131 protein-coding genes, 2 tRNA genes, 2 rRNA genes, 1 other RNA gene and 1 riboswitch (2 of these 137 cut by a window edge) are annotated in these 172,329 nt (G+C 60.8%); of the genes, 55 read left to right on the forward strand and 81 right to left on the reverse strand.

The genetic code is table 11. The annotated features are described in order from the left end of the window. Together cyoA and FLP30_RS03835 are read right to left on the reverse strand one after the other, a co-directional pair. A protein-coding gene (cyoA, locus tag FLP30_RS03830; RefSeq protein WP_149278660.1) for a ubiquinol oxidase subunit II crosses the window boundary here: on the reverse strand, positions 1-618 show its 5' portion. The gene continues 309 nt to the left of window position 1, outside the view; only the first 618 of its 927 coding nucleotides appear in the window; it begins with the start codon at positions 616-618; its stop codon lies beyond the left edge, outside the window. Positions 619-1,214: 596 nt separating this feature from the next. Continuing rightward, positions 1,215-1,988 (reverse strand): Bax inhibitor-1/YccA family protein, encoded by a 774-nt coding sequence (locus tag FLP30_RS03835; RefSeq protein WP_149278661.1) that lies wholly within the window; start codon positions 1,986-1,988, stop codon positions 1,215-1,217. A gap of 179 nt (positions 1,989-2,167) precedes the next feature. On the opposite strand from FLP30_RS03835, the gene FLP30_RS03840 reads away from it, so the two are divergent. The 4 genes from FLP30_RS03840 to FLP30_RS03855 all read left to right on the forward strand — a co-directional run bounded on the left by FLP30_RS03840 (position 2,168) and on the right by FLP30_RS03855 (position 7,528). Next, complete coding sequence (locus tag FLP30_RS03840) at positions 2,168-2,737, forward strand: hypothetical protein (RefSeq protein WP_149278662.1); 570 nt, start codon at positions 2,168-2,170, stop codon at positions 2,735-2,737. Positions 2,738-2,939: 202 nt separating this feature from the next. Continuing rightward, positions 2,940-5,171 carry a PQQ-dependent dehydrogenase, methanol/ethanol family gene (locus FLP30_RS03845; RefSeq protein ID WP_149278663.1) on the forward strand — a complete coding sequence of 744 codons (2,232 nt, stop codon included), beginning with the start codon at positions 2,940-2,942 and terminating at the stop codon, positions 5,169-5,171. 48 nt (positions 5,172-5,219) lie between these two features. Continuing rightward, positions 5,220-6,638, forward strand: coding sequence for a c-type cytochrome (locus FLP30_RS03850; protein WP_149278664.1), 1,419 nt, complete (start codon positions 5,220-5,222; stop codon positions 6,636-6,638). A gap of 221 nt (positions 6,639-6,859) precedes the next feature. Continuing rightward, the gene (locus FLP30_RS03855) at positions 6,860-7,528 is read left to right on the forward strand and encodes a uracil-DNA glycosylase family protein (protein WP_149278665.1); all 669 of its coding nucleotides are present in this window, start codon (positions 6,860-6,862) and stop codon (positions 7,526-7,528) included. Positions 7,529-7,575: 47 nt separating this feature from the next. On the opposite strand, the gene FLP30_RS03860 is transcribed toward FLP30_RS03855, so the two are convergent. From FLP30_RS03860 to FLP30_RS03875, 4 genes are all read right to left on the reverse strand, one after another. After that, positions 7,576-9,810, reverse strand: coding sequence for an FUSC family protein (locus FLP30_RS03860; protein ID WP_149278666.1), 2,235 nt, complete (start codon positions 9,808-9,810; stop codon positions 7,576-7,578). Positions 9,811-9,960: 150 nt separating this feature from the next. After that, positions 9,961-10,497: an adenine phosphoribosyltransferase gene (locus tag FLP30_RS03865; protein ID WP_149278667.1), complete on the reverse strand. Its 537-nt coding sequence runs from the start codon at positions 10,495-10,497 to the stop codon at positions 9,961-9,963. 289 nt (positions 10,498-10,786) lie between these two features. Next, positions 10,787-13,042, reverse strand: coding sequence for an ATP-binding protein (locus tag FLP30_RS03870; protein ID WP_149278668.1), 2,256 nt, complete (start codon positions 13,040-13,042; stop codon positions 10,787-10,789). Positions 13,043-13,205: 163 nt separating this feature from the next. Then, positions 13,206-13,952 (reverse strand): TVP38/TMEM64 family protein, encoded by a 747-nt coding sequence (locus tag FLP30_RS03875; RefSeq protein WP_246856586.1) that lies wholly within the window; start codon positions 13,950-13,952, stop codon positions 13,206-13,208. A gap of 53 nt (positions 13,953-14,005) precedes the next feature. On the opposite strand from FLP30_RS03875, the gene FLP30_RS03880 reads away from it, so the two are divergent. From FLP30_RS03880 to FLP30_RS03925, 10 genes are all read left to right on the forward strand, one after another. Beyond that, positions 14,006-15,055, forward strand: a complete 1,050-nt coding sequence (locus tag FLP30_RS03880; RefSeq protein WP_149280200.1) for a COX15/CtaA family protein — start codon at positions 14,006-14,008, stop codon at positions 15,053-15,055. A 358-nt stretch (positions 15,056-15,413) separates the two neighbouring features. Continuing rightward, on the forward strand, positions 15,414-17,003 hold the full coding sequence (locus FLP30_RS03885; protein WP_149278669.1) for a 2-isopropylmalate synthase: 1,590 nt from the start codon (positions 15,414-15,416) through the stop codon (positions 17,001-17,003). Between the two features lie 190 nt (positions 17,004-17,193). Beyond that, on the forward strand, positions 17,194-18,240 hold the full coding sequence (locus FLP30_RS03890; protein WP_149278670.1) for a rod shape-determining protein: 1,047 nt from the start codon (positions 17,194-17,196) through the stop codon (positions 18,238-18,240). A gap of 81 nt (positions 18,241-18,321) precedes the next feature. Beyond that, positions 18,322-19,236: a rod shape-determining protein MreC gene (gene mreC, locus FLP30_RS03895; protein ID WP_149278671.1), complete on the forward strand. Its 915-nt coding sequence runs from the start codon at positions 18,322-18,324 to the stop codon at positions 19,234-19,236. 3 nt (positions 19,237-19,239) lie between these two features. Continuing rightward, a complete protein-coding gene (locus tag FLP30_RS03900; RefSeq protein WP_149278672.1) occupies positions 19,240-19,803 on the forward strand; it encodes a rod shape-determining protein MreD in 564 nt (187 codons plus the stop codon). 37 nt (positions 19,804-19,840) lie between these two features. Further along, complete coding sequence (gene mrdA / locus FLP30_RS03905) at positions 19,841-21,763, forward strand: penicillin-binding protein 2 (protein WP_149280202.1); 1,923 nt, start codon at positions 19,841-19,843, stop codon at positions 21,761-21,763. 4 nt (positions 21,764-21,767) lie between these two features. Beyond that, a complete protein-coding gene (rodA, locus tag FLP30_RS03910; RefSeq protein WP_149280201.1) occupies positions 21,768-22,934 on the forward strand; it encodes a rod shape-determining protein RodA in 1,167 nt (388 codons plus the stop codon). A gap of 344 nt (positions 22,935-23,278) precedes the next feature. Continuing rightward, positions 23,279-24,454: an efflux RND transporter periplasmic adaptor subunit gene (locus FLP30_RS03915; protein WP_408834560.1), complete on the forward strand. Its 1,176-nt coding sequence runs from the start codon at positions 23,279-23,281 to the stop codon at positions 24,452-24,454. A gap of 5 nt (positions 24,455-24,459) precedes the next feature. Beyond that, on the forward strand, positions 24,460-27,612 hold the full coding sequence (locus FLP30_RS03920; protein ID WP_149278674.1) for an efflux RND transporter permease subunit: 3,153 nt from the start codon (positions 24,460-24,462) through the stop codon (positions 27,610-27,612). A 4-nt stretch (positions 27,613-27,616) separates the two neighbouring features. Continuing rightward, positions 27,617-29,137 (forward strand): efflux transporter outer membrane subunit, encoded by a 1,521-nt coding sequence (locus FLP30_RS03925; RefSeq protein WP_149278675.1) that lies wholly within the window; start codon positions 27,617-27,619, stop codon positions 29,135-29,137. A gap of 148 nt (positions 29,138-29,285) precedes the next feature. On the opposite strand, the gene FLP30_RS03930 is transcribed toward FLP30_RS03925, so the two are convergent. From FLP30_RS03930 to hrcA, 8 genes are all read right to left on the reverse strand, one after another. Continuing rightward, positions 29,286-30,521, reverse strand: coding sequence for a hypothetical protein (locus FLP30_RS03930; RefSeq protein WP_149278676.1), 1,236 nt, complete (start codon positions 30,519-30,521; stop codon positions 29,286-29,288). 138 nt (positions 30,522-30,659) lie between these two features. Then, positions 30,660-31,094: an ExbD/TolR family protein gene (locus tag FLP30_RS03935; protein ID WP_149280176.1), complete on the reverse strand. Its 435-nt coding sequence runs from the start codon at positions 31,092-31,094 to the stop codon at positions 30,660-30,662. Between the two features lie 75 nt (positions 31,095-31,169). After that, on the reverse strand, positions 31,170-31,598 hold the full coding sequence (locus FLP30_RS03940) for an ExbD/TolR family protein (protein ID WP_149278507.1): 429 nt from the start codon (positions 31,596-31,598) through the stop codon (positions 31,170-31,172). 3 nt (positions 31,599-31,601) lie between these two features. Beyond that, entirely contained in the window at positions 31,602-32,570 is a 969-nt protein-coding gene (locus FLP30_RS03945; RefSeq protein ID WP_149278677.1) for a MotA/TolQ/ExbB proton channel family protein, read from the reverse strand. An 85-nt stretch (positions 32,571-32,655) separates the two neighbouring features. Then, positions 32,656-33,342: an energy transducer TonB gene (locus tag FLP30_RS03950; RefSeq protein WP_149278678.1), complete on the reverse strand. Its 687-nt coding sequence runs from the start codon at positions 33,340-33,342 to the stop codon at positions 32,656-32,658. Between the two features lie 365 nt (positions 33,343-33,707). Next, a protein-coding gene (gene prfB / locus FLP30_RS03955; protein WP_149278679.1) for a peptide chain release factor 2 occupies positions 33,708-34,839 on the reverse strand; the annotation gives its coding sequence in 2 pieces (ribosomal slippage) (positions 33,708-34,769 and positions 34,771-34,839; 1,131 coding nt in all). A 56-nt stretch (positions 34,840-34,895) separates the two neighbouring features. Then, positions 34,896-37,592: a penicillin-binding protein 1A gene (locus FLP30_RS03960; protein WP_149278680.1), complete on the reverse strand. Its 2,697-nt coding sequence runs from the start codon at positions 37,590-37,592 to the stop codon at positions 34,896-34,898. A gap of 116 nt (positions 37,593-37,708) precedes the next feature. After that, the gene (gene hrcA, locus FLP30_RS03965) at positions 37,709-38,782 is read right to left on the reverse strand and encodes a heat-inducible transcriptional repressor HrcA (protein WP_149278681.1); all 1,074 of its coding nucleotides are present in this window, start codon (positions 38,780-38,782) and stop codon (positions 37,709-37,711) included. A gap of 130 nt (positions 38,783-38,912) precedes the next feature. Between hrcA and rph the strand changes: the two genes are divergently transcribed. After that, on the forward strand, positions 38,913-39,641 hold the full coding sequence (gene rph, locus FLP30_RS03970; RefSeq protein WP_149278682.1) for a ribonuclease PH: 729 nt from the start codon (positions 38,913-38,915) through the stop codon (positions 39,639-39,641). A 1-nt stretch (position 39,642) separates the two neighbouring features. Then, the gene (rdgB, locus tag FLP30_RS03975) at positions 39,643-40,242 is read left to right on the forward strand and encodes an RdgB/HAM1 family non-canonical purine NTP pyrophosphatase (RefSeq protein ID WP_149278683.1); all 600 of its coding nucleotides are present in this window, start codon (positions 39,643-39,645) and stop codon (positions 40,240-40,242) included. A gap of 298 nt (positions 40,243-40,540) precedes the next feature. Here the strand turns inward: rdgB and rpsA are convergent, their stop codons facing one another. The 3 genes from rpsA to aroA form a co-directional block, all read right to left on the reverse strand. Beyond that, the gene (gene rpsA, locus FLP30_RS03980) at positions 40,541-42,259 is read right to left on the reverse strand and encodes a 30S ribosomal protein S1 (RefSeq protein WP_149278684.1); all 1,719 of its coding nucleotides are present in this window, start codon (positions 42,257-42,259) and stop codon (positions 40,541-40,543) included. Positions 42,260-42,543: 284 nt separating this feature from the next. Then, positions 42,544-43,197, reverse strand: coding sequence for a (d)CMP kinase (locus FLP30_RS03985; RefSeq protein WP_149278685.1), 654 nt, complete (start codon positions 43,195-43,197; stop codon positions 42,544-42,546). Continuing rightward, positions 43,194-44,540: a 3-phosphoshikimate 1-carboxyvinyltransferase gene (gene aroA, locus FLP30_RS03990; RefSeq protein WP_149278686.1), complete on the reverse strand. Its 1,347-nt coding sequence runs from the start codon at positions 44,538-44,540 to the stop codon at positions 43,194-43,196. Before aroA ends, FLP30_RS03985 begins: the two co-directional genes overlap by 4 nt. A gap of 245 nt (positions 44,541-44,785) precedes the next feature. Here aroA and FLP30_RS03995 point away from each other — a divergent pair, with 245 nt between their 5' ends. After that, positions 44,786-45,115 carry a TIGR02300 family protein gene (locus FLP30_RS03995; protein ID WP_149278687.1) on the forward strand — a complete coding sequence of 110 codons (330 nt, stop codon included), beginning with the start codon at positions 44,786-44,788 and terminating at the stop codon, positions 45,113-45,115. A 99-nt stretch (positions 45,116-45,214) separates the two neighbouring features. Here the strand turns inward: FLP30_RS03995 and folB are convergent, their stop codons facing one another. From folB to ffs, 6 genes are all read right to left on the reverse strand, one after another. Further along, entirely contained in the window at positions 45,215-45,613 is a 399-nt protein-coding gene (gene folB, locus FLP30_RS04000) for a dihydroneopterin aldolase (protein WP_149278688.1), read from the reverse strand. Between the two features lie 3 nt (positions 45,614-45,616). Further along, positions 45,617-46,417: an SDR family oxidoreductase gene (locus tag FLP30_RS04005; RefSeq protein ID WP_149280203.1), complete on the reverse strand. Its 801-nt coding sequence runs from the start codon at positions 46,415-46,417 to the stop codon at positions 45,617-45,619. Between the two features lie 22 nt (positions 46,418-46,439). Further along, positions 46,440-47,036: a recombination mediator RecR gene (recR, locus tag FLP30_RS04010; protein ID WP_149278689.1), complete on the reverse strand. Its 597-nt coding sequence runs from the start codon at positions 47,034-47,036 to the stop codon at positions 46,440-46,442. Between the two features lie 23 nt (positions 47,037-47,059). Next, positions 47,060-47,383, reverse strand: coding sequence for a YbaB/EbfC family nucleoid-associated protein (locus tag FLP30_RS04015; RefSeq protein ID WP_149280204.1), 324 nt, complete (start codon positions 47,381-47,383; stop codon positions 47,060-47,062). An 80-nt stretch (positions 47,384-47,463) separates the two neighbouring features. Further along, complete coding sequence (locus FLP30_RS04020; protein WP_149278690.1) at positions 47,464-49,473, reverse strand: DNA polymerase III subunit gamma/tau; 2,010 nt, start codon at positions 49,471-49,473, stop codon at positions 47,464-47,466. Between the two features lie 83 nt (positions 49,474-49,556). Beyond that, positions 49,557-49,654: signal recognition particle sRNA small type (gene ffs / locus FLP30_RS04025), an RNA gene on the reverse strand. 135 nt (positions 49,655-49,789) lie between these two features. Here ffs and FLP30_RS04030 point away from each other — a divergent pair. From FLP30_RS04030 to nagA, 3 genes are read left to right on the forward strand one after another with little or no spacing between them, the layout of a single operon-like run. Then, complete coding sequence (locus FLP30_RS04030) at positions 49,790-50,215, forward strand: hypothetical protein (RefSeq protein WP_149278691.1); 426 nt, start codon at positions 49,790-49,792, stop codon at positions 50,213-50,215. Then, positions 50,196-51,515: a glucose/galactose MFS transporter gene (gene gluP / locus FLP30_RS04035; RefSeq protein WP_149278692.1), complete on the forward strand. Its 1,320-nt coding sequence runs from the start codon at positions 50,196-50,198 to the stop codon at positions 51,513-51,515. Before FLP30_RS04030 ends, gluP begins: the two co-directional genes overlap by 20 nt. After that, positions 51,512-52,615, forward strand: coding sequence for an N-acetylglucosamine-6-phosphate deacetylase (gene nagA, locus FLP30_RS04040; protein WP_149278693.1), 1,104 nt, complete (start codon positions 51,512-51,514; stop codon positions 52,613-52,615). The genes gluP and nagA overlap by 4 nt, the downstream gene beginning before the upstream one ends. A gap of 330 nt (positions 52,616-52,945) precedes the next feature. Here the strand turns inward: nagA and mdoH are convergent, their stop codons facing one another. Together mdoH and FLP30_RS04055 are read right to left on the reverse strand one after the other, a co-directional pair. Further along, on the reverse strand, positions 52,946-55,087 hold the full coding sequence (gene mdoH, locus FLP30_RS04050; protein ID WP_408834554.1) for a glucans biosynthesis glucosyltransferase MdoH: 2,142 nt from the start codon (positions 55,085-55,087) through the stop codon (positions 52,946-52,948). 2 nt (positions 55,088-55,089) lie between these two features. Next, complete coding sequence (locus FLP30_RS04055) at positions 55,090-56,634, reverse strand: glucan biosynthesis protein (RefSeq protein ID WP_210419341.1); 1,545 nt, start codon at positions 56,632-56,634, stop codon at positions 55,090-55,092. Positions 56,635-56,878: 244 nt separating this feature from the next. On the opposite strand from FLP30_RS04055, the gene FLP30_RS04060 reads away from it, so the two are divergent. Beyond that, positions 56,879-57,394, forward strand: a complete 516-nt coding sequence (locus FLP30_RS04060; protein WP_149278696.1) for a GNAT family N-acetyltransferase — start codon at positions 56,879-56,881, stop codon at positions 57,392-57,394. 157 nt (positions 57,395-57,551) lie between these two features. Here the strand turns inward: FLP30_RS04060 and recA are convergent, their stop codons facing one another. Continuing rightward, positions 57,552-58,586, reverse strand: coding sequence for a recombinase RecA (gene recA / locus FLP30_RS04065; protein ID WP_149278697.1), 1,035 nt, complete (start codon positions 58,584-58,586; stop codon positions 57,552-57,554). A 203-nt stretch (positions 58,587-58,789) separates the two neighbouring features. After that, entirely contained in the window at positions 58,790-60,226 is a 1,437-nt protein-coding gene (locus FLP30_RS04070) for a gamma-glutamyltransferase (RefSeq protein ID WP_408834555.1), read from the reverse strand. A gap of 174 nt (positions 60,227-60,400) precedes the next feature. Here FLP30_RS04070 and FLP30_RS04075 point away from each other — a divergent pair, with 174 nt between their 5' ends. Beyond that, complete coding sequence (locus tag FLP30_RS04075; protein WP_246856587.1) at positions 60,401-61,177, forward strand: DsbA family protein; 777 nt, start codon at positions 60,401-60,403, stop codon at positions 61,175-61,177. Positions 61,178-61,221: 44 nt separating this feature from the next. Here the strand turns inward: FLP30_RS04075 and FLP30_RS04080 are convergent, their stop codons facing one another. Together FLP30_RS04080 and FLP30_RS04085 are read right to left on the reverse strand one after the other, a co-directional pair. Beyond that, a complete protein-coding gene (locus FLP30_RS04080) occupies positions 61,222-61,911 on the reverse strand; it encodes a YoaK family protein (RefSeq protein ID WP_246856588.1) in 690 nt (229 codons plus the stop codon). 169 nt (positions 61,912-62,080) lie between these two features. Beyond that, positions 62,081-63,253: a CoA transferase gene (locus FLP30_RS04085; protein WP_149278699.1), complete on the reverse strand. Its 1,173-nt coding sequence runs from the start codon at positions 63,251-63,253 to the stop codon at positions 62,081-62,083. A gap of 312 nt (positions 63,254-63,565) precedes the next feature. On the opposite strand from FLP30_RS04085, the gene FLP30_RS04090 reads away from it, so the two are divergent. After that, entirely contained in the window at positions 63,566-65,650 is a 2,085-nt protein-coding gene (locus FLP30_RS04090; protein WP_149278700.1) for an FUSC family protein, read from the forward strand. A gap of 34 nt (positions 65,651-65,684) precedes the next feature. On the opposite strand, the gene FLP30_RS04095 is transcribed toward FLP30_RS04090, so the two are convergent. The 7 genes from FLP30_RS04095 to FLP30_RS04125 all read right to left on the reverse strand — a co-directional run bounded on the left by FLP30_RS04095 (position 65,685) and on the right by FLP30_RS04125 (position 76,251). Next, positions 65,685-67,211 carry an efflux transporter outer membrane subunit gene (locus FLP30_RS04095; protein WP_149278701.1) on the reverse strand — a complete coding sequence of 509 codons (1,527 nt, stop codon included), beginning with the start codon at positions 67,209-67,211 and terminating at the stop codon, positions 65,685-65,687. After that, the gene (locus FLP30_RS04100; protein WP_149278702.1) at positions 67,208-68,428 is read right to left on the reverse strand and encodes an efflux RND transporter periplasmic adaptor subunit; all 1,221 of its coding nucleotides are present in this window, start codon (positions 68,426-68,428) and stop codon (positions 67,208-67,210) included. Before FLP30_RS04100 ends, FLP30_RS04095 begins: the two co-directional genes overlap by 4 nt. Next, on the reverse strand, positions 68,428-71,619 hold the full coding sequence (locus FLP30_RS04105; protein WP_149278703.1) for an efflux RND transporter permease subunit: 3,192 nt from the start codon (positions 71,617-71,619) through the stop codon (positions 68,428-68,430). Before FLP30_RS04105 ends, FLP30_RS04100 begins: the two co-directional genes overlap by 1 nt. A gap of 640 nt (positions 71,620-72,259) precedes the next feature. Beyond that, positions 72,260-73,039, reverse strand: coding sequence for an acetoin reductase (locus FLP30_RS04110; RefSeq protein WP_149278704.1), 780 nt, complete (start codon positions 73,037-73,039; stop codon positions 72,260-72,262). 59 nt (positions 73,040-73,098) lie between these two features. Beyond that, positions 73,099-74,226, reverse strand: a complete 1,128-nt coding sequence (locus tag FLP30_RS04115) for an acetoin dehydrogenase dihydrolipoyllysine-residue acetyltransferase subunit (RefSeq protein ID WP_149278705.1) — start codon at positions 74,224-74,226, stop codon at positions 73,099-73,101. Between the two features lie 3 nt (positions 74,227-74,229). Continuing rightward, positions 74,230-75,258, reverse strand: a complete 1,029-nt coding sequence (locus FLP30_RS04120) for an alpha-ketoacid dehydrogenase subunit beta (RefSeq protein ID WP_149278706.1) — start codon at positions 75,256-75,258, stop codon at positions 74,230-74,232. Positions 75,259-75,285: 27 nt separating this feature from the next. Continuing rightward, positions 75,286-76,251 carry a thiamine pyrophosphate-dependent dehydrogenase E1 component subunit alpha gene (locus tag FLP30_RS04125; RefSeq protein ID WP_149278707.1) on the reverse strand — a complete coding sequence of 322 codons (966 nt, stop codon included), beginning with the start codon at positions 76,249-76,251 and terminating at the stop codon, positions 75,286-75,288. Between the two features lie 236 nt (positions 76,252-76,487). On the opposite strand from FLP30_RS04125, the gene FLP30_RS04130 reads away from it, so the two are divergent. From FLP30_RS04130 to FLP30_RS04165, 8 genes are all read left to right on the forward strand, one after another. After that, positions 76,488-77,450 carry a helix-turn-helix domain-containing protein gene (locus FLP30_RS04130; protein WP_149278708.1) on the forward strand — a complete coding sequence of 321 codons (963 nt, stop codon included), beginning with the start codon at positions 76,488-76,490 and terminating at the stop codon, positions 77,448-77,450. Between the two features lie 67 nt (positions 77,451-77,517). Further along, a complete protein-coding gene (locus tag FLP30_RS04135; RefSeq protein WP_246856589.1) occupies positions 77,518-78,666 on the forward strand; it encodes an L-dopachrome tautomerase-related protein in 1,149 nt (382 codons plus the stop codon). Between the two features lie 5 nt (positions 78,667-78,671). Beyond that, positions 78,672-79,736, forward strand: coding sequence for an alpha/beta fold hydrolase (locus tag FLP30_RS04140; protein ID WP_149278709.1), 1,065 nt, complete (start codon positions 78,672-78,674; stop codon positions 79,734-79,736). Between the two features lie 206 nt (positions 79,737-79,942). Further along, positions 79,943-84,961 (forward strand): alpha-2-macroglobulin family protein, encoded by a 5,019-nt coding sequence (locus FLP30_RS04145; RefSeq protein WP_149278710.1) that lies wholly within the window; start codon positions 79,943-79,945, stop codon positions 84,959-84,961. Beyond that, on the forward strand, positions 84,961-86,982 hold the full coding sequence (locus tag FLP30_RS04150) for a transglycosylase domain-containing protein (RefSeq protein ID WP_246856620.1): 2,022 nt from the start codon (positions 84,961-84,963) through the stop codon (positions 86,980-86,982). The genes FLP30_RS04145 and FLP30_RS04150 overlap by 1 nt, the downstream gene beginning before the upstream one ends. Positions 86,983-87,035: 53 nt before the next feature. Next, positions 87,036-87,116: riboswitch (Fluoride riboswitch) on the forward strand. A gap of 120 nt (positions 87,117-87,236) precedes the next feature. Continuing rightward, positions 87,237-88,061, forward strand: a complete 825-nt coding sequence (locus FLP30_RS04155) for a universal stress protein (RefSeq protein WP_149278712.1) — start codon at positions 87,237-87,239, stop codon at positions 88,059-88,061. 27 nt (positions 88,062-88,088) lie between these two features. Next, positions 88,089-88,502 carry a fluoride efflux transporter CrcB gene (crcB, locus tag FLP30_RS04160; protein ID WP_149278713.1) on the forward strand — a complete coding sequence of 138 codons (414 nt, stop codon included), beginning with the start codon at positions 88,089-88,091 and terminating at the stop codon, positions 88,500-88,502. Between the two features lie 258 nt (positions 88,503-88,760). Further along, entirely contained in the window at positions 88,761-89,906 is a 1,146-nt protein-coding gene (locus tag FLP30_RS04165) for a glycosyltransferase family protein (RefSeq protein ID WP_149278714.1), read from the forward strand. A 70-nt stretch (positions 89,907-89,976) separates the two neighbouring features. Here FLP30_RS04165 and FLP30_RS04170 read toward each other — a convergent pair whose 3' ends face one another. Further along, the gene (locus tag FLP30_RS04170; RefSeq protein WP_149278715.1) at positions 89,977-91,353 is read right to left on the reverse strand and encodes an IS1182-like element ISGdi16 family transposase; all 1,377 of its coding nucleotides are present in this window, start codon (positions 91,351-91,353) and stop codon (positions 89,977-89,979) included. A gap of 30 nt (positions 91,354-91,383) precedes the next feature. Here FLP30_RS04170 and FLP30_RS04175 point away from each other — a divergent pair, with 30 nt between their 5' ends. The 6 genes from FLP30_RS04175 (at position 91,384) to FLP30_RS04200 (ending at position 100,059) form a co-directional block, all read left to right on the forward strand. Further along, positions 91,384-92,202 (forward strand): hypothetical protein, encoded by an 819-nt coding sequence (locus FLP30_RS04175; protein ID WP_149278716.1) that lies wholly within the window; start codon positions 91,384-91,386, stop codon positions 92,200-92,202. Positions 92,203-92,492: 290 nt separating this feature from the next. Beyond that, positions 92,493-93,638 carry an efflux RND transporter periplasmic adaptor subunit gene (locus FLP30_RS04180; RefSeq protein WP_149280209.1) on the forward strand — a complete coding sequence of 382 codons (1,146 nt, stop codon included), beginning with the start codon at positions 92,493-92,495 and terminating at the stop codon, positions 93,636-93,638. Beyond that, positions 93,635-96,706 carry an efflux RND transporter permease subunit gene (locus tag FLP30_RS04185; protein WP_149278717.1) on the forward strand — a complete coding sequence of 1,024 codons (3,072 nt, stop codon included), beginning with the start codon at positions 93,635-93,637 and terminating at the stop codon, positions 96,704-96,706. The genes FLP30_RS04180 and FLP30_RS04185 overlap by 4 nt, the downstream gene beginning before the upstream one ends. Then, complete coding sequence (locus tag FLP30_RS04190) at positions 96,706-97,377, forward strand: response regulator transcription factor (RefSeq protein ID WP_149278718.1); 672 nt, start codon at positions 96,706-96,708, stop codon at positions 97,375-97,377. The genes FLP30_RS04185 and FLP30_RS04190 overlap by 1 nt, the downstream gene beginning before the upstream one ends. Then, entirely contained in the window at positions 97,374-98,717 is a 1,344-nt protein-coding gene (locus FLP30_RS04195) for a sensor histidine kinase (RefSeq protein WP_149278719.1), read from the forward strand. The genes FLP30_RS04190 and FLP30_RS04195 overlap by 4 nt, the downstream gene beginning before the upstream one ends. A gap of 337 nt (positions 98,718-99,054) precedes the next feature. After that, positions 99,055-100,059, forward strand: coding sequence for a DUF1176 domain-containing protein (locus FLP30_RS04200; RefSeq protein WP_168200039.1), 1,005 nt, complete (start codon positions 99,055-99,057; stop codon positions 100,057-100,059). Positions 100,060-100,221: 162 nt separating this feature from the next. Here FLP30_RS04200 and FLP30_RS04205 read toward each other — a convergent pair whose 3' ends face one another. Further along, a complete protein-coding gene (locus FLP30_RS04205; protein WP_149278721.1) occupies positions 100,222-100,581 on the reverse strand; it encodes a DUF488 domain-containing protein in 360 nt (119 codons plus the stop codon). A gap of 85 nt (positions 100,582-100,666) precedes the next feature. Then, positions 100,667-101,878: an NO-inducible flavohemoprotein gene (gene hmpA, locus FLP30_RS04210; protein WP_149278722.1), complete on the reverse strand. Its 1,212-nt coding sequence runs from the start codon at positions 101,876-101,878 to the stop codon at positions 100,667-100,669. Between the two features lie 84 nt (positions 101,879-101,962). Here hmpA and FLP30_RS04215 point away from each other — a divergent pair, with 84 nt between their 5' ends. The 3 genes from FLP30_RS04215 (at position 101,963) to FLP30_RS04225 (ending at position 103,766) form a co-directional block, all read left to right on the forward strand. Continuing rightward, the gene (locus FLP30_RS04215) at positions 101,963-102,448 is read left to right on the forward strand and encodes an Rrf2 family transcriptional regulator (RefSeq protein ID WP_149278723.1); all 486 of its coding nucleotides are present in this window, start codon (positions 101,963-101,965) and stop codon (positions 102,446-102,448) included. Between the two features lie 128 nt (positions 102,449-102,576). Beyond that, positions 102,577-103,341: an HPP family protein gene (locus FLP30_RS04220; RefSeq protein ID WP_149278724.1), complete on the forward strand. Its 765-nt coding sequence runs from the start codon at positions 102,577-102,579 to the stop codon at positions 103,339-103,341. Between the two features lie 89 nt (positions 103,342-103,430). Then, positions 103,431-103,766, forward strand: a complete 336-nt coding sequence (locus FLP30_RS04225) for a hypothetical protein (protein WP_149278725.1) — start codon at positions 103,431-103,433, stop codon at positions 103,764-103,766. A gap of 257 nt (positions 103,767-104,023) precedes the next feature. Here the strand turns inward: FLP30_RS04225 and FLP30_RS04230 are convergent, their stop codons facing one another. The 11 genes from FLP30_RS04230 to FLP30_RS04280 all read right to left on the reverse strand — a co-directional run bounded on the left by FLP30_RS04230 (position 104,024) and on the right by FLP30_RS04280 (position 118,939). After that, on the reverse strand, positions 104,024-104,368 hold the full coding sequence (locus FLP30_RS04230) for an acyl-CoA thioesterase (protein ID WP_149280210.1): 345 nt from the start codon (positions 104,366-104,368) through the stop codon (positions 104,024-104,026). A gap of 202 nt (positions 104,369-104,570) precedes the next feature. Further along, the gene (locus tag FLP30_RS04235) at positions 104,571-105,533 is read right to left on the reverse strand and encodes a glycosyltransferase family 17 protein (protein ID WP_149278726.1); all 963 of its coding nucleotides are present in this window, start codon (positions 105,531-105,533) and stop codon (positions 104,571-104,573) included. Positions 105,534-105,647: 114 nt separating this feature from the next. Continuing rightward, entirely contained in the window at positions 105,648-106,655 is a 1,008-nt protein-coding gene (holA, locus tag FLP30_RS04240; protein WP_149278727.1) for a DNA polymerase III subunit delta, read from the reverse strand. Between the two features lie 15 nt (positions 106,656-106,670). Then, positions 106,671-107,369: a hypothetical protein gene (locus FLP30_RS04245; protein ID WP_149278728.1), complete on the reverse strand. Its 699-nt coding sequence runs from the start codon at positions 107,367-107,369 to the stop codon at positions 106,671-106,673. Then, the gene (gene leuS / locus FLP30_RS04250; protein WP_149278729.1) at positions 107,369-109,993 is read right to left on the reverse strand and encodes a leucine--tRNA ligase; all 2,625 of its coding nucleotides are present in this window, start codon (positions 109,991-109,993) and stop codon (positions 107,369-107,371) included. The genes FLP30_RS04245 and leuS overlap by 1 nt, the downstream gene beginning before the upstream one ends. Positions 109,994-110,047: 54 nt before the next feature. Next, positions 110,048-110,581: a DUF3576 domain-containing protein gene (locus tag FLP30_RS04255; RefSeq protein WP_210419303.1), complete on the reverse strand. Its 534-nt coding sequence runs from the start codon at positions 110,579-110,581 to the stop codon at positions 110,048-110,050. Between the two features lie 155 nt (positions 110,582-110,736). After that, positions 110,737-112,905, reverse strand: a complete 2,169-nt coding sequence (locus tag FLP30_RS04260; RefSeq protein ID WP_149278730.1) for an AfsR/SARP family transcriptional regulator — start codon at positions 112,903-112,905, stop codon at positions 110,737-110,739. A gap of 422 nt (positions 112,906-113,327) precedes the next feature. Beyond that, entirely contained in the window at positions 113,328-114,476 is a 1,149-nt protein-coding gene (locus FLP30_RS04265; RefSeq protein ID WP_246856590.1) for a lytic transglycosylase domain-containing protein, read from the reverse strand. 192 nt (positions 114,477-114,668) lie between these two features. Beyond that, the gene (locus FLP30_RS04270; protein ID WP_168200040.1) at positions 114,669-117,023 is read right to left on the reverse strand and encodes a TonB-dependent siderophore receptor; all 2,355 of its coding nucleotides are present in this window, start codon (positions 117,021-117,023) and stop codon (positions 114,669-114,671) included. 366 nt (positions 117,024-117,389) lie between these two features. Further along, on the reverse strand, positions 117,390-118,373 hold the full coding sequence (locus FLP30_RS04275; RefSeq protein WP_149278732.1) for a FecR family protein: 984 nt from the start codon (positions 118,371-118,373) through the stop codon (positions 117,390-117,392). 56 nt (positions 118,374-118,429) lie between these two features. Beyond that, on the reverse strand, positions 118,430-118,939 hold the full coding sequence (locus tag FLP30_RS04280) for a sigma-70 family RNA polymerase sigma factor (RefSeq protein ID WP_149278733.1): 510 nt from the start codon (positions 118,937-118,939) through the stop codon (positions 118,430-118,432). A gap of 303 nt (positions 118,940-119,242) precedes the next feature. On the opposite strand from FLP30_RS04280, the gene FLP30_RS04285 reads away from it, so the two are divergent. The 3 genes from FLP30_RS04285 to FLP30_RS04295 all read left to right on the forward strand — a co-directional run bounded on the left by FLP30_RS04285 (position 119,243) and on the right by FLP30_RS04295 (position 123,627). Continuing rightward, the gene (locus tag FLP30_RS04285; protein WP_149278734.1) at positions 119,243-119,782 is read left to right on the forward strand and encodes a sigma-70 family RNA polymerase sigma factor; all 540 of its coding nucleotides are present in this window, start codon (positions 119,243-119,245) and stop codon (positions 119,780-119,782) included. 34 nt (positions 119,783-119,816) lie between these two features. Further along, positions 119,817-120,845, forward strand: a complete 1,029-nt coding sequence (locus FLP30_RS04290) for a FecR family protein (protein WP_168200041.1) — start codon at positions 119,817-119,819, stop codon at positions 120,843-120,845. A gap of 226 nt (positions 120,846-121,071) precedes the next feature. Further along, the gene (locus FLP30_RS04295) at positions 121,072-123,627 is read left to right on the forward strand and encodes a TonB-dependent siderophore receptor (RefSeq protein ID WP_149278736.1); all 2,556 of its coding nucleotides are present in this window, start codon (positions 121,072-121,074) and stop codon (positions 123,625-123,627) included. Positions 123,628-123,679: 52 nt separating this feature from the next. Here the strand turns inward: FLP30_RS04295 and FLP30_RS04300 are convergent, their stop codons facing one another. The 10 genes from FLP30_RS04300 to FLP30_RS14055 form a co-directional block, all read right to left on the reverse strand. Continuing rightward, on the reverse strand, positions 123,680-126,934 hold the full coding sequence (locus tag FLP30_RS04300; protein ID WP_149278737.1) for an efflux RND transporter permease subunit: 3,255 nt from the start codon (positions 126,932-126,934) through the stop codon (positions 123,680-123,682). 92 nt (positions 126,935-127,026) lie between these two features. After that, positions 127,027-127,542, reverse strand: coding sequence for a Fur family transcriptional regulator (locus FLP30_RS04305; protein ID WP_149278738.1), 516 nt, complete (start codon positions 127,540-127,542; stop codon positions 127,027-127,029). Between the two features lie 30 nt (positions 127,543-127,572). Next, positions 127,573-128,433, reverse strand: a complete 861-nt coding sequence (locus tag FLP30_RS04310; RefSeq protein WP_149278739.1) for a TonB family protein — start codon at positions 128,431-128,433, stop codon at positions 127,573-127,575. Then, positions 128,430-128,918, reverse strand: coding sequence for a TonB system transport protein ExbD (gene exbD / locus FLP30_RS04315; protein ID WP_149278740.1), 489 nt, complete (start codon positions 128,916-128,918; stop codon positions 128,430-128,432). The genes FLP30_RS04310 and exbD overlap by 4 nt, the downstream gene beginning before the upstream one ends. A 5-nt stretch (positions 128,919-128,923) precedes the next feature. Then, positions 128,924-129,658, reverse strand: a complete 735-nt coding sequence (gene exbB, locus FLP30_RS04320; protein WP_149278741.1) for a tonB-system energizer ExbB — start codon at positions 129,656-129,658, stop codon at positions 128,924-128,926. Continuing rightward, on the reverse strand, positions 129,655-129,906 hold the full coding sequence (locus FLP30_RS04325) for a hypothetical protein (protein WP_149278742.1): 252 nt from the start codon (positions 129,904-129,906) through the stop codon (positions 129,655-129,657). Before FLP30_RS04325 ends, exbB begins: the two co-directional genes overlap by 4 nt. Then, positions 129,906-131,141, reverse strand: a complete 1,236-nt coding sequence (locus tag FLP30_RS04330) for a PepSY-associated TM helix domain-containing protein (protein ID WP_149278743.1) — start codon at positions 131,139-131,141, stop codon at positions 129,906-129,908. The genes FLP30_RS04325 and FLP30_RS04330 overlap by 1 nt, the downstream gene beginning before the upstream one ends. A 283-nt stretch (positions 131,142-131,424) precedes the next feature. After that, complete coding sequence (eutB, locus tag FLP30_RS04335) at positions 131,425-133,647, reverse strand: ethanolamine ammonia-lyase subunit EutB (RefSeq protein WP_210419304.1); 2,223 nt, start codon at positions 133,645-133,647, stop codon at positions 131,425-131,427. A gap of 26 nt (positions 133,648-133,673) precedes the next feature. Further along, positions 133,674-135,098 carry an ethanolamine ammonia-lyase reactivating factor EutA gene (locus FLP30_RS04340; protein WP_149278744.1) on the reverse strand — a complete coding sequence of 475 codons (1,425 nt, stop codon included), beginning with the start codon at positions 135,096-135,098 and terminating at the stop codon, positions 133,674-133,676. Positions 135,099-135,202: 104 nt separating this feature from the next. Then, a complete protein-coding gene (locus FLP30_RS14055; protein ID WP_168200042.1) occupies positions 135,203-135,445 on the reverse strand; it encodes a hypothetical protein in 243 nt (80 codons plus the stop codon). A 69-nt stretch (positions 135,446-135,514) separates the two neighbouring features. On the opposite strand from FLP30_RS14055, the gene FLP30_RS04345 reads away from it, so the two are divergent. After that, positions 135,515-136,135 (forward strand): capsular polysaccharide synthesis protein, encoded by a 621-nt coding sequence (locus tag FLP30_RS04345; RefSeq protein ID WP_168200043.1) that lies wholly within the window; start codon positions 135,515-135,517, stop codon positions 136,133-136,135. A gap of 123 nt (positions 136,136-136,258) precedes the next feature. On the opposite strand, the gene FLP30_RS04350 is transcribed toward FLP30_RS04345, so the two are convergent. The 4 genes from FLP30_RS04350 to gyrA all read right to left on the reverse strand — a co-directional run bounded on the left by FLP30_RS04350 (position 136,259) and on the right by gyrA (position 140,327). Then, positions 136,259-136,334 (reverse strand) — tRNA-Lys (locus FLP30_RS04350). A gap of 111 nt (positions 136,335-136,445) precedes the next feature. Further along, positions 136,446-136,934 (reverse strand): peptidylprolyl isomerase, encoded by a 489-nt coding sequence (locus FLP30_RS04355; protein ID WP_149278746.1) that lies wholly within the window; start codon positions 136,932-136,934, stop codon positions 136,446-136,448. Between the two features lie 52 nt (positions 136,935-136,986). Beyond that, positions 136,987-137,514: a pantetheine-phosphate adenylyltransferase gene (coaD, locus tag FLP30_RS04360; protein WP_149278747.1), complete on the reverse strand. Its 528-nt coding sequence runs from the start codon at positions 137,512-137,514 to the stop codon at positions 136,987-136,989. Continuing rightward, positions 137,511-140,327 carry a DNA gyrase subunit A gene (gyrA, locus tag FLP30_RS04365; RefSeq protein ID WP_149278748.1) on the reverse strand — a complete coding sequence of 939 codons (2,817 nt, stop codon included), beginning with the start codon at positions 140,325-140,327 and terminating at the stop codon, positions 137,511-137,513. Before gyrA ends, coaD begins: the two co-directional genes overlap by 4 nt. 279 nt (positions 140,328-140,606) lie before the next feature. On the opposite strand from gyrA, the gene FLP30_RS04370 reads away from it, so the two are divergent. The 3 genes from FLP30_RS04370 (at position 140,607) to FLP30_RS04380 (ending at position 142,172) form a co-directional block, all read left to right on the forward strand. Beyond that, positions 140,607-140,789 carry a YqaE/Pmp3 family membrane protein gene (locus FLP30_RS04370; RefSeq protein ID WP_149278749.1) on the forward strand — a complete coding sequence of 61 codons (183 nt, stop codon included), beginning with the start codon at positions 140,607-140,609 and terminating at the stop codon, positions 140,787-140,789. A gap of 198 nt (positions 140,790-140,987) precedes the next feature. Next, entirely contained in the window at positions 140,988-141,437 is a 450-nt protein-coding gene (locus tag FLP30_RS04375) for a CidA/LrgA family protein (RefSeq protein WP_149278750.1), read from the forward strand. Between the two features lie 3 nt (positions 141,438-141,440). Then, positions 141,441-142,172, forward strand: coding sequence for an LrgB family protein (locus FLP30_RS04380; protein WP_149278751.1), 732 nt, complete (start codon positions 141,441-141,443; stop codon positions 142,170-142,172). A 169-nt stretch (positions 142,173-142,341) separates the two neighbouring features. On the opposite strand, the gene FLP30_RS04385 is transcribed toward FLP30_RS04380, so the two are convergent. The 3 genes from FLP30_RS04385 to FLP30_RS04395 all read right to left on the reverse strand — a co-directional run bounded on the left by FLP30_RS04385 (position 142,342) and on the right by FLP30_RS04395 (position 146,651). Further along, complete coding sequence (locus FLP30_RS04385; protein ID WP_149278752.1) at positions 142,342-144,720, reverse strand: TonB-dependent receptor; 2,379 nt, start codon at positions 144,718-144,720, stop codon at positions 142,342-142,344. A gap of 538 nt (positions 144,721-145,258) precedes the next feature. Then, positions 145,259-145,936 carry a pyridoxamine 5'-phosphate oxidase family protein gene (locus FLP30_RS04390; RefSeq protein ID WP_149278753.1) on the reverse strand — a complete coding sequence of 226 codons (678 nt, stop codon included), beginning with the start codon at positions 145,934-145,936 and terminating at the stop codon, positions 145,259-145,261. Then, positions 145,929-146,651, reverse strand: coding sequence for a type 1 glutamine amidotransferase (locus FLP30_RS04395; RefSeq protein ID WP_149278754.1), 723 nt, complete (start codon positions 146,649-146,651; stop codon positions 145,929-145,931). The genes FLP30_RS04390 and FLP30_RS04395 overlap by 8 nt, the downstream gene beginning before the upstream one ends. A 214-nt stretch (positions 146,652-146,865) precedes the next feature. On the opposite strand from FLP30_RS04395, the gene pdxR reads away from it, so the two are divergent. Then, positions 146,866-148,389 carry a MocR-like pyridoxine biosynthesis transcription factor PdxR gene (gene pdxR / locus FLP30_RS04400; RefSeq protein WP_149278755.1) on the forward strand — a complete coding sequence of 508 codons (1,524 nt, stop codon included), beginning with the start codon at positions 146,866-146,868 and terminating at the stop codon, positions 148,387-148,389. Positions 148,390-148,430: 41 nt separating this feature from the next. On the opposite strand, the gene FLP30_RS04405 is transcribed toward pdxR, so the two are convergent. After that, positions 148,431-149,243, reverse strand: a complete 813-nt coding sequence (locus FLP30_RS04405) for an RNase A-like domain-containing protein (RefSeq protein WP_149278756.1) — start codon at positions 149,241-149,243, stop codon at positions 148,431-148,433. Positions 149,244-149,500: 257 nt separating this feature from the next. Here FLP30_RS04405 and FLP30_RS04410 point away from each other — a divergent pair, with 257 nt between their 5' ends. The 3 genes from FLP30_RS04410 (at position 149,501) to FLP30_RS04420 (ending at position 153,468) form a co-directional block, all read left to right on the forward strand. Further along, positions 149,501-149,953: an RNA polymerase sigma factor gene (locus tag FLP30_RS04410; protein ID WP_168200044.1), complete on the forward strand. Its 453-nt coding sequence runs from the start codon at positions 149,501-149,503 to the stop codon at positions 149,951-149,953. 76 nt (positions 149,954-150,029) lie between these two features. Next, positions 150,030-150,992: a FecR family protein gene (locus FLP30_RS04415; RefSeq protein ID WP_149278758.1), complete on the forward strand. Its 963-nt coding sequence runs from the start codon at positions 150,030-150,032 to the stop codon at positions 150,990-150,992. 127 nt (positions 150,993-151,119) lie between these two features. Beyond that, positions 151,120-153,468 carry a TonB-dependent receptor plug domain-containing protein gene (locus tag FLP30_RS04420; RefSeq protein ID WP_149278759.1) on the forward strand — a complete coding sequence of 783 codons (2,349 nt, stop codon included), beginning with the start codon at positions 151,120-151,122 and terminating at the stop codon, positions 153,466-153,468. Between the two features lie 174 nt (positions 153,469-153,642). Here the strand turns inward: FLP30_RS04420 and argE are convergent, their stop codons facing one another. From argE to FLP30_RS04465, 9 genes are all read right to left on the reverse strand, one after another. Beyond that, complete coding sequence (argE, locus tag FLP30_RS04425; RefSeq protein ID WP_149278760.1) at positions 153,643-154,797, reverse strand: acetylornithine deacetylase; 1,155 nt, start codon at positions 154,795-154,797, stop codon at positions 153,643-153,645. Next, the gene (locus FLP30_RS04430) at positions 154,794-156,401 is read right to left on the reverse strand and encodes a GMC family oxidoreductase (RefSeq protein ID WP_149278761.1); all 1,608 of its coding nucleotides are present in this window, start codon (positions 156,399-156,401) and stop codon (positions 154,794-154,796) included. The genes argE and FLP30_RS04430 overlap by 4 nt, the downstream gene beginning before the upstream one ends. Positions 156,402-156,424: 23 nt before the next feature. After that, complete coding sequence (locus FLP30_RS04435) at positions 156,425-157,819, reverse strand: purine-cytosine permease family protein (protein WP_149278762.1); 1,395 nt, start codon at positions 157,817-157,819, stop codon at positions 156,425-156,427. A 150-nt stretch (positions 157,820-157,969) separates the two neighbouring features. Beyond that, positions 157,970-158,377, reverse strand: a complete 408-nt coding sequence (locus FLP30_RS04440) for a RidA family protein (protein ID WP_149278763.1) — start codon at positions 158,375-158,377, stop codon at positions 157,970-157,972. 199 nt (positions 158,378-158,576) lie between these two features. Further along, positions 158,577-159,254 (reverse strand): DUF1028 domain-containing protein, encoded by a 678-nt coding sequence (locus FLP30_RS04445; protein WP_149278764.1) that lies wholly within the window; start codon positions 159,252-159,254, stop codon positions 158,577-158,579. A gap of 17 nt (positions 159,255-159,271) precedes the next feature. Further along, entirely contained in the window at positions 159,272-160,759 is a 1,488-nt protein-coding gene (locus FLP30_RS04450; RefSeq protein WP_149278765.1) for an aldehyde dehydrogenase, read from the reverse strand. A 294-nt stretch (positions 160,760-161,053) separates the two neighbouring features. Then, the gene (locus FLP30_RS04455) at positions 161,054-162,001 is read right to left on the reverse strand and encodes a LysR family transcriptional regulator (RefSeq protein ID WP_246856622.1); all 948 of its coding nucleotides are present in this window, start codon (positions 161,999-162,001) and stop codon (positions 161,054-161,056) included. A 66-nt stretch (positions 162,002-162,067) separates the two neighbouring features. Beyond that, positions 162,068-163,291, reverse strand: a complete 1,224-nt coding sequence (locus tag FLP30_RS04460; protein ID WP_149278766.1) for a flavin-containing monooxygenase — start codon at positions 163,289-163,291, stop codon at positions 162,068-162,070. 60 nt (positions 163,292-163,351) lie between these two features. Next, positions 163,352-163,744 carry a hypothetical protein gene (locus FLP30_RS04465; protein WP_149278767.1) on the reverse strand — a complete coding sequence of 131 codons (393 nt, stop codon included), beginning with the start codon at positions 163,742-163,744 and terminating at the stop codon, positions 163,352-163,354. On the opposite strand from FLP30_RS04465, the gene FLP30_RS04470 reads away from it, so the two are divergent. The 3 genes from FLP30_RS04470 (at position 163,743) to FLP30_RS04480 (ending at position 167,889) form a co-directional block, all read left to right on the forward strand. Then, complete coding sequence (locus FLP30_RS04470) at positions 163,743-164,132, forward strand: hypothetical protein (RefSeq protein ID WP_149278768.1); 390 nt, start codon at positions 163,743-163,745, stop codon at positions 164,130-164,132. The two genes, FLP30_RS04465 and FLP30_RS04470, sit on opposite strands and share 2 nt — an antisense overlap. A 113-nt stretch (positions 164,133-164,245) precedes the next feature. Further along, positions 164,246-166,543 (forward strand): TonB-dependent receptor family protein, encoded by a 2,298-nt coding sequence (locus FLP30_RS04475; protein ID WP_149278769.1) that lies wholly within the window; start codon positions 164,246-164,248, stop codon positions 166,541-166,543. Between the two features lie 14 nt (positions 166,544-166,557). Next, on the forward strand, positions 166,558-167,889 hold the full coding sequence (locus FLP30_RS04480; protein ID WP_149278770.1) for a PepSY-associated TM helix domain-containing protein: 1,332 nt from the start codon (positions 166,558-166,560) through the stop codon (positions 167,887-167,889). 2 nt (positions 167,890-167,891) lie between these two features. On the opposite strand, the gene FLP30_RS04485 is transcribed toward FLP30_RS04480, so the two are convergent. Continuing rightward, positions 167,892-168,515 (reverse strand): SCO family protein, encoded by a 624-nt coding sequence (locus FLP30_RS04485; RefSeq protein ID WP_149278771.1) that lies wholly within the window; start codon positions 168,513-168,515, stop codon positions 167,892-167,894. Positions 168,516-168,642: 127 nt separating this feature from the next. Between FLP30_RS04485 and FLP30_RS04490 the strand changes: the two genes are divergently transcribed. Next, positions 168,643-171,063 carry a glycosyltransferase family A protein gene (locus FLP30_RS04490; RefSeq protein WP_149278772.1) on the forward strand — a complete coding sequence of 807 codons (2,421 nt, stop codon included), beginning with the start codon at positions 168,643-168,645 and terminating at the stop codon, positions 171,061-171,063. Between the two features lie 287 nt (positions 171,064-171,350). Here FLP30_RS04490 and FLP30_RS04495 read toward each other — a convergent pair. From FLP30_RS04495 to FLP30_RS04505, 3 genes are all read right to left on the reverse strand, one after another. After that, positions 171,351-171,427 (reverse strand) — tRNA-Met (locus FLP30_RS04495). A gap of 32 nt (positions 171,428-171,459) precedes the next feature. Next, a 5S ribosomal RNA gene (gene rrf, locus FLP30_RS04500) occupies positions 171,460-171,575 on the reverse strand. Positions 171,576-171,684: 109 nt separating this feature from the next. After that, positions 171,685-172,329: ribosomal RNA gene (locus FLP30_RS04505) — 23S ribosomal RNA — on the reverse strand; it runs 2,089 nt beyond the window's last position.

Below are 172,329 nucleotides of genomic sequence, written 5' to 3' on the forward strand. Positions count from 1 at the left end.
ACCCATGTAATCACCGGCTTCGCTTGCGAGCAGATGAAGCTGGGTTTGCATGCCTGCCATGGCATAGATCATGGAACCGAGGCGCGGGATGAAGAACGCGTTCATCACGGAATCCGAGGTAATGTCGAAGTCAACCGGTGTGTTGACCGGCATGGCCATCTGGTTGACCACGGCAATGCCCTGTTCCGGGTAAATGAACAGCCACTTCCAGTCCAATGCCACAACCTGAACATGCAGCGGCTTTGTATTGGCGTCGGCCGTCAGCTTCCGGTAGGGGTCCAGTGTATGACACGTCTGGTAGGTGATGACTGCCAGAAACAGGATGATCAGCGTGGGCACGCCCCAGATCACCACTTCAATCTTGTTGGAGTGGTCCCATTTCGGCAGGTATTCGGCGCTCGTGTTGGACTGGCGGTACTGCCAGGCAAACACCAGCGTCAGCAGGATGGTCGGAACCACAACAATCAGCATTGCGATCGTGGAGGTGGTAATCAGGGATTTGACACCCTCCCCCACCGGGCCTTTGGGGTCGAGAACATCGAGTTCACACCCTGCAAGCAGCAACGCTGACGATAGGCCGCCCAATCGCGCCGATCTCGCCAGTAACTTGTTTTTCATCGCACGCCTCTTGGTTCTGACATCAAACTAGTCTCATAAGCCTCACAAGACTCCTGCCGTGCTGCCATAGACATACAGCAACAGCAAGAAAAACCGCGCCCCAGCCCCCAATGCGACCGTACCTGTCCGAACACGCCCCGCGGACCGTTGTCCCGACAGGAAATCAGGGGACTGTCTGCGCAGCAGCGGCCTCCTGGTCTTGCTGGAGACACAGTGGCGCCACTCTATTCCCAACGGGGAGATTCTCAAACGCCAGAAAAGTTCCATCTGCCTTTCGTCACAATCGGTTACATGGCTTGACAGGCTCCACACGCGGGCCTGCCCTCCCCCTCACCTTTGTAACGAAATGTAACAGGATATTTCAAAAACGGCAGCCATGCCCAATTTCTGCCTTTATTTCCATATCGTTAGGCGCAATTGGCGTGTTCATATATCCGTGATCACAGGGTAAAAATGTCCATCAGGACTTTTTTGCTCCCCATTCTGATCAAGCATGCCATCATTCATCCAGCACATACCTTGAACGCAAAAAAACCCGACCCTTGCGGGCCGGGGTTCTAACCGGTCTGAGGCAGATGATGTCAGAGGTGCGGGACTCAGTCGCTGGAGCTGCGCACACCCATGAACTGCATGAGAAACTGAAACAGGTTGATGAAGTTCAGATACAGGCTCAGCGCATCGTAAACACTGCGCTTGGCGGTCATCTCCGGGCCTTCATACGCAGCAAGCTGGGCATAGGTCACGCGGATACGCTGGGCGTCGAAGGCACTGAATGCCGTAAAGATGACAACACCGACAATGCTGTACACATAATAGACGGCTTCGCTCTTGAGAAAGAGGTTTACAACCCCGGCGATCACAAGCCCGAACAGGCCCATGGTCAGGAAGGAGCTAAAGCGCATCAGGTTAGCTTTGGTCACATAACCCCAGAGCGATGTCGCTGCGAACATGCAGGCCGTGACCAGAAACACGCGGAAAATGGAAGTGCCAGTATACACCACAAAGATGCTGGCAAGGCTGCTGCCCATGGCCGCGCAGAACGCCCAGAACAGAGCCTGCGCCCCCTGAAGCGAGAGCCGGTTAATACCAAAGGACATGACAAGCACAAAAGCCAGCGGGGACAGCATAGCCACATCGCCCAGCAGCGTGGGCCGTGGCACCGGGCCAGCCGCAGTCGCGATAACCTGAAAGAACAGGCCGCTCAGGCTTGTATTGGCAATGACATAGGCAACAATGCCTGTCAGCAGCAAGCCAGACGCCATCCAGTTGTAAACACGCAGCATATAGGCGCGCAATCCGGCGTCGATACGCGCCTGTTCGTCCCAGCCTGTCGCGGCTGTAGGGGAACGGTAGTCGCGACTAAACGACATGTTTTTACTCTCCTTGTCCGGACTGTCCGGCTTTGCTTATGATCATATTTGTGGTTGCCCTGCCGTTCCGTCAAGGGTGATCAGCACTCATGACATGCATACAGGCCCCATGGCGCCCCAGCAGGCCCGCCCCGGGCACCCGTTTTCCCGCCCCGCATGCCAGAACCGGATACACCACCATGTTCCTGATTGCCGGCATTTCCCTCCCGCCCGACATGCTCGCCTTCTATCAGACAACGACCGGGCTGTTTCCCACCCGATCGTGGCATCCGGTGCCATCTCTGCATTTGCCCCTTGTCTCGCTGGGAAATGTTCCCACTTCAGGGGAGCTGGAGGAAATGGACCAGATGTTCCAGTCCATCCACCTGCCCGGACCTGTTGAGATCCGCCAGCGTGGGTACGATATCGTTGAACATCGGCACCGAATCTTTCTCCAGGCCGTGGTTGACGCCCCGGGGATGGATCACCTTTCCGTGAAAATCTACCATGCGGCACAGCGTGCCGGACTGTCCCCCACACGCCCCTCCCCCCCCTTTGGCATCCCTCTGGCAGAGGTATCGGACGCCCCCCCGGAGGAGGTCAGCCTGTGGTTGAACATCCACCATCAGGGCTACCGGCAAACGGAAGAAGTCTACGCATTCACCGTGTTCAGTGCTGGAAAAAACCGTGACACGCACCCCCTGAGGGTCGAGGCAGAATACCCTTTCACGGCGGTTCCACCCCCTCTGGAAGACCCCTTCCAGACCTGACCGGAAAGCTCCGTGCGCGCGGTTTCGTGAGGTCATACGCCCCCACTATCACGCTGTAAGAACTGCAAATTATCCACGTAGAAGGCAACTGCTATTCATGCGACGTGATTGACATCCTGCGCGGGCCTTGGCTCATGTGTGAGGAAACCGGCCCGCCGGCTCTATCCTTTCCTCACCAAATACTAGTCGAGGACATGAACGCATGACCCGCCCCGCCTCCGCCAAGAGACATTCGCTGCTAGGAATTCTCGCGGCTGGAACCATCTGCGCTGCTGCTTCGCCGTACATGGCAGTCTCTGCCCATGCCGCCAGCCAGGGTGACACGGGAGACGCCATCATCCACGCGGATGAGCACTCCGAAAACTGGCTCTCATACGGTCGCACCTATACGGAACAGCGCTACAGCCCGCTGGATGAGATCAACCGCTCCAACGTCGGCAACCTGAAGCTGGCCTGGTATTTCGACCTGGATACCAACCGTGGCCAGGAAGGCACGCCCCTGGTGGTGGACGGCATCCTCTACGCCACGACCAACTGGTCCAAGATGAAAGCCCTGGACGCAGCAACCGGCAAGCTGCTGTGGGAATATGACCCCAAGGTACCGGGCAACATTGCCGACAAGGGCTGCTGTGACACGGTCAACCGTGGTCCGGGCTACTGGAACGGCAAGGTCTTCTTCGGCACGTTTGACGGCCGCCTTGTGGCGCTGGACGCCAAGACCGGCAAGAAGGTCTGGGAAGTTAACACCATTCCGGCCGAAGCCTCGCTGGGCAAGCAGCGGTCCTATACCGTGGACGGCGCTGTGCGCGTGGCCAAGGGTATGGTCATGATCGGCAACGGCGGTGCAGAATTTGGTGCCCGCGGCTTTGTTTCTGCCTTCGATGCGGAAACCGGCAAGCTGAAATGGCGCTTCTACACCGTCCCCAACAGCAAGAACGAGCCTGATCATGCTGCGTCCGACAAGGCGCTGATGACCAAGGCCTACCGGACCTGGAGCCCCGATGGCGCATGGGTGCGTCAGGGCGGCGGCGGTACCGTGTGGGACTCCCTCGTCTATGACCCGGTGGCCGATCTGGTTTACCTGGCAGTGGGTAACGGCTCCCCCTGGAACTACAAGTACCGCTCCGACGGCATGGGCAGCAACCTGTTCCTTGGCAGCATTGTCGCACTGAAGCCCGAAACCGGCGAATATGTGTGGCACTTCCAGGAAACCCCGATGGACGAGTGGGATTACACCTCCGTCCAGCAGATCATGACGCTTGACCTGCCGGTCAACGGTGAAAAGCGCCACGTGATCGTCCATGCTCCCAAGAACGGCTTCTTCTACGTTCTGGACGCCAAGACCGGCGAATTCATTTCGGGCAAGAACTACGTCTACATGAACTGGGCCGATGGCCTGGATCCGCTGTCAGGCCGCCCGATCTACAAGCCTGAAGCCCTGTGGCCGCTGACCGGCAAGGAATGGTACGGTATCCCGGGTGACCTGGGTGGCCATAACTTTGCTGCCATGGCTTACAGCCCCAAGACTGGCCTGGTTTACATTCCTGCCCAGCAGGTTCCCTTTGTTTACAAGAACCAGGTTGGCGGCTTCAAACCCCACCCGGATTCCTGGAACCTGGGTCTGGACATGAACAAGGTCGGCCTGCCCGACAATGCTGAAGCCCGCACGGCTTTCATGAAGGACCTCAAGGGCATGATCGTGGCCTGGGATCCTGAAAAGCAGCAGGCTGCCTGGACCGTGGACCACAAAGGTCCGTGGAATGGTGGGCTTGTGGCAACCGGCGGTGACCTGCTGTTCCAGGGGCTGGCCAATGGTGAATTCCACGCCTACGACGCAACCAACGGTGCCGACCTGTTCAAGTTCGACGCCCAGAGCGGTATCATTGCACCGCCGATCACCTACAAGGCCAACGGCAAGCAGTATGTCGCGGTCGAAGTGGGCTGGGGTGGCATTTATCCGTTCTTCCTCGGTGGTATTGCCCGTACGTCTGGCTGGACAGTCAACCACTCCCGCGTGATTGCGTTCTCGCTCGACGGCAAGGCTGTTCTGCCCCCGCAGAACGACAAGGGCTTCCTGCCCGTCAAGCCGCCCGCAAACTATGACACCAAGGTGACCGACAACGGTTACTTCCTGTTCCAGACCTACTGCGCCGCCTGCCATGGCGACAACGCTGAAGGTGCTGGCGTGCTGCCCGACCTGCGCTGGAGTGGCGCTATCCGCCATCAGGATGCGTTCTACAACGTTGCTGGCCGTGGCGCGCTGACCGCCTATGGTATGGACCGCTTCGACACCAGCATGAACCCCAAGCAGATCGAAGATATCCGCCAGTTCATTCTGAAACGGGCTAACGAAACCTACCAGCGCGAAGTGGACGCCCGGAAAAACAGCTCTGAAATTCCGGCTAACCCGACCATTGGCCTCACGCCGCAGTAATCCGGCAGTCATGACGTCATTCGGCACACAAGCGATACAGTGGTAAAAATGATGATGAAAAGACTAAAAGCCGCCCTCGGGGCGGTCACTGTCGGGCTTCTGGCAGGCACGTCCCTGGCCCATGCCCAGGGAACGGAAGAGGATCTGATCAAGCGCGGTGAATACATCGCGCGTCTGGGTGACTGCGTGGCCTGCCACACAGCCCTGAACGGTCAGAAATTTGCAGGTGGCCTGTCGATCAAGACCCCGATCGGCACCATCTACTCGACCAACATCACCCCCGACCCCACCTACGGGATCGGGACCTATACGCTCCAGGAATTTGACGACGCAGTGCGTCGCGGGGTTCGCAAGGACGGCAGCTCGCTGTATCCGGCCATGCCTTACCCGGCCTTCTCGCGCATGACGCCAGAAGATACCAAAGCCCTGTATGCGTATTTCATGCACGGCGTGAAGCCGGTGGCGGAAAAGAACCGGGCTGAAGACATCACCTGGCCGCTGTCCATGCGTTGGCCGCTGTCCATCTGGCGCTCGCTGTTTGCACCGGCACCCAAGGCCTTTACCCCGGCCCCCGGCACCGATGCCGAGATCGCCCGTGGTGAATACCTGGTGACAGGACTTGGCCATTGCGGCGCGTGCCATACACCGCGCGGCTTTGCCATGCAGGAAAAAGCCATGGACGCCGCTGGCGGGCCTGACTTCCTTGGTGGTGGCGGTGTCATCGACAACTGGGTGGCCCCGAGCCTGCGCAACGACCCCGTTGCAGGTATCGGCCGCTGGTCTGAAGATGACCTGTTCTACTTCCTCAAGTCCGGCCGTACCGACCACTCCGCCGTCTTTGGCGCAATGGCCGACGTTGTGGGCTGGAGCACCCAGTACTTTACGGATGACGACCTGCGCGCCATCTCCAAGTACCTGAAGGCTCTGCCGCCGGTGCCGCCCTCACGCGGTGACTACACCTACGATGCCTCCACCGCTCAGGCGCTGGATGCTGGCAACTTCTCGGGCAACCCGGGCGCCAAGGTGTATGTTGAACAGTGCGCCATGTGCCACCGTAACGATGGTGGTGGCGTGGGCCGTATGTTCCCGCCGCTGGCTGGTAACTCGGTTGTCGTGACCGACAATGCGACCTCTGTCGCGCACATTGTTGTCGAAGGTGGCATCCTGCCGCCGACCAACTGGGCACAGTCCGCTGTGGCCATGCCGGGTTACAAGACAGCTCTGTCCGACCAGCAGATTGCGGATGTTGTCAACTTCATCCGCACCTCCTGGGGTAACAAGGCTCCGGCTAACGTAACGGCTGCTGACATCCAGAAGCTCCGCCTGGATCACAACCCGATCCCCGTGGCTGGCTGGAACAACCCGACCGCCCAGACCGCAACCTGGGGCCTGTTTGGGCCGCAGCCTTACGGCGCTGGCTGGACGTTTGCACCGCAGACCCACACCGGGGTTGATAGCGAACAGTAAGAGCCTGCCTCTTCCTGCTCCGGCCCTTCCCTTCGGGGAAGGGTCACCCTCACGAAAAAGCACCGTGGCGTATATCGCTGCGGTGCTTTTTTTATACCCTCCTGCACCCTGATGAACGCGGCTTGGGCGCATACAAACCCGCCGGGCATAACCCGCCGCCCTATGGCCCACATGCCAAGGCATTGCGATGGGGAGCCCGGCTCCTCATATCACTGGGTGATATGCCTCTGCTGACCCCTCAACCCTCTCTGGCGCTGGACACAGCCCAGACCGCACACAACACGCTGCCGGATACGCTGGCCGCTATTGGGGCCTGTACGGCCTGCGCCGCAAAGCTGCCCTTAGGGCCACGGCCTGTTGTGCATGCCTTCCCACAGGCACGGCTGCTTATTGCAGGCCAGGCCCCCGGACGGCGCGTGCATGAAACCGGCATTTCCTTCAACGATGCCTCGGGCGAGCGCCTGCGAGGCTGGCTGGGCATGGACCACGCAACATTCTACGATTCAGGACTTGTCGCGCTGGTGCCCATGGCCTTCTGCTATCCTGGCGTGCTGCCCAAAGGGGGCGACAGGCCACCGCCGCCACTCTGTGCCCGGCTATGGCGCAGGACGCTGCTGGCCCATATGCCCGACATCAGGCTGACGCTGCTGGTCGGCTCCTATTCCCAGAACCATGTGCTGGGCAAATGCAGCGTGTTTGAACGCACTCTACATTTTCAGGATTTTCTGCCTCAGGGGTATTTTCCCCTCCCCCATCCCTCCTGGCGGACCGGACAGTGGGAGCGGCATACGCCAGAATTCGGGCAGACTGTTCTTCCCGCCCTGCGGCAGGCAGTCGCAACCGCGCTGGGTAGGCCAATAACACCGCAGGCCATCGCCCATACGCTGTAAACCTGTGTGGCTTCAAAACCGACTGACTTTGACATCAGCCCCCTCCGTCAGGAGAAGGCTTTGTCGAGATAGGGGGAGGACGCGTCAAAGAAAGCCCGGTTGCCGTTCAGTTCTGCCTCGATCACCCGCAGGCTTGCCAGCGCCCGCAGCATTTCCTCACGCACGGACAGGTTGGTTTCTGTCCCTTCCAGCAATGCCAGATGCTGCACGGCCAAGCCCGTTGCGCGGGCAGTGCGCCCATACTGCCCGCCATAACGCCCGGTAAACCGCTGCATGCGGTGCATCATGGCCCAGACAGCACGCTCGGCCTCGTCAGGCAGGACGCCTCTGGCCAGAATATCGCGCAGCCGCAGCAGGTTAATCTCTATCGTCATGCCCGACAGCACCCCGACCAGATACTGGGTCAGAACATGGGTGTCGGCTGTATCCCCCGCCATGGTGGTCAGGCGCACAAAGCCTTCCACGTTACGACCAATCACATCGGACATGGGGGGCAACCTGTGCTGCCGGGCCAGCAGGCGCAGGCGGCGCAGAATATCCACGCGGATGTCCCACCGCAGAGCCGCGGGGTCATTGGGCAGGAAAACCCGATACATCCACACACAGAACACCATGGCCAGAAAGAGCGGCATGGCGGTGTTGAAGAACATGAGCTCATTCATCCGGGCCTGATTATCCGGACCGATCAGAATGGGCATAAACAGGTTATACGCCACCGCCGCCAGGGCCAGTGGTGGCCAGGCAAAGGCCAGCCCACCCACCAGCATGGGCAGGCTTAAACAGAGGGCCAGCATTTCATAAACCGTGGGGTTTGCCACCACCCACAGGTCAAACACACAGCACACGCCAATGCACCACACTGTCCCGCGCAGAAACGCCTGTGTGGCCAAGGCGGGCTGATCCAGCGTGGAAAACAGCGCGCAGACAATGGAGGCAAACATCATGAAGGTCAGCCCGTCGGGCCAGCCTGTCGTGATCCAGATAACCCCGGCGAAGAAAATGGTAACCGAAGCCCGCAAGCTGTTGAGAAACGCCAGTCGCCAGTCCCGGTACGAACGCATGGGATAGCGAAAGGAATCATGGGGCTGGGGGTTACGGCTCATTTCAAACTGGTCAATGGCCTGCTGCAATTCGTCCAGCAGGCCGACAAGCTTGTGCAGGATCTGCCCCTGCCGGGAAATAATAGCCTCCTGCGTCAGATCAACCGGCGGGCTGGTGGCCAGCACCATCTCCTGCTCCAGGCAGGTGGCGGCAAACTGCCGACAGGTGGCGCGCAGGCTGGTCAGGTCAGCCAGAACCGGGGCAACTGGGCTGTCCCCCTCCAGCCGGGCAGGTAGGGTTTGCAAAAAGGCTTTGACCTGTCCGGCTATGTTTTCATACTCCGGGCCATGACTCTGGGGCACATCCACCAATGCGCCAAGGTCCAGCCCGCGTGACATCAGCACCGTTATGGCCGCAAGGGCGGCACGGGCGTGATCGCCTTCGTGCTGGCGCTGCCCCATTTCAATTTCGGCAAATTCCACCTGGTCGCTCAGCGCCACAATGGTGGAAAACACGGTGGGGGACGAGGCTATGGCCTCCCTGTCCCCCGACAGCAGGCGTGTCAGTGCAGGAATGGCCCCCCTCAGAGCCTGCACAAAATTGGTGGACAACCGCCCCCGTGCCCGGGCACCCAACTGGTACTGGAACAGGGAGGACACGGTTGTTTCCACCACAATCCCAAGCGTGATGTAGGTGGCGCGTGCCATGGCAATCTGGAAAATATTGTCCGGAGCGGCCGCACCATCCAGCGCGATGATGACATAGGTAAACCCCGATGCTCGCATGCCGTGAATACGGTAATTGGTCATGGCCGCCGGGCCGGGCAGCAGCGTACCTACAAAGCAGAAAAAGCCGATACCGGCCGCCACCCAGAAAATATACAGCAGGGGCGACTGTGGCATGGTGCCCACCAGCACAAGGGCACAGATTGTCCCCACCACCATGCCAAACATATGCCACCGCGCCTTGGCGATGGATTTGCCCCGCGTACCCTGCGCCACCATCCACACTGTCAGCGCGGCCCACTGCGGGCTGCCGAGCTGCCACCACAGGGCGATCCCAAGGGCAATAAGCGAGGAAATGGTTGTCCGCAGCGCATATCCGAAGGGCAGAAGCCCTGGGGCAAACAGCCAGCGCAAATGGTCCATCTGGCGGGGCGGGCCTTCGCCCATCAGGGCCTGTCGGATAATTTCCCCGATGGACTGAAAAAGCCTGCGGGTGGACACCGCGGCGCTTTTCATGCCGCACCCTGCGTGACTGTGCTGTTCGGTAATGCTGCCATGCCGTTTTTCTTACCCTATGGGATCGGAAAAGCGTATTCACAGCTTGTACAAGCTGTCCTGCGTTCTGGCCTGTGCCCACTTGGGCAGACACAGGCCAGAAGGATGGGCTTACTCGTCGTAGGACAGCAGGGTGGTGACGGGGATATCGCCCAGGCGGGCGCGGCCGCCAAGGCCGGTCAGTTCCACCAGAACAGAGGCTGCAACAACGTCGGCCCCGGCCTTCTGCAACAGGGTGGCAGAGGCAGCCAGAGTGCCGCCGGTTGCCAGCAGGTCATCCATAATCACCACGCGCTGGCCGGGCTGCACCGCATCATGCTGGATTTCCAGCGTATCGGAGCCGTATTCCAGATCATAGGTGTGGGACACGGTCTTGCCCGGTAGCTTGCCACGCTTACGCAGCATCAGCATGCCGCAGCCCAGCCGGTCAGCCAGAGGGGCGGCTGTCAGAAACCCGCGTGATTCCACCGCTGCCAGAATATCGGGCTTGAAGGGGGCTACCTGCCGGGCCAGACGCCCCATGGCCATCTGCCAGGCATCCGGGTTCCGCATCAGTGTGGAAATATCGTAAAAAAGAATACCCGGCTTGGGAAAGTCGGGAATGTGGCGGATGTAATGCTTGAGGTCGATCTCCTGGCGTGCCGTCATGGCCTGCGCGGTCCTTCTGTCTGCGCCGCCTGCTGGCGGACATGTTGCACCCTTGCCGTTCGTTCCCCCGCACCCTTTGTCCTGCCGGAAAACATGCCTGTTGGCTTGGCAAACGGCCCGCTCTATCCCGCGCGTGCAGGTTCCGCAAGGGCTGCCCCTTTGGCAAGGGGACTGTGCCCGCCCCCGGATGCAACAGAAAAAACCAGCATTATGGCCAGCTTACAGGGCAAAACGTGCCTCTCGGACACCCCACCCGGCGGACTTGACCGTTTTTTGAAAACTGCACCCCTTAGCTCGCCGCCCGCGCACCAAGGGCCATGGTGACAGCCTCCATCAACCCATCACGGCGGAAGGGCTTGGCCAGCAGGCAGGCATTGGCCACACTGCCCGGAGGTGGCTGGGAATCCGCTGTTAGATCACCCGACATATAGACCACAGCCGCACCCGGATAACGCTCAAGCACCACACGCGACAGGGTTATGCCGTCCAGCGGGCCGGGAAGCTGGATATCGGTCACCAGCAGATCCAGCGTACCTTCCATCCCGGCGGCCACGTCAAAGGCCTGTTCACCATCTCCTGCCTCCAGCACCTTGTGGCCGCTCATGCTCAGAATGGTCACAACGATATCGCGGATGGCAGCGTCATCCTCCACCACCAGCACCTGCAAACTGCGCTCGTGCGGTTTGCGGGGCGGGGTGGGGGCCTCCTGCCGTGTCGGCACCGCAAGGGCCGGGGTTTCCACCCTGGCCTCGGCCGCAGCACGGGGGAGCCATAGGGAGACTTCCGTCCCGCTGGCCCGGCCCGTGGCCACCACAACACGCCCCTGCACCTGTTGAGAAAACGCCAGCACCATGGCCATGCCCAGCCCTGTGCCTGCCCCTTCCCGCTTGGTGGTAAAAAACGGCTCAAACAGGCGGGCCAGCACGTCCCGCGTCATGCCGCTGCCGCTGTCTATGACATCCAGCCGCACCCAGTCCCCCGCAGGCAGAGGGGCCGGGTCGGACACCACACGCATGGCGCGCCCTTCCTCCACCGGCAGGCTCATCAGATCCGCATTGACGGAAAAGGTGACATTGCGCGCCGTGATCCGCAGCCGCCCGCCCGACGGCATGGCGTCACGCGCATTAATGGCCAGATTGAGCACCGCACTTTCAAGCTGTGCCGGGTCTGCCCGGACAGGCCAGACCTCCCCTACGGATTCGCAATCCACCACAATGCGCGGGCCGATCACACGGCCCAGCAACCCGCCGAGGAAGGAGAACAGGTCGGACAGGCGCAGGCAACCCGGCTCCCCACTCTGCCGGCGCATAAAGGACAGCAACTGCCCTGTCAGCGCCTCGGACCGATGGCCCGCATGGGCGGCAGCGGACAGATAATCCTGCCGCTGGGCCACCTGTTCGGGCTGGTCATGCTCTGCTGCCAGTTCAAGATTACCCAGAATAACCGTCAGCAGGTTTTTAAAGTCATGCGCGATCCCTGCGGTCAACTGGCCCAGAGCGCGCAGCTTCTGCGCCTCACCCAGCGCGCGCTCACTGCGCAGGCGCATGGTAATATCGGCCGCTGTCAGCACAAAGCCCCGCTGCTCGGCGGCACCATCGGGGGCAAAAAAGACCGTGCGGCACAGTTCCAGATCAGCCCCGTTGGTGCCCTTGCATTCCACCACCACGGGCGGGTCGGGCTGCTGGCGGGCCAGGCTGGCCTCAACATGTTCCAGCGGTTCCAGCATGGGCATGCCATCCACCACCAGCACGGCACTCAGGGCATTGTAAGGCAGGCCTGTACGCAGGAAATTCTTTTCCAGCCCCAGCACGGCAGTCAGTTGCTCGTTCCAGTGCCACAGGCGGCCATCCGCCCCGAACACCGCAACCCCAAGGCTCAGGCTGTCCAGTGTGGCGCGCAGTCGCAAGGCCAGATCGCGCGATGAGGTCTCGGCCCGTGCTGCGGCAAGGGAGGACCGGTCAAGCACCCAGCCTGCCGAAACAAGGCTGAACACACCTGTCAAAATCCCCAACAGGCCAAGCCTGCGCTGCCAGCTTGTATTACGCAGCATGTTGGCCACGCGGTCTGCCTGATCAATCGTGCTGGCACGGCTGAGCATGGACAGGTTCTGGTCCAGACTGGCCAGAACCTGCTCGCCCCCGTCAGGCATGCCCTCAACAGCAACCGGCCAGGCACTTATGGTTTCAAGCTGCTTGCGGACATTGGCCAAAGGCTCAACCCGCCCGCCGCTTTCACGCATCTGCACTGAGCGGAATGCCTCAAACCCGCTCAGACTTTCCGAAAGCTGGTGGATGGCCTCCGTATAGCACGCGGCATCGGGCTTCTGCTGGTGTGCAAGCCAGGCATAGTGGCATATGCGGGCATCGCTGGTGGCATGGTGCAGCCCACGCAGGTAACTGCCTGCCGCCGTGCTCTGGCGGTCCAGATCACCATGGCGGACCATTTCATTACCCAGTTCGATGCCCATGGCACCAAAGGTCACAATCAGCAGGCCTGCGCCGATAAGGGCCAGCACATGGGCCCGTCTTGCGGGATGCCGTGGCATATCAGGCACGCTCCTTTTCCATCCGCCACGCGGGGTCGTGCCGCGCGTGGTCCATAAGCCGAACCTGCCCTACCACCCGGTACGGCCCCCTGCCAGCGTCACCTGCAGGATAGCCCCTGCACCACGGCGCGCAAGAGCGCCAGCTCCTGCCCGCCCCCCGTTTCTAACGGGGCTGATCGGCCACAGCGGCAATACGGGCATGCCGCCACAGCCACAGGCCCAGCACGCCAGAGACCACAAACAACCCGGCTCCCAGAACATACTGCCACGCAGCACCAACCTGCACGCCCGAACCCAGCAATACTGTCATAGCGTTCTGGGGCAGCGCGCCCACGATGGTAGCAATCACAAACGGTGCCACACGCATGCCCGACAGGCCGCCCAGCAAGTTCAGCAACAATGCAGACCCCACCGGTAGCAACCGCAGGGTGAGAATACTCAGAAAAGGCTGGGCAGTCATAAAACCATCCAACCGGGCAAAACGTGCCCCCAACTGCCGCTGCGCCCAGTCTCGGCCACCCCATCTGGCCCATAGAAAACCCGCCAGACACCCGAGTGTGGAGGCCACCGTAATCAGCCCCAGCCCACCCAGCACACCATAGGCAAGCCCTGCGGCAAACCCGGCCACCTGCCGGGGCAGACCAAAGGCGCACCACAGTGTCGCCCCCGCCAGAAAGAGCATGCAGCCTGCAAACCCCTGCCGCCCCTCTGCCGCACCATCGAGCACATGCTGCAGGGCAGGAACATGGCGCAGCCATAGCGCGCCCAACACCAGCACCAGCAGCATGAGCAGGGGGCGGATCAGCACCGTTGCAGTGCGGGCATAGCGGGAAAAAGCAGGTTCCATCCCCTGCGCTGGTACCATCTTCTTGCCGCGCCCGGCAAGCTGGCTGTAAACCCGTGCCACCACCCCAGGAAGACCAGAAGGCCGCCATGCCCCCAGCCCCTACCCCCGATACCTCCATGACCCCCGCACACCGCCGCCTGATTTCAACATGGCTGTTTGTGCTGTGCTTCATGCTGCTGGGCATGATCGCCATTGGCGGTGTCACGCGCCTGACAGGCTCTGGCCTGTCCATTATGGACTGGCAGCCTGTCAGCGGGATTATCCCCCCCCTGACCCATGCGGAGTGGGAGCGACTGTTTGCCCTCTACCAGACCATTCCCCAGTACCATCTCCAGCATGAAGGCTTTGGACTGGAAGGCTTCCAGCGGATTTTCTGGGCGGAATGGACCCACCGCTTCTGGGGTCGGTTAATGGGCCTTGTACTGCTGGTGCCCCTGCTGTGGTTTGTCGTGCGCGGTATGATCACCCGTGCGCTGGCTGTGCGGCTGTTTGCCTTTTTTGTGCTGGGCGCACTACAGGGGGCCATTGGCTGGTTCATGGTTGCCTCGGGCTTCCGGCCCAACAGCACGGCGGTTGAGCCTGTGCGGCTGGTGCTGCACCTGAGCGCTGCCCTTGCCCTCTATGCCGCCATCCTGTGGACTGCGTTCTCCATCCGCTGGCCCACCCCTGTGGCCTCGGCCCCGGCGGCCACACGGCTGGTGCGCCCGCTGGCGCGGGTGGCTGTGGGGCTTTTGTGCCTGACCATTATTGCCGGGGGCTTTACGGCGGGCACCCACGCAGGCTTCCTGTTCAATACCTTCCCGCTGATGGATGGGCGGCTGATCCCTGCCGACTATGCCCGCATGACCCCGTTCTGGCTGAACTGGGTTGCCAACCGGGCCGCCGTGCAGTTTGACCACCGCCTGCTGGCCACGCTGACAGTGCTGTCCGTTGGTGCCGTGCTACTGGTGGGCCTGCGCGCACGCGGGCTGGGCGAGCAGGCCCGTAACGCTCTGCTGCTACTGGGCTGGGCAGTGGCTATCCAGTACGCACTGGGCATTACAACGCTGCTGCTGGTTGTGCCTGTCTGGGCCGGGGCCATCCACCAAACCTTTGCCGCCGTGCTGCTGGGCTGCATGCTGTATGTGCTGCACTGCCTGCGCACCCCCCGGCACAGCCCGGACTGAAAACGCCCAAGCCCCACCGTGGCGGCCATGCCCCGCACTCCGCCCCACGGCAGGGCTACCCCTCACGCCTGCCGGTTTTGTGGTTGCCTTTGCCTGTCAGGATTGTATGATGCCGCGCATGATATGCCGCCCTGCAACACCCGAGTCCAGAACGCGCCGCACAGCCGCGCTGGTGGGCGGCGTTGCCTTTCGTCTGGACCTTCTCCTTCGACTTACCTGCCCCTGAGCGATCCGGGCGGCCTTATGCCGTTGCGCCCAGGGGAAGACAATGAAAGAGCGCCCGCCCCTTGGGGCAGGCAGACCATGGCACGGCCACCCCACACGCCGTGCCGGACCAGAATGATCCAGGAATACTCCCATGTCTGCTGACCAGACCAGCTTTACCCATCCGTCCTTTGGCGTCATGACGCCTGAACGCATTATCATCTTCGACACCACCCTGCGTGATGGGGAGCAGTCGCCCGGTTTTTCCATGAACCTGGCCGAAAAGCTGCGCATGGCCGAAGCCCTGGCAACGCTGGGTGTGGATGTGATCGAGGCGGGTTTTCCCGTGGCCTCGAAGGGTGACTTTGAATCCGTCAACCAGATTGCCCGCAACACCCGTGGGGCTGTCATCTGCGCGCTGGCGCGCAGCGGCGGGGCCAAGGACATTGCCGCCGCGGGTGAGGCACTGGCCCCTGCGGAACGCAAGCGTATTCACAACTTCATCTCCACCTCCCCGCTGCACATGAAATACAAGCTGCGGATGGAGCCGGAAACCGTTCTGGACCTGATTACCGCCGGGAACACCGCCGCCCGCAACCTGACGGACGACGTGGAATGGTCGGCCGAGGACGGGTCGCGCACCGAGCCTGACTTCCTGTGCCGCTGTGTGGAGGCCGCCATCAAGGCCGGTGCCACCACCATCAACATTCCCGACACGGTGGGCTATGCCACGCCAGAAGATATGGAGCAGATTTTCTCCATGCTGCGCGCCCGCGTGCCGGGTGCGGACCGGGTCATTTTTTCGGCGCATAACCATAACGACCTGGGGCTGGGCGTGGCCAACACGCTGGCCTCCATCCGGGGTGGGGCGCGGCAGGTGGAATGCACCATCAACGGCATTGGCGAGCGCGCAGGCAATGCGGCGCTGGAAGAAATTGTCATGGCGCTGCGTACCCGCCACGACCAGTACCCCTACACCACGGGTATCCACACCCAGGGGCTGCTGAAAGTGTCGCGCATGCTGGCCACCATCACCAGCTTTGACGTCCAGCCCAACAAGGCCATTGTCGGGCGCAACGCCTTTGCCCATGAAAGCGGTATCCACCAGGATGGCGTGCTGAAAAACGCCGCCACCTATGAAATCATGACCCCCGAAAGTGTTGGCTGGTCGCGCTCATCCCTGGTGATGGGCAAGCATTCCGGCCGGGCCGCCTTCCGCGACAAGCTGAAGGCTCTGGGTTATGAGGACATGGACGACGCCCGCCTGAATGACGCCTTTACCCGCTTCAAGGATCTGGCTGACCGCAAAAAGGTTGTTTACGACGACGACATCGTGGCCCTGGTGGATGATGAAGCCCGCGACCATGATCATATCCGTTTTGTGAACATGAGTGTCAGCTCCGTATCGGGCCAGCCGTCGGAAGTGCAGCTGACCCTGTCGGTCGATGGGCACGACACCCACGCCACCGCCACGGGCAACGGCCCGGTGGATGCTGCCTTCAACGCCCTGCGCCGCGCTTTCGCGCATGACGCCAAGCTGGCGCTGTTCTCGGTCGCCGCCGTGACAGAAGGCACCGACGCCCAGGCCCGCACTACCGTCAGGCTGGAAGAAGCAGGCAAGCTGGTCGACGGTCAGGGCGCTGATGCCGATACCGTTGTCTCAGCCGTGCGCGCCTATGTGCATGCGCTGAACAAGCTGCTGGTCAAGCGCGCCCGCACCGAACCGGAAGCCCTGAACGCCTGAAAGACAGCACTCCGCCCCCTGACCGGGGGGGCGGGGCTGCCGCAGTGCGGCCTTGTGCACGAGTTTCTTGCACGAGGGTCTTGTCTGCCTGCCCGCGCGCCGGTAATCCGTGCACGTAATTCCCCGATGACTCGCCGCAGGTGTCTGTCCGCCCTGTCCTGCATCGCCCCGTCTGAACCAGGAGTCCTGGATGTTTTCTCGTCTGCTCGGCCTCATGTCCGCTGACATGGCCATCGACCTGGGTACTGCCAATACCCTTGTCTATGCCAAGGGGCGCGGTATTGTACTTAACGAGCCTTCCGTTGTCGCCATTGCGGATATCCGTGGCAAGAAGCAGCTTCTGGCCGTGGGCGAGGAAGCCAAGCTGATGGTCGGGCGTACCCCGGGCAACATTACGGCCATCCGCCCCATGCGGGACGGCGTGATTGCCGATTTTGACGTGGCGGAAGAAATGATCAAGCATTTCATCCGCAAGGTTCATAACCGCCGCGCCTTTGTCAGCCCCCAGATTATTGTGTGCGTGCCCTCTGGCTCCACTGCGGTGGAACGTCGCGCCATTCAGGAAAGCGCGGAAAGTGCTGGTGCGCGCCGCGTGTTCCTGATCGAGGAACCCATGGCCGCCGCCATTGGCGCGGGCCTGCCTGTGACCGAGCCTTCGGGCAGCATGATTGTCGATATCGGCGGTGGCACGACGGAAGTGGCCGTGATCTCGCTAGGTGGTATCGTTTATGCCCGCTCCGTGCGCGTGGGCGGCGACAAGATGGATGAGGCGATTATCTCCTACATCCGCCGCACCTATAACCTGCTGATTGGCGAAAGCTCGGCCGAACGGATCAAGATCAGCATCGGCTCTGCCATGATCCCGGAGGACGCGGATGAAACCGGCCCCTGGCAGGATGTCAAAGGCCGTGACCTCATCAACGGTGTCCCGCGTGAAGTCCAGGTGTCCCAGGCGCAGATTGCCGAAAGCCTGATGGAACCTGTCAGCCAGATTATTGACGCCGTCACCACGGCTCTTGAAAACACACCGCCCGAACTGGCGGCTGATATTGTGGACAAGGGCATTGTGCTGACCGGCGGCGGGGCGCTGCTGTTCCGTCTGGCCGATGTGCTGCGTCTGGCCACTGGCCTGCCCGTTACAGTGGCGGAAGATGCCCTGTCCTGCGTGGCCCTGGGCACCGGTCGGGCCCTGGAGGAAATGAACCGCCTGCGCAATGTGCTGACCACAATGTACTGATAGGCCCGCACGGCAAGCGGCGCGGGGGGCATAACCCACCCACCACCGCCTCTGCCACCGCCAGAAAGGACCCGCGGTTTCATGCTCCCGGTTTCCATCCAGATGAGACAGGCTCTGAGCAAGCTGGTACTCCCAGCCCTGCTGCTCCTGTCTGTCGGGATTATTATTGCCGGGCAGGTGGACAAGCGGCTGGCGGACCAGTTGCGCATGGGTGTGGCCGATGGGCTGGCCCCGTTGTGGAGCCTGATCTCCCACACCCAGTCCAGCATGGACACGCTGGCCAGCGGGTTGAGCGAAGCGCGCCACCTAGCAGAAGAAAACCGCCGCCTACAGGACGAAAACGCCAATCTGCGCCGCTGGTATGATGTTGCTGTCTCCCTCGCGCGGGAGAACGATACCCTCAAAACCGAACTGCGCTGGGTGCCGGAACCCACGCCCTCCTTTGTCACAGGCCGCGTTGTTGCCGACAGCGGGGGTATTTACGCGCGCGCTGTGCTGCTGGTTGTCGGCTCGGAAAGTGGTGTGCATGTGGGCAATGTGGCCCTGGCCGCCAGCGGGCTTGCCGGGCGGGTAACGGAAGTCGGCGCACATGCGGCCCGGATCCTGCTCATCACCGATGTAGCCAGCCGCCTGCCGGTGCAGCTTGAATCAAGCCATGCCTCGGCCATTATGGTGGGCGACAACACACCCCTGCCACGCCTGCTCTACTACCCGCAGGACGCCCGCCCGATTGAGGGGGAACGCGTGGTGACTGGCGACCAGACCGGGGCATTCCCTGCGGGTATTCCCATTGGCACCGTGCATTACCTGCACCCAGGCCAGCCGGTGGTGCAGCCTTTTGCCCAGCTTGAACACCCGACTGTGCTGCGCGTGTTTGACTTCCGCCAGTCCGAGATCGAACCGCCAGAAGCCCCCGGCCATGTGCCGCTGACCCACCCGCACCGGCCGCTGGCCCTGCCGTTCAGAACCCTGCTGGCCCCCGGGCAGGAAGGATAGCCCATGCCATCCCCCGCCCTGCCCGACTGGGACCCAGATACAGGCCCGCAGGCCACCCTGCGGCAGCGACTCGACAGGGCGGCACGCCATCTGCTGCCCACCCTGTTTGCGCTGTTTGCCACGATTGTCTTCTCCGCTCCGCTGGCCATTCCCGGCTCGGCCGAGCTGCTGCCCGCCATTATTATCAGCACCGTGTTTTTCTGGTCTGTCTGGCGGCCATCAGGCATGCCCGCACTCAATGTTTTCCTGCTCGGGCTGTTCATGGACCTGGTAGGCTTTACGCCACTGGGGGTCAGCGCGTTTATCCTGCTTCTGGTGCATGGCACGGCCAGCTATATCCGCTTTGGGCTGATGCGGATGAACTTTTTGGTGGTATGGTGTGTGCTGGGGCTGGTAGGAGCGGCGGCGGCGGCCATGCAATGGGCATTGGCCTGTGTGTTCCGGCTGAACCTGCTTGATCCGGCACCCGCATTTTTCGAAGCTTTGCTGTGCATAGGGGTCTATCCGTTGCTCTCCGCCACCTGTTCGTGGTTCCTGCGCGTCTTGGATGAGAAGAACGCGCCATGACCGTATGGCCAGGCTGCCCATGTCGCTGAAAAACCGACTGAAGCTCAAAGGGCGCAAGCGCGAAAACCGCCGCCTTATGCCCGTACGCGACCAGAAAGACCCCGCACGCGGTGTATTCACACGCCGTGCGCTGCTGTTCATGGCTGTGCAGGTTGCTGCCTTGGGGGAACTGGGGCGGAGGCTGTACCACCTCCAGATCAACGATGGTGACCATTACGCCCGCATGGCGGCCAACAACCGTGTCAGCAAGCGGCTGCTTGCCCCGCCACGCGGCCGGATTGTGGACCGCTATGGCATGGCGCTGGCCAACAACAAGGAAAACTGGCGCGCCCTGCTGCTGCCCGAGGAAACGACGGACATCCCCGGCACCATCGAGCGTTTTTCCGCCATTATACCGCTGGATGACCGCGACCGCAGCCGCATTGCGCGGGAAATGCGCCACCAGCGCCGCTTTGTGCCTGTCATGCTGCGCGACTTTCTGTCGTGGGATGAAATGGCGCGGATTGAGCTCAACGCCCCCTCCCTCCCCGGTGTGCTGATTGATGTGGGCACACGCCGCGTGTACCCAGAGGGCGAACTGCTGGCCCATATCATCGGCTACGTGGCCCCCCCGAATGAGGAGGACGTAGCCCATTCCACCCTGCTGGCACTGCCCGGCATGCGGGTGGGCCGCTCGGGCATAGAGCAGAGCCAGGACGAACAGTTGCGGGGCACCGCAGGTTCGGTCGAGATGGAGGTCAACGCAGTCGGCCGGGTCATGTCCGAGCTGAACCGTCTTGAAGGTGTGCCGGGCGAAGAAATAAGCCTGACCATCGACCGTGGCCTGCAACAGAAAGTGCTCAACCACATTGGCGACCAGACAGCCTCCGCCGTGGTGCTGGACTGCCATAATGGGGAAGTGCTGGCCATGGTCAGCACGCCATCGTTCGACCCGTCGCTATTTGATAGTGGGGTCAGCCACGCCCAGTGGATCGAATGGACCAACAACCAGCGCACGCCCCTGATCAACAAGGCGGTGGCCGGAGTGTACCCGCCGGGTTCAACCTTTAAGCCCGCCGTGGCCATGGCAGCGCTGGAATCGGGCCTGTTTTCCGCCACTGACAGGGTATTCTGCCCTGGCCATCTGGATGTGGGCGGCACACGCTTTCACTGCTGGTCGCGCTGGGGTCATGGCTCGGTGGACCTGCACCTCGCGCTCAAATACTCCTGCGACGTCTATTTCTATGAAATCGCCCGCCGGATTGGCATGGACCGGATCGCCCAGACCGCCAATCGCTTTGGCCTTGGCGTGCCGCTGGATATCGAGCTGCCCCATACCCGCACGGGTCTTATCCCCACCCCGGCCTGGCGCCGTGCCCATAACCACCACTGGAATGGGGGGGACACCATTGTCAGCGGCATTGGGCAGGGGTTTGTGCAGGTCACACCGCTGCAACTGGCCACCTATACGGCCCGTATTGCTACAGGCCGCGCGGTAGAGCCGCACCTGATGCGCGCCATCAATGGTGAAGTCAGCCCCATGGCCAGTGCCGAACACTGGCCGGACCTGAACATGCCAGAGCCGTATCTGAAAGCCCTGCGTGAGGGCATGTTTGCTGTTGTGAACGAGCAGCACGGCACGGCCCCCAAAGCCAAGCTGGACCTGCCCGACATAGCTATGGCGGGCAAGACCGGGTCGGCCCAGGTGCGTCATGTCTCTCGCGCGCTGCGTGAGAGCGGGCACTTCAACTCCGCCAATCTGCCGTGGGAATACCGGCCCCATGCGCTGTTTATCTGCTTTGCCCCTTATGATGCCCCACGCTACGCGGCCGCTGTCGTGATCGAACATGGGAACACAGGGGCCGATGCCGCAGCCCCGCTGGCGCGCGACATCATGCGCGACACCCTGTTGCGTGACCCGGTCAACCACACCACACCGCCACCCGAAAGTGTGGCGGATGCGGGGGATTCCATTGAATAGCCGCATCCGGTTTCACAAACGCCTGCTCCGGGCCGAACCCAGCTTTCGACTGCTGGCCAAGCTGTGGCGCATAAGCTGGCTGTATGTGTTGCTGGTCTGTGCGCTGGCGGGCGTGGGTTACGTGACACTCTATTCCGCAGCGGGGGGCATGCCCTACCCCTTTGCCACCCCGCAGGCCATCCGCTTTGCCATCGGGCTGGTGATGATGATTACCGTCGCCATGCTGCCCCCGCGCATACTGGTTATGGCGGCAGGCCCCCTCTATGCCCTATCCATTGTGCTGTTGCTGGCGGTGCTGCACATGGGCCATGTGGGCAAAGGGGCGGAACGCTGGCTGATTATCGGCGGCATGCAGATCCAACCGTCCGAATTTGCCAAGATTGCGCTGGTTCTGGCCCTTTCAGCCTGGTTTTCCCGCATCAGCTACGCCCGCATGGGCAACCCGCTGTGGCTGATCCCACCGGCCGCCATGGTGCTGCTGCCCGTAGCACTGGTGCTGAAGGAGCCCAACCTGGGCACATCCGTCATTATCGGCGGAATTGGGGCATCCCTGTTTTTTGCGGCAGGCATGCGGCTATGGCTGATCGTGCTGATGCTGCTGCCTGTGCCCACCTTGGTCAATTTTGCCTACTCCCACCTGCATGACTATCAGCGCGCCCGCATCGACACGTTTCTCCACCCCGAAAATGATCCGCTGGGTGCGGGCTACAACATCATCCAGTCCAAGATTGCGCTGGGGTCTGGGGGCATGTGGGGGCAAGGCTACCTGCATGGGTCGCAGGGGCAGTTGAACTTCCTGCCCGAAAAGCAGACCGACTTCATCTTCACCATGATCGCGGAAGAATGGGGGTTTGCCGGGGCGGCCACAGTCATCGGGCTGCTGTTGCTGGTTATTCTGGGCGGTATGGTCATGGCCATACGCTGCCGCAACCGCTTTGGCAGGTTGCTGGCCCTTGGCATTAGCATGAACTTCTTTTTCTACTGCCTGGTCAACCTGTCGATGGTGATGGGGGCTATCCCTGTCGGGGGCGTGCCACTCCCGCTGATTTCCTACGGGGGGTCGGCCATGCTGACAGTCATGTTGGGCTTTGGCCTGCTGCTGTCCACCTGGGTACATCGCAATTCCCACTACGGGGAAAACCTGTCCAGGGACGATCAGGAAACCGCCTGACCGGCCCCTTCGGCCTTCTGCTTCATACCGCCAGACCCTCCGCCAGCCGCAGTTTTATGGGCCTGACACGCGGCTGCACGCCCTGGCCCCCGGCCCTGCCGCGCCGGGTGTGACAATCCACGATGCGTCGTGCTTCTTTCTTGACAAGGTTTTGCCAGACTTTTAGTCTCCCCGTTAACAGTAACACTTGTTACCATTTTCTATCCACCCTCTGTTTTTCGTGCTGCGTAACTGGCCGTGTGGCGGACAGGCTCAAGCCTGCCTATTCCCGCCTTCTGGCGACAGACCCACGGCACCTGCACGAAAAACTCCATGCAACAAATTCAGGGCCCACAACGGTGACTATACGCTCCCTCTCCCTCCGCCCGGTCCTGCTGTCGGCAGTTGCCCTCCTGGCTCTGGAAGGCTGTAAACCCAGCAATGCACCCCCCCAGCTTCCGCCCCAGCCTGTTGGTGTTGTCACACTGACACCGCAGGCCGTGGCCGTGCATACCAGCCTGCCAGGCCGAACCGACGCTTTTGAAATCGCCCATGTACGCCCCCAGGTGACAGGCGTGATTGAAAAGCGCCTGTTTGTCGAAGGCTCCGATGTCAACGCAGGCGAGCAGCTCTACCAGATCGACCCCTCACGCTATCAGGCCACTTATGATTCTGCCCGCGGGCAGTTGCTCCAGGCCGAAGCCACCGCCGCCACAGCCAGCGCCAAGGTTGCGCGCTACCGTGTGCTGGTGCGCGACCACGCGGTCAGCAAACAGGATTATGACGACGCCGTAGCCGCCGAAAAGCAGGCCCGCGGGCAGATCCTGACCGCCAAGGGCCAGGTGGAAAGTGCCCAGGTTGACCTGGCCTATACCCGCATGCACGCCCCCATTTCCGGCCGGATCGGCCGTACGTTGATGACGGTAGGTGCGCTTGTCACCTCCAACCAGACCAGTGATCTGGCTGTCATCACCCGGCTGGACCCCATCTATGTGGACGTCAACATGCCTGCCGTCACCCTGCTGCGCCTGCGGCGGGAAGTCGCCAGCGGGCGCATCCACCCCCAGCCTGACGGCAAGGTGCCTGTTGTCCTGACCATGGATGACGGTGCTGCGTATGAGCAGAGCGGGCGCATGGCGCTGTCCGAAGTCAACGTTGACACCAGCACGTCAACCGTTGTTGTCCGCGCCATCATGCCCAACCCGCAAAAGCTGCTGCTGCCTGGCATGTATGTCCACGCCCAGCTTGACGAGGGCACAGACCCGCAGGCCCTGCTGGTCCCGCAGGAAGCTGTCAGCCGCAATACCCATGGTGACCCACAGGTCTGGGTCGTGCAGCCCGACAACACCGCCAACCTGCGCGCAGTCCAGCTTGGACAGGCCATTGGCTCTGGCTGGCTTGTCACCGATGGCCTGAAAGCAGGCGAACGCGTGGTTGTCAGCGGGGTGCAGAAGATCACACCGGGGGCCAAGGTTACCCCGCATGAGGCAAAGCCCCAGCCCGCATCCGACGCCGCAACCCCGGCCAAGAACGGACAGTAACCCCCATGTCGCTCTCGCGTTTCTTCATCAACCGGCCCATCTTTGCCTGGGTCATAAGCCTTATCATCATGCTGGTGGGGGGGCTGTCCATCTTCAAGCTGCCTATCGCGCAGTATCCCAGCATTGCACCACCGCAGATCGCCATTACCGTTACCTATCCCGGTGCTTCGGCCGATACGGTCAACGATACGGTTGTACGCCCGATCCTGCAGCAGATGTTCGGGCTGGACCATCTGGAATACATTGCCTCGCAGTCCTATGCGTCTGGCCAGATGGAAATCGACCTGACCTTCGCCCAGGGTACGAACGTCGATATCGCGCAGGTGCAGGTGCAGAACAAACTGCAGCTTGCCCAGCCCAAACTGCCGACCGAAGTGACCGCCCAGGGGCTGAGCGTTACCAAAGCCGTCAAGAACTTCATGCTGGTGATCGGGTTTATCTCCACCGATGGCAGCATGTCGGGCAGTGACATTGCGGAATATGTGGCCTCCAACATCTCCGACCCGCTCAGCCGCGTGACCGGGGTGGGTGACCACACGCTCTTTGGCTCTGAATATGCCATCCGTATCTGGCTGGACCCGGACAAGCTGTTCCAGTACGGGCTGACCATCAAGGATGTCGAAACCGCCATCCAGACCCAGAACATCCAGGTCTCCTCCGGTGAGCTGGGCGGCCTGCCTGCCAAGAAGGGCATCCACCTTGATGCCACCATTGTTGGCCCGACACGCCTGACATCGCCCGAAGAGTTTGAGAAAATTCTGCTGCGCGTGCAGCCCGATGGGTCGCAGGTCCGTATCCACAATGTCGCCAAGGTCGAACTCGGCCCGCAGAGCTACAACACGGATTCCTTCTATAACAACCAGCCTGCCTCGGGCATGGCGCTCAAGCTCGCCCCCGGTGCCAACCAGCTTTCGACCGAAGCCGCCGTGCGTGACAAAATTCACGAACTGGAACGCTTCTATCCGCCGGGCCTGAAAACCGTTTACCCGCTGGACACGGAACCCTTCATCACCCTGTCGATCGAAGACGTGGTGATTACCCTGCTTGAAGCCATTGCCCTGGTGTTCCTGGTCATGCTGGTGTTCTTGCAGAACTTCCGTGCGACCCTGATCCCGACCATTGCTGTGCCGGTGGTGCTGCTGGGGACGTTCGGGCTGCTGAACGTGCTTGGCTACTCCATCAACACCCTGACCATGCTGGCAATGGTGCTGGCCGTGGGCCTGCTGGTGGATGACGCGATCGTGGTGGTTGAAAACGTCGAACGCGTCATGACCGAGAAGAAACTCTCCCCGGTCGAGGCCGCGCGTGTCTCCATGGACGAAATCTCCGGCGCGCTGATCGGCATTGTGCTGGTTCTGTCGGCGGTGTTCCTGCCCATGGCGGCGTTTTCCGGCTCGGTCGGTGTTATTTACCGCCAGTTCTCCATTACCATTGTTGCGGCCATGTGGCTGTCGGTGCTGGTCGCACTGGTGCTGACACCGGCCCTGTGTGCCACCATGCTCAAACCCGGCACGCATGAAAAAACCACAGGCGCTGCCGGGTGGTTCAACCGTAACTTTGACCGTGTCACCAAAGGGTATCTGCGCGGGGTGGAGTTCCTTATCCACCGTGCGGCCCTGTCCATGCTGGCGTTTGTCCTTATCTCCGGCCTGGCTGTGCTGCTGTTTACCCGCATGCCGGGCGGCTTCCTGCCCGATGAGGATCAGGGGCTGATCTTCGGCCAGATTACCATGCCGCCCAACACGCCCATGGAGGAAACGACACGCCTGAACCGTGAGGTTTCAGACTACATCCTCAAAAGCGAAAGTGGCCTGGTTGAATCGGTTTACGCCATCAACGGCTTCAACTTCGCGGGGCAGGGTCAGAACTCGGCCGCCTTCTTTGTGCGCCTGAAAGACTGGAAACTGCGGCCCAAAGCCTCGCAGACCTCCTCCGCCATTGCCATGCGGATCATGCAGCACTTCTGGTTTGACCCGCGTGCGCAGATCTTTGCCATCAACCCGCCTGCCGTGCTGGAACTGGGCAACGCCACCGGCTTTGACCTGGAACTGGAAGACCGCGGCCACGTAGGCCACCAGAAGCTGCTCGAAGCCCGTAACATGGTGCTGGGCATGGCCAGCCAGGACCCGCGCCTGATGGCTGTCCGCCCCAACGGGATGGAAGATGCAGCCCAGTACCACCTTGATATCGACCGCGAAAAAGCCAACGCGCTTGGCATTACCGTGGACGACATCAACTCCACCATCGAAGGGGCGCTGGGGTCGATCTATATCAACCAGTTCACCCACAACGAACGTGTGAAGCAGGTGTATATTCAGGGCTCGGCCGATGCGCGCATGCTGCCGCAGAACCTGGACAAATGGTACATCCGCACCGCAACCGGCACGATGGCGCCGCTGAACACCTTTATCAACGGGGTGTGGATCAGCGGTCCGCAGAAGGTCGAGAACTACAACGGATATAATTCCTACGAAATTCTCGGCCAGCCTGCGGCGGGTTACAGCTCGGGTGACTCCATCAAGGCCATTATGGCAGTCCTGCAAAAGCTGCCCCAGGGCATTGGCTACGAATGGACCGGCCTGTCGTTTGAGGAAATTTCGTCCGGCTCGTCCACTGGCTCGCTCTATGGTCTTGCGGGCATCGTCATCCTGCTCTGCCTTGCAGCGCTGTATGAAAGCTGGGCTATTCCGCTGGCGGTCATGCTGGTTATCCCCCTGGGTGTGCTGGGGGCGATCGGGGCTACCCTGTGGCGTGACATGAACAACGATGTCTACTTCCAGGTCGGGCTGCTGACCACGGTTGGTCTGGCGGTTAAAAACGCCATTCTTATCGTGGAGTTTGCCAAGGCCGGGTTTGAACAGGGCCACACCCTGCAAGAAGCCGTGCTGACCGCCGCGCGGGAACGCCTGCGCCCGATCCTGATGACATCCATCGCCTTTGTTGTGGGTGTGTTCCCGCTTGCCATTGCCAGCGGCGCTGGCTCGGCCTCGCGCCAGGCCATCGGCACGGCGGTGGTGGGCGGTATGCTGACTGCAACACTGCTGGCTGTGTATTTTGTGCCTGTCTTCTTCGTGCTGGTGCTGCGCCTGTTCAAGGTAACCCGCATGAGCGAACGCGCGCACTCTGCCCCCTCCCTGCCCTCAACCGGAAACGACTGAGATCATGGCCTTCTTTTCCCCCAACCGCCGCCCTGCCCGCCTGCGCGCCACGCTTTTAAGCGTGGCCGCCACACAGGCTCTGGCAGCCTGCACCATGATCCCTACCTACCACCGCCCCAAGCCGCCGCTGGCCCAGAACTGGCCCGCGTATGAAAAGACTGGAGACATCACAACCAACCAGGTTGCTTCAGACATCGGCTGGAAAGACTTTTTCATCGACCCACGATTGCAGGCCCTAATCGCCATTGCCATTCGTGAAAACCGGGACCTGCGCTCTGCCGCCGCCAGCGTGGCCGAGGCACAGGGCCAGTATGATGTCCAGCATGCCGGGCTCTTCCCCGCCATCTCGACCACTGGCAACGCCATGTACATGCAGCCGTCGGAAACGGCGGGGCTTAGCTTTGCCCCAGGGCTTGAGGCAGGCAAAAACCCCGGCACCTTCCGCTTCTATCAGGGCGGGATTGGTTTTTCGTCCTACGAGATCGACCTGTTCGGGCGCATCCGCTCCCTGACACGTCAGTCGGCTGAAAATGCCTTCTCGCAGGTGACCAACGTCCGCAGCGTGCTGATCAGCGTGGTGTCACAGGTCGCCATTGCCTACATCACCTGGCTGGGCGACCGGGACCTGCTGGCCGTGGCCGAACAGACCCTGGCCAGCCAGCAGGAAACCCTGCGCCTGACGCAGAACAAGTTCCGCAATGGTGAGGCCGACATGCTGACCGTGCGGCAGGCCGAAACACAGGTGGAACAAAGTGCCGGGCTGCGCGCCGAAGCAACCCGCAAGGTCGAGCAGGACGAAAACCTGCTGGCCCTGCTGATTGGCGCCCCTCTGCCCGCCACTCTGCCAGCCCCCCTGCCCCTGGGCCAGCAGACGACCCTGGCCGACCTGCCCGCGGGCCTGCCGTCTGACCTGTTGGAAAACAGGCCCGACATTGTCAGCGCGGAACACGCGCTGCTGGCAGCACAGGCCAACATCGGGGCGGCACGGGCCGCATTCTTCCCGCGGATTACGCTGACAGCAACGGACGGGCTTTCCAGCCTCCAGTTCCACAAGCTGTTTACATCCGCCGCCACAACATGGGGGCTTAACCCCTCGCTCCAGATCCCGATCTGGACATGGGGGCAGAACAGCGGGAATCTTGCGGCCTCCAAGGCACAGCGGGACAGCAAGGTCGTCACGTACGAAAAGACCGTGCAGACCGCCTTCCGGGAAGTGGCCGATGCTCTGGCCGCGCGCAAAGCCTATCTGGATGAAAAACGCCAGGCCGATGCGCTGACCGTTTCCGCTGCCGATGCCTACCGCCTTGCAAAACTGCGGTTTGATGCCGGGACAGACTCCTACCTGACCACCCTGGACTCTCAACGGTATTACCTGCAGGCCCAGCAGAACCAGATTACGGTTTCTGTTTCAAAGTATCAGAACCTTGTCACGATTTACCGCAGCCTGGGTGGTGGCTGGAAAGACCACACCCCAGCCCCGACCGGGCAGGCACCAGCCGCAGCACCCACGCCACAGGCTGGCTGAAGCAGTTTTTTCCTGACCGAGCATATGCAAAAGGCCGCGTGTATAACGCGGCCTTTTGTTTTTTAGAGCAGTCTGTTCCGGCCTGCATGGGCAGGCACAAACAGGAAGGACGCTTCCCCACCCGCATCAAAGCGCAGGCATAAGCTCCTTACTTGGGGGCGACTTCCGTCTGGGACAGCCTGAGCATCCACAACCGGGCAATGTCATAGGCGTTGCTGGTTTCAGGCACCAGCGCCAGTGCGGACAGGGACGCAGCCTTCTGCCCCGCCTGCATATAGGCAAGGCCAAGGTGCAGGTTGGCAATGGCGCTATCACGCACGCCCTTGTCCAGTGCCTGACGCATCAGCGCCAGCCCTTTCTGGGTTTCCCCAAAGGTGACGTCATTATAACCGACCAGAAAAAGCTCATCCCCGGTTTTCTGGGCCTGAGCCTGTGCTTCATCGGCAGCACTGCTGGCCTTGCGCTCGGCCACAGTTTTTTCAACCATCGCTTTCAGGCGCGCCTGACGAGGGGCCTCGGGACCCACACCCAGCACACCCTGCTTGTAGCCCTGATCCATCAGATCAAGCGCAAGCTGGGGCAGGCGAAGCTGCATGGCAATTTCTGTCATGTCCATGAAATCAACCGGACGCAGCGTGTCGCCCACGGCCACACGAATACGGTAAACATCCAGTTGCAGCGCGGGCGGCAGGGTCTTGTTGGTCACAAGCCCATGCAGCAGCAGCGCCCAGTATTCCTTTTTGGGGTAATACGTAGCCAGCAGCAGATAGGCATGTGTGGCCTGGGCCGGGTCGTTCAGCGCCGTGGCGCTGGCCGCCATCATCTGCAACTCGGATTCCTGCGGCTTGCGATGGGCCTTGTTATCCGCCGCCACAATGGCTTTTACAGTCTGGATGACGTTGGGATAATCCTTTTGCAGGTAATAGGACTGTACCAGCAGCAGTTGCATCTGCGGGGTTGGCCCAGCCTCGTGCATGTAACGCTGGATACCGGCAATGGCGCGGGGATAGTCCTTGGCACTATAGGCCATGGTCGCCTCGGACAGCAGCATCTGGTGCCGCAGGGCGGGCGGGGTGCGGGGTGATGCAATCAGCTTTTCATAAGCGGACAGGGCCGCAGCCGTATCACCCGACTGGCTGGCCACCGCAGCCTGCATCTGTGCAATGACATAGCTGTCGTAATCGCTCTTGTTCCCCAATGCGCTGGCCGCCTTAACCGCCTGCATGGCCTTGGCATAATCATGCGCGGCCAGAGCAGACTGGGCCTGCTGCAACGTCGCCCCGACATCAGTGCTCAGGGTATCAGCAGCACGGGCGGCAAGAGGCGACAGGCTGGCCAGCGCCACACCAGCGCACAGGGCATACAGGCGAAGACGATATGTCATGATGAGCCTTTCGACGTGAATTTGAATGTAAAAATGCCGCAGCGCGGCAGCATGTCATGCAAGCCATGACGGGCGGACACTCAGGGTCCGCCCACAGTCACACCCAAAGCAGGGTGGAGCAACCTTAACAGGACGTGCTTACTGCACGAACTGTTCCTGCCCTGTGATGCCGAGCTTTGTGACGCCGAGACGCTGTGCGTCGGCCATGACGTGGATGACCGTCTTGTAGCTGGCCAGCCGGTTGGGCTGGATGTGGAACTCGGGGCGGAAGTCCTCAGGCCCCGTGGCAATCTGCCGCAGCCGGGCCTGCAGGTCTTCCTCCGTTGTCACGGGTTCCCCGTTCCAGCTCAGGCTGTTGTCAAAGTCGATCCCAAGCGTCACAACCGGCACCTCAACTGTTGGCGGCGGCGGGTTGCCCTGTGGCAGGTCTATCGCAACGGACTGCGTCTGCAGCGGAATGGTGATGATCAGCATGATCAGAAGCACCAGCATCACGTCAATCAACGGGGTCGTGTTGATATCAACAATGCCTTCGTCTTCCGTCGTGCTCGACGACCCGACATTCATGCCCATGGCCATTTACTCTCTTCTGCGCCTCTGCCCTCCTCGGGCCGGGCGAGAGCACCGGGGGGCAGCGCCCCCACAGGCTCAGTTGTCCTTCGGCTTCTCGGTAATGAAGTCCACGTGGTAGATCCCGGCCTGCTGGCACGCAGCAACAATCCGGCCCACGGTTTCATACTTCACCGCCGCGTCACCCCTGATCTGGATCTGCGGCTGGGGCTTGAGCACAGCCACTTTCTCAAGCTGGCTTTCAAGCTCCTCCTGCCCATGCAGCGCCGTCTGGTTCCACCACACATGCCCGTCCGACGTGACGGCAACAACAATGTTGCTGACCTGTGTCTTGGTCGGCTGGCTCAGGTCCTTGGGCAAGCTCAGCTTGACCGTGTGGGTCGCAACAGGGATCGTGATCAGGAAGATGATCAGCAGCACCAGCATGACATCGACAAGCGGGGTGGTGTTGATGGCGGAGACGACCTCGTCCTCCCCCCCATCACCGCCGCCGACATGCATCCCCATGCGTCAGCCCACCCGGTTGGAGGCGGTCGCCGTCGTGGGGGAGCTGTCAGGACGGACCTGAATATGCTCCACCGCACCATGGCGCACGCCACCGATCAGAATGGACTGCAGGTCGTCCGCAAAGTCGCGCACCTGGTCCATGGCGCCCTTGTTGCGGCGCACCAGCAGGTTGTAGCCCAGCACCGCGGGCACAGCCGTGGCAAGGCCGATGGCGGTCATGATCAGCGATTCACCCACAGGCCCGGCCACCTTGTCGATGGAGGCCTGACCGGCAATGCCGATGGCGGTCAGCGCGTGGTAGATCCCCCAGACCGTGCCGAACAGCCCGATGAAGGGAGAGGTGGAGCCCACGGTACCCAGAAAGGCCAGGCCCTTTTGCAGGCTGTTCTGGATGTTGTTGACCGCGCGCTGGATGGACATGCCCGTCCAGCTATGCAGGTCGATGCTTTCCTGCATCGTGCCTTCGTGGTGCTCGGCAGCCGCAATGCCGGTGTCGGCGATGTAGCGGAAGGGCGAGGTGCTGGACAGGGCGGCCGCCCCTTCCTGAATGCTCTGCTTGGTCCAGAAGCTGCGCACCGCGTCCTTGCCAGCGGCAAACAGGCGAGCCTGCTCGATGAACTTGGTGATCATGATATACCAGGTGCCCAGCGACATCAGCAGCATGATCAGCAGCACGCCACGGGCGATGACATCACCATTGCTCCACAGTGCTCCCAGCCCGTAGGGGTTGGCCTCGGCCTGCGGGGCCGCGGCGGGGGCTGGGGCCTGTTCGGTCGGGTTGGCCACCGGAGCCACGGGGGCGGCCGGGGCTTCAGCCTGCGGGGCGGCGGCCTGCGGCTGGGCCGGGGCTGTCTGTTCCGTGCCCTGGGCCGGGCTGGCCGCGTCCTGCGCCATGGCGGCGGCGGGCAGGCCTGCGCCCAGCAGCGCCGCGAGGGCCAGGGCGGAAAGCGAAGAGCGGGACAGTCTGGTCATCGTATGCGAAATCCTCGTCCTGGAGACCCGCCCGGCGGGCAATGGCGCGTGCGGGGGAAGGGTTGGTGTGGGGGGCATGGGGTGGTCAGTTATCCAGCCGGAAGCGGATGACATAGACCTTGTGCAGTTCCTTGACCGGGGCACCGTTGCGCAGAGCCGGGCGGTAGCGGGCACGGCGGACGTAGTCGAGGGCCGAGGCAGCAAAGGCCTGTCCCCCGCTGACCGAGCGCACGGTGCAGTTGCTGGTCATGCCGGTTGTTTCCACGTCGCAGACCAGAGTGACCCGGCCTTCGATGTTTTCTTCCTCCATTTCTGGCGGATAGACGGGCTGCACGTTGTTGAGCGGGACCGAGCCTGCGGCGGTGTCCGGCACGTTGGGTGCGGGCACAGGTGCGGGCGGGGCCTCGGCGGTCTGGCGCTGGGGTGCCGGGGGTGCCTTGGGCGGTGTGCGCGTGACGTGGCGGATGGGCGGCTTGGGCGGCGGCGGCACCACGATCTTGGGCGGCGGGATGTAGGGCGGTGGCGGCACGGCCATGACCGGCGGCGGGGGCGGCGGTGGAGGCGGCGGCGGAGGTGGGGGCGGTGGAGGCAGAATGCGCGTCTGCAACGGCGGCTTGCGCACAGGCGGGGCCTCACCGCTGCCCATGCCATACATCAGGCCAAGCACACCAAAGACGTGCATAAGAAGAACAGCCAGCAGCACGCCAATACTGACAGCGGCACCAACCCGGAGCGGACGCCCCACTGCATGCTGCTGCTCGCCCTCAATCATTTTTGTACCAGCCTTTCTTCTTCTTCGGGTGGCCAGGAAAGGCCAACCCTGTCACCGCCATTGTACATGGCGCCTGCCCACGGCAAAATCCCACGCGCCATCTCTTAAATGATAATGCGTGGGGTTATCATTTTCCGAGCATGATTGGGCTATCTGACGTGCCAGATGTCAAGAATGTATTCAAAAAATTGAGTTCTGAACCCGCAAGACTGTAACAGGACGGCTGTTGACGCCCTTCTGTTACCAAGAAGAGCGTGATCTTTGTGCCGTGCAAAGGTCTTGCGGGGTCAGGTTCTTAACCGTCCGGGCAGATTTTGTGGGTATGGCGCAAGCCCTGGCACCCACAAAACCCCGGACAGGCCCATTTACTGGGCGTTGGCGCTGGCCTCGGACCGGGTTGCCCCAACACGCATGGCCAGAGCAGCAGCCATAAAGGCATCCAGCCCACCGTCCAGGACGGCGCTCGGGTTGCCAGTTTCCACCCCGGTGCGCAGGTCCTTGACCATCTGGTAAGGGGCCAGCACGTAGGAACGGATCTGGTGCCCCCAGCCGATGTCGGTCTTGGCGGCTTCTGCTTCTGCTGCGGCGGCTTCGCGCTTTTGCAGTTCGGCCTCATACAGGCGGGCGCGCAGCATCTGCATGGCCGTTGCACGGTTACGGTGCTGGGAGCGGTCTGTCTGGCAGGCCACCACGATCCCTGTCGGGACGTGGGTAATACGGATGGCGGAATCCGTCTTGTTAACGTGCTGACCACCCGCACCCGATGCCCGGAAGGTATCGACTTTAAGATCAGCATCGTTGATCTCGATCTCGATCGAGTCATCAATGACCGGATAGACCCAGATAGAGGCAAACGATGTCTGCCGCCGGGCCGCAGCATCAAAGGGTGAAATCCGCACCAGACGGTGCACACCGGCCTCGGTTTTCATCCAGCCATAGGCATTGGGGCCGGAGACAAGGATGGTGGCCGACTTCAGGCCCGCCTGTTCCCCTTCCGAGCTTTCCATCAGCGTGACTTTGTAATTATGCGCTTCCGCCCAGCGGGTGTACATACGCAGCAGCATTTCCGCCCAGTCCTGGGCCTCGGTGCCGCCTGCACCCGCGTTGACTTCAAGATAGCAGTCGTTGCTATCCGCCTCGCCCGACAGCAGGCTTTCGGTTTCGCGGCGCTTGGACTCGGCAGCCATGTCGCGCAGGGTGGCCATGCCATCAGCCACAAGCTCGGCATCACCCTCGGCTTCTGCCAGTTCGATCAGTTCGCAGGTGTCACGCACGTTGGCCTCAAGGGCCAGCACGCCCTCAATCTGGTCGGCCAGCAGCGTGCGTTCACGCATCAGCTTCTGGGCAGCCTCGGCATCATTCCACAGGTCTGGGTCTTCGGCGCGGTTGTTCAGTTCCGCAAGGCGGGCTTCAGCGACATCCCAGTTAAAGATGCCTCCTCAGCAGTGCCACCGACTGCTTGATCTGGTCGTTAAGAGCTTCTGTCTCGGCAGACATGAGGCCTGTTCTCCATCTGGTCTGAAAATTGCTGACTTAAAGCCACGGCTGGGCTCTCAATAAAGGCCGCCCATGCCAATGTCACCCCCGGAAGGCTGCTGGCCGGGCCTGCTGGGTGCATCGGGCGCACCGGGGCCGCCCCCTGTATCCGGGCTGCCTGCTGCCATATCGCTTTCGGAATCAGGCATGTTCTCGGCCCCCGTATCGGCCGCTGTCAGCTCCTGCGAAGCATGAGAGAGGCTGACGCTCTGGCCCGGCACCTGATCAGGCTTGAACGCATCCACCGCCACACCGCGCCCGGTGTCGTAACGCACCAGCGTGACACCTTCGGGCACGGCAAAATCAAGCTTGGGCCTGCCGTCCAGCGCCACTTTCATAACCCGGTTCCAGATCGGGCCTGCGATAGCGCCACCCGTCTCGTTCCTGCCCAGAGAGCGCGGGGTGTCAAACCCGACCCAGACCACCGTCACAAGGTCGGGCGAATAACCGGAGAACCAGGCATCGTTAAAGTTCTGGCTGGTGCCGGTCTTGCCTGCAATGGGGCTGTCGATACCAGTACCCGCACGCTGGCCCGTGCCCCGGCGGATGACGTCCTGCAACATCGTTGTAATCTGGAACGCACTTTGCGGCGTGGCGACAGCGGGCCTGTCATCACGCACTTCTGGCAGTTCGTTCTCGTTCGGAGGGGCGACAGCCTGGGCCACAGGGGCAGCGGGGGCTGGGGCCTTGTCGCCTGCATGGGTGGGGTTGACCGCATCCGCATCAGCCGTGTTGCCCGGCGTGGTCTGGGCCATGGATTCCGGCACCAGGGACAGGCCGGATTCCGAACGCCAGATCACCCGGCCATCACGGTCATGCACATCATCAATCAGGGTCGGTTTGACCCGGTGCCCGCCTGCCGCCAGCGTGGCGTAAGCTCCGGCCTCCTTCAGCACCGTGGTTTCCACCGCCCCCAGAGCAGCAGGCAGCACCAGCGGCATGGAGGACACAAGACCCAGCTTTTCGGCCATGTCGGCAATATTCTTCATGCCCAGATAGGCGGCCAGACGGATGGTGACCAGATTGCGCGATTCCCGCAGCGCATCATGCAGGGTTGTGGGGCCCCAGAAATCTTTTTCGTAATTGTTGGGGTGCCATGTGCCGTATGACACCGGGGAGTCGTCAAACTCCTGCGAGGGCGACAGGCCCTGCTGCATGGCCACCAGATAGACAAACGGCTTGAAGGACGAACCCGGCTGGCGCATGGCCTGCGTTGCCCGGTCGAACTGGGAAGCTTGGAAAGACCACCCCCCCACCAGTGCCAGCACCCGGCCTGTCCGCGCATTCAGCGTAACCACAGCACCTTCCACCTGTGGCACCTGCATAAGCGCCACATGCCCGCCCGTGGCCTGGGGCTCGACCATGACCACATCACCCTCACGCAGGGCGCGCTGGCGTTTGGCCCAGGCAATATCCTTGGTCTGCAAAAGCCCTGTCTGAGCCACACCACCAGCGCCACGGCGCGCCACACCGCCCTCCAGCCAACCGACCTGCCCATGGGCTGCATCCAGCACCACAGCCAGACGCCACTGGTCGATCATGCCCGGCGGGGCAGGTACGGCCACAAGGGCGCGTGTCCATTCGGCTTCGGTAGTGCCGGGGCCAATATCAGGCAGGTGGTGCACAGGCCCCTGCCAGCCCCGATGGGCACGATCATACGCCACCAGCCCCTGCCGCAGGATCATCTGCGCTGAACGCTGCAAGGGCAGGTCCAGACTGGTGTGTACGTCCAACCCACCCTGCATGGTGGTGTCCTGCCCGTAGCGCTCAAGCAGTTCGCGCCGCACTTCCTCGGCAAACCATTCCGAGCCGGGGGCCGGGCCGGGCCGGGTAAAGCTGCGGTTGCCCAGAGGTTCGGCCTCGGCCTCATGCGCGGCTTGGGCAGACAACGCACCGGTATCGACCATGCGTTCGAGCACCCAGTTCCGGCGGCCCATGGCGGCATCGGGAAAGCGCTCTGGGTTATAGTTGGTGGGCGACTTGGGCAATGCCGCCAGAAACGCGGCCTGAGCATCATCCAACTGATCAAGCGGCTTGCCAAAATAGGTCTGCGCCGCAGCACCGATCCCGTAAGCGCCCTCGCCCAGATAGATTTCGTTCAGGTAGATTTCGAGAATTTTTTCCTTGGACAGGACCTGCTCGATCCGCATGGCCAGAAAGGCTTCCTTGGCCTTCCGGCGCATCGAGACCGCATTGCTGCCCAGCAGCATGATACGCGCCACCTGCTGCGTGATGGTGGACGCCCCGATGGGCCTGCGCCCACGCCCACGGGTAAGGTCGGTCAGACCCGCACGGATAATGGCAAAGGGGTCCACCCCCTTATGGGTCCAGAACTTGCGGTCCTCCGCTGCGAAAAACGCGTTCTTCACCCTGTCGGGAATGGCGCTGTAGGGCACGAAGATACGCCGCTCGTTCGCCAGTTCGGCCACAAGCTGGTCATCGCCTGCGTAAACGCGGCTCATCACCGGGGGCTGGTAGGACCGCAGCCCTTCGACTGTCGGCAGGTCAGACACGATTCCCTGATACTGCCCCCACAGGACAATACCCCCGCCGACACTGCCCACAAGCACAACCGCTGCCGCACTGCCCAAAAGGGTGCGCCAGAGCCGGAAACGGGGCCGCACAGGCATGATCCGCCGCGACGGGGCGGAAGCCGGGTCCTGATCAGGGTTGGAAGGAGAAGCCGGGTCACCGGAGGGCGGAATGCGTGTCATACCGGTTTCTTTATCATTCCCGTTTCCTGTCGTCTTCCTCATCGTGCAGATTGCCCGCACAATCGTGGCGGAATTCCGACCAGCCTATACGCGGGCACCATGGAGGCGGGCTGTTTTCAGCCCAGCATGCCGCCCAGAATACGCGCCGTATAATCCACCACCGGCACAACACGACCGTAATTGATCCGGGTGGGGCCAATAACCCCGATTGCCCCCACGATCTTGTTTGCCTCATTCCGCGCCGGAGCCATGACGACGGACATGCCCGTGGTGCCAAACAGCCCACTTTCCGCCCCGATGAAAATACGTACCCCTTCGGACGTTTCAACCAACTCGAGCAGACGCAGCATGGTTTCCTGCGCTTCCAGCCTGTCAAACAGGGTCTGGATGGCCAGCAGGCGCTCCTGCCCGTCCAGGTCAACCAGCAGGCGGGACTGGCCGCGCACGATCAGTGTGCCGCCCCCGCCCTCGCGCCCGGCATCCCAGATGGCCAGCCCGCTTTCCACCACCTCGGCTGTCAGGCTGTCCAGCGTTGCCTTGTCCCCATGCATATCCGCCCCGACCCGCTGCCGCAGGTCCGGCAGGGACGCCCCCATGGCATGGGCGTTCAGGTAATTTGCGGCCTCCACCAAGGCCGAGGGCGGCATGCCCGGCGGGGTTTCTATGACCCTGTTTTCAACACGCCCATCCACACCCACCAGAATGACAAGGGCGCGGCTGCCCCCCAGCGCCACGAATTCGATATGCTTGATGCCGCCCTCCCCCTTGGGGGCCACCACCAGCCCCGCTGCGTCCGACATGCCCGCCAGCAGGGCCGAAGCCTCGGTCAGCGTGTCATGCAGGGAGCGCCCGTGGGCCTCGAGCGAATAGCCGATGGCGCGCTGATCGTCCTCGGACAATGCGCCAAACTGCAACAGGCCATCCACAAACAGCCGCAGCCCTTTTTCCGTCGGCAAGCGCCCGGCCGATGTATGGGGTGAGAACAGAAGCCCGGCCTCGGTCAGCGATGCCATGACATTGCGAATGGTCGCGGGGGACAGGGGCTGGTCCAGCCGCCGGGCCAGTGTGCGCGAGCCTACGGGCTCCCCACTGGCCACGTATTCCTCCACAATTTCACGCAAGATTGTGGCCGAGCGCGGGTCAAGCCCAGGCGGCAGGGCACTTCCGGCAGACAGCAGAGCGTGCTTCATGACAACCGGCTTTCTTTCTCGTGCAGTTCCTCTTTCCCCCTTATAGCGTGTCGTGGCCGGTTTTACTCGCGCCACAAACATTTTATGTGCTGGACACCACCACCCACTGCTGACCCGTCAAGGAGCACCCATGCGCCCTTCAGGCCGTCACCCCAACCAGATGCGCCCGGTTGTTATTGAAACCGGGGTTTCCCACCATGCCGAAGGTTCGGCCCTGATCCGCATTGGCGGCACAGAGGTGCTGTGCACCGCCAGCGTGGACAACCGCGTACCCCCCTTTCTACGTGGCAAGGGGTCGGGCTGGGTGACAGCCGAATACGGCATGCTGCCCCGCGCCACCCATAACCGCGGCACGCGTGAGGCCAGCACGGGCAAGCAATCGGGCCGCACGCAGGAAATCCAGCGTCTGATTGGCCGTTCGCTCCGCGCTGTCACAGACCTGAATGCACTGGGTGAAATCAGCATTACCCTCGACTGTGATGTGCTGAATGCCGATGGCGGCACGCGCTGTGCCTCGGTCACCGGAGCATGGGTGGCGCTGCGGCTGGCCCTTGGCAGGCTGGTGGCCAACCGTGTGCTGTCCCAGGTGCCACTACACGGGCAGGTGGCGGCAGTCTCCTGCGGGCTGACGGAAACCGGGGCCGTGTTGGACCTGGACTACGCGGAAGACAGCGCCGCCGCCGCCGATACCAACTTTGTCCTGACCGCCGACAACCGGATTGTGGAAATACAGGGCACGGCAGAACATGCCCCCTTTACGCAAGAACAGTTCGAAGCCCTGTTCTCCCTGGCCCGCATTGGCGTGAGCGACCTGTTTGCCGCCCAGAATGCCGCCATAACCGCTGCCGAAAGCCACTGACATGACCAACCCCACCCTCGCCCACGGCAGCACCCTGGTGCTGGCCACACACAACGCTGGCAAGCTGGCCGAATTTGCAGCCCTGATGGCCCCGTTTGGCATTACCGTTGTCTCCGCCGGGGCATTGAACCTACCCGAGCCGGAAGAAACCGCCACCACGTTTGAAGGCAACGCCATTATCAAGGCGCAGGCCGCCGCCCGCGCGGCCAACCTGCCTGCCTTGGCGGATGATTCCGGCCTGTGTGTTGCGGCCCTTGGGGGGGCACCGGGCGTTTACTCCGCCCGCTGGGCCGGGCCGGACAAGGACTTTGCCGGTGCCATGGCCCGTATTCACGAAGGCATTGGCACCGACGACCGGGCTGCCTGGTTTACCTGCGTGCTGTGCCTGGCCCTGCCCGATGGCCAGACCTGGTGTTTTGAAGGCCGGGTAGATGGCCAGATCAACTGGCCGCCGCGTGGTACCAATGGCCATGGCTACGACCCGGTGTTCCAACCCGAAGGGGAAACCCGCAGCTTTGCGGAAATGACCGACGAGCAGAAAAACGCCATCAGCCACCGCGCCCGCGCCTTTGCCGCCTTCCGCGCGGCCTGCCTGGCCTGACATCACGTAAAACCTGGGCGGGCTGCCAGCACATACCTCTGGCCCCGCCTGCGGCTAACAGCCCACAAGCTTGCGGGCCTGCCCCCTGTGCCCCACAAAACCGTATCTACCCCATAGACCGTGCCCCAAGGCCCGGCTGCTGCTGGCCTGTATCCTGCACGCTCCATGCTGCACCACGCCTTGTAACGGGCACAAAAAAAATGGCGCCCCGAAAGACGCCATTTTCTCACTCTTTACATCACCGCATCAGGTTAGGGTGCCTGCGCACACCAACCCGATCCTGGCGAGGCTGATAAAATCAGCCTTCGCCTTCGGTGTTGCGACGGCGGATAGCCGCACCCAGGATATCACCCAGGGATGCACCGCTGTCAGCAGAGCCGTAGTCGTTGATGGCCTGCTTGTCTTCTTCCATTTCGCGACCCTTGATGGTCAGAGCGACCTTGCGGGCAACGCGATCAACGGAGATGACCTTCGCATCCACACGTTCGCCAACGGCGAAGCGTTCCGGACGCTGCTCGGCCTTGTCACGGGCCAGTTCGGCGCGACGGATGAAACCGCTCAGAACTTCGTCAACCTTCACTTCGATCCCGTTGGTCTGAACCGCGGTCACGATGCAGGTGACAATGCTGCCCTTCTGGATGCTTGCCAGAGCGTCAGCTGCCGGGTCTTCCTGAAGCTGCTTGATGCCCAGAGAAATACGCTCTTTCTCGACATCCACGTCCAGAACCTTGGCCTTCACGACCTGGCCCTTTTCGTAGCCCTTCATGGCTTCTTCGCCAGCTTCGTCCCAGGACAGGTCGGACATGTGCACCATGCCGTCGATGTCCGCAGACAGACCGATGAACAGGCCGAATTCCGTGATGTTGCGGATTTCGCCTTCCACGGTGGAGCCGACCTTGTTTTCTTCGGCGAACTGTTCCCACGGGTTGCGCTGAACCTGCTTCAGACCCAGGGAGATGCGGCGCTTGGCGCTGTCCACATCCAGAACCATCACGTCCACTTCCTGAGAGGTCGCGACGATCTTGCCCGGATGGACGTTCTTCTTCGTCCAGGACATTTCGGAAACGTGCACCAGACCTTCGACACCGGGTTCCAGCTCCACAAAGGCGCCGTAGTCGGTGATGTTGGTCACGCGGCCGGTGAAACGTGCACCCGGCGGGTACTTCAGGGCCACGTTCTCCCACGGATCAGCCTCAAGCTGCTTCATGCCAAGGGAGATACGCTGCGTATCGGGGTTGAAGCGGATAACCTGCACGCGCACGGGCTGGCCGATCTGCAGGGCTTCGGACGGGTGGTTGATACGCTTCCACGCAATGTCGGTGACATGCAGCAGGCCGTCGACGCCACCCAGGTCCACGAACGCGCCGTAGTCGGTGATGTTCTTGACAACGCCGTCCAGGATCATGCCTTCGGTCAGGCCCTGGATCAGTTCGCTGCGCTGTTCTGCACGGGTTTCTTCCAGCACGGCGCGACGGGAGACAACGATGTTGCCACGTGCGCGATCCATTTTCAGGATCTGGAAAGGCTGGGGCACACCCATCAGCGGGCCGACGTCACGCACGGGGCGGATGTCAACCTGGCTGCCGGGAAGGAACGCCATGGCGCCGCCCAGATCAACCGTGAAACCACCCTTGACGCGGCCATAGATGGTGCCGTTGACGCGCTGGTTGCTTTCGAAAGCTTTTTCGAGGCTGGTCCAGGCTTCCTCGCGGCGGGCCTTCTCGCGGGAGAGAACAATGCTGCCGTCACGGTCTTCGTACCGTTCGACATACAGTTCCACAACATCGCCGGGCTGCACTTCGGGCTTGACGCCGGGGGGAGCGAATTCGCGCAGGGCAACGCGGCCCTCGCTCTTCAGGCCAACATCGACAATCACATGGTCGTCGGTCAGGCGGACAACGCGGCCACGGACGACGGAGCCGTCAAAACCGGTGTCGCGGCCCAGGGTCTCATCAAGGAGGCTGGCAAAATCTTCGCCACGGAAATGATCCGTGGTCTGGGTTGTGGCTGAAGCCATGTGTAACAGTTAATCCCACGCCCGACCGGTGCCTGCTGGCGCCCGACCGGCCATTCCTGCGCCCCGCGTCCTACGGCACGTCTTGCCCGGCCAGTCCGCCGGGGACTTCCCCTGCGGCTGTCCTGCCGAGCCGGATTCGTTCTTCTTCATGAAAATCCACCTCAGAGGGAGGATTTCTGATGTGCACAGAGACCACGCGGGCTTGCTTTGTCAACCCAAACCGGCGGGAGGGGCAAAAAAGCAGCCCACCTGCCGCCCCCGGCCCGGTTTGGGGGCGCGTGGGCCTAACCTGCCTGTGTGGCGAGTCGCTCGCGAGTAATGCGGAGGGCCTCGGCCAGCACGGTCTGGGCATCGGACGTATCGGTCTCAATCACATGGGCGTCAGCCGCAATGCACAGGGGGGCGGTATCGCGCCCGGCATCGGCCGCATCCCGCGCCACCAGGGCCTCTTCCATCACGCGCAGTTTTTCCTGCGCATCCGGGGCGGTGCTGTCCCCCCCGGTTTGCAGGAAACGCCGCAGCGCCCGTGTGGCGGGTGAGGCGGTAATGAACAGTTTGACATCCGCGTTGGGGAAAATGGCCGTGCCAATATCCCGCCCGTCCAGCACGCCCCCACGGGCGGCGGCAAAACGGCGCTGGGTTTCGACCAAAGCGGCCCGCACCGCAGGCTGCGCTGCCACCTGACTTGCCGCCTGTGTGACCTCAGGGCTGCGCAGGTCGGGCCTGCGGGTGTCCTCCGCCACAAGGGCATGCGCAAAGGACTCGGCGGGGTCGGTCGGGTTGGCCCCGGCATCCAGCACCAGCCGTGCGACAGCACGGTAGAGCAGCCCGGTGTCCAGATAGGGCAGGTCCAGCGCCTCGGCCAGCTTGCGGGCCAGCGTGCCCTTGCCAGCAGCAGCGGGGCCGTCAACCGCAATAACAGGTCCACCCTGGCTCATATCCAGAACCCCGCGCCAATGCTGTTCATAAGCGCCAGATAACCGGGGAAGCTGGTGTCGATAAAACCCGTATCGTCAATTTCCACCTGCTGCGCGGCGACCAGACCCAGAACCGTAGCACTCATGGCCAGCCGGTGGTCCATGTGGGTTTGCACCTGCCCGCCACCGGGTATGTCCCCGCCCGTGCCATGCACGATCAGGTCATCCCCCTCAACTGTGGTCCGCACGCCGTTGTTTTCCAGCAGGGCGACGGTTGCACTCAGCCTGTCGCTTTCCTTCACGCGCAGTTCCTCCACGCCACGAAAGCGCGAGGGGCCAGTGGCATGGGCGGCAGCAACGGCCAGAATGGGGTATTCATCAATCATGGACGGTGCGCGTGCAGCGGGCACATCCACCCCATGCAGGGCAGAGGCACGGGCGCGCAGGTCGCCCACGGGTTCCCCCCCCTCGGTGCGGATGTTTGTGATCTCGAGGGCAGCCCCCATTTCCACAAGGGTGGTGAACAGCCCGGTGCGCAGCGGGTTAAGGCCCACACCCGTGATCTGCACATCCGACCCCGAGACCAGAAGTGCTGCCACCAACGGGAAGGCGGCGGAGGACGGGTCACCCGGCACAGCAATATCGCGCGCCACCAGGTCAGGCCGCCCCTTCAGGCGGATGATCCGCCCGCCTGTGGGTGTTTTTTCAACCACCACCTCGGCCCCGAAATGGCGCAGCATGTTTTCCGTATGGTCACGCGTGGCCACGGGCTCTTCCACCCGGGTTTCGCCCTGCGCGTTCAGCCCGGCCAGCAGCACTGCCGATTTCACCTGGGCCGATGCCACCGGCAGGCAGTAATCCAGCGGGGCCGGGTCAGCCCGGCCCTGAATGGCCATGGGCAGGCGCCCGCCCTCACGCGCAAGAAACACCGCCCCTGTGGCGGCCAGCGGGTCCATCACACGCTTCATGGGCCGCTTGCGCAGGCTGGCGTCCCCACTCATGACCGATGTCAGCCCGTGGCTGGCCAGAATACCCGACAAAAGCCGTGCAGCCGTGCCCGAATTGCCCATGTCCAGCACATCTTCCGGCTCGCTCAGCCTGCCAACACCCGGCCCCGTGACCCGCCATGTCCCTGCCTCGTCCCGCACGGGGGCGGCCCCCAGGGCGCGCATGGCGGTGGCGGTACGCAGCACGTCCTCCCCTTCCAGCAGGCCGGTAATGCGGGTTTCCCCCCGCGCAAGGGCCGCGAACATGAGCGCACGGTGGCTTATGGACTTGTCGCCCGGCACGCGGATGGCGCCAGACAGCGGCTGCCGGGCACGTGCCACCCGCAGCGGATGGGAGGAGGAGGGTTCGTGTGTCATGCTCTTTTCTTTCCGGGCTGCGGGTAACAAGTCAATCCGCGCTGGCACACAAAAACCTTCCGATCAGCAGGGAAAAAACAGGCCCATGCAAAAACTCGGGTTTGACAGGAGCGCGCGCGCAGTGGCATTGGCCTCGCTTCAATAGTCTGGTCGATTCGTGTCCGGTGGCTTGTGCCGGGGCGATCGTCCGTGTCGGGGGGTGCCCCACCCCCTCAAACGTCTGCTCAGGATCGACAGGTAGCAAGATGTCCCAGCCCGATCTCGGCACCAAACGCGTCTGCGTCTCCTGCGGTGCCCGCTTCTATGATCTGAACCGCGCCCCCGCCGTATGCCCCAAATGCGGCGCGGAACAGCCCGTTCTGGTGCCGCGCCTGCGCCGCAGCATGGACGGCCTGCCCGCCAGCACGGTCAGCGCCCCGCCCCCCAAGAACACGGATGAGGATATCGATCTCGACACCGATACCGACGACGATGATGATGATGTGATGGAAGACACCGCCGATCTGGACGACGACGATGACGACATCAGCTCCGACATCGATGTCAGCACCGATTCGGAAGATCACGAAGCCTGATCACGCTTCCGGCTGGCATCACGCCAGCCACCAGCCCCTGACCTTCTGCAATGCAGGGCCACGGGGCTGATAGAAACCCGCCCTGACAGGCGGGTTTTTTTATGCCTGCGGGCGGCGTTCGATTTCCACGCCCACGCCCTCGATTTCCTCAAAGACATCCAGCTTTTCAATTCTGACCCGCACAACCCGCACACGCGGCTCGGCCAGAACACCGGCGGCAATCTGTTCGGCCAGGGTTTCCACCAGCCGGATATGCCCTTCGCGCACAATGCGGTGCACGAGCTGCACCACGGGCTCATACGACACCGTGCGACTCAGGTCGTCGGCGCCGGTTTGCAGGTCTGTCCTGTCCTCCACACCAAAATGGACCGACACGCGGATACGCTGTGTCACGCCCTGCTCATGCGGGAACACCCCGATATGCGCGTCAAGCACCATGTTGCGCAAAAACAGGCAGCGCAGGGGCGGCTGGTCCGCCCAGGGAGCAAAAATGGACATGTTCTATTCTTCCAGAGCGGTGCCAGCGGGCATAACCGGAGACCATTGCAGATGCTGCCCGCCATCAAGGGCCAGCATCTGCCCGGTCACGGACGGCAGGGCCAGCAAGGCCAGGGCCGCACGCGCCACTTCCTCAGGCGATGTACCATGCCCCAGCGGCACAGAGGCACACTGCCGGGCAAACTGTTCCTCGGTCTGGCGTGTGCTGGGCAGGGCGGGACCGGGGCCAATGGCGTTAACGCGAATCCCACGCGGCGCAAGGGCCAGGGCCATGGTGCGGGTCAGGGTCCACAGCGCACTTTTGGAAACCGTGTAGCTGACAAAATGCGGGGTCAGGGACCACACGCGCTCGTCCAGCATATTCAGCACCATGCCCCGCCCGTCAGCAGGCATGGCCTTGGCAAAGGCCTGAGTCAGCACAAAAGGTGCGCGCAGGTTGGGTTTCATGTGCGACATCCAGCTTTCCAGCGAGACATCGTCCCATTCATCCCGCTCGAAGGTGGAGGCATTGTTGACCAGCACCCCCAGCGGGCCGCCCAGCACACGCTGGGCCTCGGCCACAAGCTGCTGGGTCTGGCCCTCCTCCGCCAGATCGGCCTGCAACAGGCAGCCCTGCCGCCCCCGTGCCCGGACAGCCTCCAGCGTCTGGGCGGCAGCATCGGCCCCGCCCCGGTGGTGAATGGCCACGTCAAACCCGGCATCGGCCAGCATCAGCACAATGGCCTGCCCCAGCCGTGCCCCACCGCCCGTAACCAGCGCGCGGCGCGCAATGGCGGTCTCTATGGGAAAGATATCCAGTGTCATGGCAAGGGGGTCTCCGTCAGTATCAGGCAGGGCGGCGGGCACCGAGTGCGGCGGCCAGCGTACCATCATCCAGCACGTCCAGCGCACCCCCCATGGGCACGCCCTGCGCCACACGGCTGACGACCACCCCGGCGTGCTGGCCCAGGGCATCCATCAGCCAGTGCATGGTGGCGGCCCCTTCCACTGTGGCACCCAGGGCCAGAATAACCTCGCGCACCTCGCCGGATTCGACACGGCGCAGCAGCGAATCCACATTCAGATCCTCCGGCCCCATGCCCGCCAACGGGGACAGGGTGCCGCCAAGCACCTGGTACACGCCCCAGTGCACCCCGGCACGCTCCAGCGCCCAGAGGTCACCAACCGTTTCCACCACGCAGACAAGCCCGTGGTCGCGCAGCGGGTCGGCGCAGATATGGCATGGGTCAACCGTGTCCAGCGTGCCGCAGGTCGAACAGGTGCGTACGGCAGCCCCCGTCCGTTCCAGCGCACGGGCAAGCGGCAGCAGGCGGCCCTGCGGGTCACGCAGCAGGTACAGCGCCACCCTGCGGGCCGAGCGCGGGCCAAAGCCCGGCAGGCGCCCCAGAAGGCGGATAAGCTGCTCTATCTCCTGGCCACCCATGTCGCTGGCTACCGCGCTATGGGTCAGAACGGCAGCTTGAGGCCCGGCGGCAGGTTGAGGCCACCCGTTACCTTCTGCATTTCTTCCGACGCTTTTTCATCCAGCTTGCGGCGGGCATCTGCGCAGGCCGCCATGATCAGGTCCTGCAGCATTTCCATTTCTTCCGGGTCGGCCAGCTTGGGGTCGATCCGAATCGAGCGCATGTCCCCCTTGCCGCTCAGCACCACTGTCACCATGCCCGCACCGGACGAGCCTTCGATGCTCATGCCCTCGAGCGTGCTCTGCATGCTTTCCATCTTGGCCTGCATCTGCGAGGCCTGTTTCATCAGTGACGCAAGGTTTTTCATCATTATCCCCTTGGGTTCAGGAAGCACAAAAACGGACTGGCACGGCCATGACAGCCCCGCCAGCACTCAGGCTTCCCAGGTCAGTCCGGCGAAAGGCCCGGATCATAGGGCCGTTCATCGTCATCAAGAAAGGCCGCGTCAAGCGGCGCAAACAGGAGTTCTGGCGGCTCCTCAGGCGGCAGGCCGTAGTCGTCCAGCCCGTGGTCGCGCACCTCCCCCAACTCAGCATCGGGGAATGTGTTCATGATCGCCCGCACCAGCGGGTGCTCGGCGGCCTCCCGGCGGCGGAACTGGATAATTTCCGCCCCCTGGGCATCCAGCGTAGGCTCCCCCGGCGCATCGGACAGGGTCACGCGCCATGGCTGGCCTGTTGCCCGCTCCAGCACGCGGCGGAACTGCTGCGTGGCATCGGACGGCACACCTGGTTCAAACCGCACCACCACCTGCCCCGGTGCAAAGCTGACAACATGCGCCGCATGCCGCAGGTGCCCGTGCAGAATGGCCTCACGCTCGTCCTTGACCAGAGCCACGGCCTCACGCCAGCTTCGGGGCATGGCTGCGGGCTGCGGGGAACTCTGAGGCTCCTCCATAGGGGCATGTGCCACCTGCACAACGGGGACTGCTGCCATGACGACATCCGCACCCCCTGCCACCATCAGTCGGGGGCGCGTATCCGCGCCACCACCATCAGGGCCGTGTGCGGGCCTCTGTCGGGCTGTTGCCCCCTGTGGTGCAGCAGCACCAGCCTCGATAGCCGCACCACTACCCCCACCCGTTGGCCCACCTGCCGCACCAATGCGGCGAACAAGGTCTTCAGGGGAGGGCAGATCAGCCACGTAGCACAGGCGGATCAGCACCATATCGGCGGCGGCCCTGCGGTCGGGGGCCGCTTCAATCTCCTGCACGCCTTTGAGCAGCATCTGCCATGCCCGCATCAGCACGGGCACGGTAAAGGTGCCCGCCATCTGCCCGCCGCGCACCCGTTCGGCCTCTGGCATATCTGCCGCCTGCGACAGGCCCGGCACCGCCCGCAGGCGCGAAATGGCATGCACAAGCTCCAGCATGTCACCCAGCACCAGACCGGGGTCGGCCCCACGGGCATGGGCGGCATCCATCAGCCCCAGTGCCTGTGCGGGCTGGCCTGTCAGCACGGCCTCCAGCATGTCAAACACGACTTCGCGGTCGGCAAGGCCCAGCATGTCGCTGACAACATGCGCCTCAATCACACCATCTGCCCCGGTACGGCCTGCCCCCTGGGCAATGGCCTGATCCAGCAGGGACAGCCCGTCCCGCACCGAGCCATCGGCAGCACGGGCAATCAGCGCCAGAGCATCGGCCGCCAGACGGACATGTTCCTTATCCGCAATCCGCCCGAACAGCGCCGCCAGATCAGCCTGTGGCACACGGCGCAGGTCAAACCGCTGGCAGCGTGACAGGACCGTGACCGGCACCTTGCGCAGTTCGGTCGTCGCAAAAATGAAGGTGACCTGAGCCGGTGGTTCTTCGAGCGTTTTCAGCAGGGCATTGAAGGCATTGCGCGAGAGCATATGCACTTCGTCAATGATAAACACCTTCATCCGCCCCTGCATGGGGCGGAAGCGCGTGGCCTCGATAATTTCGCGCACGTCGTCCACGCCTGTGCGCGACGCGGCATCCATTTCCAGCACATCAGGGTGCCGGTCGTTCAGAATAGCTACGCAGTTGGGGCACACGCCGCAGGGGTCTGCTGTGGGGCCACCCGTGCCATCTGGCCCTGTGCAGTTAAGCGCACGGGCAATAATGCGGGCTGTGGTGGTTTTACCCACACCCCGCACCCCTGTCAGCATGAAGGCATGCGCGACCCGGCCCAGCGCAAAAGCATTCCGCAGGGTGCGGACCATGGCCTCTTGGCCAATCAGGTCATCAAAGGTGGTAGGACGATATTTGCGGGCCAGCACCCGGTATTCCACGGCGGAGCCAGAAGTAGATGGCTCTGACGGCGGGGGTGGGGGAGCCGGGGGAGTGTCATCACCGAACAGACCGGGGCCTTCCGGTTCAGGACAGGGGAGGCCCTCATCCTGCGGATGCTGCGGGTCTGCCTGCTGGTTCATGCCTTGCCCGAAAATGGAACTGTGCGCCTGAGCTGTCGCCGGGCGACTGAAAGGAGAGGTGCGCTACAGGGAGCGAAGCACCAGGTGGAAAGCCAGACCGTGACCCGGACGAAACTTGTCATGGCTGCTTCCTTCCGGACCTGACCGGTTTGGCAAGGTATCCGTCCACTGCCGACTTTCCGGTTCCACTCCTAGCACCAAAATGCCCTGCCTGCCAAGCCCGCCTGGGCATGCGTACTTGTTTCTTTGACCTGCCCGCCACCTGCGGGCTAGAAACCCCGGATAAGCCGCAGCACGTGTCAGGAGTACGCCACCCATGTCCGGTTTTCGTTTTCAGGCCCCTTTTGTGGCTGCCCTTGCCATTGCCTGCACCCTGATAACCCCTGCCATGGCAGATGAAGACGGGCCGCCCACGCCGCGCGACAATTCGGTCAACATTCAGCTTCAGAAAGAGCTGGCGGTACTGCACCTCAAGCCCGACGCGGCAAGTCCGGCCTGTATCGACGCGCTGCGGGAGCTGCACAAAACGCAGGACCTACTGAAAAAACACGCCGAGGAAGACCAGAACCCCGACCTTGTCGTCGCCCAGGATATTCTGGAATCCGACTTTGAAACCGCGTCCGAGCGCTGCGCCCCGGATGTGCGCGCCATGTGCGAGGCCCCCAACCCCGCAACAGACGTGGTCAAAACCTGCGAAAAAATAGACAGCCTGCCAGACCAGAATGAGCGTTCCGCGCAGTAACCGCGCAACACCGTACCGCCTGACGTGCCCCACCGGCCCTTATGGCTGGCGGGCGCTCGGGCTGACAGCGGCCCTGTTTTTCATCATCGGTTTTGTCACCTGGCTGAACGGTCCGCTAATTTCCTTCGTGCAAGTCGGCTTTGCCCTGGATGACGCCAGCGCCTTCCTTCTGCCGCTGGTTTTTTATATCTCCTACGTGCTGTTCGCCCTGCCCTGCACGCGTATTCTGGCCCGCACAGGGCTGCGGCGGGGGCTATCCTGTGCCCTGCTGATAATGGCCGCAGGCATGGCAGCCACCGGGCAGGCCATGCACGCTGGCAGCTACCACGCTGCTCTGGCGGGCTTTCTGGTGCTGGGTGGTGGTCTGGCACTGCTCCAGGTCGCCATAACACCCTATGTCAGCCTGCTTGGCCCGCCCGAGCGCGGGGCGCAGCGCATTGCCATGATGGGCCTGTGCAACAAGCTGGGCGGGGTTGTAGCCCCTGTCGTGCTGGCCATGCTGGCCATGCGCCACACCGCAGCCCTGTCCGCCCGGCTTGCGACCGAAAGCAACCCGGCCACCCGCGCCCTGTTACGCCAGCAAGGCCTGGACGCCATCCATGCCCCTGCCCTCGGCATGGCCTCACTGCTGGCCGCAACCAGCCTTTGGCTACGGCTTTCCCCCCTGCCCGATATTACCCCTGCCACCACCCGGCACAGAGCCGGACCATGGGCAGCCTGCACGCCCCGTGCCCTGCTGGGGGCATGTGCCATGTTCCTGTATGTCGGGGTCGAGGTTCTGGCGGGTGACGCCATAGGCACCTATGCGCGCGACCTTGGCATTTCCCTCAACCAGACCAGATTTTTCACATCCCTGACCCTGCTGTGCATGCTGGGGGGCTATCTGGCCGGGCTGCTGCTGTGCCCGCGCGTGCTGACGCAGGAAAAACTGCTGCTGCTCTCCTGCGGCATGGGGGCCGGGGCTGGCCTGCTGGCCTTGGGCACACAGGGCTATGCCTCGGTCTTGTGCATCAGCCTGCTCGGCTTTGCCAATGCCATGATCTTCCCCGCCCTGTTCCCGCTGGCGTTACGGGGGGCCGGGCAGGCCACGGTTGGGGTTTCTGCCCTGCTGGTCATGGCATACTGCGGTGGTGGTATCCTGCCCCAGTGCTTTATCTGGCTTAAACCCATTATGGGCTTCCAGCCCGCCTTTGTGCTGCCGGTTCTGCTGTCTTACGCGCTGATTGCCGCCTATGCCGCATGGTTTGGCCGCGCCGAGCGCCCCGCCCCACCCTTTTTACAACAGGTGCCCCCACCATGACAGAACTGACAGGCCAGCTTGTCCTGCCCGACCGTATTCTGCCCGGCCGGATCACCTTTGGCGCACAGGTGCAGGCCATAACCCCCGACACCACGGCCCCCGACCGCTATATCCTGCCCGGCTTCATAGACGGTCACGTCCATGGGGGCGACGGCGCGGATACCATGGACGGGCCAGACGCCATCCGCAGGCTGGCGCGCTTTCATACCCGCCATGGCACCACCACCCTGCTACCCACGACCATCACCCGCCCATGGGAGGAAATACGCGCAGCCCTGCGGGCTGTGGCCGAAGTCATGCGCACACCCATCCCTCATGGCCCCTGTATTGCCGGGGCACATCTGGAAGGGCCGTTTGTCAGCCCCCACAGGCTGGGCGCACAGCCGCCCTACACACTGAACCCCACGCCTGAAAACATTACCCAAGCGCTGGAAACAGGCTGCGTACGGGTTGTGACTCTGGCCCCGGAGCTGCCCGGTGCGCAGGAAGCCATGACCCGTTTTGCACAGGCGGGGGTGCGGGTCAGTCTGGGCCACACGACGGCAACGTACGAACAGGCAGATATGGCCATACGCTGCATCTGCGCCGCCGGGGGCACAGCGGGCGGGACACATCTGTTCAACGCCATGCCGGGGATTGAAAGCCGCAGGCCCGGCCCCGTCACCGCCCTGATGTGCAGCGATGCCTATGCGGAAATGATTTTTGACACCCACCACGTCCACCCCGCCACCTACCGGCTGACCCATAGGATCATGCCCGACAGGCTGGTCTTCGTCACCGATGCCATGCAGGCCGCAGGCCTGCCGGACGGGCCAAGCCAGCTTGGGGGGCAGGCAGTCATGGTGCGTAACGGCACCGCCCGCATGCCCGATGGCAACCTTGCCGGCAGTGTGCTGACACTGGACACTGCCTTAAGGAACGCCGTGCAGGCTGGCACACCGTTGCAACAGGCCGCCGCCCTTCTGACAGCCAACCCCGCACGCTATCTGGGCCTGACAGACCGCGGTAGCCTGACCCCCGGCCTGCGGGCCGACCTTGTCGTGCTGTCACCAACATTGGACGTGGAAGAAGTCTGGGTGGGTGGGCTACGGGCTGCCTGACAACGCGCTGCCGCAAGTAAATCTGGCCCACCAAGCACCAAGCACCAAGCACCAAGCACCAAGCACCAAGCACCAAGCACCAAGCACCAAGCACCAAGCACCAAGCACCAAGCACCAAGCACCAAGCACCAAGCACCAAGCACCAAGCACCAAGCCATCGGAGCGCAAGCCCGCAGTCAAGGGCAACACAGTATCCGTCCTGCAAGGTGCATGCGGACCATAACGGGCAAGCCCAGCGCCGCTCTATTGTGTTGAAAAACCCTGCCCCGGGGCAGGTTGTAACGGACAGGACTGTGGGAAAGCAGCACCTCCGCTGCTTTCCCTACGCTGTCAGTCAGGCAGGCGCAGGATTGTTTCCACCCCTGCACGGCTTGCCAGAACGGCGGCTTTTTCCCGCACTGTCAGGCTGCGCTCGGCAGCACTCAGGGTTGACGCTTCCGACAGCTTGACCAGCCCGACCAATTGCTCGGCATTAATGGGGTCACCTGGCTTACGTTCATGCGGCAGCATGGCGATGTGTGCGCGTGACAAGGCGGCATCAGCCCGCAGGGCATGCAGGGCGTCACAGGGTTCTTCCGACACGGTGGAAGTTTCCAGCCCATGCTCAAGCATGTTCAGCACGGTGGGAGGGCTGGTTTCCTCTGGCACCAGCAGCAGGCCCGCGCGGCGGAACTCCTGCCCGACAGCCCGGCTACTGGTAAAGGCCACCAGAGGGATGGAAAAGACCAGCCCCAGCAGCACAGGCGTCATCCAGAAAAACAGCGAGGGCGAGACAACCCATGCCCCGGCACCCAGCAGCAGGCCAAACACCGTAAAGCGCCAGTAATTGCGCGCAATTTCACCCAGCGGCACTTTACCATCATCGCGGCGCTGGGCATTCCAGCCCGAGTCGTGCCCGCTGAGAATGGACATGACGCCCGATGTCTGGATGAGCATGGCAATGGGGGCAATCAGCCCGCCCACCAGTGTTTCCAGCAGAATGGACAGGGCTGCCCGCACAGCACCACCGCTGCCCCGCCGGGCCTCGCCATCACACAACAGCGCAATATAGGCCAGCAGCTTGGGGGCCAGCAGCACCGCCATGGTGCCGATAAACACGTATTTGGCCTGTACCGGGTCAACATGGGGCCAGTTGGGGTACAGCAGCTTGGTGTCCCCAAAATATTCCGGCCGCTGGAAATGCGCCTGAAGGGAAATCAGAATACCCGTCAGCAGGAACACCAGCCACAGGGGCGATGTAACATACGCCCCGATCCCGATGATCATATGCAGGCGGCTGACCCAGTGCAGCCCACGTGTGGGCAGAACCTTGACGTGCTGCAGATTGCCCTGGCACCAGCGCCGGTCCCGAATGGCCACATCGGTCAAGGTGGGGGGGCTTTCCTCATACGACCCATCCAGTGCGGGGATCATATGGATGGCCCAGCCACCACGGCGCATGAGTGCCGCCTCGACAAAGTCATGACTGAGGATATGACCACCAAACGGGGGCCGCCCCGGCACATGCGGCAGGCCTGCCTGCCCGGCAAAAGCCCGTGTGCGGATAATGGCGTTATGGCCCCAGTAGTTACCTTCCGAGCCATGCCACCAGGCAATACCAAACGCGATGATCGGCCCGTACACCCGCCCTGCAAACTGCTGAAGGCGCGCAAACAGGGTGCCACCACCCACAATGACGGGCAGGGTCTGGATCAGCCCCACACCGGGGTTGCGCTCCATGGCGTCGGCCATACGCACCAGGGTTGCCCCGGACATAACGGAGTCGGCATCGAGCGTGACCATGTGGTCATAGGCTCCGCCAAACCGGCGTACCCATTCCCCCACATTGCCCGCCTTGCGCTCGGTGTTCTTGTGTCTGCGGCGGTAGAAAATACGCTCATGGCCGCCCGTCTGCTCACGCAGGGTCAGAAACGCGGCTTCTTCCTGCACCCATATGTCGGGGTTGGTGGTGTCGGACAGAATAAACAGGTCAAACGACCCGATCTGCCCGGTTTCCTCCAGGCTGGTGTAAATGGCACGCAGCCCGGCCATAACCCGGTGCGGGGGTTCGTTATAGGTTGGCAGCAGCAAGGCTGTCCGGCGCGCCAGATGCGGCAGATCCCCCTTGCGGCGGATACCCAGGCCCAGCCCACCCCGCAGCACCAGCGAGCAAAAACCCGCCACGGCCGAAGTAAAGGCCAGCGCAATCCACATGAACAGCGCAATAAACAGCAGCAGCATGATCACGCCCAGGGCGGAAAACCCTGCCGCGTCCATGACCTTATGCGTGCGCCATGCGCCATAGGCGGTCATCAGCAGGGCCGAGCCCACCACTGCGGCCCGCCGCAGGATAATACTGTGGGGCGAGGTCGCAGGCGTGCGGCCCCTGCCCTCCATATCCGGCCGGGCGTGCAGGTCCTGCACGGGCATGTCCAGCGGAGCCTCGGGCGGCAGTGCGGGAAACTGCAACCGCTCGGGGGTATTGGCCTGCATGCTTACGGGGTCCATCGATACAGCCACTGTTCCGACACGGGGCCGGAATCCGTCTCCAGCGTAGCGCTCAGATCGGACACCTTGGCATCGCCCGGCACAAATTCAAACGTCGTGCGCCAGCCGTTAATGTCGGGGTTGGGCTCAACCACAACCTTGCGGATTGTCCCTGCCGATGCCTTGGGCACAACATGGAAATGCGTGTCCTTGGGCAGGTGGTCAAACGGTGCCCCGGCAAAGTCGATCGAGAAGAAACGGGCATCGCTGCTGTCGGTCACGGCCCCCACACGGGTGGCCCCGATCCGCGCCAGAGGTGTGGGGAAGGGGACATCCCACCCCCAATACATCCGGTAGGTGTAGGTATATTCCTGCCCCGCACGCAGGGGCTCCTTGGGCCGCCAGAACGACACGATATTGTCGTTGACCTCGTTGGGTGTGGGAATTTCCACAAGGTCCACCCAGCCTGCCCCCCAGTCCCCGATCGGTTCGATCCACAGGGAGGGCCGTTTTTCGTAATGCAGGGCCAGGTCTTCAAAATCATGGAAGGCCCGGCGGCGCTGCATAAGCCCGAACCCGCGCGGCGACACATCGGAGAAGGTGGAAACCTGAAGGTCCAGAGGGTTACGCAGCGGGCGGAACAACTGCTGGCCCGAGCCAGTCCACATCTGCAAGGCTTCGCTGTCATGGGCAGCGGGGCGCCAGTCGTCCACATGGTTGTGGTCGTTGGCGTCAAAATAATACATGCCGGTCAGCGGGGCTATGCCCGACTGCTCGATGGCTGTGCGGGGGAACAGGGATGTCTGCACATCAAACACCGTGGTGTCGCCCGGACGGATGGTAAAGCGGAAGGCCCCTGTCAGCGACGGGCTGTCCAGCAGGGCGTGCAGCACCATGGCCTGCACGCCAGGGCGGGGTTTTTCCAGCCAGAATGCGCGGAAGAGGGCAAATTCCTCACCCTTGGGGTCGCCCGTGCCGTCAGCAAAGCCACGCGCTGACAGGCCATAGATCTGCCCCTTGGCAATGGCCCGGAAATAGGACGCACCAAGGAAGACGCAGAACTCCTCCTTGACCCCAGGGGTGTTAATGGCCGCCCGCAACCGCAGACCAGCAAAGCCCAGATTGTCATCAACCTTGAGGGCCGGGTCGGCGTAGGTGAACAGGTCTGGCGAGTAAGGCACCGCGCTGGACTGGCCGTTGACGACCTCATAAATCGCGATGCGGGGCCGGTAGAGGAACCCACGCGGGAAAAATTCCGCGTCAAAATCCAGATTATCGGCCGCCCACAGGGCGCGTTCCGGCCGGTAGGCAATGCCCCGGTACTGGTCGAAATTGAGGTTGTCGAGCACCTTGGGCAGGTGCTGGTCTGGCGCCTGATACGCGGCGTTGGACAGCCTGCGCGCAATCTGGATGACGGTACTGTCATCAAACGTGCCGGTTGCGCCGCTTATTTCCTCCGCCCGTGCGGGACGGGCCAGCCCCCCAACCAGAGAGGCCAGAGTAGCCCCCGCCCCTGCCCGGATTACGTCGCGCCGTTGCACCTTTACTGACACACCTGTCTCCCGCATCTGTTGCCTGTCGGACATGATACCCACCATGCCTGCCAGATATCGCTCCATGATAAAGGGTTTTTTATGGACCCATGAGGCATCTGGCGAAAAAAAATTCCGGTCCGCACCTGCACGGCCCCAGATGTTACACATCTTGCACGCCTTTACCTGCATGCGACAAAGATGGTCCCGGCACCGTGCTGATGATACAGCCCGACTAGAACCACCTTAAACACGCAAGGGCGATATGACCAATCCGAGCGCAGATACCACCTGGCGTGCCATGACGCCAGACGATCTTGCAGGCGTCATCACGCTGGCAGGGCATATCCACACCGACTACCCCGAGGATGCTGCTGTCTTTGCTGAAAGGCTGGCCCTATGCCCCACGGGCTGCCTTGTTCTGGACGGGCCGCTGGGCGTGGTGGGGTATCTGATCAGCCACCCGTGGCAAGGGCCGCTTTCCCCCCCGCTCAACACCCTTCTGGGCGCGCTGCCCGCAACGCCGGAGAGTTGGTACATTCACGACGTAGCTCTGGCCCCTGCCGCGCGGGGTGCTGGACATGCGGGCAAGGTTGTCCCGCTGGTAGAGGGCATGGCCCGCCAGCATGGTCTACCCAGGCTGAGCCTGACATCCACCGGGCAGGCGCTGTCCTTCTGGCACCGTCAGGGTTTTGTCGATGAGGTGATCACCGAGGCAGAACGCGCGATTCTGGCGTCCTACGACCCGCAGGCCCGGCTAATGACACGCCCTGTCGCCTGAGACTCTGTGGGTCAGGACAGCCTGAAAAACCCTACTCCGGAGTGGAAAGAGCCACCGTTTCTGACCGTCGCCTTGTTGCTTACAAGGCGACGATCTTTGCAGCTTTAGAAAAAACTGCCCCAGAAAGTTTTTTACCGCCTGCTGTTAGAGCAGGGTCTTAGAGATCATCTTCCTCGGTTTCATGATCATTCGAGGTCATCATGGCCTCGGCCACGACACCGGCATGCTCACGCACCTTGCGTTCAATCTCAGCAGCCATTTCGGGGTGGTCACGCAGGAACTGTTTGGCGTTTTCACGCCCCTGACCAATGCGCTGGCTATCGCACGAAAACCAGGCCCCAGACTTTTCAACCACGCCCGCCTTCACACCAAGGTCAATCAGCTCCCCAACCTTGCTGATGCCTTCGCCGTACATGATGTCAAACTCGACCTGCCGGAACGGCGGAGCCATCTTGTTCTTCACCACCTTGACGCGGGTCTGGTTGCCCATGACCTCGTCCTTGTCCTTGATGGAACCAATGCGGCGAATATCCATCCGCACCGAGGAATAGAACTTGAGGGCATTCCCCCCCGTCGTGGTTTCGGGGTTGCCGAACATGACCCCGATCTTGAGACGGATCTGGTTGAGGAAGATCAGCAGCGTGTTGGACCGGGCAACCGTGCCTGTCAGCTTACGCAGGGCCTGGCTCATCAAGCGGGCATGTAGGCCAACGTGGCTGTCGCCCATATCGCCTTCCAGCTCGGCACGGGGGACAAGGGCTGCCACACTGTCCACCACCAGCACGTCAATAGCGCCTGAGCGCACCAGCGTGTCGGCAATTTCAAGCGCCTGTTCACCCGCATCGGGCTGGCTGATCAGCAGGTTATCAATATCCACGCCAAGCTTTTTGGCGTAGCCGGGGTCCAGCGCGTGTTCGGCGTCAATAAAGGCGCAGGTACCACCTTTTTTCTGCGCCTCGGCAATGGCATGCAGGGCCAGTGTGGTCTTGCCCGAACTTTCGGGGCCATAAATTTCCACAACGCGGCCACGCGGCAGGCCGCCAATGCCCAACGCAATGTCCAGTCCCAGCGAGCCGGTGGAAATTACATCCCCCTGCTCCTTGGGGCGCTGCCCGAGGCGCATGACAGACCCTTTGCCAAACGCACGCTCGATCTGACCCAGCGCGCCTTCAAGAGCCTTTGCCTTGTCCATTGTCCACCATCCTTACTGCTTGCCGACCAGCCCAGCCAGACTGGGGGCGCGGAATACCATGACACATCCCGGCAGGGCCGGTAACACTGCACGTTAAGATTTCGTCCTCATTATGTTCTATATCGAACAAAATGGCAACATCCAACGTCATGCCCCGGTCCGGCACCCCGCAAACCGGGGCCAGGCCGAGGCCACGCCTGGGGTTAGTGCCCCACCGGCAGGGCCAGACCTGTGCCACGCGGGTCTGTCCAGGCAAAGCAGCTTTGGGCATTTCCCGGCAGGCCAGCAGGGCAGGACACGGAATTGGCCCGGCCAACACCCTGCGTAACCTCCGGACGGACACCTGCCACGGCCGAGTGCAGCGCAATGGCCGCCGTATCCGCCGCCACATTCTGCCCCGATGCCGCCGCCGCAGCGCGGAACTGCTGGGTGCCCACATGGGCAATACCTGCCGCCAGCAAAGGCTGCGGACGACGGGCAGGAGAGGCCGCAAGCACAATCCCGGTGGACCCCGCAATGCGCCCGGTGCCAAACAGGTTATTCATGCTCAGGGCGCAGGCAACGGTTTCCCCAGTACGATCAGTCACGACATAGCTGGTTGACGCCGGAAGAGCCGCAAGCCCACCCCCGGCAGGAGCATGCCCCGAATCCAGCAGAGCCTGAGCGTCGGCCACATTCATAGTCTTGCCACCATGCTGGCTGCGCCAGCCCGCCACCACCTGCTCGGCCCGCACACCCTGCCCACCGGCCAGATACAGCAGGGCCATACCCAGCCCACCATCAGCCGGAGGCGGCAGGAAGCTGAGGTCAACCCCACCTGCCCGTGCCGTCAGCGGTGTCTGGACAGTCGCCAGAGCGGAGCGCAGGTCCTGAATGTCCAGCGCCCCCCCGGCTGTGTTAGCCCCCGTCACAAACACCTGCCCCAAAGACCCACCATACAGGTCACCAACGCCTGCCGTACGCATGCGTTCCAGCGCACCGGCAAGGCGGGTCTGCACCAGCAGGTCATCCGTACCCAGCACGCTGCCGTCGCTTTTAGTAAAAATAGCCCGTGCTTTTTCGTCCGCCAGCAGGGCGTTCTGCACAACCGCCAAGTCGGAGGCCAGCAGACCGCTGACGGGCACGCCATGCAGCGCAAGATCACGCGCGGGCAGGAACAGACCGTTCAGATCGACACTGCCATAGCGCAATTGCAGCAGGAACAGGCCACGGGCCAGCATAGGCACTGCGGCAGGTCTGTCCGCCCCGGCTGCATTGCCTGCCCCCGCAGGAGGCACAAACACAAAGGCCTGCCCTGTGGCATCACCCGGCCGCCAGGCCAGACACGCCCCACCACTGCCGAGCGATGCACGGGACGGCAGGGTAACGGACAGTGCCAGCCCCAGCGCCGTTGCAGCATCGGCCGCGTTGCCGCCCCGCGCCAGAACATCATGCGCGATCTGGGCAGCACGCGGCTCATCCGCTGCGACACTGCCGACAAAACCACCCTCAACAGGCTGGGTGACAGTCCTTGGCCCGCCACACGCCGCCAGAGCGGTTGTCGCCACCAGTGCCAGAGCGGCCATGCGTGATGGCCGCCGGAAGGACAGAAGGCGGGCGCGGGACAGGATAGAAAAACGTTTCTGGAATCGGGCAGCCACGCCTTGAATTCTCCACTGCTGGGCCCGTCCGGCGGGCAGACGCAATTTTTAACCTGTTTTGGATTAACCTGCTTTCCCCATGGCAGCAACAGAGATACACGCCCCAACGGGCCAGCACCCCTTGCGGGAACAGCCGCGCCTGCCATAGCATCCACCCCCATGGACACGCACAGCATGCTTAAATCTTTTTCCCTGCGCGCCCGCCAGGCCACCATGGCCGCGGTCGCAACCCTGCTTGCCATGGGGGCCACCACCCCGGCCCGGGCGGCTGACAGCAGCTTTACCCCCGCCCAGCGGGCCGAGATTGTCACCATCATGCGCGAGGCGCTGAAAACAGACCCCACGATCCTGTCCGAGGCCATTACAGCCTTGCAAAACAAGGCTTCGGCACAAAAAGCGGCCTCCGCGCTGGATGTGGTGCGCCGCAATCCGGCCCAGTTCGGCCAGAGCACGACCGACGTGGTGCTGGGCAACCCCCATGGCACCCTGAGCGTGGTGGAATTTTACGACCCGCGCTGCCCCTACTGCCGCAAGGTGCTGGCCGACCTTGATACGCTGGCCGCGTCCGAACCCCAGCTCCGGCTGGTGGAAAAAGTTATTCCCGTCCTTGGTCCCAACAGCGTGCTGGACTCCCAGGCCATTATGGCAGCGGGACTCCAGAATGCGTATCTGCCCTTCCAGAAAGCCCTGATGACCGATACCGGTGCCCCCGGCCCCGACCGGATCCGCCGGGTGGCCAAACAGGCCGGGCTGGATGCGGACCGCCTGCTGCGGGACATGAAAAGCCCTGCCGTCACATCCGCCCTGAGCCATAATGTGGCTCTTGCACGCTCGATTGATCTGGACGGCACACCAACCTTTATCATCGGGGAGCAGGAAATTATTCCCGGTGCGGTCTCGCTGGAAGACCTCAAGGCCTCTCTGGCCAAGTTGAAGCAGCACACGCACTAAGCATATAGAACCGGGCTGGACGGACCGCGCACCAGCCCTGCTTTTCAGCCTGTGTGGCCGTCCGCCGCGCCATACAGCTCCACCCCCAGCACCAGCAGCAACACCACAGGCACCAAAAAGGGCAGCCGCATGATGTGGTCCAACCAGGTGCCGGTTGCCGCCATAATGGCGTAGGTCAGCGCCGATGTGCCGGGCAGCACCACAGCCTCCAGCGCAGGGCGGCGGGGATCATCTTTTCCAAAAGTTACAAACCGCCCCACAAAAGCGCTGGAAAAGCGGACAATATTATTGGTGACAACAAGGGTCTGGAGGCTGACCGCCCCAAAACGGGCAATCATTTCCCCCTGCATGCCAAGAGCCAGCGACAGCAGCGGCAGTTCCAGCGGAAAGCGCAGCCACGGCACCAGCCGGACACACCCTGCCACCAGCAGCACCCCTGCCGCCAGAAACAGCCCCAGTGCCGGGTGCCGCAGGCGCGAGCGTATAAAAGCCGCCAGCATGCAGCCCAGCACAAAACCCGCGAGCGCGTAGAGGATACTGTAAAACCGTACCCATTCCCCCAGGCTGAAAGACCAGCCTAGTTCCACGGTATTACCGGTCATGATGGCAGGGTAAATCCGCCCGAAGTCCTGATAACCAATAACCTCGACAATGCCGCACACGGATGTCAGCCCCATGACGCGCAACACCAGACGCCGCAGGGGCATGGAGGGTGTCCCGACCGTATCAGCCACAACCGCCCGCCCTGGCCCAACCGTACCCGGCAGCCGAGTCGCCCCTGTTCATATCGGCTTTTCTCCTCCGTGACTGGCGTGTGCCTTCACCACTCTATCGAGGCCCACACCTAGCATGCACCCGCCAGACCCCGACAGGTGTTTTGGAAGAGACCGCCGCTCGGGCCTGTTACGCCACCACCCGGCGCTGCGCATCCCCCGCGGGGCCGGGCCCCTGTGTGGGCCCACGCACGCTAATACCCGCCTGCCAGCGCCCACCCACAGCCGCCGGACTGTGAGATGAAAAGGCCGAGAACCGGACTGGGCACCCCTGCGCCAATGCCCGCGCCCCTGGGCCTTCTGGCCTGTCCAGCCCTGACCCACGGTTGCGCAAGGTCCGATCCCGCCCGGCTTCCTGCGCTGACAGCACCGGGCCGCAGGGCACGGACACACGGCCCAAGGCTTCCGCTGCCTGATATTTATCCTTATCCGACAGCCATGCCTCAATCTGGCGATAGATGTCGAACAGATGGGGCTCACGCGCAGCCTGAGTCTCAAACTCGGGGTCCGTCATCCAGTCCGGCTTTCCAATCACCTGGCAGAGGTCTGGCCATCGGTCGGGGTCCACAATCACGTAAATATAATCGTTGGGGTCGGTCTTCCAGTTCCGGCACCGCAGCATCCAGCCTGGTACGTCGCCCCGGCTGGCGTTTCCACGTCGTGCCGACGGTGGGGCTGCCAGAGCCTGCGCACCTTCCGGCGTGGGCTGAACCGGCGCGCCATGGGTGCACAGGTTCAGCACCGCATCCTGTATGGAAATATTGACCCGCTGCCCCCGCCCCGTGCGTTCCCGGTGGAACAAAGCCGCAAGCACGCCCGCAAGCAGGGTCATGCCTGTGCCAGACTGGGCCATGGCTACGCCCCCCAGCATGGGGGGCCCGGCCTCCCACCCTGTTGTGGCGGCGGCACCCCCTACACACTGGGCTATTTCCTCATATTTCAGGAACGGCTCATAGGGTGATTTATCCGCCCCACCCCGCACCGTGCCGTGGATCAGCCGGGGGTTGAGCGCCTGAAGGCTCTCCCACGCCAGACCAAGGCGCTCCAGCGTGCCTGATGCAAAGGTATCCACCAGAATATCCGCATCCTGCACAAGCTGGTCGAGTGTTGGGGGCCCGTCAGCACTGACAGAATCGGGCGCGGGACTGCCCACCCCAGCATGCCTATGTGCCATAGCCAGAATGGTGGAAGGCTCCACCCTGTGTACAGTCGCGCCGAACCAGGCGAGCATCTGCGTACAGATCGATCCTGCCTGAGTTTCCGTAACGTCTATAACCTGGATACCTTCCAGTGGCGGGTACATTTCACTTATCTTTCCGAACGAATACTATGGGGGACGATAGGAGCTTGCTGGCAGTGCCACATTGATACTGATCAAAAATCCGGCTCTTCCCCAACAACCGACAATCCCGCACAGCGCATACCCTCGGCCATGGACGACCGTACCCGGCAAAATGGGCCAACACTGGCAGATTTACGCCCCCGCCATGCAGCACAGGCAGGGCAGGCTCCGCCCCATGGGGCCTTATTTCCCCCTGTTGTGGGGTTTTGCCGACCCCGGACTTCTGCGATTTATGTTATAACAAATTGACCCCGCCATCACATTCTGGTTGCCATGCCGCTGTTCTCGTCCTCCTTCGCGCGCCGAAGCCTTGCCCTGCTGTGGGGCCACACCATGCCCACCGGCATCATGCACTGGCTGGGCCTGCGCTCCATCACCCTCGCCCCCGAACAGATTGCCATACGCGAGGGGCTGCGGGCGGGGGTGTCTGTAGGCAGTGTCATGGTGGTGGCCTGGGCGCTGGATATTCCCCTTATGGCCTGGTCGGCCTTTGCTGCCTTCTGGACATGTCTGGTGGACCCCGGTGGCAGGCTGGGTTTTCGCTTTAAAAGCCTGCTTCAGTTTGGTGTTGGGGGCACACTGGCGGCAGGGGTGCTGTCGGCCGCAGCGGGGCTGGGTACGGTGCCCGTGTTTGTGGGGCTGGGGGCGTGCATTTTCCTGTGCGGGTTAATACGCCAGCGCGGCCCCGTGCCTGCCCAGATCAGCGTTATGGTGGCAATCGTGTCCGTTGTGGCGGTCTGCTACCCGCAGACACCCTGGGGTGCGCTGCAACTGGCAGGCATGTTTGCCATGGGGGCCACCTGGGCGCTGGCCATCTGTATTCTGGCCTGGCCGGTGGACCCTTACGCCCCACGCAAGCAGGCCTGTGCCGCCATCCTGCGCGAACAGGCCCACATGATCGCCCGACTGCTGGAAACAGCCCGCCCCGGCCGCAACACCCGGTCGCACTATCAGGCCACCAGCGCCTACCGGCGCGACATCCGCAGCCGGATCGAGCAGAGCAGAGCCGCACTCGAACTGCTGGCCACAGGCGGCGTGGGCGCACAGGCCTATACGACCCTCGGCCCGGTGTTGGAGGCCTGCGACCAGATTTTTGTTGTCACACTGGCGTTTGAACACGCAGCCCTGGCCAGCCCCCCTGCCCCCCCGGCACGGCGCATTATCAAAGCACTGGCTGTTGCCCTGCACCGCACCGCGCGGGAAGTGGCGGCAGCGGAGCTTAACCCGGCCTTTCTTGACTTCAACATCAGCTTCCTCAACCGTGCCGGACAGTCGGGGGATGATGTTTTTGCCAAGGGTGCGCTGCTCTGTGCCCGGACATTCAGCGACCTCAAGGACGCATGGAGCACACCGCAGGACACAGGCCTTGTCCACGCCAGCCCTGTTGCCCAGCGCCCATCCCGCCGCCCCACACAGGTCTTTGTGCGCCATGCCATCCGCCTGACGCTGGCGGTTCTGGTGTCCTACGCCATCGCGCTGGCGTGCAGCCTGTCCTATGCCTACTGGGCTATGATGGCGGTTGTGGTGGTGGTGCAGCCCAGCATCAACAACACCCTGCCCCGTGCGATCGAACGTGTGGCGGGCAGTATTACGGGGGGGATCATGGCGGCCCTGATGGGTCTTGCCCTGCCGTCCTGGCTGCTGCTTCTGCTGGTCTTTCCGCTCTCGGCCGTCACCATTGCGTTCCGCAGCGTCAATTACACCATGTGCGTCATGTTCATGTCCCAGCTTTTTGTGGTGGTGACAGACCTGATCAGCAACACCCATGACTGGGACGTAGCCTTTGCCCGTATGCTCAACAACAGTATCGGCAGCATTATTGCGTTGCTGGCCTGTGTTCTGCTGTGGCCGGGCAGGCGGCCGCAATCGTTGCAGACCGCCACCGTGCAGGCATTTGAGGCCAATATTGACTACGCCCTGCTGGTGCTGGCCCCCACCAAGACCGGGTGGGACCGCATCAACCAGGCCCGCAGAAACGCAGGCACGCAGTCATCCCAGGCGGAAATCCTCTATCACAAAGCCTGTCTGGAAGGCTTCCGCCGTTCGGACATGCTCAACACCTGTGGGGAAATTCTGTTCCTGCTCCGCCAGCTTGCGGGCAACACCAGTGTCTGGTGGCTGGAACAGGCGGGTACTGCTGCGGGCACCACCGCACAGCACGCCCATTTTCATACCCGGCTGGCCCAACGCTACGCCAAAGCCCCGCAACGCTTTAGCCCCGAGGACGAAGGCACCCTGCCCGCCATGCTGGCTTTTCTCAAAACCGTGACGGTGGAAGAAGGGGCAGACCAACCTGAGCCTCCCCCCGTTGTAGCCAGCGCCACCCAACCCCGGACGGCACCGGGTCTGGGGGCCTGACAGCCCCCTCCCTACGGCCCTCTGACGCAAGGTATTAGTGTGGTACCAGTTCCTTTTGAGAACTGGCCGGTTCTTTCAGGCCGGAATACTGCATAACCCCAAAGGACATGGTCTGGTCTGGCGTTGGCAGTTGCCTGCTGTCCCAGCCACCGCCCAGAGCGCGGATAAGCCCCACGGTATTCTGCAACGCGCTGGCCTGCACCTGCACCTGGTCAATCCGGGCATCCAGCGTGTTAACCTGAGCAATCAGGGCGTCCAGATAGCTATCCGCCCCGCCTTTATAGAGGGTCATGGTCAGGGTCTGGGTTTTCAGCGCTGTTTCCACCGCCTGTTTCAGCCGCTCATTTTCAGCCCGCAGGCGTGATGTGCGCGACAGACCATCCTCCACATCGCGGAAAGCGGACAGAACAGTCGTGCGGTACTGGTCGCGTGTTTCACGATAAACAGACCAGGAGTCCTGCAACTGGGCGCGCCGCAGCCCCCCTTCAAACAACGGCAGCGAAGCCGAAGCCCCATACGACCACATGCTGTTGGCCAGATTGGCCAGGTTGAAGCCGTTGGAATCAAAACCGCCATTCGCATCAAAGAAAATATGCGGATAGAAGGCCGCCCGGGCAATGCCAATACCCCGGTTGGCCTCGGCCATCTGACGCTCGGCCACAGCAATATCGGGCCGCCGTTGCAGAATGTCGGAGGGAATACCCGTGGGGATCACAGGCTCGGCGTCCGACAGGTGATCAGCCGGTGCAATGTGGAAGTCGGAGGGCTGGGCGTTGACCAGCACCGCAACCGCATGCTCCATCACCTCGCGCTGGGCCTGCACGTCCAGCAGGTGTGCCTGGGTCATGTAAAGCTGGTTTTGTGCACGGGCGACATCAATGCCCGTGGCGTTCTGGTTTTTCAGCCGTGTCTGCGTCACATCCAGCGCCTGCTGGTAGTAATGGAGCGATTGCGTGTAAATGGCGCTCTGGGCGTCCAACCCCCGCAGGCCGAAGTAATCTGTCGCCAACTCAGCCTGTAGGCTCAGGCGGGCAGCCGCATACTGGGCTGCCTGCTCCTGTGCAAAGTATTTCTGTGTCCGCACCTTGTTACGGATGGAGGACCAGATGTCAGGCTCCCAGCTTGCCAGACCCGAGTAATACTCATCCGTTGCCGTGATCGCCCCTTTGTAGCGGAACAGCCTGTCGGCAGAGCTTTTGTTGTCGCTGGCCCCAAACGCCAGCCCGACATGGGGCAGCAGGGCAGAGCGCGCCTGCATGACAGCCGCGCGGGACTGGGTAAAGCGCTCCGCCGCCGCCTGCAGGTCGGCATTGTTGGCCGTCGCCTGTTCCTCCAACTGGTTCAGGGTCGGGTCACCAAAGAGCGTCCACCAGTCGGCATGCAGCGCAATGGTTGTGGGGGCTGCCTCGCGGAACAGACCCTGACCATGCCAGGTGGCAGGCACCACATACTGCGGCGGCTGATACCCCGGTGCCAGATCACAGGCACTCAGCGCCGTCAGGGCCAGCAGGACGGGAGCCGCCTTCCACCGCGACAGTTTTTTGAGGGTGGGGTGGGTCATTCCTCCTCCTCCTCCTCGTCATCACCGGCGGGGGTGCCGCCTTTTGCATGGGCTGTATCCAGATACCCTTTTTCAGGCTTTGTGGGCCGCACTGTCTGCCCGTCCAGCAGGTCGGCAGGCGGGTTGTTGATGATCCTATCCCCTGGGACCACACCAGCACTGACCTCGGTATAGGCATCGGCCATGCGGCCCACGGTAATGTTACGGTAGTGGGCGACATCATGCCCATCAACCACAGCCACCTGCATACCGTGTTCCTGAAACACCAATGCCCCTGTGGGCACAGTATAAACACCCTTGTCCGCCGGTGCTGTCAGAGTGACCGAGGCAAAGCTGCCGGGCCAGAGCTTCTGGTCAGCATTGTCAATGGAAAATTCGGTCACCACTGTGCGGGTATTGGGGTCAAACCCTTTAGCAATGGTCAGAAACTTTGCAATAAACACCTTGTCAGGAAACTGCGGCACAACAACCCGCGCCACCAGCCCCGGCTTGAGGATGGAGGAAAATGTTTCCGGCACAGACACAAACAGACGCATGGCATGCGTGTCAGCCACAGTAAACAGCTCGCTACTGGTGCCATTGGCGTTCATGTTGCCGCTGCCCGCACCCACGTAATCACCGACGTTGATGTTACGAGAAATCACAACACCATCAAACGGCGCCTCAATAGTTTTGAACTGCACCTGTGCGCCAATCTGATCCACCTTGTGCTGGGCCGCTTCCAGCTCTGCGTGGGAGGATTTTTCATTCGCGTTCTGCACCGACACAGACTGCCCGGACACCGCCTGCGACTGCCCCATGGACCGCCAGCGTGTGGCGGTAATGGAGGCCAGACCATATTTGGCCTGCGCCACCTTAAGGTCTGCCTGTGCCTGAGCATACTCTGCGTCCAGCCTTGGGGTTTTCAGCTCTGCCAGAACATCACCCTTTTTGACCTGCGCGCCGTAATCCCGGTACCACATTTTAACGTAGCCCGATGCCTGGGCATAAATCGGGGCTTCGTACCAGGCACTGATCGTGCCTGGTAGCGTCATGGACAGGGTGTCGGGCGCAGGCTTGGGCTGCACGACCGCCACATCAGGCACGGCGGCATAGCTGGCCGTTTCCTGAATATGCACGGCGTTGCGTGCGCGTTGGACCAGCAGGTAGCCAATATCAGCCACCATGACCGTAACAACCAGAATAACGAAGATTCTGCCTTTGCGAGAGAAGGACATCAGACAGCCTCCTGCCGGGTTGCGTCACCCTTGGGGGATGCGTGTTCCGGGCGATGATGAAAAATAGCGTAAACACAAGGGACAAACAGCAAGGTAGAAACCGTGGCCACGATAAGACCCCCGATAACAGCCTTACCCAGCGGTGCATTTTGCGAATTGCTGATAGCCATGGGTACCATGCCAATAACCATGGCCGATGCTGTCATGATAACGGGGCGGATACGACCAAACCCGGCCTCGACCGCGGCCGCTATGGCACTGCCATGCACCGCAAACCGCTCCTTGGCAAAAGCAACAATCAGGATCGAGTTTGCCGTCGCTGTGCCCATGCACATGATAGCCCCTGTCAGCGCAGGCACGGACAGCCGCGTCTGGGTCAGGAACAGGCTCCAGGCAATGCCCGCCAGCGCACCCGGCAGGGCCGAGACAATAATGAACGGGTCCACCCAGGACTGAAAGTTGATGACGATAAGCATGTAAATCAGAAGGATCGAGACAGCCAGACCGACCACAAGCTCCACATAGGCACCATGCATGGTGGTTGCCTGCCCACGAATATCCACCACAGCGCCGCGTGGCACATCGGCGCTGGTCGCCGCCACAACCCCATTCACTTTCGACAGCACAGAGCCAAGGTCGGAATATTCTGTCGATACGTAAACATCAATTTCAGGCATGGAGTTGTAATGAGAAACCTCACCCGGTGTGCCTGTAGGTATAACCGAGCTGATGCTGCCCAGAAGCTGCATATCCTTGCCATTGGGGTCGTTATCACCCTTGTCGACAGGGATGGTCAGCAGATTGTTGTAGTGGGTGAGCTGATCCTGCGAGACATAGACGTTCAGCGGGAAAGTAATCCCCGTTTTGGGATCCAGCCAGTACTGGGGGTCCACTGTCTGACTGCCTGACAGGGTCATGAGTTCGTTATTGGCAATATCACCTTCCGTCATGCCAGTTGCCTGGCTGAATGTGCGGTTGCCCTGCACAAACAAGGTCGGGGTTTCCATGGTCTGCTGGATCACGGTATCCACCGCACCGGGGATGGTGCGCAGGCGGTTGACCAGCTTGCGCGCATACTCGTAGTTGGCGCGGATATCGGGGCCGGAAATCTGCACGTCAATCGGCGCGGGTGAGCCAAAGTTGAGGATTTTTTCTGTCAGGTCAGCAGGCTGGAAGGTAAAAACCGTGCCGGGGAAAGCCGCCGACAGATCACGCCGCAGGATGGCGCGATAATCCCACACAGGCGACATGTCATCCTTGAGCGAGATGGTCAGGTCGCAGTCCTGCGTGCCAACGGTCGGGGTGGGGATAAAAGCCTGGTTATGCGGCCCTTCGGGCAGGCCACAGTTGTTGATAATGCCCTCTACTTTACCATGCAGGATATTTTCTATCCGGTCATCAACCAGAGTGACAATACGGCCTGTGGTTTCAATACGGGTGCCCAGAGGCGCGCGCATGTGCATCTGCAACATGCCCGATTTCACCTCGGGGAAGAAATCCTGCCCGGTAAAGGCGAACAAGCCCAGAGACAGCAGGGACAGACCCAGAAAGACGGTTGCAAAGCGCCGCCGGTTATTGACCAGTTTTTCCAGAAGCTGGCCGTAGTTCTTACGGAAAATGTGAAAGCCGTGCTCAAAGCGGTTCTGAAAGCGGCCAAAAACACCTTTGGGCAGCGCCTGATGTTCGTCCCCATGCTGACCGGGGTGGACCTGCCCTGCGAGCAGATACTTGGCCATGGTCGGCACCAGCGTGCGTGACAGAATGAACGAAGCCAGCATGGCAAACACAATGGCTTCCGCCATGGGCATAAACAGCCAGCCAGCAACACCACTCAGCCTGAAAAGAGGTGTCCACACCACGCAGATGCACAAGGTTGAGACAAATGTTGGAATAACAATCTGGTTTGCCGCATCAATAATAGCGGTTTCCAGGTCTTTACCCATTTCAAGGTGGGCGTCGATATTTTCGATCATCACCGTGGCATCATCGACCAGAATACCAACAGCCAGCGCCAACCCCCCCAATGTCATGACATTGATGGTCTGACCCGACAGCAGCAGGCAGATAATGGCGGAGAGAATGCACAGGGGAATGGAGGTGGCAATAATAACCGTGGCCCGCCATGAGCCAAGGAACAGCAGCACGACAAGGCCTGTCAGGGCGGCGGCTGTCACCATTTCACGCACAACGTCGGTAATGGCATCTTTCACGAAAATGGAGGCGTCACTCAGGATGGAAATATGCACATCAGGCGGCACAAGCTGCTGGATACGCGGCAGCAGTTCCTTGGTGCGTGCAACAACATCGAGTGTTGAAGCATCACCACTTTTCATCACCACCACTTCCACACCCTGGCGGCCCTTGACCACGACAAGGTTGGTTTGCGGGTGGCCACCACGGTACACATTGGCCACGTCGTGCACATAAATGACCGAGTTACCAACACGTTTAACAGGGATATCCCCCAGCTCCTTCATGGAGCGTGGTGTTGCGTTGGTCTGCACCATCCAGTCAGTGCGGTCTATTTTCTGATCGCCTGCAGGCAGCACGATGTTCTGCTTGCGCAGGGCATTCTGCACGTCCATGGCAGACAGGTGGTGGGCCTGAAGCTGCTTCTGGTTCAATGCCACCATGATAAAGCTGTCCATGCCCCCATACGGGTGGGGCAGCACAGACCCCGGCACCGTTACCAGAATGGGGCGGATGCGGGTCATGGCAATTTTGTAAAGGTCAGACGGTGTCTGCTTGTCTGACGTAATCTGCAACGAGAGAACCGGGACGGACGATGCATCCAGCCGCATGACCATGGGGGCTGGAATATTGTCCGGCAACTGCTTGATAACGGTCTGGGAAATAGCTGTGACTTCGGCCTCAGCCTCACCAATATCCGTTCCGGGCTGGAAGTAGATATTGACGATACTGCGGCCGTAGTAGGAGCTGCTTTCCATATGCTCGATCCCCTCCACAGTGGAGGTGACGGCAAGCTCATAGTTATAGGTGATTCGTCCGGCTACTTCCTCCGGCAGCATGCCACCGTATGTCCAGACAACGGACACGACGGGTATCTTGATGTTAGGAAATACGTCGGTTGGCGCGCGCAGTACTGAAAACACGCCAAACACGAGGATAAGCAGTGAAAGGACCACAAAGGTGTAAGGCCGTTTCAGCGCGGTTATGACAATTGCATTCATGCCTTCCCAATTCTCTACAGGTCGTGGTCGGGATCAGCCTCAGAGATACGGGTTATTTCATTCAAAAATCTGTTAGATAAATTTTTAATGATATAAAAATTAAATTAATAACCAGATGCGGAACACCTGTCCCTTGCGAAAAATCACTACAGACCCGACCTTATTTTCCGCATAAGTCTTTGCTGTACAAACAAACTCTCACCCAGACACAACACATGCCCCCTGCGCGGCAAGCGCTGGACAAGAGCATTGATACAGTTGGTCGGACTGTGTAAGGCTTAAGCAGCGTAAGAGGGGATAACGCAGGGCAGGCACTTTCCCGCCCTCAAAATGAGACTCTTGGAGTGTTTCCTTATTTTTAAATGTTATTTTAGAAATTTGAGTCTGCACTATAAAAATTCAGACTCCATGCCGTGCTCAAAAAATCTTTTTTGAGATGAAGTATTTTTTAGTTTTCATATTATTTCTGAATTTAACTTCCAGAACATATTTTTCAGAGCAAGATGATCCTGCAACAACAAAGAGCGCGGAAGGCTGGGCAATGCCCCTTCCACGCTCTTTGTTTTTCCAACTCTCCCTCTTAGGGAGAGGTTTTTATCTCAAATCATAAGGCAATGGTTGATAACCGCCGCCCTCATCCTTAACGATAAACAAGCCCGCCATCCGTAATAATGGACTGGCCAGTAATATAGTCGGAATCCCCTCTGGCCAGAAAAGAGACCAGAGCGGCAACATCTTCTGGTGTTTCCGGGCGACCAAGGGCTATGCCGTCAGCATATTTTTTATAGGTTGCCCCCAGCGGCACACCTGTCAGGTCGGAAAAACGACGATCAATTTCCACCCACATATCTGTGCCCACAATGCCAGGGCAATAAGCGTTTACAGTAATGCCATGGCTGGCATATTCCTTGGCCGCTGCCTGTGTCAGGCCACGCACGGCAAATTTTGTGGCGGAATACACACCAAGCATTGCAAACCCGTCATGCCCGGCAATGGACGACGCATTGATAATCTTGCCCTTGCACCCAAGAGTCTTGAATTTTTCCGCCGCGACCTGAATCCCCCACAACACCCCTTGCAGGTTGATATGCAGGATACGGCTGACATCCTCAGGGCTGACATCGGCAATAGGGCCAACAAGGGCAATCCCTGCATTGTTGACCATGACATCAAACCTGCCGAGGGTTGCCGCCGTATGGTCAACCGCCGCCTGCACGTCATCCCGGTTGCCAACATCGGCCCGATATGTCGTTACCTTGCGGCCCAGCGCTTTGACCTCGCCCGCAACTTTTTCCATCCGTTCGACATTGATATCGACAATGGCAATATCCGCGCCGTCCTGTGCCAGACGCAGGGCAATGCCCCGGCCAATACCCTGACCAGCACCTGTTACAAGTGCGACTTTTCCAGCTAAAGGCATGGTTTTATTATCCTTTTTGCATCAGCCAGCATCTGGCCCTGAACGACGTTGATAGTCTGTTACTGACCAACGGCCTCGGCAAGGCGGGCGTTTACATCAGCACTTTTTTCCATCTGCGGCATATGGCCTGTCTGGGGCAGCAGGGTTACGCCGATATGGTCTGGCAGGTTCTGGGCGTCCTTGGGGCTCAGAATCTCATCATCCTCACCCCAGATCACATGTGCCGGGCCTGTAAAGCCTTCCAACACGCTGCGCAGGTTGTCCTTCTGGGCACCATGGTCAAAGCTGGCGCGGGCAATGGTGGTCAACCCGGCAACGGCCCCATCCAGACGCTTGAAGCGGATAATCCCTTCCACCATCTGGCGCGAAATCAGGCCCTTGTCATGCACCAGCATCTGCAACACTGGCTCCAGCGTCTTGCGCCGGTCAGCGGTAATAAAGCCGTCAATAAACGCCATGCTGACAGGCCCGCCCAGCCCTGCCGGGGCTACCAGTGTCAGGGACGCAATCCGGTCGGGCACGGCCTTGGTCAGTTCCAGCGCAATGGCGGCCCCTAGTGAGTGAGCAGCCACATGCACCCGGCCAACCCCGAGCGTGTCCAGCAGTTCCCGCGTGATGGCAGCCAGAGTAGCGGGGGAGCCATCACCCACATCCTTGCTGGATTCACCATGACCGGGAAGGTCAAAGGCTATGACGCGGGTTTTGTCAGCCAGTGCCCCCTGGTTCATCATCCAATTTGTCAGGTCACCGCCAAAGCCGTGAATGAACAGTAAGGGGTCACCTTCCTTACCCGTAGCGCCCGTGTCCTGCACACGCAGGCTACGCGCGCCCACTTCGACCAGGTGGGGCTCTGCCTCGCTGCTGTCTTCTCCCGCCTGCGTTTCTGCCGCGCTGTCCTGAAAACTGGCGATAAAACTGTCAATATCCGTCTCGGGCACGCTTTCTTCGGCCAGAACACCGATCAGCGCGCCTACGGGCAGTGTTTCACCCGCTGGGGCCAGTTGCCGGCGCAGGGTGCCTGCGGCGGGGCTTTCATACACATTGGTGATTTTTGTGGTTTCAATCTCGGCCAGTTCCTGCCCTTGCGAGACCGCCTGCCCCGGTTGTGCCAGCCACCCGGCCAGCTTGCCTTCGGTCATGGCCAGACCGAATTTCGGCATGGTGATGGGGGTAATCGTGCCAGACATTCCTCAGGCCTCCTGCTTTGCTTTGTAACCCATAACCGAACGGACCGCGGCTTCAATCTTGGCGGCGTCGGGCATGTAGAGCTGTTCAAGATTGGTGGCAAAAGGCACCGGCGTGTGCGGCGGTGTTACGCGGAGGGTGGGGGCTTTGAGGGCATCAAACGCCTCCTCCGCCACAAGGGCTGCAATATCAGTGGCCATGTTGCAGCGTGGGCTGGATTCGTCCACCACCACAAGGCGGCCCGTTTCGGCCACGCAGTCTAGAATGGTGCCGCTGTCCAGCGGGGATGTCGTGCGCGGGTCGATAACTGTGCAGGTAATACCGTCTTTTTCCAACCTGTCTGCCGCCTGATTGGCAAAGTTGACCATGCGGCCAAAGGCGACAATGGTGACATCATCCCCTTCACGCGTCAGGTTCGCCTCACCAAACGGGATGGTATAGAGTTCGTCGGGGACTTCGTCCTCGTCATCATACATGACCTTGTTTTCAAGAAAGATCACAGGGTCATCATCCCGGATTGCCTCGACCAGCAGCCCCTTGGCCTCGTAGGCAGAGGACGGGATAACCACCTTCAGGCCCGGAATATGGGTAAACAGCGGATACAGCGCCTGGCTATGCTGGGCCGCGGCTGAAAAACCTGCGCCATACATGGCCCGTATCACAAGCGGTGTGCGGGCCTTGCCGCCAAACATATAGCGGAACTTGGCAGCCTGGTTCATGATCTGGTCGAGACAACAGCCGACAAAATCAATAAACATCAGTTCGGCCACAGGGCGCAGTCCGGTTGCCGCCGCACCAGCAGCAGCCCCGATGTAGGAGGCCTCACTGATAGGGGTATCCAGCACCCGGTCTGGACCGAACTCCGTATAAAGCCCTTTGGTCACACCCAGCACGCCGCCCCAGGCATCGGTTGTGCCGGAGCTGCCACCCTGACCGCCTGCAACGTCCTCACCCATCAGGATCACGCGCGGGTCGCGGCGCATTTCCTGGCGCAGGGCCTCGTTAATGGCCTGACGGAAACTTTTCCTGGACATATTGCCTTACTCCCTTTGCCCGATCGGTCAGTATGTTACGTAAACATCAGCGTGCAGGTCCTCGGGCTCCGGTATGGGAGCAGCCTTGGCGCTCAGCACTGCGGCATCAATTTCCGCCCGTACACTTGTGTCGATGTCATCAAGATCAGCCTCTTCCAGCAGGCTGACTTCCGTCACCCGGTTGCGGAAAAGGTTCAGGCAGTCCTTGTCCCGGCGCAGGGCAGCAACTTCACCATTGGCACGGTAGGTCATGGCGTCGCCTTCAAAATGCCCGTACCAGCGGGCAAGATGCACATGCACCATGGCGGGACCCTTGCCAGAACGCGCATGGGCTATGGCCTCACCCGCTGTTTCATAGACCGAGAAAAAGTCCGTTCCGTCACACTCAAAATACGGCATGCCAAAACCCTTGGCCCGGTCTTTCTGTGTGCCCGCACAGGCGTAGGACGCACCCGTGGCCTCGCCATAGCCGTTGTCTTCAACCACAAAAACTGCGGGCAGTTTCCAAACAGTTGCCAGATTGAGGCTTTCGAGCGTGCTGCCTTCGTTTGAGGCACCATCACCAAAAAAAGCGACAGCGACGCCGTTATCTTTCAGCAGTTTATGCGACAGGGCAGCCCCGCAGATCAGCGGCGGCCCGCCCCCGACAATGCCATTGGCCCCCAGCATGCCCAGCGACAGGTCAGCAATATGCATGGACCCGCCCTTGCCACGGCAAACACCAGTACGCCGCCCATAGATTTCAGCCATCATGCCATCAACACCCACGCCCTTGGCAATGCAGTGACCGTGGCCGCGATGGGTGCTGGCAATGGTGTCGGTGTCGCTCAGATGGGCGCAGACACCCACGCCGGAGGCTTCCTCACCACAATAAAGGTGGACAAATCCGGGTATTTCCCCGGTTGCGAATTCAACATGCAACCGTTCTTCAAAATCACGGATGGTACGCATGGCGCGATAGGAGCGCAAAAGGATGTCTCGTGCGATCTGCATTGCTTGGGTTCCCCGGACCTGTGCCGCCTGGGCGTGTTGATTTTCCCGTTTCCCGGGCTGCGAATGTCAGGTTCTGATACGGCCCACGCCGTGCCCGACAAGGCGACAACACCCCTTCCGCCCCCCTGGCGTAAAGCCCGGCATGGCGGCCTGTCACATCCATGTGACAGGCGATGTGGCAAAGTGTCGCATATTTGGCGCGGGTGATGCGTTAAGCTCTCGTAAAAGGGGGGACCATGGCTTCAGAACCGCTTTGTCATCAGATGCTGGCAACCGTACCAAGCCGCCTGCATGAATCGTGGATACGCTGCGCCCAGACGTATCAGCTCAACGCCAGTGGCGAGGGGATGGACGATCTGCTGTGCTCGGCCGAACTGCGGCAGGCCCGTGAAAGAATGGGCGTTGTCATGAAAATTTCCGATCCGGAACTGGATCGGCTGCATGGCATTGTTTCAACACTGGATTATACCGTGCTGCTGGCCAACCCGCAGGGCGTTGTGGTGTCGCGGCGGGGCAACCCCCCGTTTGAAAAAGGGTGCAGGCGCTGGAACCTGTGGCCCGGTGCCCGCTGGTCGGAGGCCGAGGCAGGCACCAATGGTGTGGGCACCAGCCTGACCGAGCAGAAACCCGTAACCGTACACATGGACCAGCACTGGCGGCGAGGGCTGCGCTACCTGACATGCTCGGCTGTGCCCTTTTACGGCCCTGACGGGCAGGTGGCTGGCGCGCTTGATGTCAGCTCCACCCGGCCAGACCCCACCGGGCGGGTCGCCACCATGATGGAAGCCGTGCTGATAGATGCCGCCCGCAGGCTGGAACGACGGAGCTTTCTGGAGGCATTCCACAAACGTACTGTGGTCATGCTGGGAGAAAGCACCGATATTTCGCTCCCCATGGTCGCACTGGACGAATCGCGCGTGATTGTGGGAGCCACCTACGCCGCCCGCATGGCCCTTGGCCTGCCCGATGGGGATATGTCGGGCGTCTGCTTTGACCTTGGGGCAGGTACAGCCGGTGTGCCAGACTTTCGTGAGGCCGAACGCGCCGTGATCGAAGGGGCACTGGCCATGTCCCAGGGCAAGATTGCCCCTGCCGCCCGCCTGCTGGGCATCAGCCGTTCCACCATGCACCGCAAGATACGCGCCATGAATGCAACCCCCACCTCCACGGCAGGCACCGCCAGCCCCATAGAGGCGTGACAGGAACATTCAGACGCCCGAACGCGCCCAAGCTGCTATACAGGCGGGTATGACAGCCTGAAGGACGATGATGATGACAGCCCATCTGCCACGCCTGAACCGGCGGGCCTTTCTGGCGGCCGCAGCCGCCCTGCCCGTGGCGGGCCGCGCCCATGCCGCCCAGCCAGCCCTGTCGGTTGTAACGCAGGCCCCTTTTATGGTCAGCGGTGTGGCCGTCGCACAGGATGAAACGGTTTTTCTGGGCATGCCCCGCTTTGCCGGTATGGACAACACCTACTCGGTTGCGCGGGTGCGGCATGAGGGCACGCCCAAGGCTTTTCCCGGCGGGGCATGGAACGCCTGGCGCCCCGGCCAGGACGGAACTGCCGCCTTTGTCATGGTCAATGCTGTCCATATCTTTGGGGACAATACCCTGTGGGTGGTCGATCAGGGTGCCCCACCGGGGCAGACACCCCAGCCCGGCGCGCAGAAACTGGTGCAAATCGGCATCCGTAACGGGCAGATCCTGCGGGTGCTGACCTTTCCCGACAGCATCATGCCCCCTGGTGCCCAGTTCAACGACCTGCGGTTGCTTGGGGACCTGCTGTTTATTACCGACAGCGGTCTGGGGGGGATTATCATCCACAACCTCAAGACCGGTCACACCCTGCGCCGCCTGTCCGGCCAAGGTATCATGCGCAATGACAACGCCCACCTGCACAAGGGCAATGGCGGGCGGATTCTGCGCGACGTTAACGGCACCCGCCCACAGGTGCAGAGCGACCAGCTTGAAATAGACCCCACCGGCCGCTGGCTGTATTTTTCAGTTCCCGCAGGACCGTTGAAAAAAGTCTGGATCGCGGACCTGCTGGACCCCACCCTGTCCGATACCGCTGTGGCCCAAAGGGTGCGACTGGTGGCCGATATTCCCTCCATCGGCGGCACATGCATCGACACGCGGGGCAATATCTATCTGGCCGATGCCGAACACAGCCGCATCGTAGTGCTGGCCCCCGACAACCGGCGGGAAACCCTGGTGCAGGATCACAGGCTGCTCTCGCCCGATGCCCTGTTCATTGACCGCGCCCGCAGGCTCTACATCCCCTGCCCACAGATCGAGCGCCTGCCCATGTTCAACAACGGGGTCATGTCTGCTCGCGCACCCTTTTTTGTGCTGTCCATGCCCCTGCCCGACCAGATCCGTGGGATACCACTGGGCAACGCGGTGGAAGGATAAGACCCATGCGCCGCTACCCCACCCTATACGCCCTTGCCTGTGGTCTGGCCCTATGGGCCTGCACACCGCCACTGCATGCTGCCACCACACCTGACACACAGCCCCCCGCCTATGGGCCGCAGCTTGAAGGGTTTGACTACCCCTGGCCTGTGCAGACCTACAGGTTTACATCCCAGCGCCAAACGCTGGACATGGCCTATCTGGACGTGCCAGCCCAGCACCCCAACGGGCAGGTTGCTGTGTTGCTGCACGGCAAAAACTTCTGCGCCGCCACGTGGGAAGGCACTATTCAAGCCCTAAGCGCCCATGGGTATCGGGTTATCGCCCCCGATCAGGTGGGGTTTTGCAAATCCAGCAAACCACAGTCCTATCAGTTCAGTTTTACACAACTGGCCCGGAACACCCACGACCTGCTGCACCACCTTGGCGTGGACAAGGCCATTATCATCGGCCATTCCACCGGCGGTATGCTGGCTGTGCGCTATGCGTTGATGTACCCCACGGACACAGCACGCCTTGTGCTGGTTGACCCGATCGGGCTGGAAGACTGGCTGGCCAAAGGTGTGCCCTACCGCACTGTCGATGAGTGGTACGCCCGCGAACGCGGAAAAACTGCCGACCAGATCAGAACTTATGAAAAAAAATTCTATTATGGAGACACCTGGCGGCCTGAGTATGAAAAATGGGTGCAGATGCTGGCGGGCATGTACAGGGGCGGAGGCAGTGACCAGGTCGCCTGGAACTCCGCCCTGCTCTACGACATGATCCTGACCCAACCGGTTGTCCACAACCTGCCCGACCTGAAGGTGCCAACCCTGCTGATTATCGGAGACAAGGACAAGACAGCCATTGGCTCCGACTCAGCTCCCCCAGCCGTGCGGGCGCAACTGGGCCATTACCCCACTCTGGGCAAAGCGGCTGCGGCAGCCATCCCGAACGCCCAGTTGATTGAATTCCCTACCCTTGGGCATTCCCCCCAGATGCAAGACCCCGATGCATTCCATGCGGCCCTGCTGGGCTGGCTGGACCCAGAGAGTATTTCAAAAGACCACTCCCGCAATACACCTTAAAAGCCAAAGCATTTTTGGTTATTCTTTTGATGAAAATTTTAAAAGACCATCGCCTTTTTGAAAAAAGGCGATGCCCAGAAATTTTTATCTTTTGACCACCATAGCGGGCACCTTTTACCGGGCCCTGTTTGCATATATCGTGCAGGTTCCGCCGGGCGTGTAACGGGTGTCTGGCTCCATGCTGATTGCAATAAAGTGGCAGGTTAATGAAAAAATACGCTCTGGTATGGTGCGCCGCCCTCCCCATCGCCACGGTCGCACAGGCTGCCGATCTCCCTGCGCCACCCGACACCCAGGCCGAGGCAGCCACCTCTACGCCCGAGCCCCTGCGCTTTGTACAGCAGGACCTTAACGGATCAGGGGAACGCCCCGAACTGTGCCTGACATTCAACCAGCGGCTGGACCCGACCCAAACCCGCAGTCTGGCTGCCGCCATTACCCTCAAACCCGCAGTCCCCTACGCCCCCCATGTCAGCAACACGCAGTTCTGCCTGGGGGGGCTGGCCTATAACACCAGCTATATCCTGCGCGTTTCTACCGCATTCCATGCCGCCAATGGGACACGGCTGGACAAAGCCTATACGCTCAATGCCAGTTTTGCAGACCGTACACCCTCCGTCGGGCTGATCGGCAACGGCTATACCCTGCCCCGGCTGACATCCAACGGGCCTGTGGTGCAAAGCGTCAATGTCAAGACCGTGCGGCTGCATGTCCTGCGCATGACACCCCATGTCGCCGCCGCACAGATTGGGGAAGGCCGTATCTCCCTCGATCAGACCAGCATGACAGGCAGCGACCTGGCCTACCTGGCCCAGAACTGGCTGACAGATGTCTGGCACGGCACCATGGCTATTGATGACCAGCACAACGTCAGCACCTCAACCGCCTTCCCACTGGCAACGGCGCTGACTGGCAAGGGGCCGGGGCTGTACCTTGTCACGGCAGAAAACGTAGCGCTTAACCCCTCCGCCAGCCCGGTAGAACTGGCCTTGCAGCCCATCCCCCCCGGCGGCAACGACAGTGCACCCTACAACCCGGCCCAGTACAACAGCTTTGCGGCCCACTGGGTGAGCCTGAGCAATCTGGGGCTGACTGCCCTGCGTGGCACGGACGGGCTGCATGTCTCAGTGCGCTCTCTGGCCACAGGCACTGGGGTTGCCGACACACAACTGGCCCTTGTCGCCCAGAGTGGTGATGTGCTGGCCAGCGCCCACACAGACAGCAACGGCAACGCCGTGTTTGCACCGGGGCTTATGCGCGGCACCAACGCCAACACGCCCCGCCAGCTTATAGCCACCCAGGGCAACGACCAGGCCATTATGGCACTGACAGGCCCCTGGTTTGACTTTTCCAGCCGTGGAGCAGAAGGCTCAGGTCAGTTTGGCATGGCGCGGGCGGTCATACAGACCGAGCGTGGCATCTACCGCCCGGGCGAAACAGTAAATGCCCTTGTTCTGCTGCGGGACAAGACCGGACATGCTCTGACACACCAGCCGCTTACTGTCGTCCTGCGCCGCTCTGACGGGCAGAAGGACAGCACCCGCACCCTGACACAGGACCAGGACGGCGGTTATACGCTGCAACTGCCGGTCAGCCGGTCAGCACCGGCCGGGCCATGGCGGATTGAGGTCATGCTCGACCCGACGTCCGCCCCCCTTGCGGCAACGTCCTTTCAGGTAGCCGACTTCACACCCCAGACTCTGACAGCCACCCTCAAGGCACCCGACCAGGCCGTGTCCGACCAGCCGATGGATGTGCAGGTTGCTGCCAACTTCCTGTACGGCGCACCCGCCAGCGACCTGCGCGTGGAAGGGGAATGGCGGCTGGTGCCAAACCCCACCCCCCTGCCTGCTTACAAGGACTGGGTCTTTGGCTACGCGACCGAAACCCTGCCCGATAGTTCCGGCAACCTGGACTTCCCCCCGACCGATGCTAAGGGCAACACCCTCGCCACGGTGCCTGTCAGCCTGCCACCGGGGCTGACACAGCGGCTGGCCATTGCCCTGACAGCCCGGGTTATTGAACCCTCCGGCCACCCCATCACCAAGATGCTGACTGTCCCCCTCCGCCGCACGACCCCGCTGATCGGACTGCACGTGGCCCCGACCAGCACGGAGGATACCCAGACAGCCGTGCCTGTCAGCATTGTCACCCTCAACCCCAATGGCACGCAGCCCGTACCCCTGTCCGGCCTGCGCTGGACACTCAGCCGGGTCAACTCCGTCTATGACTGGGCGCATGTTGACGGGCGGTGGGAATTTCATGAGCATCAGGTGGATGTGCCTGTTACGTCAGGCAGCCTGACCACCGACAAGGCAGGACGCGGCACCCTGAGCCCGTCACTCGACTGGGGCAGCTACCGCCTGTCGGTCGATGACCCGGCCAGCGGAGCAGGCACCTCCACCGTGCTGCATGTCGGCTGGGCCGCAACTACGGGTGACACCACGCCCGACGCCCTGCCTGTCAGTGTACGCGACCACGCCATAGCCCCCGGCGGCAGCACCGTGCTGCATATTCCCGCCGGGCTGGACGGGGTGGCCGACATTACCTTTGCAACCGACCATGTACTGTCCACCCAGAGCGTGACCGTACCCAAGGATGGGGTGGATATTCCTGTAACCGCCGGGACGGACTGGGGGGTGGGCGCCTACGCGCTAGTTACCCTGCACCGCCCGCTGTCCGGGCCACGCCGCCCGCATGACCCTGTGCGGGCCGTAGGCATTGCCTGGATTGGTATCAACCAGGACCCACACCATCTGAGCGTGACACTCGGCGGCCCCGATACCATACGGCCCCGGCAACAGGTCACCATTCCGGTGGATGTGCATGGCGGGCCCGGTGCCCCGGCGGGGCAGACCGTGTCCCTGACACTGGCCGCAGTGGACGAGGGTATTCTGGCCCTGACGCATTACAACCAGACCAACCTGTTTGACACCCTATTTGGCAAACCTGCCCTTGGGGTGGACATGCGCGACACCTACGGCACCCTGCTACTGGACATGGCTGCCGCAGGCCGTATCCGCGAAGGGGGTGATGATGGTGAGGGCGAAGGCGGGGCCGATATTACCACTGCCCGCAGCGTATCGCTGTTCTCTGGGCCGGTCACGCTGGACGCCCACGGCCATGGACAGGTCACGCTGGATATTCCTGACTTTGAGGGCGCACTCCGCCTGATGGCCTCCGCCTGGTCGCAGGACGGGGTGGGAGACGCCCGGCGCGACATCACCGTACGTGACCCTGTTTTTCCCGACCTCGCACTGCCACGCTTTATTGCCCCTGGCGACACGGCCCAGCCCCTGCTGTCCATTGTGAATACAGATGGTCAGGCCGGCACCTACACCGCCCACCTGACAGTGAGCGGCCCGCTCCAGATCAGCGGCCCCAGCAGCCTGACAACAGAGTTAAAACCCGGTGAACGCAAAAGCGCCCGCGTCAGCCTGAACGCCACGGCAGAGGGCGAAGGCCACCTCCATCTGGTGCTGACACGCGCAGGCTCAAACACCGCCCTGCTAACCCGCGACTGGGTGCTGACATCGCGCGCAGGGCATGCTCCCTTTACCACCACCCACGCTCTGGCCCTGCCCGCAGGTGCCAGCGCCACCGTGGACCCCACATGGCTGAACGGTATTGCCCCCTCCAGCCTGCGGGCCACACTTGGTTTTTCCGCCGCCAAAGGGATCGACACCGTCGCGCTGCTGGAAACGCTCAACACCACACCCTGGGGGGATTCCCAAACTCTGGCAGCCATCGCACGCCCCCTGCTGTCGCTTAAAAACCCGACCCTGAGCGGCCCCGGTGCCTCGCCCGCAACACTGCATGCGCAAGTGCAGGCTACAGTGGATACCCTGCTGAACCGGCAGAACGCCGCAGGCCGCTTTGGCCTGACCCGGCTGGATGACGGACAGGGACTACCAGAAACGCAAGATTACATCACCGACTTTCTGACCCGCGCCAAAACGGCAGGATATGCCGTGCCCGAGAACAGGCTGCGCCTTGCGCTGGACCTGATCGAAAGCACCCAGTTGCAGGCTGGCACGCAGGATCAGACTGACGACACGTCCACCTCATCAGAAGACGCAGCCAACCGCGCCAGCCAGATTGCATCCGACAGGGCAACCAAGGCTTACGCCGCCTATATTCTGGCAAGAGCGGGCCGCCTGCACCCGCAGATTGTGCGGGATATGGCGCAGAGCATTGCCCAGCACCCTGATGGTGCAGGCTTCTCCCTCATCTGGGCGGACTCCCCGGTTGCCAACACGCTGGCCACACCTGTGGCCATAGGCCACATTGCCACAGCACAGGCCCTTGATGACGCGGCCAGCACAGGCCCTCTGTCACCCGACACTCTGTATGACGCGGCCATTGCCGCCCTTGGTCCGGTGCTTAAAGGCCCGCCACCGGCTGACAGCCTGCTCTACTGGGCGCATGTCCGTGACCTGACAGGGTTGATGCCCCTGACAGCCGAAGGCCATGACGAAGCCCGCACACAGGCTCTGGCTGACCGCTATGCCCAGCTGTCCATCGACCCCGGCCAACTGGATGCCCCGGAAAAAGCCGCCCTGCTGGAAACAGTCGCAGCCCTGAATGCCGACATGCCTGGCCGCAGCCTGAGCCTGAACGGTCAGGCGGAACCTGCCCTGACAACGCACCTGCCCTCGGCCCGTGTAGTCAGCGCCACACAGGTCAAGAAAGGGCTGACAGTCAGCAATACCGGCACACGGCCGCTTTATGGCACCCTGACCGTGCGCGGTGTACCCTCCGGCGCGGTTGCAAGCCAGGCGGCAGGGCTGAGCATCTCGGTCCGCTATACCACCCTGTCGGGCGAGCCGCTGGATGTAACACACCTTAAGCAGAACGACCGTTTTGTCGTGATTATCAAAGGGGCCCCACAGGCACCGGGGCTCCAGCGTCTGGGGCTGCTGCACATGCTCCCCGCTGGATGGGGGGTGGAGAGTGTCCTGTCCACAAACAGCAACGGCTATGACTTTACCGGCCCGCTGTCCGAGACCCTGTCCACCACCTTCCAGGCCGATCGGCTGGTCGCGCTGGTGGCGGTCAACCCCACGTCGGACGAAACCAACCAGCGCAGCTTCACCATCGCCTACATTGCCCGCGCAACCATGCCCGGCCACTATATCCGGCCGGAAACACTGGTACAGGTGATGGGTCGCCCCGCCATCATGGCACGGTCGGCCTCTGGCATTACGGATATCAGCCCTCCGTGATGGGGCGCGGCCTGTGGCGGCGACACGCCGTGCGGGCAGGATTGGCCGGAGCATGTCTGGCCAGCCTGCTGGCCGGGGCCGCCCTGCTGGACCACCTGCTACCCCCCGACATGGCCCGCGTGCGCAGCTTTGCCCTGATCCTGCAAGCGCGGGATGGTACGGTGCTGGACGGGCGCACCAGCCACGACGGCACCTGGCGGCTGCCCACCCAGAGCAAGCAGGTGGACCCCACCTATCTGGCCCTGCTGCTGCAAACAGAAGACAGGCGTTTTGCCTGGCACCCTGGCATAGACCCGCTATCCCTGACCAGAGCCGCGTGGCAGTTGCTGACCCACGGCCATATTGTCTCGGGCGGGTCCACGCTGGCCATGCAAGCCTCGCGCCTGTTAATGCCGCACCCGCATACATGGGGCGGCAAGCTGGCCGACCTGTTGCGCGCCCTGCAATTAGAATGGCGCTATGGCCACACCGGCACGCTGGACCTGTACCTGACACTGACCCCCGAAGGGGGCAATATCGAGGGCATACGTGCGGCGTCCTTGCTGTATTTCGGGCATGAACCAGCCCATCTTTCCCCCGCCGAAGCTGCGCTGCTGGTAGCCCTGCCACGCAAGCCTGCCGCTTTCCGCCCCGACCGGCACCCCCAGGCGCTGCTGGCTGCAGCCCAGGGCGTGCTATCCCACGCCCAGCAGCCTCTGCCCGCCCTCTGGCCCCACCCCACCACAGGCCCACACCCGCATGACGCGCCCGAGGTGCTGGCCTTTCTCTGGGGCAATGGCCGCCGTGACACCGTACATTCCACTCTGGATGCCGCCCAGCAGCGCACAATCCGCGCCCTGCTCACCCGTGATCTGCCCCCACGCCACGGCACTCTGGCAGCCCTTGTGGCCAACCATGAGCATGAAATAACCACCTGGGTGGGGGGGAGCGAACATAGCTGCCCAAGCTGTGCGATCGACATGGTGCTGGCCCCACGCTCACCCGGATCAGCACTCAAACCCCTTATTTATGGCATGGCGCTGGATGCAGGCTGGCTGACCCCTACCACACGCCTGCGCGATTCCCGCATGGCCGTAGGGGACTATGCCCCGCATGACTATGGCCACACGTTCTATGGTGAAACCACAGCCGCGCGGGCGTTGCAGCTTTCCCTCAATATCCCTGCCATTCTGGTCTTGCAGAAAATCGGGGCGGCGACCTTCCGCGACCATCTGGCCCGCTGCGGCGTGGTCCTGCGCCTGCCCGACGCAACCGCCACCCCAAGTCTGGCTCTGGCCCTTGGGGGAGAGGCCGTAACCCTGCGCGAACTGGTCACGCTCTATGCCGCCATCGACCACGCAGGCACCGTTGCCCCGCTGGTGCTGGACCACACCGCACCTCCTCCGCCCCCCATGGACACCCGCTTTGCCAGCCCCCGCGCCACGGCTGACCTGCGCGCCATCCTGCGCGGGACACACCCCCCGGCAGGCACAAGCTGGCATGATGTCGCCTTTAAAACCGGAACGTCCTACGGTGGGCGCGATGCCTGGGCCATGGCCACCACTGGCCGCTGGACTGTAGGTGTCTGGGCAGGCCGGCCCGATGGCACCGCAACGCCTGGCCTGACCGGCCGGGGTGTGGCCGGGCCTGTACTGGGCAGGATCATCACCCTGCTCCAGCCCCCGGCCCCCATCCCCACCACATTGGCTGTGGCCCCCACGCACCTTAACACGGCGGCGCTGTCCACCGCCCTGCACCGCATGGCCACTGTGGCCGGGCCGCAGATTATTACCCCGGCAAACGGTGCAGAACTGGAAAATAGCCCTGACCCGGCCCACGCCAGCCCCATCGGACTGGAAGCCGCAGGTGGGGTGCCACCCTATCGCTGGTATGTGAACGGCACGCCTGTCAGCGTACCACCGGGGGCCAGTGCAGCCTGGCTGCCCGATGGGCCGGGCTTTACACACATCAGCGTAACCGATGCCCAAGGATTGAGCGCCCAGGCAACAATCCGCATCCGCGACGCCGACCCCACCCTATGACCGCACCTGCGGACCTATGGTACGCATTGACTTTCCGGCGGGGCTATCGGCATTATCAGGCAGGCAATGGACTCTGCCTGACTTTCATACCCGAAAGTCGAACCGCCTTACGGGCTGATGATTCCTACCCCGCAAACCACGCGCGAGGGAGGAGTGTACCAACAGCCATGCGCCCCACCACCCCGACCATAACACACAGCCACCCACACCCGGACTCTGTCCGGGCTACATGCCCTGCTGGCAGGAGCCCGTGCATGCGTATTCTCTCCATTCTTGACACTCTGGAGACAGCCCCGTTCATCCTTGAGACAACCAGCGCTCTGGCTGACCGGCTTGGCTGTGGCAGCGTGCGCCTGCTGCACCCCGCCCCTGCCAGCAACCCGGACTTTCAAAGCCCTGACGAAGGCATGCCCGGCCCGCAGGCGCAGGCCCGTTTTGCCCAAAATGTTACAGCCCAGACAACAGCCCTGCATACCCTGTGCCAGAACTGGATGGCCACTTCTGGCCATGCCCGTATCAGCCACTGGGCCACAGGCCAGGAGGATAATATCCGCGCCCTTGTCGCAACAGAAGCCGCCAGTGCGGACCTTGTCGTGCTCAGCCGCCCCCGTGCGACCGACCCGGCCTCCGTCAGCCAGGCCTTCTCCGGTGCCCTGTACGATGCCAAGGCCGCAGTCGTGGTGGCCCCCTTGCAGTCCTACCCCACCATGGGCAGCCACCCCATCGTGGCCTGGAAAGCGTCGGACATGCTGGACCGTGCGCTGGAACACGCCATGCCCCTGCTGGAAAAAGCAGCCACAGTCACAATCCTGATCGGGGAGCGGCAGGCGGGGGAGGAAGCCACCCCAACACTGGCCCAGACCCTGCGCCAGAAAGGGGTTGCCGTGACCATCCAACGGTTTGTGATAACCAGCCGGACAGAGGTGGGCGAGCAGATACGCGCTCAGGCCCTGTCCGCCGGGGGTGACCTGCTGGTCATGGGCGCCTATAGCCAGCCGCATTTTCTGGAGTGGCTGTTTGGCGGCCCTACGCGCGACATTCTGCGCCACGGCACGCTGCCCATTCTGACACACCACTGACCCCTGGACAGAAGACCGATACAGACCATGCCTGCACCACTCATCCCCTCCCTCCTCATCGGCCTTGCCGGGGCCTGTGGCACGCTTTTACGCTACTGGCTGGGGCTGGCCACCGTACGCTGGAGCCAGGTACTGCCGTGGGGCACCATCCTGATCAACGTAACCGGGTCGTTCGCGATTGCCTTTTTTGGCACGCTGACGGCGGCCGGGGGCAGGCTGCCCATGTCGGAAACCAGCAGGCTTGTGTTCATGGTCGGGCTGTGCGGAGGATACACCACGTTTTCCTCCTTCAGCCTCCAGACCCTCGACCTTCTGAAAAACGGCTTCCCCGGTCGGGCACTGCTGAACATTGGCCTGTCTGTCATGCTGTGCATGGTCAGTGTCGCGGCGGGGTCCATGCTGGCGCAGGGTATCAACGCCAGCCAGCCCCACGATGGCTGAGAACAGGCCATCAATCAGGAGCATTTGCGCCTACGCCATTATGAGGATGGCGTAGGCCAATCCTTTATATAATCTTGATAATGTATTAAAAAATTCGTCATCAGACCACTGCCGGAACATTTTGAAAACTGCTATACGGGTATTGTAGCGTCTTTTCTGACCTCCTGGCCGTATTTAGGGCCGGGGCGTCCTGCTTTAGCTATAGTGTACCTGATGATCATGATTACGCTTCCTGTATTTTTGGAAAGGCCTGTTTAAATGACTTTCGGGAAAGCCTTGCTGTGTACAGGACGATTGGAAACATGGTCAGGCTCCGAAATGGTGCTTCTGGAATTTGGCGAGGCCCTTCAGGCTCAGGGCTTTGAAGTTGATATTTACGCCCACAATATTGCCGCTGACCTGGCAACCGTATTTGCCCAGAAAAACCTGACATTCAAAACAGCCAATACAATAAACCTTAAAAATTATCGGCTTATTTATACACAACTCAACGCCCTTACTGCACTGATGTCGGAAGATGACATAGGCTTTATGTGCGAAAACGGCTTTCCGTGCATTATCTACGGCCATCTTTCTCCCTTTGTCGATATGGAAGCCCCGCTCTCCCGGCTGGAAGCGGCCATCAACACCTTTATTGTGGCCAATAGTCAGGAAACAAAGCAGCGTCTGATCAGCTTTGGCTATAAAGACAAGGACGTGCTGGTTGTCCCCAATCCCACGCGCCATACCTACAAGAACAGCCAGAAAACGATTACAGATTTCAAGAACGTTGCCATTATCTCCAACCATGTTCCTCCAGAACTGCTGGAAGCCCGGGCACTGCTTGAAAATGATGGCCTTGTCGTGGATATTATTGGCGCACAAGGCACACAGCAACAGGTGACCCCTGAACTGCTGAATGCTTATGACGGCATTATTACCATCGGCAAAACGGTCCAGATGGCGTTGCTGTCAAAGCTGCCTGTTTACTGTTACGACCATTTTGGTGGTCCGGGCTGGCTGACCCCACAGAATTTTGAGAAGGCGGCAGACTTCAATTTTTCCGGGCGTGGGTTCTCGGCCAAGAAAACTGCGGATGATATTTATACAGAAATAAAAAATTTTACTGTAGAAAACTTCAACACCACACGCAGTCTCTACAATAACCTTGGAAAATATTCCTTCCGCAACTGGGTTGTCCTGCTCAAGCGCTTTCTGGTGCAGTATGAACCCGTCAAGCGGCGTAATGTCCAGACACTCCTCCAATACTGCCGTCTGGACAGAAGCCTGAGCGTTATTTGCATGCAGGCTTTCCAGTTCTTCTACGAAAGCAACGTTATCTATCAACGTCATGTAAAAATCATCGAGGACCAGAGCACCCATATTCAGGCCCTCACTCACTCAGTTGCCGATAAAGACCGATAGTGTTGAAAAACTCATGGTGAAGAGTGAAAGTGTTGCCAAGCCACTTCGACATAAGTGCAGCTTTCTTGCCTCAGGTGGATAAGGCAGGCGCTCCGGGAGGTATCAGTTTCGCCATTTTGCGGAGATTTTGAGCAGCTGCGGCGAGATGGAACTCATCACGGGCACCGTTTGGTCCTCTGAGCCTCAACCGATCGATCTTCAAAATGCGCTTGAGGTGAGCAAACAGCATTTCAACCTTCTTTCGTTCTCGTCTGGAGATAATATAGGCGTCGGTTAAAGCAATGTCGCGGGCCATATCACGAGCGCCTTCATGAATAGAGCGCAGAACCTTACGATTGGGCTGATTGGGGCAGCATTTTGGTTTGAGAGTGCATACGTCGCACGCCAGTTTCGACGAACGGTATCGAAGTAGGTTGTCGGGAGGGGCATTTGGTTGATCCGAGTTGATCTTGCGCCACTGCTGCTTCAGTTGCTGTCCTCCAGGACAGATGTAAAGATCGTGCACGTGGTCATATGTGAAATCTCGACGTTCGAAAGTCCCGTCCTGCCGGGCAGATTTGTCGAAGACCGGAATGTGAGGTTCGATGCCACGCTCATGAACCAGCCACGCAAGATTTTCAGCGGATCCATAAGCTGTATCCGCCGCAAGCCTTTCGGGCCATATTCCAAATGTTTCCTGCGTACGCTCTATCATTCGGCGTTGCGCCGTAACCTCGGCCTGCCGGATGGCTGTCGTGGTTTCTACATCCATGATGACAGCCGATTTAAGGTCGATGAGGTAATTTGTGCAGTAGGCATAATAAGCAAGGCCACCGCTTGCAGCGTTCCAACGTGCCGCAGGATCGACCGGAGAGATATATTTTGGTTGCACGGGCGTAGCAGACCCAAATGCAGCATCGTCCAGCACCGAGAAATACTCCCGCACAGCACGTTGGGCTGCCTCGATCGGCAGTTTATCTGGGCCCGGAACACTACGCTGCCGATTAGCGTCAGCCTTGATCGTGCTGGCATCGACCGCAAAGCCTTCACCGCCCACCAGTCCCTTGGCGATACACTGCCGGACGGTCATTTCGAACATTTGGCGAAGCAGATCACTCTCCCGGAAGCGTCCGTGCCGGTTTTTCGAGAATGTCGAATGATCAGGCACAGGGCCGTTGAGACCAAGGCCACAGAACCACCGGTAGGCCAGGTTAAGATGGACTTCTTCACATAGCCGTCGCTCGGATCGAATACCCATCACGTAGCCAACGATTAACATCCTGATGATCAGCTCGGGATCGATTGAAGGCCGTCCCGTGCCGCTGTAAAATGGACGAAGATGCTCACGCAGGCCGTCCAGATCGACAAAGCGATCAATTGAACGCAAAAGATGGCCAGCTGGCACATGGTCTTCAAGACGGAACTCGTAGAACAGTGCCTCCTGTATTTTCGTTCGATCACCCATCATTTGCAGGTTCCTCCTGCGAAGAGTGAATCAGTGCTTCACTCTCAAAGCAAGCGCGACTTTTTCAACACTATCGACCAACGGCTGACAGAGCACGACAGCACCATTGCCCTCCTGCACACCCACATTGCCGACAGAGACCAGTGGGTGGCAGAACGCGATGCCACCATCACGCTCCTGCACACCTACATCGCAGACAGGGACCAATGGATTGCTGAACGGGATGGCGTGATTGCTCACCTGCACGGGCAGATCCAGGAGCGAAACCAATGGGTGGCGGAACGGGATGCCTCCATCACCCTCCTGCAAACCCAGGTTACAGACAGGGACAAATGGGTGGCGGAGCGCGACAGCACGGTTGCCCTCATGCGCACATATATCAACGACCGGGAAAGACTGGTGGCCGAACGCGACAGCGCCATTGACCTCCTGCGCGGGCAGGTCGCAGACCGGGACCAGTGGGTCACGGAGCGCGACGCCACCATAAGCCAGATGCACACCTACGTCAGCGACAGGGACAGGTGGATTGCGGAGCGTGACAACACCATAACCCTTTTGCATACGCATATTGAAAACCGGGACAAATGGATTGTTGACCGCAACAACACCATCACCCAGTTGCGCACCCATATTGACGAGCGGGAAACATGGGTTGCGGAACGCGACCATACCATCTCCCTCATGCGTGCGCAGATTGAAGAACGAAACCAGCGGGTAGCAGAGCGCGATAACACCATCACCCACTTGCAGGCCCAGACCGCAGAACAGCAACAATGCATTGCGGAACGGGATGCCACCATCATACAGCTCCAAACCAGACGCGGGGGCCTGTCGCGCCTTATGGGCCACTAAAACCCCTTAACCCAAAAGCACGGGCGTAAAACCACTACTGGCGGCACCTCCATGGCCGCCAGCACCATGGGTACAATCCCTCCCGCCCATACAGCCGCCATCCCTGTAAACAGCCCTGACAGCACTGCGCGCCACGCCGCCTCCCGTTCAGGTTCACGTCAGCTTTGGCTGGTATCACTCTCGCTCACGGCATGGAGGGCTTGGGCAGACATGGGCAGGACGAGGCACAGCAACATGCGCGGGAACTGTCTGGCCGTGCCACAAAGCGGCTGGAGAGCAGTCCACCTGCCATGACCCGCCTGCACCTGCTGGGGGTTGCCCTGCTCTACGCCATACCCTCCATGGCCTGGGCCGATACGCCGGGCCTGCCCCCTGTTCTGACACTCGACGCCAGCGCGGTCGGGAATGAAGGCATTACCACCACAACTGTTACAACCGGTGCGCTGGCACCCGTCCTGTCCGTCATGGCCCGTGTCATGCCCGATACCAGCCGGGTGGTGCATATTCACCCCGCCGGTTACGGCAAGGTGTTGGTCGTGCTGGTGCAGCCAGGGCAGCGTGTACGCAAAGGGGCTGCGCTGCTGCGCTATCAGGACCACGCCCTGCATAGTGCGCGCCTGCAAGCCACCCAGACCCAGGCCGCCCTGAAAGCCGCGCTGGCCACCCGGAGTGAGGCCGCAGGCGCGGTGCAACGGGCCAGACAACTGCTCGGCCAGACCATCCCGCTGGCCGAGTTACACCGGCGGGAAGCCACCCTTGCCCAAGCCCAGGCGCAGGTAGAGGCCCGACAGGCGGAATCCGGCACACTGACCCACCGCTTTGCCGAGGAGTTCAACTCCCCCTCCGAACAGGATGGGCAGGATGAAACCTCAACCCTGATTTCCCCCGTCGATGGCGTGGTGCAGGCGCTGGACACGGCGCTGGCGGCGGATCTGACACCAGCCATGGATGTCGCAACCGTAGCCGACCTGTCCACCGTATGGATTGTTGCGGACATTCCACCCGACCAGGCAGCACACCTGCAACCCGGTGGAGAGCAGAAAACCCACACGGCACAGGGGCCGGTTGTCTCCCACATCGACACGGTGGGTGCCGCCGCCAACCCGTTGACCGGGCTGGTCCGGGTCATCAGCCGCGTCCCCAACCCCACCGGCCAGTTGATACCCGGCATGGTGCTGGATGCAGACGTGCAGGAGCAGGATGCCACACCCGGCCTGCTGGTGCCCTCCGAGGCCATACAGACCCTGAACGGGCAGGACATCGTGTTCATCCGGCAGTCAGCAACACAATACCGCCCGGTCCCTGTGCGTGTGGGGGTCGATACCGGGGACAGGGCCGTTGTGCATGGCGCGCTGAAAGACGGTGATCAGGTTGTCGGCCACGGCAGCTTTGCCCTTAAATCCATGATCGGCCTTGCCGGGCTGGATGCTGACTGATGCGGGCGTATCTTCAGGCTCTGTTGCAGGCCCGCCTGCTGGTGCTGGGGGGGCTGTGCCTGCTGCTGGTAGCGGGCCTGCTGGTGGCCATGGGCCTGCCGGTGGAGGCCGTGCCTGACATCTCGCCCCGGCAGGTGCTTGTCTCGGTCGTGGCCCCCGGCCTTGCTACGGAAGAAGTAGAAAAACTCATCACCTTTCCGGTCGAGGCCAGCATGACTGGTATCCCCGGCATGACCGACCTGCGCTCCGTCTCACGCGGGGGGGTCTCGGTGGTTTATGTCCAGTTTGATGACACGACAGACATCAACCTCGACCGCACCCGTGTTAACGAGCGTATCCAGCAGGCGCGGGCCAATATTGCCGTGCCGGGTATTTCCGTCAGCATGGGGCCGCTGGCTACTGGCATGGGCGAGATCATGCAGTTCCAGATCAAGGGACCGGGGCGGTCTCTGACGGACCTCAACCGGATCATGAACTGGACCGTGGTGCCGCAGTTACGGCTTGTGCCCGGTGTGGTGGATGTCAACGTCAACGGCGGGGCGGAGGAAACCTACGAAGTCACGCTGGATCAGGCCCGGCTGGTTGCCAGCGGCCTGAGCGTGGGAGATGTCTACCGCGCGGTGGACAGCAACAACGGGGCCTCCGGCGGGGGGTGGATTACCCACCATGCCGAGCAGCAGAGTGTTGTTGGCCGGGGGCTAGTCAATAGTCTGGCCGACTTTGGTGCCATTGCCGTACGCACCAACCCCGATGGCTCCACCCTGCGCCTGCGGGATCTGGGGCGTGTTGGCATAGGGGCACGCACACGCCTTGGTGCTGCCACCCGCGATGGGCAGGGGGAAATTGTAACAGGCGTGGTGATGATGGAAAGCGGTGCCAGTTCCAACACCACACTAGCCGCCATCAATCAGGTATTGCCCGCCCTGCGTCAGGCTCTGCCACCGGGTGTTACGCTCGACCCCTATTACACCCGCGCCACCCTGACCGGGCGGACCATAGCCACCGTGCGCGACAATCTGGCCCTGGGGGCCTTACTGGTCGTAGGGGTGCTGATTGTTGTTATCGGCAGTTGGCAGGCAGCCCTGGTCATTGCCTCGGTCATCCCTGCGGCGTTGATCTGCGCCATGGCGAGCATGCGCCAGTTTGGTATTTCGGCCAATCTGCTCAGCCTTGGGGCAATCGACTTTGGCATGATTGTCGATGGCTCGCTTGTGGTGGTGGAGCATATTCTGTCACGGCGGGAGGAGGAACCCCAGGCCCCCTTTGTCCCTCTTGTCATCTCGGCGGTGCAGCAGGTCATGCGCCCGGTTGGCTTTGCCATTCTGGTGATCATCATGGTCTATCTGCCTGTGCTGACCTTGCAGGGGATAGAAGGGCACATGTTCCGCCCCATGGCGCAGACCGTTATCATGGCGCTGCTGGCATCGCTCGCTTACTGTTTCATCTGTATTCCTGCCCTGGCGGTACTGGCGCTGCGGCATGTGCGCCCGGTAGGGGATACACGGCTGATTGCCCTGCTGCGCCGCCCTTACACCACACTCGTCCGCTGGGGGGAAAACCACCCCCGCACCCTGTTTAGCGGTGTTCTTGCAGCTCTGGCGCTGTCCGCCGTACTGGCCACACGGCTTGGCGGGGAGTTCATTCCCCAGTTGGAAGAAGGCGCGCTGGCTGTCATGACCACCCGCCTGCCCTCTGCCTCGCTCGACACGGCGCTAACAACCACCACACGGCTGGAACAGATCCTGCGCCGCTTCCCTGAAGTACGAACTGTTGTCAGCACAACTGGCACCTCCGCCATCCCGACCGACCCGATGGGCGTGAACGAGACCGACAGCTTCATTTTCCTCAACGATCCTTCAACTTGGACAACCGCCCATAGCCAGGCCGAGCTTGTTACCATTCTGGACAGCACCCTGCGGCGTGAACTGCCCGACGCCCTGTACGCATGGAGCCAACCCGTGCAGATGCGTATGGACGACCTGCTGTCGGGCGTGCGGACCCAGATTGCCGTCTCCATCTTCGGGGATGACCTGTCCACACTGGCGACACTGGGCGACAAGGTGGCGCTGGCCATAGCCGCCGTGCCGGGTGCCGCCGATGTCGCCCCTGCGGGTGATGGCACCGTGCCCCTTGTGGTGGTGGATATTGACCGCACCCAGGCCGCCAGCCGCAATGTTGCGCAACAGGATATTCTGGACACTGTCGAGGCCGTCGGCGGGCATATCGGGCGGCCTGTGATTATGGGCAACGCCATGATCAGCACCCAGATACGGCTTGACCCCCGGCAGGCAGGGTCTGCCACAGCCATCGGGGCATTGCGGGTGCGGCGTCAGGACGGGCTGGGGTATGTCATGCTGTCACAGGTCGCGCATGTGCATGTGGTCGATGGCCCGCCACGCATAAGCCGCGACAAGGTGCACCGCCGCATGGTGGTGCAGGCCAATGTGCGTGGGCGCGATCTGGCCTCCTTCGTCGCGCAGGCGCAGGACCGTGTGGCGCACACCGTGCCCCTGCCCGCTGGATACACGATTGAATGGGACGGCCAGTTCCGTAATCTGCAATCCGCCATGCAACGGCTGGCCGTTGTGCTGCCTGTAGCACTGGGGCTTATTTTTGCCCTACTGGTCGTGGCCTTTGGTGCCCTGCGCCCTGCCCTGCTGGTCTTTATCAACCTGCCTGTGGCGGCAACCGGGGGCGTGCTGGCGTTAAGCCTGCGGGGTATGCCGTTCAGCATTTCGGCCGGTATTGGTTTTATCGCGCTCTTTGGGGTGGCTATTCTGAACGGGGTTGTGCTGGTCAGCGCCATTACCACGTTACGCGCACAGGGCATGCGCGTCGCCCAGGCTGCGTTTGCAGCGGCGGAATCGCGCTTTCGGCCGGTTATGGCGACAGCCCTTGTTGCCAGTGTCGGGTTTTTTCCCATGGCGTTTTCACAAAGTGCCGGGGCCGAGGTGGAACGCCCGCTGGCCAGTGTGGTAATCGGGGGGCTGGTGTCCTCCACCTTGTTGACGCTACTGGTTCTGCCATCGCTTTATGCCCGTATCATGCGCGAGAAGGACCAGCCCTGATGCGTATCCTCATTATTGAAGATGAACCCGACTTGGGGGCCGCCATGCAGGAGCGGGTGCGTCTGGACGGGCACGCCGTAGACTGGTTCACCACGCTGGAGGACGCCCGCGCAGCTCTGGCTGCCGTGTCCTACGATTTCATGCTGCTGGACCTTGGCCTGCCCGATGGCAACGGCCGCGACCTGCTACGCGAAGCCCGCAGGGCCACGCCCAGTATGGCTATTCTGATCACCACGGCGGAAGACCAGATCAGCGACAGGATTGCGGGCCTGTCCGATGGTGCGGACGACTATATTGTCAAACCCTTTGACCTGAACGAACTGGTTGCCCGCATTGCCGCCGTCGCACGCCGGTATGCCACCCCCCACACACAGACCCAGCGCAACCTTGGCGACATTACCATCGACCGGGAAAGCCGCACCGTGTCCCGCAACGGGCAGACACTGGACCTGACCGCGCGTGAGTGGGCGATTATGGAGCTTCTGTCACGCAGCCCCGGGCGCATTTACTCCCGCACCCAGATCGACACCGCCCTGTATGCGCTGGACCATGATGTTGGCAGCAATACAATAGAAGTTTTTATAAGCCGCCTGCGCCGCAAACTGGGCAGCCCGGTCATACGGACCATCCGTGGCCGTGGATACTGCCTGGATGACAGACCCACACCATGAAGCGCTGGAGCCTATCCACCCGCATTGTCAGCGGTGTGATGATGGTCGTGGTCCTGGGCCTGCTGGTGCTGGGGGTCGCGGTCGGGGGCTTTACCCGCTACGAGGTGACAGAGCGGCTGGACAATTCGTTACAGGAAGTTGCTGAGCGTTTGCAGGCTTTTGTAGCAGCCCGCCTGCATGATGCCCCCTCGGCCGTGGCGTGGCTGCCAGAGGTCGGCCCCCGCACACTGGCCTATCAGGTACTGGACGCGGCGGGGGCTGTTGTCCTGCGATCCCAGAACGCCCCTGACACCCCATTTGTGCGCAGTGGGCAGACCGGCTTTGCCAATGCCCCCCATTTCAGGGTGTATGTGGCGGCCCCGACAGCAGGCCAGTACCGCGTGCTGGTCGGTGAACCCACCTTCCACCGGCGGGAGGCTGTCTGGCGGGCAATGGTGATATCCATTGTACCCATGGTGCTTTTTCTGCCCGTGCTCTGGTGTCTTGTGCGCCTGATTGTCCGCCGCGCCCTACGCCCGCTGGACCGGCTGCAGGATGAAATGCGTGCCCGCGGCAGCGGCAACCTCCAGCCCATTCCCCCACTAGCCCTGCCCGACGAACTGGTGCCTGTGCAGCAGGCAGTCAACACCCTGCTGGCCCGGCTTGAAACGGCCCTGTCCACCGAGCGGGCCTTTGCCGCCAGCGCCGCGCACGAACTCCGCAACCCGCTAGCCGCCCTACAGGCACAGGTGCAAATGCTGGGCCGCCTGCTGCCTGAAGGATCGGGGCTGGAAGAACGCGTGACCATTATAACCCAGCGCACCCACAGCCTTGGCCGTACCGTGGAAAAACTGCTGCAATTCTCACGCGCTACCTCAGGCATAGCCTTCCGCCGCGACCGTTTTGACCTTCTGCCCATCCTGCGTGTTCTGGTCGATGATATGACCTACACAACCCAGAACGCCCGCAGCATTGCCATAACAACCCATGGTATCGAACAGTTTTTTATCCATGGGGATATGGATGCAACGGGTATTCTGATCCGCAACCTGCTGGAAAACGCCCTGCTCCATGGTAACGCCACAGCACCCATCCACATCATCATCAGTGCTGATGGCAGCATGGATGTGACCAATGACTGCCCCGCCCTGCCCCCTGCAACGCTGGCCCGACTGACAAGCCCTTTCGTGCGTGGTGGAGCCACAGCCCATGGCAGCGGCCTGGGTCTGGCCATTGCCAGCAGTATTGCCACCCAGATGGACACCACACTGCACCTGCGCTCCCCCCTTGCCGGGTCGGACCGTGGATTTGGTGCCTGCCTGCGCTTTCCCGCTGTCGATATGACACCCGCCACGGGCTGATTGTTGTACCGCTCTTTCTGTCAGTCATATTCTAATCAAGAAGTTTTTATTATTCTCACAGTCGGCTCAACAGCCCGACCTTTCTATAGCCTGCGCGGCATCAGCCTGTATTACATTAGAAAGAGCCTCTTTGGTTAAATATTTTTTCTCATACTTAGCCGACAGTTCTTACAATCAGGGCTATAAGTGTCTGTCTTGATCCCTCACGGATTTCCGCGCCAGATACTGGAAAGACTATTTTATGAGATACCTTTATTTACCAATACTCCTTGCATTTCTGAGTGTTATAAAAACAGCGCAGGCAGCCGCACCGTCCTATGATTCTTATAAGGCGTGGTTGGTAAGCTGCGACAATACCCTGACCTGTGAGGCCAAAGGGTTTTTAAACGACGAGAGCACCATAGCCGGAAATACACAGATAAACGGCAGGGTTGACCTGCGCTTTATCCGCAACGCCGGGCCAGACGGCAGGACTGAAGCACGGCTGAGTGCCGGGTTTCCCTTTGGCCTGACAGACCTGAAAGTGGACGCCAAACCACTGGTGCTGACCCCCTCTGCATGGCAACTCAAGACACAGGATGGCAATACCGTCCTCTCGACCAGACAGCCAGCAGCCATTGCCGCCTTGCTGACCCAGTTGCGTGACGGAACCATGCTGCACGTCAGGGACGATGGCGTGCCATTGAGTGGGCTCAAAGCCGCTCTGCTACGCATGGATGACAAACAGGGGAGAATAGATGGGGTAACGGCCCTGATCCGCCAAGGACCCAAACCGGCCAGCACAGTCCCCCCTGCCCCCCTAACGCCTTCTATACCGCCCGCTCATGCAACTCCCTCTCTGCCCCTGAATGAGCAGACACACCTGCTGGAATTGACAAGAACCACCCAGGCAGCACTCATCAAAAAATATGACTGTGAAAACCTTTCTAAGGAACAGGATGATTTACTGCTGACAGGCGCTTACACGCTGGATCACAATCACGCACTTGTCCTGATCGGGTGCGCAATGGGGGCATACCAGGGAACATCCCTGGCCTTTGTCGTCTCGCGCACAGGCAAAGGCCAAGCACGGCCTGCCTCTCTCCCGCGCCCTGTCCTGAGCAAAGAGGACTCCAGACAGAATGATAACACCCTTACAGGCCCTGACTTGGACAAAGCGACAGGCACACTGACTGAGTTTGCCAAGGGCCGGGGGCTGTCTGATTGTGGCACGTCTTCCTCATGGCGTTGGGACGGTCACGGTTTTGCACTCACGGCTATGACCTTTCAGTCCGCCTGCGGTGGCAGCCTGCCCAGCGACTGGCCAACCCTTTACCGATCCACGAAACAGAAAGCACCGTAAGCACTGTTTCAAAACCAGACAGGGGTTTTGTGCCGTCTCTTTTAAAAAGAGACGGCATGCCCGGTAGCTGGGGCATAGTCTGCGCAGTTCCATGATGATCACATGGAACCGCTGACACAAAGCACGTTATTTTTTTAAAATAGCTTCCATGAAAATACCATTTCAGGACTGGACTGCGTGGCGCACAACATCAGCCAGCACAAGGGCATGCGTGTGGGCTGTGTCATGGGCTGCATACAACAGGGTTAACGGGCCCTTGCGGGCAAGGTCACACAGGGTCTGGACGGCGGCACTGTCCTGCACCAGTTCCTGCCGGTACCGCTGCCCGAACTCAGTCCACCGTGCCGGGTCATGCCCGAACCAGTGTCGCAGGTCGGGGCTGGGGGCGGCCTCTTTCAACCACAGGTCCATGACAAGATCGGTCTTGCGCACCCCACGGGGCCAGAGCCTGTCAACCAGAACGCGGGTGCCATCCTCTGGTGAGACCGCGTCATAAACCCGTTTTATCCTGATATCGACCATACCGCCCTGCCATTCCGAGGTGTACCGTTTTTCCTGCCGGGCAGGAAAAACGGATACTTATGAAACGCCTGAACGCCGTTCTGGTTCAGACCACCAGTTCCGGGTCTGCGGCAGAACCAAAGAACTCGTAACGGATCTGGGCTGCGGGCAGGTTTTCCTCACGCAGGGCACGGACCATATCGCGCATAAAGGAATCCGGGCCGCAGATATAATATGTTGCCGTACGGTCCAGTGTCTGGCGTAGCCAGTCGGTGCTGATACGCCCCGCATGCCAGTTAATACCCGCGACCGGCGTATTCTGCGGGTCCGTGCCCTGGGACAGAAACACATCGGCCCGCACATGGCCCTGAGCAGCCTGAGCGCTCAGGTCAGGCAGGAACGGCACCGCCGCCCCATCATGCGCACCATAAACAAACCGTACGGAACGAGAGTTGTCCGTCTGAGCCAGAGCCGCCAGCATGGACAGGGCGGGGGTCAGCCCGACACCCGCTGTCAGCAGGACAACCGGCCCCTGCACTGCGGTATCAAGCACAAAATCCCCCGCCGGGTTGGCAGCCAGCAGGCTATCGCCTTCATGCACGCTGTCATGCAGCCAGGGTGACACCACGCCCCCGTCTGCCCGACGGACAGTAATACGGTAATGGTCTGCCCCCGGTGCCGAAGAAATGCTGTAATTGCGCCTTTGCGGACCATGACCGGGAATATCCAGCCGGAAGCTGAGGTACTGGCCGGGCTTATGCCGGGCCAGAGCCCCGCCATCGGCTGCCACCAGTTCGAACGAGACAATATCCGGGGTCTGGACCGTGCGGGCACGCACACGCAGCGCACGCCAGCCTTTCCAGCCGCCGGGCGTATTTTCGTGCTCAGTATAAATTTGCCCTTCCCGACCGATCAGGATATCGGCAAGAAACCAGTAGGCTTTTCCCCAGGCGTCCAGAATTTCCGGTGTCGCGGCATCCCCCAGCACATGGCTGATCGCACCCAGCAGGGCGTCGGCCACATAGGGGTAGTGCTCGGGCAGAATGTTCAGCCCGACGTGCTTTTCCGCAATACGTTCAACCATGCCCCCCAGCGCATCAAGCTTGTCGATGTGTTGGGCATAGGCCAGCACAGCCAGCGCCAGCGCTTTAGGCTGCTCGCCATCCTTCTGGTGCGACATGTTGAACAGATCGCGGATTTCCGGGTTGGCCAGCAGGCGCGAGTACATTTCCGTCGTAATCGCCACGCCGTGTGCTTTCAGGGCAGGCACTGTCGCGAGGATGATGGAGCGGGCGGATTCATCAAGGGGAGCAGCCATGGGACTCTGATCCTTTAAGGTATATATTTCATACACCTTTTCGGAGGAGTTGGAAAAACTGTCAAGAGGGGGCATCTTCCTGTCATGAAACTGACACTGCAAACCGACTATGCCCTGCGCGCATTGATGTATCTTGGTGTTCGGACAGACCGGCTGTCCTCCATCCGGGACATTGCGACCACCTATGGCATTTCAGAAGCCCATATGGTCAAGGTCATCCACCGGCTGGGCCTGGGCGGGTTTGTTGACACCATTCGGGGCCGCAATGGCGGGGTCAGGCTGAACCGCCCGGCGGAAGATATCCGACTGGGGGCCGTCGTGCGTTACATGGAAGAGGACATGGCCCTGCTGGCCTGCATGGCCCGGCAGGACCAGACCACCACCCAGCAACAGCCCTCCCTGTGCGTGCTGATGCCCGCCTGCCGCCTGCGCGGCGTGCTGGCAGAGGCGCTGGACGCCATGGTGAGTGTGCTGGACCGCCACACACTGGCCGATGTCATTACCCCGTTTGAAAGACAGCGCCTGTCAGCCCCCATCCCAAAACCGGATGAACCACAAAGCAGGAAATAAAAATTATATCTTTATTCTACGGTTTTACGATAATGCCATACAATCCACACACCCCTTGGGTACAGGGCAACACGGGCCAGACATCCCCCCTGCACGCACAATAAACCCTTGGACAGCGGCCCCCACCTATGGCTAGGGTCTGCCCCATTCTGCCACATCCGAGCGTGTACCCTGCCATGACCGAGCGTTTTGCCCCTTCCACCCAACGCTGGCGCAGCCTCCTGCGGCCAGAACGTCTTTCCGGCCAGGGCCGCTACCGCGCCCTGCTTGTCGCCCTTGGGGGCGGGGTTGGGGTGGGCCTGACCTTTGCGTTGGGAAAACTGTTTGTACCCGCAAGCCTGCCTGCCATTGTGGCCCCCATCGGGGCCTCTGCCGTGCTGGTCTTTGCCGTACCGGCAAGCCCGCTAGCCACTCCGCGGGCCGTTGTGCTGGGTAATACCCTGTCGGCGGCAGTCGGGGTCGGGGTCGGCCTGCTGGCCGGGGCTGGCCCCCTGGCCGCAACACTGGCGCTGTTTCTGGCCCTGGCGGTTATGGCGGCCACCCGTTGCCTGCACCCACCCGGCGGGGCTGCGGCACTGACCGGGGTTCTGGTCTCCCCCATGCTGCCAGCCCTGCCCATGGCCCTGGCTTTTCCGTTACTGCCCGTTGCCCTTAACTCCATCATGCTGGTGCTATGCGGGATTGGCTTCCACCGCCTGACCGGGCACAGCTACCCCCATCAGGCCGCCCCGGCACGCCCACCCGAAACCCCGCAGCCTGCCATTCGCACCGATGATATTGCCGCAGCTCTGGCCGAACTGGACGAAGTTTACGACATCGCCCCCGAGGATTTGGAAAAAGTACTGGCTCTGGCCAGCACACACGCAACCCGCCGTACCCAAACCCGCCGCTAAACGCAGAACACACCCCCGCTCCATCATATTTACAAACACCCCCCCTCATGGGACCGTACCGGGATCGTAACCCTTATGGATTGATACCCATGAAACGCATGTTCATGATTGCAGGTCTTCTGCTGGCTGGCGGCACAGCCCACGCTGCCGGGCAGGTCTATACTGGCTCTTTTGAAGGTGGCAGCGGCCAGCTTGAACTCAACGGCAAGACAGCTACCCTGTCCATGGGGTCATCAAACTGCATGGGCATGCTGGGGCACGCCCCGTTCGTGCGCAATGGCAATACGATTGAAATCACACAGCCCAGCAAAAGCCATGGTCCTGCCTGCCACGTCAAGCTGACGGTCAAGGGCAACAAGGTCATCAACAGTCAGGAAGAAAACTGTTCCGAATGGCACGGCGCAAGCTGTTCCTTCAACGGCTGATACCGTGGGCGTGGTACAATGCCACGCCCTCTGCCGCACCACATACTGCATGGCCATGTGATGCGGCACGCCTCCTGCATGAGAGGCAGATAACCCCAGACCACCCTTTGCAAAAGAATTTTGGTTTTTGAGGGTTTTTGAAAATTTACAGAGCAACCTACTGCTCTACTGTTGAAAAAAACCTGCCAAATTCAAACCCAATGACCCACGCTGGTATGGTATACCTGCGGCTCACACTGACCACGCCCCAAGAGAGCCTATGCTGCGGGGGTTTCATCCACTGCACGGGGGCGGCCATCCGGCCCAAGAGCAACAAATGTAAAGCGCCCGTGGGTGACCTTCTGACGGATGGATGTACGGCGCACACGCCGCACGGCTTCCACCTCGATCGTAATGGACGTGCGCCCGACCTTGAGGATGCGGGTATAAACATTCAGCTCATCCCCCACCGTCATGGGACGATGGAAGACAAGCCCATCAATCGCCACTGTCGCGCATTTACAGCCTGCCCTGTCCTCGGCCGCGGTGCTGGCTGCAAGGTCCATGTGCGAGGCAACCCACCCCCCAAAAACATCGCCTGCGGCATTGGTGTCGCGCCGCATGGCCACCACCCGGACGGCAAGATTGCCATCGTTGGTCCAGGCGCTTTGTTCCGTATCGGCCACAGTCGATGCTCCCCATAAGTTGGTAGCACACACGCTAGCGTAATCAGCGCCGTGAAACCAATAACGCCCGCATGAGCAGGACAGATTTTCCTGCCCGCCAAACAGCGGATGCCGGGCGACACTACGCGCCCGCGAAGGGTCAGGGGATCATACCTGACAGTTTGGCATATTCATGCGGTGGCAGACCATACAGAACATCCACCCCGTCGGTCCTGTCGGCCATGCTCAGGCAGATTTCATCCAGTGTAGCTTTGTACAGGGCCTGCAAATCCCGCAGGGCGGCATAAGGGTCCTTGATAAAATTCTTGTGCTGATAAAAGGTCTGGTTATCGTTGATATGCAGCGGAAAATACGGATAGGAAATTGGAATATATTCCGACCTTTCCTTAAGATTTCCGACAATACCACCTGCCATGATATGTTTTTGCAGATTGTCGCCTTCCTTCATCAACCGGGGCCAGGCATCCCGCGCGTGGGAATAGGAGGCCAGCTTGTGCTTTAACGCCTCCACCCCACCCAGATGGGTAAAGTGCCACCCGGCATCGGGCAGGATAAACTGCTCCCCCTCCCCCGCCAGCACAGTGTCGAGACCGCTGCGGTCCCAGCGGAACTGGGCAATATGGTCTATTCTGCCCAAAAACCTGTTGGTCACGGCATACGCGGCCCGCCAGCCATCGGGGGCCTGACGCAGGTTCATGTAAAACTGGAACATAGGCATATCAAAAATGGCAATGCCCTGTAGCCCCCGCACACGCTCTATACTGCTGGCCCGCAGGATTTCATCAGCATCGGAAATAATAAACACATCATCATCCGCCGCCTGTGCCGCCACCTTTAACAGGGAGTGGCGCTGGTGGTACTCCCGCTCAAAAGGGTCATGGTGGTCGGGCATGTCATCGACAATGCAATGGATGATCTTGTCGCGGTAACGCTCATAACGCTGGCTGTTTTCAAGAAAAAACAGAGGTTTGGGGCGGCCCATGAAATCTGTTGTGGATTCACTGATAACAAAAAAATCAACCGCCTCGTATTCCTGACTCATCTTGATATCAAGAATGTCCAGCTCATTGAAAAACGGAAAACAATTATAGACCTTAGACATGCCCCTGCCTTGCGCGCATCACTCGTCCGGCGGGAAGCCTAGGCTGTTTGGGTATCTATTCTGTTTATTTTTGCCAAGATCAGGAAAAAACCTGCCCCGGCCAACCTGCAAACCTTAGTGCGACCGCGCAGCACGGGCCGCCAGCACGGCAACCTGCCTGCGGCACAGCAGGGCATCGGACGCGCCTGTCTGCTTGCAGGCCAGTTCCAGCGCCTGCCACGTGGCTGTCTCCTGCGTTAATGCAGGCAGGCTCCAGGCATCCAGCGCCCGGCCAAAACTAGCAGTACGCTTGAAAAACACCGGCGGTCGCAGGCTCTTGAGAGCATCGGCCCGCGCAGCCCCCTCCGCCATGGCCGCCCGTACCCGCCGCAGACGGTGCAGGTGCGACAAAAAAGCGCGGATAATGGCAATCGGGCTTGTGCCTTCGGCCAGGGCGCGTTCCAGCGCCAGATCCGCCTCGGCCCGTTTGCCCTCGGTTGCGGCAAACGCAGCATCTTCCAACGAAATGCTGCCCGCATCGCCAATGCAGGCACGGGCATCCTCCAGGGTCAGGGTGCCTGTGTCCCCTGCGTACAGGGCCAGCTTTTCCATCTCGCTACGCGCTGCCGCCCGGTCCGCCCCAAGGCGGATCGCAAGCCAGTGCAGGGCGTCGGGTTCCACCCGCACATGGCGGGCTGCGAGCATGCTGGTCATGCTGGCCTCCAGCGTGCGGCCTTCCTCCGGGTAACAGCCAATGGAGGCACAGTCCTGCCGGGATTCCAACAAGGCGCGCAATTTGGAGCGGGAAGGCAGGCCCTGCGCCTCCAGCACCACCAGCGTATCGGTCTGTTCTGCCAGCACCGTCTGCACGGCCCGCAGCAATGCGTCGGAGGCATCACGCACACGCACAGCCCGCCGCCCGCCCATAAGGGACAGGGCTGTTGCCTCCTCCTCCAGCCGGGCATGTGTCTCACGGTCGAGCACGGCGACGCGGAAAGGATCGTCCACACTGCCTGCCACATGGCGCACGGCATCACGCGCGCGCTCCTGGATCAGGCCCGTATCCTCCCCATGCAGCAGGATAACCCGCCAGGCACCGGGGTCGGCCAGGACACGGGGCAGGTTCCTGGCATCTATCTTCATGCTGCGTCCGCCGCCTTAGAAGCGCCCGGCACCGGACGGTCCACGCCCTGTGGCCATATCGGGCACAGCGTCCTCGCCTTCCTGCTCCATCGGGGTCATGTTGGAGGATTCGGGCATGGCGTTGGGCAGGGGGTAGAAAGCGCGCGCTTTGGGTGCTGTCACCGAGGCTGGCTGCACACGGGTGCGGAACCACGTTGCAACCTGCTGTGTAATTTCCGCCCCCAGCGCCTGCGCCACACGGCCCAGTGTTGTCTCGTCATTCAGCGTCTGGGCAAAAAACTGCTCATACGTCACGGTGTAACCGTCCAGCGTCTGGGCATCGCCCTGAGCCAGCAGTTCGGGGTGTTCGGCGACTGTAAAAAGCTGCCAGTGAGCACGCCCAACCACCCGTGTACGGCCGGATGTGTTGTCGGCGTGGATGTCGATACTTTCCGCCCCAAAGTTGGGCTGCACACGCAGAGTGTACTGGTGGGGGTCTTCCGGCCCGTCACCCGCCATCTGGGTTTGCAGGGCCTGACGCAACTGCTGCCCCGCCCGGTCGGGAATATTGGCGACGTAAATGTCCTTAAGGTCATCCGCCACGGCAACATGGTTCGCCCCTTCCCCATAGAGCGGGTGGAAGCCGCAGCCTGCCAGCAGCACCGGCAGGCCCGCAAGCGGGACCAGGGCCAGTGCCGCGCGCGACAGGCGCAGGACGGAACGAACCGCGCGCATCAGCCCGCAACCACAAAGTTGACGATGCGGTTGGGCACATGCACCCGTTTGACAATGCGCTTGCCTTCCAGCAGCCGCGCCACGTTGGGTTCGGCCTCTGCTCGGGCCAGTACGGTGGCGGCGTCTTCATCAGGCTGAGCCTCGATTGTGCCACGCAGCTTGCCCAGAATCTGCACCGCAATGGTGACACTGGTAGCCACCAGCAGGTTCGGCTGGGCCTCGGGCCAGGGCTGGGTGGCGGCAAGGCCATCAGCCGGGCAGAGGCGGGCAAACATTTCCTCAGCCAGATGCGGCATCATGGGGGCGCACAGCAGGCACAGGGTGCGGGCGGCCTCATAACGCGCAAAAGCCAGACCATCGACCGCACCCAGCTTTTCAGACTCGGCCAGGGCGGAGGTCAGCTCGTGGATACGGGCCACAGCCACGTTAATGGCAAAGCCTTCCAGCGCATCGGTCACAGCAGCAATGGTCCGGTGCGTAACCCGGCGCAGGGCATCAGCCTGGGAGGCAATCGCCCCTGTCGGCAGGGCAACGCCCCCTGCGGGCAGCTCGGCCGCAACTGCGCCAACACTGCGGAACAGGCGCTGTGAGAAACGGGCAGCACCCGCAACACCCGCCTCGGTCCATTCCATATCACGCTCGGGCGGGCTGTCGGACAGCACAAACCAGCGGGCCGTGTCTGCCCCAAAGCGCTCGATAATGGCCACCGGGGCCACCGTGTTGCGCTTGGACTTGGACATTTTTTCCACCCGTCCAACGGTCACGGCCTCGCCCGTGTCCCGCCGCACGACACCCTCCGCCGTGCGCTCAACCTCTTCTGGGTAGAGCCAGTGGCCTGCACTGTCCTTGTAGCTTTCGTGGCTGACCATGCCCTGGGTAAACAACCCGGCAAAAGGTTCATCCACATTCAGGTGGCCAGTACGGTGCATGGCGCGGGTAAAGAAGCGAGCATACAGCAGGTGCAGGATAGCGTGCTCAATCCCGCCAATATACTGGTCCACCGCCAGCCAGCCATCAGCCGCGTCACGCACCGTAGGAGTGGCAGCATGAGGGGCGGTAAAGCGGGCAAAATACCACGAGCTGTCGACAAACGTGTCAAACGTATCTGTCTCACGCGTGGCGGGCTTGCCGCAGCATGGGCAGGTGGTGTGCTTCCAGCTTGGGTGATGGTCCAGCGGGTTGCCCGGTTTGTCGAAAGTCACGTCCTCGGGCAGTTTGACTGGCAGCTGGTCCTGCGGCACCGGCACAGGGCCACAATCGGGGCAGTGAATGACCGGAATCGGGCAGCCCCAGTACCGCTGGCGGGAAATACCCCAGTCGCGCAGCCGCCAGTTAACAACCCCTTCCCCCACGCCCTGTGCCTGCAGGCGCGCAATAGCGGCACTGCGGGCCTCCTGCGTGGACAGGCCATTGAGGAAGTCGGAATTGATCATGCTGCCATCGCCCGTATAGGCGTGGGCACCCACGGTATAATCCGCCGCGTCCTTGCCGGGGGGCAGCACCACCGGGGTAACGGGCAGATCGTATTTATGGGCAAAGTCCAGATCGCGCTGATCACCGCCAGGGCAACCAAACAGTGCGCCCGTGCCATAGTCCATCAGCACAAAATTGGCGATCCAGACCGGGAAGCTGGCATCCAGGAACGGATGGGCCACGCGCAGGCCGGTGTCAAAACCGCGTTTTTCAGCCGTTTCAACAGCTTCGACCGATGTGCCAAGCCTGCGGCATTCTGCCACAAACTCAGCTGCTTCAGCATTCTGCCGGGCAACCCAGGCCGCCAGCGGGTGGTCGGGCGCAATCGCCAGAAACGACATGCCAAACAATGTGTCGGGGCGGGTGGTAAACACCTCGACCTCGCCCAGACCATCGTCCAGTGCTGCCGGGGGCTGGTGCAGGGCAAAGCGCACCTTGGCCCCTTCGGACCGGCCGATCCAGCGTTCCTGCATGGTGCGGACACGTTCTGGCCAGCGGTCCAGTGTGTCCAGCCCTTTGAGCAGGTCTTCTGCAAAATCTGTAATCCGCAGGAACCACTGGGAGAGCTGTTTTTTCTCGATCAGTGCGCCAGAGCGCCAGCCCCGGCCGTCCACCACCTGTTCGTTGGCCAGCACGGTCTGATCCACCGGGTCCCAGTTGACCCAGCTTTCACGCCGCTCCACCAGCCCGGCCTGCATGAAGTCCAGAAACAGCTGCTGCTGCTTGCCGTAGTATTCGGGCAGGCAGGTTGCAATTTCCCGGTCCCAGTTGAGGGAGAAGCCAAGCCGCTGCAAAGTGGTGCGCATGGTGGCAATATTGGCCAGCGTCCATTCCTGCGGGTGGACACCGCGCTCACGCGCAGCGTTTTCAGCAGGCAGGCCAAAGGCGTCCCACCCCATGGGGTGCAGCACGCTGTAGCCACGGGCACGCTTGTAACGGGCAATCACATCACCCAGCGCGTAATTGCGCACATGCCCCATGTGCAACTGCCCCGACGGGTAGGGGAACATTTCCAGCACGTAGTATTTGGGCCGGTCAGCCGGGGGAATATCGGGCACGGTAAAAATACCGGCCTTGTCCCATTTGGCCTGCCACTTGGGCTCGACGGCGTGAAAGTCATAAATCGGAGAGGCGCTGGAAGTCTGGGACATGAAGCTTCTTGATACTGTCAGGGCAGGAAAAGGGTGCGGTCCGGGTGGCCGGGATCAGTCCCGGTTGCCGTTATCGGAGCGCAGCTTGCGTGCGCGGGAGAGGATACGCCCCGCAATATCGGACGCCGTGTTGGGGGCGGGGGGGGTGTCCACCCATTCATTCCCTTCACGGGTCTGGCGGAACACGCTCAACCGCAGCGCGTCAGAGCGCAGGCGGCGGTCAAGAATAAACGCGGTGATCTTGAAGCGCTCACCATGGGTGGCGGGGGGCGTGTACCAGTCGGTCAGGATAATCCCACCCTCAGCATCGGCCGTGGCCACAGGCATAAAGGACAGCGTATCCAGCGCAGCACGCCACAGATAGGCATTAACACCGCTTTTCAGCGAGGCTTCACCCCCGGACGCACCACGATCTTCGGCCAGCAACTGGCTCCGGGGGGCAGACAGCCCGCTGCGCCCGTTGTCGGAGGAAAAACAGCCCCCCAGCAGGCCAACCCCGGCAAGGGCAAGCAGGCCAGCACGGCCAGGGACGAGAGTGGCGGAAAAGCGACCGGCGACAGCGCGACCGGACATGAGACGGCGAAGCATGAGGGTACTGTGGCTCCTTGGGCGCTGGGATATCCGTCCTTCCCGGTCCACCGCTGAGCAGATGTCAGGACTGGCGGGCGGTGCGATAGGCTTTGCAAGCCTTCATATCCTCTCAACCCTGTCCCGCCAAGCGTCTGCTTGGTACTGTAGCGGTATCAACTGGCCGAAGGTGGGACCGCATGCTGCCATACAGGCGGCTTTTCCGCCTGTTCACCCGGCAGGGCAGGTGTGACGTCCTGTGGCTGACACAGGGGAGAGAGCGCAACCATAAGCCTGTGCCGCAACCCTGCGGGCAGGTAGCTGTAACGCTCCTCCAGCACACGCAAACCAAGGCCAGGCCACAGCGCCCGCAGCCGCTGCCCGTAGTCCCGCACAAGCGCGTGCTGGCCCAGCATATTGGCCGCCGCCAGGGCAGGCACAAGCATGGACACACGCTCGGGCGTCAAGGCCAGCACACCCTGGGCATGGCGCAGGGCCCGCTCGGGCTCCCCACTGAGCAGGCAGGACAGCACAAATTCATGCTCCGGCGCGGTGGGAATAGGCACTGCGGTGCCGACATCAAAAAATTCGGCATAGGCCCAGGCCGCCTTGCGGGCATCGCCCTGGCACAGGGCATACAACCCTTCAAGCAGCGCCAGCATACCCCCGCGGGACTCGGGGTGGACTGTGGCGCGCATCTGGCGCAGCAGCATGCCACTTTCCTCAACCCAGCCTGCATATAACAGGCCCGTGCCCAGCGTATAACGCAAAAGCTGACTGGCGGGGAAAACCGCAAGCCCGGCCTGCACCATTGTCACCAACTCACGCGCGGCATAGCGGATCGGCACACCCCAGGCCCCGTGCAGCCGGACGCGCAGATAGGTGGCATGGGCCACAAACACAAAAGCATCCTCTGGCGCGCGCTGGCTGGCACCGCGCAAAAGCTGCTCGATCGCGCCATACAGGGCCGGGTCGTTGCGCAGCACCAGACCGAAGGCACGCAAGGCCATCTGCATGGGCGACAGCAGCTCCAGCGGGCAGCGGGCCAGCCGCCTGGCCTCCGTGCTCAGCACCACCAGAGTCAGGCCCGAGGCCATATGCCACGACAGTGCCATAAGGTCGGCTGACCCTACGCTAAAGCCATGCCCCCAGATGATCAGATTATCATGCCGAGGGTCCTGCACTTCGACCGCGCAGCCAAGCCGCCCGCCTTCATATGTGCCTTCACGCACGATAATGAGCACATCCGCCAGACCCATGTCCTGCGGCATATCAGCGCGCACGCTGATATCCATCAGGTCCAGTGCCACGGCGCTTAAAACAAACTCATCCCGCAGTCTGGTAGCCAGGGCACCCAGCCCGGCATCCTTGTCATAGGGTTGAAACACCACAATAGCCCGCATCCTGCCCTGCCGCCCCATGACAGGTAGCTGCCCCTGGGCACAGCCATGCGGGCAGATGTGCTCGCACACACCTTCGGCCCCGCAATTGTCCACCACCTTGTCGGGGCTACGCAGCGGGGGAAGTGCACGGCCATAATGCCGCCCGCGCAGTTCTGCGATCAGGCGCATGGTCTCCTGCCCTGGGGCAGTACCGACGGCGTTATGAAACGTGCGGATGCAGGTTTCGGCACTCAGCATGGCTGCGCCGTCGTCCCCGCCGCGGCTTTCCGCCTGCATCAACCCCCGCCATGCCCCTTCGTGCAGCGGGTGCAGGGCAAGCAGGCGCTGGGCGGCCTCTCGCGCACTGGCGGGGTTGGGCGTGGTGGCCAGCAGCACTTCCAGCTGGCTGGTCACATGGCTGACAAGGCCCGCCCTTTTGTGGGCCAGCCAGGTGTCAAACGCGGGGTCAACCACGCTCAGATCTTCCAGCAGCACCGGCAACCTGTCGGGCATGGTCAGCACTGTTGCCTCGGTAATGGCCTGCACGGTGTCGATATCCGTACTAACACCCCCACACCGCAGAGCCAGCGCATGGCGCTGCACCTCCAGCACATGGGGGCCAAGCGGATGCAAGGCCTCCTGCAGACGATGGATTTCCTGCCGGAGAGAGGCCCGCGCCTGCTCGGGGCCACGGCGGCTCCACAACAGTTCGGCCAGGCGGGTCCGGGCCATGGGCTTGTGCTCCGACAGCGCCAGTACGGCCAGCAATGCGCGGGTCTTTGTGCCTGTCGGCAGCAGGGAGACACCATCTGCCCGCTCCACCCGCAGATGCCCAAGCACACACACGCGCAGGACGATATGCGTCTGAGGGGGCATGGCCGGTGTCTGGGCTGTGGTGTGTCTATCCATCTGCGGTGCGACAGGGTGTTCCATAGCGTCCCACGTGGGGCGGTGTTTCACCATGAACGGTGGACTGCTGGAAAAGTTCGTTCCTCGCACAACTTCCTGTTGTAACGATGGCCGGGGAACAGGCGAAACAGGCCTGAAGCCACAACCTGAGGGCTCAGACCACCTTGTCTGATGAATGAACGCTCTCCCCCGCAGGCGTCACGCACCAGCAGGCCGACAATCAACGCTGCACACATGCCAACCCCCAAAAAACCACACTGGCGGAGCAGCACGGCTGGCAGGCCAGACACCGCCTGACCGTGGCAAAACCATGCTGTTTGGAGCCTTACGACCCCTCACCCCCAGGCATGGGACGATACGCGCAGCCTGCAGCAGGCGCACGCACCCCTTCCCCCTTACGGCTGTTGGAACGTCTATGCAATCTTGGGTTGTGTACGGTGGCTGGCAGGCTCCGCCTGAAAGCATGCCAGCCGCAGCTAGCGGCTGACAGCCACGCAGCTGAGCCCCTGCTGGCGCAGAGCAGAGCAGATTGTGTCGGTCTGTCCCTCTGGCAAGCCTGCAAGGCGAGTGCGCCATACGGACACCCCACCCGAGCCCACCACAGGCTCCACCCTGCTCACGGCATGATCCAGCGCGCCGGATGCCTGATGTGCCATGGCAATGGCCCGTTGGGCATGTTCCTGCGTGGAAAATGCACCAATCTGAATAACCGCGTTCCCTGTCCCCCCGACCGGCTGCCACACAATGGCAGGCCCGGCCACGGGTATGGTTGTCGTGGCAGACAGTACCGGCTGATCCTGCGGGCGGGTTGAGGCCGTGGCTTCGGCAACATCACCCTGGCGGGCGTATCGGCCAGCAGCCTGTGCCTGTTGCAGGGCGGCATCCACCGGGTCGGTTGTGGTGGCGACCTCCACCGCATCAGTCTCGGCGGTTACAGTCCCCGGTGTGCCATCACCCAGATGCGGGGCCACGGCCGCCAGATACGACCGCGCGTAGGACGGCAGGGACGTACCGCGCCGCTGGTGATTATCGGCACATTGCGGCCCACAGCTATAGGCCACCAGAAAAGTGGGCGAGCCAAAGCGGTCATACAGTTCGCGGATATAGCCGCTGCCCGCCATAATATTGTCGTGCGGGTCATACGGGTCGGAACCGAGGTGATAACGGCGGGCCAGCTCGTGATAGGTATCAGGCTTGATCTGCATCAGCCCGACAGCCCCGTGTACCGAGCGCACAAGATGGCCATGGATATACTGGTGGCCGCCCGATTCCTGGTTCATCACCGCGCGGATCCAGCCTTGTGGGATGGAAAAGCGCAGAGCGGCCTCGTTAATATACGGCTTCCACGGGTTCATGGCTGAACCGGGCGGCTGATAACTGCGCGATGGCCCGGCACAGGCGGACAACACTGCCAGCAACGCCAGCAGCCCCCATCTGGCACGTGGCACCGCCCCAGACACGCCACCCCCCGCAGCACGCAGCCCCGAAAGAGGAGAAGCATGACGGGTAGAGCAGGAAGGGGCAGCAGGCCAGCGCATGGCCCCATGGTGCCCCCACCATGGGCAAGATGCAAGAATACCCATGGCCACACGGACGCACAGCAGAAGACGGAAATGCGGGGTCATCAGTTTCCCGCACAACCCGGCCCTTTGGCCTCATTGATTCTGGCACGATGGGCGACACAGCAGATGACTGATTATGATCAGTGCCTATCCACCCAAGACCCAGCCATCCGTGCCCTTACGCCCCGAACCCATGACCACGCCACAAGCACAACAACTGTGACGGGGCATACCCTGTAGCGCAGTGCCACCCTGTCACCAGTTATATGTCAGATTCCCATAAACACGCCGCCCCTGGCCGATATAGCACTGGGCCGTGCCGCAGGAGGTAACATAGTAGGCGTTGGACAGGTTTGAAATTGTCACCTGCCCAACAAGACCTTTGAGAACAGGGGAGGCCTTGCCAAAATCATACCGTGCCCCAGTATCAAACAGTATGAATGCCGGAACCTTGAAGGAATTGGCCGTGTTGCCATACGTCCAGCCGACATAACGCGTCCCAAAGTTAAGCTCCAACCCCCTCAGCCGCCCTTCTGGCAGAGCATAGTTGATGAACATGGAGGTCATGTTACGGGGCACAGCATTGGCATATTTACCCTGCAACGGCACCGCCGCCCCGGCATACATGTGGTAACCGGCCTGGTTTGATGTCGGGTCATAGTAATAAGGCACGGTGGTATCAGTGCTTTTGGAATACCGGACATCATCATACGTATAGGACGCCAGAAACCGCAGGTTTCTGGTCACATTGGCCTGAGCCGATACCTCAAACCCCTGCGATGTCATCTGGCCTGTCTGAATGGAATAGCCGGGGTTCTGCGGGTCCGATGTCAGCACATTGGTCTGGTCAATATGGAACGCCGATGCGGTAAACAGCCCATCAAAACCTATGGGTTTGTATTTCAGCCCGGCCTCGTACTGCTTGCCCTGTGTGGGTTTAAAGGCATGCCCTTCCATATCGGTGCCAGTCTGCGGCTGGAATGACGTAGCATAGCTAAAATAGGGAGCCAGCCCGAACGCAAACTCATACGTAGCCCCGGCCCGCCAGGTAAATGCCTGTGTCGAGAACGGAGACTGCGTTGTGCTGCTTCTGCCCGTATAGGGGAAATTGGACTGAGACCACGAATATTGAGAATACCAGTCCTGACGGCCACCCAGTGTGACAGTCAGCCCCTTGTATTTGATCTGATCCTGAAAATACACACCCACCTGATCATACGTATTCCGCCCGAACCAGGACCATGATGTCGCATTGGCCGACCCCATGCCGGGATAACCAAAATGCGGCACAAATTCCCCATACACCGGGTCATAAATATTCAGGCTATTAGCGGCAGACCTGTAATACTGTCCGTTGGAATGGTAATCCCAGAAGTCAACACCCGCAATGGCGGTATGTTTGACCTCCCCTGTACGGAAATTACCCGCCAGACGGGAATCCAGAGAGGCCGTGCGCGTAGTATTGGGCACGGCAAACGCCACGCGGGGCTGCGTCACACCATCGGCGTCCAATGCGCCATATTTTGTGTAAACATAGCTGAAGTTTGTTTTGGACGCCTCATACCGGAATGTCTGCTGGAATGTGAGGTGAGAGTTGAAACGGTGGGAAAAGAGATATTCAAAAAGCCCACCGCTTTCCTTATGGTTGTTCCACCCCGGCTCCCCCATAAACAGGTTGCGTGGCAGACGCCCGTATTTACCCGGAAACAACGTACCCACAGCCGGAAGATAGGACGAATAGGCACCATCCTGTGGCGTATAGACATAATTACCGATCAGGGTCAGGTCTGTTTTGTCATCAATCTTCCATGAAATGGAAGGGGAAATACCAACACGCCGATAACCGACATAATCTGTCTGTGTGTCCTGTGTCACACCGATCCCGGCAATACGATATTTGACACTACCAGAGGCGTTGACCTTGTCGCTGACATCAAAGGTGGCCTGATAGCGGTTCCAGTTCCCAAAACCGACCGACACACTCCGTAACGGGGTTTCTGTCGGGCGTTTGAGCGTTTCGTTGATAATACCGCCGGGAGCGGCCTGCCCGTACATGACCGAGGACGGGCCATTAATGGTTTCAACCCGTTCAATAAAAGACGGGTCGAGTGCCACCTGTGAGTTTGAAATCATACCATCAATAAACTGGGATGATGAAAACCCACGCTGTATGAACGTCCCGCCCCCAAACCCTGCGGCAGCCCCGTTGGTCTGCTGACCCATGCCCTCGGCATAAATCCCTGGCGTATAACGCAGGGCTTCAGCCAGGTTCTGCACCTGCTGGTCAAGCATCTGCTGTTTGGTCACAACATAGATGGAACCTGGAATTTCCGTAATGGGCGTGTCTGTTTTTGTGCCAGAGAACGAACTCTGCGCCACATACCCTACCCCCGGCCCACGAGGGTCCTCATGGCCCAATGTGCCCCCCACACGGACTGGCCCCAGGGTAATGGCAGAGCCATTTTTGACAATCACAAACGCATCCGACCCTTTTGCCATATATGAAAGGCCTGTCCCGGCCAGCAGATGGCGCAGACCATCCACCACCGGCATGCGGCCCGACACCCCCTGCGTGGCCACACCGCGTGTCAGGGTGCCATCGGCTGTCATCTGGTAGCCTGCCTGTTGACCAAAGACCGCCAGCGCCGACCCCAGAGACTGCGCCCCTATATGAAATACTACTGTTTTATCAGTATTTTTCTGACCAGATTCTACAATGGGGACCGCCACCGCCAAGCCATGGAGGCCAAAGGTCAAGGGGGTTGTCACCATCAGAAAACACGCGAAACCTCCACGTGGTAGCACTTGACGAGCGGATAATTTCACAGCGTTCCCTCCGGGCCACAAGGACAATCCCAAACAATGCGACCCATTCGCATTTGCGGCGTCTACTCCTTCCACGCTCGAGAGGGGGCGTTTTCAACACAGGTTTAAAAATAAATTTTGCAAGCCCAATGCGGCGGGGCCATGAGCTGCTTAAAACGAGGTCACAACCACCAGCCACGGTGCCAGCGCCACAACCCGGATATTGTGGCGCTCAGCCATAAGCCGCAAAGCCGCCACGGGGTTATCCAGCCGGTAAAAACCTGTGACCGACGCCTTGGAAACCCCTTTGCCCAGAACAACAATACGCCCACGATAAAAGGGGCGTAGCCGCCTTATGGCCTCCACCATTGAGACATCCTGTACGGAAAGCTGGCCATACCGCCATGCACCCACCAGCGCGTCGGCTCGCTCGGCCTGCATCACGCCTGTCCGGGTGTCCACCACAGTGGCCTCTGCCGCCTTGAGGGAGCGGGCTGCGCGGCGCGATGGCTGAACCGCGACCTCCCCCTGGGCAACCTGCACCTTTACACTGCCTGTATCCGCCGCAACGTCAAACGCTGTGCCAATATCGGTTGTTGTCACGCCATGGGACACAACGGAAAAAGGCCGGTCTGGATCGTGCCTGACGTCAAAATACGCCTCGCCATACCACAGCTCGACCACACGCTGCCCCGGCTGGTGCGACAGCCTGAGCGCTGAATGGGGGGCCAGAGCCACACGTGTGCCATCCGCCAGCACAAAATGCCGGGTCTGCCCCCAGCCAGTGGCATAATCCGCGCCGATACCGCCCCAGTCCACCATCGTCCAGACCAGACACGCCGCGACACAGGCACCGGCCCATGTGGTCGCACGGGCCAGCCACTGGCGGCGTTGCAGGGTGCGGTAGCGGGGGGCTTTGGCAGGGTTGCGGGCAAATGCCCCCCACTGTGCGCGGTGGGCAGCAGGTATTTTGCCGATCATATCCCCTGTCTGCTGGATTGCGGCCCAGGCTAAAGCATTGTGCTCGCTCGCACTGCGCCAGGCGACAAAACGGGCGTACAGCTCGGCATCGTCTGGTCTGTCCTGCAAGAGCACGGCCCAGTACGCGGCTTCATCCTCAGCCTGTTCATCAATCCCGTTCTGTACCGCCGTCATGCCCGCTCTTGTTTCTTACCCGCCTGCCCTGATTACGCCCGTATATCCGGTGTTTTTTAGTCTTCATCCAGGCGGCGGCGGCAGTGCCGCAGGCCCCGTACAATCATGGCATGCACGGCTGGTACGGTCATATCAAAAAAACCCGCGATTTCGACCAGTTTGCAGCCACCCAGCTTGTACATTTCCAACGCAATACGGGTGCGTTCGGGCAGTTCGTTCATGGCAGCCTGTAGCCGCTCGATCTGTTCACGCCCTGCAATTTCCACTTCTGGCGAGGGCCGGTCATCAGCCAGCGTGTCATACAGGCTTTCAGCCGTTACTGACTGGTCCTCAAATTTTACAGCCCGCCTGTAGCCGGTAATGACAAGGTTTCTGACAATGCGGTAAAAATAGAACAGCGGTTGGTCAATACTGCTGCCCCCACGCTGGCGCAGGCCATCGGCCTTGGCCCAGGCCTCCTGGACGATATCTTCGGCATCCACCGTGCCATCTGAAATACGGCCCGCATAATCAATAAGGGCCGCCCGATGCTTGAGATACGCCTCAAAGACCTTGTCTTTCGTCACTCCCCGCGCTCTCTTTCCCGCAAATGCGAATGATTATCGCCGCTTAACACCAGTCCTGCCCCCAGGCAAGGGCGCACCTGCCACCCGCACGCGCCCCTGGGGCCACAACCAGACACAAGCCAGCCTGGCCGGGACGAATAGAGGACTGATTTTTAAAGGGTTGTAAAACGCGGTTCTGCCATGCGGTACTTTTCGTACCGATCTGTGATCTGGAACTCCTTCACGTCTTGAAAGTGATAATGACTCTTAATACCATCCGACATTCTGCAACATGCCGGATTCGGCCGGGGCCTGGAACGGGGTATGGTGACAAACAGCGAAACCATTCTTTCTGTCTATCTGGACAACCGGCTGCGCTTTCTCAACCTTGCAACCAGAATTGTCGGGTCACGCTCCAAGGCCGAGGACATTGTGCAGGACGCCTTTGTCAATGTCTCGCAAGCGGTGCGCGGCGGCACCACTGTCACCAGCCCTCTGTCCTATTTCATACAGATCATCCGCCGCCTGTCCCTCGACCATGTGCGTTCGGGCAAGGTCCGGTTTGAAGAAACACAGGCAGAGCAGGTGCTGGCCGCCCTGTCCACCGACTACCGCACGCCGGAGGATTCCTCAGTCTCGCGCTCTCAGCTCGCAGTTATTGCGTCTGCGCTGGACACATTGCCACACCGGACACGGATTGCCTTTGAAATGCAGCGTTTTGGAGGTTACAAACTGCGCGAAATCGCAGTCGAGCTGGATATCTCCATAGGGCGTGCAGCCCAGTTGGTTGCCGATGCCTTTCGGGCCTGCAAAACCGCCCTGGACGCCCAGCCCCCTGCGGCCAGCAAAGACGCAACGCTGTGAGAACAGGATTTTTCGTGCAGTTTCTTATCAGCGCGTGCCCACCGCGCGCGGCACACTCCCTTTCCGCCATGTGGCCCCCATGCACACACCCCTGACCGAGGACGACCCGCACGCCGTGTCGGAAGCCACCCAGTTTCTGATCCTGCTGGTCGATGACCCGACAGATACGGCCCTGCATGCCAGGATCCAGCAGTGGCGCAAGGCCAGCCCTACGCATGACGCCGCATGGCAGAGCCTGGTCACCATCTGGCACCTGGCGGGCGATATCGGGCCTGTGGCCCTGCCTTTACCTGCCACCCCCGCCCCTTTGCCACCCCAGTCGCTGGCAGGTGCTTGGCGGCCCCTGTGGCAGGCCGGTGCGGTTGCCATGGTCTGCATGCTGGGGCTGGGTTTTGTGCTGGGTTCTGATATTCGCCTTGCCCTGCAGGCCGACTACCAGACCGGCACTGCCGAAAACCGCGTTGTGCTGCTGCCAGATGGCAGCACCGCAACACTGGGCGCACGCTCGGCCATTGCCCTTGACTATACCCCCCGGCAACGACAGGTCAGAATACTGGCGGGGGAAGTCTTTTTTACAATCCGGCACGATACCGCCCGCCCTTTTGTCACCCGTGCTGGCAAAATGACGGCGCGGGACATTGGCACGCGTTTCAATGTCAACAAAAGCGACAGGCAGATTGAGGTTGCCGTCAGCGAAGGCTGTGTGGGCCTTGCCTATGCCGCCCTGGCAGAACAGCGGCTGAACGCGGGGGATGCTGTCTCGATTGATGTCCGCACAGGCACGTTGCAAACATTCCATGTGGACCCGACGGAAGTTGGTTCCTGGCGGCAGGACCGTCTGACTGTCAGCGACGCAACAGTGGCCACCGTTGTGGAAACGCTGCGCCGGTACTATCCCGGCTTTATCCTGACCTATGGCAGCAGACTGGAACACGCCCATATAGCAGGCACTTACGATCTGACAGACATACCCGGTGCCCTGCGCGCTGTTGCGGCGCCTGCCCATGTTGCTGTGCGCGGTCTGGGGGCGCATGTCCTGCTTATAGGTGGCAGAGCACCCTGAAATAGAGTTTCAGCAACAAAAGCAGACATCAGTTTCAAAAATAATCAGTTTTTTCGAAAAAATTTGAAAGAGTGTCTCCCTTTGGAACAAAGCCATACCCAGAAATTTTTATTCTTTTGAGTGCCCTCCCCTAGAAAACCAGAGGCCTCGTTCTTCTCATAATTAGGTAGATGAGACGCGTTCGCATTTATACAGCGGCGCATGAGAAGAAGGAACAGCCCCACCGATGTCCACCAACAGTCAGACAGCCCCCCATACCGGGCGGCGTTTTCGGCATTACCTGTTGATCGGCATCGCGCAGATCGCTCTGTCCCACGTGGCACCCGCCGGGGCTGCCCCTGCAGACAATACGCAGCAGAACACGCAGGCCAGAAGCTTCCATATTCCCGCGCAGCCTCTCTCCAGCGCGCTGGCAGCCTTTGCCCAGAAATCCGGACGGCAGACATCCTACGACCCGGCTATTGCACGCAACATTTCTACACAAGGCGTAACCGGCACCATGACGCCGGAGGCCGCTCTTGCCACATTGCTGCGTGGCACAGCCATTCAGTTTACCCGGCTGGATGCGCACACGCTTATCCTCAGCCACACCAGTGCAACCCCCATCGCACTGGGGCCGGTACGGGTCGGGGGCATGGCCACCCATCAGGACCCCACAGGCCCCGGTGTCGGCTATGTGGCGGAAAACACCATGGCCGGGACAAAAACAGATACCCCGATCATGGAAATACCAAACTCCGTCTATGTTGTGACCAAACAGCAGATGCTGGACCAGCAACCCCAGACCGTGCAGGAAGCCCTGCGCTATGTAGCGGGGGTCAGGACTGAAAACGCCGGAACATTTGGCAGCGGGTCGGCCAGTACGTCTGGCTCCATCCTGCAACGGGGTTTTACGTCCAAACAGTTTGTAGATGGTCTTATGACCAATTCCGCCAGTGCTGGGGAAACCGCCTTTATTGACCGTATTGATGTCGTCAACGGCCCGGCCTCTGTCATGTACGGGCAGGTCAACCCCGGTGGCATGCTGGGCATGAGCCTTAAAAAACCCACCCAGACCCCATTGCACCATGTCTCCCTCGGGTTTGGTAACTGGGATCGCTATGAGCTGAACCTGGATGTCAGCGACAAAGTGACAAAATCAGGCAGTCTGCGTTACCGCGTGGCCGCTATTGGCGTTACCCAGAACACGCAGACCAATGATATTGCCTACCACCGCACTGGTGTCCTGCCGTCCCTGACCTGGACCATCGACCCCAAGACATCGCTGAGTCTACTGGGCATGTATATGTACACACCGGGCACCGGTGTGGGGCTGGAATACCCCCTGCTGGGCACCATGCTGCCCTATGATGGCCGCCACATTGCCCGCAGCACTTTTCTGGGACTACGCAACGCCAACACGGAATCTACAAAAGATGCCATGTTTGAATATCAGTTTTCCCACACATTCAACAAATACATTACCTTCAGCCAGGTGTTCCGTTGGGAGCAGAGCAACAGTAACGACAACAACTTCTATTATGACGGCGTCGCCAGCCCCGGTCATGTGTACCTACACCCATGGTGGACCCAAAGCCGCTATGCGACAACAGGGCTGGATTCCCGCATTTTTGGCAATTTCAACACAGGCCCTTTCAAACACACCTGGGTTATAGGCTCTGACTTTCGTGAATTTGACTGGGATTTTCATTCCCGCTCTGACAAGACGAGTGATGAACCTATTGTCGATATTTTCAACCCAGTTTCCAACTATACCCCCTGTTACAGCACCAGCGCAGCCGCCGGGTGCAGTGCATCCACCGCGCTGTCCCGCTTCAACTACTTTCAGGAAGGGGTGTATTTTCAGGACCAGATCAAATGGAAAGGTCTTTCCATTCTTCTGGGTGGCCGTCAGGACTGGGTGAACTACCATGGCCATTATACCAACTACTCTGTTACAAATGCTGAAGGTACAACAACCAGCAAAGCCGGAGCCAGCAGCGACGCCCCCCGCCCCCAAAGTGCATTTACCTGGCGGGGTGGCCTTGTTTACAATTTTGAATCCGGGTTGGCCCCTTATTTCAGCTACGCCACATCCTTTATCCCACAAAGTGCTACAGACTGGCAGGGCAGACCCTTTGCACCCCTTACCGGCAGCCAGTTTGAAGCGGGCCTTAAATACAAAGTCCCCAATCGGGATATTATCCTGACCGCCTCAGCCTTTCATATCGAGGAAGACCATTACCTGATTACCGATAATGCCCACAGCGGCTATCAGGATGATGCCGGGCGTGTGCGCTCGCAGGGGTTTGAGGTTGCCGCCAACGCCAATATCACCAAAGACCTCAGGGTTGTGGCATCTTACAGCTATACCGACCTGCGCTACGCCAAGACCGACAAAACATCCAAACGCTATGACCCCTATACGGATTCAAACTATGGGGCCGCCGTCTCTCAAAGTGGCATGTCGGTTCCCTATGTTCCTAAAAACATGTTTTCCATTTTCACCGACTATACCATGCCCTTTCATGCCCTACGTGGCCTGGCTCTCAACGGGGGCATGCGCTACACTGGCACGACTTATGGCGACAGCGTTGAATCCTTTAAAAACCCGTCCTATCTGCTTTTTGACATTGGCGCACGGTATGACTTTGGGGCTGCCATACCCACTTTGAAAGGATTGCAGGCACAGCTCAGCATTTCCAACCTGACCAACAAATACTACACCGTGGCCTGCGGCACCTGGGCCTGCAACCTTGGTCAGGCCCGCAAGGTTTACGGCACCCTCAGCTACAACTGGTAATCCACAGCCGCCCGACACCTGCCCCGCGTGCCAAAGCTGCACTGCGCCAGTATTACCCATGCTGGCGCACCCACCACCGGGACAGGCCATTCCCCAGACCGGAAACAAGCAGATACAGCGCAGGTGTTGTCACCATCGTCTGCGCCTGACTGACAAGCAAGCCGCCAATAAGGGCCAGGCCCAGAGGCTGGCGCAGTTCCAGACCATACCCGCCCATCAGCACCAGCGGCAGCGCCCCCAGGGCAGCGGCACAGGTTGTCATGACAATCGGCCGCAGGCGCAGCAGGCAGGCTGTGCGTATGGCCTCCTTGGGTGTCAGATCATGCAGGCGTTGTGCCTGCACCGCAAAATCGACTAGCAGAATAGCATTTTTCAGGGTCATGCCTGTCAGCAGCAGCATGGCAATGACTGTCATGCCGGAAAACGGCAGGCCACAGAGATCAAGTGCTACCACCGCCCCGATCCCGGCAGACGGAATGGTGGAGAGAATGGTCAACGGGTGCAGCGCGCTTTCGTACACCATACCAAGGGTAAAATAAACAGCAAGCACCGCTGCCAGCAGCAGGATTTCGCTATCCTGCGTACTTTTGTCTAGATCGCCCTCATCACTCTGCACCTGCCCGCTCAGGGTGGCTGGCAGGTGCAGCAGACGCCACTCCCGGTCAATAACTGCCTGCGCCTGTGACAGGCTGACCCCAGGGGCCAGCACCAGTGCAATGGCTGTCGAACTGGCATAACCCAGATGGGTTACCCCCACAGGGTCAAGGCTTGGGGTTATATGGGTGACAAGCGGCAGAGGCACCAGCGTTTCCGCCCCCGTTGCCACTGCCGCCCCGGTGGAGGCATTGGCCCCACCCGCCAGACCATTGGCCACCTGATTCCGAAAGGCCGCAGCACTTGCCCCGGCCACAGTGCCACTTTTGGCAACAGCCGCAACCCGGATGGTATTGGACGCGGCACTGCCCGACGCCGCCCCCCCGGATGGGCTGACCCAGAACTGTTGCAAAATGGCAGGATCACGCTGAAAGCGCTCCTGCACCGTCATCACCACATTATACTGACCGTGCTGCGTATAAACGACCGAGGCCGTTGTCTGGCCCAGAGCATCAGACAGCATTTTGCCAATCACCTGCGGGGTTACCCCAACACGAGCTGCGGTATCGCGGTCGATGCTGAGGGTTATCCCCTGTCCCGGTGGGTCGATATCGGGGCTGACCTCCGCAAACTCTCTATGCTGGCGCAGAGCTTTGGCCAGCCTGCGCGTGGCTGACCCTAGTTGCCGGTCGTCCTCGCTGCGCAGAATGTAGCTGACCCCGCTGCTGTTGGAGCCAACCCGCATCATGATATTGCCCGGTGCCTGCGCATGATATTCTGCATGGCTATCACGGCCCATGCGGACCACCACCCGGCGGGCAACCTCCTCCGCCGGGGCACGGCCGGTTGCCAGATCGTGCAATGTGGCAAACACCATGCCATGGCTGCTGCCCTCACCTGTGTCCAGATACGCAACGACATGGGCTACGGCAGGGTCGGCCAGCAGAACCTGACTGAAATGTTCCAGCCGCGCCTTTGTCTGTGCCAGAGAACTCCCCGCACTGCGCGAACCACCTGAGACAATGCCGATATCCTGCCGTGGGAAAACGGTTTTTGGCATCTGCACAAACAGCACACCCCCTACGAGCATGGTCAGCGGCAGCAGCAGAACAGTCTTGCCGGGGTGTGCCAGACACCACTCCAGCACCTGAGCATACAGGCGGATCGGGCCCCAGACAGCGGCTTTCTTGTGTGGCTGTGGCGGCATAGGGCTGGAATGGGCACGCCGCCCCTCCGCCCAACGCATGCACAGTGCCGTCAGGCAGGGTGTTGCCACGCACGACACCACCAGCGACACCACGACGGCTATGCTTACCGTGCCTGCAAATTCCCCAAACAGCCGCCCGGTCAGCCCCGATGCCAGACCAATGGGCAAAAAGACCGCCAGCACGGATATGGTAATGGCCAACAGGGTCAGGGCAACTTCACCAGCCCCTTTGCTCGCGGCCTCATCCACCGACAGGCCCTGCTCGCGCATACGAATGATGTTTTCGATCACGACAATGGCGTCATCCACCACCAGCCCTGTCACAACGGTCAGCGCCATGAGGGAGAGGTTATCCAGCCCGAAGCCTGCCAGATACAGCGGCCCCAGGCTGGCAACCAGACAGCACGGCACAAGAATGGCCGCCGCGACCGAGGCCGTCCATGACCGCAGGAACACCCACACCACCCCCAGCGCCAACCCGCACGACACCAGCAGCGTTACCAGCGTATGGTGCAGGGAGGAACGGATAACAGCCGACCCATCCCGCGCCACCACAATATCCGCCCCCGGCGGCATAAGAACACGCAGGCGGGGCAGGCGAGCTGTCACCGCATTGGCAATCCCGACCAGATTGGCCCCCGGCTGCGCCCGCACCATTAAGATCAGCGCCTGATGACCATCAACAAAAGCAGCGGCATTCACATCCTGCATGCTATCGGTCACGGTGGCCAGGTCGCTCAGGCGGATGGGCCGTCCGTTTTTATAGGCAATGACCAGATTACGGTATGACTGAGCCTGTTCTGCCTGATCATTCACCGCCAGTTGCCAGCGTTGGCCCCCACCCTCAATCACGCCCTTGGGGGTATGGGCATTGGCCGAGGCCAGAGCGGCCCGCAAATTTTCAAACCCCATCCCGTATTTAAAAAACGGCAGAGGGTTCATGGCCACCCGGACAGCGGGGGCGGAGCTGCCCATGATTGTGACATCCCCCACACCGGGCACCTGCAACAGCATGGGGCGCAGGGTTGTATTCACCAGGTCGTAAAGCCGTGGCAGGGACTGCATGCCCGGCGTAACCGCCAGAATGAGCACCGGTGTCGCGCTGGGGTTGGCACGGTGGTAACTGGGGTCAGACCCCGGCGTTGTGGGCAGGTCGTGCCGGGCGGCCCTTAAGGCGGCCTCCACATCCCGCGCGGCCCCGTTCAGGTCTCGCCCCAGTTCAAACCCCAGGAAGATGGAGGTCTGCCCCTTGGTGGAGGACGACACCATCTGTGTCACCCCGGCAATATTCCCCAGGTGCCGCTCCAGCGGGGCCGCCACCGTGCGCGCCATGACCTCTGGCGACCCACCGGGATTGGAGGCCGAAACCGAGATCACTGGCAGGTCAATATCAGGCAGGTCGGATACTGGCAGATGGCGCAGCGCCATAAGCCCGGACAGAACGGCCGACACCAGCAGCAGGACTGTCGCAACAGGGCGGCGGACAAACCACGCAATGGCTGTCACGGGCAGCGCCCCGCCCTTGCAGGGGGCCTCTGTCTATAAGACGATCGACAGCCCCGTTTTTTCAGCGACTGTAGAAAAAAAAGCATCGGCCCTTATCGGACATCCACATCATGCCCGACAGACGACGTAACGGTAATGGATGCCCCCTGCACAGCCAGACCGTGCTCTGCCGCAACACGGCGCAACAGGGTGGCAACCTCCGGGGCATTGCAGGCCATTTTCCGCCCCGTTCCGGCATCAACAAACGTAATGGCCAGTGCGGCCTTGCGCTCTGGTGCTACGCGGTAATGCCACAGGCGGTCGGGCAGGACATCCCGGCGCAGGATACCACGCTCGACCAGCAGGTTCAGATTACGCTGGATGGAGCCCTGACTGGGGGCGTGGCCGCCGGTCATGGTCCCCAGCGTGTTCCAGATCTCCACCGCCGTCGCCCCCGGCCCGGCTTCGAGAATACCGTGCAGCAGCACCCGGCGCAGGTCGGTCATTTTGACCCCCGCGTCCTGGCAGCGGGTTTCCAGCCTGAGCACAACACTGCTGCTTGCCCCCATGCCAGGGCGGATCTGGTGCAATGCGGGAGGGGAGCGGCGATGTTCGGGGAATGTCAGCATAATGACGATCCTTTTCGCAGACGGGAAAGCTCAGTTCTGATGAATGTAGAATTCGACAGGCACGGTCAGTGTAATGGGGTCGCCCTCAACACTGTCGGGTGGCACAGGCAGCGGCTGGGCGCGTTTGGGCAGGGCCACAGCCTCCTGATCCAATAAGGGGTGGCCCGAGCTACTGCTCAGACTGGCAGACAGGACATGCCCCTTCCGGTCCATGGAGAATGTAACCGTGGGCACTCCTTCCTGATGGTTGGCCATGGCATCGGACGGATAGCGCTTAAATTTTTCAAGCTGGGCCAGCAGTGCCCCCTGCCAGGTCAGCGGGTCGTGCGAGGCCTTGGATGACGACGCACCCGGAGCCGGAGCGGCCTGTGCGGGGGCAGGCGGCGCTTCGGACGAGGGTGGGGCTGTTGTGGCGTCGGCCGGTGGGGTCTTGTCTGGCACAGGCTTGTGCAACTGCGGCACAGGCTTGTGCTTTTTGACCAGTTTGGGAATTTTTTCCGGCTTGGGCAGGGGCACTGGCGGGTTGGGCGCTGGCGAGGGCGGGGCTGTCACCTTGGGGGGCTCAACCGGCTCAGGGTCCGGCACGGACAGAGTCTGCTGCGGGCCAACAGGCGCATCGGTCGGCGGGGTTGGGGTTGAGACAGGCTCTGGTGCCATATCAATGGCAATAGCCGCCGGGGGTGGTTCCGGCACAGCCACGGGCGGCGCAGGCAGGCGCATCACCCACCAGACAGCCCCCCCACTCACCGCCAGCACAGCCAGCAGGGACAGCCCCCAGCGCACGGCATCTTCCTGCCGGGTCTGGCGCAGTTGGCCCCGCTGCCAGTCTGCAAAGGAAAACGGCAGACCAGCAGTGTGTCCGCCCCCCGCTTTAGCGGTCCCTCCCGTCATGGTGTGCCGCCGGGGGCCGGAGCCACGGCCGCGCCAGATGGCACTGCTACAGCGCCCGCCGCAGCGCCTTCTTCCTGCCCTTGCAGGTTGACCAGCGCCACCTTGAGGTACCCTGCCGCGCGCAGCTTATCCATAACCCCCATCAGCGTGCCGTAATCCACCGTCTTGTCAGCCCGCAGGAAGATGCGTTCGTCCTTGTTGCCCTTGGTCGCGGTTTCCAGCGTGGCGGCCAGCGCGTCGGAGGCAATGTCATCCTCCCCCAAGGCCAGGCTGTGATCCGCCTTGACGGTCAGAAACACCGGGTTATCGGGCCGGGGGGTCGGTTTTTCCGTCGAGGAGGGCAGGTCCACCGGCACGTTCACCGTAGTCAGCGGGGCTGTGACCATGAAAATGATCAACAGCACCAGCATGACATCAATAAAGGGCGTGACGTTGATCTCATGCGCCTCATGCGGGCTTTCGTCCGTATGGCGGATGCGGATCATACCGCTTACTCCCCCACCATCGGGCGGGTGCCAAGCCGCACCACCTGCCCGCTGCTGGCCAGCGCCTGCATCCGCCCCAGATCGCGCGAGACCAGCCGCATGACCAGTGCTGTCAGGTCCGACACCTGCGCGCGGCAGGCCGCCGACTGCCGGGCCAGATGGTTATAGATCACCACCGCCGGAATAGCCGCCACCAGCCCCAGGGCCGTGGCCAGCAGGGCCTCGGCAATGCCGGGGGCCACCACGGCAAGGGTTGTGGCCTTGCTGGCCGCAATACCGGTGAAGGAGGTCATGATCCCCCACACCGTGCCAAACAGGCCAATAAAGGGAGATGTTGCGCCAATGGTGGCCAGCAGGCCGGTACCGCGCATGAGCCGCCTGCCCTCTGCGGCCTCCAGCCGTTCCAGATGCAGGACAATGCGTTCCTTCAGCCCCTCGCTGTCATCCGGGATATCCTGCGACCGCCTGCGCTCTGTTTCGGCCGCCATGACAAATACATGGGCAATGCCGCCATGGCGCGTATCCGCCGCACCCAGGTCCAGCGTACTGGCCTGTTCCAGCGCCTGCTCTGCCTTATGCAGGCGGGATCTGACACGCAGGAACTCGACTGATTTGGCAATAAAGATTGTCCATGTCAGCACACTGGCCACAACCAGCAGGATCATGACACTCCGGACCACCGGGCCAGCGCCCAGAAACATACCCCATGGAGAAAAAGCAATCGGTGCAAGATCGGTCATGACGGACCTCCTTTTAAAGATGGTCCGCGCCATGCCCTGACAAGGCAGGCACCCACCACAATGAGGGGAAAAGACAGGCAGGCCCAGGACGCCACCAGCCAGCCACCCTGCTGGCCCAGCAGGGCCGACAGCAGGCCAGTAAGGGTCAGCACACCCAGCACGATCGGCCATGGCCACACAGCCACCGTCCGACGGGCAACAGGTTTGGGAGCAGACAGCCCAACCGGGCCAGAAGACAGGTCAGCCATTACGCGACCTCCCCCAGAGCTGGTGTGGTATCCGCATCGTCCAGCTCGTAACCCAGAGCCCGCAGGCGGGCATCGGTAGCCATACGGCGCTTGCCCGCCCACAGCACAAGGCCGCTGATCAGCACCCCGATCACCACCACATCCAGCAAAGCCCACAGGACTTTGAGTGGCATGCCGCCATAGTCCCCAAAGTGCAGCGGGCGAGAAATTTCGAGAAACCGCAGGTACCACGGCATAGGATACGCCCCCGTCAGGCTGCCCGTGCGGGCATCGATCAGGACAGGGGTAAACAGCCGGGCGCGCAAAGGGGTGGCACCCTGTGTCCACAGCACATAATGCACCGGGCTGCCAAAGGGAGAGCCTGGAAAAGCCAGACTTGTCACCTTGTTCCCCGGGGCCGCTCTGGCTGCGGTATCAAACGCTGCCTGCACGGAGGTCAGATGCGCCTGCTCGGGCACGGGCAGACCCGCGTAGGGTTTGAGAATCTGGCGCACATCCGTAACACGCCACAGGCCGAACAGAGGGGTCTGCAACTCGTTTACCACCCCTGTAAAACCCACCACACTGGCCCAGACCAGCGTTGCCACCCCCAACAGGTTATGCAGGTCCAGCCATGCCAGACGGGTCGCGCGGTCGCGCCTGACAGCTCCAAAGGGCACGCGCTTCATAAAGCGCCCATACAGCACCACCCCGGACACAAGGGAGGCCACAAAAAACGCACCCATAGCCCCCATAAACAACGCCCCCGACAACCCGGCAAACAGGTTCATATGCAGCCGGGTGCAGGTGGACATGATTGCTGCTGTCCAGCTCCGTGGCTCTTTGGGGGCATCGGCTGGGCGGGACTGTTTGAGAAGCTGGGCTGTGCGCGCATCAAACTTGAGCCAATGGCCGGACTGGCGGTCAGGGAACTGTTTGTCCTCCTCCAGCGCCTGCCAGCTTGGTGCCATGGCAACCAGCACGGCGGGCTCATCATCATCAGGCGCAACCGTAGTGATAATCTGGCCGGGGTACAGGGCACGCGCCTTGTCCACCATGACATCCAGGCTGGCATTGGGTGTGCCGGGGGGCAGGACCTCGTAGGGTGGGTCGTCATCCCCCACGAACGTGTCCCATATCTGCTCGGAAAACAGCATAGGCAGCCCTGTGACGCACACGATCAGCAGGAACAGCGTGCAGACAAGGCTGGTCCATTTATGGACCACAAACCAGCGACGGAGGGCGCGGGTGGTCATGGCCACCGGGCGATCACATATGCGTGTAAGAGTGAGTCGCAACTTTTATGTTGGTCAGATCCAGCCAGTTCCATCGTATCCACGCGCCCTTGGGTGCCTCAGAAAAGCGGGGAAATCCTGCTTTTGCCTCCTGATGACAGCGACGCGGGACAGCCCTCTTACCTATAAAGACGATTCTGGAGCTGTTTTTTTGCGCAATATCTGGAATTTTTTTTCTGGACCTCCCCCCGTGCCACCCTGCCCCATCCAGGCGCAGGGTAGTGCAGAAGGGTGAGAGGTCGGCTTAATGCAGGGTTGCCGCCTGCATGGCCGAACGTGCCAGTGTGGACAGGGTGCTGGTTTCCAGCCTGTTACCCGCGGCCCGGGCGTGCAGGATGCGTACAGCCTTGTCTGCAATCACGCTCCCGGCTTCCAGCGGGGGCAAACCACCTTCGTAAATATTGGAAATAACCGAATATTCGTAGCGGATATCACTATTCCCACTATAGCGCGCGGCTTCACGCCGGGTGTCTTCGTCATCCAGCCTGAAGGCAAAATAGGCCGACATGCTGCGCGATGCGCTGGCATCCCCTCCGGGGCGCTCACCAATCAGATTAATGACCAGCCGGGGCCTGAGGGCATCCCCTATGGCCTCGCACAGTTTGACGCGCCCATAGGGCAGCACAATAGGCAGCCCTGTTGTCAACCCATGGGCGTGCAACCCGTCCAGCAAAACCGGCAGCAGGTCTGGCACGTTGTGGTGAATGGCCTCGGCACTCAGCCCGTCAGACACAATAATCTGCACATCCCTGTCTTCCGCAGTCAGGTGGCTCAGGCTGTCTTCTGACAGGATAGCCCCGATGTCGGGGTTGTTCAGGTGGGTCTGCTTATCCCCGGCACGGGTTGTCAGGTAGCGCAGGGGCAGGCCGTTCAGACGGATAGGATCAAGCTCGGCCTGGATTGCCTGCCGCCCGATGGCCAGATTACTGCGCACCCGGCGCGAAATATGGTTGGCCGGGCGGGGGCCAGCAGACTCAAACCCATATGCCGCAGGCACGGTCTGCAACAGGCGCTGGAACTCCTGATCAGAGGAGCAGAACATACGCGGGTTACCCCAGTTGGGGCCGCGCGTAATCTCCCCGACCTCGTCCTGAATGAAAATGCCGCGCGCCATAGCCCAGTCCAGATATTCGGCCGCAGGGCGGGCATTGTGGATTTCACGCAGAGTCTGGTCGTCATGACCGGAAGTGTCAAAATAGGCCAGCATGCGGTCCACGGTCAGGAACACGTCCATAAAATAGTTAGCCCCTGCCGCAGCCAGCAGTTCGGTGGCAATCTGGTGGCCTTCCATCGAGATTTCGGAATGCATGGTGTAGCAAGGCGCCATGCCCATCGGCAGGCCCATCAGCTTGCCCATGAAATGATCCTGCAGGTTGGAGACGATCATTTCAAAATCGCTGCGATGCGTTTCCGGTCCGATAAACCCGGTGACATTGTTGACCATAAACGGGTCGTAACGGCGGGCCAGCCCGTAGCACAGGGCCTCACACGTGGTCATGTCCATGCCCTCGTTCTTGGCGTAGGTCAGTTCGCTCCCCTGCCCGGTTTCAAAATACATAAACTGCTGCGCAACATCGCGCAGGGGGCCCTTGTCCACCATCAGCGCATGGGCCTTGTCCAGCAATGCAACCGTGACATCAAACTCGTCCGTCAGGGTGCGCTCGGTCCCTGCAAGGCTCTGGAACATGATTTCAACAGGGGCACCTTGTTCCAGACTGGCCATCTGGGTTTTAAGGTGCGCCAGCACACAGATCTGGCTGGGCACGCCGGTTTCCCGGCGGAGTTTGTCAAGATGCCATAACAGGGCTGAAATGTTCTCAACCGTATCAATCGCGGGGTTAATGCCCAGCAGCGCATCGCCCGACCCCATGGACAGGCCGGTGTAAACCAGAGCCGAGACACAGGAGAGGTCATCCGTCGGGTGATTGGGTTGCAGGCGCGAGGACAGCGTTCCGCGCTGCCCGACAAGAGTGCGCGCCCTGGCGGCACGCTTGGCCTTTTTGGCCACCAGAATCAGTTCGTGCACATCCATCAGCTTGGCCAGGGCTGCGGCCATAACCCCTGTCAGACCCCGCCCAAGCCGCCTGACCTCGGCTGCGGGGGCGCGCAGCAGGTGGTCTTTCAAGCCTCCAAGGGTCATGTCCGCCACGGTGGCATAGGCGTCGGGGTCAAGATCGTAATTGACCCGCATGACATCATCCACTCGGCCATCTGCGCCAACCAGCGGATGGTCATAGACATGCCTGAGTGTCAGGTCGGACAGAATATGCCGGGCGGCCTCGCGCTCCATTTCATCCGTCGCGCACAGTGTCGCCATGCGGTCGCCCGCCTTGGAAATATCCGCAGCACCCAACAAAGCTTTGAGGCCATGGAAGGTAAACTGACGGTCCATAAGGGTGATCGTGTAGTCCAGTGCAGGCTGGACAGGGGGCACGATAATTTCAGACAGGGGGGTCAGGCGTATCATGTCTCTGGTCTCCAAACTGCTGGCGTTCAGTTCATGCCGTAGAAAGACACCGGAAGGACGGCGTTATGGGGCCGCCCGACACGGATAAAGCGGGCGTTGCGGGCAGGCACCTCATCCAGCACCACCAGAGTGCAGGGCAGAGTGCCCCAGCGCGTGGCGTAGTTGCCCAGCGTGTGCCCGATATTGCGGGTGGTCAGCAGCACCAACGGCAGGGTCTGGGGCAGAGCCGCCCGTTCAATAGCCTCGGCCAGATGGGCACCAAACTGGCGCAGGGCTGCAAGGGTTGGGGGTGTTGCGTCATCAAGCCGCAGGCAGGCCCCTTCCGGGTGGCGGGCAGCCAGCGTGAGAAGGGCTGTCAGCCTGTCTGCCGTGGCGGCCATGTCCAGAGTGGCCAGCACGGGCAGGTCCCGCAAAGGCAAGGCCGGAGGATGCGGCATGAAAATGGTGGTGCCGGAAATGTCCGTACTATGCATGGTCAGACCATACACCGTGGCACGGCCCCGGTTTTCCGGCATGCCCCGCCCCAGATCACGCGATAACAGGGGGGAGGACAAAATACCCTGGGCAATGTCCGTCCCCAGGTCTCCATACAGGCTGCGGGGGGGCAGGGGGTGGCCATCCATGGCGGCATAGACCATTTCCCCCACACCACCTGAAAAGGTTATCAACGGGGGGTGGGGCATGGCGGGCGCAAAGGCCACCTGCTCGTGCATGGCACCGCAGGGGTCGGCAAAAGGGCCGCGCTGGCCCTGGGCTATGGCTTCCAGCCCCTGAATATAATAGGCCACGACCTGGGCAATCGCGCACTCCTCCATCCGCGCGCCCACCCGGCATGACAGGCCGAGATGCGCCAACAGGGCAGCACCGAAACTGGATAGCCCGCTCAAGGTTTGCCCATCAGGCGCAAACTGGAAATGTCTGGCCCCGATAAAATGGCAGCCCGTAGCCAGCACCTGCCCCCCCGCCCCCAGCGCCGGATTGGTCGTGCCACCGCCGATGTCGAGGTTGAGCACACCCCCTTCGTGCAGGTGGGACAGCATGTCGCACCCACCCATGAACGCCAGCCAGGATTCCAGCGCCGGATCACGCGCGGTCGCGATTACCGTATCCCCAATGCGGGTTTCTATGCTGTGGGTCAGAGCGCGGGCATTATCACGCTCGGCAGCAAGACCGGTGACAATGGCACCGCCAGAAAACACGGCCTCCGGGGCCACGCCGCTTTCGGCCAGCCACGCATCAATCAGGCGTTCAATCGCTGCGATATCAAGCTGTGTGCTGGTGCTGAAAGGAGTAAAGCAGGGGGTGGAACGATAAAACACATCAGGCCGGGCAAACTCCATGCGGCCTGTCACACAGTTTGCTTCCAGACGCGCATAGGCAGCCATGGCGCTGCATGTGGTGGACCCAAAATCAAACCCTAGCAGCAGAACTGTTTGCGCGGGTGCGGACATGCTGCAGCCTGTTGTTCCGTCTTGCGCCGAGACAAAGCTGCGGCTTCTGACAGTCAGGATAGGAATAATATTTCTGATTCGCAATAAATAAATTTTCTCTCTGATTAAATACTCTCCCTCTCTTCACATGCCATCAGAGCATGGCAGAAGCCCAGCCCCTTCTGTGACCCGGCCTGTGTGGAACCCACCGGGAAATCCGACGTTTTATTTTTGAAACCATAAGTAATTTTATGAAGTATTTCAGTAATCAGGGTTAATAATTCATGATTTTCCAAACTTTTTATGAAGGTTGCCTTGGCCCGCAGGAGCTTGCGTGCCTGACATCTTTCATCAAAAATGGCCATCATGTCATTGTCTACTCATATTCCCACGAGAGCCTTCCTCCCTTTCTGACCGGCAGGGATGCGCGGGAAATAATGAATAAGGAAAAACTGTTTGCGCTAGACAGTGGATACCACAAAGGTTCTTACGCAATATTTGCTGACATTTTCCGCTGGGAGCTTTTAAAGCAAAAAGGTGGCATATGGATTGATACCGATGTCATGTGTATTTCCGAAAACTGGCCCCAATCCGATATTTTTTTTGGGTATCAGGACAGTAAGATCATCAACAACGCCGTCATGAAGTTTCCCGCAGGGCACCCCCTTGTGGCTGAGGCCGCCGAGATCGCCCATACACTTGGCGGTCACTGTGAATGGGGTGAAACTGGCCCCCTGCTTTTGACAAGCCTTGTGAATAAATACAATCTTCACAAATACGCGTTGCCGGAGGATGTCTTTTACCCCGCCCAGTTCTGGTGGGCCAGAAACATCCGGGAAGAAGCTGTCAGCCATGATAAAATTGATGAATTCCGCCGTCTGGGCAGTGTGTGCATCCATTTATGGAATGAATGTCTGAGGACCGACAGGATTGATAAAAACTCTTTCCCCCAGACAGAGAGCCTGCTGCATCACCTGTTGAAGCAGTACAATATGCTGGCTTTTTACGAAGACTACGCCATGAAAATGACGCTCAGGATGCTTCTGGGCTGTCACTAGGCAACCTACAATGGGCGTTAGCAGAAAACCGCGGGAATACCACTATCAGGGTATAGTCCGTCAGCAGCTTGCTCACCCATAATGATATGGGGCAGTGCCTGTTCTGACTGGAAAAGGGAGAAGTGGTGAGCCGGGTGGGACTCGAACCCACGACCATTCGATTAAAAGTCGAATGCTCTACCGGCTGAGCTACCGGCTCACACCTCAGTTCCACCCGACAAAGCCGAGCGGAGTGGGGCTTTCCTAAACGGGTATAGCCCCCAGTGTCAAGCACGTGGTGGCAATTTATACCACCACGTGCAAACCAGCCTTAGCCTTCGGCGCTGGCAGAGCGCATACGGATAATGCGGTCAGGGTCGGTCACGCTGCCGGACATGCCGCTGCCGCGCTTGATCTTGTCCACATTTTCCATGCCCTCAACCACGTCACCCACAATGGTGTACTGGCCATCGAGGTGCGGGGCAGGCTCGAACATGATGAAGAACTGGCTGTTAGCGCTATCCGGGTCGGATGTACGGGCCATGCCAATGGTGCCGCGCTCAAAGCGGGCCGCACGCGTAAATTCGGCAGGCAGGTCAGGCAGGTCAGAGCCATGCATGCCAGTACCCGTCGGGTCACCGCCCTGGGCCATAAAGCCGGGAATGACACGGTGGAAGGGCACATTGTCATAAAACCCCTGCGCCGCCAGCGTCTGGATCCGCTCTGCCGCCTGGGGTGCCAGGTCGGGACGCAGGCGAATGACAACACGCCCGGACGGAATATCCATATGGATCAGATCGGAAGTTTCTTCTGAAGACATCTGCTTTTCTCCTGTTATCTGACAACACCGGGCGCCCCGTAACCGGAGTGTTTCAGCCCTTGCCAACCCCCAGCCGCGCCAGCAGGCGGGCCTGGGTTCCTGGTGTTACAAATTCCGAAATATCGCCGCCATAGCTGGCTATTTCCTTAACAAGCCGTGACGATATGAACTGCGTGCCCTCTGACGCCATCAGAAACACGCTTTCTATCCCGCCGTCGAGCTTGCGGTTCACGCCCGACATCTGAATTTCGTAATCGAAATCGGACAGCACCCGCAACCCGCGGAAGATCAGCGTTGCCCCATGCGCCCGCACGGCCTCGACCAGCAGGGAATGGAAGGACACAACAACAACCTCCCCCCCCGTGCGGGCACGGATGGGGGGCAGGGCTTCCTCCACACACTGCATGCGCTCATCAAGCGGCATCAGCGGGTTTTTGCCGGGGTTACGGGCAACCCCGACCACCAGCCTGTCCACCAGGCGGGAGGCCCGCTCCATCACATCCAGATGGCCCGTTGTGACCGGGTCAAACGTGCCCGCGTAAAACCCCACACGGCGGGGTGTGGCGGGGGCCTGTGTCATACGGGCGACCCGTCCGACACCTCACCTGCCTGTGCCCCACCATCCTGCGCGGCGGTGTCGTCTGCGGGGGCATCATCCTCCCCCTCGTCATCCATGACGGGGAAGACGCTTGTCACGCGCTCGCTATCGTTCAGACGCAGCACGGTCACGCCACTGGCCTGACGGGACATAATACGCACCTGATCCACCGGCACACGGATCAGACGGCCCGCATCGGTCACCAGCATGACATCTGTCCCCGGCAGCACCGGCAGGGTCGCCGCAACCTCGGTCCCGCGCTTGGAGGCCGAGAAGGTCATGTTGGTAATGCCCTGCCCGCCACGCCCGCTGACACGGTAATCATAGGCGGACGACCGGCGACCAAACCCACCATCGCTGACAATCAGCAGCACTTCCTCCGCGGCTTCAAGCTGGGCGAAGCGTTCGGGGCTGAGCGCTTCCGCCCCGGTTGCTGTGTCTTCATCCTCATCCGCGATTACGGGGGTGTCGGCATCATCCTCCACCTCGGCTGCGTTGTCGGCACGGCGGCGGGCATTGGCCATACGCAGGTAGGCCGCGCGCTCCTCCACCGTGGCGTCAACATGGTTCAGCACGGCAAGGCTGATCACACGATCCCCCTCCGCCAGACGGATACCACGCACACCCGACGACCCACGCCCGGCAAAGACACGCAACGTCTCATCCGTAATCTGGAAGCGGATGCAGCGTGCACCACGCGTGGCCAGGAAGACATCCTGCCCTTCGCGGCAGGTGGCAACGCCGATCAGGCTGTCGCCCTCATCCAGCTTCATCGCGATCATGCCCGACGAGCGGATATTGCGGAAATCGCTCAGCCTGTTGCGGCGCACATGCCCGCTGGCCGTGGCAAAGGCAAGGTGCAGGTTTTCCCACAGCTCCTCGTCCTGCGGCAGGGGCAGCACGGCGGTAATATTGTCGCCCCCCAGGTCCGGCAGCAGGTTGACCAGTGCCCGGCCCTTGGCGGCAGGCCCGGCCTCTGGCAGGCGCCAGACTTTCTCGCGGTACACCTTCCCCCCGGAGGAGAAGAACATGACCCACTGGTGGGTGTGGGCATTAAAGGACCGTACGACAATATCGTCCCCGCGCGTGCCAGCCCCCGTGCGGCCACGGCCACCACGGTTCTGGGCACGGAACACATCCAACGGGGTGCGTTTGATAAACCCGTCCCGCGTGATGGTGACAACCATCTGGCCGGGTTCGATCAGGCTTTCGTCGTCCTGATCCCCATCATAGTCGGCAATTTCGGTCGCGCGCGGGGTGGATAGTTCCGCACGGGCGCGGCCCAGTTCCTCGGCCAGAACTTCCATCCGGCGGGCGTGGCTGCCGATAACCGCCAGCAGTTCACCAATACGGACGGCGACTTCCGACAGTTCCTGCTGGATTTTGTCACGCTCAAGCCCGGTCAGGCGTTGCAGGCGCAGTTCCAGAATACCACGGGCCTGGGCTTCGGTCAGGCGGACCTTGCCCTCCACCACCACATTGCCTTCATCATGGATCAGCGCCAGCAGGGGTTCGACCTCGGCAGCATCCCACTGGGCTGCCATCAGGGCCTCACGCGCAGTGGCGGCATCGGGGGCGCCACGGATGATGGCGATCACCGCATCAATATTGGCCACCGCAATGACCAGCCCGACCAGAATGTGCCCACGGTCACGCGCCTTGCCCAGTTCAAAACGGGCACGCCGCAGGATGACGTCCTCGCGGAAGGCGATGAAGGCGTCCAGCACCTCGCGCAGACCCATGAGCTGGGGCTGCCCGCCATTCAGGGCCAGCATGTTCACACCAAAGGAGGTCTGGAGCTGCGTGAAGCGATACAGCTGGTTCAGCACCACTTCGGGCGTGGCGTCACGCTTGATCTCGATAACCACACGCATGCCCGAACGGTCGGATTCGTCGCGGATATCGGCAATGCCTTCCACCTGCTTGGCCCGCACCAGATCGGCAATGCGTTCCTGCAAGGTGGCCTTGTTCACCTGATACGGAATTTCGGTGATGATGATGGCCTTGCGGTCCTTGCGGATTTCCTCAATCTCGGCCCGGGCACGGATGATGATGGAGCCACGGCCCGTAGCATAGGCGCTGCGGATGCCAGACCGGCCCAGAATAATCCCCCCTGTGGGGAAGTCCGGCCCCGGCACATAGGCCATCAGGTCTTCAAGCGTCATCTCCGGCCGCTCGATCAGGGCCAGCGTAGCATCGATCACCTCGGCAGGGTTATGGGTGGGGATGTTGGTGGCCATACCCACGGCAATGCCGGTGGCCCCATTGATCAGCAGGTTGGGGAAGGCTGCTGGCAGAACGGTGGGTTCGTTCTCGCTTTCATCATAGTTCGGCTGAAAATCTACCGTATCACGGTCGATATCATCGAGCAGGAAAGTCGAGGCCTTGGCCAGCCGTGCCTCGGTGTAACGCATGGCGGCGGGGCTATCGCCATCGACCGAGCCAAAGTTACCCTGCCCGTCAATCAGCTTGACCCGCATAGACCACGACTGCGCCATACGCACCATGGCCTCGTAGATCGAGGAGTCCCCATGCGGGTGGTATTTACCCATGACCTCACCCACCGCACGGGCCGACTTGCGGTACGGCTTGTCGTGGGTAAATCCGCTTTCGTGCATGGCGTACAGGATACGCCGGTGTACCGGCTTGAGACCATCGCGCACATCGGGCAGGGCACGGCTGACAATGACCGACATCGCATACGCAAGGTAGGAGGAACGCATTTCCTCCTCGATGGTCACGGGCAGAAGGTCTGAAGGGGCCGGTGCTGCGGGCTGGTCAGAAATCTCGGTCAAGGCTCATCCGTTTCCATCATGCGGCGCGCCCGCGCAGGACACGCCAGATCCGTCCATGCGCCGCAGGACATGGCGCACGCGCCTTGTCTAGCACACAAAGCCCGCACCACCTAGCACCCCGGCAGTCAGGCGCTGACATGCCCCTTGCCGCCAGCGCGGATGTGGTGGCACTATGCGCCCAGCAGGTGCCCCGGCACCCGCCAGACCATGCCCGGCGTGCCCGCACGGCACACAACGAGGCCCGACCCAACGCGGCCCGATACGGAAAGACACCCGACCATGCGCCTTCTTCTTGCCCTGCTGCTGCCCTGGCTCCAGTTCTTTACCATTGGTCGCCCGTTTTCGGGCCTGCTGTGCCTTGTCCTGCAGATTACCCTTGTGGGCTGGATTCCCGCTGCCATCTGGTCTGTCTATGCGCTGAGCCAGTACGAAACCGACAAGAAACTGGCCCGCCGCCAGTAACTCCGGCAGCACGCACCCGACCCCACACGCCCAGCGCCACACACAAGGGACAGGCCCTGCCCGCTCCCGTGCCCTGACCTTATAAAAAATTAGGGTCAGCACCGCTGCGCCATGCCCACGCGCCACCCTCTTGCAGGGTGGTCTGTCCGAACGGGCGGCTTTCCCACAGAAATACCCCGCCCCATGCGAGGTCTGCCTATGCTGAAAGCTTTTTTTGTTCTGCTTGCCTTCCAGTTCATGGGGGCCGCCCTACAGGACGGGCTGGGCCTGTCCGTGCCTGGGCCGGTGCTGGGCATGTTCCTGCTGGCCGCTGGCCTGCTGGCTCATGGCCGCTACAGCCGCACACGCGGCATAACCCCTACGCCCACATCTGGCCCGGCCTCCACAGGCGTGGGTGCCCAACCCTCCTCCGATATGACAGCTCTGGCCAAGGCGCTGATTGCGGCCCTTGGGCTGCTTTTTGTGCCTGCCGGGGTCGGTGTGGTGGAGCAGTTGCCCGTATTACGCGCCAATGCGCTGCCTGTCTGTGTGGCACTTGTGGGGTCCACGCTGCTGGGACTTGTGGTCACGGCACTGGTCATGCACCGCATGACGGGGGGCCAACCCCCGGCGGAAAACCTGCCTGACCACGCCGGGCAGGTGCTTTAAGTCATGTCTGGCGATTTCCTACACCACGCGCGGGACTACGCGCTGCTGTCCCCCCAGCCCGCAACTCTGGCCTGGCTGGGGCTGACCCTAGGCACCTATCTGCTGGCCCTGCGCGTGCAAAAACTCTGTGGGCAGGCCCCATGGGCCAACCCGGTGCTGATCACCATTGCCTGCATTGCCACGCTCCTGGCCTGCACTGGCACGCCATACGCCGTGTATGCGCGCTCGACCGCCATCATCAACTTCCTGCTTGGTCCAGCCACCGTGGCGCTGGCCGTGCCGCTGGCGCAATCCATCGGGCTGGTGTTGCGCAGCCTGCCCGCCATGACTGTAGCCCTCCTCGCTGGGTCGGTCACATCGGTAATCAGTGGTACCGGGCTTGTGCTGCTGCTGGGGGGCAACCATGAGGTTGCGCTGTCCATGGCCCCCAAAGCGGTCACAACCCCCATTGCGATTGCCATTGCGCACCAGATTGGTGGCGTGGCGTCACTCACTGCTGTTTTTGCCATTCTGGGAGGGATTGTTGCCGCCATCTGTGGGGAACCCCTGCTCCGCCGTCTTGGCGTGCGGGACTGGCGCGCCCATGGGCTGGCCGCAGGCATTGCGGGCAGTGGCATTGCCGCCGCCCAGGTTGCCCAGCGTGACCCGGTAGGGGCCGCTTTTGCCGCCCTTGGTATTGGGCTGAACGGGCTTGTCACTGCCCTGCTGGTGCCGGTGCTGTTGTATTGGTTCTGAGAGAATAGAGATAAAAGTTTTTAGTGAAGATTTTTTCAAAAAGCTTCAAAGACCGTCACCTTTTTGAAAAAATGCGACAGCCAAAAACTTTTATTCTTTTTATAAAAAACTGTTTTACAGCCACTGACAAAAAAACCGGGTGAGGTTGCCCCCACCCGGCCACCAGCCGTTAGTAGCTGGCCGACAGATTGAACAGGAACGACCTGCCAATAGACGGTGTCACGCGGTTGCTGAACAGGTTGCCGTAGTTCAGGCGGTTAGCAAGGTTGTAGCCATTCATGGCCACTTTCCAATGCGACCCAAACTGGTGCGACAGAACCGTATCAAACTCGACATTCGCAGGCACACGCGCGGTGTTGGCGGGGTCAAGGAACACGCCTTCACGCCAGGTCACGCCACCACCCACAGTCACGTTATAAAGGGTCTTGGGGGCAATTTCATACGTGCTCCACACCGTAGCCTGGTTGCGCGGCACATACTGCACCTGCTTGCCAATATCCGCAGCCGTACCGCCGGTAGTCTGGCTGTCGTAACGGGCGTAGGTAGCAATAATGCTCCAGTTTTTCATGATCTGGCCAGACACGCCCAGTTCCAGACCCTGGTTGCGCTGCGTATCCCCCGACGAGGAAATGGAGCCAGAGCTGGGATCAACCAGAACGGAGTTGCCTTTTTCCAACCGGAACACAGAGGCCGTAAAGCCAATGCGGTTGTGGAAGGCCGAATACTTGGCACCCAGCTCATACAGGCTGCTGCGCTCGGGCTTGAAGTTGACGTTCTTGGACGTCAGCGGCTCGGAGCTGTTGGTCACATACATGCCCAGCGGCGTGGTGGACTGCGACCAGGTGAAATACACCATGGCATTGTCGGTCGGCGTGTACATCAGGCTGACATTGGGGTTGAAGGTATCTTCCTTCTGACCCATGGGAAAACTGCTGTCCGCAGCACTGGGAATACCACCCGCTGCGCTGTAGTGGCTGTCCCAGTGGTCCCAGCGGAAACCACCACGAACGGAGAACCAGGATGTCAGCCAGGCCTGTTCGGAAAAGAACACCCCGACATCGGTGGCATCACCCGTCTTCCATTCCTTTTTGCCCACACCATTGGGCATGTTGGTCAGGTTGTTCGCGCACTTCCCTGCATCGCACAGCACAAGGCCGGGCACATACATGGAGGGGTTAAGCAGGCTGGTGCCGGGGCGCGTGCTGGCATAGGCGTAGTTGCGGCGACGGTCATTGACATGCTCGACATCAACACCCGCAATCATCTCATGCCGGATTGACCCTGTGCTGAACTTGGCCACAGCCGACAGCACATTCTGCACCGACCAGTCATCCTGCTGGTAGGGATTCGGCCCACCCAGACCACCATTGCGCGAGATCATGGCCGCACCGGGGTTGGCCGAGAACAGGGCTGTCGTGCAGGCGGCGTTACAGGCCTCCTGCGATGCCGAGAAGTAACGGCTGTAAAGCCCGCCACGGGTATCGTTATAGACCGTGAGGTATTTGTTGACTTCCCACTGTAGACGCCCTGTCAGCATGTCCACATCGGAGTTGTCCTTGTCATAGGTCGTGCCATACCAGTTGGTGCGGCGTACGCCATATTCGGTCACTGGCGCGCCGTAGGCAGACCCCTTCTTGGTCACAACAGGGACACCGTAATCGGGAATACGGTTGTCGGTCTGGTGGAAATATTCGAGTGTATAGTTAACTTTTTTACCAAGACCAAACACGATGGACGGCGCAATGCCCCAACGGTGGGAATACACACGGTCACGCCCGACCATGTTGCTCTCATTCCCCATGCCGGTCATACGAAAGGCAATGCTGTCCGTGATCTTGTGGTTGAAATCAACCGTGCCACGGTAATACGAGCCACTCCCGCCTGAAAAGCTGGCGTTGACGTGGTTGTGGTCCGTCGGGGTCTTGGTGGTGATGTTAATGGCCCCACCCGTGGTACCATTACCAAAGACCTGCGACGACGGGCCTTTAATAACAGTCACATGGTCGTAATCAAAACTGTCACGCGTATAAACACCAAAGTCACGCAGGCCGTTTTCGTAAATGTCGTTCTGTGCCGCAAAACCACGGATCAGGAACTGGTCGCCCGCCATGCCGCCTTCGCCCTCACCCACGGAGGCGGTAATGCCAGGCACGTTCTTCAGCGCTTCATCGAGCGATTTCACGTTCTGCTGCTGCATGAGAATCTGCGGCACCACGTTGATGGTCTGCGGCGTGTGCAGCACATCTTCGGGCATGCGGCTGAGCCCGATGGGTGTTGTCAGCGTATTCATGGGGGACCCGTGGACGGTCCATTCCTCATTCAGGCTGCCATCGTCCTGCTTGACCAGCTTTGGCCCGTTGCCCTTGCCATTGGCCAGGGTGGCGCTGCCAGCAGCGGAGTCCTGAGCTTTTTTCTGCACCTTGGCATCGGGCACCTGTCGCGTAGGGGCAACTGTGTCCGCAAGGGCAGGAAACGCGGAGCAGCCCAATGTCAGGCTGACAGCCAAAGGCACCGGGTTCAGGCGCCGCTTTGGAGCGTACGTGGTCATGTGCGGGAAAAGCCTCGGATAGGGTGGTCAAATACTGTTGCGGTGCTAACAAAAATGATAATCACTCGCAATATTACGAACGGCTACATCTGCAACTCTTTTGCAATTGCATCATGAGGTGATGCAAAAATGCCGCACCCCTCTGTGGCCATCTTGAGAATCCGTACATGGCTGTTTTTAAAAATAAATTTAAACTTTGATCACCCCTCATCTCCATGGGCGTCTGTTTTTTGCAACACTGGTTTGCATCAAAAGCAGACCGAACTTCCACAAATCATTCAGGCTCGAGCCACGTCCACCCACCTGACTATACATGACCCTATGCACTGATTTCATAGAGTGATCTTTTATAGACAGACCCGTTAGCTGTTTTTACTTTTAATATCTTCCGCACAATGCTGGCGCTAACAATCACTTGCACATGCAGGCTGTAAAGCACGATAGCCCGCCCAAGAGCCAGAATGGCGAGAGTTGACACGGATCATCCACTCATCTCTCGCCTTATCTGCAATAAAAATAAACTGTTTTTAGAAAAAACCTATCCTATGGAAAACTGCGCCACACCATCAGGCACAGTCACATCCGGCAGGTTCCGCGGGTCGGGTTCTGGCGGCAACACCTGCATACGCACCGGGATAACCCCTGCCCAAACCGGAAAATCATAGTCTTCCTCAGCATCTACTGGCGGACCAGTCCGTATTTTTGCCGAGGCTTCTGTAATGTCCATTCCCAGCACGGTCGTGGCCTTGAGTTCCTGGCTGGTAACGGGGCGTAACCTGTCCCACTGACCGGGAACCATCCTGTCCATCATGACACGAAGCTGAGCTTCCTTGTCATCATCAACCAGTTTTTCAGGTCTGCCAAAAATCATGACCGACCTGTGGTTGATATTATAACTAAAGGCCGACCGCGCCATGACAAGACCATCATAGAGCGACACTGTCAGGCAGACATCCTGTTCCAGCACAGCCTTCAACATCCTGCTGGCAGATGACCCATGCCAGAAAACCCTGTTTCCATCACGCCATTGCAGGGTTGGTGTGACAAAGGAGGACCCGTTATGCACATAACCAACATGGCATAGCGGCATGGCGTCCAGAATATCATACACAACCTGGGGGTCGTATGCCGCTATCTGATGATAACGCCGGACACGGGCCCGCTCACTGGGCGGACCTGCGACAGGATTGTGCTCCTGTGTTCCATGTTCAACCATCACAGTCCGCCTTGCCAAAGACATTGCTGTTCATGGTCTGCGCCATGGTGTTGAAGACTGGCAGATAAGGAGCCAGTTCCCCCTCCAGCCCTGCGGCACGCTCTGGCCCCAGTGCTTTTTGCAAACTGGCTGCATATTCAGGAATGGCGCTCCACTCCGCCACGGTCTGGTCGGTCATTTCCACATGGAACTGAATGCCCCATGCCTGCGTGTTAACGCGCATGGCCTGAACAGGGCATGCTGCATTACCAGCCAGCACCACAGCCCCCTCCGGCAGACGCTGCACGGCTGCACCATGCCACTGGAAGACTTCAAAACTCTCAGCAAACCCTTTGAATAACAGATCGTTTTTACCAGCTTCCGTCAGGCTTACCTCCGCCAGACCAACCTCTGGCCTGTCCATAAGCCCGACCTCGCCCCCCAGAGCCTGCGCCAGAAGCTGATGACCCAGACAGATCCCCAGATAAGGCCGCCCAAGGTCGCGCACCCAATGCCGGATTGCGTCCATTTCCGCTTTCAACCAAGGGCATTGCTCCAGGTCCCAGACATCCATCGGCCCCCCCAGCACCACAAGCGCCTCAAAAGCGGCCAGATCGGGAATGGGGTTACCTTGATCCAGGTGGACATAATGCACGTCATGCCCAGCCGCAGACCAGAAGTTACGGAAAATACCCGGGTGCTCAACATCCAGATGCTGAAAAACAAGAATGCGCATGGCAGCCTCCTGTAACCACAATTGTTTCGTCTCCAAACCGTGCCACAGGGCAGAGGGGGGAGACAGGACCAATTCCGGCGGGCGAATAGGGCCAATTTTATAATGGTCTAGTGCTTGCCCGCTCAGGCCGGATATTCCACACTTGCCTGACCGCCCCTGCCCACCTGTGCAGGATTATAGTGGCGGTTGCACCGTGCCCAGAAGACCAACGCCTATGCCGTCCCCCTCCTCCACGTTGCTGGTAGCGTTCCAACTGGATGCCACACGCAAGACCCCTGTCTACCGGCAGCTTTATGAGCAGTTGCGTCTGGCCATCATGGACGGGCGCACCCGCCCCGGCAGCCGCCTGCCTGCCAGCAGAACCCTGGCAGCGGAACTGGGGCTATCACGCAACACCATTGTCACTGCCTATAACCTGCTGGCCGATGAGGGCTATATAAGCCTGCATGTGGGTGCGGGAGCTTACGTGCACGATGTTCTGCCCGATGACACCCCCCCCCCCACCAGCCCCCCACCCGTGATGGAGGGAGAGGGAAGACTCCCCCCGCTTTCTGCCCGTGGGCGGCAGTTAACTGCCCTGAGCATGGATGTCGGCAGCGCCTACCCCGAACCTTTTGTGGCGGATGTTCCCGCGTTTGATGTCTTCCCGCTGGATGCCTGGTCACGCCTGATGTCGCAAAGCTGGCGGCATGTGCAGCCCACCATGCTGGGCTATGCAGACCCATCCGGCTATATGCCCCTGCGCGATGCCATAGCCCAGAACCTGCATGCAGCCCGTTTTTTAAAATGCACGGCACAGCAGGTTATTATGACATCGGGGTCACAACAGTCGCTCGACCTGCTGGCCCGTATCCTGTTGGACCCCGGCGACCCGGTCTGGATAGAAGACCCCGGCTATATTGGCACGCGGAACACGTTTATAGCGGCAGGCGCGCGACTGGTGCCTGTGCCTGTTGATGCCGAAGGGCTGGTGGTGGCCGAAGGCATAAAGCTTGAGCCTGCACCACGGCTGATTTTTATTACACCCTCGCGCCAGTACCCTCTGGGCATGACCCTGAGCATGGCGCGGCGGGCAGAAATTCTGGACTTTGCCCAATCCTGTGGTGCCTGGGTCATTGAAGATGATTACGACAGTGAGTTCCGATACTCCGGCACGCCGCTCCCTGCCCTCCAAAGCATGGACCGTTCCGGGCGGGTCTTTTACCTTGGCACTTTCAGCAAATCCCTGTTGCCCAGCTTCCGTCTAGGCTTTGTTGTCACCCCTGTGCAGTTTGTTGCCGTGCTGGCCAATGCCAAACGGGTACTGGACCGCCACCCTCCGCTGCTGGAGCAGATTACCCTGCTGTCTTTTATACAATCGGGCCAGTTTGCCGCCCATATCCGGCGGATGCGGCGTATTTACAAGGAACGCCAGAGCATTCTGCTAAACGAGGCCCACCAGACGCTGGGCCATATCATAGACATGCAGCCAGTAGAGTCCGGAGTACATCTGATAGGCCGGTTTTTGCAGGATGTGGACGACTGCGCCTTTTGTGCCGCAGCCGCAAAAATGGGCATCATGCTGCGCCCACTTTCATTATGTTACTTGGGCCCAGACCCGCAGTCTGGGCTTATCTTCGGGTTTGCTGCCATCCAGCCCCGCCGCATTGTGGCCGCCATGAAAAAGCTGTCACTCTTTACACACAACTGGCTGACCACCCACCCGGGTCACTCTGATGAGGCCGCCCAGCCCGACTGACCTGCAAAAGCCACACCTCACCCACCATAAAATTGACTCACTTATTTGAAAAAACCTCTTATTTTCTCAAAAAATGTTTTCTCATTCTGTGGCACAGGGTTTTCCTGACCCGCTGCATCCTGTAGGTCGTAAATCCTGATAGTGTGAACATAATAGACCATTCCATTAAAAGGCATTTTGGTCACTGCAACGGCCAGTTCCTGTCCAGCGTGCGGTTGTGGACCATCGATCCGCTCCACTCTCCCCACATCATGCGGAAAAACAGATCTGAACACCCCCCGCTCCCCATCTGGAGCACGCTTCACCCAGGCGTCTATCCGATCAGTATTGGCTTGCAATGTACGCAAAATTACACCCTCTGCCTCTGTCTTTGACGTAAAGACTGACACAGCGGGGATCTTGTCAAAAAACAACCGATCCTCAATATCATCTTCCACAAGATCAACATGACGTTGCAGAACACAGCCACCTACATTGCGGCTGTTTGGGGCAATAAAGTCTCCCTCATAGGGGTCATTGTCCAAAGCCTGCGCAACATCCTCCCAGAAAGCACGCAGACTGGGATAGGGCACGGCATCTGGCAGGACTGCACTTTCAACGGTCGGGTTAAAGCCGATGATGGCCCAGGTTGCTGTGGCCAGTTGGTCGTCTTCATACGCAAGCAGGGTGCGAAGCTCATCCCTGGCCGCTACCTTACTGGTCAGGCTAAAGCTTGCCAGAACATCGTCTATCAGCTCGGAAATCGTGTCACCAAACACATCGGCATCTTCCCCGAACTGGCACACACCAAAATCGCTCAGTTGCGGGAACATCTGGCGGTAGTCAAACCCGGTATACTGTGATGACGGTGACATAACTCTCATCCTTTATGTCACCATCATGGTGACACGCTTTTCGTATGGCCTACAATCGTGGCATGCCAAATAAAACCAGACAATCATTATCAAATCAGGTGCAGGCCGTCACACACCCGCTTCAGCCACCCCATGACAGTCGCAAAATACCATTTTGAAATTGCGATCAATTCTCATATAGAGACTCCTACGGGAGGAGAACCTTGGGCGCAGAGCGGGTATCACACACTTTATACAAAACGCACCGGGCTGCGTTTTTGGCCTATGCGGGCCGCCTGACAGGGGACAGGCAAAGTGCGGAAGACCTGGTGCAGGATGCCTGGGTGCTGTTTGAGCAATGCCGCACGCCTGAGATTGCCGCCCCGGCCAGCTATTTCAAAACCATCATGCGCAACCTGTTCCAGTTCAGCCGCAAGCGTACACGACTGGAAGGAACCCACGGCACGGATTTTGACAGCGCCAGCGCCAGCGTTGCCGACCAGGCCCCCTCGCCCGAGCAGGTGACCAACGCCCGCAGGCAGATGCACAGGCTGCTGGATGTTATTGACAGCATGCCCCCCCGACAGTGCGCGGCCATAAAGATGTATTATTTCGACGGGCTGAAACTGCGTGAAATCGCAGCCCAGCTCGGCCTTTCCGTCTCCTTTACCCAAAGCCTGATTGCCGAGGGTATCGAGCTGTGCAGCACGATCCGAGAAACCGAGCGCTGAATGTCCCTGCCTGCCCGGCCTGAAGGACGCAACGCGCCCTGTTACATTCGCTCATCCACCCCGCTATGGTCACGCCATGACTAACCCCCCAACACCAAGGCGGGCGGCTGCAAACTGGCATATGCTGCTGCGTGAAGACCCCGAGGACCCCATACTGGCCAGTCAGTTTGCCCAGTGGCTGGCCGCAGACCCCAGCCACGCCCAGGCCTGGGCGGAAGTCTGCCAGACCATTGACACCCTGCTTACAGCCCCGGTGGAGCGGCAACATTATGAGCTGCCGGGACTGCATAAACCCCGCCTGGCCTGGCATAAACGCCTGTCCGTCAGGCTCTGGGCGGGCAGTGCTGCGGCCATGGCCTGTGCCATACTGGCCCTGTTCGGGCCGGATACGCTGCTGTGGCTGAAGGCAGATTATTACACCGGCTATGGCCAGACGCAGCACATTCACCTGGCAGATGGCAGCACCATCGCTCTGGCCCCCCGCAGCGCCATAGCCGTGCGCATGACCGCCAACGCCCGCGCCATAACCCTGCTGCGGGGCGAGGCCCTGTTTGATGTCCAGCACAATGCCCAGCGGCCCTTGACTGTCACCACCGCCAACAGTGTGGCAACAGACCTGGGCACCGTGTTCGATGTACTGACAGGTCAGAGCAGAACCACCCTTGCCGTCAAGGAAGGGAGCAGCCGGTTTGAGCGCCGCACCCACCCCAGCCAAGGGCATGACCTGCATGCAGGCGAGTGGATGAGCCTGACGGCAACACAGAGCATGGCCGGGCAGATCCCCCCCGACAGCATCGGAGCCTGGGCCGATGGTGTGCTGGTTGCGCGGAGCCTGCGCCTGGCCGACCTGGCTGCCCGCCTGCAACCCTGGACCCGCAGGCGCATTGTCATACTCGACCGCACACTTGCTGAAAAACGGGTGACCGGGGTTTATGACCTCAATAACCCCTTGAAAGCACTGCAACTTGCACTACGCCCCCATGGCGGCACCGTGGGCACTCTGGTCCCTGGTGTGCTGCTGGTCATAGGGCCATCATAACGGTCTGATAAAAAAATTGCCCTGATGACAGGAAAATTCTCTCGCCCGTACCTCTAAGCAATACCGTGCAACTGCGAGACAGTCGCACATATAGGCTTTCTGGCTGGGTGAAGGATTTTCGACTGACATGGTAATACGCCGCTTTCTGGCCCGCAGCGTCATGGCTGGCTCGCTGGGACTACTGGGAACATCCGCAGGGGCAGGGCTGGGGCCGTCTGGCGCATGGGCACAAGGGGCCGGGGCGCTGCACACCTTCCATATCGCACCCGGGCCACTATCGGAGGCACTGCTCACTTTCAGCCAGCAGTCCCACAGCCAGATTACCTCTGACTCAGCCAGTCTGGACCATCAGGCCAGTGCGGGACTGACTGGGCGCTTTGCCCCGGCCGAAGCATTGCAAAAACTGCTGACTGGCACAGGGCTAACATACCGCCCCGTGGGCGATAATGCGTTTGAGCTTGTGGCAAAACCCGCGGCACACCCGGCCCTGCCCGCTCAAACCCCAGCCCTGCACGAGGCCGAAGGCAGCAGCACACCCAGCTACGGGGGCACGGAGCGGATTGTTGTGGTCGGCCAGTCCATCGACCGGCTGAAAAACACCAACAGCGCAGTGACCGTACTGCGCCACCTTGATACGGACGAATATCGGTCCCTGTATGATGTCACCAACAGAGTGCCCAACATGGTGGGCAACGCGGCCGGGCTTCCGTCCATCCGCGGGATGAGTGGTGAAGGCGCTGCAGGGGGCATTTTTACCCTGATGTCAGGCAGCCGCCCCCGCACAGCGGTCATTATTGACGGCCTGCCCGAAACATTTGGCGGGCAACGCTACACGGATACCGGCATGTGGGACTTTGATGAAGTCCAGGTGCTGCGTGGCCCGCAGGCCACAACACAAGGCCGCAACGCCATTGGCGGGGCTATTACCATGAACACCAAAGACCCCACCTGGGACTGGCACGGCGCGGCCCATACGGGGTACGAAAGCCAGGGCAACAAAGGCAGTTTTGGCGCAACGCTCTCCGGCCCTCTGGTCAAGGACCAACTTGCCATCAGGCTGTCGGGAAGCGGTGTTTACGGCAACAGCTACATTCACTACGCTGGCAAAAACTGGCCGTATAATCCGGGGGAAATCAACCAGTCCACCTTCCGGGGTAAAATGCTGTGGACGCCCAAGGCCCTGCCGCGTTTTAAAATGGAACTGACAGGCTCGCACAGGGAACAGAACGGGGAATATCTGTACCAGGCCACCGGGCCGGATTTTAGCAAATACCGTTTTGACAACACAAACATGAATACGCGTATTTCCAACTCGTCCATCAATACGCTCAGCGACAAGTTCAGTTACCAGATTTCCGACGCGCTGACGGCCAGCCTGCTGTACGGCCATGTCTGGTACGATGCCAACTTCAACCAGTCCAACCAGCTCGGCAGCGCCAATTCCCGCGGCAGGCTCAACCTGAACGAAAACAATAATACGGTGGAACAACGCTTTGTCTATTCGCCCAAGAATGGATGGATCAATGGTGTGCTGGGCCTGTATTACTTTAACCGTGACCAGCAGATTACATCACCCGACATGGGGGTGAATGGCCCGGACCATGAGCAGACCTACGCCCTGTACATGGATGGCACAGCCCATCTGATCGGCGGGCTGAGCCTGATTGCCGGGGCGCGTGTGGAGCGTGAGGAACAAAAACGCAATGTAAAGATGAACTGGGGCTCGGTCAGTTTTGACGGTGGCACCACCATGTTCCTGCCCAAAGGCGGGCTGCTCTATAATTTTTCCCCCCACGACAGCATGAGCTTTACCGTGCGCCGTGGCTATAACCCCGGTGGCGGCGCCATTGATTGGGACCGGGGCTTTTATTACCAGTACAAGCAGGAAACCGTAACCACCTATGAACTGTCAGGCCATACAGAGCAGTTCGGGCGGCGCTTTAGTCTGAACGGAAACCTGTTTTACAATACATACCATAATTATCAGGATCTTTTAAACTATACCTTTGTCAACATCCCCCAGGGCCGCAGCATGGGGCTGGAGCTGGAGGCACAGTATCATGTCACGCAGGGGCTTAACCTGTATGGCGGCATTGGCCTACTGGATACAAAAATCCAGAAAGCACCGACTGATTATGCTTACGCCCAGGGGTCAAAATTCAGCAATGCCCCCAGCACGACCTTTACGGTCGGGTTTGACCAGAAGTTTCGCTCGGGCCTGTCCTTTGGTGGCACGGTCAACCGGGTGGGGTCTTATACCTCACAGGTTGAAAACGGCACCGGCATTACTGCGGGAAATTACATTACGTTCAATATGCACGCAGCCTATGCGGCCAAATACTATACCCTTCGCTTTTATGCCAAAAACCTGTCTAATGAGTTGATGATTTACAATGCCCGCAGCAGTTGGGCAGGGTCTTATGCTCAGGTCGGGCAGCCCCGTGCATTTGGCATGAGCCTGGAGGCTCATTTTTAAAATTGTCTGATGAAGAATATAGGAATTTCTTTCAATAAAAACAGTTCTTGAAGCTTTTTGGAAAAAGCTTCACCAAAAACTTTTGATATTTTTCAGGTTTTTTCTTTGGAAGTATTGCAGGATACAAAAAAGGGGAGGGGCAATACCCTCCCCTGTTCATCCTGAAAACCGGTTTCAGACCAGTTGCGCCACCAGGGCACGGGTAAACGCCACACCATCATGCAGTTCCGCACGGGTAATATACTCGTCCGCCTTGTGCGCGCGGTCGATGGACCCTGGGCCACAAACAACAACCGGCAGATCCAGCATGGTGCGGAATAGCCCGCCCTCAGTCCCAAACCCGATACGGGCGGGGGTACGATCGCCCGTAATCTGCATGACAGTTTGCAGGAACGGCGCATTCTCCTGCGTATGCAACCCCGGATAACTGTTGGTCACACCCAGCGCTATGCGGGCATGGGGTGTGCCCGCACACAAAGCATCGGCCTCACGCTGGAGCCTGTCCAGCCAGGGTGCGGGGTCATGGTCGGGCAGCAGCCGCATTTCAAACCCGATCTCACACAGGTCTGGCACAATGTTCAGCGCCACACCCCCACGGATCACGCCAACCTGCATGGTGTCATAGGGCACTTCGTAAGACGGGTCCTGCCCGCTGGACTGGCGGATTTCCTCCTGCAAGCCTTCCACCGCCCGCACCATTGCCGCACCAAGCCCGATGGCATTGCACCCAAGCCCCGGATTGGCAGAGTGGGCAGCCAGACCGTGGCAGGTCACACACCCGGCCAGTTTCCCCTTATGCCCCGACACCGCACGCAGGCCTGTTGGTTCCCCAATGACACAGCCACGTGCCTGAAAACCACGCGCCTGTAACGTATCCAGCAGGGAGCGCACGCCCACACATCCAATTTCCTCATCATAGGAAAAGGCAAGATGCAAAGGGTGCCTCAGCCCCGGCAGAGCCGCAGCATGGCGGGCAGCCACCAGCATGCAGGCCAGAAAGCCTTTCATGTCGCTGCTGCCACGCCCATACAGGCGGTCCTCATGCTCGGTCAGGCAGAAGGGGTCGGTGCTCCAGGGCTGGCCTTCCACTGGCACCACATCACTATGCCCGGACAGCACAATACCGCCGGGCGTATCCGGCCCAATGCTGGCCAGCAGGTTATAGCGCCCGGCCTCCGCCCCCGGCACACGCAAAAAGCGCGCACCCAGTGGTTCAAGAAAAGCACATACCCAGTCAATCAAGTCCACATTGTCCGTGCGGGACAGGGTTTTAAAACCGACCAGCCGGGCCAGAATGTCCTCAACCCCGGCAGAGGACGGCGGGGTCATGCCCCTGCCGCCAGGATCATGCTGGCCGCTTTATCACCGATCATCATGCTCGGAGCATTGGTATTGCCGCTAATCAGCTTGGGCATGATGGACGCATCAGCCACGCGCAGGCCCTCAATCCCCCGCACCTTCAGTTCCGGTGTCACTACGCTACGGTCATCACTGCCCATGCGGCAGGTGCAGGTCGGGTGGAACACCGTACTGGCCGAAGCCCGGATATAGGCCAGCAGGTCCTCATCCGACTGGATCTCGGGGGCTGGTGCCATTTCCTTGCCCCGTATGCCATCAAAGGCCGGAGCACGCAGGATACGGCGGGCCAGCTTCAGCCCCTCCAGCAGCACCTGCCCGTCCCGCTCGTCGGACAGGAAGTTGAAGTCTATATCCACCTCGCGGCTGCCATCCCGCCGCAGGCTGATCTGCCCCCGGCTGTAAGGACGCAGCACACAGGTATGCAGGGCAAACCCATGCCCCCATTCAAACAGACGCCCCCGATGGCTGCGATAGCCGGGCACGAAATGGAACTGGATATCGGGCACGCCCTGGGCGTAACGGGTGGAGGCAAAGCCGCCTGCTTCCACATAGTTTGTGGTCAGCCAGCCTTTGCGTTGCAGGGCATACCGCAAGGGCGCTGGCAGCACAGACGCCAAAGACCCCCGTGAAAACCCAAGGGTGGAGGGTGAATCCGAACGCAGGGTGACCAACCCGTCCAGATGGTCCTGCAGGTTGTAGCCAACCTCCGGCAGGTCCGCCACAACCGGCACACCTGCCGCCATAAGGTCCTGCGCGTTGCCAATACCCGACGCCATGAGAATATGCGGGGAGCCAATAGCCCCGGCACTCAGCACGGTTTCCCGCGTGGCGCGCAGCACATTAAAGCGGCCATCCTGCTCGATGGTAACGCCCGTCACACGCCGCCCGTCCGTAACAAGCGAGATCACACGGCAGCCTGTCAGCACATGCAGGTTGGGCCGCGACTTGACCGGGGCAACAAACGCCCCATACGCGCTCAGCCGCCTGCCGTTCTTCTGCGTGACATTGTAAATGCCCACACCATCCAGCCGGGCGGCATTAAAATCCGTGCTGGCCTGTAGGCCCACTTCCTCCGCCGCGCGCACAAACAGGTCGGAAACACCCAGCGGATCACGCGGGCGGTCCACTATCAGTTCCCCTCCGGTGCCATGGTACGCCGGGTCCTGACCTAGGCGATTGTCCTCCTCCGCGCGGAAGAAGGGCAGAACCGCGTCATACCCCCAGCCGGGGCAGCCCATGGCCTCCCACGCGTCATAATCTTCCCGCGCGCCACGGATGTAGATCATGCTGTTCATGGCGGACGACCCGCCCAGCGTGCGCCCACGCGGAACGTGAATGCGCCGCCCGTTCAGGTTTTTTTGCGGTACGGAATAGTACTGGTACGCATATTTGCGGCTTTTATAGAGGGAGATTGTGCCCGCAGGCACATGGATACGTGGCGTGTTGTCCGGCCCCCCGGCCTCCAGAAGGGCCACCTGCGTGCCGGGGTTTGCACTCAGCCTGTTGGCCAGCACGCACCCGGCCGACCCTGCCCCTACGATGATATAGTCGAATTCGACCGGAAACGTTGTCATGCCCTTATCCTCCCTCTGTAGGTTCAGCCCGCGTTACGCACCAACGACTGGGCGGCCCGTTCGTGCCGCATCAGCCACAGATAAAACGCTGTCACAAACACCAGCCCGACAATCCAGGAAATATCGGCACCATTCAGCAGCTTTGCTACCGGGCCTGTGTAAAGGCTGTTGGAAACAAACGGGATCTGCACAAGAATACCAAACACATAGGCCGCCAGCGCAGGCCAGCAGTAGCGGCCATACACACCACCATCCACGCGGAAGAAGGAATCCACGTCGTATTCCCCATGCCGCACCAGGTAGAAGTCGGCCAGATTGATGGCTGTCCACGGCACCATGACATAGAGCAGCAGCAGAATAAAGTTTGTATAGGTTTCAAGGAAGTTTGCTTCCGCACCCAGTGCTATCAGCAGCGAACAGCCACACAGGAACACCGCCGTGCCCGCCCGCCCGACATGCCCCGCCCGCCATGATGGCAGCAGAGTCTGCACCACGGTAATGGCCGACAGCGCCCCGCAATACAGGTTCATGGCGTTGGTGGCCGCAATACCCAGCGACAGTGCAGGGATGATAAAGACCGCAAGAGGCCCGACCTGCGTTGTCAGCGTTGTCACCACATCGCCCCCTCCGGCAATGCCGCCCAGCAGCGCCCCCAGCACCATGGGAAAGACCGACCCCAGAACACACCCGGCATAGCTGGCCCAGAACGCCTGTGTGCTGCCCGTACCCGGCGGCAGATAGCGCGAATAGTCAGACACATACGGCGCATAGGCAATCTGCCACAGGGCCGCGGTGGACATAGCGCCCAGAAAGCCCGACGCCGTAAAGTCACCATGGGCCAGTGTTGCGGCGGAAACCCCATTAACACCCAGAATCCAGATAAAGCACAGCAGCAGCGCAACGCCCGACACCAGCGTGAGCAAACGGGTATAGGCGTGGATCAGGTCATGCCCGTAAATGGTGGCGGCAAGGCTGATTGCTGCCAGCAACAAGATACAGCCTTTTTCTGGCACAGCGGTCACAACGCTATGCAACGACTGCCCCCCAAGCACCAGGTTGGAGGCAAAAAAGCCCACATACATGACAACCACAAGGCAGATGACCGCCATAGCGCCGATAGAGCCAAACTGGCCGCGTGTCTGCACCATCTGCGGCACACCAAGCTGCGGCCCCTGGGCGGCATGCAGGGCCATGAACAGCCCCCCCACCATATTGCCCAGCACCACTGCCAGCAGCGCAGGCCAGAAGGAAAGGCCAAACACGGTCGTGGACAGCGCGCCGGTAATAATGGTCAGCATCATGATGTTGGAGCCAAACCAGACCGTAAACAGGTCACGCGGGCTGCCATGCCGCTGGTCCAGCGGGATCTGGTAAATGGTGTGGGCTTCTGGCCCCCGGCTGTTTGGCACGTCTGTCATGGTTTTTACCTCTCCCTTGCTTCGGGCAAAAACTGTGCCCTTGGGCACGATGTCGGGGGACTGACCCCATTATTGCGTTATCGCAACATAGCAGGCACGGCAGGGCGCGCCCCCGCCACCCCGCCCCAAGCAGGGCGGCGGGGATGCTGCTTACTGACGCTCGGCGATGATATCCACCTCGATCAGCCATTCCGGCCGCGCAAGGGCAACAACCACAAGGCCGGTAAAGACCGGGAACACGCCTTTCATACGGCGGCCCAGCACCCGGTAGGCTGTCTCACGGTAGCGGATGTCGGTCAGGTAGACCACGACCTTGCAGATATCCTGCAAGCTGGACTCTGCTTCTTTCAAAAGCAGTTCGATATTGTCCATAATTTTTTCGGCCTGGGCTTCCGGGTCGCCCACACCCACATTCACGCGCGTATCCAAATCCTGCGCGACCTGGCCGCGCAGGTAAATGGTGTTGCGGGTCACCACCGCCTGGCACAGGTCGTTGTCCAGCGCCTGCTCGGGGTAGGTGTCCTTGGTATTGAAGGGACGGAGTCTTTTATGTGCCATTCTCAGAATATCTCCCTCTCGCCTGCCTGTTTCAGGAATACTGGTGCAGGCAGTTGCTATCTCGGAACGAATACCGCCAGCCGCTTCCCCTGTGTTCCTTCCCGTTACGGTAAAACATCCCCGGCATCAGAAAAAATAGGGAATAACGATGCTTTACCTCGGAAAAAGAAAACATGCCCCGCGCAGCTTTTCCCACAGCTTACTCATCCCCCGGCACACCGTAGGACGGGGCTGCAACCGGGTTAAGGCAACGGGTTACATAGTCATGCATCTGGGGTTGCCAGACGGCCCACAGCTCGGCCAGCGCCTGCACCGGGGCATCGGCCCAGTCCACCCGCAAGTCTGCCAGTGGCCAAGCCTGCGTATCCACCACCACCAGCCCGGCTGAACGTACGGGCCCGGCCTCCCCTCCGGCGGCAAGCCCTGCCTGCATGGCCGCAATCACCCGTGCCCCCAGTTCCTGCGACGGGTCGCTGGTTTCAAACGCCTGTACAATGGCCTGCGGCACACCGTCATGCGCCAGCAGGTTACCCGCCGACACGGCACCATGGCCCTCGTAAAACGCATGCACACCCAGCGCCTGCGGGCCAGACCACTGGGCAACGCCGCCTTTGGCGTCCACCAGGGTCATTTGCCGATAGTCGGCAAAACTACAGGACTGCACAATAATATCACGCGCCTGCATGGCCGTGGCACCAGACTGCATAAGGTCCAGCGCCCATGGCCCCAGGCGTGGGTCTGTCACATTCTGGGTGGTCACCGCCCCCACACCAGCCCGCGCAAACGCACACCGCGCCGCAACACTGGGGGAGGAGGAAGAAACAGCCACGGCAAACTGGCCTGTGCGGTCACAGCGCGCAACAAGGGAAAATGTCATGCGTTTTCTCCTTATTTTTAAAAACTGATCCAGCGCGTTTTCAGCGCTGTATAACTTTCCAGCGCATGGGCGGAAAGATCACGCCCATAGCCCGACTGCTTCATCCCGCCAAAAGGCAGGTTAGGTGCCAGAGCATCCACCGTGTTGACCGAAACTGTCCCGGCCTGCAAAGCCTGACTGACACGCAGGGCGCAGCCCAGATCGTGGGTCCAGACCGAGGCCGCCAGCCCGTAAATACTGTCATTGGCCAGGCGAATGGCCTCCTCCTCCGTGCTGAAACGGGTAATGGCCAGAACAGGACCAAAAATTTCCTCACGGAACAGCACGCTTTCTGGGGCAACATGGTCAAAAATAGTGGGGGTTACATAACAGTTCCCCGGCCCGATACTGGTGCGGGTGCCCCCGCACAGCAGTGTTGCCTCGGCCTTGCCGCGTGCAATAAAATCCATCACGCGTGCTGTGTGGGTGCTGTCCACCAGCGCCCCCATGCGGCTTTGCGACAGCAGGGGGTTGCCCGGCTGCCAGCCTGCGGCTTCCTCCAGCAGCAGAGCGATAAAACGCTCGGCTATGCTGTCCTGCACCAGCAGGCGGGCATTGGCCGAGCAGACCTCCCCCTGGTTGAAGAAGATGCCGCCAGCAGCCCGTACGGCAGCCTGTTTCAGATCCGCGCAGCTTTCAAAAACCAGATTGGCACTTTTACCGCCACATTCGGGCCAGACCTGCTTGAGGTTGGACTCGGCCGCATACCGTAAAAAGCGTTTGCCTGTCGCTGTGGAGCCCGTAAAGGCCAGCACGTCCACATCCATATGCAGGCCCAGTGCCTGACCAACATCCTCCCCCGTTCCGGGCACGACATTGAGCGCACCGGCAGGCAGGCCTGCCTGCAAGGCAAGCTGCCCAAGCCGGATGGCGCTCAGGCTGGACTGCTCGGCGGGCTTGAGCACGACGGAGTTCCCGGCCGCCAGAGCGGGGGCGCATTTCCAGCTTGCGGTATCCAGCGGGAAGTTCCACGGCACCACTGCCGCCACAACCCCCAGCGGCACGCGCTCGATCAGGGCCAGCGTGCCGGGTTCGGTCGGGGCAATTTCCCCATAGGTTTTGTCTATCAGTTCCGCATACCAGCGCCAGACAGCCGCAGCCCCCGGAATGTCCAGTGTCAGCGCGTCCTGATAGGGCTTGCCCATATCCAGACATTCCAGCAGGGCCAGTTCCTCACGGTGTTCCAGCAGCAGATCGGCCAGACGCAGCAGTACCTGCTTGCGGTGGGCCGGAGCCGTGCGGGACCAGACCCCGGACACAAAACACTGGCGGGCCGCCTGCACGGCGTCATCCACATCCTGCGGGCCACACAGGGCAACATCCCCCAGACTATCCCCTGTCACGGGGCTAAGTGCGGGAAACACCCGACCTGTGACAGAGCCACGCAGTGCCCCCCCGATCAGCGCCCTGCCTTCCACCACGGGACGGGAAAAGCCGCTTTGGGAAACAATGTCGTGCTCGGCCATGGGCATGGGGTCCTTGTGTTCCGATCCGGGATGAAGACAGGGGAAAGCCTATCATGTCATTCCTTATACGAAACATACTGTTTATGAACCTTCTGCTTCGGCTTTTCCTAAGCTCAGGGACCCAAACCCGGCAGCGCAAACGCCACCTATCACTATGGTTCCTGAAGAAATATCCAAGAAAACACGCAACAATACTCGATCAATATAAAAAGTTTTTGGTGAAGCTTTTTACAAAAAGCTTCAAACACCTTTGTCGTTTTGGAAAAGGAAATACCCAAAGGCTTTTCAGCCGGTCTAAACGCCAGACTCACCCATACCGGGAATATGCGCGTCAGACACACACGCCCGACAATGGGCCTCAAACGCGTCCAGCAGGCGAGACTTAGGAACATTGGCCAAGGTGGCTGTGCCTATGACCATAGGCCGATGTGCCCCCGCCAGCGGTACCCGCACGACCCGCCGCCCATCCAGGGCAACATCCGACCGTGGGCGCACATTGGCCAGTGTATAGCCATAACCATTGGCCACCATGGTGCGCACGACTTCCTGATGCGCTGATCGGGCGGAAATCCTTGGCTCCAGCCCGGCCTTGAAGAACAGCGCAAAAAAGTATTCGCGGCTTAATGGCAGGTCCAGCAGAATAAGCGGCTCGGCCGCAAGCTGGGTCAGACTGACTTCTGGCAGGCTGGCAAAGGGATGGCTGTCGCTGACAACCACATGGGGTGGCAGGCTGGCCAGCGGCACAAATGTAATGCCATCGGGAATCTGCAAGTCGTAGGTAATGGCAATATCAATCTCAACCCGCCGCAGCCGGTCAAGCAGCCATTCCTGATTTTCCTCAAACTGGCGGATCTGGGTTCCGGGATATGTCTCCATAAAACCATGCGCCAGTTCGGGCATGATCATGGGGGCCAATGTGACCATTGACCCGACGGACAACTGCCCCCGGATCTGGTCCGTGGCTTCGGAAGCCACAGCATACAGGCCCTCGGCCATCTGGATCACACGGCGGGCCTCTACCAGCATCTGGCGGCCCACAGGGGTCAGGGACAGACCCTGTGCGTGGTGGCGGACAAAAAGCTGTACACCTAATTCCTGCTCCAGATGGCTGATAGCCGTCGAGATGGAGGGTTGCGAAATGGACAGTCGCTCCGACGCCTGGGTGATGGAGCCACTTTCCCCTGCCGCAATAAAGTATTCAAGCTGCCGCAACGTGTAGCGCATGTCCGACCTGTACACCATCACGCCCCAACAGGCGAGCCTGTTTGCACCCTCCCGCCACGCTGGGCGGGAGGGCGCAGGCCAGACCTAGCCGCGGGCGGCGATATGCCCGGCCAGATAGTCCGCGTCGTGCCAGACACCCCAGATAAAAGGCGATGCCCGACGCGCAAGCCATGCAAGCCCGAGGAAATACAGCCCCGGCACGCGCGAGACACCCCGGTCATGCTGGGGGGTGCCTTTTTCATCAAACGTATCGGCCTGCAACCAGCCAAAATCCAGCGCGTAGCCTGTCGCCCAGATAATGGTTGTCACGCCAGCCGCAGCCAGATCGAGCGAGGCCAGCGGGTCTGTCACACAGGCAGGGTCGGGCGGCAGCACATGGGCCTGGGGCTCGGGCGGCAGGTCCAGCCCTTCCCGCGCCACATAGGCATCGGCCGCTGTCAGCATGGCCAGATAGTTGGCATCACCCAGCGCAATGTTTTTAGCCAGATCGGGGGCAAAATGCATGACACCATCAGCATAGTGTTCCGCCCGGCCAACCAGGGTCATGCCGCCTTGCGCCAGACGGCGGAAGTCAACCGTGTGCCCGCCATTGGCACCGCTGACGGCAATGGTCACGTGCTCCATATCGGGGCTGACGGTCTTGGCGTCCCACATGCCCAGCACACCCAGCCACCACACAAAATCCTTGCCACGGTAACGGCGCGGGGGACGGTCATGCGGGCCAACGGACAGGTAGACTTTGCGGCCCGCCTTCATCAGCTCTTCAGCAATCTGTGCCCCGGACGACCCCGCCCCCACCACCAGCACAGCGCCTTCGGCCAACTGGGCCGGGTTGCGATACGTTTGCGAGTGCATCTGCGCAATGCCAGCCTGTTCGGGCACAACTGTGGGGATGATAGGCCGCTGGAACGGGCCTGTGGCGGCCACAACATTGGTGGCCTCGATCACGCCGTCGGACGTTTCAACCACAAACCCGCCTTCGGCCTTGGGGGTCAGGCGCTGCACCTCCACCCCGCAGCGGATGGGGGCGTCTATCTGTTTTGAATAAGCAACAAAATAGTCAACAATGCTGTTGCGCGGGGCAAAGGCGTCGGGGTCCAGACCGTCAAACGTCATGTTGGGGAAGCGGTCGTGCCAGGCCGGGCCGTTTGCCACGAGGGAATCCCACCGTTCCGAGCGCCAGCGCTCGGCAATGCGGTGGCGCTCGACCACAAGGTGCGACACCCCGCGTTTGCTCAACTGCTCGCTCATGGCCAATCCTGCCTGGCCACCCCCGATGATGAGTGTCTCGACCTTCTCAACTGACATGCTCGGCACCTTTGTCCTGATTGTCATGGACTTTCAGCAACCATGGCTGAAAGTCTGTCTTCAAATCTGTATGGGACAGATTGGATCGGTTAAATAACAATTTCTCTCAGCTTTGATTTTGTTTTTCCTAACCCATGTCCGCTCTGCTTCATTCAGGGTCATACAGGCAGACAGCACCGCAGCCAGACACAGGGACAAAAACAGGCCGGTCTGCAAAGGCATGACCTTACCTTGCTCATCTGCTTGCAAAAGCTCTGTGCCAGAGGCGGGCCAGCCAAAGGGGCATAGCAGCGCGTGACCAGAAACAGCACCGGCTGCACCCACTGCGAAACCCGCCGATAAAAACCGCAGCCATGGGCAGCACCCCTGCCCTGCAAGCCAATAACTGCCCCCCGTTTTATGAGTACGATAGCATCTGGTTAACAGGATCAATCTGCTGTAATCGTTGGCCATGTCTTCTCGCGCGCACAGCCTGACACATCTGACGGTCTTCTGGCCGCTGGTGATGCTTGCACTGATGGCGCGGTTGCTGTTTGGCGGGGTTCTCTCCCCCATGGCTCTTCTGGATGATCCGATCAGAGACCTCACGCAGTTGAGTATTCTTTGTGATGATCACACGCCTCTTTCCGACCCGGACGGCCAGCACCACCACTCAACCAACCAGCAGGACGACAGCTTCCTGCTGGCGGAAGCACTTGAACTCCTTTTGCTGAGTGTTGTGGTCTGCCTTCTGGCAGGGCAGATAGCCACGGGTATGGCCCGGCCATGGATGTTTGCCCCCATCCGTGGCCCCCCAACGCCCCAGCGTACTTCTCTCTGCCCGCAGGGGCCACCTGCCTGACCTGACATGAAAGAGCCGCTCGTGTGCCATGGCACATGGGCTTTTTGTGCTGTTTATGCAGGTTTTCCCTTATGTTTGATAACTCTTGTAGCACACTCCCATTTTGCGGAGTGATGGTGCTTGTCGTCCTGTTCCCTGCCCCTCACGCTCTGGCCACGACGGAACAGGCAGGCCACCTGACGGGCCAGAAACACCATGGCCCCACTGCCGCACAGCCCCCCAGGACCAGCAGGCTGCCAGCCAGAACGGAACAGGTCACTGTAACGGGGGCCAACCGGGCCTCGGCCCTGACCCGCCCCGCCGGGCAGACAAGCTTTAGTTCTGAGCGGGACAATTTTGCCAACCATGTCGCCCAGAGCGTTGCGGATATGATGGTCACAATCCCCGGTGTCAGCTTTACCCAGGGCAACGGCCCCCGTGACACCAACATTTCCATCCGTGGCTCTGGCGATCGGCAGGCCTGGGGCCTTAAAAACATTCAGGTGCTGGAAGATGGCTTTCCCATGACCCAGCCCGACGGCACCGCCCGCGCCGATCTGATAGACCCGCATGCCTATGCCGGAGTAGATGTTTTTGAAGGCCCGGCCTCAACCCTTTACGGCAATTACGCCATGAACGGCGCCATCAACTTTCGCACCCGCAAGGGGGCCAGTATCAACGGTGTGGAAGTCGGGTCCGACTTTGGCAGCTTTGGCATGGTCAACAACTACGCCACACTGGGCTTTGGCAACAAACGCTATGACCTGATGATTTTTGGTAGTGATGTCCGTGGCAACGGTTTTATTGCCAACAGCAATTACAATACCTCGACCGAGAGCATGCGCCTGCGGGTCAATCTGACACCGACGGACAGGCTTATCCTCAAGTTCGTCAACAACGTGACAGATGCCTACCTGCCCGCAAGGCTGTCGCTCAACCAGTACCGTGCCAACCCCTATCAGCAGGGGTGTTACAATGCCGCCCAGGCGGCTGCCGGGTGTGCCTCCGTCAATCTGCTGGTCAACGGTCGCTATGGTGCCAGGCAGGCCATGAGCCCCCAGGCTGCGGGCCTGGGCCGCTTTGACCGCCGCACCGTAGTCGGCCTGCGCTGGGAACACGACTTTAGCCCCCACACAACATGGCGCAATCAGTTTACCTATGACCAGCGGCATATCGACCAGCCGACATCCCCCACCTCCTATGTCGGCCCCTATGATTCCTACGCTGTCAGCAGCGACATGACCAACCATGCCCAGCTTGCAGGCAGGCCGCTGGAAACATTTGCCGGTGTCAATTTTGATTATCTCGACTTCGGCTCCCAGACCTACAACATCATGCCTCTTGGCGGCGCAACCCGTGGGGCCATGAGCTCCGCCACCTATGGCCACCAGTGGAACCTGGGCGCGCGCTTTCAGGAGGACTGGCATGTCGCCCCAAACTGGCATGTGGTGGTGGGGCTGGGTGGCACCTATTCCGACATTGGGGCGATGGAAACACTGTACAGCTACTCCGCCACAACAACCAGCCAGCGCGCCATTACGGCCAGTCGCTCCTACTTCAACCTCGCCCCGGAAGGTGCGGTCATGTACACCCCGTCCAAGGACTGGACCCTGCACACCCGTGTTGGCACCGCGTATGGCACGCCATCGTCCTCCAACCTCTTCATCACCCCACAGGGCCAGTACGGCAACAACACCCAGCTCAAAAGCCAGACAAGTGTGGGCATAGACCTGGGTGCGGACTGGCACCCCTCCTCCACACTGACTGTGCAGGCAACAGGGTTTTACGAATTCTATAATAACGAACTTGTCAGCCAGTCCGCCGGGGTCAACACCGTTGGCTCCTATACTTTCAACGCCCCGGCCTCCCAACATCGGGGGGTTGTGCTGGGGGTGGAGTGGAAGCCCCTCCCCACAACCCTGCCCGGTGGCCGTGTCACGCTGAGCTATACTTACGATAATCAGGTTTACACCAATTATACGGAAGTACTGTCCAACAGCACGCTTTCACGCAGTTTCAGCCGGGCTGGCAATTTTATTCCCGGTGTTATCCCGAATTTTCTCAATGCCCGTTTCCTGTATGACCAGCCCCATGGCCCGCTGGAAGGGCTGGGAGGATACGCGGAAGTTACATGGCGTGATGCCTACTGGCTGGATAACGCCAACAGCCTGAAAGCCCCCGGTTACGCCCTGCTGAATCTGGAACTGCACTACAACCCACCCACCCGGCTTGGCTGGGCGCACAGGCTGCACTGGTATTTTGAAGTGCAGAATGTTGCCAACCAGACCTATATCGCCGGGGCCGCCAATGTCAGCGACAGCCTGCAAACCAATGGGCAGCAGGCAACCACCCAAATGCTGATGAACAGCACAGGCTCCATCTACGCAGGATCTCCGCGTGCGTATTTCGGCGGTGTGCGGGTCAGGTTTTAAGGAGGAGCGCTGTCATGCAGATTTTTACAAAACTGTGGCCAGACCAGCGGACACTCTGGCGGTGGCATTTCCTCGCCGGGTTGTTCTGCCTGCCGTTTGTGGCGTTTCTGTCGCTGACTGGCACTGTTTACCTTTTTAAACCACAGGTCGATCGTTGGATCGACTGGCCCTATGACCACATGCCAGCAGTTCTTACGGCCATGCCGGAGCAGGATGTGCTGGCCGCCCTGGCTGCGGTGCCGGGCAGCCGCTTTCTGGCCTATGAACTCCCACCATCCCGACACAGTGCCGCACGTGTCCTTGTCACCCGCCACGATGGGGAGGCCGTGCGGGTTTATGTCAACCAGAACACCCACACCATCATGAAAACCATTGTAGAAGAAAACAGGTTTGAGCGCCTTGTCTTCCACCTGCATGGGCAGCTTTTGCTTGGCAATGTGGGCTCCATCATGATGGAAATGGTTGCATCATGGACCATTGTGCTTGTCGTCACCGGCCTTCTGCTCTGGTGGCCCCGCGGCAACCGCAGGCTGGCTGGGGTGCTTTACCCCCGCATGGGCCTGACCGGCCGCGCCCGGTGGCGGGACCTGCATGCCGTAACCGGGGTCTGGACCTCGTGTTTTCTGGTACTGTTTCTGGTCTCGGGCCTGCCGTGGTCCTTTGTCTGGGGGCATGCCCTGCAATCCGTTGAGAATACAGTGGGCCGCCTGACATCGGTCAAAGACTGGGAAATTGGCTCTGTTCCCGCCAGGGTCGTAATTGCCGGGCACCCGGTCCCGGTCACCCCGCCCGCACACCACCATGATGATATGCCGGGCATGGACATGCCAGACGATACCACCCTTCAGCCTATTCCTGCCGGGCTGAGCACCGTCGTGCAGGCGGCGGGCCTGTCACTGCCTGCACCCGTACTCATCACCCCCTCAGGCACGACCTGGACCGTGCGCTCAGAGACACAAAACCGCCCCTTACGCACCAGTATAAGCATGACGCCCGATGGCCAGGTGGTTGCCCGCACCATTTTTGCGCAGAAAAACGCCATAGACCGCATGATTGCCTATGGTGTTGCCGCGCATGAAGGCCAGCTTTTCGGCTGGGTCAATCAGGCCATCAACCTGCTGGTCGCTTTAGGTCTGCTGCTCATGAGCTGGGCTGCCACCCTTTTATGGATCAGGCGCAGACCAGTCGGATCATTAGGCGTGCCGCCCCCTTTGCCATCCCAAAGGCTTGGGGTGGCAGGGCCAATCCTGCTGGCAATCCTTGCGGTGCTGCTGCCAGAACTTGGGGTGTCACTGCTTGTGCTGGCACTTGCCGCATGGGTGCTGCGTCAAACCCGCACGCTATAATCTCAGGGCTGCGGCAACAGTCGCTTGAGTTCGGCTGCAATCTGATGGGCGCTGGAATCAACCGGGATCATACCCACCAGCCGGTTCTGCCCGTCCATCAGATACAACAGAGAGCTATGGTCGACGAGATACCCCTCCCCCGTGCCAGACCGCAGCCGGGCCGAAACATGGAAGGCACGCATCACCGGCTCCAACTGGGCTTCCTCCCCTCTCAGCCCCACAATGCGGGGGGAAAAACGCTGCACATAGTCCTGCACAACCTGCGATGTATCCCGCGCAGGATCAACCGAGATAAACACAGGGATAACCCCCCGCCCCCTGCGCCCCAGTTCCTCCAGTGCCGCCGACACCGTTGCCAGCGTCAGCGGGCAGACATCCACACAATGGGTGTAGCCAAAATAGATCAGCGTATAATGGCCTTTAAAAGCCGCCTGTGTGATGCTCCGCCCGGCCCCGTCAGTCAGGACGTAAGGGCCACCAACCCGGACATGCGGGTGGCCCATCAGCACGCCGCGTAGCCCAGCGGCACCTGCCAGCAAGGCAAGGGCCACACCAAACACAGGCAGAGCCGTTTTCCAGCTCGGTCGTGTGGACGGGGTCTGTGGGCGGCGGCTTTGTGGCGTCATGCCCTCAGCATAACAAAGAACACCCCGGCTTGCAGCACAGCATTCTCATGCCTGTTCCGGTCTGGAAAAGGCCGGTATGATCCCTTGGGATGCAAAAACAGAACATGCCTTTGTGGGAGTTCCCCCCTTGTCTATCAGCGTCACCATAAACCGCACGCCAGACCCCGGAACGCCCCTGCTTCTGGCTGGTTTTTCCTTCCGCCATGACAGCCAGCTTGTTCCCGATCTGATCAGGAATATTGCCCCCATTGTGCATGGTTGGATCGCGCTGGATGACCGCCACTCATCCGCATGGTACAGTTCTGAACCCGAACGTAGAAAAGCGCTGCTACGGACCGCAAAACACTATGGTGCCGCCTGGTTCATGCCCATAGACCCAGACGAACGCCTGGAGGATGACTGGCAGCACCGTATAGACGGTTTTCTGAAAGCTGATGATCTTCCTATATGGACCTGTCAGGTTTACGAAATGTTTACCGAAACCGAGTTTCGGGTCGATGGTATCTGGGGCGGAAAAATGCGGGAAAAGCTTTTCCCCATCACCAGTGACATGCATGTTCCTGATGTGGACCTCCACTCCCTTCCGTTCATGTATGATATGGCCCGCCCACGACGCCAGACCGCTCTGGCTTTCTATCACCTGCGCGAGATCTCCCCTGTAAGACGCCAACTGCGCCGTGACCAGTACGCCTATCTGGACCCGGACCGCACAATGCAGTCTATCGGATATGACTATCTGGCCATGGAAGAGGGAGCTGTTCTGCAAAAAATATTACAAAATCGTCCATTTTCACCACTACATCAGGACGATGGGAGCCTGTGGGCCCCCGAGCTCCCACACGGGGCTGTCTGTGTCAAAGACCCTCTGCACAGCCGCATGGCGTTAATCAGACAGTTCAGAGCCTACAAAGCCGTTGAATCCGTTGCAGCCATCGCCGATGCAACCGTTGCGGACTATCCACAGGACAAAGAGGTAAGACTGTGGAGTGGCCTCCTCTGGCTCGAAGCCGGGAGACCTGAGGTCGCAACGGAACGTCTTTTACACGACTCTTTAAAACAGACGGCAGCAGCGCAGGTTTTACTCTCGCGGAGCGCACTGGCCTGTGGCAACCATGCGCTTGCACAGCAGGCAGCCGATGCGGCACTTGTCTGTGTTCCGGGCAGCCCCATAGCGTTAAAAGCCGCATCTGATGCCCGCAAAACCCACGCCAGCCACACACAGCCCAACGCCTTATGGCGACGATGGGTAAACCAAGGCACGGCCAGTATTGCTGAAGGGGCTTCCGTTCCAGAAAATACTCGTATCTGCATAATTGTTTTTGATTTGTCTAACACACAGGAGGGACTAGAGGTTATCCAATCCCTCCTTCTGCAAGACTGCGCCGTCGAGATCGTGGTCGTGCATTCAGACAGCGGGACTCTGCACACCACACTCGCTCCTGTTCTTCATGCAATACGCCTGATCGAACTCAGTGCCCAGCATCCCACTGGCGCGGTCAGAAACATCGGGATCGACGCAAGCACAGCCTCCATTATCACCTTTCTCAGCGGGGATTGTCTGGCTCTGGCTGGAACTGTGCAACAGCGTGTTCAGTTACATGCCGCCCCGGCCATGGTAGTTCCCAGCACCTTACTACCCGCCCGATCTGACACAGCAATCGGCTGGGTTTTCAGCGCCTTTCATAACCCACAGCATGAGTCTATGGGGGAGCGTTCCACCATAGGCTACGGCCCGTCCTATACGCGGCCTCTCTTTGACCTGTTCGGCTACTTTCCCACGGGCCTCACAGGTAATGAAGAGACCGCTCTGAATACACTGCTGTCCAACCGCTACCCGACCAACACAACCTCCCCCGTGGTAACACTGCACAGAGGACCAGAAACAGCCAACGCTCTGCGCTGCGCCATTGCCCGGAAAGCCGAGCAGCAGGTTCTATGGTTGCCAGTCTGGCGCAAGGCCATACAAGACGACACTGCCGCATATCAGCTGGCTAACGAGCGTATCCGCTGCCTCGACAGATCACGCGCGATCCTCACTGCGCATTTCCCTGACAACATGACCGAACCCACTATGAACCGCCTACTCGGTGTCTGTGTGACCGCACATCTTCTGGGTTTAAGACGTGGGTTGGAAAAACTGAAGTTTGCACTGGATTTATCAAATCAATCAGCGGCCATCCATGAGGAAGACCCTGAACAGGCACTGTGTCTTGCACGATCAGCTCTGTCGATTGACAGCTTCCATGCCCCTCATGCTCTGACTATTGCTAGTTTGGAGAATAAACTTGGTCATACGCAAGAAGCAATTCGTATGGCGCGGCATGGACTGACGCTGGACCCCACATCTACCGCCTTACTCTCTATGCTGTGCGCGTGTATAGGTCGGGAAATATCCCCAAGTGCTGCCCTCAACGAAGCAGAACACCAATGCATGCTCTCCCCTCAGACCACAGCGCACTGGGATGTCGCGATACAATGGGCCACGCTCATCCAGGACAGTGCCCGTGAGCAGTTTTTACAGCAGTTCAGGAGTTTTCTGACACAATAGAAAAATCAGAAACTCTTTACGTGCCCTAGCAGTTTGCGGCCTGAAGTATCATGCATTGTATCAGTCATCCACGCACTAAACTCCTGATACCGCCATAAATGCGGTACAATTGAGAGTTTCGTCTTCAAGATCTTCCACAACGCCAATACGAACACGGGCTTCAAGGCATAAGCTTACAGCTTGATCGTCAAATGCAATGCGCCCAGGCATCCTGCGGTGTGTTTCAGGCACAAAAAAACCCGCCTTTAATGGGCGGGTTTACCGTGTCTTTTCAGACGCTTATTCTATGGTTGCGGGGGCAGGATTTGAACCTGCGGCCTTCAGGTTATGAGCCTGACGAGCTACCGGGCTGCTCCACCCCGCGGGTGAGGATGTATTGATAGGGTGGTTTGGAAGACCTGGCGGCGACCGACTTTCCCGCGGCTTAAGCCGCAGTATCATAGGCGCTGGGGTTTTTCACGGCCGAGTTCGGGATGGGATCGGGTGGAACACGCCCCGCCATAGCCACCAGGTCATCCAGACCACCCTTTGGTGGTGTGGACCGGTTGGTTTTTGAGAGAGTGAGTGTATGACGTTGTGCATGGATGATTTCTGTGCACGGTCTGTCGGTTAGGACAGTGAAGGAGTGAGCCTATTGGGTGATTAGGACCAGTTAGCTGCACGTGTTACCACGCTTTCACATCTGGCCTATTAACGTGGTGGTCTACCACGACCCTTGGGGAGACCTAGTTTTGAGGTGGGTTTCCCGCTTAGATGCTTTCAGCGGTTATCCCGTCCATACTTAGCTACCCGGCTGTGCCGCTGGCGCGACAACCGGTGCACCAGAGGTATGTTCATCCCGGTCCTCTCGTACTAGGGACAAATCCTCTCAAGTCTCCAACATCCACGGCAGATAGGGACCGAACTGTCTCACGACGTTCTAAACCCAGCTCACGTACCACTTTAATCGGCGAACAGCCGAACCCTTGGGACCTGCTCCAGCCCCAGGATGTGATGAGCCGACATCGAGGTGCCAAACCTCCCCGTCGATGTGGACTCTTGGGGAGATCAGCCTGTTATCCCTAGAGTACCTTTTATCCGTTGAGCGATGGCCCTTCCACGCGGGACCACCGGATCACTATGGCCGACTTTCGTCTCTGCTCGAGCTGTCACTCTCGCAGTCAGGCGGGCTTATGCCATTGCACTCGACAGCCGGTTTCCGACCGGCCTGAGCCCACCATCGCGCGCCTCCGTTACACTTTGGGAGGCGACCGCCCCAGTCAAACT

The sequence above is a fragment of the Acetobacter vaccinii genome (assembly GCF_008365315.1).
In the GTDB taxonomy this organism is placed as follows: Bacteria; Pseudomonadota; Alphaproteobacteria; order Acetobacterales; family Acetobacteraceae; genus Acetobacter; species Acetobacter vaccinii.

What these genes read in the sequence shown, in the direction of transcription:
- gluP (WP_149278692.1), top strand. Translation starts at nt 50,196, where the DNA reads ATGAGCGTTCCGCGCAGTAACCGCGCAACACCGTACCGCCTGACGTGC.
- pdxR (WP_149278755.1), top strand. Translation starts at nt 146,866, where the DNA reads ATGCCGTCCCCCTCCTCCACGTTGCTGGTAGCGTTCCAACTGGATGCC.
- FLP30_RS03940 (WP_149278507.1), bottom strand. Translation starts at nt 31,598, where the DNA reads ATGGGGATGCATGTCGGCGGCGGTGATGGGGGGGAGGACGAGGTCGTC.
- exbB (WP_149278741.1), bottom strand. Translation starts at nt 129,658, where the DNA reads ATGACCGATCTTGCACCGATTGCTTTTTCTCCATGGGGTATGTTTCTG.
- FLP30_RS04060 (WP_149278696.1), top strand. Translation starts at nt 56,879, where the DNA reads ATGACCAATCCGAGCGCAGATACCACCTGGCGTGCCATGACGCCAGAC.
- FLP30_RS04420 (WP_149278759.1), top strand. Translation starts at nt 151,120, where the DNA reads ATGGTAATACGCCGCTTTCTGGCCCGCAGCGTCATGGCTGGCTCGCTG.
- FLP30_RS04465 (WP_149278767.1), bottom strand. Translation starts at nt 163,744, where the DNA reads ATGGCCAACGATTACAGCAGATTGATCCTGTTAACCAGATGCTATCGT.
- FLP30_RS04295 (WP_149278736.1), top strand. Translation starts at nt 121,072, where the DNA reads ATGTCCACCAACAGTCAGACAGCCCCCCATACCGGGCGGCGTTTTCGG.
- FLP30_RS03845 (WP_149278663.1), top strand. Translation starts at nt 2,940, where the DNA reads ATGACCCGCCCCGCCTCCGCCAAGAGACATTCGCTGCTAGGAATTCTC.
- FLP30_RS03995 (WP_149278687.1), top strand. Translation starts at nt 44,786, where the DNA reads ATGTCCCAGCCCGATCTCGGCACCAAACGCGTCTGCGTCTCCTGCGGT.
- FLP30_RS04380 (WP_149278751.1), top strand. Translation starts at nt 141,441, where the DNA reads ATGTCTGGCGATTTCCTACACCACGCGCGGGACTACGCGCTGCTGTCC.
- FLP30_RS04125 (WP_149278707.1), bottom strand. Translation starts at nt 76,251, where the DNA reads ATGCAGATCGCACGAGACATCCTTTTGCGCTCCTATCGCGCCATGCGT.
- FLP30_RS03935 (WP_149280176.1), bottom strand. Translation starts at nt 31,094, where the DNA reads ATGGGCATGAATGTCGGGTCGTCGAGCACGACGGAAGACGAAGGCATT.
- FLP30_RS14055 (WP_168200042.1), bottom strand. Translation starts at nt 135,445, where the DNA reads ATGATGGCCATTTTTGATGAAAGATGTCAGGCACGCAAGCTCCTGCGG.
- FLP30_RS03855 (WP_149278665.1), top strand. Translation starts at nt 6,860, where the DNA reads ATGCCTCTGCTGACCCCTCAACCCTCTCTGGCGCTGGACACAGCCCAG.
- FLP30_RS04310 (WP_149278739.1), bottom strand. Translation starts at nt 128,433, where the DNA reads ATGACGGGAGGGACCGCTAAAGCGGGGGGCGGACACACTGCTGGTCTG.
- FLP30_RS03925 (WP_149278675.1), top strand. Translation starts at nt 27,617, where the DNA reads ATGGCCTTCTTTTCCCCCAACCGCCGCCCTGCCCGCCTGCGCGCCACG.
- coaD (WP_149278747.1), bottom strand. Translation starts at nt 137,514, where the DNA reads ATGACACAGGCCCCCGCCACACCCCGCCGTGTGGGGTTTTACGCGGGC.
- FLP30_RS04340 (WP_149278744.1), bottom strand. Translation starts at nt 135,098, where the DNA reads ATGTCCGCACCCGCGCAAACAGTTCTGCTGCTAGGGTTTGATTTTGGG.
- holA (WP_149278727.1), bottom strand. Translation starts at nt 106,655, where the DNA reads ATGAAGATAGATGCCAGGAACCTGCCCCGTGTCCTGGCCGACCCCGGT.
- FLP30_RS04165 (WP_149278714.1), top strand. Translation starts at nt 88,761, where the DNA reads ATGACTTTCGGGAAAGCCTTGCTGTGTACAGGACGATTGGAAACATGG.
- FLP30_RS04235 (WP_149278726.1), bottom strand. Translation starts at nt 105,533, where the DNA reads ATGTCTAAGGTCTATAATTGTTTTCCGTTTTTCAATGAGCTGGACATT.
- FLP30_RS04085 (WP_149278699.1), bottom strand. Translation starts at nt 63,253, where the DNA reads ATGTACCCGCCACTGGAAGGTATCCAGGTTATAGACGTTACGGAAACT.
- FLP30_RS04255 (WP_210419303.1), bottom strand. Translation starts at nt 110,581, where the DNA reads ATGCTTCGCCGTCTCATGTCCGGTCGCGCTGTCGCCGGTCGCTTTTCC.
- rdgB (WP_149278683.1), top strand. Translation starts at nt 39,643, where the DNA reads ATGACCAACCCCACCCTCGCCCACGGCAGCACCCTGGTGCTGGCCACA.
- FLP30_RS04190 (WP_149278718.1), top strand. Translation starts at nt 96,706, where the DNA reads ATGCGTATCCTCATTATTGAAGATGAACCCGACTTGGGGGCCGCCATG.
- argE (WP_149278760.1), bottom strand. Translation starts at nt 154,797, where the DNA reads ATGACCCCGCCGTCCTCTGCCGGGGTTGAGGACATTCTGGCCCGGCTG.
- FLP30_RS04105 (WP_149278703.1), bottom strand. Translation starts at nt 71,619, where the DNA reads ATGAATGCAATTGTCATAACCGCGCTGAAACGGCCTTACACCTTTGTG.
- FLP30_RS03920 (WP_149278674.1), top strand. Translation starts at nt 24,460, where the DNA reads ATGTCGCTCTCGCGTTTCTTCATCAACCGGCCCATCTTTGCCTGGGTC.
- FLP30_RS04395 (WP_149278754.1), bottom strand. Translation starts at nt 146,651, where the DNA reads ATGCGCATTCTTGTTTTTCAGCATCTGGATGTTGAGCACCCGGGTATT.
- FLP30_RS04115 (WP_149278705.1), bottom strand. Translation starts at nt 74,226, where the DNA reads ATGTCTGGCACGATTACCCCCATCACCATGCCGAAATTCGGTCTGGCC.
- FLP30_RS04110 (WP_149278704.1), bottom strand. Translation starts at nt 73,039, where the DNA reads ATGCCTTTAGCTGGAAAAGTCGCACTTGTAACAGGTGCTGGTCAGGGT.
- FLP30_RS04015 (WP_149280204.1), bottom strand. Translation starts at nt 47,383, where the DNA reads ATGAAAAACCTTGCGTCACTGATGAAACAGGCCTCGCAGATGCAGGCC.
- FLP30_RS04270 (WP_168200040.1), bottom strand. Translation starts at nt 117,023, where the DNA reads ATGACAGCCGATGGCACCCTGACACGCGGTGTGGCCACGCAGGGGGTG.
- FLP30_RS04305 (WP_149278738.1), bottom strand. Translation starts at nt 127,542, where the DNA reads ATGCTGACATTCCCCGAACATCGCCGCTCCCCTCCCGCATTGCACCAG.
- FLP30_RS04130 (WP_149278708.1), top strand. Translation starts at nt 76,488, where the DNA reads ATGGCTTCAGAACCGCTTTGTCATCAGATGCTGGCAACCGTACCAAGC.
- FLP30_RS04135 (WP_246856589.1), top strand. Translation starts at nt 77,518, where the DNA reads ATGATGATGACAGCCCATCTGCCACGCCTGAACCGGCGGGCCTTTCTG.
- FLP30_RS04180 (WP_149280209.1), top strand. Translation starts at nt 92,493, where the DNA reads ATGACCCGCCTGCACCTGCTGGGGGTTGCCCTGCTCTACGCCATACCC.
- FLP30_RS03885 (WP_149278669.1), top strand. Translation starts at nt 15,414, where the DNA reads ATGTCTGCTGACCAGACCAGCTTTACCCATCCGTCCTTTGGCGTCATG.
- recR (WP_149278689.1), bottom strand. Translation starts at nt 47,036, where the DNA reads ATGGGTGGCCAGGAGATAGAGCAGCTTATCCGCCTTCTGGGGCGCCTG.
- FLP30_RS03930 (WP_149278676.1), bottom strand. Translation starts at nt 30,521, where the DNA reads ATGACATATCGTCTTCGCCTGTATGCCCTGTGCGCTGGTGTGGCGCTG.
- nagA (WP_149278693.1), top strand. Translation starts at nt 51,512, where the DNA reads ATGACAGAACTGACAGGCCAGCTTGTCCTGCCCGACCGTATTCTGCCC.
- FLP30_RS04285 (WP_149278734.1), top strand. Translation starts at nt 119,243, where the DNA reads ATGGTGACAAACAGCGAAACCATTCTTTCTGTCTATCTGGACAACCGG.
- FLP30_RS04405 (WP_149278756.1), bottom strand. Translation starts at nt 149,243, where the DNA reads ATGTCACCGTCATCACAGTATACCGGGTTTGACTACCGCCAGATGTTC.
- FLP30_RS04445 (WP_149278764.1), bottom strand. Translation starts at nt 159,254, where the DNA reads ATGACATTTTCCCTTGTTGCGCGCTGTGACCGCACAGGCCAGTTTGCC.
- FLP30_RS03985 (WP_149278685.1), bottom strand. Translation starts at nt 43,197, where the DNA reads ATGAGCCAGGGTGGACCTGTTATTGCGGTTGACGGCCCCGCTGCTGCT.
- FLP30_RS04245 (WP_149278728.1), bottom strand. Translation starts at nt 107,369, where the DNA reads ATGCGCGCGGTTCGTTCCGTCCTGCGCCTGTCGCGCGCGGCACTGGCC.
- eutB (WP_210419304.1), bottom strand. Translation starts at nt 133,647, where the DNA reads ATGATACGCCTGACCCCCCTGTCTGAAATTATCGTGCCCCCTGTCCAG.
- FLP30_RS03840 (WP_149278662.1), top strand. Translation starts at nt 2,168, where the DNA reads ATGTTCCTGATTGCCGGCATTTCCCTCCCGCCCGACATGCTCGCCTTC.
- FLP30_RS03860 (WP_149278666.1), bottom strand. Translation starts at nt 9,810, where the DNA reads ATGAAAAGCGCCGCGGTGTCCACCCGCAGGCTTTTTCAGTCCATCGGG.
- FLP30_RS04455 (WP_246856622.1), bottom strand. Translation starts at nt 162,001, where the DNA reads ATGGTGTACAGGTCGGACATGCGCTACACGTTGCGGCAGCTTGAATAC.
- FLP30_RS03870 (WP_149278668.1), bottom strand. Translation starts at nt 13,042, where the DNA reads ATGCCACGGCATCCCGCAAGACGGGCCCATGTGCTGGCCCTTATCGGC.
- FLP30_RS04145 (WP_149278710.1), top strand. Translation starts at nt 79,943, where the DNA reads ATGAAAAAATACGCTCTGGTATGGTGCGCCGCCCTCCCCATCGCCACG.
- FLP30_RS04430 (WP_149278761.1), bottom strand. Translation starts at nt 156,401, where the DNA reads ATGACAACGTTTCCGGTCGAATTCGACTATATCATCGTAGGGGCAGGG.
- aroA (WP_149278686.1), bottom strand. Translation starts at nt 44,540, where the DNA reads ATGACACACGAACCCTCCTCCTCCCATCCGCTGCGGGTGGCACGTGCC.
- FLP30_RS03850 (WP_149278664.1), top strand. Translation starts at nt 5,220, where the DNA reads ATGATGATGAAAAGACTAAAAGCCGCCCTCGGGGCGGTCACTGTCGGG.
- FLP30_RS04205 (WP_149278721.1), bottom strand. Translation starts at nt 100,581, where the DNA reads ATGGTCGATATCAGGATAAAACGGGTTTATGACGCGGTCTCACCAGAG.
- FLP30_RS04325 (WP_149278742.1), bottom strand. Translation starts at nt 129,906, where the DNA reads ATGGCTGACCTGTCTTCTGGCCCGGTTGGGCTGTCTGCTCCCAAACCT.
- hmpA (WP_149278722.1), bottom strand. Translation starts at nt 101,878, where the DNA reads ATGGCTGCTCCCCTTGATGAATCCGCCCGCTCCATCATCCTCGCGACA.
- FLP30_RS04195 (WP_149278719.1), top strand. Translation starts at nt 97,374, where the DNA reads ATGAAGCGCTGGAGCCTATCCACCCGCATTGTCAGCGGTGTGATGATG.
- FLP30_RS03950 (WP_149278678.1), bottom strand. Translation starts at nt 33,342, where the DNA reads ATGATTGAGGGCGAGCAGCAGCATGCAGTGGGGCGTCCGCTCCGGGTT.
- FLP30_RS04005 (WP_149280203.1), bottom strand. Translation starts at nt 46,417, where the DNA reads ATGACACTGGATATCTTTCCCATAGAGACCGCCATTGCGCGCCGCGCG.
- FLP30_RS04225 (WP_149278725.1), top strand. Translation starts at nt 103,431, where the DNA reads ATGAAACGCATGTTCATGATTGCAGGTCTTCTGCTGGCTGGCGGCACA.
- mdoH (WP_408834554.1), bottom strand. Translation starts at nt 55,087, where the DNA reads ATGCAGGCCAATACCCCCGAGCGGTTGCAGTTTCCCGCACTGCCGCCC.
- FLP30_RS04075 (WP_246856587.1), top strand. Translation starts at nt 60,401, where the DNA reads ATGCTTAAATCTTTTTCCCTGCGCGCCCGCCAGGCCACCATGGCCGCG.
- FLP30_RS04020 (WP_149278690.1), bottom strand. Translation starts at nt 49,473, where the DNA reads ATGAACCAGCAGGCAGACCCGCAGCATCCGCAGGATGAGGGCCTCCCC.
- FLP30_RS04265 (WP_246856590.1), bottom strand. Translation starts at nt 114,476, where the DNA reads ATGACCCCGCATTTCCGTCTTCTGCTGTGCGTCCGTGTGGCCATGGGT.
- FLP30_RS04095 (WP_149278701.1), bottom strand. Translation starts at nt 67,211, where the DNA reads ATGACCCACCCCACCCTCAAAAAACTGTCGCGGTGGAAGGCGGCTCCC.
- FLP30_RS04450 (WP_149278765.1), bottom strand. Translation starts at nt 160,759, where the DNA reads ATGGCCGAGCACGACATTGTTTCCCAAAGCGGCTTTTCCCGTCCCGTG.
- crcB (WP_149278713.1), top strand. Translation starts at nt 88,089, where the DNA reads ATGCCTGCACCACTCATCCCCTCCCTCCTCATCGGCCTTGCCGGGGCC.
- FLP30_RS03865 (WP_149278667.1), bottom strand. Translation starts at nt 10,497, where the DNA reads ATGACGGCACGCCAGGAGATCGACCTCAAGCATTACATCCGCCACATT.
- FLP30_RS04375 (WP_149278750.1), top strand. Translation starts at nt 140,988, where the DNA reads ATGCTGAAAGCTTTTTTTGTTCTGCTTGCCTTCCAGTTCATGGGGGCC.
- FLP30_RS04090 (WP_149278700.1), top strand. Translation starts at nt 63,566, where the DNA reads ATGCCGCTGTTCTCGTCCTCCTTCGCGCGCCGAAGCCTTGCCCTGCTG.
- FLP30_RS04330 (WP_149278743.1), bottom strand. Translation starts at nt 131,141, where the DNA reads ATGACCACCCGCGCCCTCCGTCGCTGGTTTGTGGTCCATAAATGGACC.
- hrcA (WP_149278681.1), bottom strand. Translation starts at nt 38,782, where the DNA reads ATGAAGCACGCTCTGCTGTCTGCCGGAAGTGCCCTGCCGCCTGGGCTT.
- FLP30_RS04230 (WP_149280210.1), bottom strand. Translation starts at nt 104,368, where the DNA reads ATGCGGCGCGACACCAATGCCGCAGGCGATGTTTTTGGGGGGTGGGTT.
- rpsA (WP_149278684.1), bottom strand. Translation starts at nt 42,259, where the DNA reads ATGGCTTCAGCCACAACCCAGACCACGGATCATTTCCGTGGCGAAGAT.
- FLP30_RS04260 (WP_149278730.1), bottom strand. Translation starts at nt 112,905, where the DNA reads ATGGTGAAACACCGCCCCACGTGGGACGCTATGGAACACCCTGTCGCA.
- FLP30_RS04460 (WP_149278766.1), bottom strand. Translation starts at nt 163,291, where the DNA reads ATGTCAGTTGAGAAGGTCGAGACACTCATCATCGGGGGTGGCCAGGCA.
- FLP30_RS04440 (WP_149278763.1), bottom strand. Translation starts at nt 158,377, where the DNA reads ATGGCACATAAAAGACTCCGTCCCTTCAATACCAAGGACACCTACCCC.
- FLP30_RS03890 (WP_149278670.1), top strand. Translation starts at nt 17,194, where the DNA reads ATGTTTTCTCGTCTGCTCGGCCTCATGTCCGCTGACATGGCCATCGAC.
- FLP30_RS04415 (WP_149278758.1), top strand. Translation starts at nt 150,030, where the DNA reads ATGACTAACCCCCCAACACCAAGGCGGGCGGCTGCAAACTGGCATATG.
- exbD (WP_149278740.1), bottom strand. Translation starts at nt 128,918, where the DNA reads ATGATCCGCATCCGCCATACGGACGAAAGCCCGCATGAGGCGCATGAG.
- FLP30_RS04155 (WP_149278712.1), top strand. Translation starts at nt 87,237, where the DNA reads ATGCGTATTCTCTCCATTCTTGACACTCTGGAGACAGCCCCGTTCATC.
- FLP30_RS04485 (WP_149278771.1), bottom strand. Translation starts at nt 168,515, where the DNA reads ATGACGCCACAAAGCCGCCGCCCACAGACCCCGTCCACACGACCGAGC.
- leuS (WP_149278729.1), bottom strand. Translation starts at nt 109,993, where the DNA reads ATGTCCCAGACTTCCAGCGCCTCTCCGATTTATGACTTTCACGCCGTC.
- FLP30_RS04120 (WP_149278706.1), bottom strand. Translation starts at nt 75,258, where the DNA reads ATGTCCAGGAAAAGTTTCCGTCAGGCCATTAACGAGGCCCTGCGCCAG.
- FLP30_RS04475 (WP_149278769.1), top strand. Translation starts at nt 164,246, where the DNA reads ATGGTGCTTGTCGTCCTGTTCCCTGCCCCTCACGCTCTGGCCACGACG.
- FLP30_RS04435 (WP_149278762.1), bottom strand. Translation starts at nt 157,819, where the DNA reads ATGACAGACGTGCCAAACAGCCGGGGGCCAGAAGCCCACACCATTTAC.
- recA (WP_149278697.1), bottom strand. Translation starts at nt 58,586, where the DNA reads ATGGACAAGGCAAAGGCTCTTGAAGGCGCGCTGGGTCAGATCGAGCGT.
- FLP30_RS04275 (WP_149278732.1), bottom strand. Translation starts at nt 118,373, where the DNA reads ATGACGGCGGTACAGAACGGGATTGATGAACAGGCTGAGGATGAAGCC.
- FLP30_RS03900 (WP_149278672.1), top strand. Translation starts at nt 19,240, where the DNA reads ATGCCATCCCCCGCCCTGCCCGACTGGGACCCAGATACAGGCCCGCAG.
- FLP30_RS03835 (WP_149278661.1), bottom strand. Translation starts at nt 1,988, where the DNA reads ATGTCGTTTAGTCGCGACTACCGTTCCCCTACAGCCGCGACAGGCTGG.
- FLP30_RS04480 (WP_149278770.1), top strand. Translation starts at nt 166,558, where the DNA reads ATGCAGATTTTTACAAAACTGTGGCCAGACCAGCGGACACTCTGGCGG.
- FLP30_RS04370 (WP_149278749.1), top strand. Translation starts at nt 140,607, where the DNA reads ATGCGCCTTCTTCTTGCCCTGCTGCTGCCCTGGCTCCAGTTCTTTACC.
- FLP30_RS04215 (WP_149278723.1), top strand. Translation starts at nt 101,963, where the DNA reads ATGAAACTGACACTGCAAACCGACTATGCCCTGCGCGCATTGATGTAT.
- FLP30_RS04030 (WP_149278691.1), top strand. Translation starts at nt 49,790, where the DNA reads ATGTCCGGTTTTCGTTTTCAGGCCCCTTTTGTGGCTGCCCTTGCCATT.
- FLP30_RS03880 (WP_149280200.1), top strand. Translation starts at nt 14,006, where the DNA reads ATGACCCCCGCACACCGCCGCCTGATTTCAACATGGCTGTTTGTGCTG.
- FLP30_RS04100 (WP_149278702.1), bottom strand. Translation starts at nt 68,428, where the DNA reads ATGTCCTTCTCTCGCAAAGGCAGAATCTTCGTTATTCTGGTTGTTACG.
- folB (WP_149278688.1), bottom strand. Translation starts at nt 45,613, where the DNA reads ATGTCCATTTTTGCTCCCTGGGCGGACCAGCCGCCCCTGCGCTGCCTG.
- mreC (WP_149278671.1), top strand. Translation starts at nt 18,322, where the DNA reads ATGCTCCCGGTTTCCATCCAGATGAGACAGGCTCTGAGCAAGCTGGTA.
- FLP30_RS04385 (WP_149278752.1), bottom strand. Translation starts at nt 144,720, where the DNA reads ATGACCACGTACGCTCCAAAGCGGCGCCTGAACCCGGTGCCTTTGGCT.
- FLP30_RS03945 (WP_149278677.1), bottom strand. Translation starts at nt 32,570, where the DNA reads ATGACCAGACTGTCCCGCTCTTCGCTTTCCGCCCTGGCCCTCGCGGCG.
- FLP30_RS04345 (WP_168200043.1), top strand. Translation starts at nt 135,515, where the DNA reads ATGAATAAGGAAAAACTGTTTGCGCTAGACAGTGGATACCACAAAGGT.
- FLP30_RS04140 (WP_149278709.1), top strand. Translation starts at nt 78,672, where the DNA reads ATGCGCCGCTACCCCACCCTATACGCCCTTGCCTGTGGTCTGGCCCTA.
- FLP30_RS04220 (WP_149278724.1), top strand. Translation starts at nt 102,577, where the DNA reads ATGGCTAGGGTCTGCCCCATTCTGCCACATCCGAGCGTGTACCCTGCC.
- FLP30_RS04355 (WP_149278746.1), bottom strand. Translation starts at nt 136,934, where the DNA reads ATGTCTTCAGAAGAAACTTCCGATCTGATCCATATGGATATTCCGTCC.
- FLP30_RS04470 (WP_149278768.1), top strand. Translation starts at nt 163,743, where the DNA reads ATGTCTTCTCGCGCGCACAGCCTGACACATCTGACGGTCTTCTGGCCG.
- FLP30_RS04150 (WP_246856620.1), top strand. Translation starts at nt 84,961, where the DNA reads ATGGGGCGCGGCCTGTGGCGGCGACACGCCGTGCGGGCAGGATTGGCC.
- FLP30_RS04170 (WP_149278715.1), bottom strand. Translation starts at nt 91,353, where the DNA reads ATGATGGGTGATCGAACGAAAATACAGGAGGCACTGTTCTACGAGTTC.
- FLP30_RS03960 (WP_149278680.1), bottom strand. Translation starts at nt 37,592, where the DNA reads ATGACACGCATTCCGCCCTCCGGTGACCCGGCTTCTCCTTCCAACCCT.
- rph (WP_149278682.1), top strand. Translation starts at nt 38,913, where the DNA reads ATGCGCCCTTCAGGCCGTCACCCCAACCAGATGCGCCCGGTTGTTATT.
- FLP30_RS04390 (WP_149278753.1), bottom strand. Translation starts at nt 145,936, where the DNA reads ATGGTTGAACATGGAACACAGGAGCACAATCCTGTCGCAGGTCCGCCC.